A 230,686-nucleotide genomic window follows, 5' to 3' on the forward strand; every position below is an offset into this window, starting at 1 on the left:
ATCGCCTTGCTCGACACAAGTTGATCTACCAGAAGTCCCGTTCGCGTCCTCAAGGCCCTTGACTCAGCCGCAGACAGCCAAACGCAACGGCGTTGAGCTCAAACCTCGGCCGTGATCATGCAAGGGTTCCCATCTATGGCCTCTGACCAGCGAAGAAGCGATTCGTGACCATGCAATCGGGCGACAGCCGTACACACCGGCCCGGACCCGTCACCCGGATCCGGGTCCGGGAGGTCGCCGGCTCCGCCGTACGGGACCGGAGAGACGACCTCGCCACCGAGGAGCCCCTGGAGATCCGGCTCCTCGCCGGGGGCGAGAGCCGTACGGTCGCGATCACCATGCGCACGCCGGGCGCGGACTTCGAGCTCGCGGCCGGGTTCCTGCACGGCGAGGGCGTCGTCGCGCCCGGCGACATCGCGGCCATCGGCTACTGCACCGACGAGGACCTGGAGCCCGGGGCGCGCTACAACACCGTGACGGTGCGGCTCGGCGTCCCGAAGCTGCCCGATCTCGCCTCGCTTGAGCGGCATTTCCTGACATCGAGCGCCTGCGGGGTCTGCGGCACGGCCAGTCTCGACGCCCTCCGTGACCGTTGCCCGCCGCTCGCCACCGGCTCGACGATCACGGTGTCCCCCGAAGTGCTGTACGGCATGCCGTCCCTGCTGAGGAAAGCGCAGGGGGTGTTCGGCAAGACGGGCGGCCTGCACGCGGCGGGGCTGTTCACGTCCGACGGGTCGCTCGTCGGAGTGCGGGAGGACGTCGGGCGGCACAACGCGGTGGACAAACTGGTGGGATGGGCGCTGCTCGGCGGGCGGCTGCCGCTCGACCGGCATGTGCTGCTGGTGAGCGGGCGGGCGAGCTACGAGATCATGCAGAAGGCGGTGACCGCCGGCGTCCAGGTCGTCTGCGCGGTCTCGGCCCCGTCGTCGCTCGCCGTGGACCTGGCCAGGGAGTTCGGCGTGACGCTCGTCGGTTTCCTCCGGGAGGAGCGGTTCAACATCTACGCGGGCGCCGAGCGAATCCCGGCCTGAGATCGCATGATCACGAACTGTGTTGTTGCACGTCAAACAGCATTTCCGGGAATCTGTGCATGATCACGCACGAGGTCGCGGCAGGTCGAGCGGCGTAGCCGGGAACCTGTGCATGATCACCACAAAACACCCTGTGCGTGATCACCACAAACAGCTCATGCGTGATCACCACACAACATACTGTGCATGATCACTAACAAATCAGCCGGTGTTCTGGAGGCCGGCGGCTACGCCGTTCACGCTCAGGAGCAGCAGGGTGGACAGGCCTTCCCGCTGTTCCTCGGTCAGGTCCTCATCGGCCCGCAGCGCCGACAGGGCGCGCAGCTGCAGGTGGCTGAGGGCGTCCACATAAGGGTCGCGGAGTTGCACGGCCCGGGAGAGGACCCGCCGGTTCTCCAGCAGCCGGGTGTGGCCGGTGACCTCCAGCACGAGCTTCCTCGTCCGGTCATACTCGTCGAAGACCTGCTCGACGAAGTCGTCCCGGCCGCCGAGCGCCAGATAGCGCGAGGCGATGGACCGGTCGGTCTTGGCCAGCGACATCTCCGCGTTGTCCAGCATCGCGGCGAACAGCCGCCACTCCCGGTACGCCGAGCGGAGCTCATCCAGGCCGCCCTCGGAGACGACGGCGGCCAGGCCGCTGCCCAGGCCGTACCAGCCCGGCAGGTTGACCCGGGTCTGCGCCCAGGCGAAGACCCACGGGATCGCCCGCAGATCGTCGAGCGACCGGGGGGCGCCCAGACCGCGCCGGGCGGGCCGGGAGCCGAGCCGCAGGGAGCCGATCTCCTCCAGTGGGCTGACCAGGGCGAACCACTCCGGGAAGCCGGGAGCCTCGGTCAGCGCCCGGTAGGCCTGCTCTGAAGCGGTGGCCACCTGATCGGCCAGCGTGCGGAACTTCGCCGCGGCGGCGGCCGCGCTCGACTCCACGGCCGAGGTCGAGGCCAGCAACACGGCGTTGGTCACCTGCTCGATGTGCCGCCGGGCGATCGCGGAATGCCCGTATCGGGCGAAGATGACCTCACCCTGCTCGGTGACCTTGAACCGGCCGGCGACCGACCCGGGGGCCTGGGCCAGCACGGCCCGGTTGGCGGGGCCGCCGCCACGGCCCAGGGCGCCACCCCGGCCGTGGAAGAGCGTCAGCCGCACGTCGTTCTCGGCCGCCCACGCGGTCAGCGCCGCCTGAGCGTCGTAGAGGCGCAGCGTCGCGGCGGCCGGCCCGAGCTCCTTGGCCGAGTCGGAGTAGCCGAGCATGACCTCCACCCGCCGCCCGTTCTCGGCGAGCCGCTTGCGCACGGGCTCCAGCGACAGCATGCCGTCCAGGACGGCCGCCGAGTTGTCCAGATCCTCCCCGGACTCGAACAGCGGCACCACGTCGATCACCGGAGCGCGGTCGCCGAGGGCGTGCCGGGCCAGCTCGTAGACGGCGGCGACGTCGTCGGCGGACCGGGTGAAGGACACGACGTAGCGTGGGCACGCCCGAACGCCGAAGCGCTCCTGGATCCAGCCGATCACGCGGATCGTGGCGAGGACCTCCTCCGTCCGCTCGGAGAGCTTGCCTGAGGCGATCTCCTTCAGCGCGACCGCGTGGACCTCGGAGTGCTGGCGCACCTCCAGCTCGGCCAGGTGGAACCCGAAGGTCTCGACCTGCCAGATCAGGTGCTGCAGCTCTCCATAGGCCTGCCGTACGGCTCCCGCCTCCCGCAGGGACTCCTGCGCGAGCCTGAGGTCGGCGATCAGGTCGGACGGCGAGAGGTAGGCGAGGTCGAGGTCACGGCGGCGGGTGGCCGCGATCCGCGCCGCCACGAAGAGCAGCCACTGCCGGTGGGGCTCCTGCGGCGAGCGCGTCGCCACCTCCGACACCAGATCGGGATGGTCGTCTTCGGCGTCCGACAGCGCCGCCCGAAGCTCGGCCGACGCCGGCGTGTAGGCCGCCGAGGCGGTCATGGTGCGGCCGATCCGCGTGGCGGCGTTCTCCAGCGCGGTGAGCACGTGCTCCGCGTGGATCAGGACGGCTTCGCGGGTCACCTTGGCGGTCACGTTCGGGTTGCCGTCGCGGTCGCCGCCGATCCAGCTCCCGTAGCGGATGAACGGCCTCGACAGCGGCTCCCGCGTGCCGGTCCCGGGCTCCAGGGCGGCATCGAGCGACCGGTAGATCAGCGGGACCGTGCGGAACAGCGTCTCGTCGAACGCCGCCATCGCCGTACGGACCTCGTCGAGCGGGTCCAGCTTGGTCGACCGGAGCTGGGACGTCCGCCACAGCAGGTCGATCTCCTCCAGCAGCTTCCGGTGGGCCTCCTCGCGCTCACCCGCTCCCCGGCCCGGCGCGTTGTACTCGCCGAGGTGGGCGCTGATCCGCTGGATGGCGGTCACCACGGCCCGCCGCCGCGCCTCGGTCGGGTGCGCGGTCAGCACCGGGCGGAACTCCAGCCCGTCTATCAGCTCCTGGAGCCGCTCGTCACCACGCAAGGCCTGTACGGCTTCCGCCAGCGACTCGCGCAGCGGGACGTCGTCCTTGTCGCGCTGCCGCAGGATGCGGATCCGGTAGTGCTCCTCGGCCAGGTTGGCCAGGTGGAAGTAGCAGGTGAAGGCGCGGGCTATGTGGACGGCCCGGTCGACCGGCCACTCGGCCACCATGGCCGCGATGTCGTCGGCGGTCGTCTCATTGCGCCGGGCGGCGATCACGGCTTTGCGCAGCCGTTCGACGTCGGCGAGGAGGCCGGGACCGCCGTGTTCGGCGATCACCTGGCCCAGCAGTCCACCTAGAAGGCGCACGTCGGCACGGAGCTCATCCGGCATCTCCGTAACGGCACTGTGTCGTTCGGCAGGGGCGATGGCGGCCATGCTTGGAAGGCTAGCGAATCCCTTCTGGCCGCCTGATACCGGTCTCATCAATTGGACTAGACCACTAGATTAAGCCTTGCCTCCGGCGGCTCAGGTGGGGCGGGAGACGGCGGCGACGAGGTCGGGCATGCGGTTGAAGCCGATCGACGCCCCCAGGCGGCGGCCCGCCCAGGCGATGAGGAGCCCGTACGGCACGGCCAGCACGCACAGCCAGTAGGCGCCCAGGAGGACGGGCAGAACGACCGGCAGGGCGATCATCGAGGTGCCCAGCATCGCGCCGAACGAGGCGAGGAACGCCTGCCCGCCCTGGCCGGGGGCGGCCCCGCTGAAGGCGTTGAGCCGGTCGGGGAACGTGTACGGAAGGATCACGCTGGTCACCGAGCCCACTCCGAGGGCGACGCCCAGCACCCCCCATGCCGTGAGCGCGGCGACGAGGGCCCACGGGAGGTTCCCCGCGACAAGAGCGGCGACCACCGAGACCACAGTCAGCAGCGGCACCGCGATGATCGCGATGGCCAGGTGGCGCCCCGCGAGATCCGTACGGAGATCACGGTCCGTGGAGAAGGCCACCGCGTTCATCCAGAGCGACCGCCCGTCGATGCCGAACACGTTGGCCGCCTGCAGCCCGATCATCAGAGCGGCCAGGCACGCCGGGGCGATCGCGAACGCCGGCCCCTGCCAGCCGCCGGGGCCGCGGAGGGAGAACATGATGATCCCGCTCACGGCGATCGCGGTGAACCAGGAGATCCGGCCGCGCGGCTCGCGCCGGGCGTACTTCAGCTCCTTGGCCACGACGGCCCCCAGCATCCCGCCGGGCAGGAACCGCGCGATCCGCGACCGCCGCACCGAGCCGCCGCTCTGGTTGGAGGAGTCGGGCGTGACGAGAGCCCGTTGCAGCGCCGCGATCCACAGCCAGGCGAGCACCACGACGACCATCGCGACGACGATCAACTCCGCGACGCCGATCAGCCCGCCGTCGGCGATCGCGTGCGCGGCGAGGCCCGGCGGCGTCCAGCGCAGCGCCGAGCCGGCCGATTCGAGCAGCTTCCGCGGGTCGCCGGGCAGTCCCCGGTTGAGGAGCAGATTGGGAAGCTGGAAGAGAAGGACGACGAAGACGGCTGCCACCGCGAGAAGGTCGCGGCCCCTGCGGCTGCGCAGCGCGCCGGACAGCGCGGTGGTGAGCGCGCGCGAGGCCACCAGGCACAGGGCGAACTGGAGCACCACGGCCACCAGGCCGAGCAGGACGCCACCGAGGCCGGACGCGAGGCCGACGACGCCTCCGGCGAGCACGATGAGCGAGGCCAGCGGCCACGGCCCGGTCGCCGACGCGGCGAACATGCCGATCGCCAGTTGCCGCGTGGTCAGCGGGAAGAGCGACAACCGCGACGGATCGAGCGTCTCGTCCAGGCCGAAGGCCAGCAGCGGGACGAGGATCCACCCGATCGTGAACAGGGTGAACGCCACGATCCCGATGTCGAGCGCGACGTCGGCGGGCGCGAGCCGTACGAGGCTGAAGAGCAGGAAGCCGGCGACGGCGGCCACGACGGCGCCGATGACGGAGAAGACGAAGCCGAGCTGTTTGATCGTGTCGCCGCGGAGGTTGCCTCTGATCAGCCGCAGCTTCAGCCGGACGAAGAGCCTCACCACCGCGCCGGTCCCCCTGTCAGGCCGTCGTGGAGCCGAGCCATGTCAGGCCCTCCTCCCCGTTGCCGCGTGCGCCGACGAGCTCCAGGAACGCCTCGTTGAGTGTCCGGTCGCGGCGCACCTCGTCGAGCGGGCCCTGCGCGACGATGTGGCCGCGGTTCATCACCGACACCCAGTCGCAGAGCCGTTCGACCAGGTCCATGACGTGGCTGGAGAAGATCACGGTGGATCCGGAGGCGGTGTACCTCCGCAGCACCTCCACCAGGGTGTTCGCCGACACCGGGTCGACTCCCTCGAACGGCTCGTCCAGGAAGAGCACGTCCGGATTGTGCAGCAGCGCCGCCGCCAGGCCGATCTTCTTCCGCATGCCCGTCGAGTAGTCGACGACGAGCTTGTCCTGCGACTCGACCAGATCCATGATCCGCAGCAGCTCGTCGGCCCGCCTGCCGACCTCGTCGAGCGGGATGCCGCGGAGCTGGCCGTTGTAGAGCAGCAACTCCCGCCCGGACAGGCGCTCGAACAGCCGCAGGCCCTCGGGCAGCACGCCGATGTGGGCCTTCACGCTGACGGGATCGGACCACACGTTGTGGCCGTTGATCTCGATCAGACCGCCGTCGGGGCGCAGCAGCCCGGTGACCATGCTGAGCGTCGTTGTCTTTCCCGCTCCGTTGGGGCCGACGAGCCCGGCGAAGCTGCCTTTGGGCACGATCAGGTCGACCCCGCCCACCGCGATCTGCTGCCCGAACCGCTTGAACAAGCCTTGCGTACGCACCGCCTCGACCATGGGCTCCACTCTGCCAGCTCTCGACGTTGTACGGCTTTCGCCTGGTATCCCGTGAACGCATGGGGATCTTCTCCTGGTTCCGCTGTGGGACCACCCCGCGGCGGGCCGATGCCGCATTCTCGTTACCCTGTCCGACATGAGGTCCGAGCAAGAGGCGGTGAGCGGCCGATGAGTGCTGAGCGGGCTCACGAGATCGATATCCACACGACCGCGGGCAAGATCGCCGACCTTGACCGGCGCAGGCAGGAGGCCGTGCACGCCGGCTCCCAGCGGGCGGTGGAGAAGCAGCACGCCAAAGGCAAGATGACGGCCCGCGAGCGGCTGGTGTCGTTCCTCGACGAGGGCTCCTTCGTCGAGTTCGACGAGCTGGCCAGGCACCGCTCGACGAGTTTCGGGCTCGACCGGGAGCGTCCGTACGGCGACGGCGTGGTGACCGGCTACGGCACGGTCGACGGCCGCCCGGTCGCCGTGTTCGCGCAGGACTTCACCGTTTTCGGCGGCTCACTCGGCGAGGTCTTCGGCGAGAAGATCGTCAAGGTCATGGACCACGCGCTGAAGACCGGCTGCCCGATGGTCGGGATCAACGACTCCGGTGGGGCGCGCATCCAGGAGGGCGTCGTCTCCCTGGGCCTCTACGCCGAGATCTTCAAGCGGAACGTGCACGCCTCGGGCGTGATCCCGCAGATTTCGCTCATCATGGGGCCGTGCGCCGGCGGCGCCGTCTACTCCCCCGCCCTGACCGACTTCGTCCTGATGGTTCAGGAGAAGTCGCACATGTTCATCACCGGGCCGGATGTGATCAAGACGGTCACCGGCGAGGAGGTGACGTTCGAGGAGCTGGGCGGCGCGCACACCCACAACTCGAAGTCGGGCGTCGCCCACTACGAGGCCTCCGACGAGGAGGACTGCCTGGAGTTCGCCAAGGCGCTGCTGGCCTACCTCCCCTCCAACAACATGGACGAGGCTCCGGCCTTCGAGACCGAGGTCCCGCTGGAGACGACCGACGAGGACCGCGAGCTCGACACGCTGGTCCCCGACTCGGCCAACCAGCCCTACGACATGCACACGGTCATCCGGCGCGTCCTGGACGACGGCGACTTCCTGGAGATCCACGCCGGTTTCGCGCCGAACATAGTCGTCGGCTTCGGCCGGGTCGAGGGGCGCCCTGTGGGCGTGGTGGCCAACCAGCCGATGAGCTTCGCCGGAACGCTCGACATCGACGCCTCGGAGAAGGCCGCGCGGTTCGTCCGGACCTGCGACGCCTTCAACCTCCCGGTCCTGACCTTCGTGGACGTGCCCGGGTTCCTGCCGGGCACCGACCAGGAGTGGAACGGCATCATCCGCCGGGGAGCGAAGCTCCTCTACGCCTACGCCGAGGCCACCGTGCCGCTGGTCACGGTCATCACCCGGAAGGCGTACGGCGGGGCCTACGACGTCATGGGGTCCAAGCACCTCGGCGCCGACATCAACCTGGCCTGGCCCACAGCGCAGATCGCCGTGATGGGGGCCCAGGGCGCGGTCAACATCCTCTACCGGCGCGAGCTGGCCGCCGCTGACGACCCGGACGCCGCCCGCGCCCGGTTCGTCACCGAATATGAGGACACCCTGGCCAACCCGTATCTCGCCGCCGAGCGGGGTTACGTCGACGCGGTCATCCGGCCGTCGGAGACCCGGGTCCAGATCGTCCGCGCGCTACGCGCCCTCCGCAACAAGCGGGCCACCCTGCCCCCGAAGAAGCACGGGAACATCCCCCTATGACCGCCTCCATGAGTGAGCGAGAGCCGTACCTCAGGATCGTTCGGGGCGACGCGACGCCCGAGGAGGTCGCCGCCGTCGTCGCCGCCATCAGCTCACGGGCACCCCGGGTGACGAAAGCCGTACAGAAGGCGGAAAACTGGAGGAATCCGGCACATCGGATGCGAGGCGCCCTGCCGCACGGCCCGGGAGCATGGCGGGCCTCCTCGTTCCCCGGTTCCCGGTAGGCCTGACAGCGAGCGTCAGGCGATTAGATCAGCCGATCAGGGTGTCAACTGGCCCAAGAGTTGGGACTATCTAGATAGTGGGGGAATATAGTCAGCCGATCAACTAGTGACGAGTCCTGGAGGACAACATGGCCATCCCGGACTTCAACGCCCACGGCATGGCCGCTAAGTATGCCGTCCTTGTAGACGTTGGTTACCTGTATGCGGCGGCCGGCGAAGTTCTTTTGGCAGCGAAGGAGCGCAAGGAGTACCGCGTCGCGGCGGACGAACTGATCCAGTCGCTCCAGAAACACGCGCTTGAGCGCATTCCTGGCGAGCTGCTCCGAGTCTACTGGTACGACGCGGCCCGTGATCGCGTGCCCACCGTCGACCAGCGGGTGATCGCCCAGCTTCCCTGGGTCAAGGTCCGGCTCGGCAACCTGAACGCCCGTGGCCAGCAGAAAGGCGTGGACGCCCAGATCCGGAGCGATCTGGAGGCCCTGGCCCGCCACCACGCCGTGAGCGACACCGTCCTGATCGCGGGTGACGAGGACATGGTCCCCGCCGTGGAGGCCGCCCAGGCGTACGGCGTGCGAGTCCACCTTTGGGGCGTCGAGCCGCCGTTCGGCACCAACCAGGCCGAGCGGCTGGTCTGGGAGTCCGACACCGTGGAGATCCTCAGCGCCGATTTCCTGCGTCCCTATTTCAACCGGGCGCCCGCGCCTGTGCCCGTCACGCCGGCGCCGTCACCCGCCCAGGTCTTCGCCGGCCGTACGGTGAAGCCTGTCCCGAAGGCGCCGGTCGGCCAGGTGACGAAGCTGGGCCCCGGCCGTCCGCATGTCGAGGAGGTCGGCGAGCACGTCGCGCAGAAGTGGATCCTGACGCGGGGCCGCGACAACATCCGCGACCTGCTGCCCGGCCCGATACTGCCCACGGTCATCGACACCGAGCTGCTGATCGAGGCGGAGAAGGAGCTCGGCCACTCGCTGCGGCCGTATCCCGAGGCCAGAGTCTGGCTCCGAGACGGCTTCTGGGCCCGCGTCTACCGCGAATTCGATCTGGGCGTAGGCATCTCCAGCAAGTAACACCCCCCTCTCGCCGTGCATGATCACGGCAAGGTTGGGGTCCGATTTCCGCCAGCGCGCGTCGGCGGCCAGGGCATAGCGTCGTATGCGTGACCACACAACAGCTCGACTTCGACGCGTGCTACCTGGCGGTGTCCGCTCGGGACGCCCGGTTCGACGGGCGTTTCTACACGGCGGTCACCTCGACCAGGATCTACTGCCGCCCGATCTGCCCGGCCCGCACACCCGCCCGGAAGAACGTGCTGTTCTACCAGCACGCGGCGGCGGCCGAGGCCGCGGGATTCCGGCCGTGCCGGCGCTGCCGCCCCGAGCTGAGCCCCGGCGACCCCGGCTGGGATGTACGCGCTGACCTGGTCGGGCGAGGGCTTCGCCTGATCGACGACGGCGTGGCCGACGATCACGGCGTGGCCGGGTTGGCCCAGCGGCTGCATGTCACCGAGCGGCACCTGCATCGGCTGTTCGTCGCCGAGCTGGGCACCGGCCCCCTCGCCGTCGCCCGGACGCGGCGGCTGCTGCTCGCCAAACAACTCCTGACCGAGACGTCACTGCCGATCACGGATGTGGCGTTCGCGGCCGGTTTCGGCAGCGTGCGGCAATTCAACGCGGCCATGAAGGAGTCGTACGGCTTCGCTCCCGGAGAGCTCAGGAAGGCCGCCGGCCCACTGACATCCCCGAGCGGCCAGATAACCGGCTCGGCAACCGGCTCGGCGACCGGCCTCACCTTGCGGCTGAGCTACCGCCGGCCGTACGACGCGCAGACCATCCTGCGCTTCCTCGCCGCCCGCGCCATCCCAGGGGTGGAGGCCATCACGTGGTCGTCCCAGCCGGAGGTCGCCGGCTACAGCCGGGCCATCCCGGGCGGGTCGGTGATGCTCGTGCCCGCCGACGGACACATCAGGCTCACCGTGCGCACCGAGGACATGAGGCAACTCGCCAGGATCGTGTCGCGCTGCCGTCGCCTCATGGATCTGGACGCGGACCCGGAGGCCGTCGCCTCGATCCTCGGCTCGACCGACCTCGCTCCGCTGGTCAAGGAGCGTCCGGGGCTACGGGTGCCCGGGGCGTTCGACGGATTCGAGCTGGCGGTCCGCGCCGTCGTCGGCCAGCAGATCTCGGTCGCCGGAGCGCGCACGATCCTCGGCCGCATCGCCGCCCGTGCCGGCATCCCCGCCATGGCCGGCACCACAGCCGAAAGGATAGAGACCTGGCTGCTCTTTCCCACTGCGGAACGGCTGGCTGAAGCCGATCTGACCGGTCTGGGGCTGACCAACCGCCGGATCTCCACGCTGAAGGCCCTGGCGGAGGCGGTCGCCGCCGGGGAGATCGACCTCGACGGGGCCGAAGACCCTGCCGAGACCACCGCCAAGCTGCTCAAGATGCCCGGCATCGGCCCGTGGACCACGAGCTACATCGCCCTCCGCTCACTCCGCGACCCGGACGCGTGGCCGGAAGGCGACCTGGTGCTGAAGCGAGCCATGGCGAAGCTGGGCATCCCGGCCGGACAGGCGGAGCTGTGGCGTCCCTGGCGGGCGTACGCGGCTCTCCATCTCTGGAACGCGACCGCCCCGTGACCACCTCACTGGATTTCCACCCCTCGAAGGAGGCAGCGGCAGGCCGGTCAGGCCGAGCCGCGAAGACGATGATTCTGTATCAGATGCTGCCCACTCCGGTGGGCCCGCTCGCACTGCTGTCCGGGAGCGGCGTCCTCGTCGCCGCCGGCTTCGCCGCCGACCCCATGGAGATGTTCGTACGGCTCCCGCACGCCCTCCAGGCGCTTCCCCTCCGGGAAGGCGACCTGGGGGACGCCGCGCAAGCCGTACGGGACTACCTGGACGGGAAGATCGACGCGCTCGACGGGGTCCCCGTGGAGCAGCCTGGAACGCCCACGCGCCAGCGGCTGTACGAGGCGCTGCGGAACGTGCCCGCCGGGACGACCGTGTCGTACGGCCGGCTCGCGGAGCAGGCCGGGCTGCCGAGGACGGCCGCGCGGGCCGCCGGTTCGGCGTGCGCCCAGAACCTGGTCGCGCCGTTCGTGCCGTGCCACCGGGTGCTCCCCTCGACCGGTGGCTACGGCGGCTACTACTACGGGACTCGCGTCAAGGAATGGCTGCTCGCCCACGAGTCCCAGAGCGGAGAACGGGGCTAGCCGCGTACGGTGCTCTGCACCTCGCCGACGGGGACGTCGCGGGTCACGGTCACCTGCACAGGCGCGTTGTTGAGCGGCGCGTAGATGAACGGCGTGACCGGCCCGGCGCCGGTGTTGTTGGTGGCGGCCGTGACGGGCCACACGGTCGTCACCGTCAGCACGTACACCTTGCGCGGCAGGTCGATCGAGGCATGCTGGTAGGTCACCCCGCAGGTCATCTTCCCCCCCTTGATGTAGGGATGACCCTCGGTGCCACAGTCTTCCAGCACCACCGCGCGCTCCTTGGTGGTGCCGGGATCGATCTTGATACTGTCCAGCTTCGCCGTGACCGTGGCCGACATGACGCCCGGTAGGGCGGCCGTCACCGACCGGGTGGGCGCCCCCATGCCCTGGAGCCAGAGCCACGTGTCCAGGTTGACGTAGCTCTTCGCGTCGGGATTCAGCTTGATCGTCGGCTGTGGCACGGTCAGCGCGGCCCGGGCGATCTGCAGGAGCTCCTCGACCGTGATCCCGGCGGGCGGCGTCGTTCCCGGCGGCACCCACACCGCCCCGTCGAGCCCGGTCCAGCAGGACATGCCCTTCGGATCGGCCGCGTTGTACGCGGGTGTCCACCATTTGCCAGGCTGGCCGACCTTGTCCTTGTACTGCTGCAGGAACTTCTGGAAATCCTCCTCGGTGCCGCCCGGATGCGTGCGGAACCACCACTCCCGCACCTGCTCCTGGCTCTGCAGCATGTCCTCGGCGGACTTGCCCGGCTCGTACCAGCAGGGGCGCTGGACGCGATATCCGTCGCTCTTCTTGCCGAGGCCGCTGCCGGACAACGTGATGGTGGAGTTCTCCAGCTTCACGCCGACGCTGCGGCCGTGCCGGTAGACCTGACCGTGCGGCCCTCCGGTGCCGACCGGGTCGGCGGCGGCCGGTCCGGCGGCGGACAGCGTCAGGACCCCGCCCGCCAGCAAGGAGACCAGCAGAGCTCTCGTCTTCATCGGACGCACTCCTTAGCGCGCTCGTCGGGATAGGCGGCGTGCCGGTACAGCTTGATGCGCCACGTGCCGTCATCGCCCCGCCGTACGGCCGCGACCTGGAAGTAAGTGGATTTGGGCGGCTTGGTCCAGGCAGGCTGGTCGGCCACCGGCGTTCCGGTGCTGTCGGTGACCCGCACACCTGACTCGTCCACGCAGGCGTCGACCTCCGCGCCGCGGCCGGTCACCGAGGCCACGCGCAACGAGTAGAGCTTGGCCAGGCCACGCGCCGAGAACTTGCCGGCGACGAACCCGCGCACCCACGTGTACGCGTCCTGGCTGGCCGTGTCCTCGACGCCGTCGAGGTACGACTTGTCCTTGCCGAGGCTGCCGACCGCGCGCCACTGGGCGGCGTAGTTGTCGCCGAAGGCCTTGACCATGGCGGTGTGCGCGGCGTCGAGCCCGGACGGCCACTCGATCTGGACCTGTAGCCCGGGCGCCACGGTGATCGTCTCAGCGCCCGGCGCCGCCACGTCCTGGGACCCGGCGGAAGGCTGCTCCGCGATCGCCCCCGCGGGCGTGAAGCCTCGCTCATGACCGGCCCCCGAGCAGGCCGACGCCACGAAGCCCAGGGCCAGAACCGCGGCGGTGGTTCTCCAGCGCATCAACCAAGCCCTCCGGTCGATCGGGGGTCCCCGCCGGAACACGGTAGCCGTCGAGTCAACGTTCAGCCATCGATATGCGCGGATTGGCATGGAGCAAGCCGTCGGTCTCCTGCGGTTGTCGCGGGCCTACGCCACGTCTCGCACCGGCCGCCACGCATCCCACTTATCTTGGGGGAATTCCACGGGACCCGCAATCATCAGTCAACCTGTCCTTTGCCGGGGGCGTAAACTCCTGCTCTTTAGCATGCGGACAAGCGACAGCCGACCCCCGGAGCAACACTTATGGAACGGACCAATTCAGCGACGATGACGAGGCATCGCTGGACGATACTCGCGACGACCGCCCTCGCCGTGACGGCCACCATGACCGGGGCCTTCCTCCTGGGAAAGGAACCGTCCACGTTGACGCAAAGGACGCCCGCACCCGATGTTTCAATGACGGTCAAGCCCCCGCTGCAACTGCCGCCTGTGAAGTGGAAGCTCAGCTGGCAAGACGGTTTCGAAGGGCGCGGAAAACCCTCCAGCCTATGGGTGCCTCTCAGCGGCGGCGGCGGATGGGGGCACAAGGCGCTGCAGTACTACACCTCTGAGCACGCGAGGCTCAACGGCTCCGGTGCTCTCGTAATCACGGCGGCCAAACAGCGTAACGGCGAGCAGTGCTGGTATGGATCGTGCCAGTACATCTCTGGACGTGTGCAGACGGACGGCACGTTCTCCCAGAGGTACGGCCGATTCGCCGCCCGTATAAAGCTCCCGGTCGGCCAGGGGATCTGGCCCGCGTTCTGGCTCAAGACTCCGAATGCCGGCACGATTCACAGCGATACGTACGGGGAGATCGACATCGCGGAGATCATCGGCGGCAAGCCCCGCCTTCTCCAAGCCTTCGAGCACGCAGGAAACCACCGCTTCGCCGCCAGCATGCTGCTCGACCACTCCTTGGACTCCAAATACCACACGTACGGCGTCGACGTGACACCCTCCAGCATCACCTGGTGGCTGGACGGCAAGCCGTACGCGCAACTCGAGAAGTATCCCGGGTGGCCTTACGACAAGCCACTGTTCATCATCCTCAATGTCCAGGTCGGAGGCACCTGGCCCGGCAATCCCAACGCCTCGACCCGCTTTCCCACGCGGATGAGCGTCGACTGGGTCAAGGTCTACCGCATCGCCGATCCCGCCTGACCAGCGCCCCTCAAATCAGGACAAACCACCCATATTTTAGTCAGCTAAACATAACTTTCTTTACCAAGGGTCATAAGTCGTGCTAAGACTTATAACCCTACTTGTCATCACACGAGGCTATTGATAGGATTCGCAGCGTTACGGGGGATTCGTCCTGTGTTACGAACACGTTTCCTGCGACCATCACCGCTATTGGTGGAGGTTGAGAATAAATGCGGTCACTCCGCGAGACGGACTCGTTCTCGATGGAATCGACTCTGCATCATGACGACCCGGCGAACTCCCCTCACAGGACGGCCAGCGGACCAGGCCGATGGCTGGCCTTAATCACCACGGTGGTCTGCGTTGTGTTGGCTCTTCTGTTCTTCCAGACGCCGCCAGGCCAGAATGTTGTTCAGTTAGCCGGCCTTGCCGACCGGTCGGACGCGTACACCGAACTCTCGTTCTCCGAACCGGAGAATCTGCCGAAAGCGCTGCCCGCGGCGGCGACGGTTCTCAAATCCCCATTCGTGATTCAGAACCGCACCGGCACCCAGCACGCCTATACGTGGACTGTCGAGGTCTCCGACAGCCAGGGACCGAGCTGGACCAAGTCCGGCAGCGTCCAGATCGCCGATGACCAGCGTGCGATCGTCTCCCCACTCGTGCGGGTGAACTGCAGGACCGGACGCGTCACCATCGGGATCCGCCTCGACAGCGGCGAGGGCATCCACCACGGCGTCGCCTGCACCGACTCCGGCTCGGGAGACAACGGATGAGCCGTCGGCCAGTGATCGCGATCGTCACCGACGCGATCCACCCGTACAACTTCGGTGGCAGAGAGATCCGTTACCACGAGCTCGCCAAGCACATCGCCGAACGGGCGGAGGTGCACGTCTTCACGATGCGGTGGTGGGACGGGCCACGCGTCTACACCGAAGGCCCGATCACCTTCCACGCGATCTCACCTCTCATGCCGTTCTACCGCGGGCCCCGGCGCTCCATCCGGCAGGCCTTGGTCTTCGCTCTCGCGACTCTGCGGATCGTGGGAAAACGCTTCGACGTTCTCAAGGTCGACCACATGCCGCACCTCCAGCTGTTCCCACTTTGGCTCGTGGCGTCTCTCAGGCGCAAGCCGTTGATCGCAACCTGGCACGAGGTATGGGGGCCGGAATACTGGCGGGATTACCTGGGCCCGAAGGCGGGGCGCGTGGGCTGGTGGGTCGAGTGGCTTTCGATGCGCCTGCCGGACCACATCATCGCCGCCTCTGAGGAGACGGCTGACCGGGTCCGCTCGATGCTGGGCGGCCGCACCGACGTCACCGTCGCGCCCAACGGCATCGACCTGAAGGCCGCTCGTAACGCCCCTCCCGCCGAGGACCGCACCGACGTGGTCGTGGTCAGCCGGCTGATGCAGCACAAACGTCTCGACATGCTGCTGGAGTCGATCGCCCTGTTACATGAGAAGGACATACCGGTGACCTGCCGCATCATCGGTGATGGTCCCGAACGTGACGCCCTGCACGAGCAGGCCGACCAACTGGGCCTCGGTGACGCCGTGGACTTCCAGCACGATGTCACCGACCAGCACGCGGTCTACTCCATGATCAAGGCGGCCCAGGTGTTCGCCTTCCCGTCGATGCGGGAGGGCTTCGGGATCGCCGCGCTGGAGGCCATCGCCTGCGGCGTCCCAGTCGTGACCACCTCCGCGCCGGACAATCTCGCCCAGCATCTGGTCGCCCGTTCGCAGGATGGCGTCGTGTGCGAGCCGACGCCTGAGGCGTTCTCCGCGGCGCTGCACGACGCGCTCACCCGCGGCCGGAACTCGCCAGAGGAGGACTGGCTCGGCGAGTACGCCTGGGAGGAGATCGCAGAACAGGTCATAGGAACGTTCCACCGATGAGAGTTCTTTACGTCAGTCCGTACCCGCCGGCTCCCGACGGGATCGGCGTCTACACCCAGGTGCTGGCTGGTGCCGTACGAGCTCCCGGGCACGACGTCGCTGTGCTGGCCGCGCATCCCGCCCCCGGTTGGTCACCCGAAGTGGTCGGCGCCCTGGCCATCAGAAGCCTGACGAAAGACGTCCGGGACGCCGTGGCCTCCTTCGCTCCCGACGTCGTCCATCTGCAGTTCGCGGTGCCGGCTTTCGGGGCGAAGAGCCTGGCCGTCACTCGCCTCCTGGATGAGCTCTCGCGTCTGTCGGTGCCGGTCACGGTGACCATGCACGAGGTCACTCGCGACACGGCGCTGCTGCGGGGGCCCGGCCGGACGCTGTACAGGCGCATCGCGGCACGCTGCGACAAGATCATCGTGCACACTCGGGCAGCGCGGGAGACGCTGACCGGAGCACTCGGCGTCCCGCCGGAGAAGACGGTGGTCATCCCGCACTTCTCCGTCCGGCCGCCCGCTGCGAAGAGCACCCCCGACGAGTTGCGGCTGCGCTTCGACCTCGGCGGCTCGCGCATTCTGCTCGCCTTCGGCTTCATCCACGTGGACAAGGGCCTCGACGACCTCGTGACGGCTCTTTCGATCCTGCGGCGGGAATGGCCGGAGACCCTCAGGGACGTGCGCCTCGTGGTCGCCGGTGCCGTCCGCTCCAGGAGAGGCCCGTTCCGAGTGTTCCAGCTCCGTGACGAGGTCCATTTCCTCTCGGTCCAGCGCATGGTCCGGGCCATGGGGCTTGATGATCATTTCGTCTCCACCGGGTACGTCCCGGACGGGGACATCGGGGCATGGTTCGAGGCCGCCGAGGCGGTCGTCCTGCCGTACCGGACGGCTGAGCAGAGCGGCGTCGCCAATCTCGCCACGGCCTACGGCGTTCCGGTCATCGCCACCGCAGTGGGCGGTCTCGCCGACATGTTCACCGCCTCCCCCTGGATGGCCCCGCCTGGCGCACCCGGGCGACTGGCCGCCGTCATCGGTCGATTTCTCCGCGAGACCCCGGTTGGGCATGATCATGGGGGATCCGCGGAACCGGCGCAGGCTGCTTCCTCCAAGACCACCGACCTGGAGACGGTTGTCCGAGAAACGCTCGGCGTGTACCGCGCGATCCGCCGGTCCACCGTGCAGCCGACTCGAGGGAGAACCCCCGGTGCCGCCTAGTTTGTCTGTCGTGATCTGCTCGCTGAACGGCGCTTCCCGGATTGAACGGCCCCTGCGCGGGCTGGAGGCGCAGACGGCCCGTGACTCGCTGGAAGTCGTCGTGGTTGACGACGGATCCCAAGACGGAACAGGCGACATCGCACGCGAGCGTGGATATCGGGTAATCCGGCATGAGCGTAACAAGGGACTTTCGGCGGCGCGCAACACAGGGGCACGCACGGCCACCGCACCGATCGTGGCGTTCCTCGACGACGACTGTGAGCCCGTCCCGACTTGGGCCGAAGAACTGCTGGGCGGATACGAGGAAGACGTCATGGGAGTCGGGGGTCCCGTGATCCCGGTCACCGGCTCGGGGTTCCTGTCCCGCTACGTCGAGCGCAACAACCGCCACCAGCCGCTGGACCTGGAACTCACAGTCAGCCAGGCGCTGCCGTACCGGCTGTGGCTTTACCTTCGCCGTCAGTGGTCGGCGCCGCGGGCCCCCGCACGCCGCGACGTCTACTCCTTCACGGGCGGCAACATGTCCTTCCGCCGCGACGTTCTGCTGGCGGCCGGTGGATTCGACGAGCGGTTCCGCTTCGGCTCGGAGGAGGAGGACCTGTCGCGGCGGCTCCGTCGGGCTCAGCACACCAGGCTGGTGTTCGTCCCCGAAGCCTGGCTCTCCCACCGCTTCGAGCCGACCTTGCGAAGCCTCCTGCGCCGCAGTGTCGCCTACGGCAGGGGCAACGCTCTCCAATACCGCAAGTGGCCGTCCGTGCGTCCGACGATCTTTCCATGGCCCGCTCTCGTAGCGGTCCTGCTGATCGGGGCCGTGTGGTTGCCGCCGCTAGGCCTCGTGGCCGCCATGGCGCCGCTGTTGCTGTATCCGCGGGGAGTCGTCAACACGGCCCGGCACGGGACGCTGGAGGCGCTGGCCGACCCCTATCTCCAACTCGTCCAGGAGACTTGCGAGAACATCGGTTTCGTCAGCGGGTGGTGGCGTTTCCGCCGCCTGTCCGCCGAGCCCGCGTCCGCGAGCAGGCAGCGTGAGCGGGCCACGTGATGAACGTGCGCCGTCGCTCTGCCGCGAGGCGCCGGCCCCCACCAGCGGAGACCGTACGGCCGCGTCTCGACGTCGGGCACCGGCCTCCTCCGGGGAGGACCGTCCGTCGCCGGCATAAGGTCAAAGGACGGCACACCGATGCGACCGCCGGCAGCGACACGATCTTCACCGTCGGCCGATTGGCACAGCTCGCTCCGCTCGTCCTCATCGGGCTTCTTGTGGGGTTGCGAGAGATCTGGGCGGTCCAGGCGCTCCTTTTCGCCCTCCTGCTGACCGCCCCGGGCTGCCTGCTTCTACGTGCCCTGCGCGTTCCCGATTCGGCGGTCGCCGCCTTTCCCCTCTACGTGCCGAGCGCGTCGCTGGTGGTCCTCCTGCTCTCCGGCCTGGCGGTCAATGTTCTCGGCCCCCTCGTGGGGGTTGTGGCCCCACTGCGGCCCGTCCCGCTACTGGTCGGCCTCGAACTCGTCTGCCTGCTCCTGTTCTGGGCGGGGATGTCCGCGCCGGGCGAGGCCGCCATCTCTTGGCATTCGCTGCTGCCGGTGCGCTGGCTCATACTGCCCGCCCTGCTGCCGCTCACCGCGGCGGCCGGAGCGTTACGCCTCAACAACGGCTACGGCAACGCGGTGGCCGTCGCGACCGTCATCGCCTGCGTGGTGGTCCTAATAGCGGGGATCGCGGCCGTCGACCGCCTCGGCGACGGCCGCCTCGGCGTCCTTCTCTTCGTGGTCGCCCTGGCCATGATGTGGTCCTACGCGCTGCGCAGCGATCTGGTCTATGGGTTCGACATCGCCACCGAGTACGCCACGGCCCGGGCGACGATCGAGGCCGGCGTCTGGCATGCCAACCACAGCACCGACGCGTACGGAGCGATGCTGAGCATCACGACGCTCCCGGCCCAACTCCATGCGCTTTCGGGGCTGCCCGAGGTGCTCCTCCTCAAAGTGGCGTATCCGGTCGTCTTCGCCCTGTTCCCGGTGGGCGTGTTCAATCTGGCGCGCCGGTTCCTGCCGCGACGATGGGCCTTTCTCGCGGCTGTCTACGTGCTGGCGCAGGGTGAGATCTCCCAGCAGCTTCCCGCTCTCGCCCGCCAGGAGATCGCCCTGGTGCTGTTCGTGGCACTCGTCGGAGCGGTGTTCGACGGACGCATGCGGCGATACCAGCGGCTCACAATGATCGGGTTGTTCGTCCCCGCGGTCGTGATGTCGCACTACTCCAGCGCTTACTTCGCGATAGTGATGCTGGGCGGGGCGGTCGCGCTGCAGTTGGCGGTGTCGGTCTTCCGCCGGGTTTCCTCGGTGAACGGCGCGCTGTCGGCCTCGTTCGCGGGCATCACTTTCTTCGCGGTGCTGTGGTACGTGCCCATCACCGATTCGGCGTCCAATGTCTCGCAGTTCCGCACACTGGTCACCTCCGACGGCCTGCAGTTGATGCCGCACGGCATCCCCGGCCAGAGTCTTTTCGCCTCCTATCTCAATGGCACCGAGCTGACGAACATGTCAGCGAGCGAATACTCCCGGGCGGTCCGAGACAACTACAAGGCAAGCAAGCCGTACATCATCCCCTACGGTGACTCGCGGCGAATCCGATACAGACTCCAGGACGCCGCCGCGCCGAAGGCGCCCGTGGTGGTTCCGGTCCTGCGGGGCGTGCTCAATATCGGCGAACTGCTGGCCAAGCAGCTCGGGAACCTGCTCGCCCTCGTGGGAGCGCTCGTCCTCGTCCTGCGGCGGCGCTCGCCGGGCGCCGCGCGGGTGGTCGGCCTGCTGAGCATTCCTGCCCTTGGCTTTCTCGCGATCTTCAGGCTCTCCGGAACCTTCGCCGTGGCCTACAACCAGGGACGGGCTCAGCTTCAGGCGATGGTGCTCCTTTCCATTCCGCTGTTCTGGGTGCTGCACCGGATCCCCCATGGCCGACTTGTTCCGGCCCGCCGCGCCGAGACGATCCACCGAGTTCTCGGAGCGGCGGCGGCCTCGGCCGTCATCACGATTTTCCTCAACACGAGCGGGCTGGTGGGCGCCACATTGGGCGGTGGAACGGGGTCGAATCTCGCCGCGACCGGGGAGGACTTCGAAAGGTTCTACATGTTCACACCCGAGCTCGCCGCTGCGCGGTGGCTGGGAGAGCATCGCGACGATCCGAAGTCGTTCGTCTACGGCGATCGCTATGGGCAGTTGCGGCTCGCCACCGCGGCCAGAATTTCCAACGGCTTCGTCACCGACATCACGCCACAGACCCTGAACCGGCATGCCTGGATCTACTCCAGCTACAACAACACCGTGTATGGACGTGCGCGATCCACGCTGAACGGTCGTCTGGCCACCTATGTGTTCCCGAACTCGTTCATCGACACCCATTACAACCTCGTCTACGCCAATAAATACTCCAAGGTGTTCTACCGTTGATATCTATTGTCATCGTCAGCAAGGACGAGCCCGCGCTGGACAAGACGCTCGCCGGCGTCACGGCTCAGGCACGGGCGCTGGCCGAACAACGTGGCGCCGCATGCGAGATCATCGTCGTCGACGCCTCGGAAGGGCGGCTCGACCACATCGCGGCGGCCCATCCGCACGTGCGCTGGAAGGACTTCCGCCGCCCGCCGGGGGTCCGCGTTTCCATTCCCCACCAGCGCAACGAAGGCGTGCGGTCGGCCGAGGGCGAGGTGATCGTCTTCACCGACGCGGGGTGCCTTCCGGAGGAGGGCTGGCTCGCCACCCTGCTCCGGCCCATCCTGACGGACTACGAGGCCGTGACAGCGGGGGTCGCCGTTGGCCCGCGGCATCACGAGGGCCTGTACGACGACACGATGCGGAGGCGTACACATGTCACCTACCTGGATGAATGCCCCACGATCAACTTGGCTTTCCGGCGCGAGGCCTACGAGGCCGTCGGCGGCTTCGACGAGGCATTCGAATACGGCTCTGACGTGGACTTCAGCTGGCGGCTCATCGACGCCGGCCACCGGATCCGCAACGTGCCCACGGCGACCGTCATCCACGACTGGGGTGACGGGCGCCGCCAGCTTCGCCGCTCCTACGTGTACGGCAAGGCTCGGGCGCGCCTCTACCGGAAGCACCGCGCCCGGCGCGGGCAGCTACTCCGGAAGGAGCCGATGGTCCTGGCGTATCCGCTGTTCCTGCTCGGACTTCCGCTGACCTTCGTCTTCCCTCTCTATCCGGCGCTGTTGCTCATTCCCATCGTCCGAAACAGGCACAACGGGCCCATCCGGGTGGTCGTCGATCACCTTGCCTACGGCGTCGGCGTGCTGGCGGAGCTCACGGGACGATGAGGCCCCTGAAGAAGCCCCCGATGAAGCTGCTGGTCCTGCCGCGCGACGGGAACCCGTACCAGGAACTGCTGTACACCCCGATGCGGTCCAGTGGGGTGCGGGTCCGGTACCTGGGCCGGCTCACCCCGTCTCACACGCTCAACCTGCTGCTGCTTCCCGCGGAGCTCGCCGTGCGGCGGCTCTCGGGGGCCCGGCTGCTTCACCTGCACTGGGTGTTCGCCTTCGCCTTTCCGGGCGGCCCCGTCATGCGGCACCCGGCGCGGCTCTGGTTCGGTGTGGTGCTGCGCGTGGTCCGGCTACTGAGCATTCGCCTGATCTGGACCGCCCACAACGTGTTGCCGCACACGCCGGTGTTCGGCGACGACGCCGAGGCGCGACGCCTTCTCGTACGTCACTGTGATCTCGTGATCGCCCACTCCCCCGTCGCCCTCCGCCGGCTCGAGGCTCTCGGAGCCCGCTCACGCCGGAGCATGGTCGTCCCGCACGGCCCCTATCCGGCCCATCCCATCCCGCCGGCCGGATCGTCCGCGGGCCCGCGCCGTTTCCTTTTCTTCGGCCGTGTAGAGGAGTACAAGGGCGTTGAGGACCTGATCACAGCGTTCGCGGCGCTGCCGGACGACATGGACGTCCGTCTCGCGATCGTGGGATCGTGTGGTGACGAGCGCCTGGCGGCCCGGCTCCGCCTGCGTGCCCGCGACATGGCGGGAAGGGTCGAGCTGCAGCTGGCCCGCGTGCCGGACGAGGACCTGCCCGGCGTCTTCGCCGCCGCGGACGCCGTGGTGCTCCCGTTCCGCAGGGTCACGACCAGCGGCAGCGCGATTCTCGCGCTGTGCTACGGACGGCCTCTGATCGTTCCGGACGCGGACGTGCTCTCGGGGCTGCCGGCCGACGCGGCCATCCGTTATGACGGCGGCGTTACGGGGCTCACGAACGCTCTGATCGGCCTGGCCTCCTCGGATTCCGGCACGTTGCGGACGATGTCGGACGCGGCGCTCGCGCACGTACGTCAGACGGGGTGGGAGGAGATCGCCGAAACGACGTGGGCGGCGTTCGCGGCTCTTCTCGATGAGGCCCCCGACCGCGACCCGCCGGCTTCGGAGGACGTGTCTTCCAGCCGGCTCTCCCAGGTCCGGGCGCGTGTGCGGTCGGTGGTTCACGACCGGTTGTACCGCTCCTCTCTGCTCCTCCTGGCCAACACGGCGTTCCTCGCCGGGTTCGGCTTCGTGTTCTGGACGCTGGCCGCGAGGTCCTACGCCGCCGAGGCGGTCGGCTGGCTCGCGGGTGTGACCGCCGCCGTCAATCTCCTCGCCACGGTCGCGGCTCTGGGCCTCCCCAACACCCTCATCCGGCACCTCGCCCGGGACCGGAATCCACGCGCGCTGGTGGGCGCGGCGGTCGCCCTGATCAGCGCGGTCGGCGGTGTCCTGACAGTCTGCTGTGTCCTGGCGATCGGCCCCCTGCTGCCGCCCACACTCCACCTGGATCAGCGGGGCGGCGGGGTCAGCCTGGTCACGATCCTGGTCGCGTTCACAGCCGTCAGCTCGGCGTTCGACGCCGGGCTCATCGCGGCGGGGGCGACGGGCGCTCTGCTGGTGAAGAACCTCGCCGGGAGCATCGCCAAGGTGCTCGCTTTGATCGCTCTGACGCGGTTCGAGGTCACCGGGCTCGTCATGGCCTACGGCGTCGGCACGGCACTCGGCTCGATTCTCGGCGGTCTTGCTCTGGTGAGACGGCTCGGCCGAGGCGGGCGTCCCCGGCACAGGGTCCCCACCTTGCGGCGTTACGTCTCCTACGCGGCAGGCACCTACCTCGGCACGATCATGGGGATCCTGCCGAGCACCGTGGTCCCACTCGAGACGCTGGCGATCCGGGGGCCGCAGGAGACGGCCTGGTTCGCCATCGCCTTCCAGCTCGCAGCCTTCCTGAACTTCATCCCGTCGACGACATCACAGGCCCTCTTCGCCGAGTCCAGCGGCCGATCTCTCCGGCAGGGCGTCTGGAAGGCCTTGAAGGGGATCTACGCCCTCCTCCTTCCTGCCGTCTTCCTGATGGTCCTCGCCGCGCCGTACCTGCTGCGGCTCTTCGGCGAGACCTACTCGACCAGGGCCTCCGACTGTCTCCGGGTCCTCGCCCTGGGCGCGTTGGTCACCGCCGGCAACTACGTCATGGACACGGCGCTGATCGCCAGAGATCGCGCTTCGGCCTATGTCCTCGTGAACGGCGCCAACGCCGCGCTCGTGCTGACCCTTGTCGCGGTGCTCATGCCGTTCGGCCTGACCGCGGCCGCTTGGGGCTGGGTCCTGGCTCAAGCCGTCTCGCTGGTCGTCGGGTTCTCGGTGGTCGTGGCCGCCTTCCGCAACACGTCTACGCCTCGGGCGAAGACGGCTTAGGCCAGGCGGGAGGTTCTGAGGTGCGGGGACTCGCCGCGGCGCCAGGCGGGGAGCAGCTCGTCGATGAGGGACTCCGTCTCCGGGGCCATGCCGCCGCCATAGGGGTGGGACGCCGCCCTCCTGTGCAGGCCGTCCACGACCGCCCGTAGCCGGGCCTGGTCGCCGGTGGCGTGGGCGGCGCGGAGCAGGTCGCGCCACAGGCCCTCGTCGTCGGCCGCCAGGAGCAGTCCGGCCCGCGCCGCCGCCACCGCGGCATGGGGGTCGTCCTGCGCCAGCCGTATCTCGCACAGCGCGTGGGCCGCGTCCGCCACCCAGGCGGTCACGTCGTATTCGAGCGAGTCGGCGGCCAGCCAGGCGTACCGGTTGCCAGGTCTGCCGTTCAGCAGCGGCCCGCGCACGAGACCGAGGGCCTGGTCGAGCAGTACGGCTTCCGCCTCGCCGGGCCGCCGGGCGTCGGCGACCTCCCCGGCTCGCCGGACGAGCTCCTGGAAGAGCTGCCAGTCGGTGCGGATCTCGGGGCCGAGCCGCAGCCGCCCGGACGTGTCGAGTAAGAGGTGGGGCCGCCCCTCGGAGTCTTTGCCGAGCCATTCGGCCACCCGCGCGATGGTCGCGTCGCGGACCGCGGGCTGCACGCCGCGCGGCCAGAGCACCCCTCCGAGGACGACCGGATGGACACCGGCCCGATGGGTGGCCAGGTAGACGACGAGCTCGTGCGCGAGCGCGGCCCGGCCCTCTTCCAGGGGATTGACCGGGCTGATCTCGATCGGGCCGAGGATCCGCACCTCGATCGAGGGCGGCTCGTCCGACACGCGCTCGGCCGGATCGGACACGGTGAGCGGCTCACCCTCGCTGCGCTGTGCCGTACGGAACAGGTTGACGACCGCGTTGTAGTGCCTGCGCGGCAGGAGGTGGGCTTCCACCTCGAACCCCAGGGCGTCGACCCGTGCTCGTCCGTCCTCGGTGATCTCCCAGGTCCAGGTGGCGTGCGGGACGTCTCCCGCCAGCACGAACCCGCTCGCCGTCCGCATCCCCTTGCCGAGCATCGCGAGGCGGCGGGCCTCGTCCTCGTCGGGGCGGATGGCCGACAGCAGGTAGTGCGGCGTCCACGCCGGGTCGGCCACGCGGCCGTGGATCCGGCCGGTGAGGACGTCGTCGGCCTGCCGGACCCGCTCCTCGAACTCGGGGAGGACGTCGGCCAGGCTGCCCGCCGTCCGGATCCGCTCGGGCGCGAGGACGGCCAGCTCGTCTCCGAAGCCGACGAGCGTGATCCGCATGTGGTCCGACCACCGGTTGGTCGCCAGCTCGACGGCCAGCGCGGACAGGGCCGCCACGGTGTGCGCGCCGGTCATGCTGATGAGCCCGTGGGCCGATTCCAGGTCGATGAGCACCCGGCCGCCCTCTCCCGTGCCGAGCGACACCAGTCCCGGATAGGGCGCGGGCGCGTCGGCGAGGGCGTGCTCGTCGATCCGCCGCCCCTCATGCGCGGGCAGCCGCCAGACCTGTCCGCCGTCGCATGCCTCCCAGGGCTCGGGGGCGTCCTCGTCGGGCGGCTGGATCCACAGGTCGAGGCCGCGGGCGGACAGGTGCACGGCGTACACCGTGGGAGGGCGCTGCCCGCGCTCGGCCAGCAGCTTGCCGAGCAGCCGCAGGCCGATGTCCAGCATGCGGCTTCCGGGGGCGTCCGCGCCCAGGCGGATCGCCACCTCGGCGTTGGCGGCGTCCCCGCGTGGCCGGGCGACCCGGTGCCCGAACGCGCGCCGCCAGAGCTGCTCCCTGCGCCTGCGCCCGAGAACGGCCAGCAGCCCGGCGGAGGCCAGCGTCGCCGCGGCGAGATAGTCGACGAGGTCGAGCCCCGCGGCGGACTCCTCCGGGTCGGCGAAGGGCGGCTTGCCTGCCGGATCCGCGCTGTGCGTCCCGCCGCCCGTCCCCCGCTCGCCCGGGCGACTCGCCGGGTTCCCGGCCGGATGTACGGCTGGCCTGGTCGGTTGCGCGCTCGGTTGGACACTGGGTTGGGCACTGGGCTGGCCGGCCGGGGTGGCTGTGACGGTGTGCTGCGGCATCGCCGGCGGCGGCAGCACGATGCCCGGCTTGCCCGGATCCTGCTTGCCTGGATCGGGCTTGGTGGTGGGCCGCGGGTCCGCGAGGACGTCCCCGGCATCGGGGGCGTCGGCCGTACCGGAGAAATGGGTGCCACCGTCGAGCTCGGCGGGCTTGCCGCGATGCTCCTCCAGGATGGTGGGCCGGTCCTCGTCCACCGGGACGACATGAACGTTGCGGGCGTCGTCCGGCATGTCGAGCACCCAGCCCGGCCGGATCAGGTCGGCCATGTGCAGCCGGCTGCCGTCGGGCTGCTCCTTGTGCTGGTTGAGCCGGTAGATCTCGTGATAGCGCCGCCCGTCACCCAGGCACTTGTCGGCGATCTCCCACAGGCTCTCGTGGTGACGCCCGTGCGGTGGCTGCACGACGTAGACCTTCTTGACCTCACGGGCGTGCAGCGGCGAGCGCTCGACGGCCGGGTCGACCGGCGCGGACAGAGCCGCCATCTGCGGGCGGATCGGGGCGGGAGCGCCCACGCGGGCGATCGGCACGGCCACCGCCGTGGCGGTGAACAGCAGCAGCACCGCCGACACCAGCCGGTTCGCGAGGGCCTGGGTGCCGCCCGAAAGGGGAACGCGCGCGGGCATGCCGACGCGGCGGAGCCCGGCGTACACCTCGACGACCACGCAAAGGAAGAGCTGGAACCAGGCCAGCCACACCAGGAGGACGAGGATGGCGATGATCGTCTCGGGCCCGACCTGGCTCGTGAAGACGTCGGCGTTGAGCAGTTCCTTCGGCAGGGGTGGGCCCGCCAGCCTGAGCAGCGCGTACGGCACGCCGCCCATCAGGCCGGCCAGCGCCAGAAGAGCACCGAGCCCAGCGAAGACGTCACCGGCTGTGCGTTTGGGCGGGATGCGGACGGGCCGACGGCCCCGCCACTGCTCCCCGCCCGAACCGGCCGGAGATCGCAGGGAGACCGGACGCGGCGGACCCGGCGGACGCGGCGGAGACGCCCCGGCTCCCCGGGGCCGTGGCTGCGGCCCGGCCGACTGCGGCCAGCCGCTTCCCTCAGGCCGCCCGGCCTGCCTGGACGGCGGCGTGGGTCTCTGGGACATGCCTATCCCTCCCCAAGGCGGTTGTTTGGCATGGCGCGGGCCGGCCGGTGAGAGCAGGGCGTGATGGCGGTCATGCGGCACCCGCGTCCGGAGCGGCGGTGGCGTTCGCTTCCATGTCGGAACCGCTGAACCCCAGCACGGAGAGGAAGTAGGCGTCCCAGTGGACTCCGATCCCCACCGTCACCTCGTTCTGAGCGCCTCCCATCGCGCACTCGGTCATCTTCACGCCCTCGACCTCCTGGGCCGCCACGATCTGCTGGGCCTTGCCGCACACGGTTCCCTCGTCGGCCAGCAACCGGACCTGACCGGTGGCGCGGAGCGCCTCGGTGTCGATCTGGTCGGCGGCGGCGCGGGCGGCCTGTTCCGCGATGTCGGCTGCCTTGAGCCGCGCGTTGATGGCCGCGCCGCCGTCCACCAGCAGCCCGGCCAGCAGGAACACGGCGACCGAGAAGATGACCACGAAGACCGACATCGACCCCCGTTCGCCACCCCCCCTGGCCCGGTGATCATGCACGGGTTCCCGCCCGTGCTCTCCGATCTGCGGAGTCACCGTTTCTGATCGTGCACCGGCATGACGATGTGAAAGGGTCATTCGACCCTCCGGAAGTGCTCCAGAGGGACGACGGAGCTGCCCGCCATCTGCTTGGCCGTACCGAAGCCGAGAAAGTCGAGGTTGAGCTCGCAGGTCACGGTGGCCTTGACGACGCCGCCTTCCGTCCAGTCCGTGCCGGACATGCTGACCTGCGGAGAACACTCACCCGACAGGGCGGCCTCGGCGGCGTCGGTCGCGGCGGCCTCGGCCTCGGAATGCGTCCGCTGGACCGACGCCGCCCGCGCCGCGTCCCGCGCCGCGCCGTTGACCTCTCCCTGCGCCTCCACGATCCGGCCCGCGCCGACGAGGAACATGAGGAAGATCAGGAAAACCGGTGCCAGCAGGACTGTTTCGGCCGTCATCGACCCCCTGTCCAACCGGGTCCGGCGCCTGGGACGAGTCATTCGCACCCGCCGGAGCCGTCGTCGGGACGGAAGCACTCGATCGGACCGCCGAAATGGGACGTGATGGTGAACGTCATCTCCGGCAGCAGCGGCACCACCTGCACCGCGCTCCCTGTCACGTCCATGCCGCGCTGGTCCCCTTTCTCCCACGCCGTGGCTTTCGCGTTCTTGAGCAGCTCAGGCCCGATCGCTTGCACGATCTGTACGGCTTTCGCCTCCGCTTCGGACTGCCACCCGTCTGAGGTGCCGGCGGCGCGGGCGATCCGGGCGCCTTCCCTCGCCGCGGCGTCGGCGACCTGCCGCCCGTGGAACCAGAGCGTGAGCTGGATGATCAGCAGCACCACGGCCAGCACGACCGGCATGATGATGGCAAGCTCGATCACCGCCGCCCCGCGCTCGCCGCGACCGCCACGGGCCTTGGGCACGCCGCCGGGGCCGCGCGCCTGACGCGGCGGCCGGTCGGGTGCGCCCTGGGTCTCCACCACTAGCCCCCGGTGCCCCCGGTGCCCCCGGTGCCTCCGCCTCCGCCGAAGTTGGTGGTGATGTCCGCCTCCCTCTGCGAGACGAGGTTCCTGATCAGGGCGGCAAGGCCCATGGCGACCCCCGCGATGATGGCGGTGATGATCACCCACTCGACTGCCGAGGCTCCCCTGCTGGGAGCGGTGCGGGCGCGGTCGATACGCACGTGCAGTACGGCGATCATGTAGTTCAGCCAGAGGAGCATTACGACCCCAACATTTTCATCGCTGCGGGATAACTAAGGAAGATCACGAAGCCCGCGCACAGCAGGAGCTGAGCGACGAGCATCGACTGGGACCGTTCTCCGGCCTTGCCCTCGACCTCGGCCAGCTCACGGCGTCTGAGGGTGGCGGCGCGAGCCGTGAGGGAGGCGCGGACCTTGGCGCCGTCGTCGGCGACGAGCCCGAGGGCGGCCGACAGGTCACGGAGCTCGTCGACGTTGATCTCGTCGCCGAGCTGGCCGAGGGCCTGCCAGGGGGTGATGCCGACGATCCGGGCGTTGGCGAGCGCTTCGCGGATGCGTTCCATGGCCCAGTTGGAGCCGGCGCCGGATCCGGCCACTCCGGCGGCTCCCGCCGTTCCGGCCTGTGCCACGGGGGCCACGCCGTTGACGGGGGCGGGGCCGGGGCTGCCCACGGACACGGCCATCATGAGGGCCTCGGGGACGCCGCGGCCGCCCGCCAGATTCATCGAGACGAGATCGAGGAAGGCCCCGACCGCGTGGCGGAAGTCGCGCCGCCGGGTCGCCGCGTCGCGCCGGATCTGCAGGTCCGGCAGGAGGAAGAACACGACGGACACCAGCAGGGCCGACCAGAGCGGCACCTGCACCGACAGCCCCCAGCCCATGAGCGCCAGCCAGCCGACCATCAGCGGGAACGCCAGCAGGCCCGAGACGGCGAGCAGGACCTTCGTCGCCAGGAAGCCCTCGAAGGACTTGCCCAGCAGGGCCAGGTCGGCCCTGATCGAACGAACCTCCCAGCCCCGGGAGGCGTAGAAACGCGCCAGCCGCAGGCCGAGACCACGCCGGAAGGCGCTGACGTTCTCGTCGGGCGCGATCAGCGGCGCTCGCGGCACGTCCATGCCGTCCCGGGCGAGATCGAGCGCGGCGAGACGGGCGACCAGCCCCGGCCGCGGCGGGAACAGCGCTCGGAACAGCAGGAAGAGCCCAAGGCCGACCAGGGCTCCGGTGAGTACGGACTCGGTCATGGCGCCTCTCCGATCGCGTGCTCACGATCGACGCCGGGGCGGATGGGAGGCGTCTCGGAAGGCTCTCGCCAGATCACGATGGAGGGAAGGCCTGGCCGCCGGGCCACCGTGAGAATCTTCGCTTGATCACGGCTGGTCATTGAGCAGGTCACCTCCCCTTCGCGGGAACTTCTGCATGATCACGCCCGAGGGTGAGGGGGGTGCTGAGGAGGTCGTGGACGTCGATGTGGTGGATGTTGAGGTCGTCGATGTCGTGGATGTCGTCGGGGTCGCCGCTGAAGGACGTGGCGTGGGGCGGTGATAGGGGGCGAGGATCCGGGCGGGCTTGTCGAAACGGGCGAGCCGCCGCATCCAGGCGAAGCCCGCGCCGAACAGGGCCGCCACCACGACCAGCACGGCCTGGCCGAGCAAGGAGTCGTACTCCTCGACGTACGACCGGTTGAAGATCACCAAGGCCCCCGCGAAGGCCAGCGCCGTGCCGACCACGATCTGCACGCTCTTGCGGGTCGACCTGCGCTCCGCCTCCACGCGCCGCCGCATGTCCAGCTCCTCGCGGGCCGACACGGCGAGGGCGGACAGCACGTCCCTGAGCCCCGGCCCGCGAAGCCGCGAGTTGAGGATCAGGGCGGCCACCACGAGGTCGGCCGAGGGGTCGTCCAGCTCGTCCGCGAACATCCGCAGCGCGTCCGCCAGCGCCATGCGGGTGTGCAGGCGGTCGACGAGCGCCCGCAGGTGCGGCTGCAGCATGGGCGCGGCCGCCCGGATCGACGACGGGATGGCCTGTTCGAGTCCGGCGGCTCCGGCGATGGTGTCCCGCAGCGACTCGGTCCACGCGGCCAGCCCCTCAAGCCGCCGCATCGCGGCCCGCTCCTCTCCCGCGCCTCCGGTGAGACCCCGCCAGGCCAGGACAAGCAGCACGGCTCCCCCGGCGATGACCGGCCAACCGGTCACCACCAGCACGACCACGCCGGTCACGGCGGCGACGGCCGACCGGGTGGACAGGGTCCTGAGGAGTTGCAGCCGCCTGGCCTTCCCATCGGGACCGGCGGGCCGGGGACGCATGCCGTACAGGGAGAGGGCGAAGAGGAACAGCCCCCCACCGACCACGGCGCCGGACAACAGCACCAGCGGATCGAAGACGCCCGGAGGCAGCAGCGGCATCACAGCCTCCCTCGGCGCGGCTGAAGAGTCGGCGGGCTCATCGCCACGCTCCTTGCGACGGGTCGTAGCCGTGCGCGGCGAGCTCGTCGATGCAGGAGATCGGGGCGTGCGGCATGACCTGGTCGCCCGACAGGGCGAAGACCTCGGAGGACAGCACGCGGCCGTCGCAGCCCGTGACCTCCCGGACGCTGGACACGAACCGGCGCAGTGTGCCGCCGACGTGGTAGTCGTTGCGCTTCTCGATGAAGACGACGAAGTCGATGGCGCCCGCGATGAGCATGTGCGTGGCCTCGATCGGGAGCCGTTCCTCCGCCTGGAGGGCGTAGGTCGCCACGCGGTTGAAGACCTCCATCGAGGAGTTCGCGTGGATGGTCGACAGGGAGCCGTCGTTGCCCTGGGTCATCGCGTTCAGCATGGTGACGATCTCGTCGCCCAGCACCTCGCCGACGATGACCCGCGACGGGTTCATGCGAAGCGAGCGCCGGACCAGCTCGGCCATGGTGATCTCGCCCTGGCCCTCCGAGTTGGGCAGGCGCTGCTCGAACGCCACGACGTTCGGGTGCAACTCGGGGAACTGGTCGAGGCCGAGCTCCAGCGCCCGCTCGACCGTGATCAACCGCTCGACGGGCGGGATCTCGTTGGCCAGCGCCCTGAGCAGGGTCGTCTTCCCCGCGTTCGTCGAGCCGGCGATCATGATGTTCTTGCGGGAGGCAACGGCGGCCGACAGGAACCGGCCGACCTCGGCCGTCATCGTGCCGTTCCCGACCAGGTCGCTCAGGAACACCTTGCCCAGCCGGGCGCGGCGGATCGAGATGGCGGGCCGTACGGTCACGTCCATGACGGCCGACAGGCGGGAGCCGTCGGGAAGGCGCAGGTCGAGCTGCGGGTTGGCGGTGTCGAACGGCCGGGATGACAGCCCTGAGTAGGCCGCGAGGATCTGGATGAGCTCGATCAGCTCCTCGTCGGATTCGGCCACGGGGTCGTGCATGAGCTCCTGGCCGTCCGCGTAGCCCACGAAGACCCGGTCGTAGCCGTTGATGTCGATGTTCTCGACCTCGGGGTCGTCGAGGAAGGGCTGGAGCCGTCCCACGCCGAACAGGGCGGCGTGGATCCCGGCCGCGAGAGCCTCCTCCTCTTCCGCGGTCGGCGGGGTCCGGCCGACGCCGATCTCCCCCCTGGCGAACTCCTCGAGCACCTGGGCGATGAGCGCGCGGGCGAACTGCCGCTCGTCCTCGCCCGTCATCGGCGGGACGCCGCTGGCCTGGTCGAGCCGCCGCTGCTGGGCCAGCCGGTCGCCGACCTCCTGCCGGAAGCGCTTGACCAGCCCGTGGTCGATGGGCCGCCCTGGCGTGCTCATGGTGTCGCTCCGGAACGGCCGCGCGTCGACTGAGGAGAGGGAGAAGAGGGAGCGTGCGAGGAGGGAGCGTGTGGGGAGGGGGCGTCGGGTCGCTCGCCGGACGCCACATGGCTGGCCAGTCGCCCGGCGAGCTCTCGCGCCGTCCGGACGAGGAGGCTGCGGTCGAGCCGGCCGCCCCACTGGCCGCGGAGCAGCTCAGCGCCCTTCGGGTCGTACGCCAGGCCGCCCACGAAGGCCACGTCCCAGCCGGAGACGATGCGGCGGACCTCGTCGAGCGAGCCGCGGTACGACCGGGGGTCGGCGATCACCACCACGCCCACCTGGCGGTTGATCAGGGACAGCCGCTCGCGCAGGTGGGCGACGTGGTCGAGGCTCGCCCGGGTGAACAGCACCACCTGGTCGGCCTCGGTGAGCAGATCGTTGATCTGGGGATACAGCCCGAGGCGGCCGCAGTCGGCGAGCACGTCGGCCTGCGGCAGCGCGGCCAGCGACCGGCCGAGCGGGCCCCACAGCCAGGTGAGCCCCGCGGCCTGCTCGCCGTTGGTCAGCCCCGCGAGCACGTCGAGGCCGCCGACGAGCTTCTGGGTGTGCTCGTAGACCTGCTCGGCGTGGAGGCCGCGCCTGGCGACCGCTCCGAGGCTGAGCAGGCCGCGCCCGGGGTTCAGCACGCCGCCGTCCTGCGCCGGAAGCCGGTAGGCCAGGTCGCCGCCGGAGGGGTCGCACTCGGCCAGCAGGACCGGGCGGGGCCACACGGCGCCGAGGGCGGTGGCGGCGGTCGTCACGCCGGGCGCCCCCTTGTCGGCCGCGAGCACGATGAGCGCCACGTCATTTCACCCCGGGCAGCAGGGTGAGGGCGACCTCGCCGCTTGACGCGTACTGGGCGATGGTGGGGGCGACGCTCGAATCGACGATCACTGAGACGAGCCCCGTCGAGGAGGTTCTGCTCCCTGGGGCCCCGACGCTCTGGACCCTGGCGCTGGACGCCAGCACGCGCTGCTGCGCGACGGCCCCCGACCCGCGTCCGGCCGACGCCACATAGATCACCTGGACCACGTCGCCGACGTCCAGGCCGACCGGCGTCTGCCCCGCCTTGAGCGCGAGGCCCACGATCGCCTTGCCGGGGCCGACCAGGGCGCTGTCCGTCGTGACCATCCGCTCGGTCAGCAGCGTGCCGGGCAGCAGGGTCACCGCGGCGTACGTCTTGGCGACCCGGTCGCGGAACGTCCAGGGCACGTAGTCGATGTCGGTCTCGGCGATCGACACCTCCTGGAGGGCGGTCATCGGGACGAGCTGCCCCGCCCCGACCTGCCGGCCGACGCGGATGGCGGAGACCCGGTCGCCGCTGCGCAGGACGAGCAGTGTGGTGGCCAGCGCCCCGCCCAGGATGAGCAGCACGGCGAGCGCCGCGAGGGCGGGTTTCCGCTCTCTCGGCGGCACGGGAAGCTTCCGGGAAGCGGGTCCGGAAAGGCCGGACCGCTCGCTCGCCGGTGCGCGACCGTCTTGGGCAGTCTTCTCGCTGATCCTCATGGGTGGGGGACTCCCAGGGATGATCGCGCCCTTTTTCGGGCCGCTCGAATTCGTTTACGGTCTTGCTCTTTGCTCCGACTTCACCACATTATGGGCAGCTTTCCCTTCTCACGTTGCCGTAAAGCGGCGACCCATGCTTATCCGTTAGGAATACGCCTGTCAACGGCAGTGGATCTAGATCCATCCCAGCAAATAGCTTTCTAATACCGCTATTTTGTGATATCCGAAACTCACCTGATTCCCAGCGGTCACATCTTTCACACGGGTCGTTCAGGTCACGGCTACCAGCACACGAGCCGGTTGTCCACAGGGTCGCGGGGTGGACGTGAAAGAGATTCATGTCTATCGGTTGGATAAACGCCTTGTCACAGGGCGAAGCAGCGGCACCCGGCTAGAGCCCCTTCCGTCCCCATGCACGTTGTCCACAGCGATATCCACCATCGGGCCCCGCCGCTCCGGGGGGCGCACGACAGGCAGTGGCTGCTGGTGCTGATGTGACTCATGTGACAGAAGTGGTAGACGAGCTTTACCGATTGGGACAACCGAGCAGATCGACAGGGGACACGGCCGCTACCTTGTCCCGCGAAGAGATCTTCACGAGATCCTCTCCAGATGAAACCCTCTGACCGAGAAAACGTCTCTCCACCCGATGCCCTCCGCTGAGGGCCTGGAGCCTGCGCATGCGGATTACGCTCACCGTGGTCACCGAGCACGGCCACCGCGACGTGGTGGTGGAAGGCGACGAGGCGACCACGGTCGCCGGGCTCGCCGCCGCGCTCGACAGCTCCTCCGGCCGCCCTTCCAACGTCGTACGGCTCCCGCGCGCCAGGGCGCCCTACGACCTCGACAGGGGCCAGCGAACGGAGCCCGCCGAGGCCAAGCTTTGGCTCGACGGGCGGCCGCTCGACCCGGACAGCGCCGTCTTCGGGCTCCTCCGCGATGGCGACCTGATCGCCGTGGACGGCCACGCCGCGTCCGCCACCATGACCGAGGAGCCCGACGGCGTGGTGGAGCTCCGCGTGGTCGGCGGCCCGGGAGCGGGCGTCGTCCACCGGCTCGGCTTCGGCACGCACACCATCGGCGCCGATCCGGCGTGCGCGATAGCCGTACCGGATCCGCTGATGCCGGCGCGAGCCGCCGTGATCCGGCTGACTCCCAGCGCCATCACAGTGGAACCCGCGGACCTGTCCAGCGGTTCCAGCGGTCATGGATCAGGCGGCCTCCACCTCGACGGGGAGCCGGTCATCGACGCGACGCCGTGGCCGGAGCGGGCGACGCTGTCCTGTGGCGGCTCGGCCTTCTCCATCGGCCCGGTCCAGCCGCCCGACGCCCACCTGGACGCTCTGCCCGACGGCGGGCTGGCCTACAACCGTCCGCCCCGGCTCCAGCGGCCCGAGCGCCAGCGGCGCATCGTCGTCCCGGCCGAGCCCAAGCGGGCCGAGGGGATGCGGCTGCAACTGCTGGCCGCACTGCTCCCCGCCGTCTTCGGCCTGGTCATGGCGCTCGTCTTCCACCAGTGGTACTTCATGCTGATCGCGTTGATGACACCGCTGATCATGCTGGGGCAGTGGGCCGGGGACCGCAGGCACGGCCGGAAGAAGCACCGCCAGGCGGTCAAGGCGTACAAGGAGCGGCTGGCGGCGTACGAGACCGAGGTCGCGAAGGCCGTCAAGGACGACGAGGCCGAACGGCGGAACGGCGCCCCCGATCCCGCCGAGGTGCTGCTCACGGCGACCGGCCCACGGCGGAGACTGTGGGAGCGGCGGATCCACGACCGTGACGCGCTGCGGCTCCGGGTGGGGCTGGCCGACCTCCCCGCCGACCTCGACTTCGAGCCCGAGAGCGGCACGCCCGCCGACTCCCCCCGTCATGACCAGCATCTCTGCCGGGACGTCCCCGTCGCCCTCGTCATGCGGCGGCTCGGCGTCGCGGGCCTCACCGGGCCGAGAGATGTGGCCCTCGGCTCCGCCCGGTGGCTGGTCGGGCAGGCGGCCGCCCTGCACAGCCCGCGCGACCTCGCCATCGTCGTGCTGTCCGCCAACGCCGACAGCGCCGACCAGTGGGGCTGGGTCCGCTGGCTGCCGCACTGCGCGTCCGACGCCGCCTCGCGCGGGGGCTCCCTCACCGCCGACTGCGTCGCGCTCGTCGGCGCCGATCCCGAGGCGGCCGCTCGCCGGGTCTCCGAACTGGCGACCCTCGTCGCCGAGCGTCTCGACAGCGACGGCACAGGCGGAACAGGCGGAACAGGCGGCACAGGCGGCGGGCCGTACGGCGCGGTCCTGCGGAACTCCCGGCTGACGGGCGGCCCGGCGGGCTGGGAGGACCTGGGCCGCGCCGGTTCGGCGCAGGCGGCCGAGCCGGCCTTCGCCACCTATGACGAGCGCCCCTACGACGTGCTCGTCATCCTCGACGGCGCCCAAGTGCTGCGGGGCCTTCCCGGCATGCCCCAGGTGCTCAGGCAGGGCCCGAGGGCCGGGGTCTACACGATCGCGATCGACGAGGACGAGCGGCTGCTGCCCGAGGAGTGCGCCACCGTGGTGTCGTGCGGCCGGGACGGGTCGGTACGGCTGCGCGGCGGCGGCCTCGACCCCATCAGCGGGATCCGGGCCGACCGCGTGTCCCCGTCGTGGGCCGACCGCCTGAGCCGGGCGCTGGCCCCTCTCCGCGACGTGAGCCGGGACGACCCCTCGTCCGCGCTTCCGGACTCCGTCCGCCTGCTCGACCTGCTCGGGCCCGTCGACATCGCCAAGCAGTGGGGCCGGTCGACCCGCGCGGTCATCGGCGTGGGCCCGGAGGGCCCGTTCGAGGTGGACCTCAGCAAGGACGGCCCGCACGCCCTGATCGCCGGAACCACCGGCGCGGGCAAGTCGGAGCTGCTCCAGACGTTGATCTGCTCGCTCGCGGTCGCCAATCGGCCGGACGAGATGACTTTCGTCCTCATCGACTACAAGGGCGGCGCGGCCTTCAAGGAGTGCGTACGGCTCCCGCACACGGTCGGCATGGTGAGCGACCTCGACGGCCACCTCACCCAGCGGGCCCTGTCGTCGCTGGCCGCCGAGATCCGCCGCAGAGAGCGCCTGCTCCTGGACGCCGGGGCGAAGGACATCGACGACTACCAGCGGCTCCGGGCACGCGGCGCGACCTGGGTCCTGGGCGCGGGCGGGGTGCGCCAGGCGCGGACCAGCGGCATCTTCGGCGGCCCCGGAACGGGTGGCCCTGGTGACTCCGGAGAAGCGGATGCGGGTGTCGACTCAGGCGGCCCCCATCCGTCGCTCCCCCGGCTCGTGCTGATCATCGACGAGTTCGCCGCGCTGGTGGCGGAGCTGCCCGACTTCGTCGACGGGCTCGTGGACATCGCCAGACGCGGCCGGTCGCTCGGCATCCACCTGATCCTCGCCACACAGCGGCCCGGCGGCGTCGTGACCGCCGACATCCAGGCCAACACCTCGCTGCGGATCGCCCTCCGGGTGACCGACGGCCGAGAGTCGGCCGACGTCATCGACGTGCCCGACGCGGCGCACATCTCCCGATCGACCCCCGGCCGCTGCTACGTGAGGTCCGGTTCCGGCCCGGCGGTGGCCGTACAGACCGCCCGCATCGGAGGGCGCACCCCGTCATCCGGCTCCGGGAGCGCCGGCCCCGGCCGTGGCGACGAGGTGCGGGTGATCGACCTGTCCTGGCAGGCGCTGGGCCACCCCCTTGAGGTTTCGGCCAGGGTGGAGACCTCGGCCGACACCGACCTCGCCCTGCTCGTGGACGCCATCGTCCAGGCCGGTCGCGGGATCCCCCGGCAGCCCAGCCCGTGGCTCCCGCCGCTCTCCGAGCGCGTCACGCTGGACGGCACAGAGGCGACCGGCTGGACGGCGTCCCCCGCCCAGCCGTACCGGCCGGGAGCGGAGGAGGTGCCGCCGCTGCCGTTCGGGATCGCCGACCTGCCGTGGGAACAGGGCAGACGACCTCTCGTGCTCGATCCGCGCCATGGGGGCCACCTGCTCATCGCCGGTACGGCACGCAGCGGCCGCTCGACGGCGCTCCGGACGATCGCGGGGTCGATCGCGGCCGGAGCGTCTCCCGAGGACGTCCACATCCATGCCGTCGACTGCGGCTCTGGAGCCCTGCTGCCGCTGGTCGGCCTGCCGCACTGCGGCGCGGTGGTCACCCGTGACCAGCTCGATCGGGTCGAGCGCCTCCTCACGCGCCTGCGCGCCGAGGTCGGCCGCCGCCAGCAACTCCTGGCCGAGGCCGGGTACGCCTCGCTGGCCGAGGCCCGCGCGGCGGCTAGGCCCCAAATGGAGACCGGCCGTGCCATCAGGCCGCAAATCGGGCGGCTGCCGTACCTCGTGCTGATGGTCGACCGGTGGGAGGGCTACGTCGCCGCGTTCGAGAACTACGACTACGGGCGGCTGCTCGACGCGCTGATGCAACTCCTACGTGAGGGCCCGGCCGTGGGCCTGCGTGCCGTCGTCACCTCGGACAGGTCGGGACTGCTCGGGCAGATCTCCACCGTCTTCGAGGACCGTCTGATCCTCCGGCTCGCCGACCCCGCCGACTACGGGCTGGCCGGGCTGCCGGTGCGCACCCTGCCCACCTCGATGCCGCCTGGCCGGACGCTGTCGATCGGCGAGCACGGCCTGGTGGAGGGCCAGATCGCCCTGCTCGCGGACGACCCCTCAGGCCCCGCTCAGGTGGCCGCCCTCCAGGAGCTCGGCCGTACGGCCACGGCCCGGTTCGGCGGCGACCCGCAGCGGCGGGGAGGTTTGACGCCGGGCGGATGGGCCTGGGGATCAGAGCCGCCGCTGCGGGTGGACGCGCTGCCCATGCGCATCACGGCCGACCAGGCGCTGGAGCTCGCGCCGTCGTTCGAGCCGCCGTCGCCGCTGTGGGCGCTGCTCGGCGCGGGCGGCGACGCCCTGGCCCCGCTGGGCGTCGACCTGCTGGCCCAGGGCCCGGCCGCGGTGGTCGCCGGACCGGCCCGCTCGGGACGGTCGTCGTGCCTCGTCACGGCGGCCAGGTCGCTGCTCCAGCGGGGCACGCCGATCCTGGCCGTCACCCCGCGCCGGAGCCCCCTGCGTGAGCTGGCGGGGTCGCCGGGCGTGCTGGCCGTACTGGACGGAAACGCGAGAGGCGTGGACGGCGGAGGCGCGGACGACTTCGGCGGCCTGCCGGGGGCGCATGACCCGCTCGCGCTGGTCGCGGGTCAGGAGCGGTACGTGCTGATCGTGGACGACGCGGAGCTGATCTCCCCCGAGTCGATGCTCGGCCTCGCGGTGGAGGAGGCGCTCCGTACGGCGCGGGACGGGGAGCACGGGCTGCTGCTCGCGGGGACGACCGGGGATCTGGCGACGGCCTACCGCGGATTCGTGGCGGAGGCGCGCAAGGCGCGGACGGGGCTGCTGCTGGCGGTGCAGAGCCCGGCCGACGGCGACCTGTTCAACGTACGGCTGCCGCGCGGCGCCGTGGGAGGCCCTCCGGGGCGCGGCCTGCTGGTGGTCTCGGGGACCGCGACCCCGATCCAGGCCGCGATCCCCGGATAGCCGGATGGCTGTCCAGCTGTATTGCGGGAGGCGCTAGCGGGTCGCGGACTCGATGTTGCCGCGGTAGGTGTTGATGACCCGGGACGCCTCGTTGAGCTCCTCCGACATGCGCTGGAACGCCGCCCGGTAGCTCTGCCAGGCGTCGTGGAAGCGCTGCGCGCCGGGGCCGGTCCAGGCGGTGCCGACCTTGGCAGCCTCACGGTCGAGGTTGGCCATCGTGGCGCGAACCTGGTCCGCCTGCTGGGTGAACTGCGCGGCCATGCTCTGCATCTCCGCCGGGTTGCCGCCGAGCAAGTTACTCATTCGGTCACTCCTTTATCGACAGGGGGCCGCCCTCACCGTAGATCCTCAGTCAATTCTGTGAACCCCTTTATGCCGAGCGGCTATACCACTGGGGCCCGGCGGGGGATTGACTCGCGCGGATCGGCATCGGCCCGACGAGGACGCGCTATATCGGGGGCGGGGATCTCCGGAGCCGGCAGGCCGCTTAAACTCCATGAAGGTCAGCCAGGCCCGGGACGAAGGGATGACGGCGGTGCAGAAGGTCCTGATCGCCAACCGCGGCGAGATCGCCGTACGGATCGCCCGTGCGTGCAAGGACGCCGGGCTGGCCAGCGTCGCGGTGTACGCCGACCAGGATCTGGACGCGCTCCACGCACGGGTGGCCGACGAGGCGCACGCGCTCTACGGGCAGAGCCCGGCGGAGACCTATCTCAACATCGGCAAGCTCCTTTCCGTGGCACGCCAGACAGGGGCGGACGCGGTCCACCCCGGCTACGGCTTCCTCGCGGAGAACGCCGACTTCGCGCAGGCCGTGGAGGACGCGGGCCTGATCTGGATCGGCCCGCCGCCCGCCGCCATCACCGCGCTCGGCGACAAGGTCCAGGCCCGGCACATCGCGCAGCGCGTCGGCGCCCCGCTCGTGGCGGGCACGCCCGACCCCGTCTCCGGAGTGGACGAGGTCGTCGCGTTCGCCGAGGAGCACGGACTGCCGATCGCCATCAAGGCCGCGTTCGGCGGAGGCGGCCGCGGGCTCAAGGTGGCGCGGACGATCGAGGAGATCCCCGACCTCTACGAGTCCGCCGTCCGGGAGGCCGTCACGGCCTTCGGGCGCGGCGAGTGCTTCGTGGAGCGCTACCTCGACCGGCCCAGGCACGTCGAGACCCAGTGCCTCGCCGACCGGCACGGCGACGTCGTGGTCGTCAGCACCCGCGACTGCTCGCTCCAGCGCCGCCACCAGAAGCTGGTCGAGGAGGCCCCCGCGCCGTTCCTCTCCGGCGAGCAGCGGGACCTGCTCTACTCGTCGTCCAAGGCGATCCTGCGCGAGGCGGGCTACGTCGGCGCGGGCACCTGCGAGTTCCTCGTCGGCCAGGACGGCACCGTCTCCTTCCTCGAGGTCAACACGCGGCTCCAGGTCGAGCACCCCGTCACCGAGGAGGTCTCCGGGATCGACCTCGTCCGGGAGATGTTCCGCATCGCCGACGGCGAGGCCCTCGGCTACGACGACCCCGTGCCGCGCGGCCACTCGATCGAGTTCCGGATCAACGCCGAGGACGCCGGCCGGGGCTTCCTGCCCGCTCCCGGCACGCTGACGTCGATGCGCGCCCCCTCGGGCCCCGGCGTACGGCTCGACTCGGGCTACGAGACGGGCATGACCGTGCCGCAGTCCTTCGACTCCCTCGTCGCGAAGCTCATCGTCACCGGATCCTCGCGGCGGCAGGCGCTGGAGCGGTCGCGCCGGGCGCTGGCCGAGTTCGAGATCGGCGGCATGCCCACCGTCCTTCCGTTCCACCGGGCGGTCGTGGAGGATCCCGCCTTCGTCGATGAGCCCTTCTCCGTGCACACCCGGTGGATCGAGACCGAGTTCGCGAACGAGATCCCGCCGTTCGAGGGGCCGGTCGAGGCCGGGGAGCAGGTCGAGCGGGAGCGCATCACCGTCGAGGTCGGCGGCAAGCGCCTCGAGGTCGTCCTTCCGTCCGAGTTCGGTACGGCAGGCCGTACAACGGCCAAGAAGGCGCCGGGGCGGGGCGGTGGAAACAACCCGAAGAAGGCGGCGGTCGGCGGCGACTCCCTCGTCAGCCCGATGCAGGGGACGATCGTCAAGGTCGTCGCCTCTGACGGGGACACGGTGGCGGCCGGGGACACGATCGTCGTCATCGAGGCGATGAAGATGGAGCAGCCGCTCGCGGCGCACAAGCCCGGCACGGTCACGGGTCTCACCGCCGCGGTCGGCCAGACCGTGACCGCCGGAGCCGTGATCTGTGAGATCAAGGACGCCTGAGCCTCCGGGACGCGTGCGATCGCCCGGTCCAGGGCGTTCGAACAGGCGGTCCATGGGTAGGCATCACTGTTTGCCGGAGAGGAACCGTCGCGCGGAGGAACTGTCGCGCAGAGGAACCATCGCGTAGAGGAACCATCCCGCCCTGCCGTTCGTCCTGTAGGGCGAAGGAGGCTTGAAGCCGTGACCATCACACAACCGCTGGGCCGCGTGGGGGCCGCCATGGCGGCGCTGCTCGTCGGTCTTTTCGCGCTGTTCGCGCTCTCCCCCGCCGCCCATGCCGCGACCCCGCCGAGTCCCGACACCGTGCTCGCGGCGTGGAAGAGCGGCGACCCGCTCTTCGTCCAGAGCGGCGCACCACTGTCGTCCAGCCAGCAGGACGACATCCGCAAGGCGCTGAAGGGCTCCAAGTCCAAGATCTACGTGGCCGCGCTGCCCGACGGCACCGTGACCAGCGCCGAGGCGCGCACGTTCATCAACGGCCTCGGCAGGGCGCTCGACGCGGCGGGCCGGTCGAGTGCCACGGTGGCCGTCCTGGACGGGACCAGTCTGTTCGCCGGTTCCAGCGCCCTGCCGCGGAGCGTGTCGGCGGGTCAGCTGGCCAGGCTCGCCACCGCCAGTAACAAAGACGTGGTCACCGGCATGGAGGACTTCGTCAACCGCGTCAACCTCGCCGTGGAGGGCGACAAGGACGCACTGGACAAGGGCAGCACGGCCGGCGGCGGGGGCGGCGGCGTGCTGGTCGGCATTCTGGGAGTCGCCGTCGTCGGTGGTGCCGGTTTGTGGATCATCTCTCGCCGCATGAAGCGGAAGCGCGAGGAGAAGGAGGCGGCCGAGCTCGCCGCGGTCAAGCAGACCGTCGAGGAGGACGTCACCAAGTTCGGTGAGGAGATCACCGCTCTCGACGTGGACGTCAAGATGCTGCCGCAGGCCGAGACCTCGTCCGACTGGCAGCGCGCGCTCGACTCCTACGAGCGGGCCAAGAACGAACTCGCCGCGGTGAAGCGCCCCGACGAGCTCCGTACGGTCACCTCGACCCTGGAGGACGGCCGGTACGCCCTGGCCTGCGTCAAGGCGCGGGTGAACAACCAGCCCCTGCCCGAGCGGCTGCCCCCGTGCTTCTTCAACCCGCAGCACGGCCCGTCCGTCCGCACCGTCCGCTGGGCCCCGCCTGGTGGCGCGGTCCGCGACGTCCCGGCCTGCGCGGCCGACGCCGAGGCCGTCGAGCGCGGCTTCGACCCGCAGATGCGTGAGGTCGTGGTCAACGGCCAGCGCCGGCCGTACTGGGACGCCGGTCCCGCCTACCAGCCCTACGCCTACGGCTACTACGGCGGCTTCGGCGGCGACCTGCTGACCGGCATGCTGGTCGGCACCGTGCTCGGCAACGCCTTCGGCGGTGGCTGGGGCGGCTACGGGTACGGCGGCGGCTCGGGTTACGAGTCCGGCTACCAGGACGGCGTCGCGGCCGGCGGCGGCGACTTCGGCGGCGGAGGAGACTTCGGCGGTGGCGGCGGCGACTTCGGTGGCGGCGGCGACTGGGGCGGAGGCGGCGACTTCGGCGGAGGAGACTTCGGCGGCGGCGACTGGTAACCCCCCCTCGGGCGTGATCATGCACTCTTTCCCGGGGTAGCCGGGTGGCCTGCGGTTTCTGTCTTCGTGACCTTGCACTTCACGCAAAGTGCAAGGTCACGAACGTTTACGCCCTGTCCACGAAGCCGTGCGGGAACCTGTGCATGATCACAACTTGAGAATGGCATGGCCGAGGCACTCCCGAGGAATCCGTGCATGATCACGGCCATGAGGGGGGATGTAAGGGGCTTGCAAGTCAGGGTTAAGATCACGTGAGAAACTCGGGGCGTTCCCTCCAGGAGGCCCCCAGTGCTGCGTATCGCCCCCCTCGCCGGCGCCGTGTTCTTCGCCGCCGCGTTGTCCGTCGCCGCCCCGGCGACAGCCGTACAGGCCGCCGCCGGCCCCTGCAAGCCGGGCAGCGGGCCCAACCTGCGCGGCAAGGACTTCACCCACGGCGCGACCCTCCCCTACGACCTGCGATGCGCCGATCTCACCAAGGCCAAGCTCGACGAGGTGGACCTGACCCAGAAGGACCTCACGGGCGCCATCCTGCGGGACGCCTCGCTCAAGGAGGCCGACCTCACGCAGGCCCACCTCGAGTACGCCGATCTGCGCGGGGCCGACCTCAGTGACGCCGACCTCGGCCAGTTGAAGGCCAAGCAGGCCGACCTCCGCGGCGCGATCCTGATCGACGCCGAGGCCGGCCAGGCGGAGTTCCCCCACGCGGACCTGACCGAGGCGGTCCTGACGAGGGCTGTGCTGACCCAGGCCAACCTGACCAACGCCACGCTCGTCGACGCCGACCTCACAGAGAGCACTCTCGGGCAGATCAAGGGCCGGACGGCCGACTTCACCAGGGCCAAGCTCAAGGATGCCAAGCTCGGCCAGGCGGAGCTCCAGCACACGGTCCTGAAGAACGCCGACCTGAGCCGGGCCGAGCTCACCCAGGCCGACCTGCAGGGCGCCGACCTGACGGGCGCCAACGTCCAGGGCGCTTCCTTCACCCAGGCCCAAGACCTCAACCTGACCGGGACGAGCGGCAGGGCCGTCAACGTCCCGGACGACGCCATCAACGGCCGGCCCGCCTCGGACAAGGAAACCGGCGAGGAAACCGCCGAAGACCCCGGCACGCAGTACACAGGGACGGACACACTGGGCCGGGATGCCGCTCTCAGGGGTCCTTCGCCGGCGCTGATCCTGGTGATCGTGAGCGGCCTGGGGCTCAGCCTCACGCTGCTGATCTGGGGCGTCACCCACCGGCGCAGGGAGCGCTTCGCGGCCGCCATGGCGGTGGCCCGCCACACGGCCGAGGAGGAGGTCACCCGGTTCGGCGAGGAGATCGACTCTCTCGACTTCGAGATGAAGGTCAACCAGGTGAGCGGCCCGACCCACGAGTGGCGGGCGGCGCTCGACGCCTACGAGGCCGCCAAGCAGGCCCTTCACATCGCCCAGACGCCCTACGAGCTGCAGGCCGCGGCGTCAGCCGTACAGCATGGGCGGTACGCCTTGCAGCAGGTCAGGTCGCGGCTGTCGAATACCGGGGCGTCAGATACCGGCGGTCAGCGGTGACATGAGGCGCCGGGCCGCCTCGGTGATCGACCCGGACAGCGATGGGTAGACGGCGAACGTGTGGGCGAGCTGGTCGACCGTGAGCCGGTGCTGGACGGCGACGGAGAGGGCCAGGATCAGCTCCGACGCCCGGGGGGCCACCACGACGCCGCCGAGCACGATGCCCGTGTTCGGCCGGCAGAAGAGCTTGACGAAGCCGTCGTTGAAGCCCTGCATCTTGGCCCGGGCGTTGGTGGCGAGGGGTAGCTTGACGACGTTGGCCTCGATCTCGCCGGACTCGATCTGCTTCTGCGACACGCCGACGGCGGCGATCTCCGGGTCGGTGAAGATGTTGGAGGCGACGGTGGCCAGGCGGATGGGCTGTACGGCCTCGCCCAGCGCGTGCCAGACCGCGATGCGGCCCTGCATGGCGGCGACCGAGGCGAGCATCAGCACGCCGGTGCAGTCGCCGGCCGCGTAGACACCGGGCGCCGAGGTCCTGGACACCTTGTCGACCTCGATGAACCCGTTCCGGTCGAGCCTCACGCCGTTGTCCTCCAGGCCGATCCCGGCGGTGTTGGGCACCATGCCGACGGTCATGAGGCAGTGCGAGCCCTCGGCGGTCCGGCCGTCCTCCAGCGTGACGACCACGCCGTGCTCGGTGCGCTTGACGGACGAGGCGCGGGAGCGGCCCAAAACGTTCATCCCGCGCCGCCGGTAGACCTCTTCGAGCACCTCGGCCGCGTCGGCGTCCTCGTTGGGCATCATCCGGTCGCGCGAGGACACCAGGGTCACCTCGGAGCCCAGCGACTGGTAGGCCCCGGCGAACTCGGCCCCGGTCACACCGGAGCCGACCACGATCAGGTGCTCGGGCAGCTCCTGGAGGTCGTACAGCTGCCGCCAGCTCAGGATGCGCTCCCCGTCGGGCTCGGCGCCGGGCAGCACACGCGGATGGGCTCCGGTGGCCACGATGACGACGTCGGCCCGGATCGTCCGGTCCCCCGCGCGGACCACCTGGGGATCGACCAGCCGTCCCGAGGCCCGGACGACCTCCACGCCCTCGGCGGCCAGCCGCGCGGCGACGTCGACGGACTGGGCCTGGGCCAGCTCCTTGACCCGTTTGTTCACGAGGGGCATGTCGGCCGTCACGCCGCCGACCTCGCCGTCGCCCCCTCCACTGAAATGGACGCCCAGGGAGGACGCGTCCAGCAGCGCCTGTTTACGGACAGAGGTGGCGATCAGGGTCTTGGAAGGCACGCAGTCGGTGAGCACACATGCGCCACCAGGGCCTTCCTGCTCGACCACTGTGACCTGGGCCCCCAATTGCGCGGCAACGAGAGCCGCCTCATATCCGCCGGGGCCACCACCGATGATCACAATCCTCGTCACATGCTCCATTGTCCCGTATCGGGGCAACCGCGTCCCGAGGAGGGGCCATGAGAGGCGCGGTAACGGTTCGACTACGCGGATTTCCCCGGGGACAGGTTTCTTTTCCCCCGGGGAGCAGGTGGTCTTTCTCCCGAGGAGAGGTCGTCCGCGCTCCGTTCGTTCAACTTTCAGGATCTTGGATTAGTCTTGTGTGCCGTGCCTGTTTACGCGGCGTATGGCAGCAACATGGACCCCAAACAGATGGCAGAGCGGGCTCCCCACTCGCCTATGCGTGGTACCGGCTGGCTTCCGGGCTGGCGGCTCACCTTCGGCGGGGAGGACGTCGGCTGGGAGGGCGCCCTCGCCACCGTCGTCGAGGACTCCGACGAGCAGGTCTTCGTCGTCCTCTACGACGTGCCGGAGTGGGACGAGTCCTCCCTCGACCAGTGGACCGGCACCGACCTGGGGTTCTACCGCAAGGTACGGCTCCGCGTCGCGACCCTGGAGGGCGACGTGCTGGCCTGGTCCTACGTGCTCGATTCGTACGAGGGCGGCCTGCCGTCGGCCCGCTACCTCGGCATCCTCGCCGACGCGGCGGAGAAGGCGGGCGCCCCGGACGACTACGTCAGCGGCCTGCGCACCCGCCCCTGCAGGTCCCTCGGCGACTGACGCCGGATGAAGAGGCGCGGTCATACGGCCGTGCGTGAGGTGGCGTGGCTGTTCCTGCGGCTCGGGACGATCGCGTTCGGCGGCCCCGCCGCGCACATCGCGATGATGCACGACGAGCTGGTCCGCCGCCGCGGCTGGCTCACCGAGCAGCGCTTCCTCGACCTCCTCGGCGCGTCGAACCTCATTCCCGGCCCGACCTCGACCGAGCTGGCCATCCACATCGGGCACGAGCGGGCCGGATGGCGCGGCCTGGTCGCCGCCGGAGCCTGTTTCATCCTCCCGGCCACCGTCATGGTGGGGGCGCTCGCCCACCTCTACGTCACGTACGGCTCGACCCCGGCGGTCCACGGCGTGCTGTACGGCATCAAGCCCGTCGTCATCGCGATCATCTTCTGGGCTCTGCGGTCCCTCGTCCGGACCGCGCTGAAAACCCCCTTCCTGTGGGCCCTCGCCGTGGCGGTCCTCGTGGCGTACCTCCTGGGACTGAACGAACTGGTCCTCCTCGCCGCCGGTGGCGCCGTCACCGTCCTGGTACGGCTCTCGCGGTCCGCGGGGCCCGGCGGCCCGGCCGCCAGAGCGCAGGGGCTCCTCGCCTGGCCGCTCGCGGCGCTGGCGGGCAACGACCAGCTCGTGCGGCTGTTCCTGACGATGCTCAAGATCGGTGCCGTGCTGTACGGCGGCGGCTACGTGCTGCTGGCCTTCCTCCATGGGGACTTCGTCGAACGGCTGCACTGGCTGACCGACACCCAGCTCACGGACGCGATCGCGATCGGGCAGGTCACCCCTGGGCCGGTGTTCACGACGGCGACCTTCGTCGGCTACCTCGTCGCGGGGGTGCCGGGGGCCGTCCTCGCGACCGTTGGCATCTTCCTCCCGTCGTTCCTCCTGGTCGGCCTGCTGACGAAGCTGACCGACAAGATCCGGTCGAAGGAGTGGTCGTCCGCGCTGCTTGACGGGGTGAACGCCGCCGCCCTCGCACTCATGGCCGGGGTCGGCGCCCAGCTTGCCCACGGGTCGCTCGTCGATCCGCTGACGGTGATCCTGTGCGCGGCAGCCGTACTGGCCCTGTGGAGGACTTCGCTGAACACCACGTGGCTGATTCTGGCGGGTGGTGTTGCCGGGGTGCTTCATACCGTTCTGTACGCTCACTAAAGTGACCAACGACGCTTACGTTCTGGCGGCAGAGGCCGCGACCACGCTGCGCAATCTCGCCGGCATCCCCTCCTTCGACGTCGCCCTTGTCATGGGCTCCGGCTGGGTGCCCGCCGCGGACACGATCGGCGAGACGATCGCCGAGTTCCCTGTGACCAAACTGCCCGGTTTCACGCCACCCGCCGTCGCCGGGCACGCGGGCGTCATCCGCGCCGTGCGGACCGGCGCCGGGCTCAACGCCCTCATCTTCCTCGGCCGCACGCACCTCTACGAAGGCCGCGGCGTCGAGCCGGTGGTCCACGGCGTCCGTACGGCTGTCGCGGCCGGAGTGCGCACGGTCGTGCTGACCAACGCGGCCGGCGGCCTGCGCCCCGAGACCCAGAACGTCGGCGACCCGGTCCTGATCAGCGACCACATCAACCTGACCGGCGGCAACCCGATCACCGGGGCCACGTTCGTCGACCTCACCGACGTCTACACCCCGCGCCTGCGGGAGCTCGCCCGCGAGGTGGACCCGTCGCTGACCGAGGGCGTCTATGTGGCGTTCCGCGGGCCGACCTATGAGACGCCCGCCGAGATCCGCATGCTCCGCACGCTGGGCGGCGACCTGGTCGGCATGTCCACCGTGCTGGAGGCCATCGCGGCCCGCGAGGCGGGCGCCGAGGTGCTCGGCATCTCCCTGGTCACCAACCCCGGCGCCGGCCTGGTCGGCGAGCCGCTCAACCATGAAGAGGTCCTGGAGGTCGGCCGCGCCACCGCCGCGCGCATGGGCGTCCTGCTGGCCAAGGTCGTCGACAAGCTGTAACCCCCCACAACGCGATGGCAGGCCCCGGAAAGCAATGGGAGAACGAACGTTGACCTCCACCGACCTCGTACGGCTGGCCCAGGAGTGGCTCGCCCAGGACCCCGACCCGGAGACCCGCGCGGAGCTGCAAGGCATCCTCGACCGGGAGGACCACGCCGAACTGACGGAGCGGTTCGGGGCCAAGCTCGAATTCGGTACGGCCGGCCTGCGCGGCGAGCTGGGCGCGGGACCGAACCGGATGAACCGGGTGACCGTCATGCGGGCCGCCGCGGGACTGGCGCGCGTCCTGGGGCCGGGGAAGCACGTCGTCATCGGCTACGACGCGCGGCACAACTCCGACGTGTTCGCCAACGACACCGCCGCCGTGCTGACCGGAGCGGGCCTGCGCGCCTCCGTCATGGCCGACAAGTGGCCGACGCCGATCCTGGCATTCGCCGTACGGCACCTGGGCGCGGACGCGGGCGTCATGGTGACCGCGTCGCACAACCCGCCGCGCGACAACGGCTACAAGGTCTACTGGGGCGACGGCGCGCAGATCGTCCCTCCCATCGACGGCGAGATCTCCCACGCGATCGACACGGTCGGCCGCGTGGACGAGCTCCCCCTGGGGTCGGAATGGGACACGCTGGGACATCACAACATCGTTGAGCCCTACCTCGACGCCGTGACCGCCCTCCCGATCGGCGACGACCGCGAGATCGCCATCGCGTACACGCCCCTTCACGGCGTCGGCGGCCACATCCTCGCCGAGGCGTTCCGCAAGGCCGGGTTCGAGACTCCGGTGCAGGTCGGACGGCAGGCGGCGCCCGATCCGGACTTCCCCACCGTGTCGTTCCCCAACCCGGAGGAGCCGGGCGCGATGGACCTCGCGCTCGACCTCGCCCGCAAGACCGGCGCGGACCTCGTGCTCGCCAACGACCCCGACGCCGACAGGTGCGCCGTCGGGACGCCGCTTCCCGAAGGCGGCTACCGCATGCTCAGCGGCGACGAGGTCGGCGGGCTGCTCGCCGAGCACGTGCTGCGCCACACCTCGGGCGACGCCCGGCTCGTGGCCACCTCGATCGTGTCGTCGTCGCTGCTCAGCAAGATCGCCGAAGGTTACGGCGTCCACCACGCCGAGACCCTCACCGGCTTCAAGTGGATCATGAAGGCTGGGTCTGGCTTGGTCTTCGGCTACGAGGAGGCCCTCGGCTACGGCGTCGGCTCGGACGCCGGCCTCCCCGTCCACGACAAGGACGGCATCGGCGCCGCCCTCACCGTTGCCGGCATGGCCGCCCAGGCCAAGCGCGAGGGACGGTCGCTGATCGACCTCCTCGACGACCAGGCCCGCCGGTACGGCCTGCACGCCACCGGCCAGCTCTCGTTCCGCGTCGATGACCTGTCGCTCATCTCCCAGGCCATGGAACGGCTGCGCGCCAACCCGCCCATGGAGCTCGCCGGCCGCACCGTCGAGTCGGCCGAAGACCTCTCCGAAGGCGTGGCGGGCCTGCCGCCCACCGACGGCCTTCGCTACCGCCTCTCCCACGGCGCCCGCGTGATCGTACGGCCCAGCGGAACCGAGCCCAAGCTCAAGTGCTACCTGGAGGTCGTCATCCCCGTGGAGGACGACGTCACCAAGGCAAGAGCGCAAGCCGTACAGGACCTGGAAGCCCTCAAGAAAGACCTGGCCGTCGCCCTGGGTCTCTGACGACAAGCCTGCCTCGCACGACCACCTCACCTCCACCCGCCGCCGCGTCCAAGGCGGCATCTGGCTGCCCTGCAAACCGACCCATACGGCGCCTTGCAGGGTAGCCAGTCCGCGCTCCGAAAGGACGGTTTGTACGGCGCGTTGCAGCGCAGCCCGTGGTTGGCGCGTTGCAGCGCAGCCGCCATGCGGCGCCACGGCGGCTGGCGTACGGATACCACGCATATGCCGCTTCCCGGCGCCGTTCTCTGGCGAGAGCCGTACTGGACTGGGAGCGTGCGGCTCAGGTTAGGACCAGGGTGACCACGACGAGGACGACGACGGCGGCGACGGCGGCGAGCGCGGACGGCGACCAGGTCACGCGGATCTCGCCCGTTGAGGCGTCCCGCCGCGACGCGCTCATCTCAGTCAATTGTTGTGCCACCCAGTCGGCGTGGGTACGACCGGCGGCCTCGGCCATCGCACGCTCGGCCATGGACATGTCTGCCCGTGAGGCCGCCTTGCCCGCGCGGCCGACGGCCTTGACCCGCTCACGGGTGGTGGCATGCGGGGTCCAGCAGCGGACTGTCGTATGGCCGGACTCGATGACGATCACGTTGGACACCAGCACGTCGCCGACGGCGTTCCAGGGGATCCAGGCGTTCCTGAGCGGGTTGCGCACGCGGACGCCGCCTTCCTCGACCACGATCGCCGGGCGGAGTGCCAGGAGGAAGACGAACACCGTGATGACGCCCAGCACGGCGCCCGCGATCAGGGCCGAGGGCATCGAACCGTGCGCGATCAGATCCCACGCGTTGTACGCCGCGAACACGAACCAGGCCCAGCCGAACACCTGGGCCACCTTCGACCGGTAGACCTGTTTCTTCACGCGCGCCACTTCAACTGGGCGAAACCGGGCTTGATCACGCCGTTGATCAGTGCGAGCCGCTCATCGAAGGGGATGAAGGCGGACTTCATCGCGTTGACCGTGAACCACTGGAGGTCGTCCCAGTCATACCCGAAGGCGTCCACGAGCTTGGCGAACTCCTTGGACACGCTCGTCCCGCTCATCAGCCGGTTGTCGGTGTTGACCGTCACCCGGAAGTACAGCCGGCGCAGCAGGCCGATGGGGTGCTCCGCGATCGACGCGGCGGCCCCCGTCTGCAGGTTCGACGTCGGGCACATCTCCAGTGGGATGCGCTTGTCGCGGACGTACGCGGCGAGCCGTCCGAGCTTGGCCTCGCCGTCACCGGACACGGTGATGTCGTCGATGATGCGGACACCGTGACCGAGCCGGTCCGCGCCGCACCACTGGATCGCCTGCCAGATCGAGGGCAGTCCGAATCCCTCACCCGCGTGGATGGTGAAGTGGGCGTTCTCCCGCTGGAGGTACTCGAAGGCGTCGATGTGCCGGGTGGGCGGATAGCCGGCCTCGGCGCCCGCGATGTCGAAGCCGACCACGCCGACGTCGCGGTACCGTACGGCCAGCTCGGCGATCTCCATCGACCGCGCCTGGTGACGCATGGCGGTGAGCAGCGTGCCGACCTGGATGCGCGGCCGTCCGTCGGGACCGACGGAACCCAGGCGGAAGCCCTCCAGCACGGCCTCGACCACCTCATCCAGCCCGAGGCCACCCGAGGTGTGCTGCTCTGGGGCGTACCGGACCTCGGCGTAGATGACGCCGTCGTCCGCCAGGTCCTCCGCGCACTCGGCGGCCACCCTTACCAGCGCCTCGCGTGACTGCATGACCCCGACCGTGTGGGCGAAGGTGTCCAGGTAGCGCTCCAGTGAACCGGAGTCGGCGGCCTCCTGGAACCAGGTGGCGAGGTTGTCCGGATCGGTCGAGGGAAGCTCGTGGCCGCTGTCGCGGGCCAGGTCGACGATCGTCCCCGCGCGTAGCCCGCCGTCGAGGTGGTCGTGGAGCAGCACCTTCGGGGCGCTGCGGATCTCCTCATAAGTCGGCAGCCGGCTCATGCGCCCTCCCCGCTCCGCTCACTCATTTCACAATCCTATCGCCAACCGTACAAAAAGGATCTTGAGCGCCGTGACTCCTGACCATGCCCACCAGTGTGTCAGCGCGCCACGTCGATCACGAGCCGGGTCGGCGCCGACTGCTCCAGCACCCGGAACCCGGCCTTGTGGTCGAGCACCAGACCGATGCTCACCACGCCCTCGAAGTCGCCGTTGTTGACGACCTGGACGACATTCGGCAGCTTTGCGGTGACCTGCCGGGGGCCCACCCAGGTGGAGTTGCCCACGTCGTCGTGGGCGTTCGCCGGGTACAACGTGAGCTGGAGGTAGGCCCCGCCCTTCACGTCCATGGCCTCGCCCGAGCCGTCCTGGACGATCTTGCTCACCCAGCGGGCCGTGTATCCGGTCATCGGCCCTTGCAGATCGACGACCACCCTGTCGAAGTCGCCGTGACCCGCGAACCTCACCCCCGTGACGGTGGGAGGCTTCGAAGGGCTGCGCCGCACCGTGACCGGCTTCGTGGAGGACGGCGGCGCCAAATCGGTCGGCTCCGGCGACCCCGAGGGAGGCGGAGTCACCACGGCGGTCCCAGAAGCCGAGGGGCCCGATGACGCCGAGGGGCCCGAGGGGGCCGAGGGGGCCGATGATGTCGAGGGAGCCGTCGTCAGGGTGGAAGACGGCTCCGTCGGCGAGCCGTCCGTGCTGGTGGCCCCACAGGCGATGACAACGGCGAGCGGAAGGACGGCGAGGGCGAAACTGGTCTTCATGGCGGCGGCTTCTTTCGAAGGATTCGTTGCCCGTTAGATGCGGGGATCAAGCGCCCGGTTCACATGGTGGGCTACTCTGAGCGCCTCCAAGGCGCGACAAGCACGGATATATCCCTATCCGGTACGGGAGTGAGGGCCGTAGTGAGCGAGCCGGTCGATGGTCACCCTCAAGTGACGGGCGACAAGGGTTAGCCATGCGTAAGCTGCCCGGATTCGCGGTGTTCGCGGCCGACCAGACACCGCCGCTTGCCCGCACGGCGTTCCTCCTCACCGGTGACGCGGACCTCGCCCGCGCGCTCGTGGTCAAATCGCTCACCAGGGTCGCCGCCCGATGGAGCTCGGTCCGCTGGGTCTCCCCTGCCGAGACCGCCCGTCGTGAGCTGTTCGTGCTCTTCCTGAAGCATCCGCGCTCCGGCAAGGACTCGCAACGGCGGTCCGACGCCTCCGGTGGTCGTGACGCGGCCGCCTCCTCGCAACTCGCCACCGCCTCGCAACTCGCCACCGCCTCACAGCTCGCCACTGCCCTGGCGGCGCTGAGGCCTCGCCAGCGCGCGCTGATCGTGGCGCGCTACCACGACGGGGCCGCTGAGTCGCAGGCAGCCGATCTGTGCGGCCTCAACGTCCACACGGCACAGACCGAGATCGTCGTCGCCCTCTCAGAACTCCGCCACCGGCTTCCCTCGCTCGCCACCACCGCCCAGCCCGGCACGGCTCCCGCCTCTCATGCCAGAACGGCTCCCGCCCCTCATGCCAGAACGGCTCTCGCCCCTCATGCCAGTACGGCTCCCGCCCCGGACGACGGAATGGCTCCTCACATCGACTCCGGTGGGACATCGGAGGAGCTTCCACCATGGCAGGCGGAAAGCTCGATCACCGACGTGAAAGCCCCGTGGGCCTCACCCACGGACGAACCGGCCTCACCCACCCCAGCGCCCGCCTTCTCCGACCCGGGACAGGGTCATCCGGAAGACGGGGCCGGCCTTGTGCGGTCGGCGGGATCGCCGGCCTGGGGAGGTCCCCCCAGCGGCGGTCCTCCCAGCGCGGGTGAGGACCCCTGGCATGACGAGCTACGCCGGGGTCTGGCCGCTCTGGTGGCCGAGATGCCCGCTTTCGAGATCGTCGACGGGGTCACGGGCGAGACGCTCCGTGCCGTACGGCGCCGCCGCGCCGGCCGGAGGGGCCTCGTCACGAGTGTCAGCCTCACGGTGACGGCCCTCATCTTGACGCCCATCGCCTTCGGCGTCGCCGCCGTGATCGGCAAGATTCAGGAGAGCAGCGGCGTGGCGGACCCTTACGCGGATCCTTACGCGGATCCTTACGCGGATCCTTACGCGGATCCTTACGCGGATCCTTACGCGGATGAGGACAAGGGCGACTCAGGTAACACGCCGGAACCCATGCCCGCTGTGGTCGACGACCCCATCCGATACGCCTACCGGGACTTCTGCGCCCGCGGCGCCTATGGCCGGGAAGATTCCGACTGCGAGCAGTGGCGGGTGGTGACCACCAGGGGAGACCAGTGGCGGATCCCCTATATGGATCTCGACTACAGCGGGCTCAAGTCCCCGTTAGTGCTCAGCGCGGACGGCAACCGGATGGCCTACTACAGCAGCTCGATGTTGGAATTCGTAGTGAGGGATCGGCATAGCTCAGTGCCGGTGTCGAGCGACCTCACCAAGGGAATGGACGGGCCGGCCGACAAGACGGGGCTGTTCATCTCCCCTTCAGGGCAGTGGCTCGCCGCTGACTTCGGCGAGACCGCCGGCGCCCCCGGGCCCCGGGTGCACGACTTCACCAAGAGCCTGACGTGGACTCTTCCGAAAGCGATGACGATTCTGGCCCTCTCGGACGACGGCACAGTCACGGCGACGATGACACGGGATGTCACCGACGTTCCCGGACGCCTTCACGCCACCGAACTCGTCCGGATGCGGCCCAACGGCCGCATGCTAAGCCAGGTGCCCGCCGATCCGGCTCTGTTTTACGACGGCGCCGCGTTGTCCCCCGACAGGGCCGCCGTCGCGCTGTCGGCCGAGCGCTCCCATCCGGCGGAAGGCGATCACGGACTGCTGGTCACCATGGCTCCGGACACGGGGAGAATCCTGAGCCGGGTCGAGGCCTCCCTCCCGGAGGACACCAGCATCCAGGAGGTCCGCGGCTGGGCGAGCGACCACGAGGTCATCGTGGAGGCGATGACGGACACGGGTGAGGTCGGTGACGAGGAGTACTCCGTCTACGCCGTCGATGTGAAGTCCGGCGCCGCACGAGAGATCGTCCTCGGTGACAACGGCGTGCCCGGCCAATGGGCCCCCGGCACGCTCAAGTAAAGCGTCTGCCGCGGAACGGAAAGGGGGCGTCCCGCCCCCGGGACGCCCCCTCCACACGGCCATCAGACCGTTTCGAGCGCTCTCTCCTCGGCTGCCTCTGCCGTACGGGACCGGAAGCGGAGCCCAGACAAGGCGACGACCAGCCCGATGAGGGCGAAGAGACCGGAGACCACGATCGCCGCGCGGAACCGGCCGATCGGGTCCCCCTCAGAGCCGGAGGTCAGCACGCCGGTGACGATCGCGAGCACGACGGCTCCGCCGACCTGGCCCGAGGTGTTGAGGAGGCCGGAGGCCAGGCCCTGCTCGTCGTCGTGGACCCCGGACGTGGCCTGGATGTTGAGCGACGGGAAGGACAGCGCGAACGCGATGCCCAGCAACACCATGCCCGGGAGGACCATCGTCGCCAGGCTGGGGTGCTCGTCGACCTGGAGGAAGACGCCATAGCCGGCCAGCAGCGCGATCGAGCCTGCCACGATGAGCCGTGCCGTGCCGAACCGGTCGGCGAGACCGCCCATCTTGGTCGAGCTGACCGCGACCAGCAGGCCCGCGGGCAGGAAGGCGAGTGCGGTCTGGAGGGCGCTCCACCCGAGCAGGTTCTGGAAGTACTGCATGGCCACGAACTGGAAGCCGACATACGAGCCGAACAGGATGACCAGCCCGATGTTGGCCCGGGCCAGCGGCGCGGAACGGAGGATGCCGAGGCGGACCAGCGGGTGGCTGACGCGACGCTCCCACCACACGAACAGCGCGAGCAGCGCCGCCACCCCGACGGCCGACAGCGCGGTGCGCAGAAGGCTGACCTGGGGAGCCTCCACCACGGTGAAGACCAGGAGCAGCATCGCCGCGGTGATCGTCGCGGCGCCGAGGAGGTCGTGACCGCCCTCGCCGCGCTCGTCGGAGCGGTGAAGCAGCCGGGCGCCGGCGATGAGGGCCAGGATGGCGACCGGGACCGGCATGAGGAACGTCCAGCGCCAGCCGATCTCGGTCAGCACCCCGGACAGCACCAGCCCGAGCGAGAAGCCGCTCGCGCCACAGGCGGTGAAAATGCTCAGGGCCCGGTTGCGGGCCGGCCCTTCGGCGAAGGTGGTCGTAATGATCGACAAGGCGGCGGGAGCGGTGAACGCCGCGCTGATGCCCTTGACGAAGCGGGCGGCGATCAGCAGGGTGCCGTCGGTCACCAGCCCGCCCAGCAGTGAGGCGGCGGCGAAGACGACCAGTGCGGCGAGGAAGACCCGGCGTCGTCCGAGCAGGTCGGCGGTCCGGCCCCCGAGAAGCAACAGACCGCCGTACCCGAGCACGTAGCCGCTCACGACCCATTGCAGTGACGACGTGGTCATCCCGAGGTCGGCCTGGATGGACGGCAGGGCCACGCCGACCATGGAGACATCAAGGGCGTCGAGGAAGATGACTGCGCAGAGAACGGTGAGGGCACCCCACAGGCGCGCCCCCCAGCGCTCATCCTGAGTGGAGGGATTCATGTCAGCGAAGATACATGCGCTTGCATTCAATGCACAAGCATTTAATGCTGTTGCATATATTGCGCGTGCATGCTACGCTCGCGCGAGAAAGGCGGTTCAGTCGCATGAACGACACGCACTTCGCGAACGACCCGGACTTCATGGTGACGGCATGGCGTGAGCTGCTCGAACGGCACGCGCGGGTGTCCTGCGCGCTGGAGCGGGAGCTCAGCGAGAAGCACGGGCTCGGGGTCAGTGAGTTCGAGCTCCTCGACCGCATGGCCGAGGCGATGACGACCTGCGACGACGACGGCGGCAAGCTCAAGTTCCGCGTGCAGGAGCTGGCGGAGCACATGCACCTCAGCCAGAGCGCGATGTCCCGGCTGATCGCCCGCCTCGAGCGCGAGGGCCTCGTCATGCGGGCGACCTGCGATGTGGACCGGCGAGGCGTCTTCGTGCACATCACCGACGAGGGCCGCGGGCGTCACGCCGAGGCGCTGCCGACCCACCGCTCGGTCCTCGAGTCGCGCCTGGTCCCCTATCTTGTCTCGGACCTCACGAGCGCACCCTCCGCGGGACACGCCCCAAACGCCGACGACACGCACGCCGACCATGACACGCGGGACGCCGAAGCGATCGACCTACGCGCCGGATAGCCGGGGGACCCGGGGGACCCGGGCGGGCCGCTGACGCGGCCTACGCGGTGATGCGGTCGATGACCAGGGGCAGGAGCTCGGGGTCGGCGGCTCCGGTGACCTCGTAGGCTCCCTCGAGAGCCTGGAGCGCCCGCTCGAACCTCGCCGTCTCGTCCGCGTGCAGCGTCATCAGCGGCTGCCCCTTGCGGACGGCGTCGCCGGGCTTGGCGTGCAGCGTGATGCCGGCGCCGAACGACACCGGGTCCTCCTTGCGGGCCCTGCCCGCGCCGAGCCGCCAGGCGGCGACCCCGACGCCCAGAGCGTCGAGCTTGGACAGGACACCCGACTCGGGAGCCGTGATCTCCATGAACTCGGCCGCCCTCGGCAGGACGGCGTCCGGATCGCCGCCCTGAGCGCTGATCATGCGCCGCCAGGCGTCCATCGCCGAGCCGTCCTTCAACGCCTCCTCGGGGTCTCTGGCTCCGGACAGTCCGGCCGCTTCGAGCATCTCCCGTGCCAGCCGTACGGTCAGGTCGACCACGTCGGAGGGGCCGCCCCCGGCGAGGACCTCGACGGCCTCCTCGACCTCCAGGGCGTTGCCCACGGCGCGCCCCAGGGGGCGGTCCATCGCGGTGAGGAGGGCGACGGTCCGCACGCCCGCGTCGGTGCCGAGGGCCACCATGGTCCGCGCCAACTCGCGGGCGTTGTCCACATTTTTCATGAAAGCGCCGGAGCCGACCTTGACGTCGAGCACGAGCGAGCCCGTGCCTTCGGCGATCTTCTTCGACATGATCGACGAGGCGATCAGCGGAATCGACTCCACCGTTCCGGTGACGTCCCGCAGCGCGTAGAGCTTCTTGTCCGCGGGAGCCAGCCCGGTGCCGGCCGCGCAGATGACCGCCCCGGCCGTACGGATGACCCCCAGCATCTCGTCGTTCGACAGGGATGCCCGCCACCCGGAGATGGACTCGAGCTTGTCCAGCGTGCCGCCGGTGTGGCCGAGCCCCCGGCCGGAGAGCTGGGGCACGTACGCGCCGCACGCCGCCACGAGCGGAGCGAGCGGCAAGGTGATCTTGTCGCCCACCCCGCCCGTGGAGTGCTTGTCGGCGGTGGGCCGGTCGAGCGCGGACCAGTCCATCCGCTCCCCCGACCGGATCATGGCCTGGGTCCAGTCCGCGATCTCCCGGCGGTTCATCCCGTTGAGCAGGATCGCCATCGCGAGCGCCGACATCTGCTCGTGGGCCACCTCGCCGCGTGTGTACGCGTCGATCACCCAGTCGATGTGGACGGTGGACAGCTCGCCACGGTCTCGCTTGATGGTGATGATCTCGACCGCGTCGAAACCCATGCTTTCCCCTTTATCGTGACAAGTCTTATCGCGACAAGTCGTCAGGGCCGAAGGCGAACGGCAGGAGATCCGCCATCGTCCACGGGCCCTCTGGCGTCTCGACCAGCAGGTCGGGGCCGCCGTGTTCGAAGAGCACCTGACGGCAGCGGCCGCAGGGCATGAGCAGCTCACCGTGCCCGTCGACGCAGGTGAACGCCACCAGCCGCCCGCCGCCGCTCGCGTGCAGCGCGGACACCAGGCCGCACTCGGCGCACAGCCCCAGGCCGTAGGACGCGTTCTCGACGTTGCAGCCGGTCACGACGCGGCCGTCGTCCACCAGTGCTGCCGCGCCGACGGGAAACTTCGAGTACGGCGCGTACGCGTGAGCCATGGCCTCCCGGGCCGCGACGCGGAGCGCCTCCCAGTCGACCGCGCCGCCGCCTGTCGTCTCGCTTGTCTTGTCCGTCATATCGTCTGCCCCCTCCGATAGGGAATGCCGTCGGCCGCGGGCATGCGAAGCCGCTGCGACGCCAGCGACAGCACCAGCAGCGTGGTCAGGTGAGGGGTGAACGAGGTGAACTGCTCGGGCACCGTGTCCGTCACCACGAACACCGCGAAGACCACGATCGCGCCGATCGCCGTGATCAGCGCCGCCGTGTTCCGCCGCTGCCGTACGAGCTGGTAGACCGCGACGGCGGCCAGCAGCATCGCGACGACGAGCAGCAGCGCGTGCACCGAGGTCCCGCCCTGCCGCAACTGGAGCGCGTCGGTGTAGCCGAAGAGCACCGCGCCCCCCGCCAGGCCCCCCGGACGCCAGTTGCCGAAGATCATGGCGGCGAGGCCGATGTACCCGCGGCCGCCCGTCTGCCCGTCACGGTAGATACCCGCCGCGACGATCGACAGGAAGGCGCCGCCCAGCCCGGCGAGCGCGCCGGAGATGAGCACCGCGATCCACTTGTACAGGTAGACGTTGACGCCCAGGGACTCGGCGGCCCCCGGCCGCTCGCCGCAGGCCCGCACGCGCAAGCCGAACGCCGTCCTCCACAGAGCGTAGAACGACAGCGGGACGAGCAGGATCGCCAGGATGGTGAAGGACGACACGTCCTGGGTGATACCGCGGAGCACCCCGGCGAAATCGGACAAGAGGAACCAGTGCCTGGCCTCCAGGGTCCGCAGCGGTTCGCCGATCCACGGCACGCTCAGCGTCGGCATGTGCGGCAGACCCGGCGACTGCTTGGCGCCGCCCCCCGGCGTGCCCTCGAAGAACAGCTTCGACAGATACTGCGTGAAGCCGAGGCCGACGATATTGATCGCCACGCCGGCGATGATGTGGTCCACCCCGAAGGTCACCGTGGCGAGGGCGTGGATCGCTCCGCCCAAGGCTCCGCCGATCGCTCCGGCGATCACCCCTGCCCACGGGCTGTGGAACTGGAGTGAGCCCCAGGCCCCGAACCAGGTGCCGAGGATCATCATGCCTTCGAGGCCGATGTTGACCACGCCCGACCGCTCGGACCACAGGCCGCCCAGGCCGGCCAGCCCGATCGGTACGGCGAGGCCCAGCGCGGCGCTGACCGTGCCGCCCGAGGTGATGTCGTTCGCCCCGGTGACGACGCGGGCGATGGAGAGCAGCACGACGAGCGCGGCCACGCCCGCGAGCAGGATGGGGAGGGTCAACCTGAATCGCCGCGTCGGCGGCGCCTCCAGGGGCCGCCCGACCGACACGCCGGTGACGGTCATGCCGCGGCTCCTTCCGGCTGGGCGGGCGCGGCCAGCTCACGGCTGACCCGGCGCTGCTTGACGACCTGCCGATACCGGTGGACCAGCTCGTACGCGACGATCACGGAGAGCACGATGGTTCCCTGCATGATTTGAACGATCTCCGGGGAGATGTCGACGAGTTGGAGGCTGTCCTTGGAGTTGTCCAGGAAGCTCCACACCAGCGCGCCGATCGCCATGCCGACCGGGTTGTTCCGGCCGAGCAGCGCGATCGCGATGCCGGTGAAGCCCAGGCCCGTGGGGAAGTTCGTGCCGTACTTGTACGACGCGCCGAGGAGCTCGGGCATGCCCGCGAAGCCGGCGATCGCCCCCGAGAGGACCATCGTGGCCACGACCATCCTCTTCACGTTGACCCCACTGGCCACCGCCGCGGACTCCGACCTTCCGGTGGCCCGGAGGTCGAACCCGAACCGGGTCCGGTTCAGCAGGACGTAGTAGGCCACGCCGAGGATCGCCGCCAGCACGATGAAGCCGGTGACCTGCACCGACGTCCCCGGGATGACGGACAGGCCCGGAACTCGGGAGTCGGGCGGGATCTCCCTGGTGGACAGCTCGTTGCCCGAGCGCACGCCCAGATACTTGATCACCAGCCAGGAGCCGATGCCGGTGGCGATGGCGTTCAGCATGATGGTCGAGATGACCTCGCTGACACCGCGCGTCACCTTGAGCAGGCCCGCGATGGCCGCCCAGAGCGCGCCGACGAGCACCGCGACGACGATCACGAGGATGATGTTCAGCACACCGGGGAGCAGGGCGGCGCCGCCGACGCCCGCGGCGACCACCGCGGCCAGCCGATACTGCCCGTCCACACCGATGTTGAACAGGTTCATCCGGAAGCCGATCGCCACGGCCAGGGCGGAGATGTAGTACTGCGTCGCGCCGTTGATGATCAGCACTGCCCCGCGCGGCTGGACGACGTAGTGCGCCAGCACGGTGAAGGCGTCCAGCGGAGGCTTCCCAGCGGCGAGCAGGACGCCCGAGGTGATCAGTACGGCGAAGACGACGGCCAGGAGCGGCGCCACCACGGCGAGCCAGCCGCCGAGCTTCACCCGGCCGAACAGCCGGTCGAGGAACGTGCTCATGCACCCTCCCCGGCGCCCGTCATGGCCGAGCCGAGCTGCTCAGGCGTGACCTCGGCGGGATCGACGCCGGCGACGATCCTCCCGCGCAGGATCACCTTGAGCGAGTCGGACAGGCCGATGAGCTCGTCGAGGTCCGCGGATATGAGCAGTACGGCGAGGCCGGCGGCGCGGGCCGTACGAAGGTGGTCCCAGATGGCGGCCTGGGCGCCGACGTCGACCCCCCGCGTCGGGTGGCTGGCGATCAGCAGCAGGGGATCGCTGCTCATCTCCCGGCCGACGATGAGCTTCTGCTGGTTGCCTCCGGACAGGGCCGCCGCGTCCACGTCGATTCCGGGGGTACGGACGTCGTACTCCTGGACGATCCGCCGGGTGTCCTCACGCGCGCCGGCCCGGTCGATCCAGATGCCCTTGACGTTCGGCCGGCGGGTCTGGTGGCCGAGGATCCGGTTCTCCCAGAGCGGCGCCTCCAGCAGCAGCCCGTGCCGGTGCCGGTCCTCCGGGATGTAGCCGATGCCGCCCTCGCGCCGCTTCAGCGTCGACCAGCCGGTGATGTCGCTGCCGTTGAGGGTGAGCGATCCGGAAGCGAGCGGGCGCATGCCCATGATGGCCTCGACGAGCTCGGCCTGGCCGTTCCCCTCGACTCCGGCGATGCCGAGCACCTCGCCCTTGTGGATGTCGAAGCTGACGCCCTCGACGATCGCCCGCCCGTCGGCGGTCCGCACGGTCAGGTCGCGTACGGAGAAGGCCACGACGTCGGTGACGGTGGACTCGCGCGTCTCGGGGCTGGGCAGCTCGCTGCCGACCATGAGCTCGGCGAGCTGGCGGGCGGTCACGTCCTGGGGGTTCACGGTGGCCACGGTCGTGCCGCGGCGGATCACGGTGATCGCGTCGGCCACCCGGAGAACCTCGTCGAGCTTGTGGGAGATGAAGAGGATCGTGAGGCCCTCGCGGACCAGGCCGCGCAGGTTGTCGAAGAGCTCGTCGACCTCGTGGGGCACGAGCACGGCGGTCGGCTCGTCGAGGATGAGGATCCGGGCGCCGCGGTAGAGGACCTTGAGGATCTCCACTCGCTGGCGGTCGCCGACCCCCAGCTCCTCGACGGCGACGTCAGGCGTGATGCCCAGCCCGTACGCGTCGGAGATCTCTTTGATCTTCTCTCGGGCCGCTCCGAAGTCGATGGCGACGCCGCCCTTCCGCGGCTCGCTGCCGAGGATGACGTTCTCCAGGACCGTGAGGTTGTCCGCCAGCATGAAGTGCTGGTGGACCATGCCGATCCCGGCTGCGATGGCGTCGGCGGGGGTGTGGAACGCGACGGGCGATCCGTCGATCCGGATTTCGCCCTCGTCCGGACGCTGCATGCCGTAAAGGATCTTCATGAGGGTGGACTTGCCCGCGCCGTTCTCACCGACGAGCGCGTGAATCTGTCCCTTTGCCACATGGAGATCGATGTCGCGGTTGGCGACGACTCCGGGGAACCTCTTGGTGATCCCGGCCAGCTCTACGGCGGGCTCTGTGGCGGTCGCGGTGGTAATGGCGGCCTCCTCCTGCGGAGTGCCTGGTGACAGACAGTGGTAGTGAGAGTAGACCAAAGGGCCCGGTGCAGTGCCACCGGGCCCCACGACGGCGCAGGTCAGGAACTGGGGACCTTGATCTCGCCGCTGATGATCTTCTGCTTGTACTCGTCGATCTTGGACTTAATGTCGTCGATCTTGCCGCCGGTCGTGGAGTAGTCCACGCCGCCCGCCTTGAGGTCGTAGATGGCGGGGCCCGCCTTGACCGTGCCGCCTGTGAAGTTCTTCAGGAAGTCGAAGACCGCGACGTCGACCTTCTTGAGCATCGAGGTGATGATGACGTCCTTGACGGCCGAGTAGGCGGGGAGGGCCGCCTGGTCGGAGTCGACGCCGATGGCCATGCCGCCCGCGGCCTTCGCGGCCTCGAACACGCCGGCGCCGGAGCCGCCCGCCGCCTGGTAGACCACGTCGGCGCCCGCGTCGAACATGCCCTGAGCGGCGGTCTTGCCCTTGGCCGGGTCGCCGAAGCCGCTGAAGTCCGGCGGCTGGGTCAGGTACTTCTTCTGGATCTTGATGTCCGGCTTGGCCGCCTTGGCGCCGGCCACGAAGCCCGCCTCGAACTTGTGGATCAGCGGGACGTCGACGCCGCCGACGAACCCGACGTTGCCCTTCTGCGACTTCAGCGCGGCCGCCACGCCGACCAGGAACGAGCCCTGCTCCTCGGCGAACAGCAGATTCGTGATGTTCGCGCCCTTGGCCGCGTCGTCGACGATGGCGAACTTGATGTCGGGGAACTCGGCGGCGACCTTGGTCACGGCCGCGGAATAGGCGAAGCCGACCGCGATGACCGGGTTATACCCGCCGGAAGCGAGGAGGCGGAGGCGCTCCTCCTTCTGCGCGTCGGTCTCACCCTGGGTGGCCTGGAGCTCCTTCTTCTCCACCTTCAACTCGGAGACGGCCTTGTCGAGACCCGCGGCGGCGGCGTCGTTGAACGAACCGTCACCACGGCCGCCGATGTCGTAGGCCAGGCCCACCTTCACACTCGTGGCAGCGGGGGCGCTTGACGCGCCACCGGTCGATGCCGTCGTCGGGCTGTCACTGCCTCCACACGCCGCGGCGGCCATGAGCATGGCTCCCGCAGCAGCGGCGGCAGCCAGCTTGCTAAGTCGATTGCGGAGCAAGGTGAAACTCCCCTTCCCGTGTCCGCGCCTGTCCACGGCGTCCAACTTCCGTCGCACGCACGCTGGAACGCACGGCAACCCTGCACGGAAGATAGTTGTTTGACCTGCGTAGACCAAACCCGCATACGACTCCGCAATGCGTCCGTTATGCAGCTCACGCCACCTCGTGACCAGGCGGTCAGTCCAGGACAACCTTGACCTTGTGGTGGATGATCTCCTGCTTGAGCTGCTCCAGCTTCGGTTGGATGTCCTTGATGTGGCCGCCGCCGGTCGCGTAGTCCACCCCGCCCAGAGCGAGGTCATAGACCACCGGCCCCGGCCTGACGGTACCGTCCACGGTGTCCGCCAGGTAGTCGTACACCGCGACGTTGACCTTCTTCATCATCGACGTGAGGATGTAGGGCCGTACGTCCGGCGCGGCCGTGACCGCCTGGTCGGAGTCCGCGCCGATGGCCCACGCCTGATGCTCCTTGGCGGCCTCGAACACCCCGGCGCCCGAACCTCCCGCGCCCTGATAGACGACGTCCGCGCCGGCGGCGTACATGGCGTCCGCGGCGGCCTTTCCCTTGGCGGGGTCGTTGAAGCCGGTCAGGTCCGGCGGCCGGGTCAGGTACCTCGTCTGGACGGTGATGTGCGGGTTGACGTAGGCCACACCCTGCCGATAGCCGGCCTCGAACCTCTTGACCACCGGCGCCACGACGCCGCCCACGAAGCCGACGTTCCCGGTCCTGGTCTTGAGGGCGGCCGCCGCCCCGACCAGGAACGCCCCTTCCTCGTCGGCGAACATCAGGTTGGTGACGTTGGGCGCGGTCACCGAATCGTCGTCGACGACCGCGAACCGGGTGCGCGGAAACTGCCGCGCGACTTTCTTCATCGGCGCGGAATAGGCGTAGCCCAGGGCGATGACCGGGTTGTACCCGCTTGCCGCGAGGGACCGGAGCCGGTCTTCCTTGTGTTGGTCCGTCTCCCCCGCGATGCCCTCCACCTCCTTGCTCTTCCCCAGGCCGAGGTTCTTCTTGGCGTCGTCGAGACCGCTCGCCGCGAAGTCGTTCCAGGAGTGGTCCCCACGTCCGCCGATGTCGTACGCGAGACCGACACGCAGCGTCGACGCGTCCGCACCTCCGGCGGAGGTCCCGGGGCCCTCCGAGGAAGTCCCACAGCTCGGCACGGTGATCAGGAGGGAGGCACACGCCACTAGGGCCGCGATCGACCGCACGAGATCCCCCTTCAACTGCGCTCAGATCACAACTCTGACGTACGCGAAGTAAGGCATAACGCGCGACTAATACAATATTTGTCCAAATTATCCGATTATCGGAGAGCGTCAGGTCGGAGAGACCTTTATCCTGTGGAAAATGATCTCCTGCTTGAGCTGCTCAAGTATTGGCTGGATGTCCTTGATGTGGCCACCGGTGGTCGAGTAGTCGACCCCGCCCACCTTGAGGTCGTAGAGGGTGGGACCCGGCTTCACGGTTCCGTCCTCGATGCTCGCCAGGTAGTCGTAGACCGCGACGTTGATCTTCTTCACCATCGACGTGAGGATGTAGGCCCGCACTGCGGGATCCGCGGTCAGCGCCTGGTCGGAGTCGACGCCGATGGCCCACGCGTGATGCTTCTTGGCGGCCTGGAACACGCCCGCCCCCGAGCCGGCCGCGGCGTGATACACCACATCCGCGCCCGCGTCGTACATGCCCTGCGCGGCCACCCTGCCCTTGGCGGGATCGTCGAAGCCGTCGAGATCCGGCGGCTGCGTCAGATATCTCACCTGGACCGTGGCCTTGGGGTTGATGTACTTGACGCCCTGCGTGTAGCCGGCCTCGAACGACTTGACCGCCGGGACCTCGACGCCTCCGACGAAGCCGACGTTGCCGTTCGCCGACTTCATCGCCGCGGCCGCCCCCACGAGGAAGGACCCCTCGTGCCCGGCGAACAGCAGGTTCGAGACGTTGGGCCCGGTGGCGGTGGCGTCGTCGACGATGGCGAACCTGGTCCGCGGGAAGTCGGGGGCGGCCTCCTTGACCGCGTTGGAGTAGGTGTACCCCACCGCGATGATGGTGTCGTAGCCATCCGACGCGAGCGTGCGGAGCCGCTCCTCCTTCTCCTCGTCGCCCTCCCCCCGGACGCCCCCGACCTCCTTGGTCTGGGCGATGTCGAGATTCCTCCTGGCGTCGTCGAGACCACTCGCCGCGGCGTCGTTGAAGGACTGGTCACCCCGCCCGCCGATGTCGTAGGCCAGGCCGACCCGCATGAGCGACGTGTCCGCGTCCTGACGGGCGGAATCGCTCGGGCCGTCCGAGGAGGTCCCGCAACCGGCCAGGGCGATCGCGAGGGCGGCACCCGCTGCCAGCGCTGCGATCGACCGCAAGACAGGTCTCCTTCACTGGGCGTCGGGGACTCCTGTGACCAGCGTCAGGCAAGGGTAACTCGCGGTCGATGCAACCTTTGTCAAGGTTCAGGCGGTTTTCAGGCGGTTTCGCCCCAAAGCGCGGTGAGCGCGGTGGCGGCCATGACCTTCACGCCCACACCGATCGCGCGCTCGTCGACGTCGAACTGCGGCCGGTGGATGTCCACCTCGTCGATCGAGCCCGGGGGACGGGTGCCGAGCCGGGCGAGGGCGCCGGGCACCGACTCGACGTACCAGGAGAAGTCCTCTCCGCCGAGGCTCTGCGGGGTCGGCACCGCGGCGGTCTCCCCCACGACCTGCGTCACCGCGTCGTGCAGCATCTGGATGCTCCTGGCCTCGTTCACCGTGGGCGGCGTGCCGCGCCGGTAGTCGAGCTCCGCGTCCACGCCGTACGCCCCGGCCACCGAGTCGAGCAGCGACTTGACCAGGTCGGGCGCCTGGTGCCATGCCTCCTCGTCGAGCGACCGCACGGTGCCCTGCGCCATGCCGACATCCGGGATGGTGTTGAAGGCGGAGCCCGCGGAGACCTGCCCCCACACGAGGCTGAGGCTCGACCGGGGATCGACCCTGCGGGACAGCGCGGCCGGCAGCTCGGTGATGATCTTGCTCAGCGCGTACACGAGGTCCACGGTCAGGTGCGGGCGGGCCGTGTGCCCTCCGGGGCCGCCGACATGGATCCGGACGCTGTCGCAGGAGCCCGTGATCGGACCTGTGCGCAGGCCGACCTGACCGACGTCGATCCTCGGGTCGCAGTGCACCGCGAAGATGCGGTCCACCTCGTTCAGGCCGCCGTCCCGCATGACCTCGAGCGCGCCGCCCGCGACCTCCTCGGCGGGCTGGAAGATCAGTCGCACCCGGCCGGGGAGAGCCCCCGCGTCGGCCTGGGACGCGAGGAACAGCCCCGCGCCGAGGACGACGGCCGTGTGGACATCGTGACCGCAGGCGTGGCAGGCGCCCGAGTTGGTCGACCGGTACGGAACGTCCTTCTCGTCCTCCATCGGCAGGGCGTCGATGTCGGCGCGCAGGGCGACCGTGGGCCCCTGGTCCCGGCCGAGGTCCACCCACATGCCGGTTCCACGAGAGAGCATCCTCGGCGTCAGCCCCGCGTCGGCCAAACGCTCAGCGATCTTCTGGGTGGTGCGATGCTCGCTGAAGGCGATCTCCGGATGCGCGTGGATGTCACGCCGGAACTCGATCAGCTCATCGTTGTGCTCGCGAAGGAAATCCGCCAGCTGCGCGGCCAGGTCGTTCGCCCTGGAGGGCGCCGCGTCCGGCGGTGCGAGCTTCGATGAGGTGGCCACAGATCTTCCCTTCCCCAGCGAACCGTCCTGCCACGGATCACGGGATCGAATCAAAACGTCGGATCAGAACATCACGCCAGGCAGATCACGTTGAAAAGCCGAAAGGGCCGCGCGGGCGCCGTCTCGCCACCACCGACCCTTCATTCACAATCTTTCCATGCCGCGACCTTCCGAGGCGGGGGATTGCCCAGTATTTACACTGGCAACTGATTTGCCGATCACTTTCCGGAATGCTCACCCTCGCGGTTGGGGTTCGAGGTCACGAACCTGTCCTCGGCGAGCTCGATCACGGTCGCGTCGACGACGTCCTGGAGGGTTCCTCCGTCGGCGAGGATCGCCCGCTGGCGCTCGCAGGAACTCCCCTGCTCCAGCACGTCCGTCATCACGGCCAGCTCCTCGGCACAGCCGAGCCGGTCGGCGAGCGGTTCGAGTTCGCGCTGAAGCTCATACAATATGTCGCGCATCGGAGCCGTGGAGCCGTGGTCGTCGGTGATGACGTCGGCGTCGAGGCCGTAGCGCGTGGCGCGCCACTTGTTGTCGCGCACCACCCAGGCCGCCGGATGCGGCAGCTTGTAGCCCCGGTCGATCTGCTGGTCGAACTGCTGCACCAGGCATTGCGACAGGGCGGCGACCATGCCGACCTCGCGTGGCGTGGGGATGCCGTCGAACATCCGGATCTCGATCGTGCCGAAGTCGGGGTGCGGCCGGATGTCCCACCACACCTCCTTGATGCTTCTGATCGTCCCCGCGCGCTTCAGCGTGTCCATGTACTCCTCGAACTCCGTCCAGTCCGCCAGCAGGTGCGGAGGGCCCGCGGTCGGCAGGGAGCCGAAGACGATCGCCCTGCTGGAGGCGAGCCCGGTGTCCTGGCCGCCCCAGTAGGGGCTGGAGGACGTCAGCGCGAGGAAGTGCGGCAGATGGGCGGCCAGGGCGTTGACGATGGGGATGACCTTGTCCCGGTCGGTCACGCCCACGTGGACGTGCACGCCGAAGGTCTGGATCCGCCACGCCAGCCACTGCATCTCCTCGACCAGCTCGGTGTACCGCTGGATCGGGGCGTAGACGGCGTCCCGCCAGTCGCTGATGGCGTGGGTCCCCGTGCAGGCGAGCACCGTCCCCCGCGGCTCTACGGCCTGGCGCAGCCTGTCGATGCTCCTCCTCAGATCCTGCACCGCCTCGGCGACCGTGTGGCAGACGTCGGTGACGATCTCGATCTGCGACTGCATGAGCTCGTGCATGGCCTTCGGCCGCTGGGCCTCGCTGAGCTCCGGGACCGCCGCCAGCACTTCCTTGGCGTCCTGGCGGAGCTGGCGGCTGTGCCGGTCGACGAGCTGGAGCTCCCACTCAACGCCCAGCGTCGCGCCGCGCGAGGGGTTGAACTCGATCGTCACCACATGCCTCCATCGGGTCGGAATATCCCCTTTGGTTAAGGCCTACCCCCCATCCAGGCGCGCACGCCAATGCCGCCCAGCACCAGCGCCAGGATCAGGTTGACGGCGATCAAGATGCCGTGAACCACGTAGAAGCCGGTCTCATGGCCGTCCTGCAGGTTGAAACCGAGCGAAATCCATTCAAAGATCATGAAAGCGGCGAGGGCCAACAGAAAGCCCGATACACGTCTCGTCATCTTCACAGTATCGGCGGGCGTGCCTCCGGAGTGTGCCGCGATCTTCGGGGCATGTGCCATCACATGCGAAAAGACTCGAAGCTAGGCTGACTTCCCTATGGGGACGAACTACCGCGCCCTGGCGGCCGCGTTCATGACGACAGCCCTGATCGGCGTCACTACAGCGGGCTGCGGCGGGGCGCCCGCCGTGACGCGAGCCGTACCCGACGTGTCGCGAGCCGTACCGAGCGTGGAGAAGATCGCGAGCGGGCCCGTCGGAGGCGAGTTGCTCGGCGGGCGCGGGCTGATCGCCCCGGCCGGGATCAAGGAGCCTCCCAAGACGGAGGCGTCGGCTTTCGTCATCGCGGACGCCGACACGGGCGCCGTGCTCGCCGCGAAGGATCCGCACGGGCACTACATGCCCGCGAGCACGCTGAAGACGCTGACCGCCGTCACGCTCATCCCCAAGCTCGACAGGGACCGCACGATCAAGCCCAGCCAGTGGGCCTGCAACGAGGAGGGCAGCGCGGTCGGGCTCGTCCCCAAGCCGATCTACAAGATCGACGACCTCTGGCGGGCGCTGCTGATGGTTTCGGGCAACGACGCGGCCGACGCGCTGGCCGAGGCCAACGGGAGCCTGGAGAAGACGCTCGCCGACATGAACAAGGAGGCCCGCAGGCTCCAGGCGTACGACACGGTGGCCAAGACGCCCAACGGCCTCGACAAGCCGGGGCAGCAGAGCTCGGCCTACGATCTGGCGCTCATCGCGCGAGCCGGCCTGGCGCTCCCGGCCTTCCGGGAGTACGTCAGCACCAAGACCGCCAAGTTCCCCGCGCCCAAGGGCTACTACGAGATCGGCAACCACAACAAGCTGCTGTGGCGCTACAAGGGCATGATCGGCGTCAAGAACGGCTGGACGACGAAGGCGCTCGGCAGCTTCGTCGGCGCTGCCACCCGCGACGGTCACACGATCATCGTCGTGATCATGCATCACCAGGGCGGTTTCTGGGACGAGGTCGCCGGGCTGCTCGACTGGGGGTTCGCCGCGGACGGCAAGGCGGCCCCGATCGGAGAGCTCGTCAAACCGGTCCCCGAGGCGGCCCCATCGTCCTCCGCGATCGCCGTACGGCCCGGCTCCACTGTCGCGCGGACGCCCGCGGCGGCCGCCAAGCAGAGCGGCAGGGGCCCGCTCGTCGCGACGCTGGCCCTCGGCGCCGGCCTGCTCGCCGTTCTGCTCCTCGCCATGTACGGCATGCACCGGCGGAGGCGGCCTCGTCACTCCTGATCGGGCCTCGTCACTCCTGATCGGCGATGGCGTTCGACGGCACGGGAGTCGGCTCGGGAGGAGGGCCGAGCGTGGCCGTCGCGGTCCACGCCGCCGCGTAGAGGATCACCCGGGCGGACAGGTTGATCCACAGGAGCAGGCCAACGACCACGGCGAACGTGCCGTACACGGGATTGTGGAGGGTCCGTGCCAGGATCAGCGTGGCGAGCTGCTTGAGGACCCCGAAAGCGACCGCGCCCAGCAGGGCGCCCTTGAGGACCACCCGGAACGACTGCGCCGGCCTGCCCAGCCAGCCCAGGATGACGAGGAAGAGCAGCAGGTCGAACAGCAGACCGGCGAGGATCCCGGTGATCCAGACGAAGGATCCGGCGAGCCCCGACTGGCCCAGCCCGATCCATCCCGCCACCGTGCCGGTCGCCCCGGTCGCGAAGCCGCTCACGATCACTGAGGCGATCATGGTGATGCCCATGAGGACCAGCGCCACGAGGTCGCGGAGCTTGCCCAGGAAGTAGTTGAGCGGCGGCTCGCACGTCATCGAGATCTCGCGGAGCGCGCCGCGCAGGGCGTCCATCGAGCCGAGCCCCGCGTAGAGGAGACCGAGCAGACCGATGATCCCGGCACTCGCGCGGGCGCCCGCGAGCTGGTCGATGTGGAGCTGGTCGGCGAGCCCCGGAAGCTGCTCGTTGACGGCCTTGGTCAGCGTCACGAGCGCGTCCGGGCGGAATGTCACGACATAGCCGAAGATGGCGAACGCGAGGGCGATCAGGGGGAAGAACGACAGGAACGCGAAGTAGGTGATCGCCGCCGCGAGCCGTTCGCCCGACTGCACCTGGTACCGCTGGACCGTCTGGATGAGATGGTCGAACCAGGGAAACCGGATCCTCTCCCGCTCGACGAGGCTCCGGCCCCACGCCTTGATCGCGTCGATGCGCCGCATGACCGGCTCAAGCATGCCCACTCCCACGGCCGGACACTACCCTCCGGAGGCGGTCCGACGCCCCCACCGAGGTCGTGATCATGCAGAGATTCCTTGATCGCACTCCCACCTGGGACAACCGTAGTGCTGATCATGCAGAGAATCCCCGATCGCGCGCCCGACCTGCGACAATCCCCGTCGTGATCATGCACTGCCCCCTCAGAAACCGTGCATGATCACAAGTTGCATCGGCACAGGTCAACGGCGCCCGCGGGAATCTGCGCATGATCACGCCCGGGGTCAGAGCTGCCACCTGCCGTGGAAGGTGTGCATGATCACGCGCTTGGGGTGGGGGCTTTGAGCAGGTCATGGGGTGGGGATGAACCCGATCCGGTCGCGGACCTTGACCATCGTCTCCTGGGCGACCACGCGGGCGCGGGCGGCTCCGGCGGCGAGCAGCCGGTCCAGCTCGGCCTCGTTGGCGAGGAGCTTCTCCGTGCGCTCCCGGATCGGCGCGAACGCCTCCACGATGACCTCGGCGACCTCCTTCTTGAAGGCGCCGTAGCCCTGCCCGGCGAACCGCGCCTCCAGGTCGGGGACGGAGACGCCCGACAGCGCCGAGTGGATCCGCAGCAGGTTGGTGACGCCCGGCTTGTTCTCCTCGTCGGCGACCACCTCGGAGCCGGTGTCGGTGACGGCGCGCATGACCTTCTTGCGCAGCGAGGCCGGATCCTCCAGCACGTCGAGGATGCCCTGCGGGCTGGACGACGTCTTGGACATCTTCGCCGTCGGGTCCTGGAGGTCGCCGATCTTCTCGACCTCCTTGAGGATGTACGGGTTCGGCACCTTGAAGGTCTGGCCGTACCGGCTGTTGAACCGCTGGGCGAGGTCGCGGCTGAGCTCCAGGTGCTGCTTCTGGTCGACTCCCACGGGCACCTGGTCGGCCTGGTAGATCAGGATGTCGGCCGCCTGGAGGATCGGGTAGGTGAACAGGCCGACGCTGGCCGAGCTCTCGCCGTACTTGGCGGACTTGTCCTTGAACTGCGTCATCCGGCCCGCCTCGCCCATGCCGGTCTGGCAGATGAGGATCCAGGCCAGCTCGGAGTGCTCGCGGATGTGGCTCTGGGCGAAGACGGCCGCCTTCTCGGGGTCGAGCCCGGCGCCGAACAACTGCGCGGCGGCGACCCTCGAGCGGCGGCGCAACTCGTCGGCCTTGGGCGCGACGGTCAGCGCGTGCAGGTCGGCGATGAAGTAGAACGCCTCGTGGGTGTCCTGGAGCGCGACATACTGCCGCACCGCGCCGAGATAGTTGCCCAGGTGGAAGGAGTCGGCAGTGGGCTGGATGCCGGACAGAACACGAGGACGATCCATGACACGTAATTCTGTCAGGAACACGCGCGTGCCTGCGACAGGGTTACCCGTCCCCCTCGTTACCCGTCCCCCTCCGGCGCGTCGCCGTCTGCCTCCAGCGGAGGCGGAGCCGTACGGGTCACCCGGACACGGGAGATTCGGCGGCCGTCCATCTCGGTCACGGTGAGCTTGAGGCCGGGAGCCTCGGCGGCCTCGCCGGTCTCCGGGAGATGCCCGAGGTCGGCCATCACGTAGCCGCCGAGCGTCTCGTAGGGCCCGTCGGGAAGCCGGACACCCGTCTGCGCGGCGAACTCGTCGAGGTTGACCAGGCCCTCGATCTCCATGTCCCCGGCGACGAGGCGGACGGGCTGCCCCTCGTCGTCGTACTCGTCGCGTATGTCGCCGATGAGCTCCTCGACCAGGTCCTCCAGGGTCACGATGCCGTCGGTCCCGCCGTACTCGTCGACGACGATCGCGAGGTGGTGGCCCTCGTCGCGCATCTCCGCCAGCGTGGCGAGGACCCGCTTGCTCGCCGGCACGAGCTTGACCGGCCTGATCGGCACGAGCTCGCTGATCGGCTCGACGCGCCCGGTCAGGACCGGGTCCAGCAGGTCGCGGACGTGGACGAAGCCGACGATGTCGTCATACGACTCGCGATAGACCGGGAACCGGGAGTGCGGCATCGCCGCCGCGAGGACGGCCGCTTCGGCCAGCGGCGTGTCGGCCGCCATGAACTCGACCTCGGTACGCGGCAGCAGCACCTCCCTGAGCTGGCGTTTGCCCGCCGCGAAGACCTCCGCGATCACGTCGCGCTCGTCCTGGGTGAGCTCCTTGTGGCCCACGACCATGTCGCGCAGCTCGTCGGTGGTCATGGCGGCCCGGTCGGCCGACGGATTGCCGCCGAGCAGCCGGACGACGCCGTTGGTCGACTTCGACAGCGCCCAGATCACCGGCCTCGACAGCGTCGCGATACGGTCGAGCAGCGGCGCGACCAGGAGCGACAGGCCCTCCGCGCGCTGCCTCGCGAGCCTCTTGGGCGCGAGCTCGCCCAGCACCAGCGTCACGTAGGAGATGGCCAGCGTGACGACCACGAAGGCGGTCGGGGCGGCCACGCCGTCGTCGAGCCCCCAGCCGACGAGCAGCGGCTTGAGCCGCCCCGCGAGCGTGTCGGCGCCGAGCGCGGCCGAGAGCACGGTGGCCACGGTCACGCCGACCTGCACCGCCGACAGGAACCTGTTGGGGTCGCGCGCCAGCTTCTGCACCCGGGCGCCCCGGCGGCCGTGCCCGCTCAACCTGCGGATCTGGCTCTCCCGGAGGGAGACCATGGCCATCTCGGCGGCGGCGAAGAAACCGCAGATCAGGATGAATACCAGGACCAGGGTGATGGTCACCGCGACGTTGTCCACGTCCTCAGTCCGTTCACAGGGGTGTTGATCGTGTCAGCGTACTGCCTGCCGTTTACACGCTCCTCATGCGATGAGCGTAAGCTAGGCGCTAGTCGTACATAATCAAACAGATCTAAACAGGAGTAAACAGTGAAGCTGCTGGTTACTGGGGGCGCGGGGTACATCGGCAGCGTCGTGGCGGCCCAGCTCGTCGAGGAGGGGCACGACGTCACGGCGCTGGACGACCTGTCGACGGGACACGCCGACGCGGTCCCGAGCGGCGCGCGGTTCGTGGAGGGGTCGATCACCGAGGCCCGCGGCCTGCTGTCCGAGGGGTTCGACGGCGTGCTGCACTTCGCGGCGAAGTCGCTCGTGGGCGAGTCGGTCGAGAAGCCCGCGCTCTACTGGTCGCACAACCTCGGTGGCACGCTCGCCCTGCTCGACGCCATGCGAGAGACCGGCGTGAACCGGCTCGTGTTCTCCTCCACCGCGGCCACCTACGGAGAGCCCCCCCTCGACGGCACGCGGAGCAGGGCGATCCTGGAGACCGACCCCACCCGGCCGACCAACCCCTACGGCGCGTCCAAGCTGGCCGTCGACACCACGCTGACCGCCTTCGCGGGACTGTACGGCCTGGCCGCAGTCAGCCTGCGCTACTTCAACGTCGCCGGAGCGTACGGGCGGTTCCGCGAGCGCCACGCGGTCGAGACGCATCTGATCCCCAACATCCTCAAGGTCGCGCTCGGCGAGCGCGAGTCGGTGAGCGTGTTCGGCGACGACTACCCGACCGCCGACGGCACCTGTGTCCGCGACTACGTGCACGTCGCCGACCTCGCCCGCGCGCACCTGCTCGCCCTCGACGCCTGTACGGCGGGCACGCACGAGATCTTCAACCTCGGCAGCGGCACGGGCTTCTCGGTCAAGGAGGTCGTCGACGTGTGCCGCCAGGTCACCGGCCACGAGATCCCGACGGTCGCCGGCCCGCGCCGCCCCGGCGACCCGGCCGTGCTGGTGGCCTCGTCCGACAAGATCCAGCGGGAGCTCGGCTGGAAGCCCGGCCGCGCCTCCCTGGAGACCATCGTCGCCGACGCCTGGGCGGCGTGCCAGACCCCGGAATCCGGGCCCGCTGTGTGATGGGGGGCTAACCCCTGCGGAGGGCGACGCGCATGCGGGCGCTGTTGTTGGCGGGGCGGCGGTCGCCGAAGCGCTGGGAGTAGACGGTGGCCATCGTGCCCACGGTGTGCAAGGCCCGTGACGGCACGCGGAACACGAGCCGCAGCAGGCCCCTCGATCCCGACCGGATCGGGGGGAGCGCGCAGCCGACGAAGGACAGCCCCCCGCGGCACCGGGCTCCCGACGCCGACAGGAACCGGGCCTCGCGGGGCTGGAAGAAGACGTAGGCGTCCCGCACCACCCGGGGGCCCCGGTTGCGCACCTCGGCCCGGACGGCGAACCAGTGCCCCGGCCGCGTGAACCTGGTCGCCGACTCGAACCGCACGGCCAGGTCGGCCCCGTCGTCCACCCTCGTCACGGCCTCCGCCGTGTTGTCGGTCTCGTCGCCGTCCACCACTTCGGACGACAGGGTGGCCTCCGCGCGGAGCGGCCCGTGGGCTCCGGGCCGGATCACGCCGGTGATGGTCATGCCGCCCGAGCGGCCTGCCATGACGTCCTTCGACGAGCGGCAGACCACCTCGTTGAACCCGCGCCCCGGCCCGCACTCGGCGACGTCCACGTTGACGATCTGGAAGTCCCGCGGCATCTGGACCCGCAGGACGGGGAGCACCGCGTCCCCCGGCCCGTCGTTGTGCACGTTGACGTGGTAGGTCAGCGGCTGGCCCGGCTGGGCGACCTTGGGCGTGGCCGAGATCCCGACCTTGAGGTCCGCCGTTCCCCATTGGTCCGTCCCGAGCGCCGGTTGCGGCGCTCCGGCGACGAACACGCAGACCAAACCCGTGACGACCCTACGACCCATGCGGCTCCCCCGAACGCTTGAGATCAATTCAACCGTGCCGGGAAGGCCGGGTATCCGTCCGACACGCTGCTAGAGACGCGACCTAGACCTCGGCGAGCACCTGCTGCGGCATCGGACGGCCGAGCCGTACGGCGCCGCCGGGCAGCAGGGCGAGCGCGAGGAGCGCGACGAGCGCGCCCGTGACGCCGAGCCACGGGATGACGGTCGCGGTCGCCGCGGCGTGCGCCGCCTGCGGGCCGTGGAGGGGGACCTCCCGGGTCATGACGGAGGTGTAGGCCGTGCCCGCCACGGCCAGCGCGACCGAGCCGCCGATCTGGCGGAAGAACGTGAGGTTGGCGCTCGCGGTGCCGATGAACTGCGGCGGGACGGCCGACTGGATCGCCACCGTGAGCCCGGACAGCATGGGCCCCACGCCGAGGCCGATCAGGACCATCCACGCGGCGAGCGTGAGCGTCCCGGTGTTCACGGCCAGGTTCGCGCAGAGCAGGGTGCCCGCCACGAGGAAGGCCGGCGCGGTCACCAGCCAGGGCTTGTAGCGGCCGGTCCTGGAGATCAGCGCGCCGGTCACCGCGCTGCCGACGACCATGGCGAGCATCAGTGGGTAGATGTGCAGGCCGGACGAGGTGGCGCTGAGGCCGTGGGCCTCCTGGAAGTAGCGGGGCAGGAAGACCACTCCCGCGTACATGCAGAACGCGGTGAAGAACGAGGTCACGTTGACCAGCGTGTACGTCCGGTTGGCGAACAGGTGCAGGGGGACGATCGGCTGACCGGCCCGCTGCTCGACGGCCACGAAGCCGATCAGCGCCAGGAGCGCTCCCCCGATGGGGCCGATGACGGGGGCGCTCGTCCAGGTGTGGCCGTCGATGCCCTTCTCGGTCAGGCCGACGAGCAGCGCGCTGATGGCCGCGCCGAAGACCGCGATGCCGAGGTAGTCGGGGCGCGCCCCGCCGCCGTGGCCAGGCAGGTACGGCAGCCGGAGCCAGATGATCGCGATCAGCACGACGCCGATGGGCACGTTGACGTAGAACGCCCAGCGCCAGCTCGCGTGGTCGGTGAACAGGCCGCCGAGGAACGGCCCCGCGAGGTAGCTGAGGGCCATCACGCCGCCGAGCGCGCCCTGCACGCGACCGCTGCGCTGCGGCGGGAACAGGTCGATGACCAGTGCCAGCGACAGGGGCAGCAGCGCGCCGGCGCCGAGGCCCTGAAGCCCCCGGAAGGCGATGAGCTGGCCCATGTCCTGCGCGACCCCGCACAGGATCGACCCCACGAGGAAGATCCCCACGCCGATCAGGAGGAGCGGCTTGCGGCCGTACGCGTCGGACAGCCTGCCGTACAGCGGGACCGTGACGGTGGAGGTCAGCAGATAGGCGGTGACCACCCAGGTGTAGAGCCCGGTGCCGCCCAGCTCGGAGGTGATCCGGGGCAGCGCCGTGCCCACGATCGTCTGGTCCAGCATCGCGAGGAACATCCCGCCCAGCACGGCGAAGAGGAGGATCCCGTTCTTCTGCTTCATGGGTCGAAAGTGACATGTAAGAGATGACATGTCAAGGGTTAGCTATAGTGAAGGCATGTCCCTGCGGATCGCCCTCCTCGGCCTGCTCACCGCCTCCGGCCCGGCGAGCGGATATGACCTGGCCAAGACGTTCGAGACCTCGGTCGCGCACGTCTGGCAGGCAGGGCACAGCCAGATCTATCCCGAGCTCGCCAAGATGGCGGCGGACGGGCTGGTGGCCGTCGAGGCCGAGGGACCGCGCGGGCGGAAGATCTACACCATCACCGCCGAGGGCAGCCAGGAGCTGCGGCGCTGGATGCTCGACCACAGCCCCTCCGCGACGTACCGCAGTGAGGAGTCGCTCCAGGCCTTCCTCATGCCGCTGCTCGACCCGCGCGAGGCGATAGAGCTGCTCCAGCGGATGAAGGTCCATTACGAGACCAAGCTGGCTCAAATGGAGGAACTGCGCCGGAACCACCCCGCCATGCGGCGGAAGGGCGAAGGCTGGGGCCATTTCGGCGTGTACGCCCTGGACCTCGGCATCCGCCGCGTCCGAGCCACCCTCGAGTGGGCCGTCGACTCCATCGCCGACATCGAGCGCCGGCTCTGAGCTGCCCTTTTCGATACTCCTAGCGGCAGGGGAGCATGACCGGGATGTCGCGTTCGGGATGGAAGTCAACGCGCGAGAAGTGGCTTTCGAGCAGCTTCTTCATGGTCCCGTCGTCGTACATCCGGGAGATGGCGGACCTGACGGCCTCGCAGGTGCGGGCGTCCTTCCTGGGCAGCCCGACGGAGTAGCGCTGGTCGGTCAGGTCGAGCCCGAGCACCGCCAGTTCGAGGCTCGTCTCGCGGTTGGCGAACCCGGCCAGGATCAGGTCGTCACCGGGAATGGCGTCGACCTTGCCCGCCAGAAGTTTGTTCATGCACTCGGAGTAGTTGTTCACGGGAACCGGGGTCACTCTCACCTTCGCCTGCACGATCCTGAAGGAATCGCTGCCCAGCGGCGCGCACACGAGGTGGCCGGTCAGGTCGTCGAGCTTCCGGATGGGCGAGTCCTTGACCACGAGCACGTCGGTGTGGGCGACGTAGTACGGCCCGGCGAAGGTGACATCGTCCCGCTTGTTGTCGTCGTAGGCGTAGGTCGCGAAGACCAGGTCGACGTCGCCGTTCGCGAGCGCTCTGGCCCGGTCGCCTTTGGCGACCCTGCGGAACGTGATCCCCGTGTCGGGAACCTGGAGGCTGTTCGCCACATACTTGGCGACGTCCACGTCGAATCCGCTGAACTGTCCCGACTGCAGGAGGCCGACGCCGGGCAGGTCGCCCTTCACTCCGATGGTGAGCCGATGCGTCCGCGCCGCCTTGTCCGCCACGGAGCCGAAGGTGGGCGAAGGGCCGGGTGTTTTCGACGGCTGGCGGGTGGACACGCTCGCCTCGCTGGTGTCCGTGGGATCGCCCGCTCCCCCACGTCCGGCGCCCATCTGGCTGAACGCCACGGCTCCGCCGGCCGCCACCACGGCGACGGCGGCCGTGATCACGGCGAGCCGGCGGCCCCTTCCCGATTTGGCGGCCGGGGGCGAGGAACGGGTCTCCGGCGGAGGACCCGTGGGGTCGGCGGAATCGGTCGTGCCGGCGGGACTCCCAGGGCGATCGGGAGTGCGCGTCGCGCTGTCGGGATTGGCGGCGTGGGCGCCCTCGGACAGCACGATCGTGGAGGCGTCGCCCGACCCCGGACGGCCGAGCAGCCGCAGCAGGATCTGGTCGGCGGTGGGCCGCGCCGCGGCGGACTTGCTGAGACACGACCGGACGACGCCGCGCAGCGGCTCCGGCAGCATGCCGACGTCGATGTCGTGGTTGAGGATCCGGTTCAGCACGACCGCGATCGAGTCTCCGCCGAAGACGGCCTTGCCGGTCGCGGCGTACGCGATCGTCGAACCCCAGGCGAACACGTCGGCCGGCGGGCCCACGGTGTCGCCGGAGATCTGCTCGGGAGCCATGTAGGCGGGTGTGCCGATCGCCCGGCTCGTGATCGTGCCGGTCGAGTCGACGATGCGGGCGATGCCGAAGTCGACCACCCGCGGTCCGTCGGCGGCGATCAGCACGTTGTCGGGCTTGAAGTCGCGGTGGACGATCCCGGCGTGGTGGATCGCGGTCAGCGCGGTGGCCGTGCCGACCGCCAGCCGTTCCAGCGCCGCGCCCTTGAGCGGCCCGGACGCTTCCACGGTGTCGCGCAGAGAGTCGCCCTGGATGTACTCGCTCGCGATGTACGGAGTGTCGCCCTCGAGGTCGGCGGCGATGACCCTGGCGGTGCAGAAGCTCGCGACCCGCTGGGCGGCCCGCAACTCCCTGGCGAAGCGTGACCTGGCGACGGCGTCGCCGCTGAACTTGACGTGCAGCAACTTCACGGCGGCCGGCTCGCCGGCCTCGTTCCGCCCCAGGTAGACCACGCCCTGGCCGCCCTCACCGATCCGGCCGGACAGCACGAACGGACCGAGCTGGGCGGGATCACCCGGCCCGAGCGGCACGATCTGCGGCATCCAACGATCCCCACGGTTTGGCAAAGTACTGACCAGCAGAACTTTACGGCCCTGCCGTACTCCTGCCTGACAGGCGATACCACGCCGTGATCTCCGGATTCGCACACACCAAAAGGGCCGCCCGGAGGCGGCCCGTTCGGGGTGACGCTGTTCGCTCGGGGTCTCCCCAGGCTGAAGGTTTCCTCAGGGTCAGAGAGCCATCTTCTTCTTGAGGTTCTCGTCCAGCGCGGCGAGGAAGTCCTGCGTGGTCAGCCACTCGGCGTCGCCGCCGACGAGAAGCGCCAGGTCCTTGGTCATCTGGCCGCCCTCGACGGTCTCGACGCAGACCTGCTCCAGCTTCTCGGCGAAGTCGATCACCTCGGGCTGGTTGTCGAGCTTGCCGCGGTGCTGCAGGCCACGGGTCCAGGCGAAGATCGAGGCGATCGGGTTCGTGGAGGTCGGCTTGCCCTGCTGGTGCTGGCGGAAGTGCCGGGTCACCGTGCCGTGGGCGGCCTCGGCCTCGACGGTCCGGCCGTCCGGCGTCATGAGCACGCTGGTCATCAGGCCGAGCGAGCCGAAGCCCTGGGCGACCGTGTCGGACTGGACGTCGCCGTCGTAGTTCTTGCACGCCCAGACGTAGCCGCCCTCCCACTTGAGGGACGCGGCGACCATGTCGTCGATCAGGCGGTGCTCGTAGGTGATGCCGGCGGCCTCGAAGTCGGCCTTGAACTCGGACTCGAAGACCTCGGCGAAGATGTCCTTGAAGCGGCCGTCGTAGGCCTTGAGGATCGTGTTCTTCGTCGACAAGTAGACCGGGTAGCCGCGGTTCAGGCCGTACCGCATCGAGGCACGGGCGAAGTCGCGGATCGACTCGTCGAGGTTGTACATCGCGAGCGCGACACCCGCGCCGGGGAAGTCGAAGACGTTGAGCTCGATCGGCTCGCTGCCGTCCTTCGGCGTGAAGGTGAGGGTCAGCGTGCCCTCGCCCGGGATCTTCAGGTCGGTCGCGCGGTACTGGTCGCCGAAGGCGTGACGGCCGACGACGATCGGCTTCGTCCAGCCGGGCACGAGCCGCGGGACGTTCGACATGATGATCGGCTCACGGAAGATCACACCGCCGAGGATGTTGCGGATCGTCCCGTTCGGGGACTTCCACATGTGCTTCAGGCCGAACTCCTCGACCCGGGCCTCGTCAGGCGTGATCGTGGCACACTTGACGCCGACGCCGTACTGCTTGATCGCGTTCGCGGCGTCGATCGTGACCTGGTCGTCCGTGGCGTCGCGGTGCTCGATGCCGAGGTCGTAGTACTTCAGGTCGACGTCGAGGTAGGGCAGGATCAACTGGTCCTTGATGAACTGCCAGATGATCCGGGTCATCTCGTCGCCGTCAAGCTCGACGACCGGACCCGCTACCTTGATCTTGGGCATGCGTGGGGTTCCCCTTCTGAACTAACTTGGCCAGACAGTCCTTTTTGAGGCTCACTGGCCGTGAGGCTATCGGACGGGCGTGTTGCGCCCGTGGCTAGGTGTTGTGCAGGCGCAGCAGCAGGCTGAGCGAGCCGAGCACCAGGGCGGCGCCGAGGGTGGCCAGGATGACCACGTCCGCCTTCCGGCTCCGGATCGCGAGCGGGCCGGCCCGCTCGTCGGAGACGATCAGCCGGATGGCCGATCCCAGGATGAAGGCGCCCCCGACGATCACGCCCCCGGCCCAGGGGGGCGCTCCGAAGACGACCGCGCCCAGCCCGGCGCCCGCACCCGCCACCACCAGCAGGTACGGTCCCCAGGCCGTGCCGGTGCCGCTCGCCTTCACATCCTCACTCGCCCTGGCTGCTCACCGCTCGTCAATCGGGATCCACTTCTGGTCGCGCTCGCCGATGTACTCGCTGTCCGGCCGGATCAGGCGGTTGTCGGCGTGCTGTTCGATCACGTGAGCGGTCCACCCCGACATCCTGCTCACCGAGAACACCGGCGTGAACAGGTCGGTCGGGATGCCGAGGTAGTGGTAGACGGTCGCCGCGTAGAAGTCCACGTTCGGGTACAGGCCCTTCTCCGCGAAGACGACCTCCTCCATCTCCCGGGACATCCGGTAGAACGTGTCGTCGCCCGACGCCTCGCCGAGCTCCTGCGACATCCGCCGCAGGTGGGTCGCCCGCGGGTCCTCGGTCTTGTAGACCCGATGCCCGAAGCCCATGATCTTCTCGCCCTTGGCCAGCTTGTCCCGTACGGCCTGCGCGACCCCGCTCGGGTCCAGCGATTCCAGAGTACGCATGACCTGCTCGTTGGCGCCGCCGTGAAGGGGGCCCTTCAGCGTGCCGATGGCGGCGACGATGGCCGAGTGCATGTCCGACAGCGTGGCGGCGCAGACCCGGGCGGCGAACGTGGACGCGTTCATCGTGTGGTCGGCGTGCAGGACGAGGCAGGCGTCGAAGATCTCCACCTCGCGCGGCGACGGCTGCCGTCCGGTGATCTGGAGCAGGAAGTTCGCGGCGATGCTCAGCTCGGGGTCGGGATCGGGAACGGTCCCACCCGTTCGGGCCGCGTGATACCTGGCGACCAGGATCGGCTGCTGCGCGGTCAGGCGCGCGGCCTTGCGGCGGTTCGCGTCCGCGGCGTTGGAGTCCTTGTCCGGATCCTCCGCCCCGCTGAGAGAGACGAGCGTGCGCAGAGCCTCCATGGGCCCCTGCTTCTCGGCGATCTCGGGGATGTTGCTTTCGACGAGAGCGCCCAGGCTACGGCCTCTGACGAGCTCGGCTCCGTAGTCGGCAAGCTGCTCACGGGTCGGCAGCGAGCCGTGCTGGAGCAGGTGCGCGGTCTCCTCGAAGGTGGTGCGGCCGGCCAGGTCGTGGATGTCGTAGCCACGATAGAAGAGCCGACCGGCCCTGCCGTCGATGTCGCTGAGCGCTGTGGACGCGGCGACGACATCGGCGAGGCCTTTGGTGGGCTTGTCCGCCATAAGTGTTTCCTCCGCTTATCTTCGCCCGAAGTCTACCCGTGAGCAGGTAAACCGCTCTCCAAAGGTCCAGACCAATTTCAAGAAGGATTCTCCTTATGGCAAAGGAGATTCCAGATCGCCACGTCTGGGTAAGCCGGAGCTGTAGCGAAAGTAACGGCGGGCTACCTGGGGAGGAACTGCCGTGGAGGGGCCGTTCATTCGGATCGAGGACAGCGGCGAGGTAGTGCCGTTGCGCCCTGAGATCACCACGATCGGCCGAGGGCGAGGCGTGGACATCCGGCTGACAGATCCGAGCGTGTCACGGCTGCACGCCGAATTCGTCCGGCGCGGGCCCTACCTGTACGTCGTTGACCTGGGCCTGTCCCGCAACGGCACCCGGGTGAACGGCAGGCCGATCGCCAGGAGGGTGCTCGACGACGGCGACGTCGTCTCCTTCGGCGCCGCCCGGGCCCGGGTCGGCGGCATCCCCCGCGAGGACTTCGCCCCTGAGGTGGAGCTGCGCCGGGCCGCCGCCCCCGAGCTGACCCGCCGCGAGGTCGACGTGCTGACCTCGCTGTGCCGGCCGGCCCTGTCCGACGAGGCGTTCGTCGCCCCGGCGACGGCCCGTGAGATCGCCGACGACCTCGTCGTGACCGAGGCCGCGGTCAAGCAGCACCTGCTGCGGCTCTACCAGAAGTTCCGCATCCCCGAGGGGACGAACCGGCGGACCCGGCTGGCCAACGAGGTCGTGGCGCTGGGGCTGGTGCGGCCGACCCCGGTGGTGCCGCCGCAGCGGGCCACGGGACCGGCCGAGGCGGAGCCCCAGCGGGCCCCGGCCAGCCGCCGCGCGTCCTAGCCTTGGCGGCCGACGGACGGGTGACCGTCGGTCTCCGACACGGCACCACCGGACGGCCCGAGCACCTCTACCGCCGTCCCGCCTCGCCGTCGCGGTAGGCCCCTTCGCAGGCCCCTCAGCCAGGCCCCCGGTCTCGGCGGGCCGATCGTCAGGAACGCCTCCGCCTGGAGCGCCGAGACGCCGATGCGCGGCAGGTCACGAGCCGTCGGGTACACCAGGAACCGCGGCTCCCAGAACGGGCGGAACTTGGCGTTGAACTTGTACAGCGACTCGATCTGGAACCAGCGGGACAGGAACACGAGGATCCCGCGCCAGGCCCGCAGCACCGGCCCGGCGCCCAGGCGCTCCCCTCTGGCCAGGGCCGAGCGGAACATGGCGAAGTTGAGGGACACCCTGGTCACGGCCAGTCGCGGCGCGGCCTGCAGGGCCTTGACGATCAGCAGCTCGTTCAGCCCGGGGTCGGCCTCGCGGTCGCGGCGCATCAGGTCGAGCGAGATGCCGTCCGGGCCCCACGGCACGAAGTGCAGGACCGCCCGGATGTCCCCGCCCGGCGTCGCCGTACCCTCCTGCGCCGTATTCTCCTGAGCCGTACCCTCCTGAGCCGGGTCCTTGTGGGCGGTTACGACGATGCAGCCGGCGTCGGCGGGGTCGCCGAAGCGGCCGAGCGCCATGGAGAAGCCGCGCTCGGTCTCGGTGCCGCGCCAGAAGTCGGCGGCGTTGCGGATCCGCTCGCGCTCCACCTCCGTGAGATCGCCCACCCGCCGCACCTGGCAGGTGTAGCCGAGCCGTTCCGTACGGTTGACCATCTGGCGGACGTTGCGCATGGCCCGGCCCTCAAGGGTGAAGTCGGCGACCTCGACGATGGCCTCGTCACCCAGCTCCAGGGCGGACAGGTCGCCCTCCCGGGTCCACACCTCGCCGCCGGTCTCGCTGCATCCGATGACCGCCGGGACCCAGGCGTGCCGCCTCGCCTCCTCCAGGAAGCGCCTGATCGCCCCCGGCCAGGCCTCGACGTCTCCGATCGGGTCGCCGCTGGCGAGCATCACCCCCGCGACCACCCGGTAGGCGATGGCGGCCTTCCCCGAAGGGGAGAAGATCACGCTCTTGTCCCGCCTCAGCGCGAAGTAGCCGAGGGAGTCCTGCCTGCCGTACCGGTCGAGCAGGGCGCGGAGGCGCCGGTCGTCGTCGGGGGTGAGCGCCGCGGCGGGCCGCTCCGGCCGGAGCGCCAGGTAGAGCGTGGTGACGGCGGTCAGCGCGCCGAGCCCCGCGAGCGAGTAGTAGACCAGGTCGCCGGTGCGCTCCGAGGCGTACTGGATCGGCCCCTCCAGCCCGAACAGGCCGAGAAGCACGTGCTGGAGCTGGTCGCTCAGGCCCGGCCGGCCGATCGCCATCCGCAAATGCGTGACGACGAGAAGCCATCCGATCACAATGTCGAAAGCGCCGAGGACGAGGAAGTTCCACAGCGCCCGCCAGCGTGATCGCGGATCGGAAAGGGCGTAGAACTCCCGCCTGTTGACCAGGAGAACGACGAACAGCACCACACTGATTGAGGCCGCGATCGAATGCCGCCACCGCAGCGCCTCGACGACGGCACCGAGCGGCAGAAGCACGATCACCGCACGCCAGGCCCGCACCTTCCGCCGCCGCAGGGCATGCGCGAGCATGATCAACAGGATGCCGACCAGCAGCATGGCCGCCTCGGCCAGCGTGGTGACGCTACCCGGGAGAACGCTGGCGATCTCACTGATCCTGCTCGCCCGGAAATGCGGGACAACGCCTTTGATGATGTCCAGAATGCCGATTACGAGCGCGGTGGAACCTGCCGCCGCCGGCACCCAGGAACGCGAGACCACGCCTCGCCGAATACGTGTCCGACCACTCACGGAAGCACACACTAAATGGTGAAATCCGGTCTGGAAGCCTCCGTTCGGATCCTTAACCCTGCCCTTACCTCGGCGGAGTAACTTTGCTTGGGCCGGCCGCAGGGGGGACGGCAGGGGGAGGCCGGGATGGGACTAACGGCTACGAAGGTCCAGTTGCTGTTCGTCGTGCTCGCCGTCGCCGGCCTGGTGGCGACCGTGTGGGTGTGGCCACGGCTGAGCAGCCGGACCTGGCCGTCGGTGGCGGGCCGGGTCGGCGTGCTCGCGCTCAACCAGATCCTCATCCTGGTGGCGCTCGCCTTGGTGACCAACGCCTACTTCGGCTTCTACGGCTCCTGGGGCGACCTCTTCGGCACGGACGACTCCACGGCTCCCATCCTGCCGCTCGGCGCGGGGGCGGTCGTCGGCCAGCCGGGTCTCGTGCGCGTGATCGGGAGCCGTCCGGTGCTCGTTCCCAAGGCGAAGGAGGGTCGCTCCGGCGGCAGGCTGGAACAGGTCGTCATATCCGGGCCTCAATCCCGCCTCAGCACCCCCGCGTACGTCTACCTGCCGCCGCAGTATTTCGAGAAGAAGTTCGCCACCACGCGCTTCCCCGCCATCGTGGCGCTGACCGGATATCCCGGAGACGCCAGAAACCTGATCACGAGGCTGAACTTCCCCGGCCTCGTGGCCAAGTCGATCCTGGCGAAGCAGATCAATCCCACGGTGCTCGTGCTCATGCGGCCGACCATCGCGCCGCCGCGGGACACCGAGTGCGTGGACGTGCCCGGCGGCCCCCAGGTGGAGACGTTCCTCGCCAAGGACGTGCCGCACGCGATGGCCGGCGCCTTCCGCGTCGGCACCGACGCCGGGAGCTGGGGCGTCATCGGCGGCTCCACGGGCGGCTACTGCGCGCTCAAGCTGAGCATGCGCCACCCGGACGCGTTCTCGGCCGCCGTGTCGCTCTCCGGCTACTTCCACGCGCTGACCGACGTCACGACCGGAGATCTTTTCGGCGGCAGCCGGCAGTTGCGGGACGAGAACGACCTGATGTGGCGGCTGGCGCACCTCCCCGCCCCGCCGGTCTCCGTACTCGTCACGAGCAGCAAGCGCGGGGAGAGCGACTACAGGACGACCGAGCAGTTCCTCAAGGCGGTCAAGACCCCCATGCAGGCGGCATCGCTCATCCTGCCGAGCGGCGGGCACAACTTCGCCACCTGGAACCGGGAGCTTCCCGAAGCGCTGCCGTGGCTCGCGCAGCAGCTACACGCGCCCGCGCAGCCCCAGACGAGGCTTACCGCCGCTCAGCGGCCTCGACCACGTTCGTCAGCAGCATCGCTCGCGTCATCGGCCCGACACCGCCGGGGTTCGGGGCGACGAACCCGGCCACGTCCCTGACGTCAGGCGCCACGTCGCCGGCGATCTTGCCGTCGACGCGGGACACGCCGACGTCGAGCACGGCCGCGCCGTGCTTCACCATGTCGGCCGTGATCAGCCCCGGCACTCCGGCGGCGGCCACGACGATGTCGGCGTTCCGGACGTGGGACGCCAGGTCGTGGGTGCCCGTGTGGCAGAGGGTCACTGTGGCGTTTTCCGTGCGGCGGGTCAGCAGGAGACCCAGCGGGCGGCCCACCGTGATCCCCCGGCCGATCACGACCGCCTCGGCGCCCTTGGTCGGCACGCCGTACTCCTGAAGCAGGACCACGATGCCGCGCGGCGTGCACGGCAGCGGGGCGTCGACCATGTGAACGAGCCGGCCCAGGTTGACCGGGTGCAGGCCGTCGGCGTCCTTCCCCGGGTCCATCCGCTCGATCAGGGACTGGGTGTCCAGGTGGCGGGGCAGCGGAAGCTGGATGATGTAGCCGGTGCAGGCGGGATCGGCGTTGAGCTCGTCGATCGCGGCCTCCACCTCGGCCTGGCTCGCCGTGGCCGGAAGGTCCCTGCGGATCGACGCGATGCCGACCTCCGCGCAGTCGCGGTGCTTGCCCGCGACGTAGATCTGGCTTCCCGGGTCGTCACCGACCAGGATCGTGCCGAGACCCGGGGTGATCCCCCGCTCCGCCAGCGCCGCCACCCGTCCCGCCAGATCGGCCTTGATCTTCGCGGCGGTGGCCTTGCCATCCAGAATCTGCGCGCTCATGGCTCCCCATCCTTCCATGTGTTGCCAGTGCCACTTTCGCGACGCTCGGTTTGCTGGCTGCCGCCTTCGTACGGCTGCCGCCGGACGACCCCGGGCGGCAGCCGTACAGGACAGGGTCAGTGGAAGAAGTGCCGGGTGCCGGTGAAGTAGAGCGTGATGCCCGCCTCCTCGGCGGCCGCGATGACGTCCTCGTCGCGGATGGAACCGCCGGGCTCCACGATCGCCTTGACCCCCGCCTCCGCCAGGACCTGGAGACCGTCGGGGAACGGGAAGAACGCGTCCGACGCGCCCGCCGATCCGGCCGCGCGGTCGCCGGCCCGGCTGACCGCGAGACGCGCGGAGTCGACCCGGTTGACCTGGCCCATCCCGACGCCCACGGTCGCACCGCCGGAGGCCAGCAGGATGGCGTTCGACTTAACCGAACGGCAGGCCTTCCAGGCGAACGCCAGGTCGGCCAGCACCTCGGGCGACGCCGCCGTGCCGGTCTTGAGCTCCCACGTCGCCGGGTCGTCGCCGGGTGCGTCCACCCGGTCGACGGTCTGGACCAGCAGGCCGCCGTCGATCCGGCGGAACTCGGCGGCGCCCGCCGGGCCCTCCGGGCAGGCGAGCAGCCGGATGTTCTTCTTCTCCCGCAGCACGGCCAGCGCCTCGGGGTCGAACGAGGGCGCCACGACGACCTCGGTGAAGATCGGGGCGATCTGCTCGGCCAGTTCCCGGGTGACCTCCCGGTTGACCGCGATCACGCCGCCGTAGGCCGACACCGGGTCGCACTCGTGCGCCTTGCGGTGGGCCTCGGTCACGTCGGCGCCGACGCCGATGCCGCAGGGGTTCGCGTGCTTGATGATCGCCACGCAGGGCTCGGCGAAGTCCCAGGCCGCCCGCCACGCGGCGTCGGCGTCCACGTAGTTGTTGTAGGACATCTCCTTGCCGTGCAGCTGTTCGGCGTTGGCCAGGCCACCGGTCTGGCCGGTGTAGAGCGCGGCCCGCTGGTGCGGGTTCTCGCCGTAGCGCAGCGCCGCCTTGCGCTCCCAGGTGGCGCCCATGAACTCCGGCCACTCCGCACCCTGGGAGGCGTAGACGCTGGCGAACCACGAGGCGACCGCGACGTCGTAGGAGGCGGTGTGCGCGTAGGCGACCGCGGCGAGCCGCCGCCGCTCGGTCAGCATGAATCCGCCCTCGGCGACCGCGGCGAGCACCTGCCCGTACGCCGACGGGTCGACGACCACGGCCACGGTGCTGTGGTTCTTCGCGGCGGCGCGGATCATCGCCGGGCCCCCGATGTCGATCTGCTCGACGCACTCGGCGTCGGACGCGCCCGAGGCGACCGTCTCAGCGAACGGGTAGAGGTTCACCACCGCGAGTTGGAAGGGCTCGATCTCCAGCTCTTCGAGCTGCTTGACATGCGAGGGGTTCTCCCCGTCGGCGAGCAGGCCGGCGTGGACGCGCGGGTGCAGAGTCTTGACCCGGCCGTCCAGGCACTCCGGGAAGCCGGTCAGCGACTCCACCTTGGTCACCGGCACGCCGAAGGACGCGATCTTGGCGGCCGTGCCACCGGTCGAGACGATCTCCACGCCCGCGGCCTCGAGCCCCCGGGCCAGCTCCTCCAGCCCCGTCTTGTCGTATACCGCGATCAGCGCGCGCCGGATGGCGATGCGGGTCACTTCGTGGTCCTCCCTTGTCGCTGGGACTCCTTGCCGTCGAGGCCGCCTGTCCGGCTGCCTTCGCGGCTGGCTTTGTGCTGCCCGAGGCGGACTTCCCGGCCGGTCACCGTCCACCCCTCGCGGGCCATGCGGCCGACGACCTCGACGAGCAGCCCGCGCTCGACGGTCTTGATCCGCTCGTGGAGCGACTCCTCGTCATCGTCGTCCGCGACGTCGACCGCCTGCTGGGCGATCACCGGGCCGGTGTCGACGCCCGAGTCGACCAGATGGACCGTGCAGCCGGTGACCCGCACGCCGTACGCCAGCGCGTCCCGGACGGCGTGCGCCCCCGGGAAGGACGGCAGCAGCGCCGGATGGGTGTTGACCACGGGAAACGCCCCGAGGACGCGGGGGCCGAGGATCTTCATGAACCCCGCGGAGACCACGAGGTCGGGCCGGTGCCCGGCGATGCGCGCCGCGAGGGCCTCATCCCACTCGTCGCGGCCGGCGTAGTCGCCGACCCGCACGACGAACGTCGGGACCCCGGCCCGCTCCGCTCGGGCCAGCCCCTCGATCCCGTCGCGGTCGGCGCCGACGGCCACAACCCTGGCGCCGAACGCCTCGCTGGTCGTGGCATCCAGAAGGGCTTGTAAGTTGGTCCCCGAACCGGAGACGAGGACCACGAGCCGGAAGGACAGGGCGGAACTCCTTCGTGAGCGGGCTGCGTTTCACAGGTGATTATCGAGAGATGATTGCTTGGACGCGAACAGCGACGCAGGTAAAAGGGTATCGGGCGCCGGCCACTATGACCCACGCCGGTCCAGCCCGGCGGAGCGAGGCGAGGAGATCGTGACAACACCCCTCCAGATGTCGGCCCCCGAGACGGGAGGCCGCAGGGCACTCACCCTCGCCATCATGGCGCTGCTCTTCACGCTCATGCTGCCCGCGGCAGGGCTGGCGCTGTCCGTTTTCGGGATCATCATCGCGATCCGTGACCTGCGTTCCCTGAAGCGGGGGCGGCAGAGGGCCGGGATGGCCACGGGCGCGCTCGTGATCTCGTCCATCGCCTTCCTGCTGGGCGCCGGGACGACCGCCGTCCAGCTCTACTTCTCCGCCGAGATCTCCGCCCTCGCCGAGTGCAGGAAGGGCGCGGGGACGGTCGCGGCCCAGCATGAGTGCTCTGACCAGTTCAAAGCGGCCTTCGAGCAGAAGACCCACTTCACCTGGCCGTCGAACCTCCCCGCTCCGTCCTGATTTAACACTCCCCTAGTCGCGGTCCCAGGCGTACGGGTCGACGTAGATGACGTGCCCGCCGCGGTCGTCGGACTCGTCCACGATGTCGGTGCGCGGACGGCCGGGACCGCTGGGGCGGCTCGGACGGCCGGGCCGCTTCGACCGGATGTCGTCGAACGTCTCGGCGGTGGCGGCGGCATGCTCGTCCGTCCAGTCGTCCTTGATCACCGGAATGGGCTGAGTGTCGGCCTCGGTCGCGTCCAGCCAGTGGCCGGGGAGGACGCGGGCGTTCTTGTCCGCCGCGCGAACCCGGCTCGCCGCCTTGGCGATCACCGCTCCCGCCTTCCGCACGGGCTCGGGAGGCGCGACGGGCCGCCGGGAGATCAGCCACAGGTTGGCGATCCCGGCGGAGATGCCCGCCGCGACGCCGACCTCCAGCGTCACCGAGAGCGCCACCTCCCAGGGGGACGGCCCCACCGCGGACAGCCTGGCACCACCCAGCGGGCCGCCGGAGAGGGCGGCCAGCACGCCCGCCGTGGCGCCCGAGCACACCCCGCACGCGAACCCCCACAGCGGCGCGGCCTCGATCGTCGGCGTCGGCGCGATGCGCACCACCACGACGCCCGCTATCGCCCCCGCCACGAACGGCACGGCGATCACCGCCATGACCCAGGTCGGCGACGTGCCCGACATCGGCAGGGCCCCCAGGAGGGGCAGCGTGGGCACCGCGCTCAGCTTCACGCCGGTCGGCGCGACCAGCGTCCCGGCGCCGATGGCGAACCCGGGCCCCGCGATGTACGACAGGCCCCAGATGACCGCGTTGAGCAGGTAGAGCCCCTCCAGCAGCAGGAGCAGCAGCCCGCCGACGAACCCCGGGCTGAGGACGTCGGACAGCCTCTGGACCTCGCCGAAGTTCACCACGATCGCCCCGAGCACCAGCAGCATCCCGGCGGCGAGCAGCACCGACACCGCGACAGCCGTACCGGCGACGACCGAGCGGGGACGCTCGGGGAGCAGACGGAGCATCGACCGCCAAGGGCCGATCGTGCGGGCGGTTGCCACCGAGCCCGCCAGGAAGGCCAGCACCAGATGGCTGACGAGCGCCTCTCCGAGGAACGGCTGCGTGACCTCGTTGCGGGCGACGAGCGAGATCACCCCGGCGAGCAGCGCGTACGGCGCGGCCAGCGAGATCCCCGCCTGGGCGACCAGCAGGAGCTGTGCGCGGCGGCGGGCGTTCTCCACGTCGCGGGGCGTGCCCTTCGGCAGCCTGGCCGGCATGCGCAGCCGGAGGTCGGCGTCGCGCGCCATCCACAGGCCGGCCCGGTAGAGCAGCGTGCCCGGCAGGATCATCAGCCCGAGGGGCAAAAGGCCGACGCGCCCTCCGGGGATCGCGAACCCGGCGTGGTGGGCGGCGAGCCAGAGCTGGCATGCCGTACGGAACACGCCGGGGAGGCCCGCGCCGAAGGCGCTGCGCGGCGCGGCGATCCACCCGACGAGCGTCAAGGTGGTGAGGACCGCGAGGCCGGCGCCGAGGGTGCAGACGGCGGCCAGCATGCCGGAGACGGGGAGGGGACGGCGGGTCTCCTCGTCGTCGCCGAAGGGGAAACGGCTGAGGACGGCACGAGGGGCGGTCCGAAGCTGGTCGAGAAAAGCCGTCACGCTACCCCATGCTCCCAGCCCGAGCCGCTGTTTCCACGCAGCCACGCCGCCGCGCCCCATCTGTACGCACGTGATCACCCCCCAACCCCGCGCGTGATCATGCACAGGTTCCCGGGGTGCGCCATTGAGCAGGCAAACCCTCGTGCGTGATCATGCACGGATTCCCGCTCATCGGCGATGACCTGGGCATATAACGCTCGTGACCTTGCACCTCCGAAGAAGTGCAAGGTCACGAATTACGAACGCGCAGGTCAACCTACCCGAACGGGAACCCGCGCATGATCACGAACGGGGGTGCGACCGGCCGGGCGCCATGCGCGGGAACCCGTGCATGATCACCACGTGATCACCACAAGGAGCTAGGCGAGGGAGCGCATGATCTCGCCCATCAGACGGGCGGTCTCGCTGGGAGTCTTGCCGACGCGGACGCCGACCTTCTCCAGGGCCTCCTTCTTGGCCTGGGCCGTGCCGGCCGAGCCGGACACGATGGCGCCCGCGTGGCCCATGGTCTTGCCCTCCGGAGCGGTGAAGCCCGCCACGTAGGCCACGACCGGCTTGGTCACGTGCTCCTCGATGTACGCCGCGGCCCGCTCCTCGGCGTCGCCGCCGATCTCACCGATCATCACGATCGCGTCGGTGCCCGGGTCGTCCTGGAACGCCTGGAGCGCGTCGATGTGCGTCGTGCCGATGACAGGGTCTCCGCCGATGCCGACGGCCGTGGAGAAGCCGAAGTCCCGCAGCTCGTACATGAGCTGGTAGGTCAGCGTGCCCGACTTCGAGACCAGGCCGATGCGGCCCGGGGTCGTGATGTCCGCCGGGATGATGCCCGCGTTGGACGCGCCCGGAGAGGCGATGCCCGGACAGTTCGGCCCGATGATGCGGGTCTTGTGACCCTTGGACACGGCGTAGGCCCAGAACTCGGTGGTGTCGTGGATCGGAACGCCCTCGGTGATCACCACGCAGAGCGGGATCTCGGCGTCGATGGCCTCCTTGACCGCGTCCTTGGTGAACGCCGGAGGCACGAAGACGACGGACACGTCCGCGCCGGTCTTCTCGATGGCCTCGGCGACGGTCCCGAAGACGGGCAGCCCCTCGTGGACGGTGCCGGCCTTGCGGGCGTTGACACCGCCGACGACCTTGGCGCCGGAGGCCAGCATGCGGCGGGTGTGCTTGGTGCCCTCCGCGCCGGTCATGCCCTGAACGATGATCTTGCTGCTGTCAGTGAGCCAGATAGCCATTACGCACCTACCGCGGCGAGCTCGGCGGCGCGCTTGGCCGCATCGTCCATAGTGTCCACCAGCTCGACGCGCGGCAGCGCGGCGTCGGCGAGAATCTGCCGCCCGAGAGCGGCGTTGTTACCGTCCAGCCGTACGACCAGCGGGTGGGTCACCGTTTCGCCCCGGCTCTCCAGCAGCTGGAACGCCGAGACGATGCCGTTGGCGACGGCGTCGCAGGCGGTGATGCCGCCGAAGACGTTCACGAACACCGACTTGACCGACGGGTCGGAGAGGATGATCTCCAGGCCGTTGGCCATGACCTCGGCCGAGGCGCCGCCGCCGATGTCGAGGAAGTTGGCCGGCTTGGGCTGGCCGGGGTATTCCTCGCCCGCGTAGGCCACGACGTCCAGCGTGGACATGACCAGGCCCGCGCCGTTGCCGATGATGCCGACCGTGCCGTCGAGCTTGACGTAGTTGAGGTGCTTCTCCTTGGCCTTCGCCTCAAGCGGGTCCTCGGCGGCCTTGTCTACGTACGCCGAGTGCTCGGCCTGGCGGAAGTTCGCGTTCTCGTCGAGGGTGACCTTGCCGTCAAGGGCCTTCACCTGACCGTCGGCGGACAGGATCATTGGGTTGACCTCGACGAGCGAGGCGTCCTCGTCGACGAAGACGGCCCAGAGCTTCTCGATGAGCTCGGCGGCGCCCTCCAGCGACTGCGGCGGCAGGCCACCGGCCACGGCGATCTCGCGGGCCTTGTCGCGGTGAACCCCCGTGATGGGGCTGACCGGAATCTTGGCGACCTTCTCCGGCGCGGTGTGCGCGACCTCTTCGATGTCCATTCCGCCGGCCGCCGAGCAGATGGCGAGGAAGGTCCGGTTGGCGCGGTCGAGGAGGAAGGAGAAGTAGTACTCCTCGGCGATCTGGCTGGCCTCCTCGATCAGGACCTTGTGGACCGTGTGGCCCTTGATGTCCATGCCGAGGATCTGCGCCGCCTTCTGGTAGGCGTCGGCGGCGTCGTCCGCGACCTTCACGCCGCCGGCCTTGCCTCGCCCGCCGGTCTTGACTTGGGCCTTGACGACAACCCGGCCGGTCAGCTGCTCCGCAGCCGCGCGCGCCTCCTCGGCGGTGTGCGCGACGATGCCGCGCGGCACCGGGATGCCGTACTCCGCGAAGAGCTCCTTCGCCTGATGTTCGAACAGGTCCACGAGGGTCCGTCCCTTTTGATGTCGAGGCCAGGCGCTGTCGACCCGCCCGGCGTTTCCGCGCATGAAGCCTAGCCGCAGCCGGGACATGGCCACGTCATGGGGTCCTGGTAATGCCTTGCCAACGACATTGGAGTACGGCAAGGTTAGGCGAATTGTCCTAAACCGCTAACGGGACGTGCCGAGCGCCCATGACGACCGGTTCAGGAAGAACAGCCGGGCCCCCTTGCCGGGAAGATCTATCTCGGGTCCCGGCGCGAACCCCATCTGGATCAGGCGCGCGATCGCCTTCTCGTTGCGGGCGTCGGGCTCGGCCACGATCCGCCGGCTCGGGTCCGCCAGCGCGTACGCGAGGCAGACGGACAGGAGCGTGGCGATGAAGCCGCGCTCGCCGCTCCCGGTTGCGGGGCCGATCGTCAGGTGGATCCCGAAGTCGCCGGGATGGACGTCGTAGCACTCCCCGACCGGGTCCTCCGCCCGGTTCGTACTTCTGGAAGAGCGCCACCGGCCTGCCGTCCTTGTGAAGGAGGTAGGCGTGGTGCGTCGCGAGAGAGTCCAGGCACTCGTAGATCTCCAGGACCCGCTCCCGGCCGGCGTCGCGCATGCCCCCAGAAGCGGGCCCGGTCCTGGGTGACCAGCCGTGGATCAGGTCGAGGTCGTGCCGAGGATCCACCGGGACGATCCGGATGGTCCCGAAACCGTCGACCACCCGCTCGTGTACGGCATCGCGCGAGGGGCGGGCTTCAGCGGCGCGTGCTTCAGCGGGGAGACGTCAGCGGTCATGTCTTTCCTCGGTGAGGTGGTTCCAGTCCGTGATCACGGGGACGAGCTCTCCGCGCAGCCACAGCGGCAGCTGGTCGCGGTGGTGGGCGTCGCCGGGTACGCCGGAGGCCCCGAACGGGACGACCCAGAGACTGTCCTCACGCCGCGCGAGGTCCCAGACGTAGCGGGCCACGGGTCCGCGGGCGGCGTGGTCGGTGATGCCCGGCACGCTGGACGTGGCGAGCACGCAGTCATGGTCGCCGGACAGGCCGGGCCACACCTCATGCGCCAGCCCGGGAAGCGCCTGCCATGGGGTGAGCCGGTGCACCTCCCCCCACCGCGGCAGCACCTCCCCGGTCCCGGCGCCCGCCCCGGCAGCGGGAACGGCAGCGGGAACGGCAGCGGGAACGGCGAGCTTGGTGGCGACGTCCTCGATGGCGGCCCTGACGACGCCGGGCCTGTCGATGCCGGGCAGCAGTTCGGTGGTCAGCACGCCCTCCAGCGCGAACGCGATCCGCCGGACCAGCAGGACCCACGGCTGGAAGATCTCGGAATACCGCGACGCGGTCTCGGCCAGCCCGGCCAGCGCGGGGTGAGCGGCCAGCCCCTGCACCACCCTCGCTCGCACGGCGGCGTACAACGTGGCGTCGGCGCTGTCGGCCTCCATCCGGCGGTCCCAGCGCAGCAGCCGCTCCCGCAGGCGTGCGGCGTCCGGGCTCAGGCCGTCCAGTCCGGCCAGCAGGTCCAGCAACGACCGGGCCGAAGCCAGGAAGGTGTCGGTGTGGATGGCGGTGACGTCCTTGGCGGACCAGGCCGCCGACCCGTCCAGCAGGTGCCGGATCCGCTCGGCCCGGTGCGGGGCGGCGAAGTCGACGCCGAGCGGCTCGGCCAGGCCCCGCTGGTTCGCCATCACCGCGACACCGTCGACCTCCGCGCGAGGCAACGGCTCGTGCCAGCCGTGCCACTCGTGGGCGGCATCCCACGCGGGCATGACGCGCAGCCGGTTGTCCCGGTGGCGGAGCGGCACCATGCCCGCCACCCGGTGCAACAGGCCGCCCTCGGTGTCCGCGGCCTGCACGACGTTGACGGGCTCCGCCCACAGGTCGAGCGCCCGGTCGACGTCGGCGACGGTGGCCGCTCTGAGCAGCGCGGGCAGAGCGCGGAAGCCCACGTCCTCACGCACCCGAGGCGGATAGCGGAGACTGATCCCCTCCCCCTCCCCGCCTGGGCCGCCGATCACCAGGGGGCCGCGGTCGGTCTCGATGACCTCGACCTGGACCGGGTCGCCGCCCGCCACCTCGATGGTCTCGACGTGGGCGGAGGCGGGCCGCCAGCCGTCAGGGCCGAGGGCCTCGACCTTTTCTCCCCGTCGCCGGAGGCGCTCCCGGTAGAGGTCCTGATAGTCGGCCATGGCGTTGGTGATGGCCCAGGCCACCGTGCCGGTGTGCCCGAAATGGGCGATGCCGGGAACACCCGGGACGGCCAGCCCCACGACGTCGAACTCGGGGCACGACAGGTGGACCTGCTGGTAGACGCCGGGGTCCTCGATCACCCGGTGCGGGTCGCCCGCGATGAGGGGGGCCCCGGTAATGGTGCGGGCGCCGCTGAGGATCCAGCCGTTGCTCCCGGACGCGCCGGGCGGGCCGTCGTGGGCGAACAGCCCGATGGCCTCCTCACCAAGGACGCGGGCGACCTCCTCGCGCCATAGCTTGGCGGGAAAGTTGGCGAAGAGGATGTGCGTGGACAGCCAGAGTCCCAGTGGCGTCCACGGCTGCCAGCGCCCGGGAACCAGTCCGGTGGCGGCGAACTCCGGTGCCCGTCGCGCTCCCTCGGCGAGCCCGTCGTTGACTCCGTCGACGTAGCTCCTGACCCAGGCGCCGGTGTCCGCGTCGAGGCGGTCGAAACAGCGACGGGCGGTGTCGTCCAGCCGGGCCTGCCGGGCGAAACGGTCCCAGGGCACGGCGGCGGCGCCCAGGAAGGCGGCGGTGGTCCCCTGTGACCGGTGCCGCTCGACCTCGATCTGCCAGGCCCGGTCGATCGCGACGTCGCGCCCCTGCGCGAAGGCCAGCTCGTGCGCGCTCCCGGCTCGCAGATGCGGGATCCCCCAGGCGTCCCGGTAGGTCTCGATGATCACTCCGCTCCCCCTCTTTTCTCGTACGGCCGCGCCCACATCGGTGTAGAAGGGATGGCGCGGGCGGGTCGTGTCATTCATATCCGGCCTGCCCTCCGTTCGGTGACGAGCAACCAGATCAGATCGCCGCCACCGGGCACTCCGGTCACCAGCCGCTGCGCGACCCAGTCGGCGCCGACCAGCAGGACCGCGCCCGCGGGCGAGCAGTGGGCGTCTTCCCAGCCGCGCCCGTCGAGGCTGCCGGTGAGCCACAGCACGGCGCGTGCCGCGTCCGTCATCTGGGTCCGCGTGAGCAGGTAGCCGTTGAGGCCGGTCAGGATGGCGCCGACGCCGATGCCGACGAGCACCAGACGGTGTCCGTGAAGCCCCCGCCGCCAGGCGAAGGCGGAGATCACGACACCGGTGACGAGCCCTGGGTGAAGCCGAGCACGTCGGGGCTGCCCAGCGGGTTGCGGACGACCGACTGGAAGATCGCTCCCGCGAGGCCGAGCGCGGCCCCCACGAGCAGGGCGGTGACCGCGCGCCGGGCCTCTCGTGAACCCCATCGCGCGGTTCGCGTCACGACCGTGACCCCCCGCCTCAGGCGGGCACCGCCGTACGGACCCAGTCCACGATCTCCTGCGTCGTGGCGCCGGGCGTGAAGATCCTCGCGACGCCCATCTTCTGGAGCTCCGGGATGTCCGCCTCCGGGATGATGCCGCCGCCGAACACGACGATGTCCTCGGCGTCCTCCTCGCGGAGGACCTCGATGAGCCGGGCGAAGAGCGTCATGTGGGCGCCGGAGAGGATCGACAGTCCGATGGCCGCCGCGTCCTCCTGGATGGCGGTCCTGACGATCTGCTCGGGCGTCTGGTGCAGCCCCGTGTAGACGACCTCCATGCCGGCGTCACGCAGCGCCCTCGCCACGACCTTGACCCCTCGGTCATGTCCGTCGAGCCCCGGCTTCGCCACGACGACCCGGATCCTGGCTTCCATGAAGACCTCCCAGATGGTGCCCCGCTGCCCGAAGCGTAACCGCAGCCCCGACCGGCGCCGTCGTACGGCCCGGCCATGCAGATTAATCCGTTAATCAACTAAAAACTCACAGCAAATGTGGAGTTTTGTGACTTTTCCGTGATTATGACTCGGCAAGATTTCGGGGTCACCTCTCGAAGAACGAGGGGTATTTACGGGAGGAACCCCCCCAATGAGGCGAACAATCGCCGCTTTGGCGTGCGCCGCGGCGGCCACGCTCATCGCGCCCGCGGTCGCGGCGCCCGCCCACGCCCAGGCCGGCGCCGCCGACCCGGCCGTCGCGCTCAAGAAGCAGTTCGTCACCGGCCACGGCGTTCATTTCACGTCCGTCGGGAAAATCAGCATCGGCGGCTTCTCCTCGGCCAAGCTCCGCCAGAAGGGCGACGTCGAGTTCGCCAGGGCCGGCGTCTCCGCGAGCGACGTCACGACGAAGATCGACTTTGGCGGCTCGCTCGGGGACGACGAGGACCTGCAGGGCCTTGACGACCCGACCCGGACCATCACCGTGAAGAAGAACACCTACGTCTCCGGCGGCATGTACGCCGACGTCCTTCCCGACGGGAAGACGTGGCTCCGGATGCCCGGCGGCGACGCGGCGGGCTCCGTCGCGGGCAACAACTTCATCGACCCGCTGAACCCCCAGGCGCTCAAGGCCGTGCTCGCCACCGCCAAGGCCCACGGCAACGGCGGCGTGATCGGCGGGGCCAAGACGACGCTCTACCGTGGCGCGATCACCCTGCAGCAGCTCGCCGCTTCGACGCCGTCCCTCAAGAATGAGCTCAAGGCCCTCGGGCCGGAAAGCCGTAAGACGGTCGTCTCCTGGAAGCTCTGGGTCGGCTCCGACAGCCTGGTGCGCCGGCTGTCGACCTCGACGAGCCTGAAGTACAAGACCAAGAAGGTCAGCTTCACCCTCGACGTGGCCGGCACTCTCACGTTCACCGGGTGGGGCTCCAAGATCCACATCACGCCTCCGCCGTCCGACCAGGTGGCCGACGTCTCCGACATCGACGGCACCGTGCCGGATATGCCCGACTACATCAACCTGGGCGACTGACAGCCGGCAACACTGAAGCGGGAGGCCACGGCACCTGGCCTCCCGCTTCCGCGTGAGGCGGGTCCCCGTCGAGCGGGGGTCAGAGCTTCTCGACCTTGGCGTAGGCGAGGAGCAGGGTCTTCTCGCCATCGCTACCGAAATCGATCTTCGCTCGGGTCTTCTCCGCGATGCCTTCCACGGCGACCACCGTGCCGAGGCCGAACGTGTCGTGGGTGACCCTGTCTCCCGGTGTCAGGTTGGGGATCTCCCGGCCGCCCTTCCTGGGGGCGGGAGCCGTACGGGACTGGCGGGGGGACGTGGCGATCCCAGAAGTCGGCATGGGATTGCGAGACACCGCGGCGGACCAGGCGTTCTTGGCGGGGTCACTGCGCCAGTCGACGAGGTCGCCCGGCACCTCGGAGAGGAACCGGGAGGCCGGGTTGAACGACGGCGCGCCCCAGGAGGTGCGCACGGCCGCGCGCGAGAGGTAGAGCCGCTGCTCGGCCCGCGTGATGCCGACGTAGGCCAGGCGGCGCTCCTCCTCCAGCTCCTTGGCGTCGCTGAGCGAGCGCATGTGGGGGAAGACGCCGTCCTCCATCGCGGTGAGGAACACCACGGGAAACTCCAGGCCCTTGGCGGTGTGCAGCGTCATCAGCGTGACGACGCCGCCGTGGTCCTCCCCTTCGGGGATCTGGTCGGCGTCGGCGACGAGCGACACCTGCTCCAGGAAGTCGACCAGCGTGCCGTCCGGGTTGGCCTCCTCGAACTCGGCGGCCACCGAGATCAGCTCGTTGAGGTTCTCCAGGCGGCTCTCGTCCTGGGGGTCGCCGGAGGTCTCCAGCTCGGTGCGGTAGCCCGTGCCGTTCAGCACCTCCTCGGCGAGATCGGACAGCGGCAGCTCCTTGGCCCGCAGATCCTCCAGCATCGCCGTGAACTCCCTGATCGCGTTGAGCGACCGGGTGGCGAGGCCGGGGGCCTCGCCGGCCCGCTGGAGCGCCTCCCAGAAGCTGATCCGCTCTCTGGTCGCGAAGGCCTCGATCATCGCCTCGGCCCGGTCGCCGATGCCGCGCTTGGGCACGTTGAGGATGCGCCGCAGCGACACCGTGTCGCTCGGGTTGGCCAGGACCCGCAGGTAGGCGAGCAGGTCCTTGACCTCCTTGCGCTCGTAGAAGCGCACCCCGCCCACGACCTTGTACGGCAGGCCGGTGCGGATGAAGATCTCCTCGAAGACGCGGGAGGCCGAGTTGGTCCGGTAGAAGACGGCCACCTGGCCCGGGGTGATCCCCTCGTCGTCGCTGAGCCGGTCGACCTCCTGCGCGACGAACATGGCCTCGTCGTGCTCGTTGTCCGCGACGTATCCGACGATCTTCGCCCCGGCGCCCTGCTCGGACCACAGGTTCTTGGGCTTGCGGCTCTCGTTGCGAGAGATGACCGCGTTCGCCGCGTTCAAAATCGTCTGCGTGGAGCGGTAGTTCTGCTCCAGCAGGATCGTCCGCGCGTCGGGGTAGTCGCGCTCGAACTCGAGGATGTTGCGGATCGTCGCCCCGCGGAACGCGTAGATCGACTGGTCGGCGTCGCCCACGACGACCAGCTCGGCGGGCTCGACGCCCTCCCTCACCACGTCGCCGTCGGCGGTCCGCAGCTCGGGCCGGCCGACCAGCTCGCGGACCAGCGTGTACTGCGCGTGGTTGGTGTCCTGATACTCGTCGACCATCACGTGCCGGAACCGCCGCCGGTAGTGCTCGGCCACCTCGGGGAAGAGCTGGAACAGGGTGACCGTCAGCATGATGAGGTCGTCGAAGTCCATCGCGCCGGCCTCGGTGAGCCGCTGCTGGTAGGTCCGGTACGCCTCGGCGAGCGTGCGCTCCAGATGCGTCTGGGCCCGGTCCGCCGCCGTCTCGTAGTCGATCAGCTCGTTCTTGAAGTTGCTGACCTGGTTGGAGAACGACCGCGGCGGGTAGCGCTTGGGATCCAGGTCGAGCTCGCGGCACACCAGCGCCATGAGCCGCTGCGAGTCGGCCTGGTCGTAGATCGAGAAGCTGCTGGGGAAGCCCAGCCGCTTGGCCTCCCGGCGCAGGATCCGCACGCACGCGCTGTGGAAGGTCATCACCCACATGGCCTTGGACCTCGGCCCGACGAGCCGGTCGACCCGGTCCTTCATCTCGCGGGCGGCCTTGTTGGTGAAGGTGATCGCGAGGATCTCGCCCGGCTGCACGCCACGCTCGGCCAGCAGGTAGGCGATGCGGTGGGTGAGGACCCGGGTCTTGCCGGAGCCGGCTCCCGCGACGATCAGCAGGGGGCTGCCCTGATGGAGGACGGCCTCCCGCTGCTGCGGGTTGAGGCCGTCGAGCAAGGGGTGGGTGGCGGCTCGGGTGGACACGTGACTAAGGGTATGACCGTCCACCGACATCCGGTGCCCACCCTTCGATGAAGCCCCCTTTAAGGTGAGTTGCCGGACCAGGAGGAGGCCAGCCCATGCTGGATGACGCTGACATCACAACGGTGCTGGTCGTGACCGCGCACCCCGACGACATCGACTTCGGCGGCGCCGGGACGATCGCCAAGCTCTCCGACGCGGGGGCGCAGGTCGCGTACTGCCTGGTCACCGACGGCGACGCGGGCGGCTTCGACCGGGATCTCGACAACGGCGGCATGGCCGCGCGGCGCCGCGCCGAGCAGACGGCCGCCGCCAAGTGCGTCGGCGTCAGCGACCTTCGCTTCCTCGGCCACCAGGACGGCGTGGTCGAGCAGACCCTCGGCCTCCGGCGCGACATCACGCGGGTGATCCGGCAGGTCAGGCCGGATCTCGTGATCACCTCCACGCCCGAGCGCAACTACGCCCGCCTGGGTCCGAGCCACCCGGACCACCGGGCCGTCGGCGGCGCCACCCTCGACGCGGTCTACCCGGACGCCCGCAATCCCTACGCCTTCCCCGAGCTGCTGGCCGACGAGGGCCTCGACGCCTGGACGGTCCGCGAGGTCTGGCTGATGGGCACCATGACGCCCGACCACTACGTCGACGTCACGGCGACCATCGACCGCAAGATCGCCGCGCTGCGCGCCCATGAGAGCCAGACCGCCCACATGGAAGACCTCGACGGCATGATCAGGGGCTGGCTCGCCGCCAACGCCGCGACCGCGGGCCTCCCCGAAGGCACGTTCGCCGAGGCGTTCCAGGTCGTGGTCAGCGCCTGACCTGGTCGCAGTGGCAGCTATACGTCTCGCTCATCATCGTCTGGGCGGTCGCCAGGCTGCCCGCCGCGCTCCTGTTCGTCGGCATGCTGCTGGGCGGGGGCCGACTTGATCACGAAACGTATCTCCGCACCTCAAACTGCCCCGCCGGGAACCCTTGCATGATCACGGGGGTGGGTCGCGGGCGTCGCCGGTCAGGGCTTCTCGGTACGGCTGAGCCGCCGGGCGGCGCGGGCGGCGAGGTAGCCGAGCGAGTTCGTGGCGACATGCAGCACGGACGGGGCAAGAAGACCGCCACGACGGCGAAGCTCGTGGAAGAGCAGGCCCGCGAGGCCTGTCGACACCACGGTCCCCGCGACAAGACGAGCGGTCTCCACGCCATCCCCCGTCTCGCCCGATGTCAGACGGCCGAGTGCGGGGTTGGCGCGGGCCATGTCGAGAGCGGGCAGCACGTGCCACAGCCCGAAGAGCGCGGCCGACGCGGCGACAGCCGTACGAGCCGGAAGCGACCTCCCGAGAAGGGCGGGGAGCACGCCGCGGAAGGCCACCTCTTCGAGCAGCACGGTCCCGGCGGGCACCTGGACCAGCGCCTCCTCCAGCAGGCGGCGGCGCGACAGGGCGAGAGCCCGCTCGTCGCGGAAAAGCGGCCGGGTGCGCGGAAGGGCGACGCCCGCGGCATAGCCGGCCACCACCCCGGCGGCGAGCGTCCCTCCGATCGCCGCGCCGCGCCTGGGCGTGCGGAAGCCCAGCTCCGGCCACGTGAGCCCGTCCCGGCGGGCGATCGCGACCAGGGCTCCGGTGGCGACAGCTGAGGTCACGGGGGCCCACCGCGGGGCGATCCGGTTGTTCATCACGTTGGCGGCCACGAGCACGCCCAGTGCCGGTGCCACAGGATTCACCCGGCCCACGTCATGCCCTCCTCTGTGTCACACCGTCATTGTGGGGCCGCTCAGGGGCGGGCGGTGCGTCAGCAGGCTCCGACGCCCTGCTGAAAGCCCTTGGCGAAGAATCCCTGCCGCTGCTGCGGCGAGCCGTGGGCGTCCGGCGCCCACCAGGCGTCGGTGGGGTCTCCGGCGGCGGCGAGGCTGGTGAGCAGCTCCGAGTCGTCGCCCGCGTCGGCCTGGATCCGGCCTTCCTGGAGCAGCCCGCTGAGCGTGCCTCCCGCGTAGCAGTCGGCCTGGAGCTCACGTTCCACGTTGAAGCTGAAGTCGTTCATGAGCTGCGCCTGTACGGCATGCCCGAACTCGTGCGGGATGATCACGTAGACCGCGCCATCGCCCATGTTGTCGTAGAGCGACTCCAGCCAGTCCGCGTCGAACGCGATGAAGTGCCCGGCCGGGCAGTAGAACGCGTTGTCCGGCACGGCGGGCTGGCCTCCGCAACTGGGCCCGTCCGTGCCGTGATAGGGGACGAAAGACTTGATCGGCTGGTAGGTCGCGCCGCCGGCGGCGAACCGCTTCGTCCAGAACCACTCCGTGAGGCACCGGGCCAGCCTGACATCGCCGGCGAAATCCTCCCCCGAGTCCTTGCATGGACCCGCGGACGCCGTGCCGGGCGGCGAGCCGGCCGAGTGCTGCCGCCCGGCCCGCCCGCAGGCGGCGGTCAGCACGAGCACGACGGCGAGGACGAGCGTGAGGGGAGCGATCAGTCGAGGCGCCACGACCGCAATGCTGCCCGATCCTTGGACCGATGCACACAATTAATCCGGATATGACCAGGTGTGGACGGGTTCGTTGGTGTGCATGTGCTCGATGTACCGCAAGGTCATCTCGCGCAGCGCGTCGTATCCGCCGCCGAGAGCCCGTACGGTCTCCGCCTGCCAGGTCGCCCCCGTGCGGCCGGTGACGCAGCGCCCTTCGATGATGCCGAGCAGCCGGTCACGCTGGGCCGGATCCACTCCCCACAGGTCAAGGCCCTCGTGGGCCAGGGGCAGCAGCCGCCGCAGGATGAGCTCGGCGGCGGGGACCTCGCCGAGACCCGGCCAGTAGAGGCGCGCGTCGAGCCCGTGGCGGGCGGCCCCCCGCAGGTTGTCCTCGGCGGCGGCGAAGGACATGCGGGTCCACACCGGCCTCTCCGCCGTCGGCAGCACCCGCATCAGGCCGTAGTAGAACGCCGCGTTGGCCACGATGTCCGCGACCGTCGGCCCGGCCGGCAGCACCCGGTTCTCGACTCGCAAGTGAGGCACACCGTCCACCACCGCGTAGACCGGCCGGTTCCAGCGGTAGACGGTGCCGTTGTGCAGGGTCAGCTCGTGGAGCTCCGGCGTGCCGCCGTCGTCGAGGACCTTCCGCGGATCCTCGTCCTCGCAGATCGGCAGCAACGCGGGAAAGTAGCGGACGTTCTCCTCGAAGAGATCGAACACCGAGGTGATCCACCGCTCGCCGAACCAGACCCTCGGCCGCACGCCCTGCGCCTTCAGCTCCTCGGGCCGGGTGTCCGTGGCCTGCTCGAACAGGCTGATCCGGGTCTCCCGCCACAGCTCCCTGCCGAACAGGAACGGCGAGTTGGCGGCCACCGCGACCTGCGGCCCGGCGACGGCCTGCGCGGCGTTCCAGTGGTCGGCGAACGCGGCCGGGCTGACCTGCAGGTGGAGTTGCACGCTCGTGCAGGCCGCCTCGGGGGTGATGCTGTCGGCGTACGTGTCGAGCCGGTCCACCCCGTCGATCGCGATGTGCAGGTCCTCCCCACGGGCGGCGAAGATCTGCTCGTTGAGCAGCTTGTACCGCGGGTTGGCCGACAGGGTCGCCTCGCTGACGTCGGACTCGCGGAGCGTCGGAAGGATTCCGACGAGCATCAGGTGGCCGCCCACCAGCCCGGCCCGCTCCTGGGCTCGGTTGAGGCGCCGCCGTACGGAATCCTCCAGACGGCGGGCGCCGTCCCCGGAGAGCTCCTGCGGGGCGACGTTGATCTCGACGTTGAACTGGCCGAGCTCGGTCGCCCAGTCCGGCTCCGCGATGGCCGCCAGGACCTCGGCGTTCTTCATGGCCGGCTCGCCACGGGAGTCGACCAGGTTCAGCTCGATCTCCAGGCCCGCCAGCGGCCGTTCGACGTCGAACCGCGACTCCCGCAACATCTGGGCGAGCACGTCCAGTGACCGGCGCACCTTGTCGCGGTAGCGGCGGCGGTCCTCCCGGGTGAACGCGATGGCTGGTACGTCACGTCCCATGGGAACCTCCGAGCGGTGCCTCGTCCCCGATCGCTTATAGCGTTGTTTCCTGAGAATTGCCGCTCATGCGATGTTCCGCCGGCGGAGCTACACGAGGCGGCGGGCGGTGGCCCACCGGGAGAGCTCGTGACGGTTGGAGAGCTGGAGCTTGCGGAGCACGCTCGACACGTGCGTCTCGACCGTCTTGACCGAGATGAACAGCTCCTTCGCGATCTCCTTGTAGGCGTAGCCGCGCGCGATCAGCCGCAGCACCTCGCGCTCGCGCTGGGTCAGCGAATCGAGCTCCGGGTCGATCGGCGGGGCCTCGGTGGAGGCGAAGGCGTCCAGGACGAACCCGGCCAGCCGCGGCGAGAAGACCGCGTCGCCCTCCGACACCCGGACGATGGCGTCGGTCAGCTCGGTGCCGTTGATCGTCTTGGTGACGTATCCCCTGGCTCCGCCCCTGATCACACCGATCACGTCTTCCGCCGCGTCGGACACCGAAAGCGCGAGGAACCGGACCTGCGAGCCCGACCCGAGGACCCGCTTGAGCACCTCCTGGCCGCCGCCACCCGGCATGTGAACGTCCAGCAGTACGACGTCGGGCTCCAGCTCGGAGATCGCCTGGACGGCCGTGTCCACGTCCTCGGCCTCGCCGATCACCTCGATCGACGGCCCCAGCTCGGCGCGCACACCCGATCGGAACAGCCGGTGGTCGTCGACGATCAGCACACGTACGGTCTTCATTTGGCGTTCCTCTTCATGGTCAGCATGACCTCGGTTCCGTCGCCTGGCTCGGTCCTGACCCTGGCGCTTCCCCCATGGCGCTCCATCCTGCCGATGATCGACTGGCGGATGCCCATCCGGTCCTCCGGCACGTCGTCGAGCACGAAGCCCTTGCCGCGGTCCCGGACGAACACCGTCACCTCGTCACTCTCCACCTCGGCGTAGACGGATATCACGGGAGACTCAGAGTATTTGGCCGCGTTCACCATCGCCTGCCGGGCGGCGTGGAGCAAGGCCACCAGTCCCTCGGTCAGCTCGCAGTCACCCACGCACACCACCTCGATCGGCACGCCGTGGGCGTCCTCCTCCTCGGCGGCGACCCTCCGTACGGCTGCCGCGAGCGTGGCGTCGGCGTCCTGCTTCGGCTGGTAGAGCCAGTTGCGAAGCTCGCGCTCCTGGGACCGGGCCAGCCGGGTCACCTCGCGGGGGTCGGCGGCGTTGCGCTGGATGAGGGTCAGGGTGTGCAGCACCGAGTCGTGGACGTGGGCGGCCACCTCGGCCCGCTCCTCCTGCCTGATGCGCTCGGTGCGCTCGCGCTGGAGCTCCTTGACGAGGGAGGCCAGCCACGGCGCGGCGATCATCAGCATCCCGCCGACGACGACGGCCGTGAAGACCAGGCCGGTCCGCGCCTTCGCCAGCTCGCCGCTGGCGGCGAGGAAGCCGATCGCGCCGACGACCACCAGCAGCGCCCCGATGCCCGTGCGGACCCAGGTCGTGCTGACGTGCTTCACCGCGCCGGTCATCCAGCGCTGCCGCCGGCCGGGGTCGGCCTGCTGCCACAGGATCAGGGCCCCGATGCCGCCCACGGCGATCGGCCAGGTGCCGAATCCCCCGCTGGACGCGCCGGTCATCCAGCCGAAGGCGGCAAGCGCCAGCCAGAGCACGCCGTACGCCGCGAGCTGGCCCCAGTCGCGGCCCGGCTGGGGCCCCTTGACCTGTTCCTTGGGGACCTGTTCCTTGGGCGTGAACATCCAGAGGGCGGCGTAGGCCACGAAGCCCAGGCCGTCGACGACGGTGAGCAGCACGAAGGCCAGCCGCAGCACGACCGGGTCGAGCCGCAACTGGGCGGCGGCACCTTGGGCGACACCCGCGACCACCCGGCCCGCGACGGGCCTGACGAGCCTCGGGTACTCCTCGGGGAGATTACGGGTCTCAGACATATCGTGAAGCATCGTCACACGTCAGAGCCCCACACCGCATCAGGGCATGCCCCGGGTCCTCCCCCGAGCCGTCGCACGCGGTCTCAGGGTCCAAGCGTTCAAGCTCCTGGCGGCCCTCGCTGCGATCAGGCGGTGCCCTGATGCGAACCCCGGCGGTTCGGGGGTGAGTCAGGGGTTCCCCCGATAGTGGGCGAGCGGCGCGGACCGCCAGGATGGGACCATGACCGAGGCACCACCCACCACCGCAGACAACGCCGCCGGAGCCGCTCCTGGAGGCGAGCCCGAGCGCGTGCTGAGCCGCAGCCGCTCCGGCCGCATGCTCACCGGCGTGTGCGCTGGTCTCGGCAGGTACACGGGCATGGACCCGGTCCTGTTCCGGGTGGGCTTCGCCGTCCTGGTCCTCGCGTCCGGCATCGGGATCATGCTGTACGTCGCGGCCTTCCTCCTCATGCGGGAGCCCGGCGGGGGCCCCGGATATCTGGAGCAGTGGACCCGCCGGATGTTCGACGCCGAGACCGTGCTCGCGCTCATGGCGGCGGTCTTCGCGTTCGGCCTGATCATCAACGTCGCGTCGGGCGGGATCAGCAGGGGCACGATCGTCGTCGGCACACTGCTGGCCATCGTGCTTCTGGCGGCGCACGCACGGGGTGTCGACCTGCTGATGATGGCCAAGTCGGTGCCCGAGCGGGCGACCGGGCGGCGTGGCATGACCCGCACGCCCGCCACCGCGGCCTTCACCTCGCCCCCCCCGCAGGCGCCGTTCACCATGACGGACCCCCGGTCCACCACGCCTGACCCCGCCGTGCCGTCCCAACCGGCCAGTACGGCAGGCACCCGGGAGATGCCGTCAGGTGCCGCCGGCACGGATGACGCGGCGGGCTCGGGGGGCGCGGGGGGCGCGGCCGCCCCTGAGGATGTGGCGGCGGACCGGGGCGCGTCGGGGGCGACGGCCAGGACCACAGCCGGCACCACGGCGATGCCCGTGGGGCCACCGGCCACCGCGGGCTACCGGAGACTGTCGGACCTCGCGAGAGAGGCCCGCGACAGCACCTACGGCTACTCCTCCGGAGAGCCCTTCGCACCACACGGCCCGTACACCGCGCGTGAGCCGTACCGGCACCAGGAGTCGTACCAGCCGTCGCCGCCTCCGGCGCCGCCCCGGCCGCCGCAGCCGAGGAAGGCGAAGCGGCCGAGGTCGTTCATCGGCGGACTCACCATCTGCCTCGCGCTGATCGTTGGAGGAGTCATGGTTACGGTGCAGCGGTCGGGCGCCGGTGCGGTCAGCCTGCCGGTGATCGGCGGGGCGGTTCTCGTCACGATCGGCGCGGGACTGCTGGTCGCGACGTGGTTCGGCCGGGGCGCGGCACTCGTCGCCGCCGGCACCATCGTGTCGCTCGTCCTTGTCGCGGGGTCGTCGGTGAACGGAATTCCGAAGAAGATCGGCAGCTTCGTGTGGCGGCCGGTGAGCAGCGCCCAGGCGAACAAGGACTACGTCCTGGGCATGGGCGAGGGCAGACTCGACCTGAGCGACTACGCCCTCGCGCCGGGGAGCCGGGTCACGTTCAACGCGTCGGTGTCGGTCGGGCAGATCACGGTGATCGTGCCGTCGACCGCGCGCGTCGAGGTGCACGGCTACACAAAGCTGGGCGAGGTCAAAATCGACCACAAGGTGGAGGACGGCGCGGACGTCAGTTTCGACCGCGTCCTGGAGCCGGAGGTCACGGGCCCGGGCGACGTGCCGACGATCGAACTGCACGTGAAGGCCGGGATCGGGGACGTGGAGGTGCGCCGTGCGGCCTGATCCCCAGCGCCACGTGTCCGTCGGTTCCATCGGCCCCGACCGCCGGTCCGAGCGGCCTCGCCGCGTGCACCGGACCAACTGGATGGCCCTGCTGTGCGGTCTGCTGTTCGTCGGCATCGGAGTCCGCTACCTCACCGGCCCGCCCCCCGACGCCGTGATCATGGCGCCCGTGCTGGTCGGGGGCCTCGGCTTCGCGGCCTTCGTGGCCATCATCGCCAAAGCCCTCCGCCGATAGCCCCACCCCCCTGCGCGTGATCATGCACAGGTTCCGGCGATGGCACCCCGGGCACGGCACCCACACGCATAGCTGGGTGCGCACCTCAGTGGCCGCACCCAGGAACCCGTGCATGATCACGCGGGAAGGCGGGTGAGTCAGCGGATGACCAGCTCGCGGGTGCGCTGTTGGGGGAGGCCGGCGAGCCTGCGCTGGCCCTCGGTCAGCAGGGCAGCGAGCGGGCCGGGCTCCCGGAGCCTGGTGAACCGGTCGCGGTTGTACTTCCGCAGCCGCGCGGTACGGCGCTTGCCGGCCGCCGCCTTGAAGGCGATCACGTGCTGACGCTCGGCCTTGGGCGCTCCGCTCAGCTCGTAGCCGTTGGCGATGAGGCGGTCGCCCAGCACCTCCTCGCAGAGGGCGATCTCCCAAGGCTCCAGCCTGGTGGACCATCTGCCCGCGTGGGCCGTGGTGACCTCCCCGTGCGTGTTGCTGTGCCAGACCTTGTGCTTGGGCACCGCCACCTCGGCGATGTGCCGGGGCTCGCACATGGCGGGGTCGAAGTCCTCGCCGATGAAGGCGCACAGCTTCTTCAGCTCGGTCTCCGGATCCGCCGTCAGGTCCTCGTAGCGGAGCTGGTAGAAGGTGTCCGCCGGCAGCTTGCGGGCGTTGCGCTCGCCGAAGTCGATGGCCTCGGCCCAGTTGGCCATGGCGTGCACGCTGTCCGGCTTGTACCAGGGCATCTCCTTCAGGGAGGCGACGCAGTCGCGCCCGTCCCTGACCAGGTTGATGAACTGGGCGTCGGGGAACATCCGCGTGATCATCTCGACGTGCCGGTAGTAGCTGGGCCGCTTGTCGCCCCAGCGCGGCTTGCCGAACCGCTCGGCGTAGCTCTTGAAGACCATCCCGATGACCGAGCCGAAGCTGCCCGGGCCGAGCATGGCCGACTGGACGAACTCGGCCTCGTCGAGGCCCAACTCGCGGAACTTGGTGTTCCGCCCGGTGGCGATCCAGTTGGCCAGCGTGCGGCGGTTCTCCGCCAGGCGCATGTCGCCGTACATCCTGCGCGAGAAGTAGGCCGGGACCAGGAACCGGGTCTCCGGCGGTACGGCGATGCGCGGGTGCGAGTGCAGCATGAGCTGCAGCATGGTGGTGCCCGAACGCGGGCAGCCGATGACGAAGACCGGCCTGTCCGACTGCATGAAATCAATCCCCCCGTGATGACCCTGATGAGATGTCGACGCGTGGCGGGCGTCGGCCGCCCCCGCGTGGGCGGCCGGCCGCTCGCGCACCGGGCGTGGGCCCCCGGCGGGCGCGGTGGCAGGCCGATCAGACAAGAATCCTGTTCCTCTCCGGTGTGTCCCGCGGGACCTGGCGGGTCGCCAGCCAGACGCGGTAGACGAGGCTCATCTCGAACGCCAGCAGCAGCGCCCCCGCGCCGGCCGACACCGGCACCCACGACCGCGATCCGAGCAGCGGGCCGACCACGAACACCGCGACGTGAAACTCGATTCCGCTCACCACGTGGGTCCGGACGCGGTGCCGTACGAGAAAGACACGGAACCGGTCGTACCAGGGGAACCGCTCGTGGAACTCCTTCTGCAGGTCCACGAGCGTCCGGCCGTCCGGGGCGGCCAGCTCCCCCACGTCGGTGCGCGGCCGCGCGTGCAGGACGTCCTCCACGAACACGCAGTCGGCGTTCATCCGGGCCTGGGCGAGCACCCGGGTGGCCTCCTTGACGCGCTTGAGCTGCGGCCCGTTGATGTAGCGGAACAGATCGAGCAGGACGACGCCCATGGCGGCGAGCAGGAACTCGATGTCGCCGTCCTGGGCGTACTGCCCGAAGCCGATCCCGAACGCGCAGCAGACCACCCTGATCCGGTCGCCGACGTAGTCGAGCCAGAGGCCGAACGGCGTGCCGGTGCCCTTGAGCCGGGCGATCTTCCCGTCCATGCAGTCGACGGTGAAGCTGAGGTAGAACAGCGCCGCCCCGAGAATCAGCGCGCCCTCGGCGAAGGAGACCGCGGCCCCGAGGCCGATCAGCATCGACAGCCGGGTCAGCCCGTTGGGCGTGAGCGCCGTGTGGTTGGCGACGAGCAGCGCGAGCCGGCAGGCGAGCGGGTCGACCATGAAAACGGTCCACCACGAGTCCCTCGGCTTGCGAGTCGCGAGGATGTCATCCAGCGTGTAGCCCCCCATGCAGGTAAGAATGACTACAGCGGGTAGCCGTTCACGCGTAGTTCGGGAACAGGCTGGGCATCTCGTTGCCAGTTCTTGACTATGTCCCCGACCTGGGTAAACCGTCCGCCAATCGTGGTCGCGATCCGTTACAGTCCGTGTCCGGGGGGAGATCCATGCCGGTTATTACGCTGTACCGGCGGCTGCAGGGGCGGCTGCCATCTTGGGAGCCGACGCCGCGGGCCGCTCTGATCCGCGAGGACGCGAGCCCGCTGCAGGCGCAGCGCGAGACGCTCGACCTCGTGTGCTCGTTGCTCTCCGGCGCCGCTGTGCCGTACTTCTGTGTCCGCCCGATGCCGGGCCGTCCGCCGGTCGTGGCCGTCGCGGAGGGCGACCGCACGCGGGCGCTCACCGCGCTCGCCGCCGGCGGGCACCCGCTCTTCGCGGCGCGGCAGCCGTACGGCAAGCAGGGCGCGAAGACCCGCCCGTCGGACGTGGGCCGGATACGCCCGCTGCGGCGCGCGGCGGGGCTTCTGGAGGACGCCCGGATCGTGCGGGTGGCGCTGCTGTTCGCCAGCCCGTCGCGGACGCTGACGCTCGGCCCGGAGCACGGCTGCGACCTGGAGTTCTGGTCGCGGGAGGGGGACGTCCTGATCGCGCCGCGGCCCAACCTCGCGTGCGAGGTCGTCCCGGTGTGGGACGAGACGGTCGAGGGCGGCGAGCAGCTCTTCAACACCCTCGTGTCGGCCGCGCGGAGCGTGCGGACATACCCAACACGGCCGGAATTCACCCGGCGGCTGGTCGACGACATCGACTTTCCGATCGACGCCGTCTACACCTGGGTCGACGGCGGCGACCCCGCCTGGCGCGCCCGTCGCGACCTCGCTCTCTCCGGCGCGCATTCCGGCGGAGCCGGCGAGGGCCCGAACGGCGGGCTCAGCGAGCTGGCCACGACCGAGGCGCGGTTCACCAGCAGGGACGAGCTGCGCTACTCGCTGCGCTCGCTGTTGACGTACGCCCCCTGGATAAACAGGGTCTGGATCGTGACCGACGGCCAGACGCCGTCATGGCTGGACACGACCCACCCCATGGTGACCGTGGTGGACCACAAGGAGATCTTCAGCGATCCGTCGGTGCTGCCGGTCTTCAACTCGCACGCCATCGAGACGCAACTCCACCACATCGACGGCCTGGCGGAGCACTTCCTCTACCTGAACGACGACTTCTTCCTGGGCCGCCCGCTGTCGCCGCGGACGTTCTTCGAGGGGAACGGGATCACCCGGTTCTTCCCGAGCGTGGTGCACGTGCCGTTCGGCGCGCCGGAGTCGGAGGAGTCGCCGGTCCACGCGGCCGGCATGAACAACCGGCGCATGCTGGAGAACCTCTCCGGCCGGACGCTGACGCAGAAGCTCAAGCACGTGCCGTACGCGCTGCGCCGCTCGCTCATGTTCGAGCTGGAGGAGCGGTTCTCGGCCGAGTTCGAGGCGACCTCGCGCAGCACTTTCCGGAAGTCCTCGGACATCTCGGTCGTGTCGTCGCTGGCGCACTACTACGGCTATCTGAGCGGCCGGGCCGTGCCGGGGACGGTGGACTACACCTACGTCGACCTGTCGCTGCGCAAGACGCCGGCCAAGCTCCGCCGCATGCTCACCCGCCGCAGGCACGACGCCTTCTGTCTCAACGACACCGCCCCGACCACCGCCGAGCAGGACGCGCTGCTGGCCCGTTTCCTCGAGGCCTACTACCCCACGCCGACGCCGTTCGAGCTCGTCTGATTCCCCCCGCTCGACCTCGTCTGACTTCGCGGGCCGCCCATGGGAGGCGGCCCGCCATCGGCTTATTCAGCGGCGATCGACCCTTCGGCGGCCCCGTCAGCGGATGAGGTCTCTCAGCGGGCGGCGGGCACCTCGTAGCGGGCCACGAACATGCCACGGGAGGTCCATCGGCCCGCGGGAACGAACAGGCCGCGGACGAGGTTCAGCCGCTTGCTCCCCTTCGCCGCCTTGCCGGTGTGGCCGACCACCCAGAGCGTGCGAACTCCGGCGAGGCGGGTAGCCAGCGCGAGGGGGCCCACGTCGCGTCCGCCGAAACTGCCGTCGCGCTGGGGTGACCGCTTGAGAGCGACGTCATCGAGACGTCCGAAGATCTCCGGGTAGACCAGCTCGTACTTCCTGACCTTGTCCGGAACGAACAGCACGGCGTCTCCGCGCTTCGCGCCGGCGGCGAGCACCGACGCGACGGGAGCGGGATCGTCCTGCCGCCCGTCCGGTCCCCTGGTGAGGAGATGGGCGGGAATCGACAGTCCGAGCCCCGCCACCAGGAGAGCGAGGGCCGCCCGGCGGGGAAGCGCGGCCAGCCCGGCGCCCGCCAGCAGAGCCGCGGCGGGCACGCAGCAGAAGACGTAGCGGAAGACGTAGACCGGATGGTCCGCCCACGAGGCCGCGAACAGCGCCAGTGGCGGCACGACGACCATCGGCAGGGCGAGCGCGACGAGCCTTTCCCCGCGCTCACCCCGCCATCCCCCGCATCCCTGCCGTTCCTGCCGGCCTCGCGGGAAATGCAGGACATGCCGAGTGATGGCGAGCAGCGCGAGGCCCCCCGCGAGTGGGGCCACCCCCACCCAGGCCGGGCTTGTCGCGCCGAGATCACCGAAGAGCTGGACCGCGAGCATGCCCACGTCATCGGCGCCGGGCGAGCGAATCCACGAGACCTGGGCGCTCTGCGCGGACGCGAGCACCGCGAAGGGCGCCACGGCGGCCAGCGCCATCGCGACGGCTCCGCACCACTTCAGGACTGGCCCCCGCGACCACACGACGTAGATCCCGTGGGCTCCGGCGACCAGGAAGGCGAACAGGTTGACGTAGGCCAGCCCGGCCAGGGCCATGCCGTACATCGCGAAGGCGATCCGGGACGGCTCTCGCAGGGCGCGCAGGAGCAGCAGCGACACGCCGACCGTCATGGCCATCGCCAACGGGTACGGCCGGGCCTCCTGCACATAGCGGGAGAAGACCGGCATCGTGGCCATCAGCGCCCCGCCGTACAGGCCGGCTCGGGGGTTGCCGAGCGCGCGCCCCAGGACGCCCACTCCGGCGGCGGCCAGCGCCCCGGCCAGGACGGACGGCAGTCGCACCGCCACGTCACCGGTCCCGGACACCGCGACCACGACGTGCATGAGCACGTAGTAGGCGCCGTGGACGACGTCCACCGTGTGGAGCAGGTGCAGCAACTGGGGCAGCGTCCGCGTGGCGGCGCTGATCGTCGCGGCCTCGTCCCGCCAGAGCGGCGGGCCGCTCAGGTCCCACAGCCCGGCGACGAGCGCGAGGAGGCCCGGCACGACGACGGCGGCACTCGGCCTGGGCGGGCCGGACCTCATGCGCCGCGAAGGGCGCCGGGGGACGCCGAGCCGTACCGCACGGTTCCGTACGGCAGGCGGAGCAGTTAGCCCCGTCATACGAGCACCCGTCATACGAGCACCCGTGATAGGAGCACCTGTCATGCGAGCATCCGCCCGACCACGCGCTCGGAAGCGTGGCCGTCGTCCCACGGGCAGAACTTGTCACTGAAGTCCTGATATCTCACCTTGTACGGCGTTGCATCGGCATATTTCAGTGCTTCGATGACTTCATCCGAGTTTCGCACGATTGGGCCGGGAGCCTCCTCCTCGAAGTCGAAATAGAAACCGCGCACCTCGTCGCGATAACGCTCCAGGTCGTATGTGAAGAACACCATCGGCCTGCCCGTGCAGGCGAAATCGAACATGGCCGACGAATAGTCGGTGATCAGCACGTCGGTCGCCGCCAGCAGATCGGCCATATCCGGAAATCGGGAGACATCGATGACACCGGGCGGAATCGTCATCCGGTCGGCCACGAGGTAATGCGTCCGGACGAGGAGCACGTCGTCGAGGCCGAGCGCCTCGACCGCCCGCCCCACGTCCAACTCCAGGCCGAGACGGCGGCGACCGGTCAGCTCGTCGTCTCGCCACGTGGGCGCGTAGAGGATGACCCGCCTGTCCTCGGGAATGGACAGACGCCGCCGCACCCAGCGGTCTCGGCCGGGGCGGAACAGCACGTCCGTGCGCGGGTAGCCCGATTCGAGCATCTCCCCCCGATAACCGAACGCCCCCCGCAGGATCGGCGTGGCGAACGGGCTCGGCGAGACCATCAGGTCCCACATCGCGGCGTAACGCTCCAGGTCCTCGTCCAGATCCCGCTGGGCGTACGGCATGCCCGCGATGTCGCGGCCGAGACGTTTGAGGGGCGTGCCGTGCCAGGTCTGGACGAACATCTGGCCCGGCCGCTTGGCGTACCAGCTCGGCTGGGTCCGCCGGTTGGCCACCACGAAGCGGCAGGAGCGCAGCGCCTGCTCGTGCTCGCGGGAGCCGTACAGGACCGTGCGGACTCCCGCCGGCACCGTGAACTGCCCGTCGCGGGTGACCCAGATCAGCTCCATGTCGGGACGGCGCCGCCCGAGCTCTTCGGAGACGGCTCGGGGATTGCACGAGTACTGCCCGCCGCCGTAGCTGTCGAAGAAGGCCGCGTCCCAGAGCCGTCCGGCCGGCCGCCAGGACGTGACGCGCCGCTGAAGGGACGTCCCGCTTCCCTGACGGGACGTCCCGCTTCCCTGAGGGGACGTCCCGCGCCTGCGCGTCGCGTACCTGCCGCGCTCGTCCGGATGCAGCGCGGGCCTCACCACCAGGATCAGCTCGCGGGCGAGCGTGGTGCGGAAGGAGACCTCGTGAAGACCGGTGGTGTGCGGCTCGGGCAGGTCACCCACAAGACGCGCCCTCAGCCTCAGCCGCTCGTCGCCGCAGAACACCCGCCAGGTCCCGCTCCGCAACGGCAGTCCCTGCTCCGTCCGCCCGATCGTCGCCGCCCACCGTCCCTGCCCGCCACCGGCGCTCTCCAGGTGGAGCGGCCAGGTGTGGCGCTCGGCCGTCCTGGCGTGGCGCAGGACGATCGTGTCCGTACGGCTCAGGCCCACGCCGGTCAGAACCAGATCGTGGGCCTCGGTCCACCGGACTCCGGTCACCTCGGCTCCAGAGCAAGGAGCCAGATCGTCGGGATGACACCCGGAGTCCTCGGCGGGACGGCCGGAGGTGAGAGTGAGGCCTCGCTCCTCGGTGAGGGTCACGCGTACGCCGCCCGCGGGGAACTTCCGCTCGCCCGCGCTCCGCCCAGCGGCGAACCTGCCCGACCGCGTGATCCCTCGCGCCGACACTTCGGCGTGGAGCGCCCAGCGGCCATCCTGCAGACGAGTTGGATCGATCTCCGCCACGAATCCCGAGTCGTCGTGACACACAGCGGACTGCCCCGAATCAGCGGTCACGTCCGGCCGGGAGACGCGCCTGATCGGGACGTCGATCCGGTCGTCGCCACGCTGTAGCCACACGCCGACATGACTGCGGCGGCTCTCCAGGTGCGCGATGTAGGCATGGCCCTCGACCCGCAGCATGCCGCCGCAGTGCCGTACGTCATCGACCCGGGCGTGCGGTTCGAAGTCGCGGTCGGCCTCGTAGAGGTGGTCCGGGACCCCGCGGTCGCCCCGGAAGGGATAGTCGAGATACCAGCGGGGGCGCGGGAGGCCGGGCAGTGCCGGCCTCCGCCGTACGACTCCGCTGTCCCTGATGTCCGTCCGCGCGAACCGCTGGAGCTTTCGCAGCTCGTCGGCCCTGCCGCGCGCCGCGAGGAAGAGCGTGAGCCGCCCCAGCACCGGCAGCGTGTCGCCGGCCTCGGGGTCAAGATCGGCAAGCTCCGGAGCGAGTTCCAGGAGCCGGTCCACCCCGCCCTCGATTGAGGCGTCGCCGAGCAGCGTCACGAGATCGCCGTGCTCGGCGAGCTGTCTGTCGTAGCGCCTCTTGAGTTCTGGGGCATGCTCGGCGAGGAGACCGGAGACCTCCAGCATGGCCGCGAGCCGCCGGCCGGGGTCGGCGGACCGGGCATTGTCCGCGCGGCCCAGGCAGACGACCTCGTTCAGCACGTCGGTCGACCGGGAACGCACATGGGCCGGGATCGTGACCGGGAAGTCCTCCCGCAGGCCTTCCGGGAACGCGAACCCGTGCTCGTCCCAGAAGGCCCGGCGGAAGACCTTGTTCGTCACCGACGTGTCCTGCAGCAGCGTCGGCTGCTTCGTGATGTGTGTGCGGAGAACGGTCGTCCCCGCCAGATGCCGTCCCGCCGTCTCCACAGCGATCCGGGCGGCCTTCCCGCAGGCGAGGTCCGAGCCGGTGTTCTCCAGGCTCTCCACCAGCGCCCGATAGGCGTCGGCCGGGATCACGGCGTCGCTCCCGGCGAAGGCCAGGAAGGCCCCCGTCGCGTGCGCGACTCCCGTGTTCCGGGCCGCTCCCACGTCGAGGGTCGCCGCGGTGACGACCCTGAACCGCAGGTCCCGTACGGCTTTCGCGTCCTGGTCCCGTACGGCTCGCGGGTGGCGGACGATGACGACCTCGATGTCCGGCAGGGTCTGGTCGCGGAGGGACCGAAGGCACTCCTCGAAGTGCTCTTCCGGGCCCTGAAGAGGCACGATCACCGAGAGTCTGGGAGGCACCGTCACGCGGCCAGGATGCCTTCCGGCGGGTGGCGGGCATCGGCCTAACCTCGATCGCCTTACCGACGCTTGACCGTTCCTTGACCTGGCCGCGCCAGCTTTCCGCGCGCTCAGGTCCCCCCCGGCGCGGCCGGTCGCCGCCATCCGGGAAGTTCGAACAGCCACGTCGCGCGCGCCGCGAGCAGCCCGCGGCGGATCGCCAGGCTCAGACCGATCACCACGGCGGTCAGCAGAATCGGATACCCCACCACCGCGAGCGCCTGTCCGTCGCCGCTCAGCCTGGACATCGGACCGACGAGGAACCCGTGCAGCAGGGCGAGCAGCGGCATGTGGACGACATAGATCGGCAGCGTTCGTCGTCCAAGGGCGGCGAGCGCGTCACCCACCGGCCGCCATCTGCTCACCCGCTCGGCGGCGGTGACGCCGAAGGCCACCGCCGCGACGGACACCGCCGGCCACACCCCCACCCAGCGCTGACCGCCGGTCACGGCCATGACCGTCAGCGCCGCGGCGTACACGACGAAGGTCAGGGCCAGGCGGCGGTTCGTGGCGGTCGCCGCCCACCGTTCGACGTACGGCTTGAAGTACAGACCGCCGAGGAAGAACACCAGGTTCTGGTAGACGCCGCCGCGGTCGCCCGGGGTGGCGAGCACGCCGGCGGCCGTGATGACGGACAGGGCCGCGGCCGCCGCGAGGATCACCGGCCGCGGCGCCCGTCGTACGGCCTTGGCGAACGCGAAATAGACCGCGAGGGCGTACAGGTACCAGAGGTTGGACGGGGTGATGGTGAGCTGTTCCACCAGCCCGAGCACGGAATCGGCGTGGTCGGTGTTGAAATCCGGGGCCGCGGCCAGGATCGCGGTGTGGATGAGCAGCCAGACGGCGTACAAGTACAGGAATTTGGCGACCCGGGATCTGCCCAGCACCCGCCACGGGCGATTTACGGCATTCGCCGCGAAAACCCCGGAGATGGTGAAGAACAGCGGCATCCGAAGCGGCAGGAGTTGCTCGCCCAGCGTTCCCCAGGCACTGGGGACGGGCAGGCCGGCATGCCAGCTGATCTGCAGATAGTCCTTGACGATGACGTGCCACAACACCACGAGGATGATGCATGCGCCCTTGGCGACGTCCGCCCACTGTGCCCGTTGCCGGGACGCATCGGCGCCGGGCGCGGTCCGGGCGTTCCCGGCGTGAATCCGAACGGTCGTCACGATTCTCCTTGGTCATGCGGGAGGCAGGGCACGCCGGAGCCCCCGGGCGGCTGATTCGGTTTCCGGCCGGGTTTCCTGCTTCAGGGGTCTGCGGCCCCTCAGGGCCAGTGCGCGCGGGGCGGGATGCTCCGCTGAGCGGACCGGGGGGCCTCCGGAAGGCGGCTGTCGGCTCTAGAGAAGCCTCGCCGCCAGACCCGGCACGGCGCATCGGCCCCTAGGCAGGTATCCGCACGGCACCGGCCCTGCCTTTCGGCCGATATCGGCATCCACGCACTCTGACTACGCTGGTCGCGATGACGAAGCCGCAGATCCAACGCTGGTGGTTCCGCCTGGGCCAGGTGGCCGGGTTCACAGTGATGGCGGTGCTCGGGATCATCGACCTCCACTTCGGCATGCTGCAGCTCTCCGGCGTAGGCCTTGTGCTGTCGCTGGTACGGGTGGGGCTGGCGGTGGCCACCGTGCTTGTCTGGCTGCCCGCACACCCGCAGAACTCCCGGCGCCTGCCGTCGCTGGCTCTGTTGCTCGCCGCGGCGTCGATCCTCGTCACCGTCGCCATGCTGACCGCCGGGTTCGGCGCGACGGGCGTGTGGGGCTTCGCCGAGACCTGCGGCCTGCTCGCGAGCCTCTATGTGGTGGCGCGCCGGGGGGCGCCCAGGTCGTCGGTCGCCGCGGTTCTGGCCCTCGGGCTGGCCGTCGTCCTGCTGCCGTTGCGCGGTGTCGTCGACGACACGTACGTCATAGCCGCGCTCCTCCTCGCCCTCGGCGTGGCCGGCGCGACCGCGGGTGGGGCCTACATGCGGTTCCTGGACCGTGGGCGGGACCAGGTCCTCGCCACGATGCGGGCCGAGCAGCGCGCCGAGTTCGCCCGGGACCTGCATGACTTCATCGCCCACCACGTCACGGGAATCGTGGTCCAGGCGCAGGGCGCGCGGTTCATCGCCGAACAGGATCCGCAGAGGGTGATCCTCGCCCTGGAACAGATCGAGCAGGCCGGCGCGGAGACGATGAAATCGATGCGGCGGATGGTGGGCGTGCTGCGCGACCCGCACGCCGCACCGGACGCGCCGTTGACGCCGCTGGCCGGGCTGACGGAGCTCGACCTGTTGCTGGCGGGCTTCAACGGTTCGGGTGCGCCGGTGGCCCACCTGCACGTCGACGGAGATCTGGACGGGATCCCCGTTGAGGTCTCCACCACGGCCTACCGGGTGGTGATGGAGGCGTTGACGAACATCCGCAGGCACGCGGCGGGCGCCCGGTCGGTCGACGTGCAGATCTTCCGCGGCCCGGAGTCACTCCTCGTCCGGGTGACCGACGACGGCGCCACCCCGCGCGCCGCCGCGCCCCGGCGACAGCACCGGTACGGTCTCATGGGCCTCACCGAGCGGGTCCATGCCCTCGGCGGACGGTTCTCCGCCGGGCCCGGTGCCGTCGGCGGCTGGGTGGTCGACGCGGCGCTGCCGCTCAATCAGGAGGCGGCGCGGTGATTCGAGTGATGATCGCCGACGATCAGGCCATGGTCCGGACCGGCTTCAGCATGATCATCGACAGCCAGCCGGACATGGAAGTGGTGGGCGAGGCGGCGGACGGCGTGGCCGCGGTCGACCTGGCCCGGCGGCTCCGGCCCGATGTGGCGCTGCTGGACATCAGGATGCCCCGGATGGACGGCCTGGAGGCGCTCCGGCTGCTGGCGGGCAAGGGTGTCGCCGACCCGGTCAAAGTGGTCGTGGTGACCACCTTCGATCTCGACGAATACGTGCACACGGCGCTGAGCACCGGCGCGTCCGGGTTCCTGCTCAAGGACTCGGGGCCGGCACTGCTGGTGGAGGCGGTCCGGGCGGCGGTGTCGGGCGATGCCCTGATCAGCCCTTCGATCACGGTGCGGCTGCTGAAGCACCTCAGTCCCGCGGTCCCGGCGCACGACGACGCGGGCCTGTCGCCGCGGGAGCTCGACGTGGTGAAGTTGATCGCCCGCGGCCTGACCAACGCGGAAATCGCCCAGCGCCTGTTCATCGCCGTCGGCACCGTCAAGACACATCTGGGCAGCGTGCACATGAAGCTGGGCACCCGCAACCGGGTGGAGATCGCGGCCTGGGCGTGGGAACACCGCCTGGTCGATTGAGCCGCCGGGTCCGGCGGTGTGCCCCGCCGCCCGCGACGCGGACCCGGCAGGCGGCATCCGTTGCTGTACAGCACCGCTGCGACGTTCGCTTAGAACCCAGGGCAGGCGTGCCCAGGAGCAAGGGAACGTCCGGCGGACCTCAGTCGCACTGGATCACGGCCAGCGTACCTCCGGGGTGCGTTCCACTACCGCGCGTACTGCTCGAACGCCCGCTCAACCTCCGCCCGGTCGCGGCGGCCAGGCCGATCCGGTCCATCGTCTGTACCCGATCGAACTATGACACGAACCCGAGCGGCTCCCTTCAGGCCCGGCCGCCAGTGCCGCCCGCAGGGCGGGGATCACGGCGCGCCCACCAGTACCGAGGCCTGAGGCATGGATTAGCTGTGCGGCGCATAGTACTGTGTGCCACATGGTGACAGAAGGTGCGTACGACAAGCTCGAACTGGAGCTGCGGCGTGGCGTCGTCGTCCTCGCCGCGCTGTCGCAGTTGCGCACCGCGCGCTACGGCTACGAACTGCGCCAATCGCTGGCGGAAAGCGGCATGCCGATCGAGGAGGGCACGCTCTACCCCCTGCTCAGGCGGCTGGAGTCCCAAGGCGTGCTGACCAGCGAATGGCGCACCGATGGCGGCCCGCCACGCCGCTACTACGTGCTCAGCGCCGACGGCCTGGAGCTGTATCGACGGCTCACGGCCTCATGGCGCGGACTCAACCACACCGTGGATCTTCTCCTGAAAGGCGGAGAGCGCCCATGACCCCCGACGACCTCATCCAGAGTTATGTGGACGACGTGGCCAGGCTGCTGCCGCGGGCGCAGCGGCGCGACGTCGGCTATGAGCTGCGCAGCCTGCTGACCGAACAGCTCGCCGCCGAAGCCGAGCAGGCGGGCCGCCCCGCCGACGAGGCGATGGCCACCGCCCTGGTGCTCGGCTACGGCCGTCCCGCCGAGACCGCCGCGAGATACCGTCAGCCGCTGATCCTCATCGATCCCGCCGACTCGCGCCGATTCGTCAGGCTCGCCGTAATCGGTGTCGCCGTCATCTGGGTGCTCGGCCTGCTCGACACACTCATGCGGCATCCGATCGCGTCAGCAGGCGACCTGCTCGGCGCGCTCGGTCAGTGGTGGACCGGCGACGGCGTGGGCGCGCTGTGGTGGCCTGGCGTGCTCGTGGCCGGTTTCGCCACTGCCGCGTGGTGGCGCCGTACCCGGCCAGGCGCCGTCGCGTGGCGGCCTCGCCGCTTCGGGCGCGATCGGGTCAGCCGCCTCGGCTGTCTGGCCGCCGTCGTCGCAGGAGGAGTGGGGTTGTTCCTGCTGTTCAACGGGGACGTGCTGCTCGGGGGCCAGGCCGCGCCCGAAGCCTACCGGGCGCTGGCGATGGACGAGGGGTTCCTGCGTGAGCGTGCGCCCTGGCTGGTGGCGGTGCTGGCCGGGCACTTCGTGCTGTACGCGGTGCTGATCGTCCGTGGGAGTTGGCAGCCGTTGACCAGGCGCATCGAGATCGGGCTGACACTCGCCGCGTGCGCGGTCTTCGGCTGGGTCACCTCGGCGGGTGCGATGTTCGCCGCCGAGCCCGCCGACCAGATCGTGAAGGTCGTGCTGGTCGCTTCCATCGTCGTGGGCCTGCTCGACGCGGCACGCAAGCTCTACCGTGAGCTGCGCACCGAGCCCTATCGGCCGACCACCTGATCTCCTCCGACGTGGTGCACTTGGAGCAGGCGCGGGCCTGGTTCGGCCGACCGTGGGCGGCCTGACGGCAGGGGGTGCCGCAGTAGCGGGCCAGGCGGCCAGTCGACGCCGCCGCGATTGGTCCCGTACAGACCAGGCACCGGGCGGCTCGCCGCCGGTCTGGGTGGTCGCGGTGGTGGCCATCAGAAGGTTCCTTTCCGGGTCATGACGGGTCACGGGGTTTCGTCGTCTCGGCCGAGGAAGGACTCGCTGCGACGCAACTCACCCGCTTTAGTTGGCGCTCCAAGCGGCTGGTGTGTCAGAGCACGTTACGATGCGGCCTGAATAATCCCCCAAGGAGCTGCACCATGGCTTTGCGTCGTCTCATCTCCCTCGCCGTCGCGTGCGCGCTGATGATGGCGGTCGCCGCACCGGCTCAGGCCCGGTCGGCGCCGAAGAAGCCATACTGCGTGACCCACAAGTGCATCGCGTTGACCTTCGACGACGGGCCCGCCGACTACGCGGAGACCCTGCTGAAGATCCTCAAGAAGTACAAGGCCAAGGCCACCTTCTTCGTGATCGGCAATCGGGTGAAGAAGCACCCCAAGATCACCGCGCACATCGCCAGGGACGGCCACGAGATCGGCAACCACACCTGGGACCACAAGTACCTCACCGAGCTGAGCTACGAGGACATCTACCGCGAGATCAGGGACACTCAGCGGATCATCAAGAAGGCGACCAAGAAGTCACCGGTCCTGTTCCGGGCTCCCGGCGGGCTGACCGACGAGGACGTGGAGACCGCGACGGCCAAGTTCGGGCTCGTCCAGATCCCGGGAACGGTCGCCACCCAGGACTTCATCCCGGACTACCGCGACGTGGAGTTCCTCACCACCAGGGCTCTCGACATCGCCGGCCGGGACGAGGTCGTGCTGATGCACGAGACGGTCAAGCAGACGGTCCAGTCACTCCCGGCCGTCCTGAAGGAGCTGACCAAGCAGGGCTACCACTTCGTGACGGTCTCCAAGCTGCTCGAAGGCCAGAAGCTCATCCCTGGGCGGATATACCCGGAGGAGCCGCTGCTGAGCGACGACTGATCCGCCTCCCGAGGCGCTGCGTCGGGGACTCCACGAACCGGTACGTCAGCCAGCTCAGGCCGAGCAGCAAGGTCAGATAGCCCAGCGTGATGGACGCCTGGGCAGCGGCCGGCAACCGCCGGAGATCGCCCGCCATGGCGTTCAGGAACCTGAGCATCGGATGGTGGAGCAGATAGATCGAGTAGCTGATCAGGCCCAGCCAGGTCAGCACTCCCGGCAGGGGACGGCCGCGCAGGGCCATCCCGAGCGCGAAGGTCGCGGCGGCCAGGGCGATCGTGATGATCCACACGTCGGGCTGAACCCACCACCAGCCCGCCTGGATCGACCACACCGGAGCGGCGGCCACGAGGGCCGCCGACACGACGACCGGCGCGAGCCCGCTCGCGCCGCTCTCCCACCTCTGGATGGCCGTCCCCGTGAACATGACCGCGAGGATCGCCGCCCCGAACCAGGGCACGAAGCTCGCGAAGACCAGCAGGACGATCGCCATCAGGCCCAGCGCGTAGGCGGCAGCCGTACGTAACCGGCCGGTGATCAGGCACGCCACGCCCGCGACGAACACCGCGCACGCCGCGATGGCCGGCCATTTGCCGGGCAGCAGCGGCGCGGACAGCACGAGCCCCGCGCAGACGGCCACGATGCCGAAGACGATGGCCAGCGTGCCGCTCCGCTTGTGCACCCCGCCGACAAACAGAGCGGTCACCAGCAGGTAGAAGACCATCTCGTACGACAGGGTCCACATCGGGTCGGCCAGACCGCCGGTGTGCACGACATCGAGCAGCATCGTCAGGTGCGCGGCCACGGACGACACGTGGCGCGGCACCTCCTGCCGCACCGGCACCCAGATCGCCATGACCAGGACGAGACCGATCACAACCAGGTAGAGGGGATAGAGCCGGAACAACCGGCTGATCCAGAACGCCCTGACGTCTCCCCCGCGCTCCAGCGAGGTCGGGATGATATAGCCACTGACCAGGAAGAACACCAGCACGCCGTACATGCCGAGGTTGAACCAGAAAGGCCGGAGCGCGGGCATCAACCAGGGCAGCATGTGCTCGGCCACCACGGCCATCGCCCCGATCCCCCGCAGCGCGTCGAGCCACGCCAGCCGCGCGCCCTTCGTGCTTGACGATCCCATGACCGGCTGAGTGGCAATCACTCGCGTTAACATACCGGCCTTTACGGAAACCACACCGGTATGTACCACTTTCCCGACCTGCCCAGCTTTGGGGCGGCCCGGACGAAGCAGGGAAGCCGGGCGAATCCGGTGACGAGGCCAGGACAATGAGTAGCGCGCCCCGTAGGGCTACGAAGTGAGGCCGGGAGTAACCGCCGGGACGGTGGTGGCCCGGCCTTCGCGCTGTCCACGGTTCACGCTCGGCCGCCGCAAGACGTGCGAGGAGGGGTTATCGGCGCAGGTGAGCAGACTCGGAAAGGGTCAGCCGGATATGGCGTGGAACGCGCTCAGCCCGTGGGTCCACGGGAAAGGGCTATTCCCACTCGATGGTGCCGGGGGGCTTGCTGGTGACGTCGACGACGACGCGGTTGATCTCGCGGACCTCGTTGGTGATCCTCGTGGAGATCCGGGACAGCACGTCGTACGGCACGCGGGCCCAGTCGGCGGTCATCGCGTCCTCCGACGTGACGGGCCTGAGGACGACCGGGTGGCCGTAGGTGCGGCCGTCGCCCTGGACGCCGACCGATCGGACGTCGGCAAGCAGCACGACCGGGCACTGCCAGATGTCGCGGTCGAGCCCGGCGCGGGACAGCTCCTCGCGGGCGATGGCGTCGGCCTCGCGCAGCAGGTCGAGCCGCTCGCGGGTGACCTCGCCGATGATCCGGATGCCGAGCCCGGGGCCGGGGAACGGCTGACGCCACACCATCGCCGGCGGCAGGCCCAGCTCCTCACCGGCCCGCCGGACCTCGTCCTTGAACAGCGTCCGGAGCGGCTCGACCAGCTCGAACTTGAGGTCGTCGGGAAGCCCGCCCACGTTGTGGTGCGACTTGATGTTGGCGGTCCCGGTGCCTCCGCCCGACTCGACGACGTCGGGGTAGAGCGTGCCCTGGACGAGGAAGTCGACCGGACCGTCGGCGAGGATGGCGCGCTGCTCGTCCTCGAAGACGCGGATGAACTCCCGGCCGATGATCTTGCGCTTCTCCTCCGGGTCGGTGACCCCGGACAGGGCCTTGAGGAACCGCTCCGCGGCGTCCACGACGCGGAGTTTCACGCCGGTCGCGGCGACGAAGTCCCGCTCGACCTGCTCGGCCTCACCCTTGCGCAGCAGCCCGTGGTCGACGAAGACGCAGGTGAGACGGTCGCCGATGGCCCGCTGGACGATGGCGGCGGCCACGGCGGAGTCGACCCCGCCCGACAGCGCGCAGATCGCCCTGCCGTCGCCGACCTGCTCACGCACCGCCTCGACGGCGTCCTCGACGATGTTGAGCATGGTCCACGACGGGCGGCAACCGGCCGCGTCGAGGAAGTGCTTGAGCACCGCCTGCCCGTGGGCCGAGTGGAGCACCTCGGGGTGGAACTGCACGCCGTACAGGCCGCGGGAGGGGTCCTCCATCGCGGCGACCGGGGTGGCCTCGGTCGAGGCGGTGACGGCGAACCCCGCCGGGGCCCCCACCACCGAGTCGCCGTGCGACATCCACACCGACTGTACGGCCGGCAGCCCGGCGAAGAGCAGGCCCTCGCGGAGCACGTTCAGCGAGGTGCCGCCGAACTCGGCGGCCCCGGTCTTGGCGACCCGGCCCCCCAGCGCCTGGGCCATCGCCTGGAAGCCGTAGCAGATGCCGAACGTCGGCACCCCGGTCTCGAACAGGCCATCCGGGGCAGGCGGAGCCCCCTCGGCGTACACCGATGACGGGCCACCGGACAAGATGATCGCCTTGGGTTTCCTGGCCAGCATCTCGGACACCGGCATCGTCGACGGGACGATCTCGGAGTAGACGTGGCATTCACGCACCCGGCGGGCGATCAGCTGCGCGTACTGCGCGCCGAAGTCGACGACCAGGACCGTGTCGAACTCAGACACCGGAAGGACCCCCAGAGGAAAACGAGCGGTACCGCAAGTCTATCGGCGCTGTTCGCACAAGCCGTTCTCCACGTCGCCGTGATCATGCAGCGTGTCCCGGGAAGCTCGGGCACGTCCGGTTTCCCGAATCGTGATCATGCACGGATTCCGGCCGCACGCGGTGTGATCAGCGCCGCCACTCTTCGTGATCAGGCAGTGTCCGTCCGACGGACACGCCCTCATAGCGCATGATCACGCGGACCAAAGCGCCAGGTGGGCGGCCCATACGGGAATATGTGCATGATCACGCCGAGAAGGCTGGTGTTGAACGGCCAAACCTTGCAACCTTGCCTGCCGGGGAAAACTAGGTGATCTCCACGATGGGCAGCCGGAGGGCTCCGGGAGCGGCTGAGGGGACGACCGGCCGGGCGGGGGCGATCGGCGAGAGCCGTACGTAACCCGAACCCGGAGCGGGACGCGGGTCGGGATCGCCCTTGTTGGGCCAGAACGCCATGGCGCGCTCGGCCTGGGCGGTGATGGTCAGCGAGGGGTTGACGCCGAGGTTGGCCGAGATCGCCGAGCCGTCGACGATGTGCAGGCCCTCGTACCCGTAGACGCGGTGGTAGGGGTCGATCACGCCGGTCTCGGGCGAGTCGCCGATCGCGCAGCCACCGAGGAAGTGGGCCGTGGCCGGGATGTCGAAGAGGTCCAGCCATGATCCGCCGGGCATGCCGCCGATCTCCTCCGCCGCCAGGCGCACCGCCTGGTGCCCGGCCGGGACCCAGGTCGGGTTCGGCTCGCCGTGGCCGGGCCCGGCCCGCAGCCTCCCCTTCCGCAGAGAGACGGTGATCGAGTTGTTCTTGGCCTGCATGACGAGAGCGATGATGGCCCGCTCGGACCATTTGCGGTGGTTGAACAGCCGGGGCACGAGATGCGGCCGCCGGAGGGCCGCGCCGAGGAACCTCAGCCAGCGCGGAGCCCTCCCGTCACCATCGACGAGCAGGGTTCGCAGCATGGCCATCGCGTTGGAGCCGTCGCCGTACCTGACCGGTTCGATGTGGGTCTCGGCGTCGGGGTGGATCGACGACGTGATCGCCACGCCCCGGTTGAGCTTCTCCCCCTTGGCCGTCAGGCGCTCGAAGCCGAGCAGTGCCTCGGAGTTCGTCCTGGTCAGCACGCCGAGCCTGGGCGACAGCCGGGGCAGGGTGGTCGCCTTGAGCCGGTGGAGCAGGTGCTGCGTGCCGTACGTGCCGGCGGCGAAGACGACCTGGCGGGCCGTCAGCGTGCGCGCCCGGCCGAAGGAGCCGGTCCTCTTCACCGTGATCTCGTAGCCGCCGTCGATCGGGCGGACGCTCCTGACGGTGGTCTCGGGATGGACCTTCGCCCCGGCCTTCTCGGCCAGATGGAGGTAGTTCTTGATCAGCGTGTTCTTGGCGCCGTGGCGGCAGCCGGTCATGCACTCGCCGCACTCCACGCATCCGCGGCGGCGCGGCCCGGCCCCGCCGAAGTACGGATCGTCCACCTCGACGCCCGGCTCGCCGAAGAACACGCCGACCGGGGCGAGGTGGAAGGTGTCGCCCACCCCCATCCGCTCCGCGACCTTGCGCATGACCTCGTCGGCCGGGGTCACGGTGGGGTTGAGCACCACGCCGAGCATGCGTCTCGCCTGGTCGTAGTACGCGCTGAGCTCGGACTTCCAGTCGGTGATGTGGCTCCACTGAGGATCGTCGAAGAACGGGTCGAGCGGCTCGTAGAGGGTGTTCGCGTAGACGAGGGAGCCGCCGCCGACCCCCGCCCCGGCGAGGACCATGACGCCGCTGCGGCCGCGCAGCACGTGGATCCGCTGGATGCCCTTCAGGCCGAGCGCGGGCGCCCACAGGAAGTCCCTGGCCCGCCAGGAGGTCTTGGGCAGCGTGTTCTCGTCGAACCGCCGGCCGGCCTCCAGGACGCCGACCGAGTATCCCTTCTCGGTCAGCCTGAGCGCCGTAACGCTCCCGCCGAACCCCGACCCGATGACGACGACGTCGTAGTCCATGCTCACCGGTTGATCCCCCGCTACTTGAGGTGCAGCCGCTTCATCGTCTTGAGCAGGGTCGCGAGGGTGTCGGCGTACGTGTCGTACGGCAGGCCGAGAATCGGCTCGAACCCGAGCCACGAGGCCTGGCTGGCGACGGTCTGGACCTCGGTGTACTTGAGCAGGCCCTCGGTCCCGTGGCGCCGCCCGAGGCCGGACGCCTTCATGCCGCCCATGGGGGCGTCGTAGGAGCCGTAGGCCGAGCCGTACCCCTCGTTGATGTTGACGGTGCCCGCCTTGACGCGGGCGGCCAGCCGCCGGCCGCGGTCGAGGTCACGGGTCCAGATCGAGGCGTTCAGGCCGTAGACGGTGTCGTTGGCCTTGTCGACGGCCTCGTCCTCGGTCGAGAAGCGGTACAGCGCCACGACGGGCCCGAACGTCTCGTCCCGGCACAGGTCCATGTCCTCGGTGACGTTCTCCAGCACCGTGGGCTCGTAGAACAGGGGGCCGAGGTCGGGCCGCGCCCGGCCTCCGGCGAGGACCGTGGCGCCCTTCTCGACGGCGTCGGCCACGTGGGCGGACACGGCGTCGAGCTGCCGCTGGGACGTGAGCGACCCCATCTGGGAGTTCCAGTCGAGGCCACCGCCCAGCTTCATGTTCTCGACCACGCGGACGAACTTCTCGCGGAACGCGTCGGCGATCGACTCCTGGACGTAGAGCCGCTCGATCGAGATGCACAGCTGGCCCGCGTTGGTGAAGCAGGCCCGGACGGCGCCCTGGGCGGCCAGGTTGAGATCGGCGTCGTCGAGCACGATCATCGGGTTCTTGCCCCCGAGCTCCAGGGAGCAGCCGATGAGCCGCTTGGCGGCCTCCTCGGCGATCTTCCGGCCGCCGCGGGTCGAGCCGGTGAAGGCCACGTAGTCGGCGCCGTCCATCAGCGCGTCGCCGATCTCGGCGGGCTCGCCGAGCACGATCTGCCAGATGTCGCGCGGCATGCCGAGCTCCACGAGGAGGTCGATCGTCCAGAGCGTCGAAAGCGGGGTCTGCGTGTCGGGCTTGTGGACCACGACGTTGCCCGCCATCAGCGCCGGGACCACGTCCGGCACGCCGAGCGCGAGCGGGTAGTTCCACGGGCTGATCACCGCCACGGCGCCCTTGGGGTGGCGGATCTCGGTGGCGCGGGTCGCGATGGGAAAGATGCCCTTGCGCCGCTGGTCCTCCAGCAGCCGGGGGGCGCGCCGCGCGAAGTAGAGCGTGCAGCCGGCCGCGTCGAGGACCTCCTCGTTCGCGTGGCGTCTCGCCTTGCCCGTCTCCAACTGGACGATGTCGAGAAGTTCCTCGCGCCGGTCCAGGATCGCGTCGTGCAACCGGAGGAACGGCCTGACCCGCTCCCGCACGGGCAGCGCGGCCCACGCCTCCTGCGCGGCACGGGCCTTGGCGTACGCCGCGCGGACGTCCTCGGCAGTGGAGATCGGCACCTCGGCGAGAAGCTCACCGGTGAAGGGGGCGGAGATCTCCCGGGTTTTACCTTCCGAGGTGACGTGCTTAAGGATGCGTTCGACCATGGCCGCATCGAGCGTCCCAATTCTGGCACTCATGACGGAAGAATATTCCGGAGCGTGACTTATGGCTACTGGCTGGTAAAGACAACCATCGGGACACGACACTTCCGTGTCCTCCTGGGGACACGCCAGAATCCAGCTATGCCAGAAATCGCTCGCCTATTCGGGCATTCTCGTGCCGCCTGCTGAGGTTGCCCCGCTGAGGTCGGGAGACCCGGCACGGCTGGGCGCCTACGACCTCCAGGGGCGGTTGGGAGAAGGGGGCCAGGGCGTCGTCTACCTCGGCGCGGGGGCGTCCGGCGAGAAGGTCGCCGTCAAGTGGCTGCGACCCGACCTCGCGGGCGACCCCGACATGGTGGAGCGCTTCCTCCGCGAGGTGGCGGCGGCCAAGCGGGTCGCCCCGTTCTGCACGGCCCAGGTCATGGAGACCGGGGTCGAGGCGGAGCGTCCCTACATCGTCAGCGAGTACATCGAGGGCCCCTCGCTGCAGCGGCGCGTCCTCACCTCGGGCCCGATCAGCGGGCCGGCCCTGCACCGCCTCGCGATCGGTACGGCCACCGCCCTCGCGGCCATCCACCGGGCGGGGATCGTCCACCGCGACCTGAAGCCGGCCAACGTCATCATGGGACCGGACGGCCCGCGGGTGATCGACTTCGGCATCGCCAGAGCCCTGGACGCCTCCTCCACTCTGACGTCCCGGCCCGTGGGCACCCCGTCCTACATGGCCCCGGAGCAGATCATGGGCGAGCCGGCCGGGCCGCCCGCCGACCTGTTCGCCTGGGGCTGCACGATCGCCCACGCGGCCACCGGCGAGAGCCCGTTCGGCAGCGACTCGCTGCCCGCCGTGATCAACCGGATCCTGAACGGCCAGCCGAAGCTGGGCGACCTCCAGCCCCCACTGCGTGACGTCGTGGTCTCGTGCCTGGCCAGGGACCCGCGCACGCGACCCACGGCCGAACAGGTGCTCCTCGGCCTGCTGCAGCACTCCGCGCCGGGCCCGGCGATCCTCCAGGAAGCGGCCGCCGCGGCGTCCGAGGCCCCCGTCCCGCCCGGCGGCTCTCCCGTCCCGCCCGGTGGCTCTCCCGTCCCGCCCGGTGGCTCTCCCGTGCCGCCGGGGAGATCGCCCGTGCCGCCGGCCGCCTGGGCGGCCCGGCAGCCGATGCCGCCCCCGCCGTACCCGGGGCCCCCGCCGCACTCAGGGCCCCCGCCGCACTCAGGGCCCACGTCGCACTCAGGGCCCACGTCGGACCCGGGCGCGCGCCCGCCTCGCCCGGATGACCGTCCCTACCCGGCGCCGCCACCGCCGCGGCCGTACTCCGGCCCGGCGTCGGATCCGGGGGCCCACCAGGCTCCGCCTGGCAACCGTCCCCATCCCCCGCCGCCGACCCGGCCGTATCCCGGCCCGCCGCCGTCGCCGTACCCGCCGCCGATGCCGTCCCAGGCCGTCAGGGAGACGAAGACCCTGGAGCACGACCCGGAACGTTCCCCGCGGAAGTACGGCGTGGCCATCGCGAGCGGTGCGGTGGCGGTGCTGATCGTCGTGCTGGTCGCCGTCGTGATCGCCAATCGCGACCCGGACGGCACCATCCAGGCCGGGGGAACGACGACGACGTCCGCCACTCCGGCCTCGACGCCGACCAGCCAGGAGCCGAGCCCGACGCCGGCCGAGACGGCCCAGACGACCGAGGCGAAGCTGCCGGGCGTGAACGCCACGGTCTACGAGAACGCGTCCGACCCGATGAGGCTGACCTACTACGAGGTCGAGGACAAGCGGAAGAACGAGTGGATCAACTACCCACGCTCGACGGCGAATGGCCGGTTCGTCAAGAGCGTGAAGTACTGGCAGCAGGCCATCTCCCCTGACGGGACGGTCTCGGCCGGGCGGACCAGGAGCTACACGAGCGACAACTACCACGGCGTCGACCTCGTCGACCGCGCCACCGGCGACGCCCGCACGGTCAAGACCGTCAAGTATCCCCTGACGTACGAGTACGCGGACTGGACGAAGGACAGCCGCCGCCTGCTCCTCAGCATCCGCAACCCCGGCGGCTCCACCTGGACCACCAAGGGGTTCATCATCGTGGACGTCGACACCGGCACCGCCACGGTCCGCAAGGTCAACGACTCCTCGATCAAGGAGGGCCGGTTCTACTGGAACGGCGACGGCAGCATGGTCGCCACGTGGTTCGACAGCGGCACGACCAAGGGGATCCGCTACTACGACCTCGACGGCAACCCGGTCAGAACCCTCAAAGGCGTCGGCATGCCGTACAACACGTTGTCCGGGCTGTTCTCCCCCTCCGGCGCCTCGATCGTCACCAAGTGCGCCGACGACGCGGCGAAGGTCTGCTACTGGAACGCCACCACGGGGGTGGAGACGGGCAGGTTCGGCTCCGACTGCTCCAAGGTCCTCGGCTGGTGGGACGAGCAACACCTGTTCTGCTGGACCGAGGTCATCGCCGGCAAGTCGGCCGTGGTCGTGACGGACCTGCGGGGTCAGCACCTGCGGACGCTCCTGGAGACCACGCAGGCCGAGATCCTGGGGCCGTACTACTCGCGGCGGCAACTCGGAAGCTGACCGGTCTCGAACCGGAGCCCGGTGCGATCCGTCCTAGGGGGCATGAGGACATCGATTCGTACGGCAGGCACGCTCGCGCTGGCCGCGATCCTGGCCGCGGCGTGCTCCGCGGGCCGTGCGGCACAGGCTCCGGGGGACGACGGGGGCGGCGGGGGCCGCGGGGGCACCGTGGACCTGACCGGGAAGGTGAAGCTCGTCTCCTACACGAGCTGCGACGACATGCTGGCCGGGCTGCGGGAGGCCACCGCGAAGAACGTCACCCCGTGGGGCCTCGGGGCCAACCTCCTGTACATGGAGGAGCGGATGGACGTGGCGCCCAACGCCAAGGTAGCGGCCACGGGTGGCGAGTCGTATTCGACGACCAACGTCCACGAGGCGGGGGTGGACGAGCCCGACCTGGTCAAGACCGACGGCAAGCGGATCGTCACCGTCAACCAGGGCGTGCTGCGGGTGGTGGACACCGCGACCAGGAAGGTCACCGGGACGCTGCGGCTCCTCCCGCCGGAGCAGAGCTGGTCGCCGGCCGACCTGCTGATCTCCGGAGACCGCGCGCTGGTGCTCATCCAGGGTCAGGGGCTGCTGCCGTTCGGAGCGATGGCGAAGATGCGGCCCGGGCTGTCGGACCCGAAGTACGTGATCGTGGACCTGTCCGGCCGGCCCAGGGTGCTCGGGTCGCTGAGCGTCCATGGAGGCCACGTGGACGCCCGCCAGGTGGGGTCCACCGTGCGGATCGTCGTCCGGTCGCAGCCGGAGATCGCGTTCCCTGAGGCGAAACCCGACACCGCCGAGTCCAAGCTGCTCAAGCGCAACCGCGAAGCCGTGATGTCCGCGCCCATCGACGCGTGGCTGCCGCGGTTCACCGTCGAGTCCGGCGGCGCGAGCCGTACGGAGAAGGTCAAATGCGAGCAGGTCAGCCACCCGGCCGAGTTCACCGGGACGTCGATGCTGACCGTTCACACGATCGATCTCGCCGCCGACCCGTCCACCGCGTTCGACTCGGACTCGCCGATCAGCGTGGCGGCCGACGGCGACACCGTGTACGGCACGCAGAGCAGCCTCTACGTGACGAGCAACCCCCGCTGGTGGTCCAACCCGATGGCGATCGACGACGCGGTGGCGACGCCGGAGCCGGGCCAGGCGGCGAGCGGGTCGCCCGAGCCGTCCCCGACGCCGACCGCGCCGCCCGAGCAGACGGAGGTGCACCGGTTCGACATCAGCGGCTCCGGCGCCCCCCGATACGTGGGCTCGGGGGTCGTCCCGGGACGGCTGCTGAACCAGTACTCACTGTCGGAGCACCAGGGCAACCTCCGGGTGGCGACCACCTCCAACGCCGAGGTCTTCGGCGCGAGCCAGGGGACCAGCGACAGCGGCGTCTACGTGCTCAACGCCGACACGCTGGCCCAGGTGGGCGCGGTGACGGGCCTCGGCAAGGGTGAGCGGATCTACTCGGTCCGGTTCATCGGCGACCTCGGATACGTGGTGACGTTCCAGCAGACCGACCCGCTCTACACGCTGGACCTGCGGGACCCGGCCGCCCCGAAGGTCACGGGCGAGCTGAAGATCTCCGGATACTCGTCCTATCTGCACCCGGGCGGTCCCGGGCGGCTGCTCGGCATCGGCCAGGAGGCGAACGCCAAGGGCCAGGTCGAGGGTACGCAGATCTCCCTGTTCGACGTCAACGACCCGGCCTCCCCGCGGATCCTGTCCCGGTTCCTGCAGAAGAGCTCAGGCTCGGAGGCCGAGTGGGACCCGCACGCCTTCCTCTACTGGCCCGAGTCGGGGCTGGCCATGGTCCCCGTGTCTGATTGGGGCGACGGTGGCAGCGGGGCCATCGTGCTGAAGGTCGGCGACAGCGGGATCACCAAGGAGGGCCTGATCACCCACCCCCGGTCCGGTAGCCCGGAACGGTACGACCCCGGCATCCGCCGCTGCCTCGTGATCGGCGGGAGCCTCTGGACCGTCTCCGACCTCGGTCTAAAGGTCAGTGACGCGGCGAGCCTCGCCGACCAGGCGTGGATCCCCTTCGAGTGAAACCTTCTTGTACGGTCATCTGAGCGATGGCGGGCGGCGGAAAGCGATTTCCCTGGCCGGATGACCGTACAAGACCCGTCGGCGCGGGAAGCGTCAGACCGGGCGGCCCTCCGGGAGGGCGACGGGGACGATCTCGGGAGCGCCGAGGCGGATCGCGTCGGCCTCCTGGTCGGTGTCCTGCTCCTGGGAGGCCCGCTCGGCCTCCACCCGCTTGGTGAAGTACTCCACTTCCCGCTTCACCTGCTCCGCGTCCCAGCCGAGCGGCTTGGCCATGAGCTCGGCGGCCTCCTGCGCCACGGCGGAGCCCCGGTGGAAGGTCTCGATCGAGATGCGGGTCCGCCGGGTCAGCGCGTCGTTGAGGTGCCGCGCCCCCTCATGCGTGGCGGCGTACACGATCTCGGCGCGCAGGTAGTCGTCCGCGCCGCTCAGCGGCCGGCCCAGCGAGGGGTCGCGCTCGATCAGGTCGAGCACCTCGTCGATCATGGAGCCGTACCTCTGGAGCAGGTGCTCGATCCGGGCGACGTGCAGGCCCGAGGACCGGGCGAGCCGGTGACGGGAGTTCCACAGCGCCTGGTAGCCCTCCGCCCCGGCCAGGGGCACCTGGTCGGTGCACGACGGGGGCACGCGCTGGTCGAGCCCGTGCGCGACCGCGTCGACCGCGTCGCCCGCCATCACGCGGTACGTCGTGAACTTGCCGCCGGCGACCATGACCAGGCCGGGCACCGGGTGGGCCACCACGTGCTCGCGCGAGAGCTTCGAGGTCTCCTCCGACTCTCCGGCCAGAAGGGGACGTAGGCCGGCGTAGACGCCCTCCACGTCGTCTCTGGTCAGCGGCACCGACAGGACGGAATTCACATGATCGAGCAGGTAGTCGATGTCGGTCCTGGACGCCGCCGGATGGGCCCTGTCGAGGGTCCACTCCGTGTCGGTCGTCCCGATGATCCAGTGCCGCCCCCAGGGGATGACGAAGAGCACCGACTTCTCGGTGCGCATGATGATCCCGGTCACCGACTGGATCCGGTCGCGCGGCACCACGAGGTGGATGCCCTTCGACGCCTTGACGTGGATCTGGCCACGCCCGCCGACCAGCTCCTGGATCTCGTCGGTCCACACGCCGGTGGCGTTGACGACCTGGCGGGCGCGCACGTCCGTCTGGGCCCCCGTCGCTGAGGGGGTCTCCAGGTCGCGGACCCGGACCCCGGTGACCCGCTCCCCCTCCCTCAGAAAGCCGACAGCCTGGGCGCGCGACGCCACGAGCGCGCCGTACGTCGCGGCCGTGCGGAGCATGGTCATCACGTAGCGGGCGTCGTCTACCTGGGCGTCCCAGTACTGCACCGCCCCGGTGAAGGCCGACCGCTTGAGCGCGGGCGCGATACGCAGGGCCCGCCGCCGCGTCAGGTGCCGGTGGCCGGGGACGCCGCGGTTGAAGCCTAAGGAGAAGCCCAGCGAGTCGTAGAGCACCAGCCCGGCCCCGACGTACGGCCGCTCCCAGCCCGTGTGGGTCAGGGGGAACAGGAACGGCACCGGCCTGACCAGGTGGGGCGCGATCCGCTGGAGCAGCAGCGCGCGCTCCTGCAGGGCCTCCCTGACCAGGTCGAAGTTCAACTGCTCCAGATAGCGCAGGCCGCCGTGGATCAGCTTGGAGGAGCGCGACGAGGTCCCGGAGGCGAAGTCCCGCGCCTCGACGAGGCCCACGGAAAGGCCCCTGGTGGCGGCGTCCAGAGCGACACCGGCCCCGACCACGCCGCCGCCGATCACGACCACGTCGAGTTCCTGCGATTCCATCCGGGACAGTGCCGCCGAACGCTCTGCCGGGCCGAGCCGCGCCATGCCCATCCGCGCCGTCATAGGGCTCCCTCTGTACGGCTTTCGCCTGTGCGATCGTTTTCTACCCGTGGGTAGTCACCCGCAAATCGTACCTCTAACCCCCTTTCCCAATGATCTTCCAATATTCGGGTTGACCTGGGCAGATCAGGCGCGCAGCACCTTCACTCCGCGTTCGGTGAACTCCGCCGCAACGGTGTCCGGCACCCCGGTGTCGGTCACGAGAACATCGACGGCGTCGAGCGCGCAGATCCGGGCGAACGCCCGGCGGGCGACCTTTGAGCTGTCGGCCACCGCCACCACCTGGGCGGCTCGGCGGATCAGGAGGTTGTTGACCTCCGCCTCGCCCTCGTCGTGCGCGTACGTCCCCGCGAGATCCAGAGCGTCCACCCCGAGGAAGGCGGTGTCGAGCGAGAGCTGCCCGATCACCCCGGAGGCGAGCGGCCCGATCAGCTCGTAGGACTGCGGCCGGACCACCCCGCCTACCACCACGATCTTCAGGTTGCCCCGCACAGTCAGCTCAGCGGCGATGTTCAGCGCGTTCGTCACGATCGTCGACGGCCGCTCGGCGTCGGCCAGCAGGGCGAGCGCCCTGGCCACCTCGGAGGTGGTGGTGCCACCGTTCATGCCGACGACGGCGCCGGGGGACACCAGCTCGGCGGCCGCGGCGGCGATGCGCTGCTTCTCCCCGGCGTGCCTGGCGGTCTTGTAGCGCAGCGGCAGGTCGTAGCTGACGCTCTCCGCGACCGCCCCGCCGCGCGTCCGCACGATCATCTGCTGGCGGGCCAGCTCGTCGAAGTCGCGCCTGATCGTGGCCGTCGACACGTCAAGCGACGCGGCGGCCTCCTCCACGCTCAGCCGTCCCTGCCCGGCGAGCAGCTCCAGCAGCGCGTTCCACCGTTCATACCGACTCATGCTGCACAATAATGCTCCATTTTGATATAAACAATGCAGAAACGAGCGAGGAGCCGCCTGTGGCGAGTCACACCGGCTCGACCTCGGCGAGCCGCTTCACCTCACCAGCTCTGTGATCCTGGCACCCTGACCGGAAAGATGGCCGCATGAGCGTGACTCTCTCGGACCTCCGCGTCGTCACTCCGGACGGAGTCCACGACGGCTGGCTCACCATCGAGGACGGCCGGATCACCCACATCGGCCGGGGCCCGGCGCCCGGCAACGGGCACGGCCTCGGCGGGCGCACGGTCGTCCCCGGGTTCGTCGACATCCACACCCACGGCGGGGCCGGCGGCTCCTACCCGGACGGCGATCCCGAGACGGCCGCCGCGATCGCGGCCTTCCATCTCGGGCACGGCTCCACGACCGCACTGGCCAGCCTGGTCACCGCGGCCCCCGACACCCTGGCCCGGGCGGCGTCCGCGCTGGCCGACCTGTGCGAACAGGGCCTCATCGCGGGCATCCACTTCGAGGGTCCGTACATCTCGAAGGCCCGCTGCGGGGCGCACAACCCGGCGCTGCTCCGCGACCCGGACCGGGCGGAGTTTCAGGCGCTGCTCAAGGCGGGGCGCGGCCACGTACGCATGCTCACGATCGCGACCGAGCTGCCGAACGCGCTCGACGTCATCAGGGACGCCGCCGCCGAGGGCGTCATCGCCGCGCTCGGCCACAGCGACGCCACCTATGAGGAGACGATCGCGGGCATCGAGGCCGGGGGCACCGTGGCCACCCACCTCTACAACGCCATGCCGTCCCTGAACCACCGGGCCCCCGGCCCGATCGCCGCCCTGCTCCAGGATGAGCGGGTCACGGTCGAGCTGATCAACGACGGCGTCCACGTCCACCCGGCGATGCTCAGGCTCGCCATGCACGAGGCGGGCGCGAGCCGTACGGCGCTGATCACAGACGCGATGGCGGCGGCCGGCATAGGCGACGGGAGCTACCCGCTCGGCCAGATGACCGTCAACGTCGAGAACGGCGTGGCCCGGCTGGCCGAAGGCGGCTCGATCGCCGGCAGCACGCTGACCATGGACGTGGCGTTCCGCCGCACGGTCCGCGAGGTGGGATTCCCACTGGTCGAGGCGGCGCTGATGGCCTCCCTCACCCCTGCCCGCGTCCTCGGCCTCGACGGCGAGATCGGCTCGATCTCCGTCGGGAAGTACGCCGACCTGGTCGTGCTCGACGACGACCTACGACTCGCCGGCGTCATGAAACGCGGAGCGTGGGTGCGCGAACCCGCCGCCACCTGACCCGCCAACACCTGACCCGGCACCACCGCACCACGCCGGCCCCCTGCCCCGGCCCGGTCTGTGCGTGATCACGCACATAGGGGTGGTGGTCACGGCTGCGGTGGGGCGACGACCACCTCGACCCGCTGGAACTCCTTCAGGTCGGAGTAGCCCGCGGTGGCCATCGTCCGGCGCAGCGCGCCCATGAGGTTCATGGAGCCGTCCGCCACGGACGACGGGCCGTGCAGGATCTCCTCCAGCGTCCCGATCGTGCCGAACTCGACGCGCTTGCCGCGCGGCAGCTCGGGATGGTGGGCTTCGGATCCCCAGTGGAAGCCCCGGCCGGGGGCCTCGGCCGCCCGCGCGAGCGGCGAGCCCACCATGACGGCGTCGGCGCCGCAGGCGATCGCCTTGGCGATGTCGCCCGAGCCGCCCATGCCGCCGTCGGCGATGACGTGGACGTAGCGGCCGCCCGACTCGTCCATGTAGTCGCGGCGGGCCGCGGCCACGTCGGAGACCGCTGTGGCCATCGGCACGACCACGCCCAGAACGTTGCGGGTGGTGTGCGAGGCGCCGCCACCGAAGCCGACCAGCACGCCCGCGGCGCCGGTCCGCATGAGGTGCAGCGCGGCCGTGTACGTCGCGCAGCCGCCCACGATGACCGGGACGTCGAGCTCGTAGATGAACTGCTTCAGGTTCAGCGGCTCCGCCCGGCCCGACACGTGCTCGGCGGAGACCGTGGTGCCGCGGATGACGAAGATGTCCACGCCCGCGTCGATCACGGCCTTGTGGTGCTGCACGGTCCGCTGCGGCGACAGCCGTACGGCGGCGGTGACGCCCGCGGCGCGGATCTGCTCGATGCGCCGCCCGATCAGCTCGTCCTGGATCGGAGCGGTGTAGATCTCCTGCAGCCGCCGCGTCGCGGCCGCCTGGTCGAGGGCCGCGACCTCCTCCAGCAGCGGCCCCGGGTCCTCGTAGCGGGTCCACAGCCCTTCGAGGTCGAGGACCGCCAGGCCGCCCAGCCGGCCGATCTGGATCGCGGTCTCGGGGGACACGACGCTGTCCATCGGGCTCACCACGAGCGGCAGGTCGAACCGGTAGGCGTCGATCTGCCAGGAGATCGACACCTCCTCGGGGTCACGGGTGCGCCGGGAGGGCACGATGCCGATCTCGTCCAGCGCGTACGCGCGCCGCCCGCTCTTGCCGCGCCCGATCTCCACCTGAGTCATATGGCCTATTCTTTCCCATTCATGTGCGTACGGCGTCGGGCCGAATCGTCCTAGCGGCGGTGGTAGTTGGGAGACTCGACCGTCATCTGGATGTCGTGGGGGTGGCTCTCCTTGAGCCCCGCCGACGTGATGGGCATGAGCTGCGCCTTCTCGTGCAGCTCGCCGATCGTCCGGGACCCGGTGTACCACATGCCCTGCCGCAGGCCGCCGACGAGCTGGTGGGCCACGGCGGCGACCGGGCCGCGGTAGGGCACCTGGCCCTCGATGCCCTCGGGGATGTACTTGTCCTCGCCGGAGACCTCGGACTGGGCGTAGCGGTCCTTGCTGAAGGACGTCCCGCCGCGCTCGCGGTTGCGGACCGCCCCAAGCGAGCCCATGCCCCGGTAGGACTTGAACTGCTTACCGTTGATGAAGATCAGCTCGCCGGGCGACTCCTCGCAGCCCGCCAGCAGCGAGCCCAGCATGACCGTGTCGGCTCCCGCGGCGAGGGCCTTGGCGATGTCCCCCGAGTACTGCAGGCCGCCGTCGCCGATGACCGGGATGCCCGCGGGCCCGGCGGCCAGCGCGGCCTCGTAGATCGCGGTGAGCTGCGGCGCGCCGACGCCCGCGACGACGCGGGTCGTGCAGATGGAGCCGGGGCCGACGCCCACCTTGACCGCGTCGGCGCCCGCGTCGACCAGCGCCTGGGCGCCGGCCTGGGTCGCCACGTTGCCCCCGATCACGTCCACCCGGCCGTTCGCGTTGGCCTTGATCTTGGCGATCATGTCGCACACGCCGCGCGAGTGGCCGTGGGCGGTGTCCACCACGATGACGTCGGCTCCGGCGTCGATCAGCGCCATCGCGCGCTGCTCCGCGTCGCCCGCGACGCCGACGGCCGCGCCGACCATCAGCCGCCCGCGGGCGTCCTTGGTGGCCAGGGGATACTGCTCGCTCTTGGTGAAGTCCTTGACCGTGATCAGACCCTGCAGGCGACCTGTCTCGTCGACGAGCGGCAGCTTCTCGACCTTGTTCTGGCGGAGCAGCCGGAACGCCTCCTCGCGGGAGACTCCGACGGGGGCGGTCACGAGCGGCATTCCGGTCATGACGTCACGGACGGCCTTGCTCTGGTCGGTCTCAAACCGCATATCGCGATTTGTCACGATTCCAACCAGGACGCCCTCGGCGTCCGTCACCGGCACGCCGGAGATCCGGTAGGTGGCGCAGAGCCGCTCGACGTCGGCCAGGGTGTCATCGGGGGAACAGGTCACCGGGTTGGTGACCATGCCCGCCTCGGAGCGTTTGACGAGGTCGACCTGTCCGGCCTGGTCCTCGATGGAGAGGTTGCGGTGGAGGATGCCGATGCCGCCCTGGCGGGCCATCGCGACGGCCATGCGCGCCTCGGTGACCGTGTCCATGGCGGCCGACACGAGCGGGATCCGCAGGACGACGTTCCGCGAGAGGCGGGTCGTGGTGTCGGCGTCACCCGGCTGCAGATCCGAGTAGGCGGGAACCAGAAGCACGTCGTCGAACGTCAACCCCGGTTCGGTGAACTTGGCCATCTCCAACCCCTCCTGCCTGGCGGGTCCCTCGCCAGACCCCGAGGTCAGTCTAGTGGTCGTCCCCAAACCCGGTCCGCCGGTCCTGTCAAGAGCCGCCGCACGTGAAAGTGGGGGGACCGGAGACCGGTCCCCCCACTGTGCGGCGTCGCGTTGGCCACGCCATCGAGCCCCCCTCCGCGCCCGAGTAACGCGGCGTCACGGCTAACGCTAAGTCAAGGATGCGTCACGGAACGTCGATGCGCAATGTCTCAACGTGCAACTGCACAAAGTTGCATTTGTTCGCGTTTCGAAAATCCATGCCGGCGCCTTGAATGTGCGAAGGTCCCGGTACCGCAGCGGAGATCAGAGCTATTCTCACGACGCGATGCGAGGCGACCAACGGAGCGAGCCATGAGTACCACCCGGAACGCGGACCCTCTCGAAGCCCTCGGCCTCACACAGGACCAGACCGTCCTCTACACGACGGTGCTGAAACTCCACCGGGCGACGCTCACGGAGCTCGCCTACGCCGTGGACCAGCGCGCGGACGACGTGCTCGACCGGCTCACCCAGCTCGTACGGCTCGGCGCGGTCGAGGAGCAGCACGGGAAGTACCTCGCCCGCCACCCGGCGGCGGCGATCGGGCGGCTGGTGGCCGAGAGGCTGGACCGGCTCGCCCGGGAGAGCCGCCAGATCGACGAGGCGCTGACCTCCGTCGGCCGGCTCACCCACCACTACGACGCCGGGCGCGACTACCAGAGCGGCCGGTTCGCCGTGGAGCTGGTCAGCGGGGCGGACGAGCTGTACGAGAGCGTCGTCGGCCTGGCCCTGCAGAACCCCCCGGCCGACATGGTCTTCGCCATCGCCGACCGGCGCACGATGAGCGACTTCGCCGAGAAGTACACCGGGCCCTGGATCCAGGCGATCAAGGACGGTGTCCTGTCGTCGCGGGCCGTCATCCCCGTCTCCGTCATGACGGCTCCGGGCGTGCGGAAGGTGTGCGACCGGCTCGCCGAGGCCGGCGCCGGCATCCGGACCCTCGACCGGGTGCCGAGCTGGTTCTTCGCCCTGGGCGAGGACACGGCCGGCCTGCCCGCGGAGTGGGGCGACTCGCTGCCGGAGCACGCCTACAACTGCTCCCTCGTCCGCGCCCCCATCGTCGTGGCGGCGCTGCGCTCCCTCTTCGAGGAGCTCTGGGCGCGCGCCACACCCGTGGAGTCCCCGAACGGCGCGCACCAGGTGCTGAGGCTGGCCGCGCAGGGACTCTCCGACGAGAGCATCGCCCGCCACCTCGGGGTCTCCGTCCGCACCGTCCGGACCAGGTTCGCCGAGGCCATGGCCGAGCTGGGCGTGCACACCCGCTTTCACGCGGGGGCCGAGGCCGCCCGCCGGGGATGGCTGTGACCTGGGGGGCGCCGTCAAGCCGGCCACCCGATGAGCAGAGCAGGCCCGGTTTCGTTCACCATGGCGAGTCCTGGTCATAAGGTGGGATGCGTGCTGGAAGACGTCCCCCGCGACCCGTTCGCGGACGACCCTAACGATCCCGCCGCGGAGCTGGGCGAGCCGGACGACCCGGAGCCGCTCACGCTCGCCGAGCGGGACGAGGCGCTGACCGACCTCGCCGACGTGGAGGTCTTCCGCTCCCTGCTGGAGCCCCAAGGCGTGCTCGGGCTGGTCCTCGACTGCCCGGAATGCGGCGAGCAGCACTACTTCGACTGGGACCTGCTCCGCGGCAACCTCCGCCAGATGATCGACAACGGCCGCCCGCAGGTCCACGAGCCCGCCTTCCAGCCCGACCCGGCCGACTACGTCAGCTGGGAGTATGCCAGAGGCTACGTCGACGGCGTGATCGACACCGAGGAGAGCCGCTGACTCTCCACGTCGGCGATGAGCGCGCCGAGGAGGCGGACGGCGGCGTCGGCTCCTGAGGCCACGGGCTCACGGCGGGCCAGCGCGTCAAGGACTGCGTCGGTCCGCAGTACGTCGCCCTCCACGTCGGCATCGTCGTACGACCCGAGTAGGCGTGCCGTACGACGACGTTTCGTGGTCACGCAATCGACTCCAGCTCGGCGAGCTGCCGCAACCTGGCGAGAGCGCGATGCTGGGCGACCCGGACAGCACCTGGTGACATGCCGAGTACATTACCGGTCTCCTCGGCTGAAAGACCCGAAACCACTCGCAGGATGAGTAGTTCGCGCTGGTTGTCCGGAAGGCGGGACAGAAGAGCGCGGGCGTGCTCCGCCTCGATGTAGCGCACCACCGTCTCCTCTGGCCCCGGCCCCTCGTCGGGCCCGTCCGGCAGATCCTGAGTCGGCACGGCGGAGCGGACGGAGCTGCGCAGGGCGTCGGCGACCTTGTGCGACGCGATCCCGAACACGAACGACGCGAACGGCCGGCCCATGTCCCGGTAGCGCGGCAGGGCCGACAGCACCGCGATGCAGACTTCCTGCGCCACGTCGTCGGCGATGTGGTAGTGACCGGAGACCCTGCCGAGACGGGCCCTGCAGTAACGCACCACCATCGGGCGCAGATGTCCTAGAAGCGATTCGATCGCGGTGCGATCTCCCTGTACGGCAAGGCTGGTCAGTTCCCTGAGGTCGGACTCATCCGATCTCGTCGCAAGCCTTACCCCAGTTGCGGCGTCGGCGACGCGTCCCTCGGTCACGTTAGGCATGATGCCCGCCACGATCGTGCATGTCGTCATGGTTAACGGCTACGGATTGGTCACATTGACGCGTCGATAACGCTCTGTAATCATTCGAACACCACAGCGTTGGAACATTCCAATACAAATGGCCAAATCATCGGATATTTGTCAGAGGCTCTGACCAGGTAAACGAAGTACGGCTCCCACCTCGACCGAGGCGGAAGCCGTATTCATCGCCGTGCTCATCGCCGGGCCTCCGGCCCGGTGGCGCGCAGCTCAGTGGCCGTGACCGTGGCCATGACCGCCACCGGCGGCGGGGGCCTCCTCCTCGGGCTTGTCGACCACGAGGACCTCGGTCGTCAGCAGCATGCCGGCGATGGACGCGGCGTTCTGCACGGCCGAGCGGGTGACCTTGACCGGGTCGATGACGCCCTGGGCCACCAGGTCGCCGTACTGGCCGGTGGCGGCGTTGAGGCCCTCACCGACGTTCATGTCGGCGATCTTGGAGGTGACGACGTACCCCTCCAGGCCGGCGTTCTCGGCGATCCAGCGGGCCGGCTCGACGAGCGCCTTGCGGACGATCGAGACACCGGTCGCCTCGTCGCCGGTCAGGCCGAGGTCGTCCAGCGCCTTCGACACGTGCACGAGCGCGGAGCCACCGCCGGAGACGATGCCCTCCTCGATCGCGGCGCGGGTCGCGGAGATCGCGTCCTCCAGGCGGTGCTTCTTCTCCTTGAGCTCGACCTCGGTGGCCGCGCCGACCTTGAGGACGGAGACGCCGCCCGAGAGCTTCGCGAGGCGCTCCTGGAGCTTCTCGCGGTCCCAGTCGGAGTCGGACTGCTCGACGGCCAGCTTGATCTCGCGGATGCGGTCCTCGATGGCCTTCGCCTCGCCGGCGCCGTCGACGACCGTCGTGGTGTCCTTGGTGACGACGACGCGGCGGGCCGTGCCGAGCACCTCGAGACCGACGTGCTCCAGCTTGAGGCCGACCTCCTCGCTGACGACCTGGCCGCCGGTGAGGATCGCGATGTCCTGCAGCATGGCCTTGCGGCGGTCGCCGAAGCCGGGGGCCTTGACCGCGACCGAGGTGAAGGTGCCGCGGATCTTGTTGGTGACCAGGACGGCCAGGGCCTCGCCCTCGACGTCCTCGGCGATGACCAGAAGCTGCTTCTTGGTCTGCGCGATCTTCTCCAGCAGCGGAAGGAAGTCCGCGATCGAGGAGATCTTGCTCTGGGTGATCAGGATGTAGGGGTCCTCCAGGACCGACTCCATCCGGTCCTGGTCGGTCACCATGTAGTGCGACAGGTAACCCTTGTCGAACTGGAGCCCCTCCGTGAACTCCAGCTCCAGGCCCATGGCGTTGGACTCCTCGACGGTGATGACACCGTCCTTGCCCACCTTGTCGAACGCCTCGGCGATCAGCTCACCGATCTTGGCGTCCTGGGCGGAGATCGTCGCGACGTTCGCGATCTCCTTCTTGTCCTCGACGTGACGGGCGCTGTCCAGCAGCCTGTCGCTGACCGCCTTGGCGGCCAGGTCGATGCCGCGCTTAAGGGCGAGCGGCTGGGCTCCCGCGGCCACGTTGCGCAGGCCCTCGCGGACCATGGCCTGGGCCAGGACGGTCGCCGTGGTGGTGCCGTCACCGGCGACGTCGTTGGTCTTGGTCGCGACTTCCTTGGCGAGCTGAGCGCCGAGGTTCTCGTACGGCTTGTCCAGCTCGACCTCACGGGCGATGGTCACACCGTCGTTCGTGATGGTCGGGGCGCCGAACTTCTTGTCGATGACGACGTTGCGGCCACGGGGGCCGAGGGTCACCTTGACGGCGTCCGCGAGGGCGTTCACACCACGCTCAAGAGCGCGCCGCGCGTCCTCTTCGAACTCCAGGATCTTGGGCATTCAAGTCTCCTTATGAGAGCAATGGAGCCCCGGGCGTGTGCGTCCCGGGGCTCCTCATGCTTTGCGCGGCCTACTTCTCGATGATGGCGAGCACGTCGCGAGCCGAGAGCACCAGGTACTCCTCGCCGCCGTACTTGACCTCGGTGCCGCCGTACTTGCTGTAGAGGACCACGTCGCCCTCCTTGACGTCGAGCGGGATCCGCTTCTCGCCGTCCTCGTCCCAGTTGCCAGGGCCGACAGCGAGGACCTTGCCCTCCTGCGGCTTCTCCTTGGCGGTGTCCGGGATGACCAGACCGGAAGCGGTGGTCTGCTCGGCCTCAAGCGGCTGGACCACGATGCGGTCACCAAGCGGCTTAACGGGAACCTTAGTGGCGGTCGTCACGATCGGACCTCCCCTTCAGATTGCGATGAATGAGCTGAAGAGGCGACCAGCGGCCTGCCGTCGCGGGTGTCAGACCTGCCTCGTCGCTGTTGGCACTCTCGATAGGCGAGTGCCAACACGAAACAGTATGCAAGGGCGCCGTGACAGTCAACACGAACCCGCGTCGCAGGTCGCTTCACCTGTGAGCCGGTTCCGCGGGGCGCCGCCCGCCGCCGCCCTTCCGGGGTCCGGAGGTCGTACGGCGAGGCGCTAACGTCGGGAGGCGTGGACCTTCAGGCGTTTCGTGAGCTGCTCGATCCGGCGGGGCGGAAAGCTCTGGCCGAGGCCGTGGAGCTCGTGACCGCCGGCGCCGGCCCGGTCGCGGCGGCGAGCGCCCTACGCAAGACGCATTCCGCCGCGCTGACCTCTGCGGCGCTCACCCAAGCGGGGCTGCGCGAGCGGGCGAAGGCGAAATTCGGCGAAGACGCCGCCGTGATGTATTTCACGCCCCACGGGCTGGAGCAGGCCACCCGCGCGGAGGTCGCCGCCCACCGGGCCCGGCGCGCCCGCGAGGTGACCGGCTCGGCCGCCCCGAGAGTCCTCGACGTGTGCTGCGGGATCGGAGGCGACCTCATCGCCCTCGCCCGCGCGGGCCTCGCCGTCGACGCGGTGGACCTCGATCCGCTGACCGTCGAGGTCGCCCGGGCGAACGCCGCCGCTCTGGGCCTCTCCGGTCTCGTCGACGTCCGTACGGCCGACGCCGCCGAGACGGACCCCTCGGGCTACGACCTGCTGTTCGCCGACCCGGCGCGGCGTGGGGCGAGGGGCCGGGTCTTCGACCCGATGGCCTACTCCCCCACCTGGCCCGCCGTGCTCGACCTGGTCTCACGGGCGAGCGCGGCCTGCCTGAAGGTCGCCCCCGGCATCCCGTACGAGTTCATCCCGGAGGGCGCGGAAGCCGAGTGGGTCTCCTTCAAGGGGGAGGTCAAGGAGGCGGCGATCTGGGTGGGAGCGGGGACGACCGGGCGACGGGCGACCATGCTGCCCTCGGGGACGACGCTGACCCCGTCCGGGACGGGCGTGGAGACCGGGCCGGTGGGCCGCTACCTCTACGAGCCCGACGGCGCGGCGATCCGGGCCCATCTGGTCGCGGAGGTGGCCGCGATGGTCGGCGGCCGTCTCCTCGACCCGAGGATCGCCTACATCACCGGCGACCGCCTCGTCCCCACGGAATGGGCATCGTGCTACGAAGTCACGGAAATGATGCCGTTCTCGCTCAAGCAGCTCAGAGCCACCCTCAGAACCCGGAAAATAGGGAACCTCACCATCAAGAAGCGAGGTTCAGCGGTCGATATCGAGCGATTGCGGAAAGACCTCCGGCTTTCCGGGGAGAATTCGGCAGTCGTCGTGCTCACCCGCATTGAGGACCGGCCGTACGTCCTGCTCTGCAATCCACCTGAGCTGGGCTGATACACCAGGAACGATCGGCTGGGCTATTACGAAACCGGGCAATCCATCGAGAATTGCGACCTTTTACAGTCCGCCCCAAAGCCGTGCCGCACAGGGCCTACAGTTGGCCGCGCGGCCACGTCCGCCTATTCGTATCTCCGCGAGACCGGACCGATACCGCGTCGGCGAGTGAAGGAGCTTTCCCGGTGGACCACTCCAGCCACACCCTCCTCCAGGCGGGAAGCCAGACCGCCGTCTCCGACCGGATGCGCGAGTTGCTGGCCCGCGCGGCGCAGGACCACGTCTACGAGCAGCGCACCCAGGGAGCCGTGCTGGACGAGATCCGGCAGCGCCTCGAAGGCATGGAATGGCTGCTCCGCGAGGTGCGGGAGCGTGAGCTCGGAAGCCTCAGCGGCGCGCTCGAAGTGGTCACCGGCCGGCTCGACGACATGACGACCCGGCCGCCCACATGGGCCGAGGGCCTCGCCCAGCACGTGGAGCTGCTCCGCGACCGGGTGGACGAGGTGAGCACCCAGACCCAGGGCGTCGCCGACCTGGTGAGCGAGTTCACCCAGCGCCTCGGCCAGGTCCACGGAAGCATGGAGGCCGCCGGGGGGCGCTTCACCCGGCTCGACAAGGCCGTCACCGAGCTGACCGAGCGCACCGAGAGGCTGGAGGGCGCGGTGCTCGACCGCCTCGACACGGTGGACGACCGGGTCGAGGGCGTCACCGAGCGGCTGTCCAAGCTGCCCTCCGAGCTGGAGATCGGCGACCTGCGCACGGCCGTCGCGGGGATGAACGTGGACATCACCGCCGCCGCGACCGCGATCGCCCCGCTGCTCGACGCCATCCGCGCCCGGCCCGACCGCGAGGAGCTCACCGAGGCCGTTTCCGGCGCGCTCTCCGCCATCGTGGAGCCCGCCACCACCGACGTGGCCCGCCGGCTCTCCGCCCTGGAGGAGACCATCCTGGCCCTGGCCGAAGCCCTCCTCCGCCCGGCACGCACCCCCAACGACTGACGACAGCCCCCGGGCCCGCGTCAGACGTGGATGGCGGCGATGGGGAGGGAAGAGTCGGCCGGGATTTCGAGCGAGGAGGGCTCCACTCCGGCGGCGAGCAGCTCCGACCCGAGCGCGGCCACCATCGCGCCGTTGTCCGTGCAGAGGCCCGGGCGCGGCACGCGCAGCCGTACTCCCGCCGCGTCGCACCGCTCCTGGGCCAGCGCGCGCAGCCGCGAGTTCGCCGCCACACCGCCTCCGATCAGCAGGTCCTTGACGTCGTAGCGGGCGCAGGCTTGCAGCGCCTTGCGGGTGAGCACATCCACGACCGCCTCCTGGAACGACGCGGCGACGTCGGCCACCGGCACCGTCTCGCCCGAGGCGACCCGGGCCTCCACCCATCGGGCGACCGCCGTCTTCAGGCCCGAGAACGAGAAGTCGAGCGTGCCGTCGTCCAGCTTGCCGCGCGGGAACGCGACCGCCGCGCCCGATCCCTCACGGGCGGCGCGGTCGATGTACGGGCCGCCGGGGAACGGCAGGCCGAGCACGCGGGCCACCTTGTCGAACGCCTCTCCCGCCGCGTCGTCCACGGTGGAGCCGAGGGAGACCACGTCCTGGGCGACATCGGGCACGAGCAGCAGCGACGAGTGGCCGCCGGACACCAGAAGCGCGATGGCCGGCTTCGGAAGCGGGCCGTGTTCGAGCTGGTCGACGGCCACGTGGGCGGCGAGGTGGTTCACTCCGTAGAGCGGCACGCCCAGGCCCAGCGCGTACGCCTTGGCGGCGGCGACACCGACCAGCAGGGCACCGGCCAGGCCGGGGCCGGCCGTCACCGCGACGGCGTCGATGTCGGAGAACCGGAGACCCGCCTTGGCGAGCGCGCTCTCCACTGTGGGCGTCATGGCCTCCAGGTGGGCGCGCGAGGCGACCTCGGGCACCACGCCGCCGAAGCGGGCGTGCTCCTCCATGCTGGAGGCGATCGTGTCGGCCAGCAGAGTGTGGCCTCGGACGATGCCGACGCCCGTCTCATCGCAGGACGTCTCGATTCCCAGGACAATCGGCCCGTCAGGCCTGCTCATGCCCGCTCCCTCGTTCACCGAGCTCACCCAGCTCGTCTAGCTCATCCAACTCACCGAGCTCATCCGGCTCGCCGAGCTCCCTCACCATCGTGATGGCGTCCGTACCGTCGTCGTAGTAGCGCCGCCGCAGCCCGAACCGCTGGAAGCCGAACCGCTCGTACATCGCCTGGGCGGGCGCGTTGTCCGCTCGCACCTCGAGGAACACCGTGGTCACGCCACGCCGTACGGCCTCGGCGAGCAGCGCCTCCATGAGCGCGGCCCCGATGCCGGACCTACGGTGCTCGGGCAGGACCGCGATCGTCTGGATGTCCGCCTGGTCGGCCGCCGCCGCCAGCCCGGCGTACCCGACGATCGTGTCACCGACGAGCGCGACCACGTAGTGCCGCGTGCGCGGCTGGTCGTTCAGCTCGCCGCGCATCATCCCCTCGCTCCAGGCGTCGGCGGGGAAGGTGCTCCGCTCGATCGCCATGATCTCGGGCAGATCGTCCAGGGTCATCTGGCGCAGTACGGCTTGCGCGGTCATCGTGCCACCAGGCTGAATCGTGCCACCAGGCCGATCGGGCCCGTCATCCCGCCGCCCCGGTCGCACGGTCGCGGAGGCCGGTGGTCACGCGGTCACCTTCTTGGGCGCACCGGGGATCTGGGCGTCCGGGCGGCGCAGGTAGATCGGCCGCGCGGGGCCGAGCACGGTCAGCTCCCGGGCCTTCTCCACCGAGTCGACGCGCCCCTCCGGCACCCGCGCGAGCTCCCGTGCCTGGTCCGGGCTCAACCCGGCGAGATGCTCCGCCGCGAGCGCCGCCAGCGCTCCGGCCGATGGGTGATCGGGTCCGGACACCCGGCTCGGGCCGATCACGTCCGCGTACATCCGGCCTCCGGCTCCGACGACCGGCAGGTCCCCCGGAAGGTCGTGGGGCCTGTCGACGCGCGGACCGTCAAGGCGGGTGCTGGCATCGCCGTACCTCGCCCAGAAGACCTCCTTGCGCCGCGCGTCCGTCGCCACGAGGAACGGCCCCGGCATGCCGGCGGCGTACGCGAGCGCGTCGAGAGTGCAGACGCCGAACGCGGGCACCCCGGCGGTCGTGGCGAGCGCCGTGGCGGTCATCAGGCCGACCCGGAGACCGGTGTACGGCCCGGGGCCGGTTCCCGCGACGATCGCGGTCACGTCCCTGAGCGTCGCGCCGGAATCGCCGAGGACCCGCTCGACGGCGGGAGCGAGAAGCTCCCCGTGCCGCCGGGCGTCGATCGTCGTCGACTCGGCCAGCACGCGGCTGCCATCGTGCAGCGCGGCCGTCACGGCGGGGGTGGCGGTGTCGAAGGCCAAGACAAGCACGAACGTCAAGCGTAGTCGCTGTACGGCACGCGGAAGCCGCACCCCGGCCAGACAGGGCGCGTTACCGGGCGGGGACGTTGGAGCGGTCAGGCGTCGCGGATCAGGGAGGCGTAGACGATGACGTTGTCGCGGTACTGGTGGTGCGTCCAGTCGAAGTCGCCCCCGCAGGTGATCAGGCGCAGCCCGTTCTCGGCGTAGACGCGTTCGGCCGGGAAGCTGTCCTTGGGCACCCGCTCGACCGAGTCGACCCGATACTCGGCGGTCTTGCCGTCACTGCGCAGCACCTTGACCAGCGCGCCCTTGCGGAGGTCGCGGAGGCGGAAGAACACGGCGGGGGCCGTCTTGGTGTCGACGTGCCCGATGATGACCGACGCTCCGGCGTCGCCGGGGACGGCGCTGCCGGTGTACCACCCCGCGGTGGACGGCTTGTCGAACGGCGGCAGTTCGACGTCGCCCTGGTCGGAGAGCCCGAGCTTCATGAGCGGCGCCTTGAGGCTGAGCGTGGGGATGTCGATCCGCTCGGGTACGACCGCGGAGCGCGGGGCGGGCCGCGTCTCGCTTTTGCCGCCGCCCGCCGCGAACAGCGCCAGCCCGGTGACGATCCCGGCCACGATCACCCACCGGGATGAAACCGCCAAGGTCAGGCCCCTGAACGCCTACGGTGGGCCACGCCGATGCCGACACCGAGAGCGGCCAGCAGCACGACGACGGTGACGCCCGTCGGCAGGCCGGAGTCGTCCGCCGGGCCGCCCGCGGCCGTGCCGCCGCCGCCGGCATGCGGCGCCCGCGTGGGGAACTTCGTGTGCGTGTGGGTCGGGGCCGCCGGCCCCACGATCCGGAGCGAGGCGCTGCCGATGTCGTTGGTGGCTTCGCAACGCACCTGAACCTTGTAGCCACCGGGCTTGGCGTCGGCCTTGACGGCGGCGCCGCCGGTGACCTGCGGGACGCCGGGCGTCGCGGGCGAGGGCGTGGCGGCACGGCTCGCGGCCGGGGGAACCAGCGTCACGAGGCCGGTGAAGGCGTCGGACCGGGCGGTGGCGCGGTATTCGGGACCGCCCTGCGGGAACGGGCAGCGAGCCGTGATGTGAATGGTCCTGGTCGCCCCACCGACGATCTTGGACGGGATCACCTCGACATGGATGTCCTGGCGGGAGATCGTGACGACCGGCGACGGCAGCGCCGGGGTCAGCGTGATCGTGGGGCTGGCGGCCGCCGTCTGGGCCTGCGCCGAACATCCGAGCGCGCCGAACAGGACCAATCCCGCGACGGCGACCTGCGTGATCCTGCTCATCGGCCCACCCCTCCCACGCCCGGTCATCTACCCAGAAAATCTATGCCAATCCATGGCTAAGGATCTTCTTTCCGCTGATGATCCACAGGTTTCGGGAGATGCGTCAAGGACTGCGCCGATTACGGGCCTAGATCGCCCAAATCACCCCCCAAAATCGCCGTGATCATGCACAGATTCCCCGGCATGCCATACACGCTGCGGACACACCGCGCGTGATCATGCGCGGGTTCCCCACAGAGCAGACGGTGCGGCGGGTGAGCCGGACACTCGTCAGACGGTGACGGCGGACCAGCGGGGGCCGACGCCGTGGAGGCGGACCAGCCGCCGCTCGCCTTCGTCGCCGCGCTCGATGTGGATCTCCAGCCGCTCTTCGGAGAGCCCCTCGACCAGGCCCTCGCCCCACTCGACCACCGTGACGGACTCGTCCAGCGAGGCGTCCAGGTCGAGGTCGTCGACCTCCAGGGAGCCGCCGAGCCGGTAGGCGTCCGCGTGCACCAGTGCGGGACCGCCCGACAGCGACGGGTGGACCCGGGCGATCACGAAGGTCGGCGAGGTGATCGGGCCGCGGACCTTGAGTCCCTCGGCGATGCCCTGAACCAGCGTGGTCTTGCCCGCGCCGAGCGGCCCGCTGAGCACGACGAGGTCCCCGGCTCGGAGGAGCGTCGCGACCCCGGCGCCCAGGGCCCGCATCTCCTCGGCCGTCGCCGCGGCGAGCTCCCCGCCCGGGATCCCGGGGAAGCCCGGCGATGCCGCGCCGCTCATGCGTCACCCCGCTCTGCCCGCTTCAGCAGCTCGCGGAGCGCGTCGTTGACGATGTCGGGCCGCTCCAGCTGAACGAGGTGCGAAGCGTCCGGCACCGTGGTGAGCTGCGCGGTCGGTACGGCTGCCGCGATCGCCCTGCTGTGGTCGGGCGGCGTGAGCCAATCGCGCTCGCCGACGATGATCGCGGTGGGGACCTTGTCGAGCACGTCGAGTGCCGTGAGCTTGTCGTGCGACATGAGAGCAGGATAGAAGTCGGCGATGACCTCGGCCGGGACGGCGCGGATCATCGACTCGACGAAGTCGACCACGGTCGGGCTCACGTTCTTCGAGTCCCCGAAGCCGAGGTGGCGCAGCGCGAGGAACGACAGGTCGGTGCCCACCTCGCGGCCCCGGTCCACCAGTGTGCCGTTCTTGCGCATGACCGACACCGCCGAGGGCACGGCGCGGTGCACCAGCTTGGACACCAGGGCGGGCAGCCCGAGGGTCATCTCGGCGAGCTTGCCCGCCGAGGTGGAGATCAGGGACACGCCGCGGACCTTGTCACCGAAGAGCTCGGGCCGGCGGTCGGCGAGCGCCATGATGGTCATGCCGCCCATGGAGTGGCCGACGAGCACGCAGGGGCCGGGGACGAGCTCTTCCAGCACGAGGGCCAGGTCCTCACCGAGGCGGTCGATCGTGCAGTCCTGCGCCTCGGCCCGCGCCGACTCGCCGTGACAGCGCTGGTCCCACAGGACGAGGCGGTAGGTGTCCCGGAGGTCACGCCGCTGGTAGTGCCATGAGTCCGAGGTAAGGCAGTAGCCGTGGCACAGGACCACGGTGAGCGGCGCGTCCTCGACGCCGTCCACCTCGGCGTGGATCCGCACACCGTCGGATGTCGTCAGCGTCACCGGACGTCCCCGCAGCTCGCCGAACGGCTCGCTCGCCTCCAGATCGGGGCGCAGCCGGATGCGGCCGACGGCGTACCTCTTGGCCAGGGCGGCCCCGGCCACGCCCGCCGATGCCGCACCGACGATGGCTCCAGCGATGCCGACCCTGCGACGTGTGCTCATACCTGCTCTCCTCGCAACCGCGGCTCAGCCTTTCCACGCAGCCCGTCTACGTGGACGCGGGGCACGCGGGATCCGATCCTCGTCACGATCTCATGAGTGATCGTGCCCAGGGAATCCGCCCATTCCTGACATGTCGGCTCGCCATTGTCCCCGGGCCCGAAGAGAACCACTTCGTCGCCCTCCTCCACCGCGTCGTCACCGCAGTCGATGACGAACTGGTCCATGCAGACTCGCCCGGCGACGCGCCGGCGCTTCCCGCCCGCCAGCACCTCCGCCGTATTCGTCGCACCGCGCATGATCCCGTCCGCGTACCCGAGCGGAACGAGAGCAAGCGTGGTCTCCCGCTCGGTCACGTACAGGTGGCCGTACGACACGCCCGTGCCCGCCGGGACCCGCTTGACGTTGGCGAGCCTGGCCGTGAGTGTCATGGCCGGGCGGAGCGCGAAGTCGCCGAGCTCGGGGATGGGGCTCAGGCCGTACACGGCGATGCCGGGACGGACCATGTCGTACCTGGTCCGGGGCAGTGTCACCGTGGCGGCCGAGTTGGCGATGTGCCGGATGGCGGTGCTCGGCACGCCCAACTTGTCCGCGATGCCCAGTGCCTCGTCGAACGCGGAGACCTGGCCGTCGATCGAGGGGTGGCCGGGGATGTCGGCGCAGGCGAAGTGCGACCAGAGGCCGGCGATCTCGATGGCTCCCCCGGCCTGTACGGCGAGGGCCCGGTCCACGAGCGCCGGCCAGTCCGCCAGCGGCGCCCCGCCGCGCGACATGCCGGTGTCCACCTTCAGATGGACCCGGACCGTCCGCCCGGTGCGGTTCGCCGCGGCGGCGATCTCGTCGAGCGCCCAGGGCGCGCCCGCGGACAGCTCGATTTCCTGGACGGCCGCGTCGTCCAGTGGCTCACCCGGCGTGATGATCCACGACAGGATGGGCGCGGTGATCCCTGCCTCGCGCAGCGCCAGGCCCTCCCTGAGGAACGCGGTGCCGAGCCGCGTGGCCCCCGCCTCCAGGCACGCTTGAGCGACGGGTGCCAGGCCGTGCCCGTAGGCGTCCGCCTTGACGGCCGCCATCATCGCGACGCCGGGCGCGTGCCCCGCCAGAAGCTCTACGTTGTGCCGGATCGCGGCAAGATCCACCCGCGCCTCGGCCGGGGTGACCAGGGGCGCTGTCGAAAAGCTCATTTTCCCAGTGTGTCAGGTGGCCTGACGTGCCCGGGACCGATCGGCGCCCCCATCACAGCGCCCGGATGGCGTCGGGAAGCGCCATGGCCACGTCCAGCGCGGCGATCGGAGCCCCCGCACGCCCGTGCGCCCGGCCCTCACCCCGGGACGGAATGCCGCCCGTGGCGGCGATCCTGGCGGCCAGGCCGTGGAGGTGGGCGGCGCACGAGGCGGCGTCGTAGCCGGTCAACCCGGCGGCCAGCAGCGCTCCCGCGATGCCCGACAGCACGTCTCCGGTGCCTCCGGTGGCGAGCCAGGGCGTGCCGGTGGTGTTGACCCGCACGGGCCGGTGCTCCTCGGCGATGAGGGTCGTGGAGCCCTTCAGCAGCACGGTGACGCCCAGCTCGGCCGCGGCCCGCCGCACGTGCTCCAGCCGCCGGGCCTCGATCCGCTCTCTCGGCACGTCGAGCAGGCGCGACAGCTCGCCCGCGTGCGGGGTGATCACCGTGGGGGCGGTCCTGTGCAGCAGCGCCCGGTCCTTGGCCACGAGCGTCAGCCCGTCGGCGTCCACGAGCACGGGAACCCCGCCGGCCAGCACCGCACGGGCCACCGCATGGGCCTCGGAGCCGGTGCCGAGCCCGGGGCCGAGCACCCACGCCTGCACGCGCCCGACGTCGTCGAGCGAGCTTTTGCGCATGAGCGACGCTTCCAGGACCGTCGTCACGGCCTCCGGCCAGCGGGCCCTGACCTGCCGGACCGGCTCGATCGAGCTCGCGAAGCGCACCAGGCCCGCCCCCGCCCGGATGGCGCCGCCGACCGTCAGCACGGCCGCCCCGGTGAACCGGTCGCTGCCCGCGGCGATCCCGACGACTCCCCGGCGGTATTTGTCGGATTCCGCGCCCGGCCGGGGCAGGAACTCGGCCACGTCCTCGTCGGTCATCGCCGCCACGTCGGGGTCGGGCAGGTAGGGCCCCAGCCCGATGTCCACCAGCTCGACCGTGCCCGCGTGAGAGGCCCCCGGATCGATCAGCAGGCCGTTCTTGTACGCGCCGAACGTCACGGTCACGTGGGCTCTGACCGCCGGGCCCTCGACCCGGCCGGTGCTCGCGTCCACCCCGCTCGGCACGTCCACCGCCATGACCAGGGCCGGCGTCTCGGCGGCCATCCGCGCCAGCGTGTCGTACGGCTCCCGCAGCGCGCCGGCGCCGCCGATGCCGACGAGCCCGTCCATGACGAGATCGGCGCCTTCGATGAGCTCGCGGGCCTTCTCCCGGTCGTATTCGGCCGCGCGGCCGCCCGCCGTCCGCAGCGCCGCGAGGCCGCCCTCGTGGGTGTGCGATCCGGCCAGGATCGCAGTGACCCGGGCTCCCCTGCGGGCCAGCCGGGCTCCGGCGTAGAGAGCGTCGCCGCCGTTGTCCCCGCTGCCGATCAGCAGCGTGACGCGCGAGCCGTACACCTTGCCGTGGACGCCGGTGAGCAGGCCGGCGGACACGACGGCGAGCCCGGCGGCCGCTCTCTCCATCAGCGTGCCCTCGGGGAGTCTGGCCATGAGCGCCAGCTCGGCGGCCCGGATCTGGTCAGAGGTGTACGCGGTCCGCATGCGTCCGACGGTAGCCGCAGGAGATCACGGACGCGATCACCGCCCCCGGCCATTCGGGGGATCTCTATGACTCGGCGATCACGTAGGCGATCGCCACGCCGCCGTCGTGGGAGAGGGACACGTGCCACCTCTTCACGCCGAGCTCGCGGGCCACCTCCGCGGCCCTGCCGGTGATCCGTACGGCGGGCCTGCCGTTCTCGTCCGTGACGACCTCGGCGTCGACGTGGCTGAGGCCGGGCGGAGCGCCGAGGGCCTTCGCGACCGCCTCCTTGGCGGCGAACCGCACGGCCAGCGACTTCGTGGGCAGGCCGCTCTCGGCCTCGGTGAACAGGCGCCCCCGCAGCGCGGGCGTGCGCTCCAGCGCCGCCGCGAAACGCGCCACGTCCACCACGTCGACCCCGATGCCCACGATCACGTGGCCAGCCTAATGAAAGTCAACCCTTCCCCCCTTTCGCCGTGGCGTAATCCATCGATTTTTGTCCACAGGCTGTGCACGACCCGGCGGCGGCCTGAGCGAGGGCGATGAGTACGCTTGGCCGACGTGGCAGATGGGGACGCGTACGTCGAGCTCAGCAGGGCCCAGTGGAGAGACCTGCGCAAGAACACGCCGCTCACCCTCACCGAGGCCGAGCTGGAGGAGCTGCGGGGCATCGACGACCCCATCGACCTGGCCGAGGTGACCGACATCTATCTGCCGCTCACCCGCCTCCTCAACCTCCACTTCACGGGCTCGCGGCAGCGGAGCGCGACCGTCGGCGCCTTTCTCGGCGAGCGTGCGGAACGCGTGCCGTACGTGCTGGGCATCGCGGGGAGCGTCGCGGTCGGCAAGTCGACCACCGCGCGCCTGCTGCACACCCTGCTCGCCCGGTGGCCCGAGCACCCCCGGGTCGATCTCGTGACCACCGACAGCTTCCTCCACCCCAACAAGGTGCTGGAGGAGCGCGGGATCATGCACCGCAAGGGCTTTCCGGAGAGCTACGACCGGCGGGCGCTGGTGCGCTTCGTGGCCGGGGTGAAGGCGGGCCGCGCGTCCATGGACGCCCCGGTCTACAGCCACCTGGAGTACGACATCGTGCCGGGCGCGGTGCAGACGGTCCACCGGCCGGACATCCTGATCGTCGAGGGCCTCAACGTCCTGCAGCCCGCGCCGCCGACCGCGCTGGCCGTGTGCGACTACTTCGACTTCTCCATCTACGTGGACGCCCGCATGGAGGACATAAGGGCCTGGTACGTCGACAGGTTCCACAAGCTGCGCCGTACGGCCTTCGCCGACCCGAAGTCCTACTTCACGCATATCGCCGAGCTGTCCGACGAAGAGGCCACCGAGTTCGCGAAGAACGTGTGGCGGGACATCAACGAGCGCAATCTCGTCGAGAACATCGCCCCCACCCGTGGCCGCGCGGGGCTGATCCTCAGCAAGGGCCCCGACCACTCCGTCCGGCGCGTACGGCTGCGCCGGACCTGAGCGGGTACGACCTCGGCGTGATTGGCAACTCATCCTTGTGATGGAGGCCCGGCGGCGGCTTCAAGCGGTACTGTCACGATCATGGCAATCCTCGCTACCGAGGGTCTCACCAAGCGGTTTCCCCGGGTCACGGCGCTCGACGAGCTGACGGTCACGGCGGGGACCGGGGTGACCGGCCTCGTCGGCGCCAACGGCGCGGGCAAGTCCACCCTCATCAAGATCCTGCTGGGCCTGCTGCCCCCGACCTCAGGGCGCGCCCGGGTCCTCGACCTCGACGCGGCCACCCACGGTCTGGAGATCCGGCGCCTGGTCGGCTACATGCCCGAGCACGACTGCCTGCCGCCCGATGTGTCGGCCACCGAGTTCGTGGTGCACATGGCGCAGATGTCCGGCCTGCCGCGCACCGCCGCCCGCGAGCGCGCCGCCGACACGCTGCGCCACGTCGGGCTGCACGAGGAGCGCTACCGCCCCATCGGGGGCTACTCGACGGGCATGCGCCAGCGGGTCAAGCTGGCCCAGGCCCTCGTCCACGACCCCCGGCTGGTCTTCCTCGACGAGCCCACCAACGGCCTCGACCCGCAGGGCCGAGACGAGATGCTCTCGCTGATCAGGCGCATCGGCACCGAGTTCGGCATCAGCGTGCTCGTCACCTCCCACCTGCTGGGAGAGCTCGAACGGGTCTGCGACCACGTCATCGTGATCGACGCCGGGCGGCTGCTGCGATCGTCGGCGATCGGCGACTTCACCCAGGTCAGCCAGGCGATCGCCGTCGAGGTGGAGGACGGGCTGGCGCCTCTGGCGGAGCGTCTCGGCGGGCTCGGCGAGACGGTGGCCGTACAGGGCCGCCTCCTCACCGTGCAGGTGGCCGCCGACGGCGACCCCGGCCGCACCTACGACGCCGTGCGCGACGCCGTGTGCGATCTGGGCCTCAACCTCGTGCGGCTGGAACAGCGCCGCGGCCACATCGAGGACGTGTTCAAGGAGCCGGTCGCATGACGTCCGAACCGACAGCGGTCATCCACGACATCGGATACCGCCATTACGAGGGCGCGAGACTGGGCCGCGGCAGCGCCGCGCTCGCGCTCGCCGTCAACAGCCTGCGCGGCGTCTTCGGGCTCGGCCGTACGGCACGAGCCAAGATCATGCCGTTCCTGCTGGCGACGATCATGCTGCTGCCCGCCGTGGTGTCGATCGCGGTCATGGCCCTCCTCAAGAAGGACGGCCTGCCGTACCCGGCGTACGCGGTGACCATGCAGGCCGTGCTGGCGATCTTCCTGGCCGCCCAGTCGCCCTATCTAGTCGCGCCTGACCTGCGGTTCCGCGTGCTGCCGCTGTACTTCTCGCGCCCGGTGACGGTGGTCGACTACATCGGGGCGAAGCTGGCCGCGCTCGCGGTCGCGATGTTCCTGCTGATCGCCGTACCTCTCACCCTGATGTACGCCGGCGAGCTGCTCGTGGACCGGCCCGGCCCCCCGCACACCTCGCAGTATCTGGCCGCGATGGGCGGCGCCGTGGTCTACGCGGTGCTGCTCGCCGCGATCGGCATCGCGCTCGCGTCCTTCACCCCGCGGCGCGGGCTCGGCGTGGCGTCCGTCATCGCGTTCTACCTGTTCACCTCGGCGGTCTCGGGCGTCTTCTTCGGCGTGCTCCTGTCGATCGGCCGGGAGACCGCCGCCAAGTGGGCGATGCTGATCAACCCGTTCTTCCTCGTCGACGCGGTGCAGGTGGCGCTGTTCGGCACGGACCCGTCCAACGGGGAGGGCTACCCGCCCGGCCTCTGGGCGTGCCTGATCGTGCCGGTCGTGATCGCCGTCGCGGTGGCGGGCATCCTCCTGCGCTACCGGAAGGCGGCCTCCTCGTGACCATGACCACTTCTCCGGTGACCACCGGACAGGGCGTCGTCCAGCTCGCCCAGGTGTCCCGCTGGTACGGCAACGTCGTGGCGGTCAACGACGTCACGATGACGATCGGGCCCGGGGTGACCGGCCTGCTCGGCCCCAACGGTGCGGGCAAGTCCACGCTGCTGCACATGATGGCGGGCTTCCTCGCGCCGTCGAGCGGCACCGCGACGTTGAACGGTCAGGCCATCTGGCGCAACCACGAGATCTACCGGCTCATCGGGCTCGTGCCCGAGAAGGAGGGCGTCTACGGCTTCCTCACGGGCTGGCAGTTCGTGCTGTCCGCCGCCCGGCTGCACCGGCTGCCGTCTCCCGCCGAAGCCGCCGCCCGGGCCCTCGACCTGGTGGAGATGTCGGGCGCCAAGGACCGCCGGATCGAGACCTACTCCAAGGGCATGCGTCAGCGCGTCAAGGTGGCCGCCGCCCTGGTCCACGATCCCCGGGTGCTGCTGCTCGACGAGCCGTTCAACGGCATGGACCCCCGCCAGCGGCTCCACCTCATGGAGCTGGTCCGCCGCATGGGCGAGGAGGGCCGGACCATCCTGTTCAGCTCGCACATCCTCGAAGAGGTCGAGCGGGTCGCCCAGCAGATCGAGGTCCTGGTCGCGGGCCGGCACGCCGCGTCGGGCGACTACCGCGAGATCCGGCGGCGGATGACCGACCGGCCCCACCTCTACCGGGTGAGGTCCAGCGACGACCGCCGGCTGGCCGCCGCGCTGGTCGCCGACGCCTCCTCCAGCGCCGTCTCCCTCACCGAGCAGGGGCTGGAGGTGCAGGCCGTCGACTTCCGCCGCTTCACCTGGCTGCTGCCGAGGGTCGCCCGCGACATCGGCGTCCACCTCTGGCAGGTCTCACCGACCGACGAGGACCTGGAAAGCGTGTTCTCCTACCTCATCGCCCCCCACCCCTGACCCGCGTGATCATGCACACCTTCCCATATGCCCAGGCACCGTCCGGGGTGATCATGCACACAGTCCCGCCCATACAGGCTGAACAGCGATGACACCATTCGTGATCATGCACGACAAAGATCCACGGACGCCGGAGAGCAGTCGAGCGGAGCGAAACCAATGAATACTGTGGTGGCGGACATCACCTATCGGGCGATGCTCGGGCGGAAGAGGATCTGGCTGCTGGTGCTGCTCCCGGTGGCACTCATCGCCATAGCCGCGCTGCTCAGGCTGATCGGCGGCTCCGACGAGCACACGGCCGTGCTTTTGATGAAGACGTTCGCGATCGGCACGATGCTGCCGCTGCTCGGCCTCATCGCCGGGACCGGCGTGATCGCGCCGGAGATCGAGGACGGCACGATCATCCATCTGCTCGCCAAGCCGATCTCCCGCCCGGTGATCGCCGTGACGAAGTTCGTCGTCGCCGCGTCGCTGGTGGCGGTCTTCGCGGCCGTGCCCACGTTCATCGCCGCCTACCTGCTGATCCGCGACGAGTCTGGCGTGGCGTACGGCTTCACGCTGGGAGCGCTGTTCGGCGGCGTGGCCTACGCGGCGGTGTTCCTGCTGCTGGGCGTGATCACCCGTCATGCCGTGACGGTGGGCGTCATCTACGCGTTGGTCTGGGAGGGCCTGGTGGGCGGCTATGTGCCCGGCGCCAGGAAGTTCTCCATCCAGCAGTGGGCTCAGTCGATCGCCGACCAGGTCTCCTCGTCGCCCTTCTTCAAAACCGACGTCAGCCTCAGCTTCGCCGTACCAGCCATGATCATCGTGACGCTCGGCGCCCTGCTGTGGGCGGGCACCCGGCTCCGGTCCCTCTCAATCACCGGCGACGACTGAAGCGCGCCGGGCAGGCCGGACGAGCGCGGTGGCTCGCGGCAACGTAAGCCGTCGAGCCTGGCGAGCCTGGGAAATCAGGCGAAGATTTCGTCCGCGGAGCCGGCAACGGCCGCGCGACGAATCCAGGTGTCCAGCAGCGCCAGATCGTCGCACTGCTCGATACGATCGCGGGTGTCAGAAGAGATCTCCAGGCCACGGCTCTCCAGCACCACCAGGATCGCCTTGGCCTCGCCTTTCGCCTCCCCTTTCGCCTCCCCTTCTGCGCGACCTATCTCGCGGCCCTTGGCCTCACCCTCTGCGCGGCCCTTGTCCATCCAGTGGGACAGGTACCGGCCCGCGATCTCCTCGTAGTCACGGGTCGTGGTCATCATCTCCTCCAGGTGCTTGCGCGCCACGCTAGGTAGCACCGCCATCACGTAGCTCAAATATAGCTTCGCCCGGTCCTGATCCAGAGTGGCCAACCCGGCCAGCATGGCCTCCATCACCGGGCCGGCCTCGGCCGTCTCCGCATGTGCGGTGGCCGACAGCACGGCCAGCTCGGGACAGGATCGTGCCCGCTCAGGGTCGGTCACGAGCGGGATGAGGCCGGGATGCACGGCCAGCGGGGTAATGGTCCCACTGGGACCCAGCGCGATCTCGCGCTCGCACCACCGGGCCACCGTCCGGTCCGGGCAGATCACCAGGAGCGCGGTCGCACAGCCCAGCCGGGCCCGCAGCACCGTCGCGTACACGGGCCAACTGAACGACTTGCGCGCGTCGCGACGTTGCTGCACCTCCACGATCAGCGCCATGCGGGCGCTGCCGGCCTCGTCTCGCAGTACCACCACCGAGTCGGCGCGGAACTCCACCGGCGTGAGCTGTGAGCAGTCCACCGCCTCCACCTGGGCGGTGGCGAACGGCGGAGGTTCGATGCCCACGGCATGGCGCAGAAGCTCCACGGCGGTCATCGGCCGGTTGTGGATCAAGTCGATCGGGAGTTCATGGTCGATAGCAGGCACGACCGAGATATTACCGAAAGTGAGGAGTTGATTGCGGAGAGTTTGCTAAACGTCCCTGCGGCGGCGTTGAGGTCACCGACCCCGGCACAGCTCAACCCGTGGTGTGACCGTTCAGGTCTCCCAGCGTTCAGGTGCCTGCGGCCGCGGCCGTGATCGTATCCGAGGTCATGGCCGCCCCCCTGTCACATGGACAGCACAAGGTCACAGGGACAGCACAAGAAGGAACCCCGCCGGAAGGCTCTCCGGCGGGGTTTCCTCGCGGTTTCTCAGGCGCAGACCGTACGGACGACATCGGCGAGGTGACCCGCGACGGAGGCGGCCGTTTCGGGGGCCTCGGCCTCGACCATGACGCGGATCATCGGCTCGGTGCCGCTCGGCCGGATCAGCACCCGGCCGGAGTCTCCGAGCTCCGCCTCGGCCCTGGCGACGGCCGCGACCAGCTCAGGCGTGGACGCCTTCGCCTTGTCGACGTCGCGGACGTTGATGAGGACCTGGGGCAGCTTGGTCATCACCGACGCGAGCTCGGTCAGCGAACGTCCCGACCTCGCCACCTCGGCCAGCACGTGCAGCGAGGTGAGCAGGCCGTCGCCGGTCGTGGCGTGATCCAGCATGATCACGTGGCCGGACTGCTCGCCGCCGAAGTTGAACCCGCCCTCCTGCATCGCCTCCAGGACGTACCGGTCCCCCACGGCGGTCTCCACCATGGTCAGCCCGGCGTTCCGGAGCGCGATCTTGAAGCCGAGGTTCGACATCACGGTGGCGACGACGGTGTCCCGCACGAGCCGCCCGTCGGCGTGCATCGCCATGGCCAGGATCGCCATGATCTGGTCACCGTCGACGTCCTGGCCGTCGCCGGTCACCGCGAGACAGCGGTCGGCGTCGCCGTCGTAGGCCATCCCGAGGTCGGCGCCGCGCTCGACGACGGCCTCCTTCAGGGCGTCCAGGTGGGTCGAGCCCACACCGTCGTTGATGTTGTGGCCGTCGGGTGCCGCGCCGATGGTCTCCACGACCGCGCCGGCGCGCAGGAGCGCCTCCGGAGCGACCATGTGCGCCGCGCCGTGCGCGCAGTCGACGACGACCCTTAGCCCGTCAAGGCGGTGGGGCAGCGTGGTCAGCAGATGCGCGACATACCGGTCGGCCTCGCCGTACGCGTCCCGGACCCGGCCCACGGAGGAGCCGACCGGGCGGTCCCACTTCTCCCCGAGCCGCTGCTCGATCTCGTTCTCCACCGCGTCGGGAAGCTTGTAGCCCCCGCGGGTGAAGAACTTCACGCCGTTGTCGGGCGCGGGGTTGTGCGACGCGGAGAGCATGACACCGAGGTCGGCTCCCAGAGCGGATGTCAGATACGCGACCGCCGGGGTGGGCAGCACGCCGAGCCGGAGCACGTCCACGCCTGACGACGCGAGGCCGGCGACCACTGCGGCCTCCAGGAACTCTCCTGAAGCCCGCGGGTCCCGGCCTACGACGGCGATCGGGCGGCCGCGCCGCCCGACGCTGGCGTGGAACGCCCCGGCATCGCCGAGGACATGAGCCGCGGCCACGGACAGGTCCATGGCCAGCTCGGCTGTGAGGTCGCGACCGGCGACCCCACGTACCCCGTCGGTGCCGAAGAGGCGCCCCAACTTAACGCTTGCTGTACTGCGGAGCCTTACGAGCCTTCTTGAGGCCGTACTTCTTCCGCTCCGTGGCGCGGGCGTCACGGGTGAGGAAGCCGGCCTTCTTCAGCGGCGGGCGGTTGGCCTCGGCGTCCAGCACGGCGAGCGCGCGGGACAGGCCCATGCGCAGGGCGCCGGCCTGGCCGGTCACGCCACCGCCGTCGATGCGGGCGATGACGTCGAACGCCTCCTCGGCGCCGAGCACCACGAAGGGCTCGTTGACGATCTGCTGGTGGACCTTGTTCGGGAAGTAGACGTCCAGCGAACGGCCGTTGATCGTCCACTTGCCAGTGCCCGGCACGATGCGGACACGGGCGACGGCCTCCTTGCGGCGGCCGGTGCCGTACGAGTTGCCCGTGGTGACGGGCTTGCGCACGGGGGCGTCGCCGGCGGGCGCGGACTCAGTGGTGTACTCGGACGGGAACTCCTCCGCGGAGAAGTCGTCCGGCTCGCCCTCGACGAGCGTCTCGATACCGGTGGGCTCGGCCACGGTTCTCCTCTTACTTTCCTGGCTCGGCGTTACTGGGCGATCTGGGTGATCTGGAAGGACACCGGCTGCTGAGCCTGGTGCGGGTGCTCGGCGCCGGCGTAGACCTTGAGCTTCTTCACCATCTTCCGCCCGAGGGCGTTCTTGGGCAGCATTCCCCTGACCGCCTTCTCGACGGCTCGGTCCGGGCGCTTCTCCATGAGCTCGCCATAGGCCACGGAGCGCAGACCGCCGGGGTAGCCCGAGTGGCGGTACGCCTTCTTCTGCTCGAGCTTGTTTCCGGTCAGGGCGACCTTGCCGGCGTTGATGACGATGACGAAGTCACCCGTGTCGACATGCGGGGCGAAGATCGGCTTGTGCTTGCCGCGGAGCAGGGTGGCGACGTGGCTGGCCAGCCGGCCGAGCACGACGTCGGTGGCGTCGATGACGTACCACTGACGCTCGACGTCGTTGGGCTTCGGTGAGAACGTGCGCACGGCAGTGCCTTCTGTCGGGATGTGAACTCTCGGTAGGTTGCGCAGGCACGGCGACAACCTCCGTCTCCACGTATATGGGAGAAGACGCCGGACGCGCCGTGCACCGGTCTTCAGTCAGACCGATCCACACACAACGAACTAGCAGACTACCGAGCGCGAGGCCACAGGTCAAAACGCGGCGCCCTCGGCCGCCCGCGGTGGCCGAATCAAGGACACCTTAATGCCGATTCACCGCGCACGCCCGAACGGCGAGCCGCCGCGGGGCGCATTGGAACGTCTCATTTGAACGTTCAGGAAATACTTTCCCGCTGGCCTCTTCTTCACCATGCCTCAGATCCCTATATTTGGCTGCGGTATGTGGCAGACCCCTCACACCCGGCATACCCAACGGACGTCCCGGCGCGGGACTCACTTGGGCCTGTTCGCGTGCGTTGTGGCCGTCCTGCTGCTGGGGGTCGTCATCGGCCGGGTCTCCATGGCGAGGGACGGCTCCAACGAGGTCTACCTGCGCAACTCCGAGCCCACGCCCACCCCTGCCCGCGCCGCGACCGGGAGCCGGAAGCACCGCCCGCCGCTGGACCATGTCATGCGCACCCACTCGCCCACCGCCAGCACTCCGGCCGGCTCGATCACCAGGCCGACGCGCAAGCCGTCCACGATGATCGACGGCTCAGCCGGTGACGGGCCGCAGTGGAACTCCTTCACTCCGGAGACCACCACCGGGGACGCGGGGAGCGGCAACGACGTCGCGGGCTTCCCCGGCATGGAGAACGAGGTCGTACGGCTGGTCAACGCCGAGCGGCGCAAGAAGGGCTGCGGGGCCCTGCGGGTGGATCGCCGCCTGGTCCAGTCGGCCCGGGCCCACTCGGCGGAGATGGCCGCGACCAATCATTTCGACCATTCCTCGCCCAACGGCGGCACACCCTGGGACCGCATGGGCGCGGCGGGATACAAGGACGGCGGCGCGGAGAACATCGCCCGGGGCTACCAGACCGCGGAGGAGGTCGTGCAGGGCTGGATGGCCAGCCCCGGCCACCGGAACAACATCCTCAACTGCCAACTGGTCGCGACCGGCGTGGGAGTCAACTTGGGCACGGGTGGCCCGTGGTGGACCGAGGACTTCGGTTATTCCTGACCCTTCCTCATGTGTCCTGATAGCCGACTAATCTCAGGCGCATGGGTTATCCCGGCGACCAGCAACCACATCGCCAGCCGCACCTCCCCTCCGGCCAGCCCCGCTGGCGGGACGCTCCGCCGTACGAGGCCGGAGACGAGGCCGGAGACGGCGCCTCGCCGTACGGCTTCGCGGGGCGGCGCAGGCGCGAGCCCTCCCCGTTCGAGCGGGAGCAGGCCCCGCAGCATGACGACCGGGACGATTCCTCCCCATACGGAACGCCCGGCGGGGCGCCGCCTTATGGGGCGGCGGGAGGGCGCTGGCGGGACGACCCAGCGGGCGGCCCGGGGAGCGGCCCCGGTTCCTCGGGGATCGGCTCGGGGATCGACTCCGGGATCGACTCCGGGATCGACTCCGGGATCATGGACGGGCCGACGCACGACAGGCGATCGGCCGCGGCGTCCGTTCCACCACCTCCCGAGCCGATGTGGGACCCGGACGCCCCCGTCCCCCTGTGGCGACGGCCGCTCGTGCTGGGCGCCGCCCTGCTGGCGCTGATCGGCGCGCTGTTCCTCGGCCTGTGGGTGGCCGCCCGTGGCGACAAGCCCGTCCGTACGGTGACCGCCCCCACGCCGTCGCCGCTCGTCCCCTCCGGGCCCGGAGGTCAGTACGGCTACGCGGGCTCCCGTGCCACGGACAAGGCACCGCTGTCGGCCAAGGAGCTGTTCGGCAAGAAGAAGATCGGCGAGGGCGCCCAGTCGTATGTCATGACGGTGTGGCGCAAGGAGAAGTCGTGCGCCGACGGGATCACCGGCGAGAAGATCGCCAAGGCGCTGCGCGCCGGCCGCTGCACGCAGTTGATCCGCGCGAGCTTCAAGAACGGAAATGGGACGATCATCGGCACGGTCGGCGTCGCGAACCTCAAGACCTCCGCCGCCGCGAAGAAGGTCGCCTCGGCGGGCGGCGGCGGTGAGCGGAAGGACTACCTGAAGCCGCTCCCCGGCAAGGACGACGCCACCAAGCTGCTCGGAACGGGCGAAGCGTACGCGGGCGGCTGGACCCAGGGCCACTACACGATCCTGCTGTGGTTCCAGTTCAAGGACGGTCACAAGCCGAGCAAGCCCGAGTTGAAGCGGCTCTACCAAGCGGCCGTGGACATCACCGACAAGACAGTCTTCCCTGCCCTCGACACGCGGGCTCTGACCGGGAACCGCGGCTGAGGCTGGCGATTTCTTACAGGTTGTATAGGGCGATGTGCCCGGACAAACGCCGTCTTGACCCCATACGTAAACGCCCATAGCGACACGGCGATCTCGTCTGCGCCGATACGCTTCCGGATATGCGTGGCCAGGATTCCGGTTCCGAGCACGAACACGATACGGCGTGGACTCGCCGCGAGTCGGACGCCGACAGCTCGGCGGCACCCGCTATGCCACCGCCGAGCTTCGGCCAGCCGTCCGCCGGCGAAGGCGGGGCGTGGACCCCCGATGACGAGGCCTCGGCCTACAGCTGGTTCGCGGTTCCGCTGGCACAGGGCGACGAGGGCCCCTGGCAAGAGGGCTCTGCCCCCGTCCACCCTCCAGCCGGCAGCTCCCGCCCGTCCAACGCCTTCTACGCCTCCAGCGCCTATCCCGGGCACGCCGACGGGCCCACCGCCTCGGACGCCTCCGCGCCGGGACCCGATGGGCACGCTTCCAGCCCCGCTTACGGGCGGCCCGGCGCCTTACCCGCATCCGAGGCAGATCCCGGCCACACAAGTGGATCGCCCACGGCGGCGAACGCCTTCGCGGCGTCAGCCGGCCCGTTCCCCGCGCCCCCCGCTGACGAGCCCGCCTACGACGAATCCGAGGACACGAAGCGGTTCAGGACGGTGTCCGATTTCCCCCCATCGTCGCAGGCGCACACCGTCTCTCCGCCTCCCGCGTTCTTCGGGGGTCCCAGATTCCCCGAAGGGGCCGGCGCCCCTCAGGAGACTGGACGCCACGACGCCTCCAGCTCATCTGAGGCCACCACGCCGGCGGCACAGCCTTCGGGTACGGCGTGGCCCGGGGCAGCCGAGACGGCGAACGAGCCAACCCGGGAGTGGCCCCCCGCCGGCGCCCCGGTCGTTCCGGCGGCTCCGGCGGCTCCGGCGGCTCCGGCGTGGCAACCCCCGCCGGCCTTCGGTGCGGCCCCCTCGAGCGCGCCGGCGCCACAGGCCTGGCCTCCAGTCGCAGAAGATCCCGCCGGCCAGGCATGGTCTGACCAGGCGGCTCACCGAACCGGCGAATCGACCTGGCCCGCCGCAGGTGCCCACCCCTCAGGTGAGAGCCCTCACGCCACCGGCCAGGCGACATGGCAGCACACCCCCCAGCCACCCGTCGCACCCGCCTGGTCTGACGCGACCCCTCATCCCGCCGGCGAACCGGCCACCTGGCAAACGGAGACGCCGCATCTCCCCGCCGCACCCACATGGCAGGACCACGCCCCTCAACCACCCGCCGCGGCCGATTGGTCTGACGCGAGGGCTCACCCCACCGGCGAACCGGCTGCCTGGCCGGCCAGAGAGACCCTGCATGCGGGCGAGCCTCCGTGGCCTCAGGTAGGCGGAGGGACATCAGGAGGAGGCGGGTGGCCGCCTCCGTGGAACCCGCCAAGCCCGGCGGGCTCCGAGCAGCATGATGTGGAGGCCGGAGGCCAGGGGGGTCAGGGAGGTCAGCCGTCCGACGAGCCACCACCCGCCGACAACACCTGGCCGGCACGACAGGCCGTCTGGCCCGCTCCTGCCCCGGAGACCGGCGCGGCCCCAACCGCGCCGGCGTGGCCCGGTCAGGCCACAGCCAACGAGACGACTGCCGGGACGCCCACTTCCTGGCCCGGTCGCGACACCTCCGCGGACGCCTGGCCCGGGCCCGGCACGTCGGCGGAGACACAACCGTGGCGGGGCGGAACCAACGACCCGGCCCACAACGCCGGACCGACCGACGACGCCGCACCTGGTTCGGATGGGATCAGCACTTCCGCCGACGGCGTGAGCGGGGTCGCGGGTGCGGCCAGCGGGGGTGCGACCGGCGCGGGTGTGTTCGGTGCGGGTGTGGCCAGCGGGGGTGTCGCCGGCGCGGTTGAGCAGTCGCCGCATGCTGAGCCCGCACAGCCGTCCGCCACGCCGGCGGACGAGCTGTCTGGCAGCCGTCCGGAGCCGGAATCGCCGTCGGCGTCGGCGTCGGCGTCTGCACCGAGCAAGCCGTTCCGGGGCGGAGAGCCTGGCGACATTCCCGTGTGGCCGCCCAGGCTCCCCGGTGAGGCTCCCAGCCTCTCTGGCGAGGAATCCACACTCCCCGATCAGGCCGCCCAAGTCTCCAGTGACGCATCGGCACCTCCGGCCGAGACGCCCGGACTCCCAGGCCAGACCCCTGGACTGCCGGATCTGGCCGCCGGCGCCTCTGCCGGCGGACACGCGCTTCACGGCGAGACGCCCGGGGTGGCAGCGCGGGAAGCCGCCGATCACTCGGACGCGCCGGCACAGGAAGCGGTCATCGCAGAAAGCGCCGAGCAGGACGCGGCCCGCCTCGCGAGCGCCGACGGCGGCACAGTGGCCGGCCAGGCGGGAGCCGTACCGCCGACTCCAGGCTTGATCGCTGGTCCCGCACCTGCGGCGACGCCGGCTGCCTACGGCCCGGCAAGCGAGCCGTCCCAGAGCGATCCCGCGCACCACATCGCGCCCGAGCGAGCACACGGACTCGCGTACGAACCCCTGCACGAGCCCCTGCACCAACCTCCGCACGGGCCCGGGCAGGACATCGTGCCACGCAGCACCACCAGGCAGCCCGGCGCCCACCGGAGCGTCATCGAAGGACCCACTGGAGCCGCAGCGGCAGCCCTCGGTGAGCCGGGTGCCGTTGGTGATCGAGGTGCCGATGGTGAGTTGGGGGCTGACGCGCGAAGCGACGTGACGCCCATCCTCAGTGGGGACGTTCTCTCAGACGCCAGAGCGGCCCGAGACGCGGGAGCCGTGCGATCACCGCACTCGCTGCCCGAAAGCATGCCCGGCCCCGTCCAGGGTGAGAGTTCCTCGGGTGGGACCTTCGCGGGTGAGGCCTCTCAGGACGAGTTCTCCCAGGCCGTCACACCGGCGGCGGGTTTTCCGTTCCCCCCGGGAGGCCCTGCGCCGGCCCTTGAGGAACCTTCCGGCTCCGAGTCACCATCCCCGATCCCATCCCCGATCCCATCCCCGATCCCATCGCCTCAGACGACGACTGGACCGATGCCCCGAACCTCGACGCAGCAGAACCCGGCAGCTCAGCCCTCCACCCCTCAGGATGCGAGAGCCCAGGACTCGGCGACACAGGGCACACCCTTCGCGTTCACCCCGGTGACGCCGCCGAGGTCGAAAGCCTCTTCGCCATCCGGATTCGGCGCGGCGCCTTCGACGGCGTTCGCGCCGGGACAGGGCGGGGGCGGCCCACAGGAGAACCTGCCGGTCCTGCTCCCCCAGAGCACTCCTCCGGACGCCCCGCGTGGCACGGCGAAGAAGGTGCTGCTCGCCGCCTGCGCCGTGGTGGTCGTCGGCGCCATCGGCACGGCTGCCTACTACGCGTACACGGACAAGCCGACGAACGCCGCGCTGAGCGGCACGCCGTCGGCGACCAACGCCCCGGACGCGACCTCGGCGGCCCAGCCGACCCCGATGGCCACCGCGGTCCTCGATTCCGAGGCGACCGACCCGCGCAAGCTGACGCTGGCGGAGGCGTTCCCGGATTCGCGGGTCACCCTGGACGGGCGGACGTTCAAACGCGTCAAGGTCGACATGACGGACGACTGCGCCGACGCGGCGGCCGGCGTCTTCGCCGAGGCGCTCAAGCAGCAGCAGTGCCGCCGGGTGCTGAGGGCCACCTACGTGGACGGTAAGCGTGATTACGCGGTCACGACCGGCATCGCCGTACTACCGACGAAGGACGCCGCGCTCACCGTCGACCAGAGGAAGGACCTCAACGGCAACCTGTGGTTCCGGGGGCTGAACGGCAACGCCGCGAGCGGCGCGGACCGGGTGGCGATCTCCGGCGGCTACGCGGCCGGGATGGTCTGGGGACGCTACATCATCTTCAGCTACGCGACCTACGCCGACGGCCACACTCCGGACGCCAAGGACAAGAACCTCGGGCCGGTCAGCGGCGCCTTCCGGGACCAGACCGCCCAGGTGATCGAGAAGCGCGTCACGAGCTGAACGTGCGGACCCGGCGTGTCGCGGCGGCACGCCGGGCCAGCTCCTCCCCTGCCGGGTAGCGCACCTCCTCAAGGGTCAGCCCGTGCGCGGGCGCCACGTGCACGCCCGAGTCCCGTACGGCTGCCGCCAGCACCTGGCCGGGCCACTCGACCGGGCGCCTGCCCTCTCCGACCGCCAGGAGGGAGCCCACGAGAGCCCGCACCATGGAGTGGCAGAAGGCGTCGGCGACCACGGTGGCGAGGATGATCCCGTCGTTACCCCTAACCCAGTCGAGCCGCTGGAGCTCCCGGATGGTCGTCGCGCCCTCGCGTCTCTTGCAGAACGCCGCGAAGTCGTGCTCGCCGAGGAGTCGCGCCGCGCCCGCGTTGAGGAGATCCACATCGAGCGGCCGGTTGTGCCACAGGACGTCCCGCCGCCTCAGCGGGTCCACACCCCCGGGCGCGTCGCTGACGCGGTAGCCGTACCGCCGGGAGAGCGCGGAGAACCGGGCGTCAAAACCCTCAGGGGCGACGGAGACGGCATGAACCCGAACATCCAGCGGCAGGATCCCCGCCAGCCGTCTGGTGAGCGCAGAGAGCCACTGAGGGCCGTTCTCCCTCCAGGCGGCCTCCACGTCGGCGGGGGGCTCCCCACGGCCGGCCGTGAGATCGAGAACCGCCAACGAGACGACGGGGAGATCAACGTGGGCCACCTGTCCGCGGGCGTGGACTCCGGCGTCGGTACGACCGGCCACGGTCAGCGCGGGAGCCGCGTCCAACCGGAGGATGCGGCCGAGGGCGTCCTCCAACTCACCCTGGACCGTCCGGCGGCCCGGTTGCCGCGCCCACCCGGAGAAGTCGGTCCCCTCATAGGCCAGGTCGAGCCTCAGCCGCTCGTGTCGGTCCACGACGTCCCTCCCGTACGGCATGCGAGAGCCGTACAAAACGAAAGCGGGCCCAGCGACCCCCCGAAGGGAGACTGAGCCCGCTCGCGAAGCCTTGCGGAGTGTCTCGCGGATCTCGTCAGACGACGGATCCAGGGGACACGACCTGGATCAGGCCTCGTCCTTCTTCTCGTCCGTGCTCTCGGAAGCCTCGGCCTCGGCAGTCTCCGGAGCCTCGGCCTCGGCGGCCGGGGTCTCCTCGACAGCCGGAGCCGTCTCAGCGGCCGGAGCGGTCTCAGCGGCCGGAGCCGTACGGGACACGCGGACCGGGTTCAGCTGCTCGGTCACCAGCTCGATGACCGCCATGGGGGCGTTGTCGCCCTTGCGGGGGCCCACCTTGGTGATCCGGGTGTAGCCACCGGGACGCTCGGCGAACGTCGGCGCGATCTCGGTGAAGAGGTGGTGGACGACGCCCTTGTCACGGACGACGGTCAGCACCTGGCGACGGTTGTGGATGTCGCCCCGCTTCGCCTTGGTGATCAGCCTCTCCGCGAGCGGGCGGAGCCGCTTGGCCTTGGCCTCCGTGGTCCGGATCCGGCCGTGCTGGAACAGCTGGGTGGCGAGGTTCGCCAGGATCAGCCGCTCATGCGCCGGGCTGCCGCCCAGGCGGGCGCCCTTGGTGGGCTTGGGCATTTCATGCTCCTCATGGATAACCCGCCCCGGCCGTACGAGGTACCGGGGTCGGGCCGACCGGCGAACCGGTCGTATCTAATTGCTGCTCAGTACTGCTCGGTCTCGATGAAGCCGCCGTCCTCGTCGTCGTACCCTCCGCCGGCGACCGCGGTGGGGTCGAATCCGGGCGGGGAGTCCTTGAGGGCGAGAGCCATCTCGTGCAGCTTCTGCTTGACCTCTTCGATCGACTTGGCGCCGAAGTTCCTTATGTCGAGCAGGTCCTGCTCGCTGCGGGCGACGAGCTCACCCACGGTGTGGATGCCCTCGCGCTTGAGGCAGTTGTAGGAGCGGACCGTGAGGTTGAGCTCCTCGATCGGCAGCGCCAGGTCGGCGGCGAGGGCCGCGTCCGTCGGCGACGGGCCGATGTCGATGCCCTCGGCCTCGACGTTGAGCTCGCGGGCCAGGCCGAAGAGCTCGACGAGGGTCTTGCCGGCCGAGGCCACCGCGTCGCGGGGCTTCATGGACGGCTTGGTCTCGACGTCGAGGATCAGGCGGTCGAAGTCCGTGCGCTGCTCGACACGGGTCGCCTCGACCTTGTAGGTGACCTTGAGCACCGGGGAGTAGATGGAGTCGATCGGAATCCGGCCGATCTCCTGGCCCGGCTGCTTGTTCTGCGCCGCGGAGACGTAGCCGCGACCGCGCTCGACGGTCAGCTCCATCTCCAGCTTGGCCTTGCCGTTGAGCGTGGCGATGTGGAGGTCCGGGTTGTGCACCTCGACACCGGCCGGAGGCGCGATGTCGGCGGCGGTGACCTCGCCCGGGCCCTGCTTGCGCAGGTACATCACCACGGGCTCGTCATGCTCGGACGAGACGACCAGCGACTTGAGGTTCAAGATGATGTCGGTGACGTCTTCCTTGACCCCGGGCACGGTCGAGAACTCGTGAAGCACGCCCTCGATGCGGATGCTGGTGACGGCCGCCCCCGGAATGGAGGACAGCAGCGTGCGCCGCACCGAGTTGCCGATGGTGTAACCGAAGCCCGGCTCCAGCGGCTCGATGATGAACTTGGACCGGTGCTCCTCGAGCGACTCCTCCTGGAGGCTCGGGCGCTGTGCGATGAGCATGTGATGAACTCCTTCTGGGACGGTGCCGCGCGTCGCTCCCTGCGCGGCGGTCCCTTCACTACGGCGGCGCCCGCTATTTGACGCCACTCGCTTACAACCATGATGCCGTACGGCTCGCACGAAGCGGGCCGTACGGCGTCATCGCATGGTCGCGAGGCCCTACTACTTGGAGTAGAGCTCGACGATGAGCTGCTCCTGGACCAGCGTGTCGATCTGCTGGCGGACCGGGAGCTGGTGCACGAGGATGCGCATGCTGTCCGGCACGACGCCCAGCCACGCCGGGACGGTCTTGTCACCGGCGGTGGCGCGGGCCACCTCGTACGGAAGCAGGTTGCGCGACTTCTCGCGGACCTCGATGATGTCGTGTTCGCGCACGCGGTACGACGGGATGTCGACCTTCTTGCCGTTCACCAGGATGTGTCCGTGACGGACCTGCTGGCGGGCCGCGTCGCGCGACTCGGCGAACCCGGCGCGGTAGACCACGTTGTCGAGACGGCTCTCCAGGATCTGGAGGAGGTTCTCGCCGGTCTTGCCGGACTTGCGGTTGGCTTCCTCGTAGTAGTTGCGGAACTGCTTCTCGAGGATGCCGTAGATGCGGCGGGTCTTCTGCTTCTCACGAAGCTGGAGCTGGTACTCAGACTCCTTGGGACGGCCGCGGCCGTGCTCACCCGGCGGGTAAGGACGGATCTCGATGGGGCACTTCGCGGACTCGCACTTCTTGCCCTTGAGGAAGAGCTTGGTCTTCTCCCGGCGGCAGAGCTTGCAGTCCGCACCCGTGTAACGAGCCATTTCTCTCTATCTCCTGGACTCAGACGCGGCGGCGCTTGGGCGGACGGCAGCCGTTGTGCGGAACCGGGGTGACGTCCTGGATGGACCCGACCTCGAGTCCGGTCGCCTGAAGCGAACGGATCGCGGTCTCACGGCCGGAGCCGGGGCCCTTGACGAAGACGTCGACCTTCCGCATGCCGTGCTCCATAGCCCGGCGCGCGGCGTTCTCGGCGGCCATCTGCGCGGCGAACGGGGTGGACTTACGGGAGCCCTTGAACCCGACGTGGCCGGCGCTGGCCCAGGAGATCACATTCCCGTTCGGGTCGGTGATCGAGACGATCGTGTTGTTGAACGTGCTCTTGATGTGGGCGTGCCCGTGAGCGACGTTCTTCTTTTCCTTGCGGCGCACCTTCTTCGGTGCGCCCTGGCGGCTCTTCGGCGGCATTTAAGCGCTATCTCCTGGAATGTGGCTGCTAAGGACTACTTCTTGCCCGGCTTCTTCTTGCCGGCCACGGTCTTCTTCTTGCCCTTGCGGGTGCGAGCGTTCGTCTGCGTCCGCTGACCGTGGACAGGCAGGCCCTTGCGGTGCCGGATGCCCTGGTAACAGCCGATCTCGATCTTGCGGCGGATGTCGGCCTGAACTTCGCGACGGAGGTCACCCTCGATCTTGTAGTTCGCCTCGATGAAGTCACGCATCGGCACGAGCTCGGTGTCGCTGAGCTGGTGGACGCGCAGGTCGGGGCTGACACCCGTCGCGGCCAGGATCTCCTGAGCGCGGGTACGGCCGATTCCGAAAATGTAGGTGAGAGCGATCTCCAACCGCTTGTCGCGGGGGAGGTCGACGCCAACCAGGCGAGCCATGGTGGGCATTCTCCTTCGTTGTGGCGGAGGTCCTGCGCCTCACTACCCCTCCCCATGCCCGGGGTGAGGGCCCCGGCCTCCGACCGGGGGTCTCCCGCGTGGTACGGCTCCGCGCGGAAAGTTCCGCATGGAAAGCCGCCTTCACGGGTGTGACGCGCGATTACTTTTCTCCGGTTCGGCCCGTCTCGCGGCGAAGCGCTTGACGGCCCGGACCGACGGCCCCACATACGTCGAGTCCGCTACTGGAGCGGACTCTGCGGGGCCTTGGGCGACTAGCCCTGGCGCTGCTTGTGGCGCAGGTTGTCGCAGATCACCATGACGCGACCGTGCCGGCGAATCACCTTGCACTTGTCGCAGATCTTCTTGACGCTCGGCTTGACCTTCATAGTCCTTATTCGTTCCGCGTATGGCCCGACCTCTACGAGGAGGGACCTACTTGTACCGATAGACGATCCGCCCACGACTGAGGTCGTAGGGGCTCAGCTCGACGACTACGCGGTCGTCGGGAAGGATTCGGATGTAGTGCATCCGCATTCGCCCACTGATGTGGGCGAGGACCTTATGGCCGTTGTCGAGTTGCACCCGGAACATCGCGTTCGGGAGCGACTCAACCACAGTGCCCTCAATCTCGATGGCGCCGTCTTTCTTGGCCATGGCCCTCGCGTTTCGCTGATCGGTCGTCTGAGGTTCGGAACACTAAGCAGCCGCGACCTTCGCACGCTTCCAGAGAGCGGCGGTCAGCCAGACCGCCTGTGCGCAAAAGGCCATAGTGAACCGACAAAGTAGTGTACGACAACCTGCTTCCAAATGCGAAACGGAGGCATGGTGTACCGACACAACCAGATCAAAGGGTACCCCAGATTCCGGGCGCGGCTCGCCCCCGGGGAACAGCACCGCGCCCACCCCTCCGGCACCGCCGATATGCCGGATGGATGGGCGCGGGTCGATCATCGCCACGTACGCTCCAGCAGGCTGGGCCGTACGGGGCGATAAAGATCACTTACCCCGCGGAAAACCGGCCAATGGCGGCCCATCGGCAAAGAGTGCGTCTGACCGCAGAGACCTCTCTTCGCGGCGGAACGCGGAAAGGGGCCCGCCCCGAAGGACGGACCCCCATGTGATGGATCCCCGGACCGGGCCCCGAACAGGCCGCGGCCCCTCGGAACACGTCTTAGAACACGTCGTGCCAGCCGCCGCAGTCGCTCACCGGGCCGCCCTCGCAGACGCGGATGTCGAAGTCGTCGAACCCGTGGCTCCTGCTGAAGCCGCCGAAGTTGCCGATGTGCAGGTGGCTGAAGGTCCGGTACGACTTGAAGTGGGTGCCGCCGTCGTCGTGCCAGCGGAACCAGACGTAGCTGTACTCGTGGTCGTGGTCGCCGTCGTACAGGTCGCCGAAGAACCAGTAGCGGCCGTGGTCCTTGTACCAGTAGCCCTTGCTGAAGTACGACCGGTCTCCGCGGTCCTCGTCGTGGCTGCCGCTGTAGCTCGAGTAGGTCGTGCCGAAGAAGTGCTTGAAGGGGCTCGACGCCTCAGCGGTCGCGGCCTGGGCGGCGGGGGCGGCCACGAGACCGGCGGCCAGAGCGCCGGCGACAGCGGTACCGGCCAGAATGGTACGAATCTTGCTCACGATGTCCTCCAGGGGATTTCCGGAAGATGCTGCTCATCTCCGGACACCCCCGAAGTTACGGAGGATCCGCCCGCCGTTCTGCGGAGGAATGCACACTCAGCGATTCGGGAAATGCGGAAAAATACGTGCTCCCCGACCAGGGGGAGGGCTATCGGCGGCGGTCGGATCCGTGCACGCCACCGAAAAGGGTGCCGAGCAGCAGGATCGCGCCCCACGGACCCATCACCCACAGCGGCCACGGGTAGACCATCTGCCCGGAAGTGATCCCGACGATGAGCCAGACCACCCAGTTGACGCCGCTCGCGACCGCCCACGCCGCCCAACCGGCCTTCAACGCGCCCTGAGCGGCCCCCGGACGGGCGGGCCGCCCCCGTGGGGCCGACACCGTGGCGGGCAGGGTGTGCAGGTCGATCTCCGGCAGGTCCGAGGTGAGCTTCGCCAGCTCGCCGTACGTCCGGCTCTGGTAGACCTGCTCCAGCCGCTCGTTGAACTCGTCAACGCTGAGCCTGCCCTCGGCGACGTGTTCGCGCAGCGCCGCGGCGACCCGATCCCTGTCGCCGTCAGACGCCCGCATCTCCGGAGTTGCCGCCATCACCATCTCCCGCTGATCCGCGCGATAAGACCATTATGTTTCACGGCTCGGGTACGGCAGGCCGTACGGGGTCAGGCGTTCTCGCCGGCCTCGGCGAGCGGCCCTCCGAGGCGGGACTCTCCCCCGTCGAGCGCGGTCAGCACCAGCGGGCCGTCGTCGGTGACGGCGACGCTGTGCTCGAAGTGCGCGGACTGCTTGCCGTCCAGCGTGACGACCGTCCAGTCGTCGGCGAGGACCTTCGTGCGGTCGGTGCCGAGGTTCACCATGGGCTCCACGGCGAAGCACATGCCGGTCTCCAGGCGCGGCCCCCGCCCAGGACGGCCGTGGTTGGCCACCCAGGGGTCCATGTGCATCTCGGTGCCGATGCCGTGCCCGCCGTACTCGGCCGGGATGCCGTAGCGGCCCTGGGAGCGCACGTACCTCTCGACGCGGAAGCCGACGTCCGACAGGTGGCCGCCGACCGTGAGCGCGGAGATGCCGCGCCACATGGCCTCCTCGGTGACCCGCATCAGCTCGGTCAGCGCGGGATCGACCTCGCCCACGGGGACCGTGATCGCCGAGTCGCCGTGCCAGCCGTCGAGGATCGCCCCGCAGTCGATGGAGATGATGTCGCCCTCGCGGAGCTTGCGCCGGTCCGTGGGGATGCCGTGGACGACCTCGTCGTTGACGGACGCGCAGATCGTGGCCGGGAAGCCCTGGTACCCCTTGAACGACGGGATGGCGCCCTCTCCCCGGATGGCCTCCTCGGCGATGGCGTCGAGGTCGAGGGGGGTCAGGCCGGGCTCGACCGACGAACGCAGCAGTTCGAGCGTCCGGGCCACGACCAGACCGGCCGCCCGCATCTGCTCGACCTGTTCGATGGTCTTGATCTGGATTCCGTGCTTACTCTTCTTGAACACTTATGGCACCCCCTCGCCTGATTGTCCCATAAATGGCTGAACGCCACCCCATGGATCGGGGCGGCGTTCGACGCCACGGTAATGACTCAGTCGGCGAACCGTCGCAGAGCCGACATCGCCCGCTGGGTGACCTCCTCGACCGGGCCGGTCGCGTCGACCCCGACGAGGATGCCCTCGTCGGCGTAGAAGGAGATCAACGGCGAGGTCTGCTCCTGGTAGACCTCCAGGCGGTGCCTGATGGTCTCCTCGCGGTCGTCGTCGCGCTGGAAGAGCTCGCCGCCACAGGCGTCGCAGACGCCCGGGGAAGCCGGCGGGTCGAACAGCACGTGCCACACCTTGCCGCAGGAGCGGCAGGTGCGCCGGCCCGCCAGGCGCCGCACGACCTCGTCGTCGTCGACGACCAGCTCCAGGACCAGATCGAGCCCGGTGCCGAACTCGGCCAGCATCTTCTTCAGGATCTCCGCCTGCGGCACGTTGCGAGGGAAGCCGTCGAGGAGGAAGCCCTCCTGCGCGTCGTCCTCCGCGAGGCGGTCACGGACCATGGCGACCGTCACCTCGTCGGGGACGAGGTCGCCGCGGTCCATGTACTGCTTGGCAAGCTTGCCGAGGTCCGTGCCACCGGAGACGTTGGCGCGGAAGATGTCGCCTGTCGAGATTTTCGGGATCGACAGATGCGAAGCGATGAACTGGGCCTGCGTCCCCTTGCCCGCTCCGGGGGGCCCGACCAGGACGACGCGCACTATCTCAGGAAGCCCTCGTAGTTGCGCTGCTGAAGCTGGCTCTCGATCTGCTTGACCGTGTCCAGACCAACACCAACCATGATAAGAATGCTGGTCCCTCCGAACGGGAAGTTCTGACTCGCTCCGGCCAGCGCCAGCGCGAGGATCGGGATCAGCGAGATGACACCCAGATACGGAGCGCCGGCGGCGGTGAGCCGCGTGAGCACATAGTTCAGGTACTCAGCGGTCGGCCGGCCCGGACGGATGCCCGGGATGAACCCACCGTACTTCTTCATGTTGTCGGCCACTTCAACGGGGTTGAATGTGATGGACACGTAGAAGTAGGTGAAGAAGATGATAAGGAGGAAGAACGTGGCCATGTAGGTGGGGTGGTCGCCCTTGACCAGGTTCTGCGCCAGCCACTCCACGACCGCGTTGGGCTGCGAGCTGTTGCCGAACAGCGTGACGAGCAGCTGCGGCAGATAGAGGAGCGACGAGGCGAAGATGACCGGGATGATGCCGGCCTGGTTGACCTTCAGCGGGATGTAGGTCGAGGTCCCGCCGTACATCCGGCGGCCCACCATGCGCTTGGCGTACTGCACCGGGATGCGCCGCTGCGCCTGCTCGATGAAGACCACGACCGCGATCATCACGATGCCGACGATCAGGACCACGAAGAACTTGAACGCGCTGAGGCGGTAGATGTTCAGCAGCTCGGCCGGGAAGACGGCGACGACCTGCGTGAAGATCAGGATGGACATGCCGTTGCCGACGCCTCGGTCGGTCACCAGCTCGCCCAGCCACATGATCACGGCGGTGCCGGCCGTCATCGTGATCACCATCGTGACGATGGTGAAGACGTCCTGGTTGAGCAGGATCTGCTCGCGGCAGCTCGGGAACAGCGAGCCGCTGCGGGCCAGTGCGACGAATGCCGTCGACTGGAGGACCGCGAGGCCGATGGTGAGGTACCGTGTGTACTGCGTGATCTTGGAGGTGCCGGCCTGGCCCTCCTTCTTCAGGGCCTCCAGGCGCGGGATCACCACCGTCAGGAGCTGCAAGATGATGCTCGCGGTGATGTACGGCATGATGCCGAGCGCGAACACCGACAGCTTCAGCAGCGCACCGCCACTGAAGAGCTGCACCATTCCGTAGATGTTGCCGGAGTCGCCGGCCTGGGCCTGGTCGAGGCAAGCACGGACGTTCGCGGCGTTCACGCCGGGAGTGGGAAGTACCGAGCCGAGCCGGAACAGCGCGATGATGCCCAAAGTGAAGAGCAGCTTCTTACGCAGGTCAGGCGTCCGGAATGCCCGGGTAATCGCGGTTAGCACGGTCCCTCCTGCGCGCCTGTGACGCGGTAACGGTCGGCGATGGTCTGGGGGGCGTCCATCGACATGTCTTCTTGCCAGTGAGCTTGCGATTGAGCTTGCGGGTGAGCGTGGGCGGGCAGGAAAAGAGCCCGCTGCCCAGCGAACTCTAACGCACTACGGGCGCGGAGGCTCATAACGAACCTCCGCGCCTCGCGCAGCATCATGCCTACAGCTCGGAAACCGAGCCGCCGGCTGCGGCGATCTTCTCCTTGGCGCTGGCGGAGAAGGCGTGCGCCTGCACGTTCAACGCCACGGAGATCTCACCGGTTCCCAGCACCTTGACGGGCTGGTTCTTACGGACGGCACCCCTGGCGACCAGGTCGTCCAGCGTGACGTCGCCGCCCTGCGGGAACAGCTCGCCGAGCCGGTCCAGGTTGACGACCTGGTAGGTCGTCTTGAACAGGGCGTTGGAGAAGCCCTTCAGCTTGGGCAGCCGCCGCTGGAGCGGAACCTGGCCACCCTCGAAGCCGAGCGGGACGTTCGTCCGGGACTTGGTGCCCTTGGTGCCGCGACCGGCGGTCTTGCCCTTGGAGCCCTCGCCACGGCCCTTGCGGACCTTGGACTTGTGGGCGCCGGGGGCCGGACGCAGATCGTGCAGCTTGAGCGGAGCGTTCTCAGTCATGACTAGTCGACCTCTTCAACTTCGACGAGGTGCGTCACCACGGCGACCATGCCCCGGATCTCCGGGCGGTCCTCCTTGACGACGACGTCACCGATGCGCTTCAGGCCCAGCGAGCGAAGCGAGTCACGCTGGTTCTGCTTGCCACCGATCTTCGACCGGGTCTGGGTGATCTTCAGACGCGCCATGGGCTAGCTCACCGCCTTCGCCGCGGCGGCGGCCTCGGCGAGGCCCTCCGCGCGCGCCTTCAGCATCGCCTTGGGGGCGACGTCCTCGATCGGCAGGCCACGGCGGGCGGCGATCTCCTCGGGCCTGCTGAGGCCCTTCAGAGCCGCCACAGTGGCGTGCACGATGTTGATCGGGTTGTCCGAGCCGAGCGACTTGGACAGCACGTCGTGGATCCCGGCGCACTCCAGGACCGCGCGGACCGGGCCACCCGCGATCACACCGGTACCGGCCGAGGCCGGACGCAGGAGGACGACGCCCGCGGCGTCCTCGCCCTGCACGGTGTGCGGGATGGTGCCCTGGATGCGCGGCACCTTGAAGAAGTGCTTCTTGGCCTCCTCGACGCCCTTGGCGATCGCCGCGGGCACCTCCTTGGCCTTGCCGTAGCCGACCCCGACGAGGCCGTTGCCATCGCCGACGATGACCAGCGCGGTGAAGCTGAAGCGCCGGCCACCCTTGACGACCTTGGCCACTCGGTTGATCTTCACGACGCGCTCGATGTACGAGACGCCCTTTTCTGCGGCGCCACCGCGGCGATCGTCACGACGGTCACGCCGCTCGCCACCGCCGCCTGCGCCGCGACGCGGTGCTGCAGCCATCAGTGGTTCCTCTTCTCGTTGCTCATGCGGGCCATCAGAAGTTCAGCCCGCCTTCACGGGCGCTGTCCGCGAGAGCGGCGAGCCGCCCCGCGTAGCGGTTGCCACCGCGGTCGAACACGACAGCGGTGATCCCGACGCTCTTGGCCCGCTGAGCGAGAAGCTCGCCGACCTTCTTCGCCTTCTCCGTCTTGTCACCCTCGGCACTGCGAAGCGAGGCGTCCATCGTGGAGGCGCTCACCAGCGTGTGACCCTTGGTGTCATCGACGATCTGCACGAACAGGTGTCGCGTGGACCGGTTGACGACCAGACGCGGACGCTCTGCCGTACCGAAGACGGTCTTGCGGACGCGGCGGTGCCGGCGGGCCCGCGAGACGGCGCGGGCGGCCGTGTGCTTGCCGAACGCAGTCTTGCCAGCCATGCCTACTTACCAGCCTTTCCGACCTTGCGGCGGACAACTTCACCCTGGTAGCGCACACCCTTGCCCTTGTAGGGGTCGGGCTTGCGCAACTTCCTGATGTTCGCGGCGACCTCGCCGACCTTCTGCTTGTCGATGCCGTCCACGTGGAACAGGGTCGGCCTCTCGACTCGGAAGGTCACGCCCTCGGGCGCGTCGACGATCACCGGGTGGCTGAAGCCGAGCGAGAACTCCAGCTGCGTCGGGCTCTTGGCCTGAACGCGGTAACCGACACCGACGATCTCCAGCGTCTTGGTGTACCCCTGCGTCACGCCCGACACCATGTTGGCGATGAGGGTGCGAGACAGGCCGTGCAGCGCACGAACCTTGTTCTCGTCGTTGGGGCGGCTGACGGCGATGGTGCCGTCCTCGGTCCGAGACACCTCGATGGGCTCGGCGACCGTGTGAGAAAGCGTGCCCTTCGGCCCCTTGACCTGGACATCCCGGCCATTGATGGCGATGTCGACACCCGTGGGTACGGGGATGGGCAGCCGTCCGATTCTCGACATGCTGTGGTTCCTCCCCTCGTTACCAGACGTAGGCGAGGACTTCCCCGCCTACTCCACGCTTGCCGGCCTGCTTGTCAGTCATGAGGCCGCCGGACGTCGAGATGATCGCGACGCCCAGACCGCCCAGGACTCGGGGCAGGTTGTCCTTCTTTGCATAGACCCGCAGACCGGGCTTGGAAACCCGGCGCAAGCCCGCGAGCGAACGCTCACGGCTCGGCCCGAACTTGAGCTCCACCACGAGGTTCTTGCCGACCTTGGCGTCCTCGACGCTCCAGGCCTGGATGTAACCCTCCTGCTGGAGGATCTCGGCGATGTGCGCCTTGATCTTCGAGTAGGGCATGGTCACGGTGTCGTGATAAGCCGAGTTCGCGTTACGCAGACGCGTCAGCATGTCTGCGATCGGGTCGGTCATCGTCATGGCCGGTGGCCTTCCTCACTGCGGTTTCCCACGCTTTCATTCGCGTCTTCGACGCGAGGCGGGGACCTACGGTGTGGTCGTGGGCGCTGGTGACAGCGCCCGGATTGATATGACTTCTGGTGTTGTACGGCCGGTTACCCGGGAGGGTTACCAGCTCGACTTGGCGATGCCGGGCAGCTCGCCCCGGTGCGCCATCTCGCGGAAGCAGATGCGGCACAGGCCGAACTTGCGGTAGACAGCGCGGGGACGACCGCAGCGCGAACACCGAGTGTACGCCCTGACCTCGAACTTCTGCTTGCGCGCTGCCTTGACCTTCAGCGACGTCTTCGCCATGATCAGGCCTCCTTGAAGGGGAATCCGAGGAGCTTCAGCAGCGCCCGGCCCTGCTCGTCGTTCTTCGCGGTGGTCACGACCGTGATGTCCATGCCCCGCTGCCGGTCCACCCTGTCCTGGTCGACCTCGTGGAACATGACCTGCTCGGTCAGCCCGAAGGTGTAGTTGCCGTTGCCGTCGAACTGCTTCGGCGACAGGCCACGGAAGTCCCGGATACGCGGAAGCGCGAGCGACAGCAGCCGGTCGAGGAACTCCCACATGCGGTCGCCGCGCAGCGTCACGTGAGCACCGATCGGCATGCCCTCGCGGAGCTTGAACTGCGCGATGGACTTGCGGGCGCGGGCGACGGCCGGCTTCTGACCGGTGATCGCGGTGAGGTCGCGCACGGCGCCCTCGATGAGCTTCGAGTCGCGGGCGGCCTCGCCGACGCCCATGTTCACCTTGATCTTGGTGATCGTGGGCACCAGCATGATGTTCTCGATGCCGAACTCCTCGCGCAGCTTCGCGATGATCTCATCGCGGTAGCGCTGCTTGAGGCGCGGAACGGTGCGCTGAACCTCAGTGGACTCAGTGGTGGTGGCGGTCATCAGCTGTCCTCACCCGTCTCGTCGGCCTTCTTCTCGGCCTTCTTCGCGGGCTTGTTCTCGGGCTTCTCGTCATCCTTGAGCTTCTTGACGTTGCTCACGTGGATGGGGGCCTCCATGGTCTGCACGCCGCCTTCCTTGGCGCCGCGCGGACCCTGGTGGGTCACCTTGGAGTGCTTCTTGATCAGGTTCACGCCCTCGACCACCACGCGGTCCTCGCGCGGGAAGGCGGCGATGATCCTGCCCTTGGCACCCTTGTCCTTGCCGGCGATGACCTGGACCAGGTCACCCTTCTTCACATGCAGCTTCGGCATTACAACACCTCCGGCGCGAGCGAGATGATGCGCATGAACTTCTTGTCGCGCAGCTCGCGGCCGACCGGGCCGAAGATACGCGTGCCCCGGGGGTCACCACTGTCCTTGATGATGACCGCGGCGTTCTCGTCGAAGCGGATGTAGGAGCCGTCGGGGCGGCGGCGCTCCTTGACGGTGCGCACCACGACAGCCTTGACAACGTCGCCTTTTTTCACGCCGCCGCCGGGAATGGCGTCCTTCACCGTCGCAACGATGATGTCGCCGATTCCCGCGTAGCGCCGACCCGAGCCGCCGAGCACGCGGATGCAGAGAATCTCCTTGGCACCCGTGTTGTCGGCGACCTTGAGCCGCGACTCCTGCTGGATCACGTCTACTCCTGTGTGTCGCGCCGGTTCTCACCTTCGCGGTGAGCCTGGCGGAACCTGATGTGGTCTTTTTCCCTCGGCGACAGCCGTACCGACCGCCGCCGCGGGCGGACCGGGCCTCTGGACGGCCCAGCCCCTTGGACACCGTCATGGGGGGTGGTCTCCCACCCCCCACGAGGCGCGTCTTGTGTTACTTGGCCTTCTCGAGGATCTCGACGACCCGCCAGCGCTTGCTGGCGGACAGCGGCCGGGTCTCCATCAGGAGGACGCGGTCGCCGACGCCGCACGAGTTCTGCTCGTCGTGGGCCTTGTACTTCGTCGTACGGCGGATGACCTTGCCGTACAGCGGGTGCTTGACGCGGTCCTCGACGGCGACGACGACGGTCTTGTCCATCTTGTCGCTGACGACCAGACCCTCGCGGGTCTTGCGGTAGTTCCGCGCCTGCTTCTCGGTTGCCTCGGTTGTCTCAGTTGTTTCAGCCATCGCTCGACTCCTTCTCGACCGTGACGATGCCGAGCTCCCGCTCGCGCATCACGGTGTAGATACGGGCGATCTCGCGGCGGACGGCGCGCAGCCGCCCGTGGCTCTCCAACTGTCCGGTCGCCGCCTGGAAGCGGAGGTTGAACAGCTCCTCCTTGGCTTCCTTCAGCTTCTGGACCAGGACGTCCTGGTCCTCCACACGCAGCTCACCGGCGGTCAGGCCCTTAGCCATCACGCCTCACCCACTTCACGCTTAACGAAACGGCACTTCATGGGGAGCTTGTGCATCGCGCGCCGCAGGGCCTCACGGGCCACGGGCTCGGCGACACCGGACAGCTCGAACATGACACGGCCGGGCTTGACATTGGCGATCCACCACTCCGGAGAACCCTTACCGGAACCCATGCGGGTCTCGGCCGGCTTCTTGGTGAGGGGACGGTCCGGGTAGATGTTGATCCACACCTTGCCGCCACGGCGGATGTGCCGGGTCATGGCGATACGAGCGGCCTCGATCTGACGGTTGGTCACGTAGGAGTGCTCAAGCGCCTGGATGCCGAACTCGCCGAAGACGACCCTGGTGCCGCCCTTGGCGGCTCCGCTGCGGTCAGGCCGGTGCTGCTTGCGGTGCTTGACCCTGCGAGGGATCAGCATGGTCAGCTCCCTTCAGCACCCGGCTGCTCCGCCGGGCCGGTCTCGGGGGCAGCCTGGGAGGCGGCCTCGGTTCTGGGTGCGCGGTCAGTACGGCCGGCCGCTCCGCCACCACGACGGGGACGGTCGCCGCCGCCACCACGACGCGGACGGTCGGCGCCGGCGCCGGCGCCACGACGGTCGTCGCGCTCACGACGCTGGCCCGCACGTGCGCCGGCCGCGGCGGCCTCGCGCTCGGCGCGGCTGGTCGGGGCCTCGCCCTTGTAGATCCACACCTTCACGCCGATCCGGCCGAAGGTGGTGCGAGCCTCGTAGAAGCCGTAGTCGATGTCCGCGCGGAGCGTGTGCAGGGGCACGCGGCCCTCGCGGTAGAACTCCGAGCGGGACATCTCAGCGCCGCCGAGACGACCGGAGCACTGGACACGGATGCCCTTGGCGCCGCTCTTCATGGCGGACTGCATGGCCTTGCGCATGGCCCGGCGGAACGAGACGCGGCTGGACAGCTGCTCAGCCACGCCCTGCGCGACGAGCTGCGCGTCGATCTCGGGGTTCTTCACCTCGAGGATGTTCAGCTGGACCTGCTTCTTGGTCAGCTTCTCCAGGTCGCCGCGGATGCGGTCGGCCTCGGCGCCACGGCGGCCGATCACGATGCCCGGACGGGCCGTGTGGATGTCGACCTGGACGCGGTCGGTCGTGCGCTCGATCTCGACCTTGGAGATGCCGGCCCGCTCCATGCCCTTCTGCAGCATGCGACGGATCGCCACGTCCTCGGCGACGTACGACTTGTACAGCTTGTCGGCGTACCACCGGCTCTTGAAGTCGGTCGTGATGCCGAGGCGGAACCCGTGCGGGTTAACCTTCTGGCCCACTAGCGGGTCCTTCCCTTCGGCTCGCGGGACTCCACGATCACAGTGATGTGGCTCGTCCGCTTGTTGATCCGATAGGCACGACCCTGGGCGCGCGGGCGGAACCGCTTGAGCGTCGGTCCCTCGTCAACCCACGCGCGGCTCACGACGAGCGTGTCCCGGTCGAGCTTGAAGTTGTGCTCCGCGTTCGCGATCGCGCTGGAGAGCACCTTGTATACGGTCTCGCTCGCCGACTGGGGAGCGAACTGCAGCACGGCCTGCGCCTCCGAAGCGGGCAGCCCGCGAATGAGGTCCACCACTCGGCGGGCCTTCCGGGGCGTGTGGCGCGCGAACCGCGCCTGTGCCCTGGCTTCCATCGCTGTCTCCTCTGATGCTTGCTTGAAGGCGCTTACCGCCGGCTGCGGCGGTCTTCCTTGACGTGGCTGCGGAACGTCCGCGTGGGGGCGAACTCTCCGAGCTTGTGGCCGATCATCGACTCGGTGACGAACACCGGGACGTGCTTGCGGCCGTCGTGCACGGCGATCGTGTGGCCCAGCATGTCGGGCACGATCATGGAGCGCCGCGACCACGTCTTGATGACGTTCTTGGTGCCCTTCTCGTTCTGGACGTCGACCTTCTTCTGAAGGTGGTCGTCCACGAAGGGACCCTTCTTAAGGCTACGTGGCATCTCGGCTGCTCCTACCGCTTCTTCCTCTTGCTCCGACGACGGATGATCAGCCGGTCGCTGGGCTTGTTCGCCTGCCTGGTGCGGCCCTCGGGCTTGCCCTTGGGGTTCACCGGGTGACGACCGCCGGAGGTCTTGCCCTCACCACCACCGTGCGGGTGGTCGACCGGGTTCATGGCGACACCGCGGACCGTGGGGCGCTTGCCCTTCCAACGGTTACGGCCGGCCTTACCGATGTTGATGTTGGCCTGCTCGGCGTTGCCCACCTGGCCCACAGAGGCCCGGCAGCGCACGTCGACCTGGCGCATTTCTCCGGAGGGCATACGCAGCGTGGCGTAGGTGCCCTCCTTGGCGAGCAACTGGATCTGCGCGCCGGCGCTGCGGCCGAGCTTGGCGCCACCACCCGGACGGAGCTCCACCGCGTGGATGAAGGTACCGGTCGGGATGTTGCGCAGCGGCAGGCAGTTGCCCGGCTTGATGTCGGCGCCGGGGCCGTTCTCGATACGGTCCCCCTGCTTGAGGCCGGCCGGCGCGAGGATGTATCGCTTCTCGCCGTCGGCGTAGTGCAGCAGCGCGATGCGGGAGGTCCGGTTCGGGTCGTACTCGATGTGAGCGACCTTGGCCGGGATCCCGTCCTTGTCGTGGCGGCGGAAGTCGATGATCCGGTAGGCGCGCTTGTGCCCGCCTCCCTGGTGCCGGGCGGTCACCCGGCCATGGACGTTGCGGCCGCCCTTGCTGTGCAGGGGAGCAAGCAGCGACTTCTCGGGCGTGCTGCGCGTGATCTCGGCGAAGTCCGAGACGCTCGCGCCGCGGCGACCGGGGGTCGTCGGCTTGTATTTACGGATGCCCATCTTTTTCGTTCATCCTTCGTCGGCTCATACCGGTCGGGGTCCGCCTCACGGCGGTCCCCCCGGTGCTAACTACTGGGGTCGTGGCGCCCCGCCTCATCGGCCGGGCGCCCTTCCCTCGTGCGGCGGACGCTCAGCCGATCTGACCGAAGATGTCGATCCGATCGCCCTCCACCAGGCTCACAATCGCGCGCTTGGTGTCGGGGCGCTGGCCGTAGCCGTGCCGGGTCCGCTTCCGCTTGCCCTGGCGGTTGATCGTGTTCACGCTGGTGACCTTGACGCCGAAGATCTGCTCAACAGCGATCTTCACCTGCGTCTTGTTGGCACCCTGGCGCACCAGGAACGTGTACTTGTTGTGCTCATCGATCAGGCCGTAGCTCTTCTCGGAGACAATCGGCTTGAGGATGATGTCGCGCGGGTCGGCGATCTTCTGCATCAGGCCTCTTCCTTCCCGCTCTTCGCCAGCCGCGCCACGATCTGGTCGTAGGCCTCCTGAGTGAAGACCACGTCGTCGTAGCACAGCACGTCGTAGGTGTTCAGCTGGCCCGCGTCCAGGAGGTGGACCTCGGGCGCGTTGCGCAGGCTCAGCCAGGTGAACTCGTCGTTCTCGTCGACCACGACGAGGACGCTACGAGCCTGCGTGATCTTGCGGAGCGCCTCCAGGGCGGCCTTCGTCTTCGGCGTGTCGCCGGTGACCAGGCTGCTCACCACGTGGACGCGACCGCCGCCGGCCCGGTCCGAGAGGGCGCCGCGAAGGGCGGCCGCCTTCATCTTCTTGGGCGTCCGCTGCTCGTACGAGCGCGGCTGCGGGCCGTGGACGACACCACCGCCGGCGAACTGCGGGGCGCGGGTCGAGCCCTGGCGGGCGCGGCCGGTGCCCTTCTGGCGGTACGGCTTCTTGCCGCCGCCGCGGACGTCACCGCGGGTCTTGGTCGCGTGGGTGCCCTGCCGGCGAGCGGCGAGCTGCGCGACGACGACCTGGTGGATCAGCGGGACGTTGACCTTGGCGCCGAAGACGTCCTCCGGCAGGTCGACGGTCCCCGTCTTGGCGCCGCCGGCGTCGAGGACGTCAATGGTGGTGCTCACTTGGCAGCCCCCTTCTTGGCAGCGGTGCGGATGAGGACCAGGCTGCCGTTGGCGCCGGGGATCGCACCCTTGATGAGGATGAGGCCCTTGTCGGCGTCCACGGCGTGAACCTTGAGGCTCTGGATGGTGGTGCGGACGTTGCCCATCCGGCCGGCCATGCGCAGGCCCTTGAAGACGCGGCCCGGGGTGGCGCAGCCGCCGATGGAACCGGGCGAGCGGTGCTTGCGCTGGGTACCGTGCGAAGCGCTCAGACCACGGAAGTTGTGGCGCTTCATGACACCCGCGAAACCCTTGCCCTTGCTCTTGCCGGTGACGTCGATGTACTGCCCGGCCTCGAAGGTGTCCGCGGTGACCTCCTGGCCGAGGGTGTACTCGGAGGCGTCGTCCGTACGGACCTCGACGAAGTAACGGCGCGGCGTGATGTCGTGCTTGCGCAGGTAGTCGCCGAGCGGCTTGTTGACCTTGCGCGGGTCCACCTGCCCGTAACCGATCTGGACGGCGGAGTAGCCGTCCTTCTCCGGAGTGCGGACCCGGGTCACCACGCACGGACCGGCCTCGACGACCGTCACCGGAACCAGCCGGTTCGCCTCGTCGAAGACCTGGGTCATGCCGAGCTTCTTGCCCAGGACGCCCTTGATCTGCTTAGCCATGTCAGTGCGTTCCCTCAGAGCTTGATCGAAATGTCGACGCCGGCAGGGAGGTCGAGCCGCATGAGCGAGTCGACGGTCTTGGGCGTCGGGTCGATGATGTCAATCAGCCGCTTGTGCGTACGCATCTCGAAGTGCTCGCGGCTGTCCTTGTACTTGTGCGGCGACCGGATCACGCAGTACACGTTCTTCTCGGTCGGCAGCGGCACCGGGCCAGCGACCTTGGCGCCGGTCCGCGTCACCGTCTCGACGATCTTCTTGGCCGAGCTGTCGATGACCTCGTGGTCATACGCCTTGAGCCGGATGCGGATCTTCTGTCCCGCCATAATGGCCTCGGTGTCCTTCGCTGTCGTCCTATAAAGCTTCACGCGGCCTGTTGCCGCTGGTCGTTCCACGCGACCGACGTGCCGGACGGTGTCCGGTGTTCCGTGATCTGGCAGTCGTTTCGGACACACCCTGCCGAAACCACTGCGAGATCACGGTCTTGTCGTCCGTGGGGCGGGATCGTCTCCGACCCCTTCGTGGCGTGGCGGTCAGGCCGTGCCGGGCCCGACCGCCACTCCGCGGTGGTGCTACTTGATGATCTTGGTCACGCGACCGGCGCCGACGGTGCGGCCGCCCTCGCGGATCGCGAACTTGAGGCCGTCCTCCATCGCGATCGGCTGGATGAGCTGGACGGTCATCTCGGTGTTGTCACCGGGCATGACCATCTCGGTGCCCTCCGGCAGGTTCACGACACCGGTCACGTCCGTGGTACGGAAGTAGAACTGCGGCCGGTAGTTGTTGAAGAACGGCGTGTGCCGGCCGCCCTCGTCCTTGGACAGGATGTAGACCTGCGCCTCGAACTCGGTGTGCGGGGTGGTCGTGCCCGGCTTGATGACACACTGGCCGCGCTCGACGTCCTCACGCTTGATGCCACGCAGGAGCAGACCGACGTTGTCACCGGCCTGGCCCTCGTCGAGGAGCTTGCGGAACATCTCGACACCGGTGACGGTGGTCGTGGTGCTCTTCTCCTTGATGCCGATGATGTCGACGGTCTCGTTGACCTTGACGACACCGCGCTCGATACGGCCGGTGACGACGGTGCCACGACCGGTGATCGAGAAGACGTCCTCGATCGGCATCAGGAACGGCTTGTCGGTGTCACGGACCGGCTCGGGGACGTTCTCGTCCACGGCGGTCATGAGCTCGATGATGGAGTCGGCCCACTTCTCGTCGCCCTCAAGCGCCTTCAGCGCCGAGACGCGGACGACCGGCAGGTCGTCGCCCGGGAACTCCTGGGCGGAGAGCAGCTCGCGGACCTCGAGCTCGACGAGCTCCAGGATCTCCTCGTCGTCCACCATGTCGGCCTTGTTCAGCGCGACGACGATGTAGGGGACGCCGACCTGGCGGGCCAGGAGGACGTGCTCCTTCGTCTGCGGCATCGGGCCGTCGGTGGCGGCGACCACCAGGATCGCGCCGTCCATCTGCGCGGCACCGGTGATCATGTTCTTCACGTAGTCGGCGTGACCGGGGCAGTCAACGTGAGCGTAGTGACGCTTCTCGGTCTGGTACTCGACGTGCGCGATGGAGATGGTGATTCCGCGCGCCTTCTCCTCGGGCGCCTTGTCGATCTTGTCGAACGGAGTCGCCTCGTTGAGCTGCGGGAAACGGTCGTGAAGCACCTTGGTGATCGCCGCGGTCAGAGTGGTCTTGCCGTGGTCGATGTGCCCAATGGTGCCGATGTTCACGTGCGGCTTGTTCCGCTCGAACTTGGCCTTGGCCACTGGTCTGTCTCCTTGAGATTCTGACTTGACTTGCGTCTTCTAACTCAGGCTCCGTACGGCGGGACGCCCGACAGCGCCCCACCATACGCAGAGGAACACGATTTCTTCGGCGGAACAGGTCCGCCGCGGAAGTCCTATTCGCCCCGAGCCTTCGCGACGATCTCCTTGGCGATGCCCGGGGGCACCTCCGAGTAGGAGTCGAACTGCATGCTGTAGACGGCCCGGCCCTGGGTCTTGCTGCGCAAGTCACCCACGTAACCGAACATCTCTGACAGCGGGACGAGAGCCTTGATGACCTTGGCCCCGGTCCGGTCTTCCATCGCCTGGATCTGTCCGCGGCGACCGTTGAGGTCACCGATGACATCACCCATGTAGTCCTCGGGCGTGGTGACCTCAACGGCCATCATCGGCTCGAGGATTACGGCGTCCGCCCGGCGAGCGGCCTCCTTGAAGGCCATCGACCCGGCGATCTTGAAAGCCATTTCGGACGAGTCGACCTCGTGGAAGGCGCCGTCCTGCAGGGTCACCTTCACCCCGACCATGGGGTAGCCGGCGAGGACACCGAACTCGGCGGCCTCCTGGGCGCCCGCGTCGACCGACGGGATGTACTCCCGCGGGATGCGGCCACCGCTGACCTTGTTCTGGAACTCGTAGCCGTCGTTGCCCTCGCCCAGCGGCTCCAGGTCGATGATCACGCGCGCGAACTGGCCGGAACCACCGGTCTGCTTCTTGTGCGTGTACTCGACCTTCTCCACCTTGCGGCGGATGGTCTCGCGGTAGGCGACCTGCGGGCGGCCGACGTTCGCCTCGACCTTGAACTCGCGGCGCATGCGGTCGACGAGGATCTCCAGGTGGAGCTCGCCCATACCCGCGATGACCGTCTGCCCGGTCTCCTCGTCACGACGGACCTGGAAGGACGGGTCCTCCTCGGCCAGTCGCTGGATCGCGGTGCCCAGCTTCTCCTGGTCGCCCTTGGTCTTGGGCTCGATGGCCACGCTGATGACCGGCGCGGGGAAGTTCATCGACTCCAGGATCACCTGGTTCGCCGGGTCGCTGAGGGTGTCACCGGTGGTGGTGTCCTTCAGGCCCATGACGGCGACGATCTGACCGGCTGCCGCGGACGGGCGCTCCTCGCGCTTGTTCGCGTGCATCTGGTAGATCTTGCCGATCCGCTCCTTCTTGCCCTTGGTCGAGTTGATGACCCCGGTGCCTGCCTCGAGCGTGCCCGAGTAGATGCGGATGTAGGTGAGCTTGCCCAGGTGCTGGTCGCTCATGATCTTGAAGGCCAGCGCGGCGAACGGCTCAGCCGGGTCCGCGTGGCGCTCGATGATCTGCTCCTCGTTGTTCACCGCGTGACCCTTGAAGGCCGGGATGTCGGTGGGCGCGGGGAGGTAGGCCACGATCGCGTCGAGCAGGGGCTGCACGCCCTTGTTCTTGAACGCGGTGCCGCAGAGGACCGGGTTGAGCGCGCTGGCGACGGTCGCCCGCCGGATCGCCGCGACCAACTGCTCCTCGGTGGGCTCGACACCCTCGAGGAACAGCTCCATGAGCTCGTCGTCGTTCTCGGCGACGGTCTCCACGAGCTTGTCCCGCCACTCCCGGGCCACGTCGGCGTGGTCGGCCGGGATGTCGACGACGTCGTACATCTCGCCCTTGGCCGCCTCGGCGCTCCAGATCAGGCCCTTCATCTTCACCAGGTCGATGACGCCCTTGAAGTCGGCCTCAACGCCCCAGGGAAGCTGGATGACCAGCGGGGTCGCGCCCAGACGGGACACGATCATGTCGACGCAGCGGTGGAACTCCGCGCCGACCCGGTCCATCTTGTTGACGAAGCAGATGCGGGGCACGCCGTACCGGTCGGCCTGCCGCCAGACCGTCTCCGACTGCGGCTCGACACCCGCGACGGCGTCGAACACCGCGACGGCACCGTCGAGGACGCGGAGCGAGCGCTCCACCTCGACCGTGAAGTCCACGTGGCCCGGCGTGTCGATGATGTTGATGGTGTGACCGAGCCACTCGCAGGTCGTCGCGGCAGACGTGATCGTGATGCCGCGCTCCTGCTCCTGCTCCATCCAGTCCATCGTGGCAGCGCCCTCGTGGACTTCACCGATCTTGTAGTTGATACCGGTGTAGAACAGGATGCGCTCGGTCGTCGTGGTCTTGCCCGCGTCGATATGGGCCATGATCCCGATGTTGCGGACCTTGGCCAGGTCAAGAGCGGTCGTGGTGGCCACTTCTCTCGCGTCCTTAACTCGTCGTCGGTGCCGACTACCAGCGGTAGTGGGCGAAGGCCTTGTTGGACTCGGCCATCTTGTGCGTGTCCTCGCGCCGCTTGACGCTGGCACCGAGGCCGTTGCTCGCGTCGAGGAGCTCGTTCATGAGCCTCTCGGTCATGGTCTTCTCGCGACGCGCCCGGGAGTACTGGACGAGCCAGCGCAGGGCCAGCGTGGTGCTGCGCGCGGCACGCACCTCGACCGGCACCTGGTAGGTCGCGCCACCGACGCGGCGGCTGCGCACCTCCAGGGTGGGCTTGACGTTGTCGAGCGCGCGCTTCAGGGTGACGACCGGGTCGTTGCCCGTCTTCTCGCGGCAGCCCTCAAGGGCGCCGTAGACGATCGACTGGGCGATCGAGCGCTTGCCGTCCAGGAGAACCTTGTTGATCAGCGCGGTGACCAGCGGCGAGTTGTGCACCGGGTCAGCGACCAGCTGGCGGCGGCCAGGGGAACCCTTGCGCGGCATGTCAGCTCTTCTCCTTCTTCGCGCCGTAGCGGCTGCGGGCCTGCTTGCGGTTGCGGACACCCTGGGTGTCCAGCGAGCCGCGGATGATCTTGTAGCGAACACCCGGCAGGTCCTTCACACGACCGCCACGCACGAGCACGATCGAGTGCTCCTGAAGGTTGTGACCCACACCCGGGATGTAAGCCGTGACCTCGATGCCGTTGGTGAGCCGAACACGCGCCACCTTGCGCAGCGCCGAGTTGGGCTTCTTGGGGGTCGTGGTGTAAACGCGGGTGCAAACGCCGCGCCGCTGAGGGCTCCCCTTGAGGGCAGGAGTCTTGGTCTTGCTGACCTTGTCCTGCCGGCCCTTGCGGACCAACTGCTGAATGGTGGGCACCGCGTCTCCGTTTCGTGCCTAGCCGGTGATACGTAGGTTCCCGGACGAGATCGCCTCGCGGCTTTCCCTTCCAGGTCGTGCTTTCGCAGGTGCTGCCGGTATCATGACCTGCTGGTTTTCTGTCTCCTTCGACCCACGCGGTCGGGCGTGTCGCGCACTCGTCGCGCCACACCCGTGCAGATCCGGCCGATCTGGAGGGGTCACGCGGCGCTCCTACCGCCTCCATCTGAGGAAACGGCCCCTGAGCGCACGCATGCGAGCCCATGAACCCATGGGCACGAAGGAAAAGACTACCCAGCCCTTTGCAACACGTCAAAACGGCTGCCGCCGGGTCGTCGTGATCCGTGCCATGGTCCCCACGACCCGCTTCTACGCAGACCGCTATTGGGCTCCCGGCAAGTCTACCCGCACACGCCGACTCATCCGGCCATTTCCTCGCCGTGATCATGTACAGGTTCCCGCGTGCCCGGCGTGAGCTGCGCCCACCCTTACCGTGATCATGCACAGATTCCCGGCACACGTCCCGACCTGCGCCTGCTCTCGGCCTGATCATGCAAAAGCGCCCGGAGCGGGTTCCCCCACTCCGGGCGCTTAGTACTGCTAGGGCGGCTGCCTCGCGACTCAGCGGCCGTACTGGCCGAAGTCGTACTCCTCCAGCGGGACGGCCTCGCCGCTGCCGGTGCCGAACGTGTAGTCCGCCGCGGAGCCGTCGTAGCCGCCGACCGTGTACATCGCGGCCTTGGCCTCCTCGGTGGGCTCCACCCGGATGTTGCGGTACTGGGGCATGCCCGTACCGGCCGGGATGAGCTTACCGATGATGACGTTCTCCTTGAGGCCGAGCAGCGAGTCCGACTTGGCGTGGATCGCCGCGTCGGTGAGCACCCGCGTCGTCTCCTGGAAGGACGCCGCCGACAGCCACGACTCGGTGGCCAGCGAGGCCTTCGTGATGCCCATGAGGACCGGACGTCCGGAGGCCGGCTGGCCGCCCTCCGCCACGGTCTCCCTGTTGAGCACCTCGAAGCGCGGCCGCTCGACGAGCTCGCCGGGCAGCAGCTCGGTGTCGCCCGACTCCAGCACGTTCACGCGCTTGAGCATCTGGCGGACGATGACCTCGATGTGCTTGTCGTGGATCGACACACCCTGCGAGCGGTAGACCTGCTGCACCTCCTCCACCAGGTGGAGCTGTACGGCACGCGGGCCGAGGATGCGCAGGACCTCGTTCGGGTTGCGGGCGCCGGCGACGAGGAGCTGACCGACCTCGACGTGCTGGCCCTCGGAGACGAGGAGCCTCGACCGCATCGACACCGGGTAGGCGATCTCCTCGGAGCCGTCGTCCGGAGTGATGACGATCTTGCGCGTCTTGTCGGTCTCGTCGATCCGGACCCGGCCGGTGACCTCGCTGATCGGGGCGACACCCTTGGGGATGCGCGCCTCGAACAGCTCCTGGACACGCGGCAGACCGTGGGTGATGTCCGCACCGGCCACACCACCGGTGTGGAAGGTACGCATGGTCAGCTGGGTGCCGGGCTCACCGATCGACTGGGCCGCGATGATGCCGACGGCCTCGCCGACGTCGACCAGCTTGCCGGTGGCCAGCGAACGGCCGTAGCAGGTCGCGCAGACACCGATCTTGGCCTCGCACACCAGGGTGCTGCGGGTCCTGACCGTCTCGACCCCGGCCTCGACGAGCGCCGTGACCGTCAGGTCGTTGATGTCGGTGCCGACCGAGGCGATCAGCTTGCCGTCCACCTCGACGTCCTCGGCCAGGATCCGGCCGTGCACGTTGCTCTCGGCGTTCTCGGCCTTGACCAGCCTGCCCTGGGCGTCACGCTCGCCGACGTGCAGCGGGACCGCGCGGTCCGTGCCACAGTCGATCTCGCGGACGATGACGTCCTGGGCCACGTCGACCAGACGACGGGTCAGGTAGCCGGAGTCGGCGGTCCGCAGCGCGGTGTCCGCCAGGCCCTTCCGCTGGCCGTGGGTGGAGATGAAGTACTCCAGGACCGACAGGCCCTCGCGGAACGAGGACTTGATCGGGCGCGGGATCGTCTCACCCTTGGTGTTGGACACCAGGCCGCGGATGCCGGCGATCTGCCGGACCTGCATCTTGTTACCGCGGGCGCCGGAGTTGACCATCATCCAGACCGGGTTGGTCGCCGGGAACGCGTTGACCATGTCGGTCTCGACGTCCGCCGTCGCGTGGGTCCAGATCTCGATGAGCTCCTGGCGGCGCTCCTCGTCGGTGATCAGACCGCGGTCGTACTCGCGCTGGACCTTGTCGGCCCGCTTCTCGTACGACTCCATGATCGCCGCCTTGTTCGGCGGGGCCACGACGTCCTCGATCGAGATGGTCACACCGGCGCGGGTCGCCCAGTAGAAGCCCGCGTCCTTGAGCGCGTCCAGCGCGTTCGCGACCTCGACCTTCGGGTACGTCTCGGCCAGCTCGTTGACGATCGCGGAGAGCTGCTTCTTGCCGACCTGGTAGTTCACGAAGGGGTAGTTGTCCGGCAGCGTCTGGTTGAACAGGCACCGGCCCAGCGTGGTCTCCAGGCGGATCGGCTCACCGGCCTCCCAGGCGTCCGGAGCCTCCCAGCCGCGCGGCGGCGGGACGTCCTTGAGACGGACCTGGATCTTGGCCTGCATGTCCAGCTCGTGGCGGTCGTAGGCCATGAGGGCCTCCGACACCGAGGCGAACACGCGGCCCGAGCCGGTGGCGTCGTCCTTGTCCGTGGTCAGCCAGTACAGACCGATGACCATGTCCTGGGTGGGCATCGTCACCGGCTTGCCGTCGGCCGGCTTGAGGATGTTGTTGGTCGACAGCATCAGGATGCGTGCCTCGGCCTGGGCCTCGGCCGACAGCGGCAGGTGCACGGCCATCTGGTCACCGTCGAAGTCCGCGTTGAACGCGGTGCAGACGAGCGGGTGGATCTGGATGGCCTTGCCCTCGACCAGCTGCGGCTCGAAGGCCTGGATGCCCAGGCGGTGCAGGGTCGGAGCGCGGTTGAGCAGCACCGGGTGCTCGGTGATGACCTCTTCCAGCACGTCCCACACGACCGGCCGGGCCCGCTCGACCATCCGCTTGGCCGACTTGATGTTCTGCGCGTGGTTCAGGTCGACCAGGCGCTTCATCACGAACGGCTTGAACAGCTCCAGCGCCATCTGCTTGGGCAGGCCGCACTGGTGCAGTTTGAGCTGCGGGCCGACGACGATGACCGAACGGCCGGAGTAGTCGACGCGCTTGCCGAGCAGGTTCTGCCGGAAACGGCCCTGCTTGCCCTTCAGCATGTCGCTGAGGGACTTCAGAGGCCGGTTGCCGGGGCCCGTGACCGGGCGGCCGCGGCGGCCGTTGTCGAACAGCGCGTCGACGGCCTCCTGGAGCATCCGCTTCTCGTTGTTCACGATGATCTCGGGCGCGCCGAGGTCGAGCAGACGCTTGAGCCGGTTGTTCCGGTTGATGACCCGGCGGTACAGGTCGTTCAGGTCGGAGGTCGCGAACCGGCCACCGTCGAGCTGCACCATGGGGCGCAGGTCCGGCGGGATGACCGGGATGCAGTCGAGCACCATGCCGCTCGGCGAGTTCCGCGTGTTGAGGAACGCCGCCACGACCTTGAGCCGCTTGAGGGCGCGGGCCTTCTTCTGACCCTTGCCGCTGCGGATGGTCTCGCGCAGGTTCTCCGCCTCGGCATCCAGGTCGAAGCTGTTCAGCCGCTCCTGGATGGCCTGGGCGCCCATGCCGCCGCGGAAGTAGCGGCCGAAACGGTCGCGCATCTCGCGGTAGAGCAGCTCGTCGCCCTCCAGGTCCTGGACCTTGAGGTTCTTGAAGCGGCTCCAGACCTCGTCGAGACGGTCCAGCTCGCGCTGGGCCCGGTCGCGGAGCTGTCGCATCTCGCGGTCGGCGCCCTCGCGCACCTTGCGGCGCGCGTCGCCCTTGGCGCCGGACGCCTCCAGCTCGGCCAGGTCGGCCTCGAGCTTCTTCTGGCGGGCCTCGATGTCGGCGTCGCGGCGCTGCTCGATGTGCTGCCGCTCGACGGAGATCTTGGCCTCCAGCGACGGCAGGTCGCGGTCACGCATCTCGGCGTCGACATGCGTGATCATGTAGGCCGCGAAGTAGATGACCTTCTCCAGGTCCTTCGGGGCCAGGTCGAGCAGGTAGCCGAGGCGCGACGGGACGCCCTTGAAGTACCAGATGTGGGTGACGGGCGCGGCCAGCTCGATGTGGCCCATCCGCTCACGGCGCACCTTGGCGCGGGTGACCTCGACGCCACAGCGCTCACAGATGATGCCCTTGAAGCGGACGCGCTTGTACTTGCCGCAGTAGCACTCCCAGTCCCGGGTCGGACCGAAGATCTTCTCGCAGAAGAGCCCGTCCTTTTCCGGCTTGAGAGTCCGGTAGTTGATCGTCTCCGGCTTCTTCACCTCGCCGTGAGACCACTGCCGGATGTCGTCAGCGGTCGCCAGGCCGATACGCAGTTCGTCGAAGAAGTTGACGTCGAGCACTTTTGATCCCCTCAGCTTCTAGATCAGACCTCTTCGACACTGCTCGGCTCGCGCCGGGACAGGTCGATGCCGAGCTCCTCCGCCGCGCGGAAGACGTCCTCGTCCGTGTCTCGCATCTCGATGGACATGCCGTCGCTGGAGAGCACCTCGACGTTGAGGCAGAGCGACTGCATTTCCTTGATGAGGACCTTGAAGGACTCGGGGATGCCCGGCTCGGGGATGTTCTCGCCCTTGACGATGGCCTCGTAGACCTTCACGCGGCCCAGCACGTCGTCGGACTTGATCGTCAGCAGCTCCTGCAGGGCGTAGGCGGCGCCGTACGCCTCCAGGGCCCACACCTCCATCTCACCGAAGCGCTGGCCGCCGAACTGCGCCTTACCGCCGAGCGGCTGCTGGGTGATCATGGAGTACGGGCCGGTCGACCGGGCGTGGATCTTGTCGTCGACCAGGTGGAGCAGCTTGAGGATGTAGATGTAGCCGACCGAGATCGGGTGCGGGAACGGCTCGCCGGAGCGGCCGTCGAACAGCCGAGCCTTGCCGTTCTCGCCGACCATGCGGGAGCCGTCCCTGTTCTCCAGGGTGTTGCTCAGCAGGCCGACGATCTCCTCCTCATGGGCGCCGTCGAAGACCGGGGTCGCGACCTTGGTGCGCGGCTCGACGTTGGTCAGGCCCTTGTCGCGCAGGCGCTCCGCCCAGGCCTCCTCGACGCCGCTCACATCCCATCCTCGGGCGGCGATCCAGCCGAGGTGAGTCTCCAGCACCTGACCGACGTTCATTCGCCCGGGCACACCCAGCGGGTTCAGGACGATGTCGACCGGCGTACCGTCCTCCAGGAACGGCATGTCCTCCACGGGGAGGATCTTGGAGATGACGCCCTTGTTGCCGTGACGCCCGGCGAGCTTGTCACCGTCGGTGATCTTACGCTTCTGCGCCACGTAGACGCGGACCAGCTCGTTCACACCGGGCGGAAGCTCGTCGCCCTCCTCACGGGAGAACACCCGGACGCCGATGACCTTGCCCGACTCGCCGTGCGGCACCTTCAGCGAGGTGTCACGCACCTCACGCGCCTTCTCACCGAAGATCGCGCGCAGCAGCCGCTCCTCGGGCGTCAGCTCGGTCTCACCCTTCGGGGTGACCTTGCCGACGAGAATGTCACCGGTCGTGACCTCGGCGCCGATGCGGATGATGCCACGCTCGTCGAGGTCGGCCAGGACCTCCTCGGAGACGTTCGGGATGTCCCGGGTGATCTCCTCAGGGCCCAGCTTGGTGTCACGGGCGTCGACCTCGTGCTCCTCGATGTGGATCGAGGACAGCACGTCGTCCTGCACCAGACGCTGGGACAAGATGATCGCGTCCTCGTAGTTGTGGCCCTCCCACGGCATGAACGCCACCAGCAGGTTCTTACCGAGCGCCATCTCACCGGTGTCGGTGCAGGGACCGTCGGCGATCACCTGATTGACCTCCACCCGGTCACCCTCGGCCACGATCGGCTTCTGGTTGAAGCAGGTGCCCTGGTTGGACCGCTTGAACTTCGCGACCCGGTAGGTGGTCCGCGTGCCGTCGTCGTTCATGACCGTGACGTAGTCGGCGGAGACCTCCTCCACCACACCCGCCTTCTCGGCGTTGATGACGTCACCGGCGTCGGTCGCGGCGCGGTACTCCATGCCGGTGCCGACCAGCGGCGCCTCACTCTTCAGCAACGGCACCGACTGACGCTGCATGTTGGAGCCCATGAGCGCGCGGTTGGCGTCATCGTGCTCGAGGAACGGGATCATCGCGGTGGCCACCGACACCATCTGGCGCGGCGACACGTCCATGTAGTCCACGTCGGACGGGTGGACGGCCTCGAACTCGCCGCCCTTGCGCCGGGCGAGCACGCGGGACTCGGCGAAGCTGCCGTCGGGGTTCAGGACCGTGTTGGCCTGGGCGACGACGTGCCTGTCCTCCTCGTCCGCGGTCAGGTAGTCGATCTGCTCGGAGACCCGCCCGTCGACGACCCGGCGGTACGGCGTCTCGACGAAGCCGAACGAGTTGACCCGGCCGAAGGACGACAGCGAGCCGATGAGGCCGATGTTCGGGCCTTCCGGGGTCTCGATCGGGCACATCCGGCCGTAGTGGGACGGGTGCACGTCGCGGACCTCGAAGCCGGCGCGCTCACGCGACAGACCACCGGGGCCGAGGGCCGACAGACGCCGCTTGTGCGTCAAGCCCGCGAGCGGGTTGGTCTGGTCCATGAACTGCGACAGCTGGGAGGTGCCGAAGAACTCCTTGATCGACGCCACCACCGGGCGGATGTTGATCAGGGTCTGCGGCGTGATCGCCTCGACGTCCTGGGTCGTCATGCGCTCGCGGACGACACGCTCCATGCGGGCCAGGCCCAGGCGGACCTGGTTCTGGATCAGCTCGCCCACCGTGCGGAGACGCCGGTTGCCGAAGTGGTCGATGTCGTCGGTCTCGACGATCACCGAGCCGTCTGGGCCCATCGAGTCCTCGCCGGCGTGCAGCCGGACGATGTACTCGATCGTGGCCACGATGTCCTCGTCGGTCAGCGTGCCCTGGGTGATGTCGGAGTCGACGCCCAGCTTCTTGTTGATCTTGTAGCGGCCGACCTTGGCCAGGTCGTAGCGCTTCGGGTTGAAGTACAGGTTCTCCAGCAGCGTCTGGGCGGACTCCCGGGTCGGGGGCTCGCCGGGACGCAGCTTGCGGTAGATGTCGAGCAGGGCGTCGTCCTGGCCGGAGGTGTGGTCCTTCTCCAGGGTGGCCCGCATCGACTCGTACTGGCCGAAGCGCTCCAGGATCTGGTCGGTCGTCCAGCCGAGCGCCTTGAGCAGCACCGTGACGGGCTGCTTGCGCTTGCGGTCGATACGCACGCCGACGCTGTCACGCTTGTCGATCTCGAACTCGAGCCAGGCGCCGCGAGACGGGATCACCTTGCAGCCGAACAGGTCCTTGTCGGAGGTCTTGTCGACCGAACGGTCGAAGTAGACACCTGGGGACCGCACCAGCTGGGAGACCACGACACGCTCGGTGCCGTTGATGATGAACGTGCCCTTCGACGTCATGAGCGGGAAGTCGCCCATGAACACCGTCTGGCTCTTGATCTCACCGGTGGTGTTATTGATGAACTCCGCCGTCACGAACATCGGGGCGGAGTAGGTCATGTCCTTGTCTTTGCACTCATCTACGGAGTACTTGGGCGGCTCGAACCTGTGATCCCGGAACGACAGGGACATGGTTCCGGAGAAGTCCTCGATGGGACTGATCTCCTCGAAGATCTCTTCGAGACCGGATTGGGCCGGAACGTCCTTGCGCCCGGCCTGGCGAGCCGCCTCGACCCGGCCCTTCCATTTCTCGTTGCCGAGCAGCCAGTCGAAGGACTCGGTCTGCAGGGCGAGAAGGTCGGGAACTTCGAGCGGCTCCTCGATACGTGCGAATGACACGGTACGGGGACCGGCGGGTACGGCGGAGGCGTTGCGCGAGGCTGCCAACAGATGTCCTTCCGAGGGCTCGCGGACTGACTACACGCACGCCAGACGACCAGGACCAAAGCATTACTTAGAGAAGCGGTCGTCAAAGGGCAGCGCAAAGGGGCAGTGTAGCCGATCGGCATACACCTGTCCACTCCGCTCTCGCTCTGCGCTCCACGTTGGTGGCAGCATCACCCGTCCGCGCCGAAACGTCAAGCCCGAGAGCCCACATTTCGCCTAACTGACGGGCACCACGCTGGGTGTTTCCCGTCCGCGTCAGGCATGAACATCACTGGATCCAGTCCCTACCCGGGAGCCGGTCCAGGTAACGCTCTGTCACGCGGACGGCCCAACGCTGACCGTCGGTCGACGCTGCCGTGCCATGGATATGCCACCCACCAAAGATTCCTAAACCCACTCTTTACTAACAATTGGGTAACGCGGCTCACCGGGCGGGCGTGTCCCCGAGGAGGGTGGACAGGCCGGAGACCTTCCAGCCGTCGCCGTCCGTGACCATGACGAGCCGCGCCCTGCCCCGGCTGACCTGCTGTTCCGGAGATCCTTGACCCGTCGCCGCCCTGCTCGTGACCATGTTGACGAAGACCAGCACCCTGACCTCGTCAGGTGTCGCCGACTCCACCCCGGCAGCCGCCACGACCGCCTGCTGGACCGTCTGCCGGCTCCGCGCCTCGGGTGCGAGCGTGGCGGCCAGCCGGCGGTAGTGCCCCGACAACGCCCCCGTGGCGTGGCTCTCCGCCCGCGCCAGATCCTGGTCGATCGTACGGTAGTCGTACGACAGCATGTCGGCGGCGAAGGAGCGGGCGGCGGCGAGGGCGCCCGAGGCGGCCTCCTGACCGCTCTGGAGGCGGCGGAGGTCCGCATAGGCCGAATAGACCATGACGGCCAGCACGACGGCTGAGAGCGCCAGCAGGGCGACGAGGACCCGCCTCACGGCACGGCCTCCGACTGCGACACGAGCCAGAGACCGCCGGCCTTGCTGACCTTCATGCGCCAGCGGTAGAAGCGCTCCTCGGGGGCGGCGTTCTTGCCGTCCTCCCAATGGATCACCGCATCGGCCACGATCAGCACCTCGGCGCTCTGCCGGTCAGCGCCCATTGAGGCCAGCCCGGTCGCCCGGAGAACGCCGGTCTGCACCACCTTGTTCTTGAGGGTGGCCTCCTTCAGGGCCGCCCGGTTCGCGGTATATCGCTCGCGTTCCGGCCCGGTCGAGGTGGCGATGACCCGGTTCATGTCCTCGTCGACGGTCCGGTGGTTCAGCGACAGCATGTCGACCGCATGCGCCGCCGCCGCGCGCACGGCCGCCTGGCGGTCGTCCTCCGCCGCCCGCGCCGCGTCACGGCTCTTTCCCACCAGGACCAGCGCCCCGGCCAGAGCGGCCACCAGGACAGCGAGACCGATGATCAGCGCGCGCCGCACGGTGGCCACCCCCGATCATGTCGCCGGACGCCGGATCCTATCCCGGACCATAGATCACCAGACCTGCTCTGCCCATAGGGTCTCGATCCCGTACGGCTCTCGCGTGCCGTACGGCTCCAGGCGGGCCTGTACGGCTCCCGCGTTTCCGGGGCATGCGAAAGGGGCGGGCACACCCGGCACCTGGGTGGACCCGCCCCTTCGATGAAGCGTTCGCCTGCGCGCGTTACTTGACGGTGACGCTGGCGCCGGCGCCCTCGAGGGCGGCCTTGGCCTTCTCGGCCTGCTCCTTGTTGACCTTGCCGTCGAAGACGGACTTGGGAGCGCCGTCCACGAGGTCCTTGGCCTCCTTGAGGCCCAGGCTCGTCAGAGCGCGGATCTCCTTGATGACCTGGATCTTCTTGTCGCCGGCGGCCTCGAGGATGACCTCGAACTCGTCCTGCTCCTCGGCCTCCTCAGCGGGGGCGGCAGGGCCACCCGGAGCGGCGGCGACCGCGACCGGAGCGGCGGCCTTGACGTCGAAGGTCTCCTCGAAGAGCTTCACGAAGTCGGACAGCTCAAGGAGGGTCATCTCCTTGAAGGTCTCGAGCAGCTCGTCGGTGCTGAGCTTCGCCATGATGGTGTTCCTCCAGTGGATCTAGCAAAACGTGAAAAGGGACCGCGGTGCGCGCTTTCCCCCGCCCGCTTGCGCGGGACCTACTCGCCGGCCTCTTCGCGCTTGACGCGCAGAGCCTCGGCCAGTCGAGCCATGGTGGTGGGCAGCGCGGCGAAGGTGGCGGCAGCCTGGGACTGCTTGGCCTTCAGCGCACCGGCCAGCTTCGCGAGGAGCACCTCACGGGACTCAAGGTCGGCAAGCTGGGTGATCTCGGCGGGGGTCATCGACTTGCCGTCGACGACACCACCCTTGATCACCAGGAGGGGGTTGGCCTTGGCGAAGTCACGCAGACCCTTCGCCGCCTCGACGACGTCACCCTTGACGAACGCGATGGCGGTCGGGCCCTGGAACAGGTCGTCCAGGACGGTGATCCCGGCGCTGTTGGCCGCGATCTTGGTCAGCGTGTTCTTCGCCACGGCGAACTTCGCATTCCCACCGAGAGAAACGCGCAGCTGCTTGAGCTGAGCGACGGTGAGACCGCGGTATTCGGTCAGAACGGCGGCGCTGGAGCCTTCGAACTCACTCTTGAGCTCGGCTACCGCACCGCTCTTCTCCGCCTTCGCCATGGGCCTCCTTCCAGATGTGCCACCGGCGAAGGCCCAGAAAAACGGACAAGCCCCGGCGCAGGCGCACGGGGCTTGGAAGGACGCGAACGTCCCAAGCTCTCTTCACACCTACGCGGGCCGTCCACTCACGTGGATCCTTCGGTCACCCGGCTACAAACAGCCCGGCAACGACCGGCGGTCTTTGGCAGAAGACAGAATACGTGTCAATTCCTAGGACGCCAAATCAGGCGGCGTCAGCCTCCCAGGCTGATGTTCTTGGGGATCTCCCCGACCTGGTCGGCCGGAGGCGTCTGGATCGTGACGGGCTCGTTGAACGCCTTGAACAGCGCGGTCGCCTTGAACGTGCCCTCCTCCGCCTTGCCGCCGTTCAGCTCGACCTTGCGGGGCAGCCCCTGCGCGTCGATCCACGCGTCGAACTTGACGTCCTTCACGCCCGACAGGCCGCCCTGGAGCCGCGTCTGGGCCTCGGGGGCCAGCAGCTTGACCGCCTGCTCGGTGTCGAACGTGCCCGTGTAGTGCGTGGTGTCCACGCCGCCGACCTTCTCGGTGCCGACGGCCTTGGCGTCCTTGGACGCGGTCAGCAGAGCGGCGCTCGTCTTCAGGTCGATCTGCTGCGCCTGGCCGAGGAGCTGGTCGACGTTGACGCCCGACGAGGAGCCGAGCTGCTTGAGGTCCAGCTTGATCCACGGCTTGGTGGCGCCGACGAGGGTCTTGAGCACGTCGAGCTTCACGTAGGCCACATCGCCCTGCAGGACGACCCGGACGCCCCCAGGCAGGTTCTGGCCGCCGAACGTGACCTGGTTGAGGGTGATGTCGGAGGCGAGCTGCGGGGTCTTCTGGTACAGCATGGTGCCCTGAACGTTGCCCGCTCCCCCCTTCGGGCTGGAGAAGTCCACGACGAGGTCGGCCGAGTACGTGTTGACGTCGTCGGCCTTCTGCGCGGTCTGCTGCAGGACCTCGGCCGCCGAAAGCTTCGCGTTGCCGAGAGACGGAGCAGCGGTCGTGCCGCATCCCGCCACCGTTATCGCGGCCACCGCCCCGGCGGCCACCAGAAGTCGGCGCATGTTTTCCATCCCTTCGTGTCCCCGAACAAGTGCCCTCGACACTATGCGGCTAACACCCGTGCCGCGCCGATCCTGGGAAAACCCACATCAGGTATGCACAAGCCGTACACATCCGCGTGGCGGGAGCCGTACATGTGAATAGGGGAAAGTCGTGCGCGGGTAAGCGGCGCGCGGCATGGGCGGAAACCGAAAAACCCCCGCCCAGACGGGGCAGGGGTTCTTCATGGACCTAAATGGCCGTAATAGCCAGATTGGCGGTATTGGCCGTACTGACCGGATTGGCCGTATTTCCGCTGATCAGGCGTCGATCTCGGCGGTCATCGCACGCGTCACGTTCGGGTCGACCGGGATGCCGGGGCCCATGGACGTGGTGAACGTGACCTTCTTGACGTAACGGCCCTTGGCCGCCGACGGCTTGAGACGCAGCACCTCGTCGAGAGCGGCGGCGTAGTTCTCCACGAGCTGACGCTCGTCGAAGGACGACTTGCCGATGATGAAGTGCAGGTTCGCGTGCCGGTCGACGCGGAACTCGATCTTGCCGCCCTTAATTTCGGTGACGGCCTTGGCGACGTCCGGCGTGACGGTGCCGGTCTTCGGGTTCGGCATGAGGCCACGCGGACCGAGCACGCGGCCCAGGCGGCCGACCTTGCCCATCAGGTCCGGCGTCGCGACGACCGCGTCGAAGTCGAGACGGCCCTTGGCCACCTCGTCGATCAGCTCGTCGGAGCCCACGATGTCGGCGCCCGCGGCGCGGGCCTCCTCGGCACGGTCACCGGTCGCGAAGACCAGGACCCGGGCGGTCTTACCGGTGCCGTGCGGGAGGTTGACGGTGCCACGGACCATCTGGTCCGCCTTGCGCGGGTCGACGCCCAGACGCAAGGCGACCTCGACGGTGGCGTCGAACTTGGTGGTCGCGGTGTTCTTGGCCAGCCGGACACCGTCCAGCGGGCTGTACAGGTTGTCGCGGTCGACCTGCGCGGCCGCGTTCTTCCAGCTCTTGCTGCGCTTCACTTTCGGCTCCTCATGGAGTTCGTGGTCCGGGCCGGCGCATTGGCCCTGCCACTGTGTCTAATTGCCTAGCCTTCGGCGAGGCTGGCTCGGGGCGCCCTTCAGGCCGCGTCTTCCCTCGTCGCGCTTGGTCGCGTCGCTCCCGCGCGCTCCTCAGTCCAGACACGGCCGCGCCCCGCGCGGGGTTGATCAACCTTGCCGTGGTGCGGTTATGTACCTAGTCGGCGATGGTGATGCCCATGGAACGGGCGGTGCCGGCGATGATCTTCTCCGCGGCCTCGATGTCGTTGGCGTTGAGGTCCTGCATCTTGGTCTCGGCGATCTGCCGCAGCTGGTCCTTGGTGAGCTTGCCCACCTTGTCCTTGTGCGGGGTCGCGCTGCCCTTCTGCAGACCGGCGGCCTTCTTGATCAGCTCGGGCGCCGGAGGCGTCTTCGTGACGAAGGTGAAGCTGCGGTCTTCGAAGATGGTGATCTCGACGGGGATGATGTTGCCCCGCTGGGCCTCCGTCGCAGCGTTGTACTGCTTGACGAATTCCATGATGTTGACACCGTGCGGACCGAGGGCGGTACCGACCGGCGGCGCGGGCGTGGCCTGTCCAGCGGGAAGCTGGACCTTCACCAGCGCCGCGACTTTCTTCTTAGGAGGCATCTGTCCTTCTCCGGGTCTTTTGTCCTACAAAACCCTCACAGGCGGGAAAGCCGGCGCCTGGACCGGCTTCCCTGATGCGTGTGAGGACGACTAACGAGTCTATGCGAGCTGCTCAGATCTTCGAGACCTGGTTGAACGACAGCTCCACAGGGGTCTCGCGGCCGAAGATCGAAACGAGCACCTTCAGCTTCTGCGACTCGGCGCTGATCTCGCTCACCGTCGCCGGAAGCGTGGCGAACGGACCATCCATGACTGTGACGGACTCGCCGACCTCGAAGTCGACGGTCGCGGCCGCGGCCTTGGACGTCGCCTTCTTGACTTCCTCGGACGGCTCGGGCGCGAGCAGCTTGGCGACCTCGTCGAGGTTCAGCGGGCTCGGCTTGTTCGACAGGCCCACGAACCCGGTCACGCCCGGCGTGTTGCGGACCGCGGCCCACGACTCGTCGGTCAGGTCCATGCGGACCAGCACGTAGCCGGGCAGCACGCGCTCCTTGATCGGAGTCTTCTTGCCACCCTTGAACTCCGTGATCGTGTGGGTCGGCACCTCGACCTGGAAGATGTAGTCCTCCATGTTGAGGGACCCGGTGCGGCTCTCGATGTTCTGCTTCACGCGGTTCTCATAGCCGGCGTAGGAGTGGATGACATACCACTCGCCGTACTGGCCGCGGAGCTGACGCTTGAACTCCTCGATCGGGTCGACGTCCGGGAGGACATCGCCGTCCTCGTCGACGGCTGCCTCTTCCCCCGCGTCTTCCTCGGTCGAGTCGACGTCACCGTCAACACCGTCCGAGTCGACGGCGGCGGTGTCGTCAACCTCTTCTACGGCCTCGTCCGGCTCGGTCTCCCACTCATCACGGGAGCCATCGACCGGCAGCGGGGACTCGGACACGGGACTCTTCCTCTTTCGATCGGTGACATGACGTGCTGAGACGCCTCGGGCTGGATCAGGATCCGCCGAAGACCGCCAGCACACCCTTCGTCAGCAGGAAGTCTAGTCCGGACACGATCCCGACCATGATTACAACGAAGACGAGGACCACCGTGGTGTAAGTGATCAGATCGTTCCGCCGCGGCCAGATGACCTTGCGCAGCTCGGCGACGACCTGCCGGTAGAAAAGTGCGGGAGAGGTGCGCTTGGCCTTCTTCTCACCGCTTGGCTTGCCTGGCTTTCCAGCGGTCTCGCCGCGGGTGTCGATCGCCACAGTCCTCACCTGATCCGTCGTGTCCATCGCAACTTGCGGCGCGCTTGACGCCATTGGTGCGCGGACCGCACTCCGCAGGGCACGAGGGACTCGAACCCCCAACCGCCGGTTTTGGAGACCGGTGCGCTACCAATTGCGCTAGTGCCCTAAGCCGTGCACCACAATACCCGAGAAACGCGTGGGCTAAGCCGTACGTTCCCCGTCGTGGTCCACTAGTCGGTGAAGTGTACGTGGGAAAGACCGCTTCGTCGAACCGTGCTTTCCGCGCTGGTCAAAGGTACCGCGTGGGACTGTCCGAATCATGGATACCGAGAGGAAACCGTCCGGCGGGTCTGGAACGATGGGGGGCATGACCCGACCTCGCATCTCCGCGCGTATCTCCGCGATCTCCGAGTCCGCGACGCTGGCCGTTGACGCCAAGGCCAAGGCGATGAAGGCCGCCGGTCGCCCGGTCATCGGATTCGGCGCCGGCGAGCCCGACTTCCCGACACCCGATTACATCGTCGAGGCGGCCGTCGAGGCGTGCCGGAATCCCCGGTTCCACAAGTACACGCCGGCCGGGGGCCTGCCCGAGCTCAAGCAGGCGATCGCCGACAAGACGCTGCGCGACAGCGGGTTCCAGGTCGACGCGTCCCAGGTGCTGGTGACGAACGGCGGCAAGCAGGCCGTCTACGAGGCGTTCGCCACGCTGCTGGACCCGGGTGACGAGGTCCTGGTCATCGCTCCCTACTGGACGACCTACCCCGAGGCGATCAAGCTGGCGGGCGGCGTCCAGGTCGACGTCGTGACCGACGAGACCACCGGCTACCTCGCCTCCGTCGAGCAGCTCGAAGAGAAGCTGACCGACCGCACCAAGGTCCTGCTGTTCGTCTCGCCCTCCAACCCGACCGGCGCGGTCTACACCCCCGCGCAGGTGGAGGAGATCGGCCGCTGGGCGCTGGACAAGGGCCTCTGGGTCGTCACCGACGAGATCTACGAGCACCTCGTGTACGGCGACGCCACCTTCTCCAGCGTCGCGACAGCCGTACCGGAGTTGCGGGAGCGCGTCGTCGTGCTGAACGGCGTGGCGAAGACCTACGCCATGACCGGCTGGCGGGTGGGCTGGCTCATCGGCCCGTCCGACGTCGTGAAGGCCGCGACCAACCTGCAGTCGCACGCCACGTCGAACGTGGCGAACGTGTCCCAGGCCGCCGCGCTCGCGGCCGTCTCCGGCGACCTGTCGGCCGTCGCCGAGATGCGGGCCGCCTTCGACCGCCGCCGGCAGACGATGGTGCGGATGCTCAACGACATCCCCGGCGTCCTGTGCCCGGAGCCGCTGGGCGCGTTCTACGCGTACCCGTCGATCAAGGCGCTGCTCGGCAAGGAGATCCGCGGCAGGCGTCCGCAGTCGTCCGCCGAGTTGGCCGAGCTCATCCTGGAGGAGGCCGAGGTCGCCCTCGTCCCGGGCGAGGCGTTCGGCACTCCCGGATACTTCCGCCTCTCCTACGCCTTGGGCGACGACGACCTGGCCGAGGGCGTCAGCCGCCTGGCCAAGCTCCTCGCCGAAGCCCACTGATCGCGTCCGAAGGCCCGGGCCGCCGCAGGCCCGGGCCTTCGCGTGTCCGTACGGCTCCGGGCCCGCCGCGTCAGCCCCAGATCACGCAGATCGGCGCGGCGATGATCCTCTCTCCGAGCTCGTAGAGCCGCGAGCCGGTGTGGAGGACCACTCCGGCCACGAACCGATCGCCCAGCTCGTCCCGCAGCCAAGCCAGGTGCTTGGCGGCATCCGTCCGAGGAGCGGCGCCCGCTTTGACCTCGATCGCGATGACCCGCCCCATGCCGAGCTCGAGAACGATGTCGACCTCGTGCCGCCCCTGGTCCTGCCGTAGGTGGTAGATCCGCGGCTTGCTACGACATATCGGCACTTCGGCACGGAGCTGCTGGGCCACGAAAGTGTCGATCACGCGGCCGAGCAGATCACTGTCACGCAGGACGGCCTCGGGATCGGCTCTAAGTAGCGCGGCCACCAGCGCGGGGTCCACGACGTACCGCTTCGGCGACCGGACAAGGCGCTTCAGGCGATTACTGAACCAGGCTGGGATCTTGTCCACGAGCAGCAGGTCCCGGAGAAGCCTCTCGTAGGCCTCTCCCGTCCGCGCGTTGACAGCGGCGGATTCGTAGAGCGTCTTATCGGTCACCACGCCGGCCGTGTTCAGCGCCATCGCCTCGAAATACGCCCTGAGCCGGACGGGGTCACGCCGCCCGTCCAGGCTCTCGATGTCGCGAGTGAGCGTCTGCTCGATATAGCTGGCCAGCCACCGCTCCCGTACGACAGGTTCCATGTGATGCGCCTGCGGAAAGCCGCTCTGGAGGGCCAGATCGAGATAGCCGCCCAGGTCGGGCGGCGCCGGCGGCACCACGAGGTCGGTTATGCGGCCCTCCGCCAGAAGATCCGCGAACGGCGGGCGCGCGGTGTTCCGGTGGATCTCCTTGACCGCCAGGCCGGACATGTCAACGCGGACCACTCGTCCCGTGCCGGGCCACGTCCGGCCGCCGGAATCGGACCATACGGAGCCGGTGAGAATGAACCGCCCCGGGCTGTAGTCAGCGTCCACGGCCCTCTTCACAGCGCCCAGAACTTCGGGGACGACCTGCCACTCGTCGAGAAGCACCGGCTCGCGCAGCCGCCGGAGGGCCGCGTCCGGATCCGCGGCGAAGGCGGCCGTCTCCTGTTCCCGATCGAGCCGCACGACGGTCTCGACGTGCCGAGCGGCCGTCGTGGTCTTCCCCGTGGCGCGCGGCCCCACCAACATGATCGCCGGGAGGGTCGCGAACGTCTCCTCGATCAGCGGATCCACCAGCCGGGGGATGTAGGGATCATGGCCCACGACCAGCACATTACCAAGATGACCCAGGGTCGAGTACAAAGATGACCCAGACCCGCGGTCCGTACGGCTAACCCGGGTGGATGATAGGCGGGGAGTCCTCGCACGGAAGCGGGACGCAGGTCCAAGGCCATGTCCTTCGCCGGCCAGGAGACCTGGCACAGCGTCGTGAGATTCTTCGCCCGGAGCCCATGGACGAACTCCACCCTGACACTTCGGCCGCCTTCCCCCGTCCATACCCGGCTGAGACCGTCGGGGCCCAGTTCTGTCCTTCCCGACGCGTCACGGAGGCCGTCCGGAATGTAGGTCACGCGCATCCCGTCGAACTCCGGGTCCCACGGCACACGCAGGCCCATCGCGACGCGTTCGAGATCCAGTAGGTCACTTGGCGGGAGTGACCCCTTCGGCGATCTTCTTGAGCTCGCGGCCGGCCGCGTCCTTGCCGATCTTCTTGGCGTAGTCGGGGCTGATCGCCACCTCGACCGCCAGGCCTGGGCGCTCGGCCCACACGATCGTCAGCGTGCCGTCCTGGGTGATCTTGTCGGCCGCCTCTCCGAGAGTGACCAGGTAGGCCGTCTTGCCGCCCACCTTGACGGGCTCGGCGCCCTGGCCGCGGTAACCCCTCATCCGGTCGGCGAGCCGGTCCGCGGCGTCACCCTTGTAGACGATCATCTGGACGCTGTACATACCGGGCTCGAGGCCCGGCTCGACCCACGTCGTCGTGTAGCTCGTCTTGCCGAACCCGTCCTTGCCCGACCACTTGCCCCATTCGAGTCCGTCGGGCAGGTAGCCGACGTGGATGCCGCCGAAGTCGCGCCCGTCGCCCAGGTCGCCGAGATCCTGCGGCAGCGGGTCGGCGGAGGGAGTAGCCGACGGGCTCGCCTCAGGATTGTCCGACTCCACGATGGTGACGGTTATGACTGACCCGGCCGGGGCCTCGGTGCCCGCGGCCGGCTCCTGCGCGGTCACGACCCTGAGTCCCTGACCTTCGGTGAGGACCTCCTTGAACTCCACCGTGAACCCGGCGTCCTCCAGGATGGTCCGTACGCTCGTCGCATCGGTCCCGATGACGTCGGGGACCACGACCCCGGAAACGGCGGCGGTGTCGGCCGAGCCGTCCCCGGCTCCCGCTGCCGCTTGCCCGCCCGGTCCCGCCACGCGGCCCGTCGCGGGCGCGTGACTCAGATACACCGGTACGGCTCCCGCCACGGCCACCGTCAGCAGGGCCGCGCCCGCCGTACGAAACCGGACGACGTTGCGGCGGCTCCGCCGCCTCACGGACTGCCCCATCGACGGCGACGCGTAGACGCCGGCGACCTGGGACGCCATCGCGTCCTTCAGCGCCTCTTCGACCTTCATGCGGAGGCCCCTTCCAGATTTCCCATACGTGCGCGGACTCTCGCCAGGCCACGGGCGGCCTGGCTCTTGACGGTTCCGACCGAGCAGCCCAGCAAGGCCGCCGTCTCGGCCTCGGACAGGTCCTCCCAGTAGCGGAGGACGAGGACGGCCCGCATCCGGGCTGGGAGTTTCCTGAGCTCCGCGAGCAGGGCGTCCCTCAGGCCCAGATCGGGCGACTCCACAGGCGTGTCAGGCGGATGGGCGAAGGTGATCTCCTGGATGACCTTCTTCCTCCGGGACCGGCTGATCGCGCCGTTCACGACGACACGGCGGGCGTACGCCTCGGGGTTGTCGTGCCGGATGCGCGGCCAGTGCCGGTAGACCTTCTCCAGGGCGCTCTGCACCATGTCCTCGGCGTCGATCGTGGAGGCTCCGCAGACCAGGATCGCGGTGCGGAGCAGAGCGGTGCTGCGCGCGGCCAGGAACTCATCAAAGGCCGCCTCGTCTTCTTCCGTCATGGGCTCCCCTTTCGCCCGTCCACAACGCGTAAGGCGGGCGCGAGGTTGACAGGCGGATACGGCAGGATATGGAGATGCCGCGCCCACTCGACAAACTCCCCAAGGCACATCTGCATCTGCACTTCACCGGCTCGATGCGGCATTCCACGCTCATCGAGCTCGCGCGGGAGCACGGCGTCCACCTGCCCGACGCTCTGGTGCAGGACTGGCCGCCCCAGCTCCACGCGACCGACGAGCGCGGCTGGTTCCGGTTCCAGCGGCTGTACGACATCGCGAGGTCCGTGCTGAAGCGGCCCGAGGACGTCTACCGGCTGCTGCGGGAGGCCGCCGAGGACGAGGCCCGCGAGGGCTCCCGGTGGTTGGAGATCCAGGTGGACCCGTCGGGGTACGCCCAGCGGTTCGGCGGGCTCACCACAACGTTGGAGCTCGTCCTCGACGCCACGGAGCAGGCGGCCAAAGCCGCGAATATCGGCATAGCGGTGGTCGTGGCCGCCAACCGCACGCGGCACCCTCTCGACGCCCGGACCCTCGCCCGCCTGGCCGCGCAGTACACCGGGAAGGGCGTCGTCGGCTTCGGCCTGTCCAACGACGAACGGCGTGGGCGCGCCCGCGACTTCGACGGCGCCTTCCGGATCGCCAAGCGCACCGGACTGCTCGCCGTACCGCACGGGGGCGAGCTCCTCGGCGCGGCCAGCGTGGCGGAGTGCGTCGACGACCTTGAGGCCGACCGGGTCGGCCACGGCGTCCGCGCCGCCGAGTCGCCCCGCCTCATGGAACGGCTCGCCGACCGGCAGATCGCCTGCGAGGTGTGCCCGCTGTCCAACGTCGGCCTCGGCGTCGCCGAGCGGCCCGAGGACGTGCCGTTGCGGAAGCTGTTCGAGGCGGGCGTCCCGATCGCGCTCGGCGCCGACGACCCGCTGCTGTTCGGGGCGCGGCTGCTGCCGCAGTATGAGCTCGCCAGAGAGGTGTACGGCTTTCGCGACGCGGAGATCGCCGAGCTGGCCCGCCAGTCGATCCGGTCGTCGGCCGCCCCCGATCCCATCAAGAAGGAGCTCCTGGGCGAGATCGACGGCTGGCTCACCGCCCCGGAGCTCACCGGCTGAGGCCCACCCCCGCTCGCCCGATCGGCCAAGGACCCGGCGATGAGGTTTCACTGAGCCGAGGCGGCGATGCGAAGCGCCTGATCCCGGCTGGGGCCTTCGAGGCGCAGCCCCACGGCTCCCCGCTGCCAGATCAGCGTGGGAGCGGCGACCCGCTCCTCGCGAGGCGCGCCACCGCGCCGGGGCACGTAGGACAGGCGGTGGGGCTGCTGGACCCACCAGGCCCGCAGGCGTGGGATCTCCTCCGGCCAGGGCTCCCCGAGATCCTTGCGGAAGACCACGCCGAGCGTCCCGTCGAACTCGTCGAGCCGGACGCCCGGCCAGAACAGGGACACCACACGGCCGCCGTCGGCCACCCGGACGTCGGCGGGATCGCCGAGCGCGGACGGCACCGCGATCGGGAATGCGACCGCGCGCCGTGCCTCGTCGAGCGTGACACGCCGCTCTCCCGGCAGAGGGCGCGGCACCCCGGTCGGCAGAGGCCCCGGAACCCCGACGCCGATCTCGACTCCGGCGAATCTGAGGACCGACACGACCGCGGCCCGTCCCTGCGGGGTGGCTCCGATCAGGACGGCCAGAAAGACCGCCACCACGGCGGCCACCTTCCGCCGCGAGAGCCGTACCCGGCCAGACCGCCCGTCGCGCCCCGGCGAACCGAGCGGCCCGTCCTGCCCTGCCCGCGAACCCGACCCGTCGCGGCCTGGCCGGCCGAACAGCCTTCCGCGGCGCGTCCGATTGCCCGGCCGCGCTGGGCTCTCCGTGTGCGCAGGGCCTTCGAGGCGGGCACGGACAGCGCGGGCGACATCGGACGGAGGTGGCGTGGGGCTGTGCAACGTGTCGCCGAGCGCCCGCAGCTCCGCCTCCAGATCTCCGAACCCGTGACCGGGGCGACCGGCGTCGGGATGGGCGTCGCCGTGAGCCTGGAAGTCGTCGCCGGGGCGGTCATCGGAGGAGCTCACGGCCCACCTCCTCTCGCAGGCGCCTGAGGCCGCGGAACGTCCGCGACTTCACCGTGCCAAGCCGTACCCCGAGGACCTCCGCGGTCTCCGCCTCGGACAACTGCAGGAAATACCGGCAGACCACCGCCTCGCGTTCCCGGTCCGGGAGCCGGCGGACGGCCTCAAGCAGACGGGATCTGCCGTCCGCGGCGACGGCGACACCCTCCGGGTCCTCAGGTTCGTACGGCTCCCGCTCCAGGCCGAGCCGCATCGCCAGGTCGGCCCGCCGGCCGCGTGACCGGCTGAGATTGTGCGTCTCGTTGGCCACGATCCGCAGCAGCCAGGGTTTGAAAGCCGAGTCGCGGCGGAAGCCTCCCAAATGACGGAACGCCTTGACGAAGGCCTCCTGGACCACGTCCTGGGCTTCTTCACCCGCGCCGAGCAGGCCGGCCGTACGATGCGCGACCGCGCTGTAGCGGGTGACCAGCACCTCGTAGGCGTCAAGGTCACCGGCCAGGGATCGCGTTATGGCCTCGTCGTCATCCATCACCTGGGTCCATCACCTGGAGGTGAAGCCTAGGAGTGGACGGGCATGCCGTCCAGAGAACGCCGTCCAGAGAACGCCGTCCAGAGAACGGAGCACCCGCCGACAGGGTGGGCACTAGACTCTCCAAGACCGTCAGCGCGCGTAAACGAGGATCGTATGTCTGGGTATGACCGTGTAGTCCAGCCGGCGGCTGGAGACGAGGCCCTGGAGAACCACCTGGGTGGGGACGAGGCCAAGAACTACCGGCAGTACGAGTTCGACATGGTCGCGCCGCATGTCGGTCGGTCGATGCTGGAGATCGGCTCCGGCCTCGGCCACTTCGCCGAGCAGTTCCTCCCCCGGCTCGACCGGCTCGTGGTGAGCGACTTCGACCCCTACTGCGTCGAGCAGCTCGAGAAGCGGTTCGCCGACCGGGACGACATCTCGGTGCTCCAGTTCGGCCTGCCGACGGAGATTCCGCTGGCCGACCCGGTGGACACCGTCGTGCTCATGAACGTCCTGGAGCACATCGAAGAGGATGTCGAGGCGCTTCGATCCCTGGCCAAGGTCACCGCGCCCGGTGGGCGGATCATTATCTGGGTGCCGGGATACATGCAGCTTTACGGAGACTTCGACCGCAAGGTCGGGCATGTCACCCGATACACCCCCGCGACCTTGCGGAAGACAGTCATCAGCGCCGGGCTCGGCATCCAGGTCCTCAAGCCGATCAACTTCCTTGGCGGCATCGCCTGGTGGGCCGCCGTCCGGCGGGGCGGCGTCGGCTACCCGGACCCGCGGCTCGTCAAGATCTACGACAGGACGGTCGTGCCGACGACCCGGCTCATCGAGCGCTTCATCCGGCCGCCCTTCGGCCAGACCGTCTTCTGCGTCGCCCGCGTCCCCCAGTAGGCCCAGCCCCCAGTAGCCGGGCCACCCGGCTGTCCGGCCGGGGGCAGATTACTCGCGAGTAATAACCCGGCGTAACGTCGAAGTCATCCACCGCCTCAGGGAGGCCGCGATGACCGATTACGCCAAGGCACGGGAAGTCGCCGAGCAGGCCCGCGAGAAGGAGTGGGCCCGCCCCAGCTTCGCGAAGCAGCTCTTCCTCGGAGACTTCAGGCTCGACCTCGTCCACCCCGCACCGCGGTTGAGCGAGGAGGAGACGAAGAAGGGCGAGGACTTCCTCCGCGCGCTGCGGAAGTTCCTGCAGGTCAAGGTCGACCCGGCGGTCATCGAGCGCTCAGCCGTCATCCCCGATGAGGTGATCAGGGGTCTCGCCGCCATCGGCGCGTTCGGCATGACGATCGAGGAGGAGTACGGCGGGCTGTGTCTGAGCCACCTGTACTACTGCCGGGCGCTCCAGCTCACCGCGTCGTACTCCCCCGCCCTGAGCGCGCTCCTGTCGGCTCACCAGTCCATCGGGGTCCCGCAGCCGCTGAGGCTCTTCGGGACGCCCGAGCAGAAGCGGAAGTTCCTTCCCCGATGCGCCCGGGGGGAGATCTCCGCGTTCCTGCTCACCGAGCCCGACGTGGGCTCCGACCCGGCCCGGCTCGCGACGACGGCTGTCCGTGACGGCGACTCCTACGTGCTCGACGGCGTCAAGCTCTGGACCACCAACGGCGTCATCGCCGATCTGCTCGTCGTGATGGCGAGGACGGGTTCGAAGATCTCCGCCTTCGTGGTCGAGGCCGACGCTCCCGGCATCACGGTCGAACACCGCAACGCGTTCATGGGCCTGCGCGGCATCGAGAACGGCGTGACCCGGTTCGACCAGGTCCGCGTGCCGGTGGAGAACCTCATCGGCCGCGAGGGACAGGGCCTGAAGATCGCCCTGACCACCCTGAACACCGGCCGCCTCTCGCTCCCCGCGAGCTGCGCGGGCACGGCCAAGTGGGCGACGAAGATCGCCCGCGAGTGGGGCATGGAGCGCATCCAGTGGGGCCGCCCGGTCGGCGAGCACGAGGCGGTCGCCCGCAAGATCTCCTTCATCACCTGTACGGCTTACGCCCTCGAAGCCGTCGTGGACCTCACCGGACGCCTGGCCGACGACGAGAGTAACGACATCCGCATCGAGGCGGCCCTGGCCAAGCTTTACGGGTCGGAGATGGCCTGGCGGGTCGCGGACGAGCTGGTCCAGGTCAGGGGCGGGCGCGGCTACGAGACCGCCGAGTCGCTGCACGCCCGCGGCGAGCGCGGCGTCCCCGCCGAGCAGATGCTCCGAGACCTCCGGATCAACCGCATCTTCGAAGGCTCCACCGAGATCATGCATCTGCTCATCGCCCGCGAGGCCGTGGACGCACACCTGTCGGTCGCGGGTGACCTCATCAATCCCAAGGCCGACCTCAGGGCCAAGGGAAGGGCGGCCACCCGGGCGGGCGGCTTCTACGCCAAGTGGCTGCCCGGCCTCCTCGCCGGGCCCGGGCAGTTGCCCACGTCGTACGCCGAGTTCGGCGCGCTCGCCCATCACCTGCGCTACGTCGAGCGGACCAGCCGCAAGCTCGCCCGGTCGACGTTCTACGGGATGTCCCGCTGGCAGGGGAAGCTGGAGCACAAGCAGGGCTTCCTCTCCCGGATCGTCGACATCGGGGCCGAACTCTTCGCCATCACCGCCGTCTGCATCCGGGCCCAGGAGGACGCCACCGACCTCGGCTGCAAGCCGTACGAGGTCGCGGACACCTTCTGCAACCAGGCCCGGCTGCGCGCCGACGCGCTGTTCCACCGGCTGTGGGACAACTCCGACTTCCGCGATGTACGGCTGGCCCGGCGCGTGCTGAACGGGCGATACGCGTTCGTGGAGGAGGGCATCCTCGATCCCTCGCTCGACGGCCCCTGGATCGCACCGGCGCGGCCCGGCCCGGCTACGGCCGAGGACGTCCACCGCCACGTCCGCTGAGCTCAGCCAGCCGCAGGCGAGAGCCGTACGAGGCCGGGGTGACACCACGGTGAGAGCGTGTGAGACCGCGTGAGACCGTGTGAGACCGTGTGAGAACGGAAAGACCGCCCCACGGCGTGGGGCGGTCTCATCGTCTGATGGGGATCCCGGGCGGGGGATCACACGTCCAGGCACCACATCCAGCCGTGGCCCTTGATGTAGCAGGGGTACCACTCGGGGGCCATGGCGTTCGCCGGGGTGGACAGGACGCCGAAAGTGGTCACGGCGACGGCGGTGGTGGCGAGAACCGCGGCGGAGCGCTTGAGCGTGCGGGTGATCTTCATTGATATCTCCTGGTGTGTCCATGCTTGTCGGTGACGTGAATCAGTAGACACGGCCACACTTGCCAAGACCTTCGGCCTGACTTGGACCTCACTTGGAGAGCCTCAGGAAGGCGCTCTTGGCGCCTTGGAAAACCAGTTGGCCGCCCACGACGGCAGTTGTTACGGTCACGGCATGTGGATTCTCTACGGCGACCGCTGATCGGTTGATCCAACCGATCCGGCAGATGTCACCGATGCGGCCGGCCCATCCGGCTCATCGTGTGTCCGACCTGCCCGGCTGATCGGTCGCGACTCAGCTTTCTGGCCCTGTCCTTCCCCGACGCGGCAGCTGAGTGACGGCACCTCGTGCCGCGTTCCCATTCGCAAGGAGATCCCGTATGCATATCCGCGTGTCCAGCAAACGTGGCAAGGGCCTGCCGCGTACGCCCCAGACTCAGCCACAGCCACAGCCACAGCCACAGCGGGCCGTACCTCAGCGGCACGCGCCGCAGCCGCCGCGCCAGATGCCGGCGCCGGTGATGCCGGTGCGCCCGATGCGCCAGCCCCGCAGGCTGCCCCGGCCGAAGTAACCAGGCAACCGGGTCAGTGCTCGGCCCAAGTGACCAAGTGACCGGGGCGGCTTTCGGCCCCAAGTGAATACAGAAGGGCACCCCTGGTCCGCCCGGGGTGCCCTTCGCGTTGTTAGTACGGCGCTGTTAGTACGGCGCTGTTCATACGACTCCTGGCCACCACGAGGTGGCATGCCGTACTCTCCGTGCCGGCTGAGATCAGAGACGCTCGATGATGGTCACGTTGGCCTGGCCGCCGCCCTCGCACATCGTCTGAAGGCCGTAACGGCCGCCCGTGCGCTCAAGCTCGTGCAGCAACTTGGTCATCAGGATGGCGCCGGTGCCGCCGAGCGGGTGGCCGAGGGCGATCGCGCCGCCGTTCGGGTTGGTCCGCGCCGGGTCGGCGCCGATCTCCGCGAGCCACGCGAGCGGCACGGGGGCGAACGCCTCGTTGATCTCGATGACGTCGATGTCCTCGATGGTGAGCCCCGCCTTCTTGAGCGCCTTCCGCGTGGCCGGGATGGGCGCGGTCAGCATGTAGACGGGGTCGTCTCCGGTCAGGGCCAGCGTGACGATCCGGGCGCGCGGGGTCAGGCCGTGGTCGCGGACGGCCTGCTCGGAGGCGATGAGCAGGGCGCCCGAGCCGTCCGAGATCTGCGACGACGTGGCCGCCGTGATCTGGCCGCCCTCGCGCAGGGTCTTCAGCTGGGCCATCTTCTCCAACGTCGTGTCGGGCCGGGGGCCCTCGTCGTCCTCGACGCCGTTGATGGGCGCGATCTGGTCCTTGAAGTAGCCGTTGGCGATGGCCTTGGCGGCCCGCTGGTGGCTCTCATAGGCGAACTGCTCAAGCTGGTCGCGCTTCAGGCCCCACTTCTCGCACATCAGCTCGGCGCCGCGGAACTGGGAGATCTCCTGCGTGCCGTACCGCTCGACCCAATTGTCGCCGAAGGGGAACGGCATGCCCTTCTCCAGCGCCGCCGTGATGCTCGATCCCATGGGGACGATCGACATCGACTCCACGCCGGCGGCGACGACGAGGTCCTGCGTGCCGGAGAGCACTCCCTGCGCCGCGAAGTGAACGGCCTGCTGCGAGCTACCGCACTGACGGTCGATGGTGACACCGGCCACGGTCTCCGGGAGGCCGGCGCTGAGCCAGGCATTGCGCGCGATGTCCATCGACTGCGGACCGAACTGCATGACGCAGCCCATGATCACGTCTTCCACGGCGGACGGGTCGACGCCGGTGCGCTCGACGAGCGCCGAGAGAGTGTGAGCGGCCAGGTCGGTCGGGTGGACGGTGGAGAGCCCGCCCTTCTTCTTGCCGACCGGGGTGCGGACCGCCCCGACGATGTACGCCTCTGCCACAGTGCCTCCATAGGAAACCGAGCAATGTTCGGTTAGTGAGAGGTTACATCAGAACTTTCGTCCACGCTTGTACGGGTCCGCTCGCGGGCCCCGGCCACTCTCACGGGATCTTCGGCCACTCTGGGCGGCTCTGGAGGCGTCTGGGCTCAGGAGTAACGGCCGGGGAGGATGTCCTCGGGCTCGGCGAGTTGGAAGGCGCCCTGATCGGTCGCGATCCCCTGGAGGCGGTCGGCGACGGCGAGCGCGACGGCCGCCCGTTCGAGCAGCGCCGTGTCATCCCTCACGCCCTTGCCGTCCTCATCGGTCGCCGCCACGCCGGCATCGCTCGCCGTCTCCCCCTCATCGCCGGACGTGCTCTCATCGCCGGATGTGTTCTCGGCGTCGGTCACCGTCTCGGGCCGGGGGTCGATCTCCGCCTCGGCATGAACGTCCTCAGCGTCGGCATCGAGGCCGGGCTCGGTCTTGAGCTCGGGCTTGAGCTCGTGCTTCGGCTCGATCGCGGAGAGCTTCGCGACGACGATCTCGGTGAGGTACGGCCAGCGGACTCGGGCAGCTGGCGGGATCTTGTGGCCCTCCTCGATCGTGACGACCGTGTCCGCTCCCGCGTAGATGTCGGCCACCCCGCCGCCGTTCACGGCGACATGCACGATCCCGTCGACCAGTTGTCCGTCGGGCCAGCGGTCGGGGTCCGCGGAATCGGCCGGCCGGAGAAGCTCTCCGAGCAGACCGATGGCCTCCTCCGGAGCGGGCGCGGCCGGCAGGTAGACGACAGCGGCCCGGAGATCGCTGTCGCTGAGGTCGGTCGGCTCACCCTGGCACAGGGACCAGCCGCCGAGGCGGTAGGCGATGCCCTCGGCCAGGGTCTTGTCGAAGAAGTTCACCGGTAGTGGCCCCTCCGCGGCGACGCGGCAGGCCCAGAGCCGGTCCTCGTCGCCCACGCCGAGCTTGGCCAGGATCTCACCGGTCAACTCGAGAGCGGCGAAGATCCTCGACCCGCCCGCCACGATGTCGTCGCCGTCGAGCCGGGCATCCGGATCCGCGAGCTGGGCGATCGCCAGCAGCGTCTTGGGGTCGGGGCGGGCGGGCAGCAGCACCGTCGGTCCTGTGCGCAGCCGGCCCGGCAGCAGGAGATTCGACAACCAGCCCACAGGGCCCTCCTCGTGATCGGTCGAAGAGACGATAGCCCCCCGAATCGCGATCCACGAGCAGTTCCGGTAACCCCGATCCCGATCAGGACTTACCGGCGGCGAGACGCGTGCCGGTCATCACCGCGTAGACGATGACGTTGTCCACGTAATGGCCGGTATTGCGGTTGTAGGTGCCGCCACACGTGATCAACCGTAGCTCGGCGTTGTCGCGCGGGCCGTACACCCGGTTGGTGGGGAAGGTCTGCTTGTTCGCCTGCTCGACGCCGCCGACGGTGAAGATCGCCACCGTCCCGTCGAGGCGGACGACCTCGATCTTGTCTCCGTTGTGGATCTCATGGAGACGGCTGAACACGGCGCTGCGCGTGGTGGTGTCCTTGTGCCCGAGCATGACGGCCGGGCCCGCCTCGCCCGCGGTGGGACCACCCCGGTACCAGCCGACCAGATTGGGATTGCCGATCGGTGGAGTCTCGATGGCGCCGCTCTTGTCCGTGCCCACCGATCTGATCTGTGCGTTGATGCCCAGCCTCGGCACGATCAGGCGCTTGGGCGTGGACGGCTGCATCGCCGGAGCCGGGGGCTCGGTGGGCACGGGAGGGGGCGCGGTGGCGACCGCCTGGGTCAACGGCTGTCCGACGCCTCCGGGGCCGACCGTGGGAGCGAGCCCCCCTGGCCCTCCCTGCCTCGCCAGCATCGTACGCTCCGTCGGGGCGTACTCGTCGGGAGAGCTGATCATGAAGAGCATCCCGACGACGACGGTCACCACGCCGGCGACGGCCGCCAGGATGAGCACGCCGCGCATCGCCTGGGTCCCGCTGACGCGCGGCTCTTCAGGCCGCTGTGGCGGCTGCTGGGGCAGCATGACGGGCTGGTAGATCGGCTGGCCGTACACAGGCTGTGGATAACCCTGCACACGCGGATCACCAGGGCCGAAGGGCGGCCCCGGCTGGCCGGGTGGGTACTGCCCCGGCGGTGGCGTGGTCATCGCCGGGTCCTAATGCCGTACGGCACGGCGTCGCGCACGCAGCATCAGTCCGCCGGTGGCCGCGGCCAGGATCAACGCCGTGCCGCTGAGCACGAGGACACGTCCGTCCGGCCCCATCTCTCCACCGCCACCCGTGGCGGCCCCGCCCCCAGGCGTGTGCGTCACCTGAGTGGTCTTGTGCGGCTTGGCCGTCACAGTCGTGTACACCGTCCGCGTAGGCCGCGGACTCGTCGGCGTGGCACTCGGAGACGTGTTAGTGGGCGTCGGACTCGTACTCGTACTCGTCGTCGCGGCCGGCGACACCGTGATGGTCGCCGCCGCGGCGTCCGCTTCGGTTGTCGTCTTGACCGTGCAGGTGTACCAGGCTGTCGGGGTGCTGCCGGCGGCGGTCGGACCCACCTTGAGGATGAACTGGCCGGGCTTGACGGCGAAGGTTCCCGTCGCCGTCGGAGTCACGGTGACGAGGATGGTCGGAATGGGCATCGGCGCCTGGGCCGTCACCGACGCCACGGGCACAGAAGAGGCGGTCGCCGACTTGGTGAGCGGCTGAGCCGCGATGGGAGCACCGGTGAAGGTCAGTTGCCCATCCATGACCACCTGCTCGGTGGTGGCGATCCCGGAGGTGGCCAGAAGGCTGGGAGCCGTGGCCGGCTGGGAGATCTTCCACGTCACGACAGCGGGGCCGTTGGGCGTCGGCGCGGTGACCGGTCCGGCGAGGTCCACTCCGAACTTGACGTCCGTAGTGCCACATGTGTACGTGACGGGCTTGGGCTCCAGAAGAGCCGCGGCCGCGGGGAAGCCACCGAGAAGGACTCCTGCGCTGACTACTCCGGCTGCGGCCGCCTTCTTGGCGATACGACGCCGTGCCTTCGACTTCAGCACTGATCCTCTCCCATTCCAAGTCCCTGCACTAACAGGCGTACCAGCATCCCAGCATACGGTCACGGTTAGGTAGAGATCCTATGGACTACTCCGGCCGATCGGAGCCTTTCACCACAACTCTGTCATGAAATACCCACAGATTTCTGTCATAGCGTCGCCGTCGCCGTCGTCATCGTCGTCGTCGACGCCCGTGTCAGTGGATGTGGGTGCCGGGGATGGCGACACGACGGAAACAGCTCGGTGAACGTACACGTCTCGATAAATCCGGATCCATCCAGATCCGCGAAGCTGCGCCTTCGTCACCAAGCCCGCGCGAATCGCGGCGGAGCCCAGAAACGGCCCCTTCGACAACGCGTGGGGAGATCGCGAGCTGCGCGGCACCCGCTGAGACTGCCACGGGGTCAAGATCAACGTACGGCTGTCGCCCGAAGCGACGCCCATCCGCTAATCGATCATGACGTTAGTGCTGCTATCCGGGCCGTTTGACAGCACTATCGTCATGATCGAATGCCGTCACTTCCCTTTGACCGAGGTGAGCGTTGCGTACACGATGATGTTGTCGGTGTAGGAATGCGCCTTGGCGTTGTAGACGCCGCCACAGGTGACGAGCCGCAGCGCGGCCGTGATCGTGTTGCCGTAGACCCGCGTCGTCGGGAACGCCCTCTTGCTGACCTGCTCCACACCGTCGACCGTGAATGTGGCGGTCTTCCCGTCCGCGCGGAGCACCGCGATCTTGTTGCCCCGCTTGAGTTCGCGCAGCCGGTTGAAGACGGCCGACCCGCTCCTCGTGTTCACGTGGCCGAGGATGACGGCCGGGCCCTGGTCTCCTGGGGCGGGCCCGAGGCGGTACCAGCCGGTGAGGTTGGGCCTGTTCAGCGGAGGAGGCTGGATCTGGCCGTCCTTCCGCACACCGACCCGCCCGACCGGCGCGAACACGCCGATCGCCGGAATCCGGATCTTGACCGGCCGCCCTGAAGCGATCTTGCCGGAAGACTTCCCGGTCGTCGAGGTCGACGTCAACGGGGTCGTTGAGGACGACGCGGTGGTCGTCGTCAACGTTAGCGGCGGGAACGGCTGGAGCGCGGGCATCGGCGGCGGCGCCGTCGGGGCAGCGGCCGTCAACGGCACGCCGGGCCCGCCAGGCCCGACCGTCGGCGGTAGGTAGGCCGCGACCTGACCCGCCTCCTGGATGTTCACCGGAAGCCCGGGCAGCGGGCCGGAATCACTCTGCGGCGCCGGGGACAGCACGGCGAGCATCCCCGCCATGATCGCCACGATCCCGCCGAACGACCCGCCGACAAGCAGCGTCGCGAGCACGGGCCGGGGCAACGGCTTACGCGCCCGCTTCGTACGGCTCACGCCTTCGGTGACAACGCCGCCAGCAGGAGCCGGCTGCCCCTGCGCAGCAGCCGGCTGTACGCCCGCCGGAGCGGGGGTTCCGGCAGAAGCCGGCTCTCCGCCGCCCGGAGCCGGGTTCCCAGCCGCAGCCGGGTTTCCGGCAGCGGGAGTCGGGTTCCCGGCCTCGGGGGTGGGAGCGTCGCCGTCAGGAGTGGAGTTCATCGTCGTCATCCCCCTCAGACCGTCTCGGACCGGTCACCGGCGTGCGCGGCTCTGCGCCTGAGAAGTGCCACGCCACTGAGCACTCCGACGAGCAGCATCACGCTTCCCGACCCGACGAGCAGCCGCCCCGACGCGTTGGCGACCGGAGCCTCACCCGTCTGAGCCCCGCCCTTCGGCGTGACCTTGACCTGAGCGACGGTCGGCGTCGCGGTCAGCGTGACCGTGGTGGTCGCCGTCGGCGTGGGAGTGCCGAGCACCACCACAGTGGTGAGCTGGCTCTGCGTGTTCGAGGTCGACGGGCTGGGGCTGTGACTGCCAGTACCCGTAGGAGTCGGAGTGCCGGTGGGGGTCACGCTGCCCGACGGAGTAACGCTGGGCGAACCACTGATCGAGTCGGACGGGCTAATAGAAGGGCTGGCGGTCCCGCCCACATTGACCCGGATGGCCGTGGGCTTCTTCACCGGCTTGCATTCCGCGCGGAACTGCTTCGGCGGGTCCACGAGCTGTTCGGTGACGGCTTTGAAGCCGTCCACCATGGCCCACCTGGTGTCGAGCTTCTTCACCGTGAGCGTGTGTTCCTTGTACGGCAGGCCCCGCATGCCCCAGAGCGTGTAGTTGCCCTTGTTCGCGACCAGGACCGGACTGCCGTCGTGCTCTTTGGACGCGTCCGCAGTGGCCGGGATGCCGGGCTGTCCGTCCACGAGGAACTGGACCTGTCCCGCCTGATTGGACTGCTCGGAAATGAAGTCGACGCCCGTCCCGGTGAACTTGAAGGCCGCCTCGGCCCCCATCACCTGGCTGGCGTGCACGTCCACATGGACG

The 230,686-nt window shown here is 69.4% G+C and carries 211 protein-coding genes, 1 tRNA gene and 2 pseudogenes (1 of these 214 cut by a window edge); 60 read left to right on the forward strand and 154 right to left on the reverse strand.

Annotated elements, in window-relative coordinates; translation table 11 throughout:
* Nucleotides 1-170: 170 nt before the first annotated feature.
* Nucleotides 171-1,031, forward strand: a complete 861-nt coding sequence (gene fdhD, locus ABH927_RS10285) for a formate dehydrogenase accessory sulfurtransferase FdhD (RefSeq protein ID WP_370020800.1) — start codon at nt 171-173, stop codon at nt 1,029-1,031.
* A gap of 201 nt (nt 1,032-1,232) precedes the next feature.
* On the opposite strand, the gene ABH927_RS10290 is transcribed toward fdhD, so the two are convergent.
* The 3 genes from ABH927_RS10290 to ABH927_RS10300 all read right to left on the reverse strand — a co-directional run bounded on the left by ABH927_RS10290 (nt 1,233) and on the right by ABH927_RS10300 (nt 6,297).
* Entirely contained in the window at nt 1,233-3,824 is a 2,592-nt protein-coding gene (locus ABH927_RS10290; RefSeq protein WP_407072828.1) for a phosphoenolpyruvate carboxylase, read from the reverse strand.
* Nucleotides 3,825-3,959: 135 nt separating this feature from the next.
* Entirely contained in the window at nt 3,960-5,513 is a 1,554-nt protein-coding gene (locus ABH927_RS10295) for a hypothetical protein (RefSeq protein WP_370020248.1), read from the reverse strand.
* Between the two features lie 19 nt (nt 5,514-5,532).
* The gene (locus ABH927_RS10300) at nt 5,533-6,297 is read right to left on the reverse strand and encodes an ABC transporter ATP-binding protein (protein WP_370020249.1); all 765 of its coding nucleotides are present in this window, start codon (nt 6,295-6,297) and stop codon (nt 5,533-5,535) included.
* A gap of 168 nt (nt 6,298-6,465) precedes the next feature.
* On the opposite strand from ABH927_RS10300, the gene ABH927_RS10305 reads away from it, so the two are divergent.
* From ABH927_RS10305 to ABH927_RS10325, 5 genes are all read left to right on the forward strand, one after another.
* Nucleotides 6,466-8,055 (forward strand): acyl-CoA carboxylase subunit beta, encoded by a 1,590-nt coding sequence (locus ABH927_RS10305; RefSeq protein ID WP_370020251.1) that lies wholly within the window; start codon nt 6,466-6,468, stop codon nt 8,053-8,055.
* 8 nt (nt 8,056-8,063) lie between these two features.
* Nucleotides 8,064-8,279 (forward strand): acyl-CoA carboxylase subunit epsilon, encoded by a 216-nt coding sequence (locus ABH927_RS10310; protein WP_370020253.1) that lies wholly within the window; start codon nt 8,064-8,066, stop codon nt 8,277-8,279.
* A 128-nt stretch (nt 8,280-8,407) separates the two neighbouring features.
* Entirely contained in the window at nt 8,408-9,343 is a 936-nt protein-coding gene (locus ABH927_RS10315) for an NYN domain-containing protein (protein WP_370020255.1), read from the forward strand.
* An 89-nt stretch (nt 9,344-9,432) separates the two neighbouring features.
* On the forward strand, nt 9,433-10,914 hold the full coding sequence (locus tag ABH927_RS10320) for an AlkA N-terminal domain-containing protein (protein WP_370020257.1): 1,482 nt from the start codon (nt 9,433-9,435) through the stop codon (nt 10,912-10,914).
* 83 nt (nt 10,915-10,997) lie between these two features.
* The gene (locus ABH927_RS10325; protein ID WP_370020258.1) at nt 10,998-11,489 is read left to right on the forward strand and encodes a methylated-DNA--[protein]-cysteine S-methyltransferase; all 492 of its coding nucleotides are present in this window, start codon (nt 10,998-11,000) and stop codon (nt 11,487-11,489) included.
* On the opposite strand, the gene ABH927_RS10330 is transcribed toward ABH927_RS10325, so the two are convergent.
* Nucleotides 11,486-12,475: a hypothetical protein gene (locus ABH927_RS10330; protein WP_370020260.1), complete on the reverse strand. Its 990-nt coding sequence runs from the start codon at nt 12,473-12,475 to the stop codon at nt 11,486-11,488. The two genes, ABH927_RS10325 and ABH927_RS10330, sit on opposite strands and share 4 nt — an antisense overlap.
* The gene (locus ABH927_RS10335; RefSeq protein ID WP_370020262.1) at nt 12,472-13,116 is read right to left on the reverse strand and encodes a hypothetical protein; all 645 of its coding nucleotides are present in this window, start codon (nt 13,114-13,116) and stop codon (nt 12,472-12,474) included. Before ABH927_RS10335 ends, ABH927_RS10330 begins: the two co-directional genes overlap by 4 nt.
* A 282-nt stretch (nt 13,117-13,398) precedes the next feature.
* Between ABH927_RS10335 and ABH927_RS10340 the strand changes: the two genes are divergently transcribed.
* From ABH927_RS10340 to ABH927_RS10375, 8 genes are all read left to right on the forward strand, one after another.
* Nucleotides 13,399-14,298 carry a family 16 glycosylhydrolase gene (locus ABH927_RS10340; protein WP_370020264.1) on the forward strand — a complete coding sequence of 300 codons (900 nt, stop codon included), beginning with the start codon at nt 13,399-13,401 and terminating at the stop codon, nt 14,296-14,298.
* Between the two features lie 245 nt (nt 14,299-14,543).
* A complete protein-coding gene (locus ABH927_RS10345) occupies nt 14,544-15,056 on the forward strand; it encodes a hypothetical protein (RefSeq protein WP_370020266.1) in 513 nt (170 codons plus the stop codon).
* A complete protein-coding gene (locus ABH927_RS10350; protein WP_370020267.1) occupies nt 15,053-16,180 on the forward strand; it encodes a glycosyltransferase family 4 protein in 1,128 nt (375 codons plus the stop codon). The genes ABH927_RS10345 and ABH927_RS10350 overlap by 4 nt, the downstream gene beginning before the upstream one ends.
* Nucleotides 16,177-17,379: a glycosyltransferase gene (locus tag ABH927_RS10355; RefSeq protein WP_370020269.1), complete on the forward strand. Its 1,203-nt coding sequence runs from the start codon at nt 16,177-16,179 to the stop codon at nt 17,377-17,379. Before ABH927_RS10350 ends, ABH927_RS10355 begins: the two co-directional genes overlap by 4 nt.
* Before the next feature lie 10 nt (nt 17,380-17,389).
* Nucleotides 17,390-18,421 carry a glycosyltransferase family 2 protein gene (locus ABH927_RS10360; RefSeq protein WP_370020271.1) on the forward strand — a complete coding sequence of 344 codons (1,032 nt, stop codon included), beginning with the start codon at nt 17,390-17,392 and terminating at the stop codon, nt 18,419-18,421.
* Between the two features lie 179 nt (nt 18,422-18,600).
* Nucleotides 18,601-20,823, forward strand: coding sequence for a hypothetical protein (locus ABH927_RS10365; RefSeq protein ID WP_370020272.1), 2,223 nt, complete (start codon nt 18,601-18,603; stop codon nt 20,821-20,823).
* Nucleotides 20,820-21,707 (forward strand): glycosyltransferase, encoded by an 888-nt coding sequence (locus tag ABH927_RS10370; RefSeq protein ID WP_370020274.1) that lies wholly within the window; start codon nt 20,820-20,822, stop codon nt 21,705-21,707. The genes ABH927_RS10365 and ABH927_RS10370 overlap by 4 nt, the downstream gene beginning before the upstream one ends.
* 20 nt (nt 21,708-21,727) lie before the next feature.
* Nucleotides 21,728-24,097: a glycosyltransferase gene (locus ABH927_RS10375; protein WP_370020276.1), complete on the forward strand. Its 2,370-nt coding sequence runs from the start codon at nt 21,728-21,730 to the stop codon at nt 24,095-24,097.
* On the opposite strand, the gene ABH927_RS10380 is transcribed toward ABH927_RS10375, so the two are convergent.
* The 10 genes from ABH927_RS10380 to ABH927_RS10425 all read right to left on the reverse strand — a co-directional run bounded on the left by ABH927_RS10380 (nt 24,094) and on the right by ABH927_RS10425 (nt 33,925).
* Nucleotides 24,094-27,249: a BTAD domain-containing putative transcriptional regulator gene (locus ABH927_RS10380; RefSeq protein WP_370020278.1), complete on the reverse strand. Its 3,156-nt coding sequence runs from the start codon at nt 27,247-27,249 to the stop codon at nt 24,094-24,096. The genes ABH927_RS10375 and ABH927_RS10380 overlap by 4 nt on opposite strands.
* Before the next feature lie 70 nt (nt 27,250-27,319).
* Complete coding sequence (locus tag ABH927_RS10385) at nt 27,320-27,721, reverse strand: pilus assembly protein TadG-related protein (protein ID WP_370020280.1); 402 nt, start codon at nt 27,719-27,721, stop codon at nt 27,320-27,322.
* A 116-nt stretch (nt 27,722-27,837) separates the two neighbouring features.
* Nucleotides 27,838-28,203 (reverse strand): TadE/TadG family type IV pilus assembly protein, encoded by a 366-nt coding sequence (locus tag ABH927_RS10390; RefSeq protein ID WP_370020282.1) that lies wholly within the window; start codon nt 28,201-28,203, stop codon nt 27,838-27,840.
* Between the two features lie 38 nt (nt 28,204-28,241).
* Entirely contained in the window at nt 28,242-28,730 is a 489-nt protein-coding gene (locus ABH927_RS10395) for a TadE/TadG family type IV pilus assembly protein (protein ID WP_370020284.1), read from the reverse strand.
* The gene (locus ABH927_RS10400; protein WP_370020286.1) at nt 28,730-28,969 is read right to left on the reverse strand and encodes a hypothetical protein; all 240 of its coding nucleotides are present in this window, start codon (nt 28,967-28,969) and stop codon (nt 28,730-28,732) included. Before ABH927_RS10400 ends, ABH927_RS10395 begins: the two co-directional genes overlap by 1 nt.
* The gene (locus ABH927_RS10405) at nt 28,969-29,970 is read right to left on the reverse strand and encodes a type II secretion system protein (protein WP_370020288.1); all 1,002 of its coding nucleotides are present in this window, start codon (nt 29,968-29,970) and stop codon (nt 28,969-28,971) included. The genes ABH927_RS10400 and ABH927_RS10405 overlap by 1 nt, the downstream gene beginning before the upstream one ends.
* 126 nt (nt 29,971-30,096) lie before the next feature.
* Nucleotides 30,097-31,131, reverse strand: a complete 1,035-nt coding sequence (locus tag ABH927_RS10410; RefSeq protein WP_370020290.1) for a type II secretion system F family protein — start codon at nt 31,129-31,131, stop codon at nt 30,097-30,099.
* Between the two features lie 37 nt (nt 31,132-31,168).
* Nucleotides 31,169-32,488, reverse strand: coding sequence for a CpaF family protein (locus ABH927_RS10415; RefSeq protein WP_370020291.1), 1,320 nt, complete (start codon nt 32,486-32,488; stop codon nt 31,169-31,171).
* The gene (locus ABH927_RS10420) at nt 32,485-33,312 is read right to left on the reverse strand and encodes a hypothetical protein (RefSeq protein ID WP_370020293.1); all 828 of its coding nucleotides are present in this window, start codon (nt 33,310-33,312) and stop codon (nt 32,485-32,487) included. Before ABH927_RS10420 ends, ABH927_RS10415 begins: the two co-directional genes overlap by 4 nt.
* 1 nt (nt 33,313) lies before the next feature.
* Nucleotides 33,314-33,925 (reverse strand): hypothetical protein, encoded by a 612-nt coding sequence (locus ABH927_RS10425; protein WP_370020295.1) that lies wholly within the window; start codon nt 33,923-33,925, stop codon nt 33,314-33,316.
* A 770-nt stretch (nt 33,926-34,695) separates the two neighbouring features.
* On the opposite strand from ABH927_RS10425, the gene ABH927_RS10430 reads away from it, so the two are divergent.
* Complete coding sequence (locus tag ABH927_RS10430) at nt 34,696-39,549, forward strand: FtsK/SpoIIIE domain-containing protein (protein WP_370020297.1); 4,854 nt, start codon at nt 34,696-34,698, stop codon at nt 39,547-39,549.
* 33 nt (nt 39,550-39,582) lie between these two features.
* On the opposite strand, the gene ABH927_RS10435 is transcribed toward ABH927_RS10430, so the two are convergent.
* The gene (locus ABH927_RS10435; protein ID WP_370020299.1) at nt 39,583-39,852 is read right to left on the reverse strand and encodes a WXG100 family type VII secretion target; all 270 of its coding nucleotides are present in this window, start codon (nt 39,850-39,852) and stop codon (nt 39,583-39,585) included.
* Between the two features lie 232 nt (nt 39,853-40,084).
* On the opposite strand from ABH927_RS10435, the gene ABH927_RS10440 reads away from it, so the two are divergent.
* From ABH927_RS10440 to ABH927_RS10450, 3 genes are all read left to right on the forward strand, one after another.
* Nucleotides 40,085-41,830, forward strand: a complete 1,746-nt coding sequence (locus ABH927_RS10440) for a biotin carboxylase N-terminal domain-containing protein (RefSeq protein WP_370020802.1) — start codon at nt 40,085-40,087, stop codon at nt 41,828-41,830.
* Nucleotides 41,831-42,010: 180 nt separating this feature from the next.
* A complete protein-coding gene (locus tag ABH927_RS10445) occupies nt 42,011-43,417 on the forward strand; it encodes a hypothetical protein (RefSeq protein ID WP_370020301.1) in 1,407 nt (468 codons plus the stop codon).
* A 288-nt stretch (nt 43,418-43,705) separates the two neighbouring features.
* Nucleotides 43,706-44,965, forward strand: a complete 1,260-nt coding sequence (locus ABH927_RS10450; protein ID WP_370020303.1) for a pentapeptide repeat-containing protein — start codon at nt 43,706-43,708, stop codon at nt 44,963-44,965.
* Here ABH927_RS10450 and ABH927_RS10455 read toward each other — a convergent pair.
* A complete protein-coding gene (locus ABH927_RS10455; protein ID WP_370020305.1) occupies nt 44,942-46,333 on the reverse strand; it encodes an NAD(P)H-quinone dehydrogenase in 1,392 nt (463 codons plus the stop codon). The genes ABH927_RS10450 and ABH927_RS10455 overlap by 24 nt on opposite strands.
* Nucleotides 46,334-46,528: 195 nt before the next feature.
* Here ABH927_RS10455 and ABH927_RS10460 point away from each other — a divergent pair, with 195 nt between their 5' ends.
* Genes ABH927_RS10460 through ABH927_RS10475 form a run of 4 tightly spaced genes read left to right on the forward strand, consistent with a single transcriptional unit; the run spans nt 46,529 to nt 50,625 of the window.
* Nucleotides 46,529-46,981: a gamma-glutamylcyclotransferase gene (locus ABH927_RS10460; RefSeq protein ID WP_370020307.1), complete on the forward strand. Its 453-nt coding sequence runs from the start codon at nt 46,529-46,531 to the stop codon at nt 46,979-46,981.
* 30 nt (nt 46,982-47,011) lie between these two features.
* Entirely contained in the window at nt 47,012-48,133 is a 1,122-nt protein-coding gene (gene chrA / locus ABH927_RS10465; RefSeq protein WP_370020309.1) for a chromate efflux transporter, read from the forward strand.
* Between the two features lies 1 nt (nt 48,134).
* Nucleotides 48,135-48,938 carry a purine-nucleoside phosphorylase gene (locus tag ABH927_RS10470; RefSeq protein WP_370020311.1) on the forward strand — a complete coding sequence of 268 codons (804 nt, stop codon included), beginning with the start codon at nt 48,135-48,137 and terminating at the stop codon, nt 48,936-48,938.
* Nucleotides 48,939-48,972: 34 nt separating this feature from the next.
* A complete protein-coding gene (locus tag ABH927_RS10475; RefSeq protein WP_370020313.1) occupies nt 48,973-50,625 on the forward strand; it encodes a phospho-sugar mutase in 1,653 nt (550 codons plus the stop codon).
* Nucleotides 50,626-50,905: 280 nt separating this feature from the next.
* Here the strand turns inward: ABH927_RS10475 and ABH927_RS10480 are convergent, their stop codons facing one another.
* The 3 genes from ABH927_RS10480 to ABH927_RS10490 form a co-directional block, all read right to left on the reverse strand.
* On the reverse strand, nt 50,906-51,490 hold the full coding sequence (locus tag ABH927_RS10480) for a hypothetical protein (RefSeq protein ID WP_370020314.1): 585 nt from the start codon (nt 51,488-51,490) through the stop codon (nt 50,906-50,908).
* Nucleotides 51,487-52,575 carry an adenosine deaminase gene (locus tag ABH927_RS10485; RefSeq protein ID WP_370020316.1) on the reverse strand — a complete coding sequence of 363 codons (1,089 nt, stop codon included), beginning with the start codon at nt 52,573-52,575 and terminating at the stop codon, nt 51,487-51,489. The genes ABH927_RS10480 and ABH927_RS10485 overlap by 4 nt, the downstream gene beginning before the upstream one ends.
* Before the next feature lie 98 nt (nt 52,576-52,673).
* Nucleotides 52,674-53,039, reverse strand: coding sequence for a hypothetical protein (locus ABH927_RS10490; protein WP_370020318.1), 366 nt, complete (start codon nt 53,037-53,039; stop codon nt 52,674-52,676).
* Nucleotides 53,040-53,043: 4 nt separating this feature from the next.
* Here ABH927_RS10490 and ABH927_RS10495 point away from each other — a divergent pair, with 4 nt between their 5' ends.
* Both ABH927_RS10495 and ABH927_RS10500 read left to right on the forward strand, forming a co-directional pair.
* Nucleotides 53,044-53,376, forward strand: a complete 333-nt coding sequence (locus tag ABH927_RS10495) for a hypothetical protein (protein WP_370020319.1) — start codon at nt 53,044-53,046, stop codon at nt 53,374-53,376.
* Nucleotides 53,377-53,533: 157 nt separating this feature from the next.
* Nucleotides 53,534-55,666 (forward strand): hypothetical protein, encoded by a 2,133-nt coding sequence (locus ABH927_RS10500; RefSeq protein ID WP_370020321.1) that lies wholly within the window; start codon nt 53,534-53,536, stop codon nt 55,664-55,666.
* A gap of 62 nt (nt 55,667-55,728) precedes the next feature.
* Here ABH927_RS10500 and ABH927_RS10505 read toward each other — a convergent pair whose 3' ends face one another.
* Nucleotides 55,729-57,144 (reverse strand): MFS transporter, encoded by a 1,416-nt coding sequence (locus ABH927_RS10505; protein WP_370020323.1) that lies wholly within the window; start codon nt 57,142-57,144, stop codon nt 55,729-55,731.
* A gap of 104 nt (nt 57,145-57,248) precedes the next feature.
* Between ABH927_RS10505 and ABH927_RS10510 the strand changes: the two genes are divergently transcribed.
* Nucleotides 57,249-57,779, forward strand: a complete 531-nt coding sequence (locus tag ABH927_RS10510) for a MarR family winged helix-turn-helix transcriptional regulator (protein WP_370020325.1) — start codon at nt 57,249-57,251, stop codon at nt 57,777-57,779.
* A 40-nt stretch (nt 57,780-57,819) separates the two neighbouring features.
* Here ABH927_RS10510 and ABH927_RS10515 read toward each other — a convergent pair whose 3' ends face one another.
* From ABH927_RS10515 to ABH927_RS10565, 11 genes are all read right to left on the reverse strand, one after another.
* The gene (locus tag ABH927_RS10515; RefSeq protein WP_370020327.1) at nt 57,820-59,106 is read right to left on the reverse strand and encodes a thymidine phosphorylase; all 1,287 of its coding nucleotides are present in this window, start codon (nt 59,104-59,106) and stop codon (nt 57,820-57,822) included.
* A 25-nt stretch (nt 59,107-59,131) separates the two neighbouring features.
* Nucleotides 59,132-59,554, reverse strand: a complete 423-nt coding sequence (locus ABH927_RS10520) for a cytidine deaminase (protein WP_370020329.1) — start codon at nt 59,552-59,554, stop codon at nt 59,132-59,134.
* On the reverse strand, nt 59,551-60,822 hold the full coding sequence (locus ABH927_RS10525; RefSeq protein WP_370020331.1) for an ABC transporter permease: 1,272 nt from the start codon (nt 60,820-60,822) through the stop codon (nt 59,551-59,553). The genes ABH927_RS10520 and ABH927_RS10525 overlap by 4 nt, the downstream gene beginning before the upstream one ends.
* The gene (locus ABH927_RS10530) at nt 60,819-61,943 is read right to left on the reverse strand and encodes an ABC transporter permease (RefSeq protein ID WP_370020333.1); all 1,125 of its coding nucleotides are present in this window, start codon (nt 61,941-61,943) and stop codon (nt 60,819-60,821) included. The genes ABH927_RS10525 and ABH927_RS10530 overlap by 4 nt, the downstream gene beginning before the upstream one ends.
* Entirely contained in the window at nt 61,940-63,475 is a 1,536-nt protein-coding gene (locus ABH927_RS10535; protein WP_370020804.1) for an ABC transporter ATP-binding protein, read from the reverse strand. The genes ABH927_RS10530 and ABH927_RS10535 overlap by 4 nt, the downstream gene beginning before the upstream one ends.
* Nucleotides 63,476-63,573: 98 nt before the next feature.
* Nucleotides 63,574-64,635, reverse strand: coding sequence for a BMP family protein (locus tag ABH927_RS10540; protein WP_370020335.1), 1,062 nt, complete (start codon nt 64,633-64,635; stop codon nt 63,574-63,576).
* Between the two features lie 178 nt (nt 64,636-64,813).
* Nucleotides 64,814-65,851, reverse strand: coding sequence for a BMP family protein (locus tag ABH927_RS10545; protein ID WP_370020337.1), 1,038 nt, complete (start codon nt 65,849-65,851; stop codon nt 64,814-64,816).
* Nucleotides 65,852-65,959: 108 nt separating this feature from the next.
* Entirely contained in the window at nt 65,960-67,000 is a 1,041-nt protein-coding gene (locus ABH927_RS10550; RefSeq protein WP_370020338.1) for a BMP family protein, read from the reverse strand.
* A gap of 98 nt (nt 67,001-67,098) precedes the next feature.
* Nucleotides 67,099-68,340 carry an amidohydrolase gene (locus ABH927_RS10555; RefSeq protein ID WP_370020340.1) on the reverse strand — a complete coding sequence of 414 codons (1,242 nt, stop codon included), beginning with the start codon at nt 68,338-68,340 and terminating at the stop codon, nt 67,099-67,101.
* Nucleotides 68,341-68,558: 218 nt separating this feature from the next.
* A complete protein-coding gene (locus tag ABH927_RS10560; protein WP_370020342.1) occupies nt 68,559-69,731 on the reverse strand; it encodes a glutamate--cysteine ligase in 1,173 nt (390 codons plus the stop codon).
* A 35-nt stretch (nt 69,732-69,766) separates the two neighbouring features.
* Nucleotides 69,767-69,967: an SCO4848 family membrane protein gene (locus tag ABH927_RS10565; RefSeq protein ID WP_370020343.1), complete on the reverse strand. Its 201-nt coding sequence runs from the start codon at nt 69,965-69,967 to the stop codon at nt 69,767-69,769.
* A gap of 97 nt (nt 69,968-70,064) precedes the next feature.
* Here ABH927_RS10565 and ABH927_RS10570 point away from each other — a divergent pair, with 97 nt between their 5' ends.
* The gene (locus tag ABH927_RS10570; protein WP_370020345.1) at nt 70,065-71,231 is read left to right on the forward strand and encodes a D-alanyl-D-alanine carboxypeptidase family protein; all 1,167 of its coding nucleotides are present in this window, start codon (nt 70,065-70,067) and stop codon (nt 71,229-71,231) included.
* A 10-nt stretch (nt 71,232-71,241) separates the two neighbouring features.
* Here the strand turns inward: ABH927_RS10570 and ABH927_RS10575 are convergent, their stop codons facing one another.
* From ABH927_RS10575 to ABH927_RS10585, 3 genes are all read right to left on the reverse strand, one after another.
* The gene (locus ABH927_RS10575; protein ID WP_370020347.1) at nt 71,242-72,183 is read right to left on the reverse strand and encodes a YihY/virulence factor BrkB family protein; all 942 of its coding nucleotides are present in this window, start codon (nt 72,181-72,183) and stop codon (nt 71,242-71,244) included.
* Between the two features lie 330 nt (nt 72,184-72,513).
* Complete coding sequence (gene trpS, locus ABH927_RS10580) at nt 72,514-73,518, reverse strand: tryptophan--tRNA ligase (protein ID WP_370020349.1); 1,005 nt, start codon at nt 73,516-73,518, stop codon at nt 72,514-72,516.
* Nucleotides 73,519-73,577: 59 nt separating this feature from the next.
* Entirely contained in the window at nt 73,578-74,903 is a 1,326-nt protein-coding gene (locus ABH927_RS10585; RefSeq protein WP_370020351.1) for a hemolysin family protein, read from the reverse strand.
* Between the two features lie 129 nt (nt 74,904-75,032).
* Between ABH927_RS10585 and galE the strand changes: the two genes are divergently transcribed.
* The gene (galE, locus tag ABH927_RS10590) at nt 75,033-76,016 is read left to right on the forward strand and encodes a UDP-glucose 4-epimerase GalE (protein WP_370020353.1); all 984 of its coding nucleotides are present in this window, start codon (nt 75,033-75,035) and stop codon (nt 76,014-76,016) included.
* 7 nt (nt 76,017-76,023) lie between these two features.
* Here galE and ABH927_RS10595 read toward each other — a convergent pair whose 3' ends face one another.
* Together ABH927_RS10595 and ABH927_RS10600 are read right to left on the reverse strand one after the other, a co-directional pair.
* Nucleotides 76,024-76,854, reverse strand: coding sequence for a hypothetical protein (locus ABH927_RS10595; protein WP_370020355.1), 831 nt, complete (start codon nt 76,852-76,854; stop codon nt 76,024-76,026).
* Nucleotides 76,855-76,936: 82 nt separating this feature from the next.
* The gene (locus tag ABH927_RS10600; protein ID WP_370020357.1) at nt 76,937-78,367 is read right to left on the reverse strand and encodes an MDR family MFS transporter; all 1,431 of its coding nucleotides are present in this window, start codon (nt 78,365-78,367) and stop codon (nt 76,937-76,939) included.
* Between the two features lie 55 nt (nt 78,368-78,422).
* Here ABH927_RS10600 and ABH927_RS10605 point away from each other — a divergent pair, with 55 nt between their 5' ends.
* The gene (locus ABH927_RS10605; RefSeq protein WP_370020359.1) at nt 78,423-78,956 is read left to right on the forward strand and encodes a PadR family transcriptional regulator; all 534 of its coding nucleotides are present in this window, start codon (nt 78,423-78,425) and stop codon (nt 78,954-78,956) included.
* Between the two features lie 19 nt (nt 78,957-78,975).
* On the opposite strand, the gene ABH927_RS10610 is transcribed toward ABH927_RS10605, so the two are convergent.
* From ABH927_RS10610 to ABH927_RS10625, 4 genes are all read right to left on the reverse strand, one after another.
* Nucleotides 78,976-80,880 (reverse strand): protein kinase domain-containing protein, encoded by a 1,905-nt coding sequence (locus ABH927_RS10610; protein ID WP_370020361.1) that lies wholly within the window; start codon nt 80,878-80,880, stop codon nt 78,976-78,978.
* A gap of 189 nt (nt 80,881-81,069) precedes the next feature.
* Nucleotides 81,070-82,287 (reverse strand): NADP-dependent isocitrate dehydrogenase, encoded by a 1,218-nt coding sequence (locus ABH927_RS10615; RefSeq protein WP_261581254.1) that lies wholly within the window; start codon nt 82,285-82,287, stop codon nt 81,070-81,072.
* Between the two features lie 94 nt (nt 82,288-82,381).
* The gene (locus ABH927_RS10620; protein WP_370020363.1) at nt 82,382-82,669 is read right to left on the reverse strand and encodes a DUF3017 domain-containing protein; all 288 of its coding nucleotides are present in this window, start codon (nt 82,667-82,669) and stop codon (nt 82,382-82,384) included.
* A 21-nt stretch (nt 82,670-82,690) separates the two neighbouring features.
* The gene (locus tag ABH927_RS10625) at nt 82,691-83,812 is read right to left on the reverse strand and encodes a citrate/2-methylcitrate synthase (RefSeq protein ID WP_370020365.1); all 1,122 of its coding nucleotides are present in this window, start codon (nt 83,810-83,812) and stop codon (nt 82,691-82,693) included.
* A 181-nt stretch (nt 83,813-83,993) separates the two neighbouring features.
* On the opposite strand from ABH927_RS10625, the gene ABH927_RS10630 reads away from it, so the two are divergent.
* Complete coding sequence (locus ABH927_RS10630; protein WP_261581251.1) at nt 83,994-84,647, forward strand: FHA domain-containing protein; 654 nt, start codon at nt 83,994-83,996, stop codon at nt 84,645-84,647.
* Here the strand turns inward: ABH927_RS10630 and ABH927_RS10635 are convergent.
* Nucleotides 84,644-86,500 (reverse strand): phosphatidylglycerol lysyltransferase domain-containing protein, encoded by a 1,857-nt coding sequence (locus ABH927_RS10635; RefSeq protein WP_370020368.1) that lies wholly within the window; start codon nt 86,498-86,500, stop codon nt 84,644-84,646. The genes ABH927_RS10630 and ABH927_RS10635 overlap by 4 nt on opposite strands.
* Nucleotides 86,501-86,656: 156 nt before the next feature.
* On the opposite strand from ABH927_RS10635, the gene ABH927_RS10640 reads away from it, so the two are divergent.
* Nucleotides 86,657-87,904, forward strand: coding sequence for an alpha/beta hydrolase (locus ABH927_RS10640; protein ID WP_370020369.1), 1,248 nt, complete (start codon nt 86,657-86,659; stop codon nt 87,902-87,904).
* Here ABH927_RS10640 and ABH927_RS10645 read toward each other — a convergent pair.
* The 3 genes from ABH927_RS10645 to purN form a co-directional block, all read right to left on the reverse strand.
* Nucleotides 87,801-88,646, reverse strand: coding sequence for a bifunctional methylenetetrahydrofolate dehydrogenase/methenyltetrahydrofolate cyclohydrolase (locus ABH927_RS10645; protein WP_370020371.1), 846 nt, complete (start codon nt 88,644-88,646; stop codon nt 87,801-87,803). The two genes, ABH927_RS10640 and ABH927_RS10645, sit on opposite strands and share 104 nt — an antisense overlap.
* Before the next feature lie 116 nt (nt 88,647-88,762).
* Nucleotides 88,763-90,307 carry a bifunctional phosphoribosylaminoimidazolecarboxamide formyltransferase/IMP cyclohydrolase gene (gene purH / locus ABH927_RS10650; RefSeq protein WP_370020373.1) on the reverse strand — a complete coding sequence of 515 codons (1,545 nt, stop codon included), beginning with the start codon at nt 90,305-90,307 and terminating at the stop codon, nt 88,763-88,765.
* Nucleotides 90,304-90,984, reverse strand: a complete 681-nt coding sequence (purN, locus tag ABH927_RS10655; RefSeq protein ID WP_370020806.1) for a phosphoribosylglycinamide formyltransferase — start codon at nt 90,982-90,984, stop codon at nt 90,304-90,306. Before purN ends, purH begins: the two co-directional genes overlap by 4 nt.
* Before the next feature lie 151 nt (nt 90,985-91,135).
* Here purN and ABH927_RS10660 point away from each other — a divergent pair, with 151 nt between their 5' ends.
* Nucleotides 91,136-91,540, forward strand: coding sequence for a hypothetical protein (locus ABH927_RS10660; RefSeq protein ID WP_370020375.1), 405 nt, complete (start codon nt 91,136-91,138; stop codon nt 91,538-91,540).
* Between the two features lie 12 nt (nt 91,541-91,552).
* Here ABH927_RS10660 and ABH927_RS10665 read toward each other — a convergent pair whose 3' ends face one another.
* The 9 genes and pseudogenes from ABH927_RS10665 to ABH927_RS10705 form a co-directional block, all read right to left on the reverse strand.
* Nucleotides 91,553-93,178, reverse strand: a complete 1,626-nt coding sequence (locus tag ABH927_RS10665; protein WP_370020377.1) for a DUF6350 family protein — start codon at nt 93,176-93,178, stop codon at nt 91,553-91,555.
* A 359-nt stretch (nt 93,179-93,537) separates the two neighbouring features.
* Nucleotides 93,538-94,416: a succinate--CoA ligase subunit alpha gene (gene sucD, locus ABH927_RS10670; protein ID WP_370020379.1), complete on the reverse strand. Its 879-nt coding sequence runs from the start codon at nt 94,414-94,416 to the stop codon at nt 93,538-93,540.
* Complete coding sequence (gene sucC / locus ABH927_RS10675; RefSeq protein WP_370020381.1) at nt 94,416-95,597, reverse strand: ADP-forming succinate--CoA ligase subunit beta; 1,182 nt, start codon at nt 95,595-95,597, stop codon at nt 94,416-94,418. The genes sucD and sucC overlap by 1 nt, the downstream gene beginning before the upstream one ends.
* Before the next feature lie 165 nt (nt 95,598-95,762).
* Nucleotides 95,763-96,206 carry a GNAT family N-acetyltransferase gene (locus ABH927_RS10680; RefSeq protein ID WP_370020807.1) on the reverse strand — a complete coding sequence of 148 codons (444 nt, stop codon included), beginning with the start codon at nt 96,204-96,206 and terminating at the stop codon, nt 95,763-95,765.
* Nucleotides 96,133-96,303, reverse strand: a pseudogene (locus ABH927_RS10685) (siderophore biosynthesis protein); the annotation flags it as partial. The gene ABH927_RS10680 and the pseudogene ABH927_RS10685, both read right to left, overlap by 74 nt.
* A complete protein-coding gene (locus ABH927_RS10690; protein ID WP_370020823.1) occupies nt 96,240-96,377 on the reverse strand; it encodes a hypothetical protein in 138 nt (45 codons plus the stop codon). The pseudogene ABH927_RS10685 and the gene ABH927_RS10690, both read right to left, overlap by 64 nt.
* Complete coding sequence (locus ABH927_RS10695; RefSeq protein ID WP_370020383.1) at nt 96,367-98,568, reverse strand: penicillin acylase family protein; 2,202 nt, start codon at nt 98,566-98,568, stop codon at nt 96,367-96,369. The genes ABH927_RS10690 and ABH927_RS10695 overlap by 11 nt, the downstream gene beginning before the upstream one ends.
* Nucleotides 98,565-99,049: pseudogene (locus ABH927_RS10700) on the reverse strand (iron chelate uptake ABC transporter family permease subunit). Before ABH927_RS10700 ends, ABH927_RS10695 begins: the two are co-directional and overlap by 4 nt.
* 17 nt (nt 99,050-99,066) lie before the next feature.
* Nucleotides 99,067-99,462 carry a cobalamin B12-binding domain-containing protein gene (locus tag ABH927_RS10705; RefSeq protein ID WP_370020384.1) on the reverse strand — a complete coding sequence of 132 codons (396 nt, stop codon included), beginning with the start codon at nt 99,460-99,462 and terminating at the stop codon, nt 99,067-99,069.
* Between the two features lie 211 nt (nt 99,463-99,673).
* Between ABH927_RS10705 and ABH927_RS10710 the strand changes: the two genes are divergently transcribed.
* Entirely contained in the window at nt 99,674-100,555 is an 882-nt protein-coding gene (locus ABH927_RS10710; RefSeq protein WP_370020386.1) for a hypothetical protein, read from the forward strand.
* 79 nt (nt 100,556-100,634) lie between these two features.
* Here ABH927_RS10710 and pcrA read toward each other — a convergent pair whose 3' ends face one another.
* Nucleotides 100,635-102,944, reverse strand: coding sequence for a DNA helicase PcrA (gene pcrA, locus ABH927_RS10715; RefSeq protein WP_370020388.1), 2,310 nt, complete (start codon nt 102,942-102,944; stop codon nt 100,635-100,637).
* 65 nt (nt 102,945-103,009) lie between these two features.
* Between pcrA and ABH927_RS10720 the strand changes: the two genes are divergently transcribed.
* Nucleotides 103,010-103,729 carry a PIG-L deacetylase family protein gene (locus tag ABH927_RS10720; RefSeq protein ID WP_370020390.1) on the forward strand — a complete coding sequence of 240 codons (720 nt, stop codon included), beginning with the start codon at nt 103,010-103,012 and terminating at the stop codon, nt 103,727-103,729.
* Between the two features lie 191 nt (nt 103,730-103,920).
* Here the strand turns inward: ABH927_RS10720 and ABH927_RS10725 are convergent, their stop codons facing one another.
* From ABH927_RS10725 to ABH927_RS10745, 5 genes are all read right to left on the reverse strand, one after another.
* A complete protein-coding gene (locus tag ABH927_RS10725; protein WP_370020391.1) occupies nt 103,921-104,616 on the reverse strand; it encodes a CPBP family intramembrane glutamic endopeptidase in 696 nt (231 codons plus the stop codon).
* A 77-nt stretch (nt 104,617-104,693) separates the two neighbouring features.
* Complete coding sequence (locus ABH927_RS10730) at nt 104,694-105,425, reverse strand: neutral zinc metallopeptidase (protein ID WP_370020393.1); 732 nt, start codon at nt 105,423-105,425, stop codon at nt 104,694-104,696.
* A complete protein-coding gene (locus ABH927_RS10735) occupies nt 105,426-106,892 on the reverse strand; it encodes a glutamate-cysteine ligase family protein (protein ID WP_370020395.1) in 1,467 nt (488 codons plus the stop codon). It lies immediately after the preceding gene.
* Nucleotides 106,893-106,979: 87 nt separating this feature from the next.
* Nucleotides 106,980-107,618, reverse strand: a complete 639-nt coding sequence (locus ABH927_RS10740; protein WP_370020397.1) for a response regulator — start codon at nt 107,616-107,618, stop codon at nt 106,980-106,982.
* Nucleotides 107,615-108,817, reverse strand: coding sequence for a PspC domain-containing protein (locus tag ABH927_RS10745; RefSeq protein ID WP_370020399.1), 1,203 nt, complete (start codon nt 108,815-108,817; stop codon nt 107,615-107,617). The genes ABH927_RS10740 and ABH927_RS10745 overlap by 4 nt, the downstream gene beginning before the upstream one ends.
* A 220-nt stretch (nt 108,818-109,037) precedes the next feature.
* Here ABH927_RS10745 and ABH927_RS10750 point away from each other — a divergent pair, with 220 nt between their 5' ends.
* Together ABH927_RS10750 and ABH927_RS10755 are read left to right on the forward strand one after the other, a co-directional pair.
* Nucleotides 109,038-110,618 (forward strand): PspC domain-containing protein, encoded by a 1,581-nt coding sequence (locus ABH927_RS10750; protein WP_370020401.1) that lies wholly within the window; start codon nt 109,038-109,040, stop codon nt 110,616-110,618.
* On the forward strand, nt 110,608-110,853 hold the full coding sequence (locus ABH927_RS10755) for a hypothetical protein (protein WP_370020403.1): 246 nt from the start codon (nt 110,608-110,610) through the stop codon (nt 110,851-110,853). Before ABH927_RS10750 ends, ABH927_RS10755 begins: the two co-directional genes overlap by 11 nt.
* Nucleotides 110,854-110,990: 137 nt before the next feature.
* On the opposite strand, the gene ABH927_RS10760 is transcribed toward ABH927_RS10755, so the two are convergent.
* Both ABH927_RS10760 and ABH927_RS10765 read right to left on the reverse strand, forming a co-directional pair.
* Nucleotides 110,991-112,031 (reverse strand): sulfotransferase, encoded by a 1,041-nt coding sequence (locus ABH927_RS10760; protein ID WP_370020405.1) that lies wholly within the window; start codon nt 112,029-112,031, stop codon nt 110,991-110,993.
* 127 nt (nt 112,032-112,158) lie between these two features.
* Nucleotides 112,159-113,028 (reverse strand): CDP-alcohol phosphatidyltransferase family protein, encoded by an 870-nt coding sequence (locus ABH927_RS10765; protein ID WP_370020407.1) that lies wholly within the window; start codon nt 113,026-113,028, stop codon nt 112,159-112,161.
* Nucleotides 113,029-113,183: 155 nt separating this feature from the next.
* Between ABH927_RS10765 and ABH927_RS10770 the strand changes: the two genes are divergently transcribed.
* Nucleotides 113,184-114,782 (forward strand): stealth family protein, encoded by a 1,599-nt coding sequence (locus tag ABH927_RS10770; RefSeq protein WP_370020409.1) that lies wholly within the window; start codon nt 113,184-113,186, stop codon nt 114,780-114,782.
* A gap of 113 nt (nt 114,783-114,895) precedes the next feature.
* Here the strand turns inward: ABH927_RS10770 and ABH927_RS10775 are convergent, their stop codons facing one another.
* The 3 genes from ABH927_RS10775 to ABH927_RS10785 form a co-directional block, all read right to left on the reverse strand.
* Nucleotides 114,896-116,458, reverse strand: coding sequence for a glycosyltransferase family 39 protein (locus ABH927_RS10775; RefSeq protein WP_370020411.1), 1,563 nt, complete (start codon nt 116,456-116,458; stop codon nt 114,896-114,898).
* A 41-nt stretch (nt 116,459-116,499) separates the two neighbouring features.
* Nucleotides 116,500-119,559: a CDP-glycerol glycerophosphotransferase family protein gene (locus tag ABH927_RS10780; RefSeq protein WP_370020413.1), complete on the reverse strand. Its 3,060-nt coding sequence runs from the start codon at nt 119,557-119,559 to the stop codon at nt 116,500-116,502.
* Nucleotides 119,560-119,663: 104 nt separating this feature from the next.
* The gene (locus tag ABH927_RS10785) at nt 119,664-120,764 is read right to left on the reverse strand and encodes an acyltransferase family protein (RefSeq protein ID WP_370020415.1); all 1,101 of its coding nucleotides are present in this window, start codon (nt 120,762-120,764) and stop codon (nt 119,664-119,666) included.
* 293 nt (nt 120,765-121,057) lie between these two features.
* Here ABH927_RS10785 and ABH927_RS10790 point away from each other — a divergent pair, with 293 nt between their 5' ends.
* From ABH927_RS10790 to ABH927_RS10810, 5 genes are all read left to right on the forward strand, one after another.
* A complete protein-coding gene (locus ABH927_RS10790; RefSeq protein WP_370020417.1) occupies nt 121,058-122,248 on the forward strand; it encodes a sensor histidine kinase in 1,191 nt (396 codons plus the stop codon).
* Between the two features lie 8 nt (nt 122,249-122,256).
* The gene (locus ABH927_RS10795; RefSeq protein WP_370020809.1) at nt 122,257-122,883 is read left to right on the forward strand and encodes a response regulator; all 627 of its coding nucleotides are present in this window, start codon (nt 122,257-122,259) and stop codon (nt 122,881-122,883) included.
* Between the two features lie 409 nt (nt 122,884-123,292).
* A complete protein-coding gene (locus ABH927_RS10800; protein WP_370020419.1) occupies nt 123,293-123,637 on the forward strand; it encodes a PadR family transcriptional regulator in 345 nt (114 codons plus the stop codon).
* Nucleotides 123,634-124,569 carry a hypothetical protein gene (locus tag ABH927_RS10805; protein WP_370020421.1) on the forward strand — a complete coding sequence of 312 codons (936 nt, stop codon included), beginning with the start codon at nt 123,634-123,636 and terminating at the stop codon, nt 124,567-124,569. Before ABH927_RS10800 ends, ABH927_RS10805 begins: the two co-directional genes overlap by 4 nt.
* A 347-nt stretch (nt 124,570-124,916) precedes the next feature.
* The gene (locus tag ABH927_RS10810) at nt 124,917-125,645 is read left to right on the forward strand and encodes a polysaccharide deacetylase family protein (protein WP_370020423.1); all 729 of its coding nucleotides are present in this window, start codon (nt 124,917-124,919) and stop codon (nt 125,643-125,645) included.
* Here ABH927_RS10810 and ABH927_RS10815 read toward each other — a convergent pair.
* The 4 genes from ABH927_RS10815 to ABH927_RS10830 all read right to left on the reverse strand — a co-directional run bounded on the left by ABH927_RS10815 (nt 125,596) and on the right by ABH927_RS10830 (nt 132,274).
* Entirely contained in the window at nt 125,596-126,804 is a 1,209-nt protein-coding gene (locus tag ABH927_RS10815; RefSeq protein ID WP_370020425.1) for an acyltransferase family protein, read from the reverse strand. The two genes, ABH927_RS10810 and ABH927_RS10815, sit on opposite strands and share 50 nt — an antisense overlap.
* Before the next feature lie 331 nt (nt 126,805-127,135).
* Nucleotides 127,136-128,698: a glutamine-hydrolyzing GMP synthase gene (gene guaA, locus ABH927_RS10820; RefSeq protein WP_370020811.1), complete on the reverse strand. Its 1,563-nt coding sequence runs from the start codon at nt 128,696-128,698 to the stop codon at nt 127,136-127,138.
* 328 nt (nt 128,699-129,026) lie between these two features.
* On the reverse strand, nt 129,027-130,697 hold the full coding sequence (locus tag ABH927_RS10825; protein WP_370020813.1) for a GMC oxidoreductase: 1,671 nt from the start codon (nt 130,695-130,697) through the stop codon (nt 129,027-129,029).
* 20 nt (nt 130,698-130,717) lie between these two features.
* The gene (locus tag ABH927_RS10830) at nt 130,718-132,274 is read right to left on the reverse strand and encodes a succinic semialdehyde dehydrogenase (RefSeq protein WP_370020426.1); all 1,557 of its coding nucleotides are present in this window, start codon (nt 132,272-132,274) and stop codon (nt 130,718-130,720) included.
* A gap of 139 nt (nt 132,275-132,413) precedes the next feature.
* Here ABH927_RS10830 and ABH927_RS10835 point away from each other — a divergent pair, with 139 nt between their 5' ends.
* The gene (locus tag ABH927_RS10835; RefSeq protein ID WP_370020428.1) at nt 132,414-134,816 is read left to right on the forward strand and encodes a protein kinase domain-containing protein; all 2,403 of its coding nucleotides are present in this window, start codon (nt 132,414-132,416) and stop codon (nt 134,814-134,816) included.
* A 42-nt stretch (nt 134,817-134,858) separates the two neighbouring features.
* Nucleotides 134,859-136,847: a beta-propeller domain-containing protein gene (locus tag ABH927_RS10840; protein ID WP_370020430.1), complete on the forward strand. Its 1,989-nt coding sequence runs from the start codon at nt 134,859-134,861 to the stop codon at nt 136,845-136,847.
* 93 nt (nt 136,848-136,940) lie between these two features.
* Here ABH927_RS10840 and ABH927_RS10845 read toward each other — a convergent pair whose 3' ends face one another.
* Both ABH927_RS10845 and ABH927_RS10850 read right to left on the reverse strand, forming a co-directional pair.
* The gene (locus tag ABH927_RS10845; RefSeq protein ID WP_370020432.1) at nt 136,941-138,695 is read right to left on the reverse strand and encodes a glycerol-3-phosphate dehydrogenase/oxidase; all 1,755 of its coding nucleotides are present in this window, start codon (nt 138,693-138,695) and stop codon (nt 136,941-136,943) included.
* A gap of 123 nt (nt 138,696-138,818) precedes the next feature.
* Nucleotides 138,819-139,586: a DeoR/GlpR family DNA-binding transcription regulator gene (locus ABH927_RS10850; RefSeq protein ID WP_370020434.1), complete on the reverse strand. Its 768-nt coding sequence runs from the start codon at nt 139,584-139,586 to the stop codon at nt 138,819-138,821.
* Between the two features lie 146 nt (nt 139,587-139,732).
* Here ABH927_RS10850 and nagA point away from each other — a divergent pair, with 146 nt between their 5' ends.
* Nucleotides 139,733-140,875, forward strand: coding sequence for an N-acetylglucosamine-6-phosphate deacetylase (nagA, locus tag ABH927_RS10855; protein ID WP_370020436.1), 1,143 nt, complete (start codon nt 139,733-139,735; stop codon nt 140,873-140,875).
* Nucleotides 140,876-140,964: 89 nt separating this feature from the next.
* Here the strand turns inward: nagA and ABH927_RS10860 are convergent, their stop codons facing one another.
* Both ABH927_RS10860 and guaB read right to left on the reverse strand, forming a co-directional pair.
* Nucleotides 140,965-142,083, reverse strand: coding sequence for a GuaB3 family IMP dehydrogenase-related protein (locus ABH927_RS10860; protein ID WP_370020438.1), 1,119 nt, complete (start codon nt 142,081-142,083; stop codon nt 140,965-140,967).
* A 50-nt stretch (nt 142,084-142,133) separates the two neighbouring features.
* Nucleotides 142,134-143,621 carry an IMP dehydrogenase gene (gene guaB, locus ABH927_RS10865; RefSeq protein ID WP_370020440.1) on the reverse strand — a complete coding sequence of 496 codons (1,488 nt, stop codon included), beginning with the start codon at nt 143,619-143,621 and terminating at the stop codon, nt 142,134-142,136.
* Nucleotides 143,622-144,011: 390 nt separating this feature from the next.
* On the opposite strand from guaB, the gene ABH927_RS10870 reads away from it, so the two are divergent.
* Together ABH927_RS10870 and ABH927_RS10875 are read left to right on the forward strand one after the other, a co-directional pair.
* A complete protein-coding gene (locus tag ABH927_RS10870) occupies nt 144,012-145,004 on the forward strand; it encodes a LuxR C-terminal-related transcriptional regulator (RefSeq protein WP_370020442.1) in 993 nt (330 codons plus the stop codon).
* A 90-nt stretch (nt 145,005-145,094) separates the two neighbouring features.
* Nucleotides 145,095-145,472, forward strand: coding sequence for a DUF5319 domain-containing protein (locus ABH927_RS10875; RefSeq protein ID WP_370020444.1), 378 nt, complete (start codon nt 145,095-145,097; stop codon nt 145,470-145,472).
* On the opposite strand, the gene ABH927_RS10880 is transcribed toward ABH927_RS10875, so the two are convergent.
* The 4 genes from ABH927_RS10880 to groES all read right to left on the reverse strand — a co-directional run bounded on the left by ABH927_RS10880 (nt 145,433) and on the right by groES (nt 148,528).
* Nucleotides 145,433-145,651, reverse strand: coding sequence for a hypothetical protein (locus ABH927_RS10880; RefSeq protein WP_261581192.1), 219 nt, complete (start codon nt 145,649-145,651; stop codon nt 145,433-145,435). The two genes, ABH927_RS10875 and ABH927_RS10880, sit on opposite strands and share 40 nt — an antisense overlap.
* Complete coding sequence (locus ABH927_RS10885; protein WP_261581838.1) at nt 145,648-146,274, reverse strand: sigma-70 family RNA polymerase sigma factor; 627 nt, start codon at nt 146,272-146,274, stop codon at nt 145,648-145,650. The genes ABH927_RS10880 and ABH927_RS10885 overlap by 4 nt, the downstream gene beginning before the upstream one ends.
* A gap of 249 nt (nt 146,275-146,523) precedes the next feature.
* Complete coding sequence (gene groL / locus ABH927_RS10890; RefSeq protein ID WP_370020446.1) at nt 146,524-148,143, reverse strand: chaperonin GroEL; 1,620 nt, start codon at nt 148,141-148,143, stop codon at nt 146,524-146,526.
* A gap of 70 nt (nt 148,144-148,213) precedes the next feature.
* Nucleotides 148,214-148,528 (reverse strand): co-chaperone GroES, encoded by a 315-nt coding sequence (groES, locus tag ABH927_RS10895; protein ID WP_082776538.1) that lies wholly within the window; start codon nt 148,526-148,528, stop codon nt 148,214-148,216.
* Nucleotides 148,529-148,789: 261 nt separating this feature from the next.
* Between groES and ABH927_RS10900 the strand changes: the two genes are divergently transcribed.
* Both ABH927_RS10900 and ABH927_RS10905 read left to right on the forward strand, forming a co-directional pair.
* Nucleotides 148,790-149,974: a THUMP-like domain-containing protein gene (locus tag ABH927_RS10900; RefSeq protein WP_370020448.1), complete on the forward strand. Its 1,185-nt coding sequence runs from the start codon at nt 148,790-148,792 to the stop codon at nt 149,972-149,974.
* 185 nt (nt 149,975-150,159) lie between these two features.
* The gene (locus tag ABH927_RS10905) at nt 150,160-150,972 is read left to right on the forward strand and encodes a hypothetical protein (protein WP_370020450.1); all 813 of its coding nucleotides are present in this window, start codon (nt 150,160-150,162) and stop codon (nt 150,970-150,972) included.
* 20 nt (nt 150,973-150,992) lie between these two features.
* Here ABH927_RS10905 and tsaD read toward each other — a convergent pair whose 3' ends face one another.
* From tsaD to ABH927_RS10955, 10 genes are all read right to left on the reverse strand, one after another.
* Nucleotides 150,993-152,030: a tRNA (adenosine(37)-N6)-threonylcarbamoyltransferase complex transferase subunit TsaD gene (gene tsaD / locus ABH927_RS10910; protein ID WP_370020452.1), complete on the reverse strand. Its 1,038-nt coding sequence runs from the start codon at nt 152,028-152,030 to the stop codon at nt 150,993-150,995.
* Complete coding sequence (gene rimI / locus ABH927_RS10915; RefSeq protein ID WP_370020454.1) at nt 152,017-152,553, reverse strand: ribosomal protein S18-alanine N-acetyltransferase; 537 nt, start codon at nt 152,551-152,553, stop codon at nt 152,017-152,019. The genes tsaD and rimI overlap by 14 nt, the downstream gene beginning before the upstream one ends.
* 84 nt (nt 152,554-152,637) lie before the next feature.
* Nucleotides 152,638-153,360 (reverse strand): tRNA (adenosine(37)-N6)-threonylcarbamoyltransferase complex dimerization subunit type 1 TsaB, encoded by a 723-nt coding sequence (tsaB, locus tag ABH927_RS10920; protein WP_370020456.1) that lies wholly within the window; start codon nt 153,358-153,360, stop codon nt 152,638-152,640.
* 86 nt (nt 153,361-153,446) lie between these two features.
* Nucleotides 153,447-153,998, reverse strand: coding sequence for a class F sortase (locus tag ABH927_RS10925; protein WP_370020457.1), 552 nt, complete (start codon nt 153,996-153,998; stop codon nt 153,447-153,449).
* Nucleotides 153,999-154,000: 2 nt separating this feature from the next.
* Nucleotides 154,001-154,651 carry a hypothetical protein gene (locus ABH927_RS10930; RefSeq protein ID WP_370020459.1) on the reverse strand — a complete coding sequence of 217 codons (651 nt, stop codon included), beginning with the start codon at nt 154,649-154,651 and terminating at the stop codon, nt 154,001-154,003.
* Between the two features lie 270 nt (nt 154,652-154,921).
* A complete protein-coding gene (gene tsaE, locus ABH927_RS10935; protein WP_370020461.1) occupies nt 154,922-155,413 on the reverse strand; it encodes a tRNA (adenosine(37)-N6)-threonylcarbamoyltransferase complex ATPase subunit type 1 TsaE in 492 nt (163 codons plus the stop codon).
* Nucleotides 155,410-156,462: an alpha/beta fold hydrolase gene (locus ABH927_RS10940; RefSeq protein WP_370020463.1), complete on the reverse strand. Its 1,053-nt coding sequence runs from the start codon at nt 156,460-156,462 to the stop codon at nt 155,410-155,412. Before ABH927_RS10940 ends, tsaE begins: the two co-directional genes overlap by 4 nt.
* Complete coding sequence (alr, locus tag ABH927_RS10945) at nt 156,459-157,643, reverse strand: alanine racemase (RefSeq protein WP_370020465.1); 1,185 nt, start codon at nt 157,641-157,643, stop codon at nt 156,459-156,461. The genes ABH927_RS10940 and alr overlap by 4 nt, the downstream gene beginning before the upstream one ends.
* Before the next feature lie 52 nt (nt 157,644-157,695).
* Nucleotides 157,696-159,222 (reverse strand): NAD(P)H-hydrate dehydratase, encoded by a 1,527-nt coding sequence (locus ABH927_RS10950; RefSeq protein WP_370020467.1) that lies wholly within the window; start codon nt 159,220-159,222, stop codon nt 157,696-157,698.
* Between the two features lie 64 nt (nt 159,223-159,286).
* Nucleotides 159,287-159,637 (reverse strand): holo-ACP synthase, encoded by a 351-nt coding sequence (locus tag ABH927_RS10955; RefSeq protein ID WP_370020469.1) that lies wholly within the window; start codon nt 159,635-159,637, stop codon nt 159,287-159,289.
* 126 nt (nt 159,638-159,763) lie between these two features.
* Between ABH927_RS10955 and coaA the strand changes: the two genes are divergently transcribed.
* From coaA to ABH927_RS10980, 5 genes are all read left to right on the forward strand, one after another.
* The gene (gene coaA / locus ABH927_RS10960; protein ID WP_370020471.1) at nt 159,764-160,687 is read left to right on the forward strand and encodes a type I pantothenate kinase; all 924 of its coding nucleotides are present in this window, start codon (nt 159,764-159,766) and stop codon (nt 160,685-160,687) included.
* Between the two features lie 81 nt (nt 160,688-160,768).
* On the forward strand, nt 160,769-161,683 hold the full coding sequence (locus ABH927_RS10965) for an ABC transporter ATP-binding protein (protein WP_370020473.1): 915 nt from the start codon (nt 160,769-160,771) through the stop codon (nt 161,681-161,683).
* Nucleotides 161,680-162,549 (forward strand): ABC transporter permease, encoded by an 870-nt coding sequence (locus tag ABH927_RS10970; RefSeq protein ID WP_370020474.1) that lies wholly within the window; start codon nt 161,680-161,682, stop codon nt 162,547-162,549. The genes ABH927_RS10965 and ABH927_RS10970 overlap by 4 nt, the downstream gene beginning before the upstream one ends.
* A 2-nt stretch (nt 162,550-162,551) precedes the next feature.
* Nucleotides 162,552-163,496 carry an ABC transporter ATP-binding protein gene (locus ABH927_RS10975; protein ID WP_370020476.1) on the forward strand — a complete coding sequence of 315 codons (945 nt, stop codon included), beginning with the start codon at nt 162,552-162,554 and terminating at the stop codon, nt 163,494-163,496.
* 159 nt (nt 163,497-163,655) lie between these two features.
* The gene (locus ABH927_RS10980; RefSeq protein WP_370020478.1) at nt 163,656-164,372 is read left to right on the forward strand and encodes an ABC transporter permease; all 717 of its coding nucleotides are present in this window, start codon (nt 163,656-163,658) and stop codon (nt 164,370-164,372) included.
* A 74-nt stretch (nt 164,373-164,446) separates the two neighbouring features.
* Here ABH927_RS10980 and ABH927_RS10985 read toward each other — a convergent pair whose 3' ends face one another.
* From ABH927_RS10985 to rplM, 4 genes are all read right to left on the reverse strand, one after another.
* Nucleotides 164,447-165,370 (reverse strand): hypothetical protein, encoded by a 924-nt coding sequence (locus ABH927_RS10985; RefSeq protein ID WP_370020479.1) that lies wholly within the window; start codon nt 165,368-165,370, stop codon nt 164,447-164,449.
* A 266-nt stretch (nt 165,371-165,636) separates the two neighbouring features.
* Nucleotides 165,637-166,992 (reverse strand): phosphoglucosamine mutase, encoded by a 1,356-nt coding sequence (gene glmM, locus ABH927_RS10990; protein WP_370020481.1) that lies wholly within the window; start codon nt 166,990-166,992, stop codon nt 165,637-165,639.
* A gap of 1 nt (nt 166,993) precedes the next feature.
* The gene (rpsI, locus tag ABH927_RS10995) at nt 166,994-167,515 is read right to left on the reverse strand and encodes a 30S ribosomal protein S9 (RefSeq protein ID WP_370020483.1); all 522 of its coding nucleotides are present in this window, start codon (nt 167,513-167,515) and stop codon (nt 166,994-166,996) included.
* Between the two features lie 29 nt (nt 167,516-167,544).
* Nucleotides 167,545-167,988, reverse strand: coding sequence for a 50S ribosomal protein L13 (gene rplM, locus ABH927_RS11000; RefSeq protein WP_370020485.1), 444 nt, complete (start codon nt 167,986-167,988; stop codon nt 167,545-167,547).
* 412 nt (nt 167,989-168,400) lie between these two features.
* Between rplM and ABH927_RS11005 the strand changes: the two genes are divergently transcribed.
* The 3 genes from ABH927_RS11005 to ABH927_RS11015 all read left to right on the forward strand — a co-directional run bounded on the left by ABH927_RS11005 (nt 168,401) and on the right by ABH927_RS11015 (nt 174,305).
* Nucleotides 168,401-169,123, forward strand: a complete 723-nt coding sequence (locus tag ABH927_RS11005; protein ID WP_370020487.1) for a CAP domain-containing protein — start codon at nt 168,401-168,403, stop codon at nt 169,121-169,123.
* A gap of 41 nt (nt 169,124-169,164) precedes the next feature.
* The gene (locus tag ABH927_RS11010) at nt 169,165-170,322 is read left to right on the forward strand and encodes a hypothetical protein (protein WP_370020489.1); all 1,158 of its coding nucleotides are present in this window, start codon (nt 169,165-169,167) and stop codon (nt 170,320-170,322) included.
* 3,023 nt (nt 170,323-173,345) lie between these two features.
* On the forward strand, nt 173,346-174,305 hold the full coding sequence (locus ABH927_RS11015) for a hypothetical protein (protein WP_370020490.1): 960 nt from the start codon (nt 173,346-173,348) through the stop codon (nt 174,303-174,305).
* Here ABH927_RS11015 and truA read toward each other — a convergent pair.
* The 50 genes from truA to ABH927_RS11265 all read right to left on the reverse strand — a co-directional run bounded on the left by truA (nt 174,295) and on the right by ABH927_RS11265 (nt 213,027).
* Entirely contained in the window at nt 174,295-175,212 is a 918-nt protein-coding gene (gene truA / locus ABH927_RS11020) for a tRNA pseudouridine(38-40) synthase TruA (protein ID WP_370020492.1), read from the reverse strand. The genes ABH927_RS11015 and truA overlap by 11 nt on opposite strands.
* Before the next feature lie 126 nt (nt 175,213-175,338).
* Complete coding sequence (rplQ, locus tag ABH927_RS11025) at nt 175,339-175,860, reverse strand: 50S ribosomal protein L17 (protein WP_370020494.1); 522 nt, start codon at nt 175,858-175,860, stop codon at nt 175,339-175,341.
* 86 nt (nt 175,861-175,946) lie between these two features.
* The gene (locus ABH927_RS11030) at nt 175,947-176,963 is read right to left on the reverse strand and encodes a DNA-directed RNA polymerase subunit alpha (RefSeq protein ID WP_261581164.1); all 1,017 of its coding nucleotides are present in this window, start codon (nt 176,961-176,963) and stop codon (nt 175,947-175,949) included.
* A gap of 162 nt (nt 176,964-177,125) precedes the next feature.
* Entirely contained in the window at nt 177,126-177,752 is a 627-nt protein-coding gene (rpsD, locus tag ABH927_RS11035; protein WP_370020497.1) for a 30S ribosomal protein S4, read from the reverse strand.
* Between the two features lie 19 nt (nt 177,753-177,771).
* Nucleotides 177,772-178,176, reverse strand: coding sequence for a 30S ribosomal protein S11 (gene rpsK, locus ABH927_RS11040; protein WP_020542285.1), 405 nt, complete (start codon nt 178,174-178,176; stop codon nt 177,772-177,774).
* Nucleotides 178,177-178,211: 35 nt separating this feature from the next.
* Entirely contained in the window at nt 178,212-178,592 is a 381-nt protein-coding gene (gene rpsM, locus ABH927_RS11045; protein ID WP_370020500.1) for a 30S ribosomal protein S13, read from the reverse strand.
* 272 nt (nt 178,593-178,864) lie between these two features.
* Entirely contained in the window at nt 178,865-178,978 is a 114-nt protein-coding gene (rpmJ, locus tag ABH927_RS11050; protein ID WP_003956441.1) for a 50S ribosomal protein L36, read from the reverse strand.
* 46 nt (nt 178,979-179,024) lie between these two features.
* Entirely contained in the window at nt 179,025-179,246 is a 222-nt protein-coding gene (infA, locus tag ABH927_RS11055) for a translation initiation factor IF-1 (protein ID WP_012887858.1), read from the reverse strand.
* 517 nt (nt 179,247-179,763) lie between these two features.
* A complete protein-coding gene (locus tag ABH927_RS11060) occupies nt 179,764-180,219 on the reverse strand; it encodes a hypothetical protein (protein WP_370020503.1) in 456 nt (151 codons plus the stop codon).
* 148 nt (nt 180,220-180,367) lie between these two features.
* Complete coding sequence (locus ABH927_RS11065) at nt 180,368-180,811, reverse strand: DUF1707 domain-containing protein (protein WP_370020505.1); 444 nt, start codon at nt 180,809-180,811, stop codon at nt 180,368-180,370.
* Between the two features lie 71 nt (nt 180,812-180,882).
* Nucleotides 180,883-181,710, reverse strand: a complete 828-nt coding sequence (map, locus tag ABH927_RS11070) for a type I methionyl aminopeptidase (protein ID WP_370020506.1) — start codon at nt 181,708-181,710, stop codon at nt 180,883-180,885.
* An 86-nt stretch (nt 181,711-181,796) separates the two neighbouring features.
* Nucleotides 181,797-182,450: an adenylate kinase gene (locus ABH927_RS11075; protein ID WP_370020508.1), complete on the reverse strand. Its 654-nt coding sequence runs from the start codon at nt 182,448-182,450 to the stop codon at nt 181,797-181,799.
* Nucleotides 182,450-183,757 (reverse strand): preprotein translocase subunit SecY, encoded by a 1,308-nt coding sequence (gene secY / locus ABH927_RS11080; RefSeq protein ID WP_370020510.1) that lies wholly within the window; start codon nt 183,755-183,757, stop codon nt 182,450-182,452. Before secY ends, ABH927_RS11075 begins: the two co-directional genes overlap by 1 nt.
* Nucleotides 183,758-183,962: 205 nt before the next feature.
* Nucleotides 183,963-184,418, reverse strand: coding sequence for a 50S ribosomal protein L15 (rplO, locus tag ABH927_RS11085; protein ID WP_370020512.1), 456 nt, complete (start codon nt 184,416-184,418; stop codon nt 183,963-183,965).
* Nucleotides 184,419-184,420: 2 nt separating this feature from the next.
* Nucleotides 184,421-184,603 (reverse strand): 50S ribosomal protein L30, encoded by a 183-nt coding sequence (gene rpmD, locus ABH927_RS11090; RefSeq protein ID WP_030451484.1) that lies wholly within the window; start codon nt 184,601-184,603, stop codon nt 184,421-184,423.
* A gap of 3 nt (nt 184,604-184,606) precedes the next feature.
* Nucleotides 184,607-185,239, reverse strand: coding sequence for a 30S ribosomal protein S5 (gene rpsE / locus ABH927_RS11095; protein WP_261581153.1), 633 nt, complete (start codon nt 185,237-185,239; stop codon nt 184,607-184,609).
* A 34-nt stretch (nt 185,240-185,273) separates the two neighbouring features.
* On the reverse strand, nt 185,274-185,657 hold the full coding sequence (rplR, locus tag ABH927_RS11100) for a 50S ribosomal protein L18 (RefSeq protein ID WP_370020515.1): 384 nt from the start codon (nt 185,655-185,657) through the stop codon (nt 185,274-185,276).
* Between the two features lie 2 nt (nt 185,658-185,659).
* A complete protein-coding gene (rplF, locus tag ABH927_RS11105) occupies nt 185,660-186,202 on the reverse strand; it encodes a 50S ribosomal protein L6 (RefSeq protein ID WP_370020517.1) in 543 nt (180 codons plus the stop codon).
* 19 nt (nt 186,203-186,221) lie between these two features.
* Entirely contained in the window at nt 186,222-186,620 is a 399-nt protein-coding gene (gene rpsH, locus ABH927_RS11110; RefSeq protein ID WP_066933619.1) for a 30S ribosomal protein S8, read from the reverse strand.
* 147 nt (nt 186,621-186,767) lie between these two features.
* The gene (locus tag ABH927_RS11115) at nt 186,768-186,953 is read right to left on the reverse strand and encodes a type Z 30S ribosomal protein S14 (protein WP_261581150.1); all 186 of its coding nucleotides are present in this window, start codon (nt 186,951-186,953) and stop codon (nt 186,768-186,770) included.
* Between the two features lie 2 nt (nt 186,954-186,955).
* The gene (gene rplE, locus ABH927_RS11120; protein ID WP_370020520.1) at nt 186,956-187,540 is read right to left on the reverse strand and encodes a 50S ribosomal protein L5; all 585 of its coding nucleotides are present in this window, start codon (nt 187,538-187,540) and stop codon (nt 186,956-186,958) included.
* On the reverse strand, nt 187,540-187,842 hold the full coding sequence (rplX, locus tag ABH927_RS11125; RefSeq protein WP_261581836.1) for a 50S ribosomal protein L24: 303 nt from the start codon (nt 187,840-187,842) through the stop codon (nt 187,540-187,542). The genes rplE and rplX overlap by 1 nt, the downstream gene beginning before the upstream one ends.
* Before the next feature lie 8 nt (nt 187,843-187,850).
* A complete protein-coding gene (gene rplN, locus ABH927_RS11130; RefSeq protein WP_055482781.1) occupies nt 187,851-188,219 on the reverse strand; it encodes a 50S ribosomal protein L14 in 369 nt (122 codons plus the stop codon).
* A 187-nt stretch (nt 188,220-188,406) separates the two neighbouring features.
* Nucleotides 188,407-188,700 (reverse strand): 30S ribosomal protein S17, encoded by a 294-nt coding sequence (gene rpsQ / locus ABH927_RS11135; RefSeq protein WP_370020522.1) that lies wholly within the window; start codon nt 188,698-188,700, stop codon nt 188,407-188,409.
* Complete coding sequence (gene rpmC, locus ABH927_RS11140; RefSeq protein WP_061253673.1) at nt 188,693-188,929, reverse strand: 50S ribosomal protein L29; 237 nt, start codon at nt 188,927-188,929, stop codon at nt 188,693-188,695. The genes rpsQ and rpmC overlap by 8 nt, the downstream gene beginning before the upstream one ends.
* On the reverse strand, nt 188,929-189,348 hold the full coding sequence (gene rplP / locus ABH927_RS11145; RefSeq protein ID WP_370020524.1) for a 50S ribosomal protein L16: 420 nt from the start codon (nt 189,346-189,348) through the stop codon (nt 188,929-188,931). Before rplP ends, rpmC begins: the two co-directional genes overlap by 1 nt.
* Nucleotides 189,349-189,350: 2 nt before the next feature.
* On the reverse strand, nt 189,351-190,214 hold the full coding sequence (gene rpsC / locus ABH927_RS11150) for a 30S ribosomal protein S3 (RefSeq protein WP_370020526.1): 864 nt from the start codon (nt 190,212-190,214) through the stop codon (nt 189,351-189,353).
* Nucleotides 190,214-190,567: a 50S ribosomal protein L22 gene (rplV, locus tag ABH927_RS11155; protein ID WP_370020528.1), complete on the reverse strand. Its 354-nt coding sequence runs from the start codon at nt 190,565-190,567 to the stop codon at nt 190,214-190,216. The genes rpsC and rplV overlap by 1 nt, the downstream gene beginning before the upstream one ends.
* A 32-nt stretch (nt 190,568-190,599) precedes the next feature.
* Nucleotides 190,600-190,878 (reverse strand): 30S ribosomal protein S19, encoded by a 279-nt coding sequence (rpsS, locus tag ABH927_RS11160; RefSeq protein WP_012887835.1) that lies wholly within the window; start codon nt 190,876-190,878, stop codon nt 190,600-190,602.
* Between the two features lie 11 nt (nt 190,879-190,889).
* On the reverse strand, nt 190,890-191,726 hold the full coding sequence (gene rplB, locus ABH927_RS11165) for a 50S ribosomal protein L2 (RefSeq protein WP_370020530.1): 837 nt from the start codon (nt 191,724-191,726) through the stop codon (nt 190,890-190,892).
* A gap of 130 nt (nt 191,727-191,856) precedes the next feature.
* The gene (gene rplW, locus ABH927_RS11170) at nt 191,857-192,159 is read right to left on the reverse strand and encodes a 50S ribosomal protein L23 (RefSeq protein WP_261581143.1); all 303 of its coding nucleotides are present in this window, start codon (nt 192,157-192,159) and stop codon (nt 191,857-191,859) included.
* Nucleotides 192,159-192,809, reverse strand: coding sequence for a 50S ribosomal protein L4 (rplD, locus tag ABH927_RS11175; protein ID WP_370020533.1), 651 nt, complete (start codon nt 192,807-192,809; stop codon nt 192,159-192,161). The genes rplW and rplD overlap by 1 nt, the downstream gene beginning before the upstream one ends.
* Complete coding sequence (rplC, locus tag ABH927_RS11180) at nt 192,806-193,459, reverse strand: 50S ribosomal protein L3 (RefSeq protein ID WP_261581141.1); 654 nt, start codon at nt 193,457-193,459, stop codon at nt 192,806-192,808. The genes rplD and rplC overlap by 4 nt, the downstream gene beginning before the upstream one ends.
* A 14-nt stretch (nt 193,460-193,473) precedes the next feature.
* On the reverse strand, nt 193,474-193,782 hold the full coding sequence (rpsJ, locus tag ABH927_RS11185; protein WP_012887830.1) for a 30S ribosomal protein S10: 309 nt from the start codon (nt 193,780-193,782) through the stop codon (nt 193,474-193,476).
* Between the two features lie 246 nt (nt 193,783-194,028).
* Complete coding sequence (tuf, locus tag ABH927_RS11190; RefSeq protein ID WP_370020535.1) at nt 194,029-195,222, reverse strand: elongation factor Tu; 1,194 nt, start codon at nt 195,220-195,222, stop codon at nt 194,029-194,031.
* A 134-nt stretch (nt 195,223-195,356) separates the two neighbouring features.
* Nucleotides 195,357-197,405, reverse strand: a complete 2,049-nt coding sequence (fusA, locus tag ABH927_RS11195; protein WP_370020817.1) for an elongation factor G — start codon at nt 197,403-197,405, stop codon at nt 195,357-195,359.
* 85 nt (nt 197,406-197,490) lie between these two features.
* Nucleotides 197,491-197,961, reverse strand: a complete 471-nt coding sequence (gene rpsG, locus ABH927_RS11200; RefSeq protein WP_067174793.1) for a 30S ribosomal protein S7 — start codon at nt 197,959-197,961, stop codon at nt 197,491-197,493.
* Nucleotide 197,962: 1 nt separating this feature from the next.
* Complete coding sequence (gene rpsL, locus ABH927_RS11205) at nt 197,963-198,337, reverse strand: 30S ribosomal protein S12 (RefSeq protein WP_061253213.1); 375 nt, start codon at nt 198,335-198,337, stop codon at nt 197,963-197,965.
* A 621-nt stretch (nt 198,338-198,958) separates the two neighbouring features.
* Complete coding sequence (locus ABH927_RS11210; protein ID WP_370020538.1) at nt 198,959-202,834, reverse strand: DNA-directed RNA polymerase subunit beta'; 3,876 nt, start codon at nt 202,832-202,834, stop codon at nt 198,959-198,961.
* 23 nt (nt 202,835-202,857) lie between these two features.
* The gene (rpoB, locus tag ABH927_RS11215) at nt 202,858-206,322 is read right to left on the reverse strand and encodes a DNA-directed RNA polymerase subunit beta (protein ID WP_370020540.1); all 3,465 of its coding nucleotides are present in this window, start codon (nt 206,320-206,322) and stop codon (nt 202,858-202,860) included.
* A 424-nt stretch (nt 206,323-206,746) separates the two neighbouring features.
* Nucleotides 206,747-207,253, reverse strand: a complete 507-nt coding sequence (locus ABH927_RS11220) for a hypothetical protein (RefSeq protein ID WP_370020541.1) — start codon at nt 207,251-207,253, stop codon at nt 206,747-206,749.
* Entirely contained in the window at nt 207,250-207,738 is a 489-nt protein-coding gene (locus tag ABH927_RS11225) for a hypothetical protein (RefSeq protein ID WP_370020543.1), read from the reverse strand. The genes ABH927_RS11220 and ABH927_RS11225 overlap by 4 nt, the downstream gene beginning before the upstream one ends.
* A 223-nt stretch (nt 207,739-207,961) precedes the next feature.
* A complete protein-coding gene (gene rplL, locus ABH927_RS11230; protein ID WP_261588069.1) occupies nt 207,962-208,351 on the reverse strand; it encodes a 50S ribosomal protein L7/L12 in 390 nt (129 codons plus the stop codon).
* An 80-nt stretch (nt 208,352-208,431) separates the two neighbouring features.
* Entirely contained in the window at nt 208,432-208,956 is a 525-nt protein-coding gene (gene rplJ / locus ABH927_RS11235; protein ID WP_370020545.1) for a 50S ribosomal protein L10, read from the reverse strand.
* Nucleotides 208,957-209,189: 233 nt separating this feature from the next.
* Nucleotides 209,190-210,020 carry an LppX_LprAFG lipoprotein gene (locus tag ABH927_RS11240; RefSeq protein ID WP_370020547.1) on the reverse strand — a complete coding sequence of 277 codons (831 nt, stop codon included), beginning with the start codon at nt 210,018-210,020 and terminating at the stop codon, nt 209,190-209,192.
* A gap of 297 nt (nt 210,021-210,317) precedes the next feature.
* Entirely contained in the window at nt 210,318-211,031 is a 714-nt protein-coding gene (gene rplA / locus ABH927_RS11245) for a 50S ribosomal protein L1 (protein WP_370020549.1), read from the reverse strand.
* 214 nt (nt 211,032-211,245) lie between these two features.
* Entirely contained in the window at nt 211,246-211,677 is a 432-nt protein-coding gene (gene rplK / locus ABH927_RS11250) for a 50S ribosomal protein L11 (RefSeq protein WP_370020551.1), read from the reverse strand.
* Nucleotides 211,678-211,789: 112 nt separating this feature from the next.
* Nucleotides 211,790-212,566, reverse strand: coding sequence for a transcription termination/antitermination protein NusG (nusG, locus tag ABH927_RS11255; RefSeq protein ID WP_370020553.1), 777 nt, complete (start codon nt 212,564-212,566; stop codon nt 211,790-211,792).
* A gap of 55 nt (nt 212,567-212,621) precedes the next feature.
* Entirely contained in the window at nt 212,622-212,879 is a 258-nt protein-coding gene (gene secE / locus ABH927_RS11260; protein ID WP_261588075.1) for a preprotein translocase subunit SecE, read from the reverse strand.
* A 75-nt stretch (nt 212,880-212,954) separates the two neighbouring features.
* Nucleotides 212,955-213,027, reverse strand: a tRNA-Trp gene (locus ABH927_RS11265).
* A gap of 201 nt (nt 213,028-213,228) precedes the next feature.
* On the opposite strand from ABH927_RS11265, the gene ABH927_RS11270 reads away from it, so the two are divergent.
* On the forward strand, nt 213,229-214,434 hold the full coding sequence (locus ABH927_RS11270; RefSeq protein ID WP_370020555.1) for a pyridoxal phosphate-dependent aminotransferase: 1,206 nt from the start codon (nt 213,229-213,231) through the stop codon (nt 214,432-214,434).
* Nucleotides 214,435-214,504: 70 nt separating this feature from the next.
* Here the strand turns inward: ABH927_RS11270 and ABH927_RS11275 are convergent, their stop codons facing one another.
* The 3 genes from ABH927_RS11275 to ABH927_RS11285 form a co-directional block, all read right to left on the reverse strand.
* The gene (locus ABH927_RS11275) at nt 214,505-215,746 is read right to left on the reverse strand and encodes an ATP-binding protein (protein ID WP_370020557.1); all 1,242 of its coding nucleotides are present in this window, start codon (nt 215,744-215,746) and stop codon (nt 214,505-214,507) included.
* 378 nt (nt 215,747-216,124) lie between these two features.
* Complete coding sequence (locus tag ABH927_RS11280) at nt 216,125-217,102, reverse strand: PASTA domain-containing protein (RefSeq protein WP_370020559.1); 978 nt, start codon at nt 217,100-217,102, stop codon at nt 216,125-216,127.
* On the reverse strand, nt 217,099-217,599 hold the full coding sequence (locus ABH927_RS11285; RefSeq protein ID WP_261588082.1) for a SigE family RNA polymerase sigma factor: 501 nt from the start codon (nt 217,597-217,599) through the stop codon (nt 217,099-217,101). The genes ABH927_RS11280 and ABH927_RS11285 overlap by 4 nt, the downstream gene beginning before the upstream one ends.
* A 68-nt stretch (nt 217,600-217,667) precedes the next feature.
* Between ABH927_RS11285 and ABH927_RS11290 the strand changes: the two genes are divergently transcribed.
* A complete protein-coding gene (locus ABH927_RS11290) occupies nt 217,668-218,702 on the forward strand; it encodes an adenosine deaminase (RefSeq protein WP_370020561.1) in 1,035 nt (344 codons plus the stop codon).
* A 47-nt stretch (nt 218,703-218,749) separates the two neighbouring features.
* Here ABH927_RS11290 and ABH927_RS11295 read toward each other — a convergent pair whose 3' ends face one another.
* Complete coding sequence (locus ABH927_RS11295; protein WP_370020563.1) at nt 218,750-219,658, reverse strand: hypothetical protein; 909 nt, start codon at nt 219,656-219,658, stop codon at nt 218,750-218,752.
* Nucleotides 219,642-220,184, reverse strand: coding sequence for an RNA polymerase sigma factor (locus ABH927_RS11300; protein WP_370020565.1), 543 nt, complete (start codon nt 220,182-220,184; stop codon nt 219,642-219,644). The genes ABH927_RS11295 and ABH927_RS11300 overlap by 17 nt, the downstream gene beginning before the upstream one ends.
* Nucleotides 220,185-220,340: 156 nt before the next feature.
* Between ABH927_RS11300 and ABH927_RS11305 the strand changes: the two genes are divergently transcribed.
* Nucleotides 220,341-221,072, forward strand: coding sequence for a class I SAM-dependent methyltransferase (locus ABH927_RS11305; RefSeq protein ID WP_370020567.1), 732 nt, complete (start codon nt 220,341-220,343; stop codon nt 221,070-221,072).
* A 109-nt stretch (nt 221,073-221,181) separates the two neighbouring features.
* Nucleotides 221,182-223,056, forward strand: a complete 1,875-nt coding sequence (locus tag ABH927_RS11310) for an acyl-CoA dehydrogenase family protein (RefSeq protein ID WP_370020569.1) — start codon at nt 221,182-221,184, stop codon at nt 223,054-223,056.
* Nucleotides 223,057-223,214: 158 nt separating this feature from the next.
* Here the strand turns inward: ABH927_RS11310 and ABH927_RS11315 are convergent, their stop codons facing one another.
* The 8 genes from ABH927_RS11315 to ABH927_RS11350 all read right to left on the reverse strand — a co-directional run.
* Nucleotides 223,215-223,379: a hypothetical protein gene (locus tag ABH927_RS11315; protein WP_370020571.1), complete on the reverse strand. Its 165-nt coding sequence runs from the start codon at nt 223,377-223,379 to the stop codon at nt 223,215-223,217.
* Between the two features lie 472 nt (nt 223,380-223,851).
* Complete coding sequence (locus tag ABH927_RS11320) at nt 223,852-223,977, reverse strand: hypothetical protein (RefSeq protein WP_370020573.1); 126 nt, start codon at nt 223,975-223,977, stop codon at nt 223,852-223,854.
* A gap of 169 nt (nt 223,978-224,146) precedes the next feature.
* Nucleotides 224,147-225,292: an acetyl-CoA C-acetyltransferase gene (locus ABH927_RS11325; protein WP_370020575.1), complete on the reverse strand. Its 1,146-nt coding sequence runs from the start codon at nt 225,290-225,292 to the stop codon at nt 224,147-224,149.
* A 146-nt stretch (nt 225,293-225,438) separates the two neighbouring features.
* Nucleotides 225,439-226,440: a hypothetical protein gene (locus tag ABH927_RS11330; protein ID WP_370020577.1), complete on the reverse strand. Its 1,002-nt coding sequence runs from the start codon at nt 226,438-226,440 to the stop codon at nt 225,439-225,441.
* An 82-nt stretch (nt 226,441-226,522) separates the two neighbouring features.
* The gene (locus ABH927_RS11335; RefSeq protein WP_370020579.1) at nt 226,523-227,422 is read right to left on the reverse strand and encodes a class F sortase; all 900 of its coding nucleotides are present in this window, start codon (nt 227,420-227,422) and stop codon (nt 226,523-226,525) included.
* A 9-nt stretch (nt 227,423-227,431) separates the two neighbouring features.
* Nucleotides 227,432-228,304, reverse strand: coding sequence for a hypothetical protein (locus ABH927_RS11340; RefSeq protein WP_370020581.1), 873 nt, complete (start codon nt 228,302-228,304; stop codon nt 227,432-227,434).
* 513 nt (nt 228,305-228,817) lie between these two features.
* Complete coding sequence (locus ABH927_RS11345) at nt 228,818-229,864, reverse strand: class F sortase (protein ID WP_370020583.1); 1,047 nt, start codon at nt 229,862-229,864, stop codon at nt 228,818-228,820.
* A gap of 14 nt (nt 229,865-229,878) precedes the next feature.
* Nucleotides 229,879-230,686: the 3' portion of a hypothetical protein gene (locus ABH927_RS11350; RefSeq protein ID WP_370020585.1), read on the reverse strand. Its footprint extends 581 nt past the window's final position; 808 of the gene's 1,389 nt are visible here — the last part of the coding sequence; its start codon lies off the right edge, out of view — the gene reads right to left on this strand; it ends in the stop codon at nt 229,879-229,881.

Source organism: Planotetraspora sp. GP83, assembly GCF_041262585.1.
Classification (GTDB): domain Bacteria; phylum Actinomycetota; class Actinomycetes; order Streptosporangiales; family Streptosporangiaceae; genus JAOEGB01.

Coding starts and splice junctions, on each gene's coding strand:
- nagA (WP_370020436.1), top strand. CDS start 139,733: ATGAGCGTGACTCTCTCGGACCTCCGCGTCGTCACTCCGGACGGAGTC.
- ABH927_RS10885 (WP_261581838.1), bottom strand. CDS start 146,274: ATGCCTAACGTGACCGAGGGACGCGTCGCCGACGCCGCAACTGGGGTA.
- rplB (WP_370020530.1), bottom strand. CDS start 191,726: ATGGGCATCCGTAAATACAAGCCGACGACCCCCGGTCGCCGCGGCGCG.
- ABH927_RS11030 (WP_261581164.1), bottom strand. CDS start 176,963: ATGCTCATCGCACAGCGCCCGAGCCTCCAGGAGGAGTCGCTCGAGGAG.
- ABH927_RS10510 (WP_370020325.1), top strand. CDS start 57,249: ATGAACGACACGCACTTCGCGAACGACCCGGACTTCATGGTGACGGCA.
- ABH927_RS10400 (WP_370020286.1), bottom strand. CDS start 28,969: ATGCTCCTCTGGCTGAACTACATGATCGCCGTACTGCACGTGCGTATC.
- ABH927_RS10800 (WP_370020419.1), top strand. CDS start 123,293: ATGGTGACAGAAGGTGCGTACGACAAGCTCGAACTGGAGCTGCGGCGT.
- ABH927_RS10950 (WP_370020467.1), bottom strand. CDS start 159,222: ATGCGGACCGCGTACACCTCTGACCAGATCCGGGCCGCCGAGCTGGCG.
- ABH927_RS10305 (WP_370020251.1), top strand. CDS start 6,466: ATGAGTGCTGAGCGGGCTCACGAGATCGATATCCACACGACCGCGGGC.
- ABH927_RS10760 (WP_370020405.1), bottom strand. CDS start 112,031: ATGCAGTCGGACAGGCCGGTCTTCGTCATCGGCTGCCCGCGTTCGGGC.
- rplC (WP_261581141.1), bottom strand. CDS start 193,459: ATGGCTAAGCAGATCAAGGGCGTCCTGGGCAAGAAGCTCGGCATGACC.
- ABH927_RS10610 (WP_370020361.1), bottom strand. CDS start 80,880: ATGCCGCAGATCGTGCCGCTCGGGCCGGGTGATCCCGCCCAGCTCGGT.
- rpmD (WP_030451484.1), bottom strand. CDS start 184,603: ATGGCGCGTCTGAAGATCACCCAGACCCGGTCGAAGATCGGTGGCAAG.
- ABH927_RS10790 (WP_370020417.1), top strand. CDS start 121,058: ATGACGAAGCCGCAGATCCAACGCTGGTGGTTCCGCCTGGGCCAGGTG.
- ABH927_RS10840 (WP_370020430.1), top strand. CDS start 134,859: ATGAGGACATCGATTCGTACGGCAGGCACGCTCGCGCTGGCCGCGATC.
- ABH927_RS10415 (WP_370020291.1), bottom strand. CDS start 32,488: ATGAGCACGCCAGGGCGGCCCATCGACCACGGGCTGGTCAAGCGCTTC.
- ABH927_RS10410 (WP_370020290.1), bottom strand. CDS start 31,131: ATGCCGCTGCTGCCTCCGGGCGTCTTCGATCCGCTGGTGCTGTTGTCC.
- rplJ (WP_370020545.1), bottom strand. CDS start 208,956: ATGGCGAAGGCGGAGAAGAGCGGTGCGGTAGCCGAGCTCAAGAGTGAG.
- rpsJ (WP_012887830.1), bottom strand. CDS start 193,782: ATGGCGGGACAGAAGATCCGCATCCGGCTCAAGGCGTATGACCACGAG.
- ABH927_RS10795 (WP_370020809.1), top strand. CDS start 122,257: ATGATCGCCGACGATCAGGCCATGGTCCGGACCGGCTTCAGCATGATC.
- ABH927_RS10375 (WP_370020276.1), top strand. CDS start 21,728: ATGAAGCTGCTGGTCCTGCCGCGCGACGGGAACCCGTACCAGGAACTG.
- ABH927_RS10520 (WP_370020329.1), bottom strand. CDS start 59,554: ATGACGGACAAGACAAGCGAGACGACAGGCGGCGGCGCGGTCGACTGG.
- ABH927_RS10845 (WP_370020432.1), bottom strand. CDS start 138,695: ATGACGGCGCGGATGGGCATGGCGCGGCTCGGCCCGGCAGAGCGTTCG.
- trpS (WP_370020349.1), bottom strand. CDS start 73,518: ATGGATCGTCCTCGTGTTCTGTCCGGCATCCAGCCCACTGCCGACTCC.
- ABH927_RS10750 (WP_370020401.1), top strand. CDS start 109,038: ATGACCGAGGCACCACCCACCACCGCAGACAACGCCGCCGGAGCCGCT.
- ABH927_RS10475 (WP_370020313.1), top strand. CDS start 48,973: ATGGGAGAACGAACGTTGACCTCCACCGACCTCGTACGGCTGGCCCAG.
- rplE (WP_370020520.1), bottom strand. CDS start 187,540: ATGACCGCCACCACCACTGAGTCCACTGAGGTTCAGCGCACCGTTCCG.
- ABH927_RS10500 (WP_370020321.1), top strand. CDS start 53,534: ATGCGTAAGCTGCCCGGATTCGCGGTGTTCGCGGCCGACCAGACACCG.
- ABH927_RS10810 (WP_370020423.1), top strand. CDS start 124,917: ATGGCTTTGCGTCGTCTCATCTCCCTCGCCGTCGCGTGCGCGCTGATG.
- ABH927_RS10530 (WP_370020333.1), bottom strand. CDS start 61,943: ATGAGCACGTTCCTCGACCGGCTGTTCGGCCGGGTGAAGCTCGGCGGC.
- ABH927_RS10310 (WP_370020253.1), top strand. CDS start 8,064: ATGAGTGAGCGAGAGCCGTACCTCAGGATCGTTCGGGGCGACGCGACG.
- rpsQ (WP_370020522.1), bottom strand. CDS start 188,700: ATGGCTGAAACAACTGAGACAACCGAGGCAACCGAGAAGCAGGCGCGG.
- rpsK (WP_020542285.1), bottom strand. CDS start 178,176: ATGCCGCCGAAGAGCCGCCAGGGCGCACCGAAGAAGGTGCGCCGCAAG.
- ABH927_RS10605 (WP_370020359.1), top strand. CDS start 78,423: ATGTCCCTGCGGATCGCCCTCCTCGGCCTGCTCACCGCCTCCGGCCCG.
- rplK (WP_370020551.1), bottom strand. CDS start 211,677: ATGCCTCCTAAGAAGAAAGTCGCGGCGCTGGTGAAGGTCCAGCTTCCC.
- ABH927_RS10340 (WP_370020264.1), top strand. CDS start 13,399: ATGGAACGGACCAATTCAGCGACGATGACGAGGCATCGCTGGACGATA.
- ABH927_RS10830 (WP_370020426.1), bottom strand. CDS start 132,274: ATGAGTGCCAGAATTGGGACGCTCGATGCGGCCATGGTCGAACGCATC.
- ABH927_RS10705 (WP_370020384.1), bottom strand. CDS start 99,462: ATGGAAGCCAGGATCCGGGTCGTCGTGGCGAAGCCGGGGCTCGACGGA.
- rpsG (WP_067174793.1), bottom strand. CDS start 197,961: ATGCCGCGCAAGGGTTCCCCTGGCCGCCGCCAGCTGGTCGCTGACCCG.
- ABH927_RS10485 (WP_370020316.1), bottom strand. CDS start 52,575: ATGAGCCGGCTGCCGACTTATGAGGAGATCCGCAGCGCCCCGAAGGTG.
- ABH927_RS10435 (WP_370020299.1), bottom strand. CDS start 39,852: ATGAGTAACTTGCTCGGCGGCAACCCGGCGGAGATGCAGAGCATGGCC.
- rplF (WP_370020517.1), bottom strand. CDS start 186,202: ATGTCGAGAATCGGACGGCTGCCCATCCCCGTACCCACGGGTGTCGAC.
- ABH927_RS10405 (WP_370020288.1), bottom strand. CDS start 29,970: ATGACCGAGTCCGTACTCACCGGAGCCCTGGTCGGCCTTGGGCTCTTC.
- ABH927_RS11065 (WP_370020505.1), bottom strand. CDS start 180,811: ATGGCGGCAACTCCGGAGATGCGGGCGTCTGACGGCGACAGGGATCGG.
- ABH927_RS10765 (WP_370020407.1), bottom strand. CDS start 113,028: ATGGGGGGCTACACGCTGGATGACATCCTCGCGACTCGCAAGCCGAGG.
- ABH927_RS11305 (WP_370020567.1), top strand. CDS start 220,341: ATGTCTGGGTATGACCGTGTAGTCCAGCCGGCGGCTGGAGACGAGGCC.
- ABH927_RS10385 (WP_370020280.1), bottom strand. CDS start 27,721: ATGTCGGTCTTCGTGGTCATCTTCTCGGTCGCCGTGTTCCTGCTGGCC.
- ABH927_RS10345 (WP_370020266.1), top strand. CDS start 14,544: ATGGAATCGACTCTGCATCATGACGACCCGGCGAACTCCCCTCACAGG.
- ABH927_RS11290 (WP_370020561.1), top strand. CDS start 217,668: ATGGAGATGCCGCGCCCACTCGACAAACTCCCCAAGGCACATCTGCAT.
- pcrA (WP_370020388.1), bottom strand. CDS start 102,944: ATGTCGGTGGACGGTCATACCCTTAGTCACGTGTCCACCCGAGCCGCC.
- sucD (WP_370020379.1), bottom strand. CDS start 94,416: ATGGCTATCTGGCTCACTGACAGCAGCAAGATCATCGTTCAGGGCATG.
- ABH927_RS11315 (WP_370020571.1), bottom strand. CDS start 223,379: ATGAAGATCACCCGCACGCTCAAGCGCTCCGCCGCGGTTCTCGCCACC.
- rplV (WP_370020528.1), bottom strand. CDS start 190,567: ATGGAAGCCAGGGCACAGGCGCGGTTCGCGCGCCACACGCCCCGGAAG.
- ABH927_RS10710 (WP_370020386.1), top strand. CDS start 99,674: ATGAGGCGAACAATCGCCGCTTTGGCGTGCGCCGCGGCGGCCACGCTC.
- ABH927_RS10745 (WP_370020399.1), bottom strand. CDS start 108,817: ATGTCTGAGACCCGTAATCTCCCCGAGGAGTACCCGAGGCTCGTCAGG.
- ABH927_RS11285 (WP_261588082.1), bottom strand. CDS start 217,599: ATGACGGAAGAAGACGAGGCGGCCTTTGATGAGTTCCTGGCCGCGCGC.
- ABH927_RS10390 (WP_370020282.1), bottom strand. CDS start 28,203: ATGACGGCCGAAACAGTCCTGCTGGCACCGGTTTTCCTGATCTTCCTC.
- ABH927_RS10430 (WP_370020297.1), top strand. CDS start 34,696: ATGCGGATTACGCTCACCGTGGTCACCGAGCACGGCCACCGCGACGTG.
- tsaD (WP_370020452.1), bottom strand. CDS start 152,030: ATGAGCAGGCCTGACGGGCCGATTGTCCTGGGAATCGAGACGTCCTGC.
- ABH927_RS10600 (WP_370020357.1), bottom strand. CDS start 78,367: ATGAAGCAGAAGAACGGGATCCTCCTCTTCGCCGTGCTGGGCGGGATG.
- tsaE (WP_370020461.1), bottom strand. CDS start 155,413: ATGAGCGGCGCGGCATCGCCGGGCTTCCCCGGGATCCCGGGCGGGGAG.
- ABH927_RS10300 (WP_370020249.1), bottom strand. CDS start 6,297: ATGGTCGAGGCGGTGCGTACGCAAGGCTTGTTCAAGCGGTTCGGGCAG.
- ABH927_RS11010 (WP_370020489.1), top strand. CDS start 169,165: ATGGGTTATCCCGGCGACCAGCAACCACATCGCCAGCCGCACCTCCCC.
- ABH927_RS10825 (WP_370020813.1), bottom strand. CDS start 130,697: ATGGACTACGACGTCGTCGTCATCGGGTCGGGGTTCGGCGGGAGCGTT.
- ABH927_RS10570 (WP_370020345.1), top strand. CDS start 70,065: ATGGGGACGAACTACCGCGCCCTGGCGGCCGCGTTCATGACGACAGCC.
- rplR (WP_370020515.1), bottom strand. CDS start 185,657: ATGGCTGGCAAGACTGCGTTCGGCAAGCACACGGCCGCCCGCGCCGTC.
- rpmC (WP_061253673.1), bottom strand. CDS start 188,929: ATGGCTAAGGGCCTGACCGCCGGTGAGCTGCGTGTGGAGGACCAGGAC.
- ABH927_RS10335 (WP_370020262.1), bottom strand. CDS start 13,116: ATGCGCTGGAGAACCACCGCCGCGGTTCTGGCCCTGGGCTTCGTGGCG.
- ABH927_RS10970 (WP_370020474.1), top strand. CDS start 161,680: ATGACGTCCGAACCGACAGCGGTCATCCACGACATCGGATACCGCCAT.
- infA (WP_012887858.1), bottom strand. CDS start 179,246: ATGGCCAAGAAAGACGGCGCCATCGAGATTGAGGGCACTGTGGTTGAG.
- ABH927_RS10770 (WP_370020409.1), top strand. CDS start 113,184: ATGCCGGTTATTACGCTGTACCGGCGGCTGCAGGGGCGGCTGCCATCT.
- ABH927_RS10690 (WP_370020823.1), bottom strand. CDS start 96,377: ATGACCGCTGACGTCTCCCCGCTGAAGCACGCGCCGCTGAAGCCCGCC.
- ABH927_RS11300 (WP_370020565.1), bottom strand. CDS start 220,184: ATGGATGACGACGAGGCCATAACGCGATCCCTGGCCGGTGACCTTGAC.
- ABH927_RS11335 (WP_370020579.1), bottom strand. CDS start 227,422: ATGACCACGCCACCGCCGGGGCAGTACCCACCCGGCCAGCCGGGGCCG.
- ABH927_RS10695 (WP_370020383.1), bottom strand. CDS start 98,568: ATGAATGACACGACCCGCCCGCGCCATCCCTTCTACACCGATGTGGGC.
- ABH927_RS10525 (WP_370020331.1), bottom strand. CDS start 60,822: ATGACCGTCACCGGCGTGTCGGTCGGGCGGCCCCTGGAGGCGCCGCCG.
- fusA (WP_370020817.1), bottom strand. CDS start 197,405: ATGGCCCATATCGACGCGGGCAAGACCACGACGACCGAGCGCATCCTG.
- ABH927_RS10640 (WP_370020369.1), top strand. CDS start 86,657: ATGGGACTAACGGCTACGAAGGTCCAGTTGCTGTTCGTCGTGCTCGCC.
- rpsH (WP_066933619.1), bottom strand. CDS start 186,620: ATGACGATGACCGACCCGATCGCAGACATGCTGACGCGTCTGCGTAAC.
- ABH927_RS10625 (WP_370020365.1), bottom strand. CDS start 83,812: ATGGCGGACAAGCCCACCAAAGGCCTCGCCGATGTCGTCGCCGCGTCC.
- rplW (WP_261581143.1), bottom strand. CDS start 192,159: ATGCAGAAGATCGCCGACCCGCGCGACATCATCCTCAAGCCGATTGTC.
- ABH927_RS10850 (WP_370020434.1), bottom strand. CDS start 139,586: ATGAGTCGGTATGAACGGTGGAACGCGCTGCTGGAGCTGCTCGCCGGG.
- ABH927_RS11240 (WP_370020547.1), bottom strand. CDS start 210,020: ATGCGCCGACTTCTGGTGGCCGCCGGGGCGGTGGCCGCGATAACGGTG.
- ABH927_RS10380 (WP_370020278.1), bottom strand. CDS start 27,249: ATGTCCCAGAGACCCACGCCGCCGTCCAGGCAGGCCGGGCGGCCTGAG.
- ABH927_RS10595 (WP_370020355.1), bottom strand. CDS start 76,854: ATGGGTCGTAGGGTCGTCACGGGTTTGGTCTGCGTGTTCGTCGCCGGA.
- ABH927_RS10355 (WP_370020269.1), top strand. CDS start 16,177: ATGAGAGTTCTTTACGTCAGTCCGTACCCGCCGGCTCCCGACGGGATC.
- fdhD (WP_370020800.1), top strand. CDS start 171: ATGCAATCGGGCGACAGCCGTACACACCGGCCCGGACCCGTCACCCGG.
- ABH927_RS10965 (WP_370020473.1), top strand. CDS start 160,769: ATGGCAATCCTCGCTACCGAGGGTCTCACCAAGCGGTTTCCCCGGGTC.
- rpsM (WP_370020500.1), bottom strand. CDS start 178,592: ATGGCTCGCCTGGTTGGCGTCGACCTCCCCCGCGACAAGCGGTTGGAG.
- ABH927_RS11310 (WP_370020569.1), top strand. CDS start 221,182: ATGACCGATTACGCCAAGGCACGGGAAGTCGCCGAGCAGGCCCGCGAG.
- ABH927_RS11270 (WP_370020555.1), top strand. CDS start 213,229: ATGACCCGACCTCGCATCTCCGCGCGTATCTCCGCGATCTCCGAGTCC.
- ABH927_RS10975 (WP_370020476.1), top strand. CDS start 162,552: ATGACCACTTCTCCGGTGACCACCGGACAGGGCGTCGTCCAGCTCGCC.
- ABH927_RS10870 (WP_370020442.1), top strand. CDS start 144,012: ATGAGTACCACCCGGAACGCGGACCCTCTCGAAGCCCTCGGCCTCACA.
- ABH927_RS10720 (WP_370020390.1), top strand. CDS start 103,010: ATGCTGGATGACGCTGACATCACAACGGTGCTGGTCGTGACCGCGCAC.
- rpmJ (WP_003956441.1), bottom strand. CDS start 178,978: ATGAAGGTCAAGCCGAGCGTCAAGAAGATCTGCGACAAGTGCAAGGTG.
- alr (WP_370020465.1), bottom strand. CDS start 157,643: ATGAGCTTTTCGACAGCGCCCCTGGTCACCCCGGCCGAGGCGCGGGTG.
- ABH927_RS10735 (WP_370020395.1), bottom strand. CDS start 106,892: ATGGGACGTGACGTACCAGCCATCGCGTTCACCCGGGAGGACCGCCGC.
- rplP (WP_370020524.1), bottom strand. CDS start 189,348: ATGCTGATCCCTCGCAGGGTCAAGCACCGCAAGCAGCACCGGCCTGAC.
- rplQ (WP_370020494.1), bottom strand. CDS start 175,860: ATGCCCAAGCCCACCAAGGGCGCCCGCCTGGGCGGCAGCCCGGCGCAT.
- ABH927_RS11115 (WP_261581150.1), bottom strand. CDS start 186,953: ATGGCGAAGACGTCGCTGAAGGTCAAGGCAGCGCGCAAGCAGAAGTTC.
- guaB (WP_370020440.1), bottom strand. CDS start 143,621: ATGGCCAAGTTCACCGAACCGGGGTTGACGTTCGACGACGTGCTTCTG.
- ABH927_RS10505 (WP_370020323.1), bottom strand. CDS start 57,144: ATGAATCCCTCCACTCAGGATGAGCGCTGGGGGGCGCGCCTGTGGGGT.
- ABH927_RS10930 (WP_370020459.1), bottom strand. CDS start 154,651: ATGAGCAGGATCACGCAGGTCGCCGTCGCGGGATTGGTCCTGTTCGGC.
- rimI (WP_370020454.1), bottom strand. CDS start 152,553: ATGACCGCGCAAGCCGTACTGCGCCAGATGACCCTGGACGATCTGCCC.
- ABH927_RS10515 (WP_370020327.1), bottom strand. CDS start 59,106: ATGGGTTTCGACGCGGTCGAGATCATCACCATCAAGCGAGACCGTGGC.
- ABH927_RS11015 (WP_370020490.1), top strand. CDS start 173,346: ATGCCCCGAACCTCGACGCAGCAGAACCCGGCAGCTCAGCCCTCCACC.
- ABH927_RS10645 (WP_370020371.1), bottom strand. CDS start 88,646: ATGAGCGCGCAGATTCTGGATGGCAAGGCCACCGCCGCGAAGATCAAG.
- truA (WP_370020492.1), bottom strand. CDS start 175,212: ATGCCGTACGGGAGGGACGTCGTGGACCGACACGAGCGGCTGAGGCTC.
- ABH927_RS10940 (WP_370020463.1), bottom strand. CDS start 156,462: ATGAGCACACGTCGCAGGGTCGGCATCGCTGGAGCCATCGTCGGTGCG.
- ABH927_RS10615 (WP_261581254.1), bottom strand. CDS start 82,287: ATGCCCAAGATCAAGGTAGCGGGTCCGGTCGTCGAGCTTGACGGCGAC.
- ABH927_RS10350 (WP_370020267.1), top strand. CDS start 15,053: ATGAGCCGTCGGCCAGTGATCGCGATCGTCACCGACGCGATCCACCCG.
- rpsS (WP_012887835.1), bottom strand. CDS start 190,878: ATGCCACGTAGCCTTAAGAAGGGTCCCTTCGTGGACGACCACCTTCAG.
- ABH927_RS10805 (WP_370020421.1), top strand. CDS start 123,634: ATGACCCCCGACGACCTCATCCAGAGTTATGTGGACGACGTGGCCAGG.
- rplO (WP_370020512.1), bottom strand. CDS start 184,418: ATGACTGAGAACGCTCCGCTCAAGCTGCACGATCTGCGTCCGGCCCCC.
- ABH927_RS10740 (WP_370020397.1), bottom strand. CDS start 107,618: ATGAAGACCGTACGTGTGCTGATCGTCGACGACCACCGGCTGTTCCGA.
- ABH927_RS10860 (WP_370020438.1), bottom strand. CDS start 142,083: ATGACTCAGGTGGAGATCGGGCGCGGCAAGAGCGGGCGGCGCGCGTAC.
- ABH927_RS10325 (WP_370020258.1), top strand. CDS start 10,998: ATGCTGCCCACTCCGGTGGGCCCGCTCGCACTGCTGTCCGGGAGCGGC.
- rpsD (WP_370020497.1), bottom strand. CDS start 177,752: ATGGCTCGTTACACGGGTGCGGACTGCAAGCTCTGCCGCCGGGAGAAG.
- ABH927_RS10330 (WP_370020260.1), bottom strand. CDS start 12,475: ATGAAGACGAGAGCTCTGCTGGTCTCCTTGCTGGCGGGCGGGGTCCTG.
- rpsE (WP_261581153.1), bottom strand. CDS start 185,239: ATGGCTGCAGCACCGCGTCGCGGCGCAGGCGGCGGTGGCGAGCGGCGT.
- ABH927_RS10315 (WP_370020255.1), top strand. CDS start 8,408: ATGGCCATCCCGGACTTCAACGCCCACGGCATGGCCGCTAAGTATGCC.
- ABH927_RS10290 (WP_407072828.1), bottom strand. CDS start 3,824: ATGCCGGATGAGCTCCGTGCCGACGTGCGCCTTCTAGGTGGACTGCTG.
- rplL (WP_261588069.1), bottom strand. CDS start 208,351: ATGGCGAAGCTCAGCACCGACGAGCTGCTCGAGACCTTCAAGGAGATG.
- ABH927_RS11345 (WP_370020583.1), bottom strand. CDS start 229,864: ATGAACTCCACTCCTGACGGCGACGCTCCCACCCCCGAGGCCGGGAAC.
- ABH927_RS10775 (WP_370020411.1), bottom strand. CDS start 116,458: ATGACGGGGCTAACTGCTCCGCCTGCCGTACGGAACCGTGCGGTACGG.
- ABH927_RS10980 (WP_370020478.1), top strand. CDS start 163,656: ATGAATACTGTGGTGGCGGACATCACCTATCGGGCGATGCTCGGGCGG.
- ABH927_RS10575 (WP_370020347.1), bottom strand. CDS start 72,183: ATGCTTGAGCCGGTCATGCGGCGCATCGACGCGATCAAGGCGTGGGGC.
- ABH927_RS11280 (WP_370020559.1), bottom strand. CDS start 217,102: ATGAAGGTCGAAGAGGCGCTGAAGGACGCGATGGCGTCCCAGGTCGCC.
- ABH927_RS10565 (WP_370020343.1), bottom strand. CDS start 69,967: ATGACGAGACGTGTATCGGGCTTTCTGTTGGCCCTCGCCGCTTTCATG.
- groL (WP_370020446.1), bottom strand. CDS start 148,143: ATGCCCAAGATCCTGGAGTTCGAAGAGGACGCGCGGCGCGCTCTTGAG.